This window comes from Pseudomonas sp. B1-22 (genome assembly GCF_050474425.1).
Classification (GTDB): domain Bacteria; phylum Pseudomonadota; class Gammaproteobacteria; order Pseudomonadales; family Pseudomonadaceae; genus Pseudomonas.
Window position 1 is genome coordinate 1 of sequence record NZ_JBCHVH010000006.1, and the last position, 222580, is coordinate 222580.

Consider the following 222580-nt stretch of genomic DNA (forward strand, 5'->3'; position numbering starts at 1 on the left):
TACTTGCGTTGCTGATAATCAGTCGATCATCAGTCTTACATCACAAGCACCCACACGAATTGCTTGATTCGACTTGTTAAAGAGCGTTTGGCTGAGGCTTTCGTCTCAACCGAGGCGCGCATTCTACAGCAGCGTCTCATTTCGTCAAGCTTAAATTTAAAATTTCTTTTCAATTCAAGCCGCTACGCTGTGGAGCCCGGAGACCACCGCAGCGAGGGGGCGCATATTACAGCAATTGAAAATGCCGTCAACACCCTTCAGTGAAAATTCCAGGGGATCATCGTCCCTTCCCTGTAACGCATCCTCGCCGGAGGCTGCTTCCACACCGAAGCAGCCGTCCGACGCGAGGCTAGATGTCCGTGATGCGCGCAATCCCATCAAGTTTCCCACCCTGCTCCTTTCGGACCCTGCGGCGGGTAACGAGCAGCCCGGAGCAGACGACGACGAGCGTCAGCAAACCGGTGGCGATCACTTCGATGCGATGGTCAGGTCGGAAGAACATGACCACCAGCACACTGAGGATGAAGGCGATCACCCCCCAGGTCAGCCAGGGGAACAGCCACATGCGGTACTGGATGGCCTTGCCCTCGGCGGTCAGGCGCTTGCGCATGCGCAACTGCGAAACCGCGATCACCAGGTAGACCAGCAAGGCAATGGCACCTGAGCTTGCCATCAGGAAGCCGAACACCTTGGAAGGAACCAGGTAGTTGGCGATCACGGTAAGGAAGGCCGCGCCAGTGGAGAACAGCACTGCATAGATCGGCGTGCCGCTGCTGGTGGTCGCCTGGGCGCACGCCGGAGCGTCGCCGCGGCGGCTCAGGGAATAGAGCATGCGCGAGGCGGTATAAAGAGAGGAGTTCAGGCAACTGGTGACGGAGGTCAGCACCACCACGTCGATGAGCGCCTTGGCATGGGGCACGCCGAGGATTTCCAGCACGGTGGCGTAGGAGCCTTCGCTGGCCAGGCGCGGATCGGTCCAGGGCACCAGGGCGACGACGATGAAGATCGACAATATATAGAAGAGCGTGATTCGCCAGATCACCGAATTGGTGGCCCTGGAAATCTGCTTCTCGGCGGCGTCGGACTCCGCGGCGGCGATGGTCACCACCTCGGCTCCGAGGAAGGAGAACATGGTGATCAGCATGGCACTGAGTACCGCGCCAAAGCCGTTGGGCATGAAGCCGCCGGTGTCCCACAGGCGCGAGACGCCGCTGACGCCGGTGTTCGGCAGCAGACCGAGGATGGCGCAGGCGCCGAGGATGATGAAGCCGACGATGGCCGCCACTTTCACCAGGGCCAGCCAGAACTCGAATTCCCCGTAGTTCTTCACGCTGAACAGGTTGGTCGCGGTGAGCAGCAGGGTAATGGCCAGCGACAGCACCCAGATATCCAGTTGCGGTATCCAGGAGTTGAGGATGGTCGCAGCGATATTGGCTTCGATGGGGATCACCAGTACCCAGAACCACCAGTACAGCCAGCCGATGGTGTAGCCGGCCCACTTGCCGATGGCGCGGTCGGCGTAGGTGGAGAAGGAGCCGGTATCCGGTGAGGCGACGGCCATTTCGGCCAGCATGCGCATGACCAGCACCACCAGGGCGCCGGCGAAGATGTAGGCCAGGATGGTGGCCGGTCCGGCTTCGGCGATGGCGCGGCCGGAGCCGACGAAGAGGCCGGCGCCGATCACGCCGGCGATGGAAAGCATGGTCACGTGGCGGGACTTCAACCCGTGACTCAGGTTGTTCTTATCTGTCTGCATGGCATTACCTTTGTTCTTGTCGTGCCCGGAGAACGGCGCCGCTCTCCGCGATCACCCGGTGCCAAGCCAAAAAGCCCGCCCTGCCCCGGCCGATAGCCGGGGCAGAAACGGGTTGAGCAGGGGACCGGGGGTGACGCTCTGAAGTCTTACGCCAACTCGTCGAAACACTCGCCGATGATGGCCAGCCCGCGCTGCAGGTCGGCATCGCTGACGGTCAGCGGAACCAGGATGCGCAGGACGTTGTAGTAGGTGCCGCAGGAGAGCAGGATCAGGCCCTTCTCACGCGCCTTGGCCACCACCTTGCCGGTCAGCTCGGCGGCCGGTTTGTTCAGGTCGCCACCCTCGAACAGTTCCACGGCGACCATGGCGCCGAGATTGCGCACTTCTACCAGGCTGTTGTGGCGCTCGCCGATCTGGCGCAGGCCGGTGGTCAGGATTTCGCCCACGGACTTGGCGCGATCCAGCAGTTTTTCGCTCTCGAAGGCCTCGATCACCGCCAGGGCCGCGGCGCAGGAAACCGGGCTGCCGGCATAGGTGCCGCCCAGGCCGCCAGGGGCCACGGCGTCCATGACCTCGGCGCGGCCGGCCACGCCCGCCAGGGGGAAGCCGCCGGCGATGGACTTGGCGAAGGTGGTCAGGTCGGCGGCGACGCCCATCTGCTCCATGGCGAAGAAGGTGCCGGTACGGCCGGCGCCGGTCTGCACTTCGTCGGCGATCAGCAGGATGCCGTGTTCGTCGCACAGGGCGCGCAGGCGGGCCATGAAGTCCTTCGGCGCCACGTTGAAGCCGCCCTCCCCCTGCACGGGTTCGAGGATGATCGCGGCGATGTCGCGGGGCGCGGCGTCATTCTTGAAGATGCGCTCGATGCTGGCCAGGGATTCGTCGACCGACACGCCGTGAAGGGCATTCGGGTACTGGGCACGGAACACGCCGCCGGGCATCAGGCCCAGGCCCGCGGAGTACGGCACTACCTTGCCGGTCAGCGACAGGGTGTACTGGGTGCGGCCGTGGTAGGCGCCGGTGAAGGCGATCACGCCGTTGCGGCCGGTGGCGGCGCGGGCAATCTTGATGGCGTTCTCGACGGCTTCGGCGCCGGTGGTGACCAGCAGGGTCTTCTTCTCGAAGTTGCCCGGCAGCAACTGGTTGATCTTCTCGGCCAGGGCCACGTATGGCTCGTAACCGAAGACGTGGAAGCAGGTGTGGGTCAGCTTGGCCAACTGCTCCTGCACGGCGGCCATCACCTTCGGGTGCAGGTGACCAGTGTTCAGCACGGCGATGCCGCCGGCGAAGTCCAGGTATTCACGGCCTTCGACGTCCCACACGGTGGCGTTCTCGGCGCGCTCGGCGAAGATCTGGTGGATCTGGCCGACGCCACGGGGAATGGCGTCCATGCGGCGTTGTTGCAGGCTCTGGTTGGTATTCATGGTTGACTCCGGTAGTGCGATCGCCCTGCACGGGCCGAAGCCCGTACAGGAAAGGTGGAGGGTTCGCCGTGCTTACACGCCGAGGCAGAGGTACTTGATCTCGAGGTAATCCTCGATGCCGTACTTCGAACCTTCGCGGCCCAGGCCCGAGGCCTTGATGCCGCCGAAGGGCGCGACTTCGTTGGAAATGATCCCGGTGTTGATGCCGACGATGCCGTACTCCAGTGCCTCGCCGACGCGGAACACGCGGGCCAGGTCGCGGGCATAGAAGTAGGCGGCCAGGCCATACTCGGTGTCGTTGGACATGGCAATGACGTCGGCCTCGTCCTTGAAGCGGAACAGTGGCGCCAGCGGACCGAAGGTCTCGTCCTTGGCCACCAGGGCGTTCTTCGGCACATCGACCAGGATGGTCGGCTCGAAGAAGGTGCCGCCCAGGGCGTGCGGCTTGCCGCCGGCGACCACCCTGGCACCCTTGGCAACGGCGTCGTCGATATGCAGCTGGACCTTGGCAACGGCCTTGGCGTCGATCAGCGGGCCAGTGGTAATGCCCTGATCCAGACCGTTGCCGAGGTTCAGCCGGGCCACGGCCGCCTTCAGCTTCTCGACGAAGGCGTCATACACGCCGTCCTGGATGTACAGACGGTTGGCGCAGACACAGGTCTGGCCATTGTTGCGGTACTTGGAAACCAGCGCGCCTTCCACGGCGGCGTCCAGGTCGGCATCGTCGAACACGATGAAGGGCGCATTGCCGCCCAGTTCCAGGGACACCTTCTTGATGTCCTTGGCGCATTCGGCCATCAACTGGCGACCGATTTCGGTCGAGCCGGTGAAGGTCAGCTTGCGCACGATCGGGTTGCCGGTCAGCTCGCCGCCGATTGCACCGGCGTTGCCGGTGACCACGCTGAATACGCCCTTCGGAATGCCGGCACGCTCGGCCAGTTCGGCCAGGGCCAGGGCCGAATACGGGGTCTGCAGGGCGGGCTTGAGCACCATGGTGCAACCGGCAGCCAGGGCCGGGCCGGCCTTGCGAGTGATCATCGCGGACGGGAAGTTCCACGGGGTGATGGCCGCGGTCACGCCGATCGGCTGCTTGATCACCATCAGGCGCTTGTCCGGCTGGTGGCCCGGGATCATATCGCCGTATACGCGCTTGGCTTCCTCGCCGAACCACTCGAGGAACGAGGCGGCGTAGGCGATCTCGCCCCTGGCTTCGGCCAGCGGCTTGCCCTGTTCGATGGTCATCAGGCGGGCCAGGTCATCCTGGTTCTCGATCATCAGGTCGAACCAGCGGCGCAGCTTGTTGGCGCGCTCTTTCGCGGTCAGCGCACGCCAGGCCGGCAAGGCCTTGTCGGCGGCTTCGATGGCGCGACGGGTCTCGGCGGCGCCCATCATCGGCACGCTGCCGATGATCTCGTGGGTGGCCGGATTGCTGACCTGGACGGTCTGGCCGTTGTCGGCATCGACCCAGGCGCCATCGATGTAGGCCTGCTGACGGAACAGAGTGGGGTCTTTCAGTTGCACGCTTGTCATCCTCGGGGGTGGACGGCGGTGACGTCGGCTCAGCCGGCGGCCCGCTGCTTGTTATCGGTGGCCTTGACGGTGAAGCCGGCGCGGGCGCCGTCGATCTGCTCGCGAACCTTGCCGACGATGTAGGCGCCGATGGGAATCGCCGAGGTGGCGGCAGGCGACGGGGCGTTGCACACGTTCATGCTGCGCGGGGTGTTCACGAAGAGGAAATCGTCGATCAGCTTGCCGTCGCGGGACACCGCCTGGGCGCGCACGCCCGCCGGGTAGGCGGTGAGGTCGGCTTTGGTGATGCTCGGGCAGTACTTCTGCACTTCCTTGAGGTAGCCGCCCTTGAACAGGGAGTTCTTCATCTCGATCAGGCCGGGGCGCAGGTTCTTCGCCAGCACCTTGAGGATGCCGGGGGAGGTCAGCGTCTCGAACATGTCGGCGACGGAGATATCGGACTTGCGATAGCCCTCGCGCTTCATCGCCAGCACCGCGTTCGGGCCGACGGTGACGGTGCCGTCGATCATCCGGGTCAGGTGCACGCCGAGGAACGGCATGGACGGGTCCGGGATCGGGTAGATCAGGTGATTGACGATCTGGTTGTGCTGCCTGGGCAGCAGGTAGTACTCGCCACGGAACGGGCAGATGATGAAGTTCGGCTCGATGCCGAGCATGCGCACCACGCGGTCGGCCATCAGGCCCGAGCAGGTGATGAGGAAGCGACCGTGGAATTCGTCGCTGGCGGTGCGCACCACCACTTCGTCGGCGCGCTCGTCGAGGCCGGTGACTTCGGCGTTGTAGCGGATCTCGCCGCCGGCGTCCTGGAACTCGCGGCCCATGGCGGCGGTGACTTCGGCGTAGCTGACGATGCCGCTGGAAGGCACGAAGATGCCGCCCAAGCCGACGATGTTCGGCTCACGCTCGTGCAGTTCGGCGGCGGACAACCAGGAACGCTCCAGGCCATTGGCGGCGGTGCGTTCCCAGAGCGCCTTCATGCGCTCCATTTCCAGCTCGTTGGTGGCCACCAGCAGCTTGCCGCACTCGTCGAAACGGATGCCGTGCTTGTTGCAGAAGGCCTTGGTGGCCTTGTTGCCTTCCAGGCAGAAGCGCGCCTTGAGGCTACCCGGGGTGTAGTAGACGCCGGCGTGGATAACGCCGCTATTGTGACCGGTCTGGTGACGGGCCGGGCCGGATTCCTTCTCCAGCAGGAGAACGCTGGCATCCGGGTAGACCTGGGTCAGTTGCATGGCCGTGGACATGCCCACGATGCCGCCGCCGATGATGATGAAATCGTACACAGCCATTACCTCGCGCCGGGGCGCTGCAAATCGTTACGCGGTTCGCATCGGCCCACCCGCCTCGATGCAGGGACCGGCGCTTTCCGGGCACGGCGAAGGGCCGCCCGTGGCAGCCCTTCAGCCTGCGTGCTCGCTTACTGGCCGCGCAGATAGCGCGGCTTCTGGTAGCTGATGTAGCCACGCTGGCGCATCAGCTCGCGGCGCAGCCCCTCGTGCGGGGTGAAGCGGTCGCGGCCGTGCAGCCAGAACAGGTTGTTGATCAGCACGAAGCTGCCCACCGGCACCGGCACCGATAGCTTCTGCGCGCTGCCTTCGAGGGATTCGGACAGGGCGTTCAGCCAGATGCCTTCCTCGTAGTTGGCCGGCTGCACGAACTGGTCGATGTAGCGCATGGTCGGGCGGCCTTCGGCGTCAGTATCGAATACCGGATGGAATACGTCCTCGGTGACGTTCTTGCTCGGCGGCGCGGTCCAGCGCATGTCGCGGCGGGCCAGCGGGTGGCGGAAGAACTCGTCGCACTGCTCCCAGTCGTCCAGGTGCAGCAGCAGGGAGTTGCCGCCTTCCATGTTCTTCTCGTCGATCTTCAGCATCAGCACGTAGTCGGTGATCTGGTTGACGAAGGTGCCGTCGTTGTGGAGCTCCATGACCCGGTGCGGCTGGCGCAGGTAGCTGTCGGAGTTGTCGGTATTGACCACCACGAAGCGCGCGTAGAACTGGCCGCTCATGGCGTCGTAGTTGGAGCGGCCGATCAGGTGGGCGCAGGCGGTGGTGAACTTCACCATGTCCTCGGCCTGGCTCACGTCATCCAGGCCGACGGGGTTGATCAGCATGCCGCCGGTGGAGCGACCGAGGATGGTGTTCAGCAGCACCGGGCGCAGAGTGCCTTCGCAAAGCTCGTCGAGGATCTCGCCGAAACGGAAGCGCAGGAAGGACTTGTACTCCAGCGCCTGGACCGGCCACTCGGCCACGGCCTTGACGAAGGCGTCGACGGTTTCGCGGGCGAAGGTCAACTCCAGCAGACGGGGCGACTGCTTCGAGGGGGCGACGGTGTAACCCCGGGTCTCGAGAGGCAGCGGCATCACAAGGTCCTCGATCTTCGTAAAGGCGTTCATGGCGGTGTCCTGGCGTAGGGGATGGATTCGGCCGTCCAGCAATGACCTGGATCAGGCGGGCGATCAAAAAATATCGCTATCAAATCAAAATGTCTACATTTTTATAAAACAACGCTATTTCAATACTGTGTCTATTGTTTTTCGTCCATACGACGTTTCGGTATGATCCGCAAAACGCTTTGAGGAACAGGACTTTGGAAGCTCTCGCTCCCCGTCAAAACTCGGCATTCAGCGGGTATGAGTGGCTCAAGCAAGACATCATCCGCGGCGTGTTCAAGCCCGGCGAAAAGCTGCTGATGAGTGCCCTGAAGGAGCGCTACGACCTGGGCGTCGGCCCCCTGCGCGAGGCGCTCTCGCAACTGGTGGCGGAAAAACTGGTGGTCGCCATCAGCCAGAAGGGCTACCGCGTGGCGCCCATGTCCCTGGACGAGATGCAGGACATCTACGATGCCCGCGCGAACCTCGAAGCGATGATTGTCGGCCTGGCCATCGAGCGCGGCGACGACGCCTGGGAAGCCTCGGTGCTGGCCCAGTCCCACACCCTGGCCAAGGTGATGGAAGTGAAGACCCGCGAGCAGCGCCTGGATGTCTGGGACCAGCGCCACAAGGCCTTCCACACCGCCATCGCCTCCGGCTGCGGCTCCAAGCACCTGCTGCAGGCGCGCACCTACCTGTTCGACCAGGCCGAGCGCTACCGCCATCTCTGGCTGACCCAGACGGTGTTCTCCGAACAGGCCCTGGAGCTCAAGCGCCAGGAGCACGCCGCGCTGGTCGACGCCATCCTCGCCCGCGACGCCAAGCGCGCCAGCGAGATGATGCGCACCCACCTGATGACCCCGGTGCCGATCATCGCCCAGATCATGCAGGCGAACGGCACGCGCTGACCGCCCTGTTCGCGGAGGCTGGTCCAGTCGCGGCCGCTCCACGCGCCGCTTCGCATCGCGATTGAAAGCGCTTCCACCGGCCCGACCCGCGCCCCAGAGCGCCTGTGCATCCAGGCGCAAAAACCCGTACACCCAACGGCAATCCCGCCCGACCGACTTTCCTTACCGTCTTGGAGCCTCCCCACTCCAACAACAAGAAAGGTACGGTCATGGCTGGAGCACTCTCGAACCACGATTCTTCCCCTGAACAGTCCCACTCCCAAGGCGCAGTCCCGGACTCGCAACGGCTCGGCCGCGGCTCCCTGACCATGGCCTGGTGGGGCATCTGCAGCGCGATGTTCTACCTGGTGGTCGCCGCGGCCCTGGCCATGGGCTACGGCACGCTGAACGCCATCATCGGCCTGGTGCTGTCGGTGATCAGCTATGGCCTGATCAACGCCATCCTCAGCCGCCACGCCATCGCCACCGGCCTGTCGGTGGCGCAGTTTTCCCAGGTGCTGTTCGGCCGCACCGGCGCGGCGCTGGCCACGCTGATCTTCAGCGCCACGGCCATCTACTACGCGGTCTTCGAAGGCTCGGTGATGGCGGTGGCGCTGCACCACTACCTGCCAGGCCTCGAACTGCACGCCGCATTCCTGCTGGTGGTGGTCTACAGCGTGCTGCTGATCTTCGGCAACGCCCTGCGCTGGCTGGACAAGCTCAACGGCGTGCTGCTGCCCTTCTACCTGCTCGGGCTGGTGGCGGCTGTGGCGATGGCCATCGGTGAATACGGCTACTCCCCCGCCTGGCTGGCACTGGCGCCCAAGGACGGGCCGGTGGCCCACGGCTGGTGGAACTGCTTCACCTACTTCATGGGTGTCTGGGTGCTGATGATGTACACCTGGGACTACGCCCGCTTCGGCCGCCAGGAAGACAGCCGCTACCACGCGCGGATCAACTTCGGCATGCCCTTCTACTGCGTGGCCTTCCTGCTCAATGGCCTGGTGGGCATCTTCCTCGCCGCCACCATCCCCACCGAGGGCGGCTTGAGCGAAGTCTCGGTGGTGCTGGCGATCATCCAGCTGATGGGACTGGGCGGCCTGCTCTTCGTCTGGATCAGCCAGACCCGCATCAACACCGGCAACTTCTTCCTCGCCGCCACCAACCTGCAGGCATTCGCCGGCCACCTCGGCCTGGCCTGGGTGCCCTACGTGGCCTGGGCGCTGCTGACCGGCGCGCTGGTCTACCTGCTGATGCTGTTCGACGTGTTCAGCTACATCCTCCAGGCACTGGCCTACCAGAGCCTGCTGATCGTCGGCTGGGTCGCCATCGCCCTCGCCCACCTGCTGTTCACCCGCAACACCCGCTATCGGCTCGACGGCCTGCCCTCCTTCCGCGCCCGGGGCCTGATCGCCTGGCTGGTTTCCGCGATCGTGGGCATCGGCCTGCACCTGTGCGGCGTTGCCGAGCTGGCCACCGCCTCGGCGCCGGCCGCCTTCCTCGTCGCCTTCCTCGGCTATCTCGCGCCCCTGCTGTCACGCCGTACCCAACCCCAGGGTGATCTGGGCTGATCGTCGGCCGCCCGGCGGGCGGCCTCCTCCCTGCAACCCCATGCCCCTACAACGACAAGAACATCTGGAGCGGTTCATGCACCCGCAACGCACCCGGCTTATCTCGATTCTCGCAGCCCTGTCCACCCTCGCTCTCGGCCTGGCACAGCCGGCCAGCGCCGTGGAAATCACCGACAATCTCGACCTCGGCGGCGCCCTGCGCGGACGCCTGGACTACGACCCCGACCGCGACATTTCCAAGCTCAGCTTCGACACCTTCTTCCTCACCGCCGACTATCACTCGGACAGCTGGATAGCGGCCGCCAAGTACCGTTTCTACGGCGGCGACTACCCCTACGACTACACCGACCGGGTGGGCGACATTTCCTTCGCCGAGTACGCCTGGGTCGGCTACCGCTTCACCCCCGAGCAGCAGGTGCAGGTCGGCCAGACAGCCATCCCCTTCGGCCTGGCGCCCTATTTCGGCAGCACCTTCTTCGAGACCCTGGGCAACGTGATCGGCCTGGAAGACACCCAGGACATCGGCTTCAAGTACCTCGCCCGGCACGGCAACTGGGACCTGAAGGCCGCCTACTACCCCATCCCCGCCGAACAGGGCCGCGGCACCAGCCGGGGCGGACGCACCTACGGCACCAGCGTCGCCAGCGCCGATGACTACGTGGTGGACGGCAGCGACAACCACGAGCAGGACATCCTCGTCGGCCGCCTGGCGCGGACCTACCACGCCGGCGACTGGAGCGGCGAGGCCGGCGTCTCGCTGCTCGCCTCCACCCTGGACAACCAGGACACCGGCCGCGACGGCCACCGCACCGCAGTCGCCCTGCACGCCACCGCGCAGAACGGGCCCTGGGGCTTCCAGGCCCAGGCCGCACGCCAGCAGATGACCCCGGAGAATCCCGGCGACGACCGCCTGGTGAGCTTTGGCAGCTTCGACGGCACCTTCAACGTCGCCGCCAAGGGCAACCTCTACGTGGCGGACCTCAGCTACAGCCTGCCGGGCCAGTACGGCTGGTTCTCGGGCGTCAAGCTCTACGCCAACTACAGCCTGTTCGACAAGGACGAGTCGGACTTCCGCGACTCCCAGCGCTTCATCGCCGGCAGCTCCTTCACCCTCGGCCCGCTGTGGATCGCCCTGGAATGGCTGCACGGCAAGAACGACCCGTACATCGGCGGCGGCAACTACACCCAGAGCCTGGGTGCAGGCGGCACCGACCACTGGGAAAACCAGCTGTACAGCAACATCGGCTACTACTTCTGAGGCGTGGCTGGGTGGATGACCTCCGGCTCCAGCAGCGATGTCGGCACCCTTCCCACGCCTGAATCCACGCGTTCGCCCCCGCCTCGCGGGGGCATCCTCCTGCCGCCTGACCGTCCTCCCCCGAGTGCGCCAAAGCGCAATAACCGGTGCACCCAGCGACAAGCCAGCCGCCCCCGCCGGCCGTAGCGTATGCACCAAGGGCCATGCACAGGCAGCCCTCACCCGAAACATAAAAACAAGCGTTGGTGCCCCATGAAAACAGTTGATCCCATCACCCTCGCGGTCGTTCGCGGCGCGCTGGAAACAGCGCAGCGCGAGATGACCCTGACCCTGGAAAAGACCGGCCGCTCCAGTGTGTTCAACCTGGCCCATGACTATTCCAACTCCCTGTTCGACCATCTTCCCGAGATGATCCTCCAGGGCCAGGACATCCCGATCCACCTGGGCTCGCTGATTCCCGCCATGAAGTGCGTGGCCGGCTTCTTCGGCGACGACATCGCCGAAGGCGACGTGATCTACCACAACGACCCGGCCTACAAGGGCAGCCACATCCTCGACTGCTGCATGTACAAGCCGGTGTTCTACAAGGGCGAGCTGGTGTTCTGGACCGTCTGCAAGGGCCACCTCACCGACATCGGCGGCCCGGTGCCGGCCGGTTACAACCCCGACGCCAAGGAAATCTACGCCGAGGGCCTGCGCATTCCGCCGGTCAAGCTGTGGGAAAAGGGCAAGCGTCGCGAAGACGTGATCAACTTTATGCTCACCAACATGCGCGCCCGTCCCTATCAGGAAGGCGACCTCAACGCCCAGTACGGCGCCTGCAAGGTCGGCGAGCGCCACCTGCTGGAGCTGCTCGACAAGTACGGCGTGGAACAGGTCCGCGCCTGCATCGCCGAGCTGAAGAACATGGCCGACCGGCATATGCGCGCCCTGCTGCGCGACGTGCCGGACGGCCACTACAGCGGCACCGCCGTACTCGAGGACTCCGGCCACGGCCTGGGCGAGCTGTCCATCACCGCCCACGTGGAAATCCGTGGCGACGAGGCCCACATCCGCATCGACAGCCCGCCCCAGGTGCCCTACTTCATCAACTCCTACGAGGGCAACTCGGTCTCCGGCGTCTACCTCGGGCTGATGATGTTCGCCCAGGTCGCCCCGCCCTATAACGAAGGCCTGTACCGCTGCGTCAGCGTCGACGTCGGCCCCCGGGGCACCCTGTGCAACGCCCAGGAGCCCGCGCCCCACGTCAACTGTACCACCACCCCGATGGAAACCCTGGCCGACGCCGTGCGCCTGGCGCTGGAGCAGGCCTCGCCGCAGCGCGTCACCGCCTCCTGGGGCCATGCCAGCGGGATCAACATCGCCGGCCTCGATCCGCGCAACGCCAACAGCGAATACGTGACCATGGTGCTGGCCTCGATCATCGCCGGCGCCGGCGCCAACAAGGTGATGGACGGCTGGCACGCCTGCGGCCCGCTGTGCTGCTTCGGCGCCCTGATGAGTGGCGATATCGAGTTGCTGGAGCATGCCTACCCGGTGCTGATCCACCGCTACAGCCTGATGGCCGACAGCGGTGGCGCCGGTGAATTCCGCGGCGGCTCCGGCACCCGCCTGGAGATCGAACCCCTGGAGCACGCCATGACCGTGGTCGGCTTCGGCGAAGGCCGCCAGCTGCCCACCGCCGGCGCCGCCGGGGCGCGCAACGCCCTGCCCGAACCCAAGCTCGGCCGCCTGATCCACCGCCACGCCGATGGCGAGGAAGACCACTACGTGCAGAACCCGATGCTCACCATCCAGCCCGGCGAGCGGATCATCAACATCAATCCCGGTGGCGGCGGTTACGGCGATCCGATGCGCCGCCCGGTGGCGGCAGTCCTGCAGGACGTCCGCAATGGCCTGGTCTCGCCCCAGGGCGCGGCCCTGGAATACGGCGTGATCCTCGACGCCGAAGGCCACCTCGACGAAACCGCCACCCGCGCCGCCCGCGGCCAGTTCTGACCGGAGATCCGACATGCGCAACCAATATCGCCTGGGCATCGACGCCGGCGGCACCTTCACCGACTTCATCCTGGCCGACCGTGACGGCGGCGTTCAGCTGTTCAAGGCCCCTTCCACCCCGCAGGACGGCACCCTGGCCATCCGCGCCGGCCTGGCGCAGATCGCCGACGCCACCGGCCGCACCCCGGCGGACATCATTGCCAACTGCGACCTGTGCATCAACGGCACCACCGTCGCCCTCAACGCGCTGATCGAACGCACCGGCGTGAAGGTCGGCCTGCTCTGCACCGCCGGCCATGAAGACAGCCTGGAAATCCGCCTCGGCCACAAGGAAGAAGGCCACCGCTACGACGCCCACTACCCGCCGGCAGACATGCTGGTGCCGCGCCACCTGCGTCGCCCCGTCGGCGGCCGCATCCTCGGCGACGGCCGCGAGCACAGCCCGCTGGACGAACGCGCGGTACACGACGCCATCGACTACTTCCGCGCCGAGGGCGTTGAGGCGGTTGCCATCTCCTTCGTCTGGTCGGTGCGCAACCCCAGCCACGAGAAGCGCGCCGCCGAACTGGTGCGCGCCGCTCTGCCAGGAGTGTTCGTCTGCACCGGCTACGAGGTCTTCCCGCAGATCCGCGAATACACCCGCACCTCCACCACCGTGGTCAACGCCTACCTGAGCCCGGTGATGGCGCGCTACGTCGAACGCATCGACGCGCTGTTCGAGGAGCTCGGCACCCAGCAGCCGGTACGCTACTTCCAGTCCAACGGCGGCCTGGCACCGGGCAACGTGATGCGCGAGCGGGCGGTGAACGCCATCAACTCCGGCCCGGCGTCCGCGCCCCAGGCCGGGCTTTCGGTGGCGCGCCCCTTCGGCATCGACAACATCATCACCGTGGACATGGGCGGCACCTCCTTCGACATCACCCTGACCAACGCCGGGCGCACCAACTTCAGCAAGGACGTGGACTTCCTCCGCCAGCGCATCGGCGTGCCGATGATCCAGGTGGAAACCCTCGGCGCCGGCGGCGGTTCCATCGCCCACCTCGACGAATTCGGCATGCTCCAGGTCGGCCCGCGCAGCGCCGGCGCCAAACCCGGCCCGGTGTGCTACGGCAAGGGCGGCAGCGAACCGACCGTGACCGACGCCAACCTGGCCCTGGGCTACCTGCCGGACGGCGCCCTGCTCGGCGGCACCATCCGCCTGAACCGCCAGGCCGCGCTGGACGCCATCCGGGAGAAGATCGCCGATCCGCTGGGCATCAGCATCGAACGCGCAGCCTTCGGCATCACTACCCTGGTCAACCTGAACATGGTCAACGGCATCCGCCGGGTGTCCATCGAACGCGGCCACGACCCCCGCGACTTCGCCCTGATCGGCGCCGGCGGCGCAGCGGGCATGCACGTGGTGCGCCTGGCCGAGGAAATCGGCATCCAGACCGTGCTGATCCCCAAGGTCGCCTCCGGCCTGTGCGCCTTCGGCCAGATCCTCTCCGACGTGCGCTACGACCAACTGACCACCCTGCCGATGCGCCTTGACGCCGGGCACGTCGACCTGGACCAGCTCAACCGGGCGCTGGCCGACCTGCGCCAGCAAGGCCTGGTCAACCTGCGCGACGACGGTTTCGCCGACGAAAGCAGCAGCTGCCACTACACCCTGGAAATGCGCTATCTCGGGCAGATCCACGAATGCAGCGTGGAGCTGGAGGCGCACCGGCTCGACGAAGCAGGCCTGGCCGCACTCTGCGAGTCCTTCCATGACCGCCACCAGAAGCTGTTCTCCTACAGCGAACGCGAAAGCCCGGTGGAACTGGTCAACCTGGAATGCTCGGTGATCGGCCACCTGCCGCGTCCGCCGCAGCTCGAACTGCAGGGCCCGGCCAACCCGCCGGCGGCAGTGCCGGACAGCCTGCGTCCGATGCTGTTCAGCGCCGAAGGCGAGTTCCAGTCCACCGCCGTATTCAACGGCAACCGCCTGTTGCCGGGCCAGACGGTCCAGGGCCCCTGCGTGATCGAGGAGGACACCACCAACATCGTGGTGCCACCGAACTGGCAGGCGACACTCGAACCTTCCGCCACTTACCGGGTGACGCGCTGCGCTTGATGCGGCCCTGAATCACGCGGATCATTGGCCGATACACAGCGCGGCGGGCCCGACCTGCCGCGCTGTCCTCACAAAAGCAATAAGCACGAGGACACGCCATGCCCCATGAGTTGTCGACCGCCCGCTGGTCGCAGCATGAACGCCAGGTGCGCTGGGCCGAGGCAATCAGCAGTACCTACTTCCCGCTGTCGCTGCAGTTCGACAGCGGCCAGCCCTTCGACGGCCACCTGCAGGTCTGGGATACCCCCAGCAGCCCCGTCAGCCTGTCCCGCCTGCGCTCCAGCACGCTGGGCTATTCGCGCAGCAAGGCCCAGGCCGGCGACGACCGCGAAGCCTTCTACCTGGTCACCGTGCCCCGCTGCACCGATGTGCATTTCGAGCAGGACGGCCGCCAGCTGAGCTGCGCGCCGGGCGGTTTCATCGTCGAACGAGGCGACGCGCCCTACCGCTTCCATTACACCGACCAGAACGATCTCTGGGTGCTCAAACTCCCCGAACGCGCGCTCAAGGGCCACCTGCGCGGCCCCGAGCGCTACACCCGCTACTGCTTCGATGCCGAGCGCGGCCTGGGCCGGCTGTTCGTCGAGCAACTGGGGTTGTGCGCCGCCCACTTCGACGCCTGCCCGCCCGCCGCCCACCACCTGCTGCTGGAGCAGACCCTGTCCATCCTGCTGCTGGCGCTGCAACAGGACGAGCGCGTGCTCAACAGCGAAAGCTCCAGCCTCAGCGCCCTGCACCTGCAACGGGTCGAACAGTTCGTTGCCCAGAACCTGGGCGATCCGAACCTCTCCCCGCAGTCCATCGCCACCGCTTGCGGCCTGTCGCTGCGCTACTTGCACAAGCTCTTCGCCGCCACGCCCTACACCTTGGGCGAATGGGTGCGCCAGCAACGCCTGGAAGCCGTGCATCGCCAACTGCGCGACCCGCACTGCCACCTCTCCATCGGCGAACTGGCGTATCACTGGGGCTTCAACGATCAGGCCCAGTTCACGCGGGCCTTCCGCCAGCGGTTCGGCTGCACCGCCCGCGAAGTGCGCGGCGCACACACCCACTGACGCCCGTGGAGGCGCCCCTCGTCGGTAGAGTCCCTCCTTGTCTCAGGTGGCCTCTCAGATCGCCGAGCGCGTCGAGCTTGGCGTGATCCCGGCCACTGGCGATCGGCCGAAGACCGGCGCGGCAGTTGATCATTCCAGCGCGAAAAGTTGTCGCTTTTCATCAAGAGTCGCCTCCTGCCCTCCCCTAGATTAGGCCCCGAGCAAGCCCCTGATCGAACCCAGGGAGCAGAGTCCGGAGGAGACCCGCCATGCAATCCGTCGAGCAGATCAAACGCAGCACCTCCATTGCAGATTGGGCCGAGCAGCGCCCGGAAGAGGCCTTCACCCTGCCCTCGCGCTACTTCTTCGACGAGCAGATCTTCGCCGCCGAACGCGACCGCATCTTCATGAGCGCCTGGCACCTCGCCGGTCACCGCAACGAATTCGCCGAACCGGGGCAGTTCGTCGTTTGCGACATTTTCGACCAGAGCGTGGTGGTCGCCTGCGGCAACGACGGCACCATCAACGCCTTCCACAACGTCTGCCAGCATCGCGGCAATCGCCTGCTCGACGTCCGCCGCGGCAACAACACCCGCGTGCTGCGCTGCGCCTACCACTCCTGGTGCTACGAAATGGACGGCAGCCTGCGCAGCGCGCCGCGCAGCGAGCGGCTGATCGCCTTCGACAAGCAGCAGTTCAACATCCCCAAGGTACGCGTCGAGGAACTCGGCGGCTTCGTCTATTTCAACTTCGACGCCGAGGCCCCCGCGCTGGCGGAGCTGTTCCCCGAGGCCGACGCGGAAATGCGCGCGGTATTCCCCGACCTGGGCAGGATGCGCCTGATCGAGGAGCAGGACGTGATCGTTCCGGCCAACTGGAAAGTGATCATGGACAACTCCATCGAGGGCTATCACTTCAAGCTGTCCGGCCCCTGCCACATCGACCTGGCCAAGCTGATCGACTTCAAGGGCTACCGGCTGACCAAGCGCGACAACTGGTGGACCTACATCGCCCCGGCCAACCTGCAGGCCGAGGATGCCTACGGGTTGAAGCTGAGCGGGCCGCGCAACCCCGACGAGCGCTTCTTCAACATCGGCCTGTGGCCGAACAACACCTTCTACACCTTCCCGTACTCCGAGTTCCTCGGCACCTTCATCATGATCCCGCTGGACGCCGAGCGCTCGCTGCTGCGCTTCGGCTACTACAGCCCGCACGAGGAGGTCCCGGAGGTTTCCCACGCCTGCATGAAGTGGATGAACGAGGAACTCGGCCCCGAAGACATCGAGCTCAACATCAGCGTGCAGAAGGGCCTGCGCTCCCTCGGCTACGACCAGGGCCGCTACATGATCGACGCGGAGCGCAGCAACGAGAGCGAGCACCTGGTGCACCACTTCCACAAGCTGGTGTTCGACGGCATCAGTGGCCGCTGATCGCGCGCCGACCTGCCATGGGAGAGTCCTATGCTCGCGCATGAATACGACTACGTGATCATCGGCGCAGGCTCGGCCGGCTGCGTGCTGGCCAAGCGCCTGGGCGAGAACCCGGCGCTGCGCATCCTGGTGCTGGAGTCCGGTCCGGTGGACCGCAGCTGGACCATCGACATGCCCTCCGCCGTGGGCATCGTGGTGGGCGGCACGCGCTTCAACTGGAGCTACACCAGCGAGCCGGAGCCGGGCCTGGACAACCGCCGCATCGGACCCCCGCGCGGGCGCACCCTCGGCGGCTCGTCCTCGATCAACGGCATGGTCTACATCCGTGGCCATGCCCGCGACTACGACGGCTGGGCCGAACGCGGCTGCGAGGGCTGGAGCTATCGCGAGGTGCTGCCCTACTTCATCCGCGCACAGAACCATCGGGACGGCGCCGACGCCTACCGGGGCGATGCCGGGCTGCTCCACGTCACCCCCGGCGACATCTCGCCGCCGCTGTGCCGGGCCTTCATCGAGGCCGGCCAGCAGGCCGGCTACGACTTCAGCCGCGACCTCAACGGTTATCGCCAGGAAGGCTTCGGCCCGGTGGATCGCACCACCCGCGACGGCAAGCGCTGGAGCACCGCGCGCGGCTACCTGGCCGAGGCCCTGAAGGGCGGCAATGTCACCGTGGCGACCTCGGCGCTGAGCCGGCGGATTCTCTTCGACGGCAACCAGGCCTATGGCGTCGAGTTCGAGATGGACGGCGAACTGCATCAGGTGCGCGCCCGCCAGGAGGTGCTGCTCAGCGCCGGCGCGATCAACTCGCCGCAACTGCTGATGCTCTCCGGCGTCGGGCCAGCGCAGGACCTGGCGCGCCTGGGCATCCCCGTGGTGCACGACCTGCCCGGTGTCGGCCAGCGCCTCAACGACCACCCGGATACCGTGGTGCAGTACCGCTGCAAGCAGCCGGTGTCCATCTATCCCTGGACCCGTGCGCCGGGCAAATGGATGATCGGCGCCCGCTGGTTCGCCAGCCACGACGGCCTCGCAGCGAGCAATCATTTCGAGGCCGGGGCGTTCATCCGCTCACGGGCCGGGGTGGAGTTCCCCGACCTGCAACTGACCTTCATGCCGCTGGCGGTGCAGCCGGGCAGCGTCGACCTGGTGCCGGAGCACGCCTTCCAGGTGCACATCGACCTGATGCGTCCGACCAGCCTGGGCAGCGTCAGCCTGACCAGCGCCGATCCCCACCAGGCGCCGCGCATCCTCTTCAACTACCTGACCACCGAGCGCGACCGCGCCGACATGCGCGCCGGCGCCCGCCTGGTGCGCGAGATCCTCGCCCAGCCGGCCATGCGCGCCTACGCCGGCGACGAACTGGTGCCCGGCGCCGACCAGATCAGCGACGCCCAGCTCGACGCCTGGGCCCGGCGCGTCACCGAGACCGGCTACCATGCCAGCGGCACCTGCAAGATGGGCCCGGCCGGCGACCCCGAGGCGGTGGTCGATGCGCAGCTGCGCGTGCACGGGCTGCGCGGTTTGCGGGTGGTCGATGCGTCGATCATGCCGGAGATCGTCAGCGGCAATACCAACGCGCCCACCGTGATGATCGCCGAGAAAGCCAGCGACCTGATCCGTGGCCACGCTCCACTGCCGGCCAGCGATGCGCCGGTCTGGGTTCATCCGCGCTGGCGCGAATGCCAGCGCTGAAGCGCACTTGCCAAACCCGGCCCGCTCCGCTTGCATAGGCGCAGCGGGCCTACCCATTCGAGCGAGGCGGCGGCCAATGCAGCCGGCGCCCATTTCCGTGCCAGGTGCCACCATGAAACGAACCGAACCCCTCAGCCTGGATTGGCAGGACCCAACCCGCCCGCCCCTGCGCATCGGCATCCTGCTGCTGCCGTCGTTCTCCAACTTCGGCCTGGCCGCGCTGATCGAGCCGCTGTCGATTGCCAACTGGCTGGCCCAGCGCAGCCTGTTCCAGTGGACCCTGCTGTCGGTGGACGGCCAGCCGGTGCCCGCCAGCAACGGCCTGCTGGCCAGCCCCCAGGCGAGTATCGGCGACCCCGGCGAGTTCGACGCCTGCGTGGTGATCGCCAGCTTCGACGTGCACCGGCACGCGCGCAATCCCGCGCTCAAGGCCTGGATCAAGCGCCAGGCGGCCTTCGGCGCTGTGCTGGCGGGCATCGAGACCGGCACCGAACTGCTCGCCGCCGCGGGCGTGCTCGACGGTCACCCCGCCGCGGTGCACTGGGACAACCTGCAAGGCTTCCAGGAGAGCTACCCGAAGGTGCAGGCGTGCGCCCAGCTCTACTGCCTGGGCCGCACCCGCCTGACCTGCGCCGGCGCCACGGCGGTGCTGGACATGCTGCTCGCCTGGCTGGACAGCCTGGTCGGCGGCAACCTGGCGCGCGAGGTGGCGATGCACATGCTCATCGAGCAGGTGCGCGAGCCGCAGGTGCAGCAGGCCGAAGGCTATCGCCGCAGCCTGCACGCCCAGGCCGGCAAGATGAGCCGTGCCATCGAGCTGATGGAGCAGCACCTGGAGGAACCCTTGAGTTGCGAGGCCATCGCCGAACGGGTCTCGCTGTCACGCCGGCAGCTGGAGCGGCAATTCATGCAGCACACCGGCCTGACCCCGCTGAAGTACTACCTCAGCCTGCGCCTGGCGCGCGCCCACAACCTGCTGCAGCAGACTCGCATGAGCGTCGCCCAGGTCGCCGCCAGCTCGGGTTTCGGCTCGCTCGAACACTTTTCCCGCGCCTACCGCGCCAAGTTCGGCTGCCCGCCGAGCAACGATCGCTCGCAGAGCCTGAGCGCGCCGGTCATGCGCCAGCCGCTGGCGCATGACCCTTCGTTGCTGCCGCTGTAACCCTGCGAGTCGGCTGCTGGCGCCCTGTCAGCTGCGGTAGTCGGGTTCTTCCTCATCGAGGATCGCCTGCAGCGCGGTGAAATGGCGGGCGGCGAAATCCGGGTAGTCCAGCCACTGCTGGGCGGTCTTGCGCGCCACCTCGTCGCTGGCGATGCGCAGCGGGCGGCCGGTGGCCAACGCGGTGAGGTAGACCTCGCAGGCGCGCTCGAAGTAGTAAAGGTCGTCGAAGGCCTGGGCCACGCTGGGCGCGGCCACCAGCACGCCGTGGTTGCCCATCAGCAGGATCGGCTTGTCGCCGAGCTGGCGGCTGACCCGCTCGGCCTCGTCGCCCAGGCCCATGCCGTCAAAGCCCTCGTCGATGGCCACGCGCTCGAAGAAGCGCATGGAGTTCTGCTCGATGGGCGGCAGGCGCGAATCGGCCAGGCAGGCCAGCGCGGTGGCGTACTTCGAATGCACGTGGAGGATGCAGCGCGCATGCCGGTGACGGCGGTGCAAGGCACCGTGCAGGGCCCAGGCGGTGATATCGGGCGCATCCGGGCGGTCCAGCGCGGAAGGATCGTCCGCGTCGAGCAGCAGCAGGTCGCTGGCGCGGACCCGCGAGAAGTGCCGGCCATAGGGGTTGATCAGGAAGCGCCGGCCATCCTCGGACACCGCCAGGCTGAAGTGATTGGCGATCGCCTCGTGCATCCCCAGGCGTGCGGTCCAGCGAAAGGCACAGGCCAGCTCGGCGCGGGCCTGGGCATGGGCGTCAAGAACGGCAACGGATTCGGTGGGCATGGCAGCTCCTCGGAGGCGCGGGTGCGTCTGGGTCGTCTCCGAGTCTAAGGGCGGCAACGCCGGGGACTTGATGCGATGCGACCTGGACTGTCGCGAATGCACGGCAATACGGCGGCGCAGTGACCACTTTTCGTCGCCGGCGCAACCCCCTAACAGGTCATGCCCCGCCCTTGGGTGGAGCGCTAGGTTTCGTGAGCAGGCTGGAAGGCCCGAGCAGCCCCCACAGCCTGTGAGCAGCCCATATCACTGAGATCGGAGCCCAGATGATGCCCAACGACTACCTGATCGACCGTCTAGCGATCGAAGGCCTATACATCCGCTATTGCGACCTCGTCGACAGCAAGCGCTTCGATGAACTGGCCGACGTGTTCATGGACGAAGCCACCGGCGACTACACCCAGGCCCTGGGCCCCGGCGTGATCAGCCCGAATCTCGCGAGCCTGGTCGCCTCCATGCACCTGAACCTGGGCAAAGGCTCCAACTGCGGCACCACGCACCACAATGTGGGCAACTTCAGCATCGAGATAGACGGCAAGTCCGCCAGCACCCGTGTCCACTATTACGCCGTCCATCGCGGCATCAACGACTGCGCGGGCGCGCTCTATTCGATGTGGGGGCAGTACGAGGACCGGCTGGAGAAAACCGCATCAGGCTGGCGGGTGAAGGCCAGGGTCTACAAGTGCTTCCTTTCCGAAGGGCCGGCTGCGGTGGTGAGCGCTTCGGTGCGTTGAAATCCCTTGCGCCCGAATTCATCTGCGATAGATGAATTCGGGCGCAACTGGAGAGGGCCAGCAGCAGTTGTCCCTTTGCCGAAGAGCCACCCTCCTCCGATCACACCCCATATTCATCATGCCGCCGCCACCAGAAACCCTGCTCGTTGCGCCCGAGCGGCGCCCGGTCCAGCCAGGTGTACATGCTCCACAGGGCATCCAGCCCACGCGCATAGGTGGAATAGCTGTGGTAGATGACGCCGTCCTCGCGGATGAAGGTGCTCAGGCCCGGTCGGTCGCGGGAGAAAGTGGGCGCGTCGGTGCCACAGCGGGCGGCGAAACGGGTCATGGTTTCGGGAATGCGCGAGGCGTCGAGGGCCGGTTCGCGGCGGCCGTAGTTGTAGTCGATGGTGCCGGCGCGCTGCTGTTCCTGGGTGAAGGCGACGTTGAAGTCGAAGTTGAAGTCGCTGTCCTTCGAGGAGGCCCAGGGGAAGCGCCAGCCCATGCGTCGCTGGTAGGCCTGCAGTTTCTCCAGCGGTGCGCGGGAGACGGCGCAGAGCGTGACGTCATGATGGGCCAGGTGGACGACGATGCCGTCGAAGCCGTCGGCGATGGCCGAGCAGGACGGGCAGCCGGCGCTGTAGTCCGGGCCGAACATGAAGTGGTAGACCAGCAGTTGCGAGCGCCCCTGGAACAGGTCGCCCAGGGTGGCGGGACCGTCCGCCGTGTCGAAGCGATAGCCCTTGTCGACCTTGACCCAGGGCAGCGCCTGGCGCCGGCGGGCGAGTTCGTCGCTCTGGCGGGTCAGGGCCTTTTCCGCGTCGAGCAGTTCCAGGCGGGCCGCCAGCCATTGTTCGCGGGTGGCGAGGGGATGCGTGGCCATGGGAAATCCTCCGGTCGCCGGTGGCGACAAATCGGTCAGTGGGCGAGGGATAGGCTAGGCTCGGCCCCAGGCATGGCGGGAGTGACAAATGTGGCGGGAATAGCACCTGTGGCGGGATTGCGATGGACTCCCTGGTAACGGCTGCCGCGCGGGCGCTGGCGGCGGGTGATCCGCTGGCGGCGCTGAACCGCATCGCCCTGCGCGATGACCCGCCGGCGCTGGCCCTGCGCGGCATCGCCATGGCGCAGCTGGGCGATCTGGACCGCGCCCGCCAGTTGCTGCGCCGCGCGGCCCGCGCCTTCGGGCCACGGGAGGCGATGTCGCGCGCCCGCTGCATCGTCGCCGAAGCGGAGGTGGCGCTCGCCAGTCGCGATCTCGGCTGGCAGCCCCGCGCATTGGCCGCCGCCCGGGCGACGTTGGAATCCCATGGTGACCGGGTGAACGCCGCCCACGCCAGCTACCTGGAAATCCGCCGCCTGCTGCTGATCGGCCGCGTCGACGATGCCGAGCGGCAGCTGGCCGGGCTCGATCCCGCTACCCTGCCCCCAGCCCTGGGCACCACCCACGCGCTGATCGCCGCTGGTATCGCGCTGCGCCGCGTGCAGAGTGCGACGGCGCGGGAAGCCCTTTCCCAAGCCCTGATCCAGGCGCAGCGGGCCGGGATTCCCGCGCTGCTGGCAGAGGTCGAGCGGGCCTCGGAAATGCTCGACACCCCCGCCGCCCGGCTGGTCGATGGCGGCGAGGCGCGACCGCTGCGGCTCGATGAAGTCGAGCGGCTGCGTGAGTCCGATGCGTTGCTGGTGGACGCCTGCCGCTACGCGGTATGCCGGGGCGAGGTGGCGATCTCACTGGCGCGCCGGCCGGTGCTGTTCTGCCTGGCCCAGGCGCTCGCTGAAAGCTGGCCCGCCGATGTGCCACGCAATGCGCTGATTGCCCGCGCCTTCCGCACCCGTTCGCCGGACGAAACCCACCGCGCCCGCCTGCGGGTGGAGATCGGCCGGCTGCGCAAGGCGCTGATCGAGCTGGCCGAGGTCAAGGCAACGCCGCAAGGCTTTACCCTGGTCCCGCTGGCCACGCGGGAGGTGCGCGTGCTCGCGCGGCCGCTGGAAGAACGCCATGCAGGGGTACTGGCCTGCCTGGCCGATGGCGAGGCCTGGTCGAGTTCGGCGCTGGCACTGGCGCTGGGCGCCAGCCAACGAACCGTGCAGCGCGCTCTCGATACGCTGGCGGAGAACGGCCAGGTGCAGTCCTTCGGCCAGGGCCGCGCGCGGCGCTGGACCGCACCCACGGTGCCGGGTTTCGCGACGACCTTGTTACTCCCCACGCCCTGGTCGGGGAACTAGGCTGGAGTCTCGATCACTTCAGACGAGGACTGCCCCATGAAACGCTCCAATGCCGAGATCCTCGGCGAATTCGGCCCCTTCCCCGGGGTCAGCGCGGTGCACGGCGTCACCTTCGATGGCGAGCGCGTGTGGTTCGCCGTCGGTGAGCGGCTGCTTGCCCTCGACCCGGACAGCGGCGAGACCGTGCGTACGCTGAACGTCCCCGGCGATGCCGGCACCGCCTTCGATGGCCGGCACCTGTACCAGATCGCCGACGCGCGCATCCAGAAGATCGACCTGTCGACCGGCGAAGTGCTGGCCAGCATCCCGGCTCCCGGCAACGGCGCGGATTCGGGCCTGGCCTGGGCCGAGGGCACGCTCTGGGTCGGGCAGTACCGCGAACGGAAGATCCACCAGATCGACCCGGACAGCGGCAAGGTGCTGCGCACGCTGGAGTCCAACCGTTTCGTTACCGGGGTGTCCTGGGTCGACGGCGAGCTCTGGCACGGCACCTGGGAGAACGAGCACAGCGACATCCGGCGCATCGACCCCGGCACCGGCGAGGTATTGGAGAGCATGGAGATGCCAGCGGGCATCGGTGTTTCCGGGCTGGAATCGGATGGGGGCGAGCGCTTCTTCTGCGGCGGTGGCAGCAGCGGCAAGCTGCGCGCCGTGCGGAGACCCGCCCGGCGCACGGCCTGATCGATATTCAGCGCAGGCGCAGCAGCCGATCCAGCGACCAGCCGCCCGCACCGCGCGCGATCAACAGCAGCAACAGGCCGGCCCATGACAGGTGCGTGGGCCAGGCGTCCGGGTAGACGAAGACCTCGATCACCGTGGTCATGCCCAGCAGCGCCAGCGCCGAGAGGCGGGTGAACAGGCCGAGCACCAGCAGGATCGGGAACAGGTGTTCGGCGTAGGTTGCCAGGTGCGCCGCGAGGTAGGGCGATATCAGCGGCAGCGCGTATTCGGTCTGGAACAGGTCGTAGGTGCTAGGGGTGATGGTCAGCAGGCCCTCGACCTTGGTCCGCCCGGACATGAAGAACACCGAGGCGATCCCCAGCCGTGCGACCAGACACAGGAAAGATTCGCCAAGGCAGCGCTGCAGGCCGTCGGCCAGGTGGTTCCAGAGCCGGCGCGGAGACAGGGAAGAGGAATGGGCGATGTCCATGGCGGGCTCCTTCAGGCGAGGCACAGAGGACGGAAGACGCAGGCTCGCAGCAGACGGCCGAGCAGGTCGGTGAAGTCGAGGTCGGGCTGGGCCTCCAGCGCCAGCGTCGAAGCCTGATCCAGATTGCAGCCGGCGGCGCAGGCATCGAGGAAGGCGCAGCCGCCTTTCTCCAGTGGGAGCCCGACGACACCCTCGGGGCCGGCGACCAACAGCGCGCCCTCGCCAATCCACGGCAAATCCTCCGGCCAATCGAGGCCTTCGCGGCTGCAGTGCCAGAGGCTGTACACCGGCTGTGTGTCGAACCAGTGCCAACGCACGGCGCTGCGCGGGCGCAGGCAGAAGCTGCCCAGGTCGGCGGCGGTCATGCCCATTAGCGAGGTCAGCTCCAGGCTTGGCCCGTCAGGGGCGCAGAAGACTTCCAGCCAGTCGCGATCCAGTCGCGCCACGTCAGCCAGGTAGGGCAGCTCGCGGGCGCTTTCCAGGTCGGCGAGAAAGGCCGGGAAGGCCGCGCCGTAGCGCACCATCCGCGCATCGGTCGGTGGCGTGCGCCAGGCGAATTCGGCCGCGGCAGCTCGCATCCACGGCGTGCCGACCAGCCGCTCGACGCTGGGGTAGTTGTCGCACAGGGCATCGACGCAGCCCTTGAGCACGGTGTTGCGGTAGACGGCGAAAGCCGACTGTGAAGTGAGCGCGTCCAGCTCGGGGGCGGGGCGCTGGTAGAGGGCGTCGATGAAGGCGTCCTGGAACTGGCCGAGGGAGCGTTTCATGAATGGCCTCCCGCAAGATTCAATGAGGCCTGGGCGATCTCGCGCTCGGCCAGCAGTTCGGCGAACGCCGGGATATGGTCGTCCCGCTCGATCAGCGTCGGCCGTGGCCCGATGCGCTGGACCAGGCGTTGGTAAAGCGCCCAGACCGGTTCGGCGATGGCGGCGTCATGGGAGTCGATCAGCAGCTCGCCGCCTTCGTCATGGCTGTGCCCGGCGAGGTGAATCTCGGCGATGGCGTCAGCGGGCACCCGCTCCAGATAGGCGGCGGCGCTGTAGCCGAGGTTGTGGGCACTGACATGGACGTTGTTGACGTCCAGCAGCAGCGCGCAGCCGGTGCGCCGTACCAGTTCGGCGAGGAAGTCGATCTCGTCCCAGTCATGCCCTTCCAGGCGCAGGTAGTGGCTCGGGTTCTCGATGGCGATGCGCCGGCCGAGCGCATCCTGAGTGTGCTGGATGTTGTCGGCGATGCGCACCAGCGCCTCGTCCGTGCGCGGGAAGGGCAGCAGGTCCGGGTGATACTGGCCGCGCCAGGCGGACCAGGCCAGGTGCTCGGAGACCAGCGCCGGCTCGACGAGGTCCACCAGCGTGCGCAGGCGCTGCAGGTGGTCCGCTTCCGGCGCTGCATCCGCCGCCAGCGACAGCGACACGCCGTGCAGCGAGAGCGGGTGGCGCTCGGCCATCCGCTCCAGCCAGGCCCGGCGCGGGCCGCCGACCATGTAGTTCTCCGGATGGACTTCGAACCACAGGCCGTCGGCGGCGCACGCCCAGGCCTCGCCATAATGCTCAGGCTTCAGCCCCAGCCCGGCGCCCATTCGGTCGTATGCAGACATGGTCGGCGCCTCCCCGTCAGGACTTCATCGGGGTCAGCGAGCCCATGCCGTGAGGCGTCTTGATGCTGGTGCAGGTGCCGGCGGGGACGTTCTTCCAGTGCATGCCGTCGTAGTCCTTCTTGGCGCTGCCCGCGCAGGTGGTACCGGCGCCGGCCTTGCAGTCATTCTTGCCGGCCATGGCCACGCCGTAGCATTTTTCCATGGCCGCGCCGCCGGCCGGGGCTTTGGTGTCATCCGCCAGGGCAACGCCAGCCAGGGAGGCGAGAGCAAGGGCGGCGGTGGCGAGGGTGAGGGTGAGGCTTTTCATGATGTCGTCTCCACAAGGGTTGGAAGGACTCGGCGATGTGCCGGGCTCGTGGAGTAATTCGTGTGCTGCACGGCAGCGGTTACAGCCGCCTGAAAATTTTTTTGAGACTTCGTCCCCGCCCCCGCTAACGTAATGAAGTGCTGTGGTTGTGCATGCCCATGGATTGCCCCGCGACTGACCGCGGGTCGACCTGCAAAGAAAATTCCCTCACGGATGTAACCCAGGCGGCCAATGCAACGAACTACCCATGAGGACGCGTTGAGCGCACGCGAAGCGCAGTTGCAGGCCCTGCTGCTGCGCGGCATGGCGGGTGACGCGGCGGCCTATCGCGAATTCCTCGCGGCATTGGCGAACCATGTGCGCGGCTTCCTGCGGCGCCGCCTGGAACGGCGCCCCAGCGAGATCGAGGACCTGCTGCAGGAAGTCCTGCTGGCGGTGCACAACGCCCGTCACACCTACCACGCCGACCAGCCGCTGACCGCCTGGGTGCAGGCCATTGCCCGCTACAAGCTGGCCGACCACTTCCGTGCCTTCGCCCGCCGCGATGCGCTGCACGATCCTCTGGACGACGACGGCGACCTGTTCGCCGAGGGTAATGAGGAGCCCGCGCAGGCCAGCCGTGACCTGGGCAGGCTGCTGCAGCACCTGCCCGAGCGCCAGCGCCTGCCGATCGTCCATGTGAAGCTGGAGGGACTGTCGGTGGAGGAGACCGCGCGGCTCACCGGGCTTTCCAGTTCGGCGGTCAAGGTCGGCATTCACCGTGGCCTGAAGGCACTGGCCGGGATGATTCGAGGTAAAGGTAACGATGAACACCGATGAACTGATCGACCTGCTCGCCAGCGGCGAAGGCCCCGTGGAGCGCCACGCCCTGGCGCGCCGCCTGGGCGTCGCCCTGCTCGGCGGCGGCCTTGGCGCGCTGCTGCTGACGATGACGCTGTACGGCGTGCGCGCCGACCTCGCCGAGGTGGCCGTCACCCCGCTGTTCTGGGCCAAGGTCGCGCTGCCCGGCAGCCTGACAGTGCTCGCCCTCGTACTCACCCAGCGCCTGGCCCGGCCGGGCGTACGCGGTGGAGCCGCCTGGACGATGCTCGTCCTTCCGCTGCTGCTGGTCTGGCTGGGCGCGGCCATCACCCTCGCCGGCGCCCCGCAGGAGGCCCGTGCCGAGCTGATCCTCGGCCGCACCTGGCGCACCTGCGCGCTGAACATCACCCTGCTCTCGGTGCCTGCTTTCATCGCCATCTTCTGGGCCCTGCGCGGCCTCGCCCCCACCCGCCTGCGCCAGGCCGGCGCCGCCGGCGGCCTGCTCGCCGGCGCCACCGCCACCCTCGCCTACTGCCTGCACTGCCCGGAAATGGGCGTGCCGTTCTGGGGTGTCTGGTATCTGCTGGGGATGCTTGTACCGACGGTGCTGGGGGCTGCGCTGGGGCCGAGGGTGTTGCGGTGGTGAGGCGCGATATCGCCTCAGAACGCACCTACAACCGAATCGGCCGCATATCCATCACTTCGTCATCTTTCAGATGCGCAGTTCGTTGCCCACCTGTATCCTTATGGATACAGTTTCCGCATGACCTATCTGATCAAGCAAACCGACATTTTCGGCCGCTGGCTTGCGGAACTGCGCGACGTGCAGGGCAAGGTGGCGCTCCTGCGGCGCCTGGAGCGGATCAGGAGCGGCAATCTCGGCGACGTCAGATCAGTCGGCGTTGGCGTCTCGGAGCTGCGACTGGATATCGGCCCCGGCTATCGCGTGTATTTCACGCGTCGCGGCAATGTGGTGATCGTGCTCCTGTGCGGTGGAGACAAGTCTTCCCAGCAGCGCGATATCAAGCTGGCGCAGCAGCTGGCGGGAGAAATTGAATGACCCTCGAACTACACGAATTCGACACCAGCACTTACCTCGACAACGAGGAAGTCATCGCCGAATACCTGTCCCAGGTGCTGGCCGACGGCGATCCGGACGAATTGCTGGTGGCCATTGGCAACATCGCCAAGGCACGCGGCATGACCAAGATTGCCAACGATTCGGGCCTGGGGCGGGAGAGTCTCTACAAAGTCTTCGCGCCCGGCGCCAAGCCGCGCTTCGAGACGGTGATGAAGGTCATGCGAGCGCTGGGGGTAGAACTCCAGGCCAAGCCGGCGGGCTCCGGAAAGTCTCACTGAAGGTCGTCCTCCGGCGGTAAGAAAGGGGCAGGTGCAACATCTGCCCCTCCTGGTTTCAGGCACCCGCGGAGGCTCCATCCCGCTCCTTCAACAACGCCTTGATCACCCCTTCCTGCTCTTCATAGCCACCCTCTCCAATCGCCAGGTGGCGAATCCGCCCCTTGGCATCGATGAAGTAATGCGCCGGCCAGTACTGGTTCGCAAAGGCGTTCCAGATGCGGTACCGGTTATCCAGCGCCACGGGGTAATGGATGTCGTGCTTCTTCACGGCATCGCGGACGTTGGCGGGGATGCGCTCGTAAGGGTATTCCGGGGTGTGCACGCCGATCACCACCAACCCCTGGTCGCCGTACTTCTTCGCCCAGGCATTCACGTACGGCAGGCTGTGCTGGCAGTTGATGCAGTCGTAGGTCCAGAAGTCGATCAGCACCACCTTGCCGCGCAGACTCTGCAGGCTCAGCTCGGGGCTGTTGATCCACTCCACCGCGCCCGCAAGTTCAGGTGCGGCGCCCAGGTCCGGCAGGCGCTCGGCGCCCTGGGCGGAGTCGCCGGGCATGAGCTTGGCGAGCAACGCGGGCACGCCGTCGATGACCTTGCGTTCCAGGCTGTTCACCAGGGTGGATGAACTACCGGAAGTGAGCTGCGCACTGGCGCCGCTGGCGATCCCAACCACGGCCAGCAGGGCGAGGACGCCGGTGGTGCGGCGCAGACCTTCGAGCACAGCCAGGCGCGGGCGCAGATGCTGCATCAGGCGACGCCCGGCGAAGAGTACGACGCCGAGCACGGTGGCACTGCCCAGGCCATAGGCGAACAGCAGCAGGCTGGTCTGCGCGCTCGGCCCCTGGAGCATGGCGCCGGAGAGAATCAGGCCGAGCACCGGCCCCGCGCAGGGTGCCCACAGCAGTCCGGCGGCGAAGCCGAGCAGGTACGCCGCAAACGCCGGTGGCAGGCGCCGGGCTTCGCCGTGGAGACGGTCGCCGAGCGAGGCCCAGGGTTTTGCCAGAACATCGCTGAAGCGCGGCCAGAGCAGCGCCAGCGCGGAAACGGCCAGCAGCACCAGGGCGAGATGGCGCCCCCACTCGCTGGCGGCGATCACCCAGTTGCTGGAGACCGTGGCCAGGCTGGCCAGCACGGCGAAGCCGCTGGCAAGGCCCAGCAACGTGACCCAGGGCGACCAGGCCGGGCCGCCGGCGCGTTGCAGCAGCAGCGGAAGGACGGGAAGGATGCAGGGACTGAGCAGCGTCAGCACCCCGCCGAGAAAGGCGATGAGCAGCATAGGTACCTCGAGGGGCTTGGGTCGGATAAACGCCCCGGCCGTCCCTGGCCGGGGCCAAGGGGAATCAGCCGCCTTCGTTGCAGTTCGTGGCGAACTTGCGATAGGCCAGGCTATGCGCCTGCCCCTGGGAATCCAGGTAATCCATGCGGGCGTTGACGATGCCGCAGTCGAACGGCGAGCCACTGTCCTCGTGGATAGCGATAACCCGCTTCACATCCAGTTTCTGGCCATAGTGATAGGACTCGACTGGCGTGGAATCGGCGGCCTGGGCGCCAAGACTGGCGAAGACAGCGATAACTGCCAGCAGGCAGGCGCTGCCGAGGTGGAAGGTTTTCATGGTGATCTCCTGACCTGTAATGGGTTGTCGGCGGAGGCGGTTCGCCTTGCCGTTGGCGCCCATTTCAGTCGCCGGAGGTATCGCGGTTGTGTCGCGCGCAGCACAGGATTGCCACGCCGGGTATCGACGGCGGCGGGAGATACAGTGGAATACAAAGCGCGCGGGGCAAGCGCGAAGCGGCGCTATACACTTCGCTCAACCCACTGCGAACGAGGACTGGCCATGGACCATGTCGATCACGTACTCATCGTCGATGACGATCGCGAAATCCGCGAACTGGTCGGCAACTATCTGAAGAAGAACGGCCTGCGCGTAAGCCTGGCGGCGGACGGCCGGCAGATGCGCGCCTTCCTCGACGGCAACACCGTGGACCTGATCGTGCTGGACGTCATGATGCCCGGCGACGACGGCCTGAAGTTGTGCCGCGAGCTGCGCGTAGGCAAGCACAAGTCCACCCCGGTGCTGATGCTCACCGCGCGCAACGACGAGACCGACCGCATCATCGGCCTGGAAATGGGCGCCGACGACTACCTCACCAAGCCCTTCTCCGCCCGCGAGCTGCTGGCGCGGATCAACGCCGTGCTGCGCCGCACACGCATGCTGCCGCCGAACCTGCAGGTCAGCGAGGCGAGCCGGCTGATCGGCTTCGGTCGCTGGAAGCTGGACACCACCGCGCGCCACCTGCTCGACGAGGACGGCACCCTGGTAGCCCTGAGCGGCGCCGAGTACCGCCTGCTGCGCGTGTTCGTCGACCACCCGCAACGCGTGCTCAGCCGCGAGCAACTGCTGAACCTGACCCAGGGCCGCGAGGCGGATATCTTCGACCGCTCCATCGACCTGCTGGTCAGCCGCCTGCGTCAGCGCCTGCTGGATGACGCCCGCGAGCCGGCCTATATCAAGACGGTGCGCAGCGAGGGCTACGTCTTCGCCCTGGCGGTCGAACTGCTCGAGCCGAACGAATGAAATCCGTCCTGCTCTGGCCACGCACCCTGGCCGCGCGCCTGGCGCTGATCTTCCTCGCCGGGCTGGTGTTCGCCTACAGCCTGTCGTTCTGCTCGCAGTTCTACGAGCGCTACCAGAGCGCCCGCAGCATGATGCTGGGCAACCTGGAGACCGACGTCAGCACCGCCGTCGCCCTGCTCGACCGCCTGCCCAGGGATGAGCGCGAGGCCTGGCTACACATGGTGCAACGGCCCAATTATCGCTACCTGCTGAGCGAGGGTCAGCCAGGAGAGCCGATGAACATGAGTCAGGCGCCGATGGCCGCGACCTCCATCGCCGATGTGGTCGGGCCGCGCTATGCACTGCGCTTCGAGAACATCCCCGGCGCCATCCCGCACTTCCAGGTGCATCTGACGCTCAAGGACGGCAGCCCGCTGACCATCGACGTAACGCCCAAGGGCGTGCCGGTGGCGCAATGGCTGCCGTGGGTATTGATGGTGCAGCTGGCACTGCTGCTGTTCTGCACCTGGATCGCCGTACGCCTGGCGATCCGCCCGCTGACCCGGCTGGCCCAGGCCGTGGATCACCTCGATCCGGACGCCCCGGCGCCGGAGCTGGACGAACACGGCCCCAGCGAAGTCGCCTACGCCGCCCGCGCCTTCAATGCGCTGCAAGGGCGCATCGGCGCCTACCTCAAGGAACGGATGCAACTGCTCGCCGCCATCTCCCATGACCTGCAGACGCCCATCACACGCATGAAACTGCGCGTCGAGCAGATGGACGACTCGCCCGAGCGCGAGCGCCTGTGGAGCGACCTGGAGGAAATGCAGCATCTGGTCCGCGAAGGCGTGGCCTATGCGCGCAGCATGGACGGCGCCAGCGAGGCGCAGGTGAAGGTCAACCTCGATGCCTTCCTCGACAGCCTGGTGCTCGATTACCAGGACAGCGGCCAGGCCGTGGAGCTGCAGGGCAGCAGCGGCGCCGTGCTGGAAACCCGCCCCCATGCGCTGCGGCGGGTGCTGACCAACCTGGTGGACAACGCGCTGAAGTTCGGCGGCGCAGCCTTCGTGCAAATCGAGCGCAACGCCGAGGGCATCGTGTGTGTTCGTGTACTGGACGACGGTCCGGGCATCCCCGAGGAAGAACTCACTGAAGTGATGAAACCCTTCTACCGGGTGGAAAGCTCGCGCAACCGCAGCACCGGCGGCACTGGCCTTGGGCTGGCGATTGCCCAGCAGCTGAGCCAGGCGCTGGGCGGCACGCTGAGCCTGTCCAACCGCCCCAGCGGCGGGCTGTGCGTGCAGCTGGAGCTGCATCCCTCCGCCTGACGCCTTGCTCGTGAAAGGATGTACACAGAGATACATGACGGGCTTTGGCGGACACATCGCAGATAAACCCCGTTGACAGCATGGCTCCACGAATCGCGGCGGCATCCCGCACGCCGCGTTCACATTTCGGAGCCTGCCATGAACCGCCCTACCGACACCGCCCGCCTGCATGGCTGGCGCCTGTTCTCCCTGCTGTCGCTGCTGGTGCTGATCGCCACTGCGCTGGCCCTGTGGTCCCAGCCGCAATGGGTGGAAGCCCTGCGCAGCGCGATCCGTGTCACCGCCCGCACCTCCTTCGCGCTGTTCCTCGCCGCCTTCCTCGCCTCATCCCTGGCGGCGCTGGTGCCGAGCGAGTTCACCCGTGGCCTGCTCCGTGAGCGGCGTTTCCTCGGGTTGGCCTTCGCCTTCTCACACGCCGTGCACGCGGTGCTGATCATCCTCTACGTGAAGTTCTTCCCCGAGACCTTCTGGCACGGCCGCAGCGTCACCACGAGCATCCCCGGCTCCATCGGCTACCTGTTCATCATCCTGCTGGCCGTCACCTCCTTCCCCTACGCGGTGAAGCTGCTCGGCGCCCGCATCTGGAAGGGCCTGCACAGCACCGGCACCTGGGTAATCGCCGGGGTGTTCTTCCTGTCCTTCTACAAGCGCCTGCCACTGGGCTCCTGGTACCCGCTGGGCTTCGGCCTGATCTTCAGCGCCATCGCCTTCAAGCTCGTAGCCAAGCTGGCCGTGCGCCTGCGTCGAAACACGAGTCCGGCCGCCGTTCCGAGCGCGATTCGCTGACGTTCTACCTCTTCCTCAACGTTCGACTTTGCCCCTGAGGTGCACCATGACCCTGCTCACCCTGAACCCGATCAAGACCGCTTTCGACCAACTCGACCGCCTCGCCGCCTGGGGCTGGGACATTCCCCTGCGGCTGTTCCTGGCCTGGGAGTTCTTCGAGTCGGGCCTGGAGAAATGGCACGGCGAAAACTGGTTCGAACAGATCCACGCCAACTTCCCCTTTCCCTTCAACCACTTCTCCGCCGGCTTCGATTGGCAGGTGTCGATGTGGGCCGAGCTGATTGCGCCGGTGCTGTTGTTGTTGGGCCTGGCCACGCGGTTCGCTTCGGCCTCGCTGATCGTCGTGACCATCGTCGCCATCGCCGCCGTGCACTGGCCGGCGCAGTGGTCGAGCCTGGCGGAACTGGCCCAGGGATATACGATCACCGACCACGGTTTCGGCAACTACAAACTGCCGCTGATCTACCTGGTGGCGTTGGTGCCGCTGGTGCTGAAGGGGGCGGGAGCGCTTAGCGTGGATGGGCTGGTGCGGCGGTTTATGGGTAATTCGCGCACGGCCTGATCGCCTACTGACTCTTCTGTTACCCAGGCAACGCCCTCTCCTTTGGAGAGGGCGTTTTTCTTTGTCGGCGGGAAGTTGGTGCAAACCTGCAGGAGCGGACTTTGTCCGCTATTCGCGGGCATGGCCCGCTCCTACACAGTGCGGCGCTGGGGCGGATGGCTTTTTATTGATCACTCTGTGCGCGCAGCATGGGTATCGCTCCGCTCCACCCATCCTACGGATTCGATCCAAACGCCTGGCGGTGGGCAAAACCTGTAGGAGCGGGCCATGCCCGCGATTCGCGCCCATAGGGTGGCCCGGCACCCTCCAACGCTATGAGTGGTTGCGCGCACCTTCGTAAAGCACGGCGGCTTCGGCCAGCAGGATTTCCACGCCGCTCAGGGTGCGGGAGAGCAGATCGCCACAGGGGAGGTTATCGGCACAGGCCAGCAGGAGCAGCGCATAGCGCGCGGCGGTCTGGCGATCTTCGGCAGCGTCGAAGAGTTCTATGGGGGTAGCGTCCTTACGGACTTCGAATACGGTCATTTTTGATGGTCCTTCATGCATTGAGCAATTGAGCCCACCAGACGCCAATCTGGAGAGCAGGCCGTACAGGTTGGCGTGCCGGGAATGACCACCCGGTGCATCCGAAGATGCCCTGCACGGCCCGCCCATGGTGCGGACGTAGCCATGCCGACAGGTACCCGAAGGTACGCGTCTGGTCATTCTTTCCGGGACGCCAATCCCGCACCACTCTGTTGAGTGGCTGGGCAACGGTACGGGCTGGGCTTGGGAAGGTCAATGAAGAGACGGCGCATGAGCATGTAGGGCTTCGGCGAGCCACGTGCTCTATCCAAACGGCGGGAGTGAACGAAAACTGTAGGAGCGAGCTTGCTCGCGAACGGATTTACTGGCGACCCCACAACTGGGCGGGTTCGCGAGCAAGCTCGCTCCTACAACAGCAAAAACCCGCGCACCGATGAAGGTGCGCGGGCCGAGTTGTGGATAAAAGGTCGATCAGGGCATCACGAACCCCACCTCAATGTTCCCGCGAGTCGCCTTGGAGTACGGGCAGATCTGATGCGCCTCGGCCACCAGCTTCTGCTTGTCCTCCGCCGACAGGCCGGGCAGGTGCACGGTGAGCTGGGCGGCCAGGGCGAAACCGCCATCGGTGGTATTGCCCAGGGAAACTTCCGCGTCCACCGCCACATCGCTGGGCAGGCGAATATTCAGTTTCTGTCCCGAGCGACGCAGCGCGCCGATGAAGCAGGCGGACCAGCCGATGGCGAACAGCTGCTCGGGATTGGTGCCGGGACGGCCGGAACCGGGCGGGCTCAGCGCCAGGTCCAGCGCGCCGTCGGTGGTCTGGCCGCGCCCGTCGCGGCCTCCGGTGGTGTGGGTGTGGGCGGTATAGATCACGGTTGCCAGGGTGTCGGTCATGACGCTTCTCCTTCAGGGGCGAGTCAAGGGTAGACGAGGTGAAGTGGTGCAATTGCGGCGGGTGCCGATCACCACGCCCTGCTCTTTGAGGCTGCGCAGCAGGGCGATGCCCTGCTCTTCGATGGCAGCCAGTTCGACACCGGCGATTTCCGCCAGCGCCTTGAGGTGTCCGCGACCGGTGAGCTGCCACTGTTGCAGCGATACCAGCAGGGCATGGGCCAAGGGTGCAAGGCGCGAGAAATGCACCTTCAGGTCGGCGCCACGGCGGGCCAGCAGCAGCGTCGGCTCAGGCGGTGCTTCCCGCGGGATGTCGTCCGGGCCGATCTGGCTGACCGGCCAGGCGTAAGCCAGCGGTTCAGCGAGACGGGAGAGCAGCGGCACGCCGTCGAGCAGGTCGCCGTCCGGATCGTGCGCCGACTCGATCTTGTCGCTGAGCAGCAGCGCGGTTTCGATCCACTCGTAATGGGCCAGTTCGGCCACCCAGCCGGGCTGGTCGACGCGGCCCTCCAGGTACTCGACGAACTCGCCGGCCACTTCGGTAAACAGCGGCGTGTGGCAGTGGTAACGGGCGTAGAAGTCTTCGGTGAGCGACTGCCATTGCCCGTTCGGAAGGCTCGCGTGCAGCACTGGGAAGTTGCCGGCCAGCAGCGATTGCAGGTTGCCGAAGAACAGTTGCCGGTACACCACCAGGCGCCGCGCCTCGATGCCGGGCGGCGGCGCGTTGCCCTGCGGATCGCGGATGAAGCGGGTCATGCGCAGTTGCTGTTCGCGCAGGGTCTCAGCCATGGCTCACCTCCAGCGGCCGGGCGGCGCTCTGCAGCTCACGGATGTAGTCCACTTCGCCAAGCAGTTCGGCCAGCGGCGGCAGGTTGAAGTCGCGCTCCAGCAGGGTTGGAACCGTGCCCAGGTGCCGGTAGGCGCTGGCCAGCAGGCTCCAGACATCGGCCTTCACGGCCGCGCCGTGGGTGTCGATCTTCAGGTCCGGCGCCTCGTCGTAGTGGCCGGCCACATGCAGGCAGGCAACGCGCTCGGCCGGTACACGGGCAAGGAAGTCGGCGGCGTCGTAGCCGTGGTTGTGGGCATTGACGAAGAGATTGTTGACGTCCAGCAGCAGGTCGCAGTCGGCTTCGTCGAGCACGGCGCGGAGGAAGTCGATCTCGCTCAGCGCCTGGTAGGGCGCGGCGTAGTAAGAGATGTTCTCCACGGCGATGCGGCGGCCCAGGGCGTCCTGCACCTCACGGATACGGCCGGCGATATGGCGCACGGCTTCGTCGGTGAAGGGCATGGGAATCAGGTCGTAGAGGTGGCCTTCGTCGGAGCAGTAGCTCAGGTGCTCGCTGAACAGCGGCACCTGGTAGCGGTCGAGGAATTCGCGGATCTGCCGCAGGAAGGCATGGTCCAGCGGCTCGGGGCCGCCGAGGGACAGCGACAGGCCGTGGCAGGACAGCGGGAAGCGTTCGGCCAGGCGGGCCAGTCCTTCGCCGTAGGTGCCGCCGACGCCGATCCAGTTGTCCGGGGCGACTTCGAGGAAGTCCACGGCGCGGTCGTCCAGGGTCAGCAGGTCGGGCAGCATGGCGCGGCGCAGGCCGAGGCCGGCTCCTTGCAGGGATGCGGTGGGGTTCATGGCGGTCTCCTGGGCGAAGTGCCCTCCCCGGCCAGCGGCGCGGGGAGGTGGTGGGCGACGGTCAGTTCTTCGCCTGGCTCAGCTTGCTGTACAGGTCGGACGGGAACGGCTTGCCGTTGGAGTCGAACTGGTTCTTGCGGAACTGGTAGACCTCGCCTTCGGAGAGGAAGCCGTCATGGTTGGCGTCGATGGCCTCGAACTCGGCGTTGGCCTTGGGTGCCACGGCCAGCAGTTCGGCGCGGGAGACACGGCCATCGTGGTCGGCGTCGGTACGGGCGAAAGAGGCGTCGCCGCACTTGCCTTCACCGCACTTGCCTTCGGCCTGGGTGGCCTTGGTCGGAGCAGCCTGGGCGCCGCTGGCACCGCACTTGCCCTCGCCACACTTGCCTTCCCCGGCCTTGGCGGCGGAGGCCAGCTGGTAGCCCTGCGGCAGTGCTTCGACGGCGAAGGCGGAGGACGCCAGGTTCAGGCTGCCGGCCAGAGCGACAGCGAGCAGGCCCAGTTGGTTTTTGGAAAGCAGAGTTTTCGGGGTACGGGTCATGGTGGTTCTCCAGATGCTTGGGCGCATTCACGCGCCGGGTCATGCCTTGATGGCGGAATCCCTGGAACGAAGCGCGCTGGAGGTTTTGCCCTGCCGTCGCGTTCATCGTTCGGGTAGGGCTATTTCGCCTTGGCGATGTATCGCCGGCGTATCGGCGGCTGGAGGCTTTTGTATGCCTGTATCCGCTCGAGAAGCGGCAGATACAAAGCAATACATTCGACGGGACGGCCCAAGTCCGGGCACGAGCCTGTAGGAGCGGGCCATGCCCGCGATGCGGTGGCGTGACGTGCACCAGGGGTGCAAGAGAAAAAGAAAGGGCCGCAAAGCGGCCTCTTCGCGGGCGTGGCCCGCTCCTACAACAGCAGAAGGATCAAACGGCGCGCTTGGCCGCGATGGCGGTGACCTCGACCTTCATGCCGTCCACGGCCAGTTCGGAGATCCCGACGGCGGCACGTACCGGGTAGGGCTTGCCGAAGAAGCTGCAGTACACCTCGTTGAAGGCGGGGCGGTCGGCCATGCTGGTGAGGTAGATGGTCAGGTGCAGGACGTGGTCCAGGCCGCTGCCGGCCTTTTCCAGCGCGACCTTCAGGCTGCGCAGGGTGGCTTCGCTCTGGGCCTTGATATCGCCCAGCTCCAGGCTGCCGTCTTCGAGGGTGGGGATCTGCGTGGAGACCAGCAGGCCGCCGAAACCGGCCACGTCGGAGGAAATGGACTCAGGATCCGCGTCGGGAATGAAGAAGGGGCTGTCATTCTGCGCCATGGGAAACTCTCTGCTATCGGGGGCTATGAGCGGCGCCCGTCGGGCCCGCCCGGGACGCGCAGCTTAGCGTCATCCCGCCCCCCGCCGCCATGCCGGCCGATAATTCCGTGTCCCTCACTTTGTCATTCGTCAATACATCCATCGTATCAACGGGTGATATTCCCTCCGAACTTCAAAGAGGGATTATTACAATTTGGGACATAGACCTTTTCATATTCCGTTATTTAAACCGGGCACTCTTTCGGCATTATGACGCTGGCTTTTTCCTGCCTGGAGCGGGTGGGGAAAAGTTCATTGCGACAATGTCAACGCAACTTCCTGCGAGTTCCGTCGTGGTTGATCCATGAGCGGATTCATTGTGCCTGCCTATAAAAATCCCGGCCCTCACGCACTTCAATGGGCCGGCTCTCCAAGACTCTAGGGGCAATATCCATGAAGCACCTCAAACGCAGCGCTATCGTGCTCGCCGTTTCCGCCGCAGCCAGCCAGTTCGCCAGCGCCGAACCCTTCGTCACCGACCAGGCCGATGCCAAGGGCTTCGTCGACGACGCCAAGTTCGACGTGCTGCTGCGCAACTACTACTACGACCACGACGGCAAGAACGGCTCCGGCGACAACCGCGACTGGACCCAAGGCTTCCTCGCCAACTTCTCCTCCGGCTACACCCAGGGCACCGTCGGCTTCGGCGTGGACGCCTTCGGCTACTTGGGCATCAAGCTCGACGCGGGCGGTGGCCGGGCCGGCACCGGCAACCTGCCGGTGGACAACCATGGCAATCCCGAGGACGACTACGGCAAGGCCGGCGCCGCGCTGAAGGTGCGCCTCTCCAAAACCGAGCTGAAATTCGGCGACATGCAGCCGGTTGCGCCGGTCTTCGCCGCCGGCGGCAGCCGCCTGATTCCGCAGACCGCCTCGGGCTTCAACCTGCTGAGCAGCGAAATCGCCGGTCTGGACCTGGAAGCCGGCCACTTCACCGCCGGCACCAGCCCGATCACCACCAGCCACGACGGCGGCCTGTACGCCACCTACGCCAACGTCGAAGCCGACAGCGTGGACTACGTCGGCGGCAAGTACGCGATCACCGACAACCTGAACGTCTCGCTGTACGGCTCGGAGTTCGAAGACATCTGGCGCCAGTACTACGCCAACGTGAACTACCTGCAACCGCTGGGCGGCGACCAATCGCTGGGCCTGGACTTCAACGTCTACCGCACCACCGACTACGGCCAGGCCAAGGCCGGCGAGATCAGCAACAACACCTGGTCGCTGGCCGCCGCCTACTCCTTCCTGCAGGCGCACACCCTCACCCTGGCCTTCCAGAAGGTCAACGGCGACACCCCGTTCGACTATGTCGGCTTTGGCGACAACGGCGCGGGCGCCGGCGGCGACTCGATCTTCCTCGCCAACTCCGTGCAGTTCTCCGACTTCAACGGTCCGGGCGAGCGCTCCTGGCAGGTGCGCTACGACCTGGCGATGGACACCTACGGCGTGCCGGGCCTGAGCTTCATGACCCGCTACATCAACGGCAGCAACATCGATGGCACCCACGCCGACCCGAACGGCCAGTACGTCGGCCTGTACGGCGAAGACGGCAAGCACCACGAAACCGACTTCGAAGCCAAGTACGTCGTGCAGTCCGGCCCGGTGAAGGACATGTCCTTCCGCCTGCGCCAGGCCTTCCACCGCGCCAATGCCGACCAGGGTGAATCGGACAACAACGAACTTCGCCTGATCGTCGATTATCCGCTGTCGATCCTGTAATTCGACCGCGAATAATCATGGAACAACTTTCGGATTCGTCCGAGAGTTGTTCCGCTGTTCATCCCGGTATTATTGCACTGCGACAGAAAGTCTCTTCCCAGGATCGTGGTTTATCCATATCGCCAAACTTTCTAGAATGCCTGCCATCTCTCCCGTTTTCGATATCGCACCTCGTCGATTATCGAAACACGACTCCTGACGTTGATATTGTGATTGCTCCTTCGACGTCCTTCCAAGCCGCTCCCCGGAGCGGCTTTTTTTATGCGTGCCCTGCCCCGCACAATATGAGTTGAATCACCCGCCAACAGCGGTGGTCAAAAGCAGAGACAGTTGCGGCAACCCCGAATGCCCGCACGGCTGAAGGAGGCTACCCGTCATGAGCACAATGACTCTCGAAGGCTGGTGCAAGACCAGCGCCGACCAGAAACCCACTCCACTGGAAGACATCCACTTCTTCGTCAGCGACGCCGATCACCTGCGCCTGGAACAGGCCGAGGAATACCTGCAGAACAGCGGCAGGCGCGACGTCATGGTGGACGCCGACCTCGACACCCTCGACCTGAAGATGCCCGCGAACTGCGGCCCGCTCTCCGATTGCCAGTACCGCGTCTACCTGAACCAGGACGATCACCGCGGGCACTTCCATCTGGTGGGGCATCGCGCCAGCGATGGCAGCCTGATCTACACCAACGCCGTCCTGATCGATCAACTGCTGAGCTGAGCGCCGATCCGGGCGGCGCGCGAGCCCCGTGGAGAGCAGCGCCGGTTCACTCGTCGCCCCCGACACACAAGGCGATTGTGGCCTATACCCGCCCCGTGATTTCATAGGGCCATCTGTCGGCCCGATATCTCGCCGTGCGCGCCGCCAGAGACGGGAACGCCCCCATTCTCCGGTGAGGAAGCAGTCATCCGATGCGGACTTCCACTGATCCTGAAGTACAGGAATACGGGCGATTCGACAGCCTCCTGCGCCTTGCCCGCCATCCGCTGGGCGCCGCCGCCGCTTTGCTGGCCGACGTCCATGGCCGTCTGCTGGGCTTCGACGGCCTGACGCCCGAGGCGGCGCAATCCATTGCCACCCTGCTCTGCATCAATGCCGCTTCGGCGCCCCTGCGCAGCCGCCAGGGCGATCTGCACCCGCTCGGGACTGCGGTCCTGCGCAGTGCCGACGGCACCGCCCTGGGCTGGCTCTGCGTGCTGGACAACCAGCCACGCACACTGGACGTCGCCGCGCGAATGGCACTGGACGATGCCGCCCGCGTCGCCCAGGAGCTGCTCTGCCGCGCTGACGAAGGATGCCTGGCACTGGCCATCGCCGGCAGCGGCACCGGCGTGTGGGACCGCCACGTCCCCACCGGCGAGATTCATTACTCCACCGGCTGGAAAGCCCTGCTGGGCTATGCCGACCACGAAATCGGCAATCGCATCGACGATGCCTACGTGCGCGTGCATCCCGATGACCTCGCCTACGTGCAGGCCACCATCAGCGCACACTTCGAAGGCCGCACGGCCGCCTATGAAGTGGAGCACCGGCTGCGCCACAAGGCGGGTCACTACATCTGGGTGTGCAGCCGCGGCAAGGTCGTGGAACGTGACGACGCCGGCCGTCCCCTGCGCATGATCGGCACCACCACCGACATCACCAAGCTGCGGGGCGTCTCGGAACAGCTGCGGCAGAACGTCGAGCTGCTCACCGACCTGACCGACGAAATCCCCGGCATGGTCTTCCAGTTCCGCCACCTGCCCGATGGCACCGGGACCTTCCCCTACGTCAGCGCCGGCGTGATGGAAGTCTTCGGCATGACCGCCGAGCAGGTCAGCGGCAACTCGACCATCCTGCGCACCCTGGTGTACCCGGACGACCTGCCCGCCCTCCTCGCCTCGCTGGACACCTCCGCGGCGACGTTGCGACCGTGGCGACACGAATTCCGTGTGCAGCTTCCCGGACGCGGGCTGCTCTGGCGCCAGGGAAGCGCCCAGCCCAAGCGTCTGGCCGATGGCAGCGTGATCTGGCATGGCCTGTTCACCGACATCACCGAGCGCAAGCGCATCGAAGCCGAATTGCAGGTACTGGCGACCACCGACTTCCTCACCCAACTGCCCAACCGGCGCCACTTCATGCAGCTGATAGAAGCCGAACTGGGCCGCGTGCAGCGCTCGGTGGAGCGCAGCGCGGCGATCCTGATGTGCGACCTGGACCACTTCAAGGTCATCAACGACCGCTGGGGCCACGGCGTCGGAGACGAAGCGCTGCGCCATTTCGCCCGCATCCTCGGACGCGAGATCCGCCGCATCGACTTTGCCGGGCGCATGGGCGGCGAGGAATTCGCCGTGGTGCTGGCCGATGCGGATGTCACCAGCGCCGTGGTATTCGCCAGGCGCCTGCAACAGCAGCTGGCCGACCAGCCGCTGCTGCTGGGGTGCGAGCGCATTCCGCTGAGCATCAGCATCGGCATCGCCACCCTGCAGGCCAGCGACGTGTCGGCCGAGGCAGCCCTTTCGCGCAGCGACAGCGCGCTCTATTGCGCCAAGCAGAACGGCCGCAATCGCATCGAGTGCGACTGAGCGGCAATCCGCGAGGCAGAGCGTGCCGCTGACGGCGCCCCGTCACCTCGCATGAAAAAATGTTCAGAATTTTTCACCATTATTTACAGGCGTTTTAAATAATGGACTTTTTGCTTCGAATGGATATTTATAAAAACACTTTAAAATCAATCAGTTAAAAATATTGTTCGCCAGGATTTCGGCCATTATTTTTGACGCCCCTCGCCGAAATCGTTTGACATATTTAACGGCTCTGGCAGGCTGGTAGGCAGGTTTCGACCGGGAAACTTCGCCTTCTGTGCGTTCCCGGCAGTGCTCGGAACCTCAGGTAGCCCAGCCCAGAGCCGTGCGCCTGCACAAAAACGATGGGCTGCAGCCCGTCCAAAGGTGACATATGTCCAACAGCAACATTGGCAACAAGAAACAGACCCTCCGCAAACCCGTCGTCCTGATGTCCATGGGCAGCCAAGAGCGCAAAGGCCACGACTATCAGGTAATGACCCACAAATACATCGTGCCCCTGGTCGAACAGTCCGATTGCGTGCCGGTACTGGTCCCGACCTGCTGCGGCATCGAAGACCTCGAGCAATACCTGGACATGGCCGACGGCGTGTACCTCACCGGTGCCGGCAGCAACATCGATCCGACGCTCTATGGCCAGGAAAACGAAACCCCCGGCAAAGGCCAGGACAAGGACCGCGACAACTTCGACATCCCGCTGATCAAGGCCGCCATTGCCCGTGGCCTGCCGATCTTCGGCATCTGCCGCGGCATGCAGGAAATCAACGTGGCCCTGGGCGGCGATATCTACCAGAAGGTCTACGCCGAGCCCGGCTTCAACGACCATCGCGAGAATCCCGAAGACCCGGTCGACGTGCAGTACAGCCCGGTCCACGGCGTTCGCCCGACTCCGGGCAGCTGGCTGCAGCAGCTGCTGGGCGACGAGATCCGCGTCAACTCGCTGCACGGCCAGGGCCTGAAGAACCTGGGCAAGGGCATCGAAGCCATCGCCCATGCCGACGACGGCCTGGTCGAGGCCATCCACGCCCCGACGCTTTCCTCCTTCCTCTTCGCGGTGCAGTGGCACCCGGAATGGCAGGCGGCGAAGAACCCCGATTCGGTGAAGATCTTCAAGGCGTTCGGCGATGCCTGCCGCGCGCAGGTGAAGAAGAAGCAGGCCCGCGCACTCGCTGCCTGAGCTTCACCCGTGTCCTGAGAGAGCCCGGCCTTGTGCCGGGCTTTTTCATAGGAGTTTCCTGTAGGAGCGGGCCATGCGCGCGATCGCGGGCATGGCCCGCTCCTACAGGTAAGCGCGTGCCCGTGCTTTCGTCATTCGCGCTGCGAATGGCGCACCCTGCACGCCCTTGAGAGCACCTCAGGCTAACCTTGGCGACCAGCGATTCCGCTTTCCGACAAAGGTGCAGCCATGAGCAACGACCTCTTCTCCCTGGCCGGCAAGACCGTGCTGGTCACCGGCGCCTCCAGCGGCATCGGCGCGCACCTGGCGCGCGTGGCCGCCCGTGCTGGCGCCCGTGTGGTACTGGCGGCCCGGCGCACCGAGCGCCTGGCGCAGCTGGCCGAAGCGATCCGGGCCGACGACGGCGAAGCCCATGCCGTGGGGCTGGACGTGACCGACCGCGCCAGCGTCGAGGCCGCCTTCGACAGCGCCGAGGCCCAGTTCGGCGTGGTCGATGTGGTGCTCAACAACGCCGGCATCGGCAACGGCCAGCGCGCCCTGGAAATCAGCGAGGACGACTGGCGCAGCATGCTCTCCACCAACCTCGACGGCGTCTGGCGCGTAGCCCAGTGCGCGGCGCAGCGTCTGGCCAGGGCCCAGCGCGGCGGCAGCATCGTCAACATCGCCTCGATCCTCGGCCTGCGCGTGGGCGGCGGCTACAGCCACTACTGCGCAGCCAAGGCCGGCGTGGTGCAACTGAGCAAGTCCCTGGCGCTGGAACTGGCGCGTTACCAGGTGCGGGTCAACGCCATCGCGCCGGGCTACTTCAAGACGGAAATGAACGACGCCTATTTCGACAGCGACAAGGGCCAGGCCTATATCCGCGATACCGTGCCCATGCGCCGCCTGGGGCAACTGCGGGAGCTGGAAGGCCCCTTCCTGCTGCTTGCCAGCGACGCCGGCGCCTTCATGACCGGCGCGGTGCTGGCGGTGGATGGCGGGCATCTGGTGAGCAGCCTGTAACGCTCCTCACCCGGCCAGCTCACTCAGGCGCTGCTCCAGGAAGCGCCGTTCCGGCTCCTGCCGCACCAGCTCCAGGGCGCGGGTATAGGACGCGCGCGCCTCGTCGCGGCGCTCCAGGCGCCGGCACAGATCGGCGCGGGCGGCATGGGCCAGGTGATAGTCTTGCAGCTCGCCCCGGTCGAGGATGGCGTCCACCTGATCGAGCCCGGCCTGCGGGCCGTCGCGCATAGCCAGCGCCACCGCGCGATTGAGCTCGATCACCGGTGAAGGCTGGATACCCAGCAGGGCGTCGTAGAGACCGACGATCTCCACCCAGTCGGTGCTGGCGAAATCGGGTGCCACCGCATGCACGGCGGAAATTGCCGCCTGCAGCGTATAGGGGCCGACCCGCCGGGTCGCCAGTGCAGCGACGATCAGTTGTCGGCCCTCGTCGATCAGGTCAGGGTTCCAGCGCCGGCGATCCTGCTGTTCGAGCAGCACCATCTGGCCGTCCTCGCCAGTGCGCGCTTCGCGACGGGATTCGTGCAGCAGCATCAGCGCCAGCAACCCCATCACTTCCGCTTCCGGCAGCAGTTCGAGCAACTGGCGGCCCAGGCGTATGGCCTCGGCGGAGAGATCGGTGCGGGTCAACGAATCGCCCGCCGAGGCCGAGTAGCCCTCGTTGAATACCAGGTAGATCACCCGCAGCACGCTGGCCAGGCGCTCGGGCAACTCGGCGGCTTCCGGCACCTGGTAGGGAATCTGCGCATCGCGGATCTTCGCCTTGGCGCGGACGATGCGCTGGGCGATGGTGGACGGCGTGGCCAGGTAGGCGCGGGCAATTTCCTCGGTCTTCAGGTCGCAGACTTCACGCAGGGTCAGCGGCACCTGGGCATCCGGCGCCAGTACCGGGTGGCAGCAGGTGAAGATCAGGCGCAGGCGATCGTCCTCAACGCTTTCGTCGGCCTGCTCCTCCACCGACTGCGCCTCGATCTCCAGCTGCTCGGCGATCTGCAGCAGCGAGGCATCGAAGCGCGAACGGCGGCGCAGACCGTCGATGGCCTTGAAGCGGCCGGCGGACACCAGCCAGGCACGCGGATTGGCCGGCACGCCATCGCGCCGCCACTGCTCCACGGCGGCGACGAAGGCCTCGTGCAGCGCCTCCTCGGCCAGATCGAAATCCCCCAGCAGGCGAATCAGCGTGGCCAGCACGCGGCGCGATTCGCGGCGGTAGACATCGTCCACCACATCGCGCAGGGCCTGGGGAGCGTAATCGTGCATGGCGGGCGACGGTCCTCGGAATGAAAAGGGTCTGCCTATCCTGCACGGGTTTTCGACGGTGTGGGAAGCGGACGGACGGGGGGACCGTTGCGGGGTGTTTCGCCGGGGGCTAACGTCCACGCGAACAGATTGCAGGGTGAATCCCTGTAGGAGCGGACCACGCCCATGATCGCGCGCATGGCGAGCTCCTACAGGTGGTCGTCACGGCCTGGCATCGAACAACGCCTTCCCGGTCGCCAGGTCGAACGGGATCGAGAAGTGCTCGTGGACGATCTTCCACTGCCCCGACTCGTGGCGCAGGCATACCGTGACCCGCGACCAGGCGGCGTTGTGCACGCCGTCCTCGCCGGTCCCGCCGCAGTACGCCAGGTAATGGCCGAAAGCGATGTCCCCGGAGCTTTCGAAGCTCAACTGATGAATGTCGAAGGTGTCCTGCGTGTACATCTGCAGGCACTCCTGCCAGTGCCTGCCATAGGCCTCCAAACCCCGGAACTGCAATTGCTTCGCCGCATCGAAGGCGAGGATGTCGCGGCTGTAGTGAGCGGTGATGCCCGCCAGATCGGAAGCGCGTACGGCGCTCCGCCAGCTTTCCAGCACTGCGTGCAGCTCGGCATGGGTATTCTCGGCGCGGTTCATCGGGTCGCCCTCCTCCAGTGGTCAGCTCAGGACGCACAGCAGCTGTGCGGTTTGGCGGGCTCGTCGTATTCGTCGTGGAAGCGTGTCCAGTTCATGCCCTTGCCCTGGTAGTCGGGCATGCCGCCCCAGCCCTCGCCCCGGCCCAGCGGCGTGAGGTCGAGCAGGTGGTAGGTGAACAGCGGCGCTTCCAGCCCACGCCCGTAGGTCGAGTAGCTGTGGAACACCTGGTCGCCGTCGCGCAGGAACACGCTCATGCCCGGTTGCTCGCCCTGCACATGGTAGCCCTGGCCGAGACGCTCGAGCTCGGCCTTGTCGCGATAGTTGTACTCCACCGGCGCGACCTGCTCGTCGATGGTGACGTGGAAGTCATAGTTGAAGTCGCTGCCGAAGGAGGAATACCAGGGCAGGGTCCAGCCCATGCGCTCGCGGAACGGCGCGATCTCCTGAAGCGGCGCGCGGGAGACCATCGCCAGGGTGGTGCCGCGCGCATGCAGATGCTCCAGCCGTCCCAGGTTGTCGATCAGGAAGGAGCAGCCCTCGCAGCCCAAGGCTTTGTCGCGGTGGAACATGAAGTGGTAGACGATCAGTTGCGGGCGCCCCTCGAACAGGTCCACCAGCCGCAGCGTGCCGCGCGGGCCTTCGAAGCGGTAGTCCTTGTCGATGCGCACCACCGGCAGTGCTCGCCGCACGGCGCTCAGCGCGTCGCGGGCGTGGGTGGCGGCCTTCTCCTGCTCCAGCAGGCGCTTGCGCGCCTGCAGCCATTCGTCACGGGACACCACGCGGGGGAAAGCTTGGTTGGCGAGATTCATGCTGCACGCTCCTGGGACCGGCCCGGTTGCGGAGTGGGACCTGCACGGCGCTTGCCGTGCAGAAGAGAGAGGGCGAACGCACTGGCGCCGCCGACGGAAAGGGCGCCGGACACCGCCAGCGTCAGGGTGGAAAGACACAAGGGACACATGTCGGACCTCCGGGATCGTCGGTCATGGGGATAGCTCAGCCCTGCTCGCTGAGCCGCTTGAGGGTGGCCAGGCCCGCCTCGAAGTCCTTGCCGACCATGCTGTCCATGCTGAAGAACAGGTGCATGATCTTCGCCACGAAGGGCGTGGGGCCGTACATCGCCCAGGTCACGTCGGTGCCGCCGTCGCGCGGCAGCAGGGTGAACTCGGCGGTGTTGCTGGCCTTGAACGGTTTGAAGAAGTCCAGCGCAATGGTCACCCGCGAAGCCGGCGTGCTTTCGATGATTTCCATGCGCCCTTCCCCGGCCTTGCTGTTGCCGGCCCAGGCGTACACCGCACCACGGCCCTTGTCCGCACCCGAGAAGCTGCGCTGCATGTCCGGGTCGAGCTTCTCGAAGGGCGACCATTGCGGCCAGCGGTGGAAGTCCTCGATGAAGGCGAAGACCCTCTCCGGTGGCGCCTGGATACGTGCCGTACGCTCCACCCGGAAGCTGTCCGGGCGGCTCGCCGCCAGAACCAGCACCACGATTACGGCCAGCACCACGACCACTGCGATCCACTTCAACATGACATCCTCCTGATGGTGTCGATGGGCTCATTGCCCGGCGAAATAACGGTCCCAGTCGCGGACCGGACGGACCTCGACGCAGCCTAGCCGGCCCGACGGCAGGCGACCGGCGATCTGCAGCGCCTCGTTGAGATCGCGCGCCTCCAGCAGCACGAAGCCGCCCAGGTGTTCCTTGGTCTCGGCGAACGGACCGTCGGTGATCTGCAGGTCGCCGCCCTTGTGGCGCAGGGTGGTGGCGCTGGTCACCGGCTCCAGCGCCTGCGCGGCCAGCAACTGGCCGTTCTCGCGCAGGCGCTCCTCGTTGCAGCGGCATTCGTCGATTACCTGGCGAAATACCGGCCCCGGCAGGCTGGCGAGACGGGTGTCGTCCACGTAGATCAGGCAGAGGTATTTCATGCTCGACTCCCGGCTTGGCGACTGGGTTTTATCCATAGTCGAAGCACGGAAACGGAAATCGACAGCAGCAGGGAAATTTTTTCGCCAGGGATTCAAACGCTGAGCGCGGAGCTCACGCATGGTTGGGAGGAGCTTCGGAATCACCCGCTTCCGTAGGAGCGGACTCCGTCCGCGATGCTCTTGCTTTTCGTAGGGCGCATAACGCGTAAGGCGTTATCCGCCGTTTTGGGGTTTGGTGTTTCTGCGCCGCTTCGGCGTGCGCTGAGAGATATTGTTTCGCCCCCTCGGGCGAGTCCCTTTTGGGGCCCCAAAAGGAACCAAAAGGGCTTGCCCCTGCATCCGGTTTTTCGCTTAGGCGAAAAATACCCTCGCTCCATCGGAGTTTCAGGGGCACGCGTCGACGGGCCATCCCTGGCCCGTCGACGCTCTCGCGGCATCCATGCCGCTCAACCCCTGTAACTCCGATTACACTCGGCCTCCTGAAGGGGCGCTCCGGTGCGCGCAGAGATTTCTCTGGAAACCGCTTTTCGCTTTTCGTAGGAGCGAGCTTGCTCGCGAATCGCCCAGCGCTGGAGTCGCCGGTGAATGTGTTCGCGAGCAAGCTCGCTCCTACAGGGAAACGCCGCAGCCCCGTAGCGCGGATAACGCCTCAGGCACTATCCGCCGCGATGGGTATCGCTTCGCTCCACGCCATCCTACGAAGAGCTCCCCGTTTCCGGACCGCGAGCCCGCGGAACTCAGCTCTCCAGCAGCCCGCTCGCCCGCTGCACCCGCCGCTCCGTCGCCTGTTCCAGCACCTGCCAGCCGCGCCCCGCGCTGGCCAGGGTGAACCACTGGCGGGCGCGGGTGATGCCGGTGTAGACCAGCTCGCGGGTGAGGATCGGATTGAGGCTGTCCGGCAATAGCAGCGCGGCATGGGTGAACTCCGAGCCCTGGGACTTGTGCACCGTCATGGCGAACACCGTTTCCACCGCCTGCAGGCGACTGGGCAGGATCCAGCGGATGCCGGCAGTGCCGTCGCCCGCCGGGAAGGCCACGCGCGGCACCCAGCGCACGCTGCCGTCGTCCGCCGTTTGCGGCAGCGCCAGGGTGATGCCGATATCCCCGTTCATCAGGCCCAGGCCATAGTCGTTACGGGTGACCAGCACCGGGCGGCCGAGGAACCAGGCGTGCGTCGAGGGGATCAGTCCTTCGCTATGCAGCAGCTCGGTAATCAGCGTGTTGAGCCCTTCGACACCCCAGGGCCCACGGCGCAAGGCGCAGAGCAGCTGGAACTGCCCGTGGGCTTCCAGCACCTGCCGCGCCCAGTCGTCCAGCGCTGCCTGGTCGGCGTTCTCGGCCGGCCTCTTGGCTGCCAGCACGCCGAGGTAATGGCGATAGCCGACCGGCCCGAGCAAATCTCCGCCGCGTCCGCCATCCACCACCAGACCGCGCAGGCTGCGGGTGTCCTGGGCATCCACGGCGATGCGGGTCAAGTCTTCGTGGCGGGCCTTCCATACCTCGCGCAATGCCGGGATATCGCCCGCGTTGACCGCTTCCGCCAGCTGTCCGATACCGCTGTCGGCGCTGAAGCGATGGCTGTGACGGAGCATGGCCACGGCCTGGTCGAGGTCGCTTCCCTGCGCGTCCAGCAGGACCGGATCGATGGGCTCACCGGTCACTGCTTCCAGCCAGTCACGGGTGGCGGGTCGATAGTGGCCTTCGCGGGCGCGGCTGCACAGCTCACCCAATACGGCGCCGGCTTCCACCGAGGCCAGCTGGTCCTTGTCGCCCAGCAGGATCAGCCGCGCGCGCGGCGGCAACGCGGCGAGGAGCGACGCCATCATTTCCAGGTCGACCATCGAGGCTTCGTCCACCACCAGCAGCTCCAGCGCCAGCGGGTTGCCGGCGTGGTGGCGGAACTGGCGGCTGTCCGGGCGGCTGCCGAGCAGGCGGTGCAGCGTGGTGACTTCGGTGGGAATCGCTTCGCGCGCGGCCTCGCCGTTGGGCAGGCCGTCAAGTTGCAGGCGCTGCACGGCGCCGGCGATGGATTCGTTCAGGCGCGCGGCGGCCTTGCCGGTGGGTGCGGCGAGGCGGATACGCAGCGGCCGTCCGCCCTCCCCCAGAGCCAGGCTTTGCAGCAGCGCCAAGAGCTTGACCACCGTGGTGGTCTTGCCGGTGCCGGGACCGCCGGTGACGATGCCGAAGGCATTGCCCGCCACCAACGCGCACGCCAGCTTCTGCCAATCAGCCGAAGCGCCGGCTTTCTTCGGGAACAGCGCATCCAGCGCCTGGCGCAACGGCGCGACGGGCAACTTCGCACGCAATGCCTCGCCCTGGCGCAGGCGCTGGTCGATCCCGGCGCGCACCGCGCACTCGTATTGCCAATAGCGCCGCAGGTACAGGCGTCGGCCGGCGCGCACCAGCGGCGTATCGCCGGCACCCTCGCCGATCAGGCGCGGGTCGTTCAGCGCGGCCTGCCAGGCCTCCAGCTCGATGCCATCGAGCAGCACGTCGGGCAGCTCGGGGGCGTCCTTGGCGGAGTCGCCTTCCGGTGGCAGCGACAGGGCGAAACGGCTGTCGGCCAGGGTCGCCGCGAGGTCGAGGCAGACGTGCCCGCGACCGAGCTGGTGGCTGGCCAGCGCGGCCGCCAGGATCAGCAGCGGATGCGCATCCGCCACGCGCTCGACCAGGAAGGCCGCGAAGGCGCGGTCGAGCTCGCGCAGCCAGCCGCGCTCGGCCCAGCGGCCGATCAGTTCGAGCATTTCACCGGCGGTTCTCTGCGGCGCGGTCATGCCGGCATCTCCTCATCCACGGCGCGGAACAGGCGGTCCAGTTCCTCCATCAGGGCTTTGGGCGGCCGCTCCAGGTACAGGCCCTGGGTCGCCGACTGGCTGCCGCGAAGGAACAGGTACATCGCCCCGCCAACGTGGCGGTCGTAGTCGTAATCGGGCAGGCGCGCCTGAAGCAAGCGGTGCAGGGCGAACAGGTAAAGCGCGTACTGCAGGTCGTAGCGGTGCTCCAGCAGCGCCTCGCGCAAGGCCGGCTCGGTGTAGGCCTCGTCGTCGGCACCGAGCCAGTTGGATTTGTAGTCGGCCACGTAGTAGCGGCCTTCGTGTTCGAACACCAGGTCGATGAAACCCTTGAGCATGCCGTTGAGCTGGTTGGCCTGTAGCGCCGGCCGCGCCGCGCCGCCGAGGGTATGGCGGGTGACGATGCGATCCAGGCGCTGGCTGTCCACCTGGCGGGTGGCGAACCAGAACTCCATTTCCTTCTGGTAGCTGGCCAGCCCGGCCAGGCTGACCGGCGCGGCATCGGGCAGGCGGAAAGCGGTATGCAGCAGTTGCGTCAGCCAGGCGTGCAGCGGCTCGATCCAGGCCTCCCAGCCGCGCACCTGGCAACGGCGCGCCAATTGATCGCGTAGCTGCTGCGCGTCGCAGGCGCCGAAGCCCTCGTCGGCGGCCCACTCCAGCAGACCGTGGAGGAAGCTGCCGGGATTGGCCCCGCGAGGGAAGGCGTGCAGGCTGCCCGGCGCCGGCACGGCGTCGGCCTCGCGGGTTTCCTCCAGGCTGCCTTCGCGCAGCAGGTCTTCGCCGGCGCTGGTGGGTTCGTCCGCCGCGGGGGCCGGTGCCGGCGATTCGATGTCCTCATCGCCGGCCAGGGTCGCCAGCGCGGAATAGCTGGCGATCCACCATTTCTCCGCCACCCGCCGGCGTGGCTCGCGGGCCGCGCCCAGTTCGCCGGCCTGCGGGCCGACGAAGAGCTGCAGGTCGGCATCGGGCGCCGCGTCGAGGACGATTTCGCCCTGCCCGGCCTGCAACTCGCCCAGCCGCGCGGCCACGTCCTCGACGCTCAGCGCATTGCCGCCGCCGAGCAGGTAGCCCATGGCGCCCTTGTGCAGCTCCGGGCTCTTGCTGTTGCTCATCACCAGCGGCGCCACGCCCAGCCACACGGCATGCCGCGCGCGGGTCAGGGCCACGTAGAGCAGGCGCATGTCCTCGCTCAGGCGTTCGTCGTTGGCCTGTTGATAGGCCGCCTTGGCCAGTTCCTTGTCGCGGGACAGCTCCACCACCCGCGCCTCGCCACTCTGGAAGCTCGGCGGCGTGGCGCTCTTGCCATCCAGTTCGCGCCAGCTGCAGATGAAGGGCAGCAGCACCAGCGGGTACTCCAGGCCCTTGGACTTGTGGATGGTCACCACCTTGATCAGGTCGGCGTCGCTTTCCAGGCGGAGGATTTCCTCGCTGGAGGGGCTTTCCAACTGTTCCGCCAACACCCGCAGCAGCGCGTGCTCGCCGTCCAGCTCCACCGCCTCACGCTGCAGCCACTCGGCCAGGTGCAGCAGGTTGGTCAGGCTGCGCTCGCCGTCGATCTGCCGCAGCAGGCGCGCCGGCAAGGCGAAGTCAGCCAGCAGACGGCGCAGCATCGGCAGCACGCCCTGCTGCTGCCAGAGCACGCGGTAGTCGCGGAAGCGCAACACCATGTCTTCCCAGAAACGCTCGTCCTGGTTCAGCCGCTCCAGGGTCGCCAAGTCCAGCGCCAGGCTGCGGGTGGCCAGGGCGATGCGCAAGGCGCCATCGTCGCCGGGGTCGGCACAGGCGCGCAGCCAGTGCAACAGGTCTGTCGCTTCGGGGCTGTCGAACACCGAATCGCGGTCGGACAGGTAGACGCTGGCCAGCCGGCGTGCCGCCAGCTCGCTGCGCACCGCTTCGGCCTCGCTGCGGCCGCGCACCAGGATGGCGATATCCGCCGGGCGCAGTGCGCGCCAGTTGCCATCGGCATCGCGGAAGCCACTCTGTGCGGAGCTCAACCAACGCTGGATGGCACTGGCGCTGCGCGCGGCCATCTCCTGGCGATAGAGCGTCGAACCGCAGACCTGGCCGTCGTTGTCCAGTTGCCAGAAAGTCATGGCCGGCGCTTCGGTGCCTTCGAGCAGCAGCGTTTCCTCACGCCCACGGGCGCCGACTTCGAGGAAGGGCACGGGATTGTCCTGGCCTTCCACGGCGAAGCGGAACGCCCCGCGCGGATGTCCCTCGGCGAACAGGAAGCAGCGGTTCGCCGCCGCCACCATGGCGCGCGTGGAGCGGAAGTTGGTGCCCAGGGTGTAGTGGCGCCCGGCGGTGGCGGCGCGGGCGCGCAGGTAGGTGTGGATGTCGGCGCCGCGGAAGGCGTAGATCGCCTGCTTGGGGTCGCCGATCATGAACAGGCCGAGGTTCCTCGGGTTCTCGCCGATGCGGTAGACGCGCTCGAAGATGCGGTACTGCAGCGGGTCGGTGTCCTGGAACTCGTCGATCAGCGCCACCGGGAACTGCTCGCGGATGCGTTCGGCCAGGCGCTCGCCGCCGCTGCCGGCCAGGGCGCGGTCGAGGCGCACCAGCAGGTCGTCGAAGCCCAGTTCGGCGCGTTTCTGCTTCTCTGCCTCCAGGCTCTGGCGCACTTCGCCCAAGGCGTGCAGCAGGAGCTGCGGGGCGATGTCCGGGCGCTGGTCCGAGCCTTCGGCCCAGGCGTCGATGGCTTGCAGCGCCGGGTGTTCCGGCACCACGGCCTTGGCTTTGACCTTGATCCGCGTCTGGCCGAATTTGGCCAGGTTGTCCGGTGCGTCGGCGCCCTCGCTCCAGGCATCCAGCGCTTCGAGCCAGCCACCGAAGATGGCGTCGTCGTCCTTGCCGCGATAGCTGTTGCCGTTGAGGTCGCCACGCAGGTTGCGCAGCAGTTCGCCAAGATTGCCGCGATCCGCCGCCCAGGCTTCGCGGGCGCGGGTTTCGGCGGCGGCGAGTTCGTCGTACCACTGCCCGGTAGATTCCAGCAGCTCGCCCAGCGAGGCCGGTGCAGAGAGCGGTTGGTCGCCGTAACGGAAGCCCGCTTCCTGCGCGGCCAGCAGCGGTTGCAGGGCGCGCATCAGCGCCTCCGGGCCGGCGTAGCAATGGCGCACGGCATTGGCGGCAGCCGCGCCCAGTGGATAGAAATTGCGTCGCCAGTAGTCGCGCACCGCTTCGGCGAGCAGCTCGCTCTGGTCGGCCGCCAGGTCCTGGGTGAACAGGCTGCCGCTGTCGAAGGCGTGCTCGCGCAACATGCGGTAGCACCAGCTGTGGATGGTGGAGACGGCGGCCTCGTCCATCCATTCGGCGGCCAGACGCAGCAGACGCGCGCAGCCCGGCCAGCGCTCGGCGGGGTAGCTGGCGCGCAGCGTCAGCAGCAGGCCGTCGTGCTCGCCCTCGGGCTCGGCGAAACAGTGCGCCGCCTCGCCCAGGCGCGCGCGGATGCGTTCGCGCAGCTCTTGCGTCGCCGCTTCGGTGAAGGTCACCACGAGGATTTCCGGTGGGCTCAGCGGCCGGCCGAAAGCCTGCTCACCGCCGTGATCAAGCACCAGCCGCACATAGAGCAAGGCGATGGTGAAGGTCTTGCCGGTGCCGGCGCTGGCCTCGATCAGCCGGCTGCCATGCAGCGGAAACTCAAGCGGCTTCAGCTCGACGGCGCTCATTGTTCCGCCTCCTTGCGTTGCAGCAGTTCGAACAAGGGTCCGTAGAGCGCTTCGGCCCACGCGGCAAATTCCTCGCTGGCGTTGAGACTGGCGAAGTCCGGATAGACCCGCGCCAGCGCCGCCGAGGATGCCGCCTCACCGCTGAGGTTGTAGCTGCCGTCATAGCGCTTGGCGGCCTCGCGGGCGGCGCGTTCGGCGTCCTCCCCGGCGGCCAGCCAGGCGAAGGCGGTCTTGCAGGCCACCGGCAGCGGGCGGCTCATGCCCTGGAACCAGGCAGCCATCAGGTTGTTCAGTTCGGCGCGCGCCTGCTCGGCCGGCAGCGCCGGGAACTCCAGGGTGCCGGTCAGGCCGACCAGCACGCTGGTCACCGGCTCACCGCACAGCTGCAACGCCAGGTGGCGCACCCAGGGACGCACCAGCCCGTGCCATTTGTAGCCCTTGCCTTCGTGGAGCTTGCCGCTGACCAGTTGCAGGCTGGCGAGCTGGCCCTCGGCATTGCGGCGCAGGCCGCCGAGCCAGTCGGCCAACTCGATGCCGGCGTGTTCATGATCGAGCTCCCGCTGCTCCTCTTCCACCTGGGACCAGTGCTCCAGCTGTTCGCGGTACCGGGCCAGCAGGTCATGCAGCGGCGCCACCAGCGACTGGGCGGAGAACTCGCCGAAAGCGGCCAGCGGCAGGCGGCCCTCGCGGCGCAGGCGTTCGACCTGCCCGGTCAGCTGCGACTCCAGTTGCTCGTCCTGCCAATGCTGCTCGACCCACGGGCGCATGCGCTCGCACAGTTCGAACTGCAGTTGCCAGACATCCAGGCCATTGAGCTCGAAGGGTTCCTCATCCTGGCCGGTGAGCTGCTCCTCGGCGAAACGTACCTTGAGACGCTGGACGAAGAAGGCGCCGACCGGATTGGCGAGGAAGTCGGACAGCACGCGCAGGCCGATCGGCGCATCGAGGGCCAACGGCGGCAAGGGCGCGTCATCGATCTCGACCGCCTGCTCGCGGTGCACGTCCCGCCATTCGCGGGCGTAGGTGTAGAGGCCGTCGATCCCCTGACCCGACGCTTCGCCGAAATAGGCACGGCTGAAGGGTTGCAGCGGATGCTCCAGGGCCAGGCCGTGCAGCAGGTCACCGCCGTCGGCGCGGCGCCAGCCATCGGCGAGGTGGTCGCGCAGCTGGCCGATCAGCACCGACGGCGGCCGCTCGCTGTTGTCGCGGATGCTCCGGCCGACCCAGCTGACGTAGAGCTGGCGGCGCGCCGAGAGCAGCGCTTCGAGCAGCAGGTAACGGTCGTCCTCGCGGCGCGAACGGTCGCCGGGGCGGTAGTCGTTGCGCATCAGGTCGAAGTCCAGCGGCGATTGCGGGCGGGGGTAGTCGCCGTCGTTCATGCCCAGCAGGCAGACCAGCTGAAAGGGAATCGCACGCATCGGCATCAGGGTGCAGAAGCTCACCGCACCAGCCAGGAAGCGCTGGTTCAGGCCACCAGCATCCAGCCCGCCGAGCCAGGCTTCGCGCACCACCGAGAGCGGCAGCGGATCGGTGAAACCGGCGTGCTGACAGGTTTCCAGCCAGCGTTCGAGCAGGTCCAGCAATTGCTGCCGGAGCAACTCATCGTGGTCGTCGGTGACGCGGAAGAAGGCGTCGAGCAGTGCCCGCAGGCGCTCTGCCCAGACCTTCGGCTCGGCTTCCTCGGCGAGCAGGTCGCAGGCCTTTTCCAGCGCGCCGAGCAGCCCGGCCAGCGGGCCAAGCGCGGCGGCATCGAGCCCGCCGATTTCCGCGTAGGGTTCGATGCCCTGAAAGGCTTCGCCCTCACCCACCGCAAAGCCCAGCAGCATGCGCCGCAGACCGAAACGCCAGCTGTTGGCTTCGTCGGCGGAGGGCAGGCCGAGGCGTTCGCGCTGCTGGCCGTCGAGCCCCCAGCGCACGCCGGCGCCGTCGATCCAGCGGCGCAGCAGCGGCAGGTCCGCTTCGGCCAGGCCGAAGCGCTCGCGCAGGGCGGCGACGTCCAGCAGGTCGAGGATCTCGCTGACGGCGAAGCGGCTGTCGGGCAGGCGCAGCAGGTGCTCCAGCGCCACCAGCAGCGGCTCGCGGCCGCGCTGCCCCTGGTCGGCCAGGGTGTAGGGAATGAAACGCTTGTCGTCGCGCGGCACCTGGCCGAACACGGCCTCGATGTGCGGCGCGTAGGGGTTGATGTCCGGCACCATGACGATCACGTCGCGCGGGCGCAGTGTCGGGTCTGCGTCGAAGCGGGCGAGCAGCTGGTCATGGAGGATTTCCACCTCGCGCTGCGCGCTGTGGGCGACGTGGAAGCGCACCGAGTCGTCCGCCTGCGGATCGACCGCCGGCCAGTGCTCGCGGCTTTCGGCCAGCGGGCGCAGTTCGAGGATGTCGTCCTGCAGCTGGCCGAGCAGGTTGTGCGGCTCGTCCTCGCTGAACAGGTCGATGCGCCCGTTGCTCACCGCGCCCAGGCGCGCGCGGTAGCTTTCCGGGTCGTCGTACTGGTCGAGCAGGTTGATGTAGTCGCGGCCCTGCTTGCCCCAGGCGGCCAGCAGCGGCTGCGCATACTGGTGCTGCTGGTCGTCGCTGAGCAGCTCCGGGGTACCGGCGCGGCGGCGTTGACGGCGGTATTCGTGGCGCAGCAGGTCCTTGTCGGCGACGATGTCGGCCCAATGGTGGCGGCAGGGGTTGTGCACGCAGAGCAGCACCTGGGCGTGGCGCGCCAGCACGGCGAGGGCTTCCACCGTCTGCGCCGGCATCGCGGAGATGCCGAATACCACGACGCGGCGCGGCAGGTTCGCCAGCGGGTTCTCGGCGCCCTTGAGCTTCTCGATGAAGCGCCCATGCACACCGGCGCGGCTGGTGGCCAGGCCTTCGGGGCCCACATCAGCGAGTAGCGCGCGCCACAGCGCGGCCTGCCAGCGGTTGTCCGCCTCCAGTTCGCGCACCGTGCCATTGGCCAGGCGCAGCTGATCGACGCCCCGGCTCCAGTCCTCCAGCCAGTCGGCGCGGTAGACCTGGTACTGGTCGAACAGGTCGGCCAGGCGCTCGGCCAACTGGTGGCGCTTGCGCAGGTCGGCGTCGTCGGCGAGGAAGCGCTGCAGGGTGGCGAATTCGTCCTGTTCCAGCAGGGTCGGCAGCAGGCGCATCAGGCGCCAGGTCAGCGGGCCCTTGTCGAGCACCGAGACCTCGGGGATTTCATCGCGGCCCAGCGCACCACGGTAGGCGCGCCAGAGGAATTGCGCGGGCAGTTGCACGTCGAGCGCGGCGGTCACGCCGCAGCCGCCCTCCGCCACATCGCGCCCCAGCGCCAGCTTCAGCCACTGGGCGATGCCGTTGCTCTGCACCAGGATGACTTCGTTCTCCAGCGGCGCCAGCGGGTGCAGACTCATCCACTGCACCAGCAGGTCGCGCAGCGCTTCCGGATGGTTGCCGTGGATCACCATCAGGCCGGGGGTCAGTCGCTGCTCGCTCATCGTCTCTCCTGGTTCTGGCGACATCATTCGTGCGCCGCTTGGAATGCTCCGCATTTCACCAAAAAGCTCGCATCGAGGCAGCCTTTTTCCCTGCTCGACTCAGCTATTTTCGCCGCCACCTCGAAATGGCTGATTATCGGCGTCCATAAAGCACGATCATCGCCGGACACCTCCTACATTTTCGAATCCAACTCAATTAGCATCCAGCGCTGCGGCCAGGGGCTATGATCCTCTCCACGGCCGCACAGGCCAGCCATGGAGAAGAAAATGGGCAAGAAGAGCAAGGCGAGTCACCCGGCCACCGAACAGACCGGGAAGATGAAGAACAAGGAGTACGAGGAACAGCTGAAGAAGCTGACCGTCGAACTGGTCAAGCTGCAGGAGTGGGTGGTGCACAAGGGCCTGAAGGTCTGCATCGTCTTCGAAGGGCGCGACGGCGCCGGCAAGGGCGGCACCATCAAGGCCATCACCGAGCGCGTCAGCCCGCGCGTGTTCCGCGTGGTGGCACTGCCCGCACCGACCGAGCGCGAGAAGTCGCAACTCTACGTCCAGCGCTATATCAAGCATCTGCCCGCCGCCGGCGAAGTGGTGATCTTCGACCGCAGCTGGTACAACCGCGCCGGCGTCGAGCGGGTGATGGGCTTCTGCACCGAGGAACAGGCCGACAAGTTCCTCGCCGTCACGCCGCTGTTCGAGCGGATGATGACCGAGTCCGGAATCATCCTGCTGAAGTTCTGGCTGGAGGTCAGCCCCGAGGAGCAGGCGCGCCGCCTGGAAGACCGCATCACCGACGGTCGCAAGGTCTGGAAGCTGTCGCCGATGGACCTGAAGTCCTTCAACCTCTGGGACCAGTACACCCGCGCCCGCGACCTGATGTTCGCCGCCACCGACTCGCCCTGGGCACCCTGGTTCGTGGCGCGCTCGGAGGACAAGAAGCGCGTGCGCCTGAACGTCATCAACCACATCCTCAAGCATGTTCCGTACAAGGACGTGCCCCATGAGGCGGTGAAGCTGCCCAAGCGCGGCAAGATCGGCAAGTACAAGAGCCCGGACTACCCATTCCACTACATCGACGAAACCTTCTGAGCCAACGGGCTGGCGCCATGGCGCCAGCCCGTAGCCGTCACCGGCATCCGCGCCCTCCCCCGAATTGCCTTATGCGCCCGCGCAGGTGACTGCGCCCTTGCAAGCCGCGCAACAAACGCTCCTGAACTAACCTGCCAATATCTTCGATTCTTCTGCGCGGACAAAGTCGCTAGATTCATGTCCCTCGCGCGCAAGCCCGCGCCAGCTGCCATGTAATCGCCACTAACAGGATGCGCCCATGCAACTGATCGGAATGCTCGATTCGCCCTATGTCCGCCGTACCGCCATCTCCCTGCGCCTGCTGGAGGTCGAATTCCAGCATCGCCCGCTCTCGGTATTCAGCACCTACGAGGACTTCCGCGGGATCAACCCGGTGGTCAAGGCCCCGACGCTGATCCTCGACGACGGCCAGACGCTGATGGACTCCACCCTGATCATCGACCTGATCGAGCATGAAGCCGGGCGCAGCCTGATGCCCGGCGAGTCCACCGCGCGGGTGCGCGCCACCCGCCTGCTGGGGCTGGCACTGGCGGCAATGGAAAAGGCCGTGCAGCGCTACTACGAGCAGCAGCGTCCGGAAGACAAGCAGCACATGCCGTGGCAAGGACGGGTCGAGGAGCAGTTGCACGCCGCCTGCGCCGCGCTGGAAAACGAACTCACCGAGCACCCGTTGCCGCGCGATGGACGACTCGATCAGGCCGGTCTGAGCATTGCCGTGGCCTGGACCTTCATCCAGCTGCTGCACGTCCAGTACATGCCGGCGGACACCTACCCCGCCCTGCACGACTGGACGCTTTATGCCGAATCGCAGGAAGCCTTCAAGGCCTTCCCGCCGGTGTGATTAACCCTGCGGCAGTTCCTCATGGCGCTGCCGCGTCCAGCGCAGCAGACCCAGGCAGATGAGGAAGCCGCAGGCCGCAAGGATGGCGGCGGCGAGGAAGGTCGACGCATAGCCGTGGTGGACGGCGATCAGCCCCATCAGCGGGCCGGCCACGCCCAGCGCCAGGTCGAAGAACAGCGCGTAGGCGCCCAACCCCGCGCTGCGGCTGCTCGCGGGAATGCGCAGCACCGCCTCCACGCCCAGCGACGGGTAGACCAGCGACAGACCGCAACCGGTGAGCGCCGCGCCCAGCAGCGCGATGCCGGGCCCGGGGGCCTGCCAGAGCAGCAGCAGGCCGCAGGCTTCCACCGCCAGGCAGACCATTGCGACCACGAAGCCGCCCAAGCGGTTGACCGTCCAGGAGAACAGCAGCCGCGCGCCGATGAAGCAGACGCCGAACGCCGTCAGGCACCAGGCCGGGTTGGCCCAGCCCTGGCTGCCGTAATACAGGGTGATGAAGGCGGCCAGGGTGCCGAAGCCGATGGAACCGACCATCACGCACATGCCGTAGGGCAGCACGCGGCCCAGCACGGCATGGAAGGCCATCCGCGTGCCGGCGATGATCGGCACGGCCTGCCGGCCACGGGCGGTGAACAGGCCCAGGGCGGTCAGCAGCAGAATGCTCGCACCCAGGCTCCACAACCCCAGCGAGCCGGACAGGGTGACGCCCAACGGCGCGCCGACGGCAATGCCGCCATAGCTGACGATGCCGTTCCAGGAAATCACCTTGGCGGTGTTCTGCGTGCCGACCTGGGCAATGCCCCAACTGGCGGTGCCGATCCCCATCAGCCCCTGCGCCAGGCCGAACAGCAGGCGGCTGCCCAGCAGCAGGGTCAGGCTCAGCCAGCGCACACTCTCCAGGCTGGTGGAGAGCAGCACCAGCAAACCGCCGAGCCCCAGCACGCCCAGCCCATAGAGCACCGCGCGCTTGGCGCCGTGGGTGTCGGTCAGGTAGCCGGCCAGGGGCCGCGAGATCAGGGTGGCGAGGTACTGCAGGCTGATCACCACGCCAGCGATGACCGTGTCATAGCCCAGGCCTTCGTGGACGAAACCCGGCAGCACCGGCAGCAGCAGGCCGATGCTGAGGTAGAGGATCAACGTGAAGGAAACGGTCGCGAGTATCTGCAGGGTTACGGCGGCACTTCGCTGCTCGGGAGCGCTCATGGGCAGGCCTGGCGGTGGGTGAACTGCGTCAATGATTGCGCGGCGCCGGGGAAATTGAAAGCTGGCTATCTATTCTCCGTGCACGCGGGCCGATCCCGGCGCTGCCCTCCGGCAGATGCACCTATAGTTGTTGCAGCTACTCGCGTCCGCCCGACGCGTCCCCATCACTCGAAGGACTCACCGGAGGCCCCATGGATACCAGTCCACACACGCTCGGCGCACTGTTCAAGCAACTCGGCCTGCCCAATGGCCGCCAGGAGATCGACGCCTTCCTCGGCAGCCACCGCCTGGCCGCCGGTCAGGCACTGCCGGACGCGCCGTTCTGGAGCCCGGCCCAGGCGACGTTCCTGCGCGAAGCCCTGGAAGACGACTCGGACTGGGCCGAGGAAGTCGACGAACTGGCGGTGCGCCTGTCCGGCTGAGCCGCCGCGCTACTTCAGGTAGGAACGCAGCACGCTCACCACCTGCCCCAGGTCCTCCTGGCGCTCGGCGGCGGTGCGCTCCGCGTCGCCCAGATGGTCACGCAGGTGGCCTTCCAGCACTTCGGCCATCAGGCCATTCACCGCGCCACGGATGGCGGCAATCTGCTGCAGGATCGCCGCACATTCGCTGCCAGCCTCCAGCGCCCGCTCCAGTGCCTCGCTCTGCCCCTTGATGCGGCGCACCCGGGTCAGCAGCTTCTTCTGGTCCTTGATGGTATGTCCCACGCCAATGCTCCAAAGTATACTGGGGTATAGTATCCAGACTTCTGTTACGGACCATCATCATGCAGCACGCAGTACAGCCGCAAGACGGCCAGCACGATCACCAGTTCCACGAAGGCAATCCCCTGGCTGAACGCAACACCCTGCGCGGCGCGCTGCTGACCGTGGTGATGATGGTGGTGGAAATCGTCGGCGGCTGGCTCTTCAACTCCATGGCCCTGCTCGCCGACGGCTGGCACATGAGCTCCCACGCCCTGGCGCTGGGCCTGGCGTTCTTCGCCTATGTGGCGGCGCGGCGCTTCAAGGGCGATGCGCGCTTCGCCTTCGGCACCTTCAAGATCGAGGTGCTGGCCAGCTATACCAGCGCCATCCTGCTGCTGGGCGTGGCCGCTCTGATGCTGTTCGAATCCGTGGCGCGCCTGCTCGCCCCGACGCCGATCCACTACGAGCAGGCCATCGCCATCGCCGTGCTCGGCCTGCTGGTGAACCTGGTCTGCGCCTGGCTGCTGCGTGGCGAGCATCACCATCATGACCACGGACACGGCCATCATCACCACCATGGGCATGCCCCTCAGCATGAGCATCACCATGACCTCAACCTGCGCGCCGCCTACCTGCACGTACTCGCCGACGCCGCCACCTCTGTAGCGGCCATCGTCGCGCTGATCGGCGGCATGTTCTGGGGCGCGGCCTGGCTCGATCCGCTGATGGGTATCGTTGGCGCCGTGCTGGTGGCGGCCTGGTCGGTCGGCCTGCTCAAGCAGAGCAGCCGGGTGTTGCTGGATGCGGAGATGAACGACCCGGTGGTGGAGGAAATCCGCGAGGTAGTCGCCGAACTGCCGCAACCGGCGCGCATCACCGACCTGCACCTGTGGCGCGTGGGCAAGGCGCGCTACGCCTGCATCCTGAGCCTGGCCACTGCCGGCGTGCTGACGCCCGAGCTGGTACGCCAGCGCCTGCAGGTGCACGAGGAGCTGGTGCACATCACGGTGGAGATCAACCCGGTAGCGGCCTGATACCGGAAGTCGCGCCCGCTTTGACGACCACCGCGCGGCTGCGGCCTAATGCGCAGCCTGTCGAACCCCGGTCGCCGCTTCCAATGTCCAGCTCCCGCTTCTCCGCCGCCCAGCAACGCGCCAGCACCCTGCACTTGCCTGCCGGGCCCTGGGCAACGGTGCTGGACTGCCTGTGCGCGCACTTCCCGGCCATCAGTCGCGATACCTGGCTCGACCGTATGGCCCGCGGCAAGGTGCTGGACAGCGACGGCCAGCCCATCGGCCCCGAGCATCCCTACCGCGAAGCGTTGCGCATCCACTACTTCCGCGAAGTGCCGCAGGAGACGCCGGTACCCTTCCAGGAGTCCGTCCTTTATATCGACGAACACCTGGTGGTGGCGGACAAGCCGCACTTCCTGCCGGTGACGCCATCCGGCCAATACGTCGAGCAAACCCTGCTCGCCCGCCTGGCCAGGCGCCTGGACAACCCGCTGCTGGTGCCGCTGCACCGCATCGACCGGCTCACCGCCGGGCTGGTACTGTTCTCCGCCAATCCCGACAGCCGCTCCGCCTACCAGGCACTGTTCCGCGAGCGGCGCATCGACAAGATGTACGAGGCCATCGCCCCCGCGCTGCCGCAGCTGGAATTTCCCCATGTGCGCAAGTCGCGGATGGTGGACGGCGATCCCTTCATCCTGATGCAGGAAGTGGACGGCGCCCCCAACAGCGAAACGCGCATCGAGGTGCTGGAGCGGCGCGGCGCACTGTGGCGCTACGGTCTGCATCCAGTGACCGGCAAGCGCCACCAGTTGCGCGTGCACATGTCGGCCCTGGGCGCAGCGCTGTGCTTCGATCCGCTCTACCCCACCCTGCTGCCCCGTGACGAACGTCCGCCGGAAGACTACGAGAAGCCGCTGAAGCTGCTGGCCCGCCAGTTGGACTTCATCGACCCGATTACCGGCGAGGCGCGGCACTTCGAAAGCCAGCTCGAACTGTCCTGGCCTTCCATCAATTTCATCGATGGTCACCCTTAAGGCTATCCATTTCCGTCGATAGCGGCCGCGGTGTTTTCATTGCTCCACCCAACGGAGAGAAAGCATCAGGAGCCGAACATGAGCTACAGCGCCAAGTCCTTTTCCGCCCTCGTCAACGCCCTGCTGGCCGACGGTATCACCCGCCCCGAACAGATGGCCCGCCAGCCGTTCCGCAATGCCCAGGGCTTCTGGTCCGCGGTGAGCAGGAAATGAACCTTTCCCAGCGATTCCCGGCCAGCCTGCGGATCGACACGGCGTTCGTCGTCTACGCAATGATCATCGCCTGGCTGGTGTTCTCCGGCATCTGAGCGGATCGGCCAAGAAAAAGGGCAGCCCCAGGCTGCCCTTGTTGCATACCGCGCGGCACTGCCGCGCTCCATCCTCACTTTTTCAGACAGGTGCTCATGAACGCCTTGCGTTCGTCGCCCTTGAGCGCCTTCTTGGTCGCATCGGCGTTGCAGGTCTTCATCTTTTCCTGCTGAGCCGTCGTCGCCTTGACGTCGCCGCCGGCCGAAAGGCATTTGCTCATGAACGCCTTGCGTTCATCGCCCTTCAGGGCCTTGGCGGTGGCGTCGGCGTTACAAGTCTTCATCTTTTCCTGCTGCGCGGTCTGCGCGGCGGTGGCAGCGAAGCCTTGCACCGAGAACAGAAGGGCCAGTGCGAGCAGCGGAATACGAACGGTGGTCATGGAGAGGTCTCCTGGGATGGATTGCCTCCCTCAGCGTAGCTCGCGCGCCCGCATTGGCGACCCGTGGCGCAGGCGCCGTGTGACTCGCCACCGCAAATTAATGAGCCGCCACCGATAAAATCAATTTCTAGTTATATATAAATTCTAATTAATAATTTTTTGAAATAACAAAAATGTCGCAGTATGGCGTTACCCATTCATCGGTACGCCAGGAAGCCTGCCATGTCGCTCTTGACCCTTCCCAATGCCCGCGAGCAAACCAAGTCGGTCCGCGCCACGGTGCTGGTGTTCAAGGACCCGCGCTCGCAGGAACTGCTCAGCCGTATCGAACGCCTGGCGCCCAGCGAAGCCAACGCCCTGATCATCGGCGAGACCGGCACCGGCAAGGAGCTGGTCGCACGGCATATCCACAAGCTCAGCCGGCGCAGCGCCGCGCCCTTCGTCGCGGTGAACTGCGGCGCCTTCTCCGAGACACTGGTGGAGAGCGAACTGTTCGGCCACGAGAAAGGCGCCTACACCGGCGCCACCAGCAGCAAGGCCGGCTGGTTCGAGGCGGCCAATGGCGGCACCCTGTTCCTCGACGAAATCGGCGACCTGCCGCTGAACATGCAGGTCAAGCTGCTGCGCGTGCTGCAGGAGCGCGAAGTGGTGCGACTGGGCTCGCGCACCCCGGTGCCGATCAACGTGCGGGTGGTCGCCGCGACCAACGTCAACCTGGCCGACGCGGTGGTCGCCGGGCACTTCCGCGAGGACCTGTTCTACCGCCTGCACGTCGCCACCATCCGCCTGCCGCCGCTGCGCGAGCGTCCCGGCGATATCCTGCCGCTGGCCGAATTCTTCCTCGAAGAGCATTGCCAGCGCCTGGGCTACAACCGCGCATCGCTGAGCAGCGAGGCCGAGCGCAAGCTGCTCGGCCACAGCTGGCCGGGCAACATCCGCGAGCTGGAAAACGCCATCCACCATGCGCTGCTGGTGTGCCGCAACCAGCAGGTGCAGCCGGGCGACCTGCAACTGGCCGAACTGCCATCGTCGCCGCGCCACGACCTGTTGCGCCATGAACACACTCCCCACGCCCTCGCCCCTCGCGTGGAAGCGACGCTGGAGCAGGCACTGCTGGAACTGTTCGAAAGCAACAAGCCCGACCTTTACGAGCACATCGAGGAAGTCCTGTTCCGCACGGCGTACCACTTCTGCCACGGCAACCAGCTGCAGACCGGCCGCCTGCTGGGCATCAGCCGCAATATCGTCCGTGCGCGGCTGGAGAAGATCGGCGAGCTGAATCTCGGCCGTATCGCCTGAGCCCCCGCAACCCGCACCCTTGCTGGCCTGCCGCCGTCCGTCGGCGGCACTTCTGCGGCCGGCCCGCGCAAAAGGTTATAATCCGCGCCGTTTCCGGTCGTCCGGGCTATGTAACGTCCAGCGTCTACACTGCCAGGGGCGTCGTCCAGACAGGACGTCCGCCGGCAACGAACACTCTCTGTCATCAGGACACATCGTGACCAAAGACGAACTGCGCGCGGAACTGGAGCGCCAGGAGCAACGCTACAAGGATGTGTACGGCGGTGAAGTCACTCGCTACGCCGCCCAGCCGGACCCCGAACGAAAGCCGTGGCGCAAGCGCCGCAACCTGCTCGACCAGGCCTTCGACCGGGAGCTGGAAAAGATCGAAGAACAACGACTGAAAAAGGAACAGGAAGCGGCTTCCCTTAAACCGTAGGTCCGGGTACGAATGCTCCTCCGTGAGGCCGACCAGGCAGATTTTGTGCTGTAGGAAGGTCGCAAATTGCGGGTGGGATGGGCTCCGTGGGGGAGCCCGGTACTGACCTCAAACATTCATCAGGCGGGCCGGCGGCCCGGCGTGGAAGCATTGCAAGTCTTTTCCACCCTGCCTGGAAGCAGCGTGCGACGTGAGGTCGCGCGAATTCGAGAAACCGTTTCAGGCTGAATACGGCACTCAATGGCTTCTGGCATAATCGCCGCCCCGTCTCCGACCGGTCATAGAAACTTCATGTTCGATCTCTTCAGCGGACTCGATATCTGGGTAGGTGTCAGCCTGGTTCTGGCACTGGCGTTCGTACTCGCCTTCGAGTTCATCAACGGCTTCCACGACACCGCCAACGCGGTGGCCACGGTCATCTACACCAAGGCCATGTCGCCCTACCGCGCGGTGATCCTCTCCGGCATCTTCAACTTCCTCGGCGTATTGCTCGGTGGCGTCGGCGTCGCCTACGCGATCGTCCACCTGCTGCCGGTGGAGCTGCTGATCAACGTGAACACCAGCCATGGCCTGATCATGGTGTTCTCGCTGCTCGCCGCCGCCATCACCTGGAACCTCGGCACCTGGTACTTCGGCATTCCCGCCTCCAGCTCGCACACCCTGATCGGCTCGATCCTCGGCGTGGGCCTGGCCAACGCGCTGCTGACCGACGTACCGGTGGCCGACGGGATCAACTGGGGCAAGGCGATCGACATCGGCCTGTCGCTGATCTTCTCGCCGCTGGCCGGCTTCCTGGTCGCCGCCGCGCTGCTGCTCGGCCTGAAGTGGATGTATCCGCTGTCGAAGATGCACAAGACCCCGGAAACCCGCCGCGACGTCGACGAGAAGAAGCATCCGCCATTCTGGAACCGCCTGGTGCTGGTGGTCTCGGCCATGACCGTGAGCTTCGTGCACGGCTCCAACGACGGCCAGAAAGGTATCGGCCTGATCATGCTGGTGCTGATCGGCATCGTTCCGGCCCAGTTCGTCCTCGACCTGAACAGCACCACCTACCAGATCGAGCGTACCCGTGACGCCGCCACCCACCTGCAGCAGTTCTACCAGCGCCACTCCGATACCCTCGGCGAGATGCTGGCCCTGGGCAAGGCCAACGGCTCCGACATGCCGGACCGCTACCGCTGCGAGGCGAAGCAGACCGAGGCAACCCTCAACGGCCTGCTGGCTGACCTGCGTGGCGTTTCCAGCTACGCCGAACTGAGCAATGACGCCCGCGTTCAGGTACGCCGCTACCTGCTGTGCCTGGACGACACCGCGAAGAAGGTCGGCAAGCTGTCCGAGCTGCCGGCCCGCGAGAAGGCGGACCTGGAGAAGCTGCGCAAGGACCTGACCACCACCACCGAGTACGCGCCGTTCTGGGTGATCATCGCCGTGGCCCTGGCCCTGGGCATCGGCACCATGGTCGGCTGGAAGCGCGTGGTACTGACCGTCGGCGAGAAGATCGGCAAGCAGGGCATGACCTATGCCCAGGGCATCAGTGCCCAGCTCACCGCCACCGCCGCCATCGGCCTGGCCAACATCTACAGCCTGCCGGTCTCCACCACCCACGTGCTGTCCTCGGGCGTGGCCGGCACCATGGTGGCCAACCGCAGCGGCCTGCAAGGCAGCACGGTGCGCAACATTCTCATGGCCTGGGTGCTGACCCTGCCCGCCTCCATGGGCCTGGCCGCCGGTCTGTTCTGGCTCGCCTCGAAGCTTGTCTGAGCCAGCCCCGGCACTCGAAAGAACGCCTGCATCCGCAGGCGTTTTTTTATGCCTCCTTGTCGGCCGCCGGCCGCAGCGGCAAGCGCACCCTGAAGCGCGCTCCGCCCTTGTGGTTGTCGACCGACAGGCTGCCGCCCATGTTGCGGATCAGGTCATGACTGACCGATAGCCCAAGGCCGGTGCCCTTGCCGACCGGCTTGGTGGTGAAGAACGGCTCGAAGATCCGCTCCATCAGGGTCTCGTCGATGCCGCCGGCATTGTCCCGGACGTGCAGCTCGACCCAGCCGGCATCGGCGCAGGGCTCCTGGAACAGGCCGATCCAGCGAGCGCCCTCGCCCTCCCGCCCGAGCAGGGCATCGCGGGCGTTGGCCAGCAGGTTGATCAGCACCTGCTCCAACTGGTCGGCGAAACCGTATACCGTCACCCGTTGCGGCGGCGGCCGGCATTCGAGCAGGACACCTTGCTGCGTCAGGCTTTCGCCCAGGAGCTCCAGTGCACCTTCGCAGGCGGCGAAGGGATCGAACGGCGACATCTCCAGCTCGGACGTACGGCTGAACACGCCCATGTGGCCGACCACCCGGGACAGACGGTCGATCTGGGCGTCGGCCCGTTCGATCTTGTCCTTCAGGTAGTCGGCATCAGTCAGGCGCTGGCGTGCGTTGTACAGCGCCATGCGCATCACGTGCAGCGGCTGCTTCATCTCGTGGGTCATGCCGCTGACCATCTCGCCCAGGCTGGCCATCTTCGCGCCCTGCGCCAGCTGCTGCTGGGCACGGCGCACGGCGGTGTTGTCGCGGCCGACCGCCTGGACCTCCACCAGCCGTCCATCGGCGTCCAGCAAGGGGCGGTCCGTCCACACCAGCCACAGGTTGCGCTGGCCGGGCAGCGAGAAACGCAGCTCCCAGGAGTCGTCGCCGGCCGCCTGCGCGTCCCCCACCAGGCGAGCGCGCAAGGCGCTGCAGTCCTGGGCAGACACCCATTCGTCCAGGCGCCGCCCGAGCAGCGCCTCCACCGGCTCGCCCAGGACCTGGGCGAAGGTGTGGTTGACGAAGGTCAGGGTGAGATCCGGGGCGTAGCGGCAGATCAGTGCCGGCGAATCCTCCACCAGCACCCGGTAGCGTTCTTCGCTTTCGGCGATCTGCAGCGCCGCCAGGTGCTGCTCGGTGACGTCCAGCCAGAGGCCGACCGCCTCCTGCGGGATACCCTGGATATCGCGCAGCAGCTTCGCCTCGTCGTACAGCCAGTGCCATTCGCCGGCCGCGTCGCGAAGACGGTATTCGGTGCGCACGCGCCCCTCGCGCAGCAGATCGCGACCACGGGCGAGGAAGATTTCCAGATCTTCCGGGTGCACCCGTTCGGCCAGCGCCTGCCAGTTCTGTCCCTGCAGGTCGAGACCCAGCAGGTTGCCGGCGCTCTCGCTGTAGAACTCGGGAATCAGGTGGCCCTCTTCCACCCGCTGCACATAGATCACCACCGGCGCGCTATCGATCAGGTTGCGCAGCCGGGCGTGAGCCGCCAGGGCCTGCTCCTCCTGCTGCTTGCCCTCGCTGATGTCCAGCAGCACGCCGTCCATCATCCGGTCGCCCGCCCGGGCCTGCATCCGGCCTTGCAGGCGCAGCCAGCGGCGCGTCTGCGTGGAGCTCTGGCCGCGCAGGCGCAGGTCCTGCACCAGGCGTGCGCCGGGTTGCAGATTGCGCAGGCGCAGACGAAGCTCATCGGCATCGGCCGGATGCAGCATCGGCAGCAGATCGGCCAGGGCCAGCTCGCACTGCCCGGCACCGAGTCCGAGGCAGACCGCCACGGCCGGCGACAGCTCGAACACTTCGTCCTCCAGGCGCATCCGCCACCAGCCACCGCCGACCATGTCCTGCAGCAGACTCAGGCGCCGGCTGCTGTCGCGCAGGCTGTGCAGTTCAGAACGTTCATGCACCAGGTTGGCGAGGATTTCCGCGAGGTACTGCCAGTCGCTGGGCGTCGGCCCCAGGCCACGTCCACCGGGCTCCCCGGGTTCGGCCAGCAGTCCGGCCAGGCGCCCGCCACGGACCGGTGCCGGCACCAGGTAAAGGCAATTGCAGCAGAGCACTCGCAACAGCGCCGAGTGGCTCGCGCCGGATTCCAGCAGGCAGGCGCCGGTGGCCCCGCGCAGCTCGCCGTCGGGCAGGGTCAGGCCATCGCGCAGCAAACTGTCGAAGCCGGGTTGGACATGGCAGGCGAAGACCTTCAGCACGCTGTCGGCGGTCTCCAGCAGCAGCGCCATCGAGCGCATCTGGAAGGTACCGCAGAAGGACTCCAGCACCTCGCCCACCGCATCGCCCAGGCGCCGCTGCGAGCTGTGCCGCAGGCGCGCCAGCAGCAGCTTGCTGAGGTTCAGGCATTGCAGCTTGTGCTGCTGGCTGTCGGACTGCCAGTTCAGGTCGGAGATATCGGTGCCCAGCAACAGGCAGTGCTCGTCGGCCTGCAGCACCGCCTGGAAGCGGCACACCAACGGCATCTCCCCCGTGCTGCGCAGCGCTAGGTCGACCCGCTCCCCGCCACGCAACCCTGTCAGCGGCATGCTGCCGAGCACACGGCGCTCCAGGTAATCGCCCAGCGCCGGCAACTCAGCGCCGCCGGAAGGCATCAGTAGACGGTGCACCTGCCGGCCACCATGGGCCACCACCCGGTCGCGGCCGTCCAGTTCCAGCCAGATGTCCCAGTGCGCCGCGGCAGTCGGCGGCTCCATGGCCTCGGCCGACAACGCCGGACGCTGCCGCGCGGCCAGGGGACGGTTGGGTGCGGACGGTTCGGGTTCGTCGTCCTGTGCTCCGGTCAGCGAGCGGAAGAAATCGAACATCGCAGGCATTCCTCAGAACAGCAGGGTCGCCCTGCCACTGAGCACCGCTGGCAGCCTGGGGATGGTGCCGATAACCGGCAAGGTCAACAGCGGTACGATCGGCGAGGTGGCGTAGGGATAGCTGATGCAGACATTGACCCGCGTATAGGAGCGCTGGTTTATCACCTCATTGGGCATTGGCACCTGCAAGTAGGAGCCGTTGTAGCAGCCCTGGCGCCACGCCGCCGGCATCCAGATCAGGCGCTTGTTGACCTCCGTGGTCACGGTCTGGTTGACCAACGTCGCGTAGCCGGGGGCCTGCGGATTGACCGAAATGGCGATGCGCGCCCCGGACGCGGCGGCGTCATTGAAGGCCTGCAGCATCAAAAGTGGCACGCAGTAACCGAGCAAACCGTAGAGCACCGCAAAGAACAGCACGAAGACCGCCGCGAACTCGATCGCTACCGCGCCCTGCTGCCTTCGGAAACTGCCGATTCCTTTCATGTACGGCACTCCTCGAATAACTTCGATATCCGATAACTTGATTGACTGTTCAAGTTCCGACAATTGACCGACCGTTCAATTTATCGGCCCGCAAAAAGAATCCTGAAGAAAGTTATGGCGAACCACGGTACGTATTGATCAATACTAGATGCTGCTGGCGAAGAGACATTCCCGGCATAAGGTATTAATGCTTTGGTGCGAATAGGGAAGTTCCCGATGCTGGTCAAGTTGCTGTTACTGGGCGGGTTCGCGCTGGGCGCCTACCAGGACCTGACCCGCCTGCGCGTGAGCAATCTGCTGACGCTCGGCGGCGCGCTGCTCGCCGCCCTCTATCTGCTGGTCTGCGGCCATACGCTGACCGGCCACCCCCCGCAGGCCGCGTTGGCTGCAACCATCCTGGCAGTGCTGCTTAGCGTGCCGGGCTACCTGCTGGGCAAACTGGGCGCGGCCGACGTCAAGGCGCTGGTCGCCCTGGCCCTGGCCAGCAATCCGCAACTGCTGCTGTATGTGCTCGCCCTGGGCAGCCTGTTCAGCCTGATCCTGATGCTTGCCAGCAAACTTTTGATTGGCTCGAACCGGCTTCCACTTAATTGCCAAACGAAATTAGCAAGGCTGTTACCGTCAAGATCCAAAGCATTCCCTTTCATATTTTCCCTGTTCGCCGGACTTCTGGCGTATCTCGCACTATTCCATTGAACAAAATCTTCTAGTGGCGCCCCCCAGACTTAACGACTATATGCTATGGGTTAATACCAGCCGTCACCTGATGTAAAAGCCGCCTGCACAAATCCGGCAGGCGGACGATAAGAACAATGCGACATGCCTTTTCAAGGAGCGTGCAGTCATGGACAAACAGGCCAATCGTCGCGTCAGTGTGCTGGTCATCGACGATGAACCCCAGGTCACCGCCGAGCTTTCCGAGCTCCTGGAAAACAGCGGCTACCGCTGCGTGGTCAGCGACAGCAAGGACAGTGCCCTGCAGCAATTCCGTGAGGACAGCTCCATCGGCCTGGTGATCTGCGATCTCGGCCTCGGACGGGACAATGGCATTCGCGTGGTGGAAGCCCTCAAGGAGATCGCCGGCAACGGGCGCTTCTTCGAAACCATCATCCTCACCGGCCAGCAGGGCAGCCAGGAAGTGATCGAGGCGATGCGCGTCGGCGTCGCCGACTACTACCAGAAGCCGGTCGCGCCGCTGGACCTGCTCAAGGGCCTGGAGCGGCTGGAGGCGCGCCTGCACGAGCGCAACCGCAGCCAGCTCAGCCTGAGCCAGGTGAACCAGCGCCTGGAATACCTGGCCGAATCGCTCAACTCGATCTCGCGGGATATCCACAAGATCAAGTACGAGGTACACGGCGGCGGACAGCCCTCCAGCGTACTCAAGCAGGAGCCGGCGGAAGCGACGGAGCGCCTGTCGACCAATGTCGAGCAGATCGCGCCGGTGGTGAACAACCCGCTGTTCAACAAGCTCTCGCCCCGCCAGCAAGCGGTGGCGCGACTGGTCAGCAAGGGCCTGACCAACTACCAGATCGCCTACGACCTGGGCATTACCGAAAACACCGTGAAACTCTACGTGTCCCAGGTGCTGCGGCTGATGCACATGCACAACCGCACCCAGCTGGCCCTGGCGCTCTCCCCCAGCACGTCGCACAGCAACGCGGTGCACTGAGCCTGGCGGCGACCGTCAGATCAGCAACTCCGAGCCTCCGGTCTGGAGGTCGATCAGGCGTACGTCGAGAATCCCGGTCTGGATGCCGAGCAGTTGCAGCAGCGGATCGATGAGCGCGCTGCCCAGCTCGCCGACGATTTCGCTCAGCGCTCCGGTCAGCAGATTGCCAACCCCTTGCTCCGAGTTGATCAGCGTATCGGACACGCCATTGACCAGCTTTCCGATCGGGCACAGCAGCCAGCCCACCAGGGGCAGGTTACAGTTGTTCGGCATCAGCTTGACGGTGAGCTTGAGGTTCTTCGACAGATCGGCGAGACCTGCCGCCAGGGAGGCGCCCAGGGGACTCTCCACCCGCTTCACCGGGCTGGGCAGATCCGCCCGTGAGGCCACATCGAAGATCAGCAACTGCTCGCCACCGGCATCGATGGAGGTACCCTGGCTGCCATTGCTCAAGGCCACATCCAGCAGGTTTCCAGTCGCATTGCTTCCCAGCCCCGTCACCTTGGCGTCCAGCGCGAGAGTGGCGATACCGGGCTTGGCCTGGATGTCCACCTCCACCGGTTTCCCCACACCGCCGCATTGGATGCTCTCCAATGCCGCGGTGCCCTTGGCGATCTCTACCTTGAGATCGACATCCACGGTCACCAGCTTCAGGTCCAACAGATCGACGTGCACCTTCGCCTCCAGCCTCACCTGCGTCGAGGTCGCCTGGGTGCGCCAGCTGCCATCGCCGTTCCTGCCCGGATAGCCGAAGACGATCTGCGGCGGCGAGATCACCGTAAGGCTCAGCGTCTGGCTCGCCAACCCTGGAATAAACAGGGTCTGGGCCGGCACCGTCACGGCGTGGTTCTGGTTGGCCAACAGCGCGGTGGCCATCATCAGGTCGAACAGGTTCACGCCAGCGTCCAGCGCTGAGTCGCGCACGCTGCCGGGCGCCACCACGCTGAGAATCTGGCCGAGGGTGAGCTGCGCCGCCGGCACATTGATGCTGGCCAACGCCGTGTTCAACAGTGCAGTGTTCACCTGGGCCAGCTGCGAGGCGTCCGCTGCGCTGACCATCGCCTGCAGCAACTGCGCAGCGGTCACATTGGCGCCAAGCAGGCTGTCAACCTTGCCCGCTTCCAGGTTGACCCCGACCGCCTGGAGCTGCTGGCTGAGCGCACGCAGCGAGACGTTGGCGCCGGCGATCCCCTGGTAGGTCGTCACATCGAGGTTGAGAGAGGTGCCCAGCAGACTGCCCAGCAAGCCGTTGAGCAGCGCGGAGTTGCTGCTGTCCAGCGACAGCACCCCGCTGCCTGCCGAGAGCCCGGCCATCGCCGTGCGCCGCGCCACGGCCTGGGCACTCAGGGTAGTGGTGGTGGAGGCATCGGTGAACAGGCTGGCAAGGTTGAGAATCACGCTCGACGGGACGGTGTGGGTAGCCAGCACCCGCACAGAGTCAGCCAGGTTACCGCCGGGGACGAAGTTCCGGCGCGCGTCGTCAATACCATACGCCTTTACGAGTTGGATACTGCCCAGGGTAGCGACCAGCGAATCACCGCTGCCGGGCACGAAGCCGTTGCTGGCGGCACTGCTGGCGGCATAGGTCTGGATCTGCGCGGGTACCTGGCTGCCACACATACCGCTGCGGGTCGCGGTTTCCAATGCCGCACTGTCGACGACCCGCTGCAGCTTGCGCTGTTCCAGGTAGAGGCGCCCGGTATCCACCACCAGCGCCAGGCAGATCAGCGCCAGCAGCAGCGTGCCTGCCGCCATGATGCCAATCGCACCCCGTTGCCGTTCGCGCCCCATGTTCCGCTCCCGAAGAATCAATTCTTCCCGGTGCTGAAATCGTTGTTGTCGTCGAGGAGGTATTCGGGAATTTCGCGGGTGTAGCTCTTCAGGTAGCGCTGGTAGGCGCGGTCACGCTCGGCCGCCGTGGCGCTCTGCGGATAGGGCGTTGCTGCGCGTCCGCTGCGCTGCAGGTCCAGCCAGGTCTGCACCTCCTGCTGATCGCGTTCGCCGGTGCCGGGTTGTGCGGCGGGAGCCTCCAGCGCCTGGGCCAGCAAGGGCGCGGCCAGCAGCGCGCCGGCGAAGATCCATGTTTTCATCGTGCTCCTCCTCTCCCGCCTCAGCGGGCCTTGACCAGCAGCCCGGCATCCCGCGCCGCGGCAGAGGTGTGATCCTGTGCCACGGCATCAGCATTGGCGGTCGGGATGTGCAACTGCGCAACGGCCTCGACCGGGACAGGCGCGGGCTCTTGGCGGCTCAGGCTCTCCGCAGGCGCGGGCGAGGCGCTCGGCGTCCGCAACGCATCGGCGCGCTCGTGGGCTTCGTGTACCTCGTCGACGGACAGGCCGGTGCGCTGAATCAGCCCCTCCGCCTGGGTGTTCTCGCCTTCCAGGTACATCAGGCTGAGCAGGTTGGTGGCCGGCAGCTTGCCGCCTTCGCTGAGCTCCAGCGCGGTAATGAACTCGAAGCGTGCGCCGCTGCGGTCACCACGCTCCAGCAACACGACGCCCAGGTCGTTGCGAAAGTCGCTGTCGGTCGGCTGCAGGCGCGCCGCTTCGCGCAGTTCGCGCTCGGCCTCGATGCGGTTGCCGTTGCGCATGGCGATCAGCCCCAGCCCGTGGTGCGCTTCGCCGGCCTTGCAGGTGCCCAGCAACCGCTGGTACTCGGTGCGCGCCAGCGGGCTGCCGATGCGCCGCAGCGCCAGCGCCTTGCTTTCGCGCACCTCCAGCGAATCCTGCGGCAGGGTTTCCAGGTTGGCCAGGGCGGCGTGGGCGCGGCCCTGGTCGAGCATTTCCCGCGTCAGGTTGAGCTGCAGCTCCACCGGTTGCGCCAGACGCTCGCTGCATGCCTGGCCGACCGCGCTGTTGCCTAGTCCTGGCACGCCGAGATTGGCGCAGCCGCCAAGCGTCAGGCTCAGCAGGCCGACGACCATTGCGTTTCTCATCTTATGCCCCCCAATGCCTTGGTAATCGCGATGAACCCCGGCCCGGCGAGGATGATCAGCAGCGCCGGGAACAACAGCAGCATCATCACCAGGCTCATCTTCGCCGACAGCTTGCTGACCTTTTCCTGCATGCGGGTCAGCCGGCGGTCCTCGAACAGTTGCTTGAGCGTCTGCAGCGAGCTGCGCGCGCTGCCGCCCTGGCGCACCATCTGGCGCAATACGGTGCAGCAATCACTGAGCTCGCCCACGGACAGACGCTTGTTGAGCTGATCCAGTTCGTCGGCCAGGTCCAGGCCGCTGTCGATGTGCACAAGTACCGTCTCCAGCTCCTCGGCCAGCACCGGCACGATGTTCTGCCCTTCCTGGCGCACCACCCGCAGGCTTTGCTCCACCGTCAGGCCGGAGTCGAACAGGATGCGGATCAGCTGGATGAACACGATCACCTCCTCCGCCAGGCGCGCGCGGCGCTTGCCGGCGAAATGCGCCAGCACGCGCTTGGGCAGGAGGAATCCGACTCCGGCGGCGAAGGCCACTGGCAGCAGCGACGACTCGAACAACGGCTTGGGCGCCAGACTGTCGCCCAGCGCCAGCCCCGCCAGCAGCAGCGGACAGAGCAGCAGGGCCATGAGGTAGATGCTGCGCGGTGTGCTTCCGCCCCAACCGGCCTGCTCCAGCAGCAGGCGCACCTCGTCATCGCGCAGTTGCAGACGTCGCGCCAGCCCACTGCCGCCCACCCGTTCCAGCAAGCCGGCCAGACGCCGCCCGCCGCTGCGCGGCAGAGAGCCGCCGCCCAGGCGTTGCTCGATCAGGCGCTGCTCGCGTCCGGCGGCGCGGCTCTGCGAGAGCCCCAGCAGCACGGCGGCCAATACCAGGATCACCACCAGCAGCCCGTAGGTCATCGGCATCGTCGGCCTCCTAGACGCTCTTGAGCATACGCCAGAGCGCGTAGCACCCCAGCACCTGCAGCCCGAGGGAGGTCAGCAGCAGCCAGCGCCCGCTGCCGTCGAGCCACATGTTCATCAGGTACCCCGGGTTGGTGAACAGGATGTAGCCCCCCAGGCTGATCGGCAGGACCGCCAGGACCAAGGCGCTGAGCCGGGTCTCGCCGGTCATTGCGCGCAGCTGGCGGCTGAGCTTCTCCCGCTCGTGGATGACCTTGATGATGTTCTCCAGCAGGTCGGTGGTGTTGCCGCCGTAGCGATGGTTCACCGCCACGCCGAGGGAGAACACGTGAAGTTCCTCCACGTCATACAGCTCCGCCACTTCCTGCAGGGCGTCCGGCAGGCTGATGCCGAGCTGCACATGGCTGTTCGCCTGACCGAGAATCTCCCGCAACGGATTGTCCGAGGCGGTCACCGCCTGGGCGATGGAGTCGCCCAGGGTGCGTCCGGAATGCAGGCTGCGAACCACCTGGTCGAGGAAGTTGGGCATCTGCCGGATCATTCGTTGCAGGCGCCGCTGGTAGAGCACATTGAGCAGGACATGTCCCCCGGCCAGCGCCAAGACCAGGGTTGCCACGGCGCCCAGCACGCCGCCCGCGCGGGCGCCGAGCAGCCCCATCGCCAGTGCCGCCGCGCCGAAGCACAGCAGCCAGCGGCGCATGTCGGTGACACCCGCGCGGCGCATGCGGCGGGCCAGCCAGTGGCTGCTGCGGCCACGTGCCGCCTCGGCCGGCAGCGCATCACCGCCACTCAGGCGTTGCAGCACCTGCTCGTTGTGCCGGGTGCGCCAGGCCGAAATGCCGGTCAGTACGCCGAAGAGACCCAGCACCAGGCTGACCGCGGCCAGCAGCAGCGGGCCGCTCATATCACCGCCTGGCGGAATTTCAGCCCGCCCGGCTGGGCAGTGCGGACGAACTGCCCGCTGCCACGGCGGTCGAGCTTGAACAGGGAGTTGGTGACATACACCCCGTCACGCACTTCCAGCACTTCGATGATCTCGCTGATGCAGCGCCGGCCGCTGGCCAGGCGGGTAATCTGCACGACGATATCCAGCGCCGAGCAGAGCATCTGCCGCAAGGTCTGCTCCGGCACCCGCTGGCCGGTAAGGCCGACCAGCATCTCCAGGCGCAGCAGCGAGTCCATGGCGGAGTTGGCGTGCACGGTGCTCATCGAGCCATCGTGGCCGGTGTTCATCGCCTGCAGTACGTCGAGCACCTCTACCCCACGGATCTCGCCGAGGATGATGCGGTCCGGGCGCATCCGCAGGGCGTTGCGGATCAGCTCGCGGGCGGTCACCTCGCCGAAGCCTTCGGCGTTCGGCGGCCGGGTTTCCAGGCGCACCACGTGGTTGTGGCCCAGCTGCAGCTCGGCGGTGTCCTCGATGGTGACGATGCGCTCGCTCTCGTCGATGAAGCTGCTCATCACGTTGAGCAGCGTGGTCTTGCCGGTGCCGGTGCCGCCGCTGATGAGGATGTTGCAGCGGCTTTCCACCGCCTCGCGCAGGAACGCCAGCATCGGTTCGTCGACGCTCTGGTAACCCAGCAGGTCGGCGCTCTTGAGCAGTTCCTTGCTGAATTTGCGGATCGACAGGCAGGGCCCGTCCAGCGCCACCGGCGGAATGATCGCGTTGACCCGGCTGCCGTCCGGCAGGCGCGCATCGACCATCGGGCTGGACTCGTCCAGGCGCCGGCCCAGCGGCGCGAGGATGCGCTGGATCACGCGCTGCACGTGATGGTCATCGATGAAACGCAGGTCGCTCTGGTAGAGCCGCCCCTCATGTTCGACGAACACCCGGTCGGGACCATTGACCAGGATTTCCGAGATGCCCGGGTCACGCAGCAGGATTTCCAGCGGGCCGAAACCGGTCAGCTCGTCCACCACCTCTTCGGCGAGGCGGTCGAGCTCGTAACGGGAAATCGCCAGCTGGCGGCGCGCGGCGTATTCGCAGACCTTCTCCGAGACGTACTGGGCCACTGCCGGACGCGCGCCCTCCAGCAGGTTCATGCCGTCTTCGTCGATCTCGTCGATGATGTAGCGGTGCAGGCGCATCTTCAGCGCCTGCATGTCCTGGTCGTGCTGGCCGAGGAAGCCGTTTCCGCTGCCGTAACTCATGAGCGCACCGCCTTCGGCCACCCCAGCCAGGCGAAGCGCCGTGGCCGTTCGCCGACGTTCGCCCCGAGGTTGTCCGCCAGGTCGCGCAGCTTGACCGTCAGCGGGTCGCGCGGCGACAGGTCGAACAGGCTCTGGCCGATGTTCTTCGCCCGCAGGCGTGCCTCGGGCGATGCCGGCAATACGCCGAACAGTTCCAGGCCGAACATCTTGCCCAATGCGGCCGAATCCGGCGGCACCGATGGCCAGTAGCGTTCGATCAGCAGCTCGATTCGCGGCAGCGTGGGGCTACGCTCGCGCAGCCGGCGCAGGCGCTCCAGGCCCTTCTTGCAGGACGGCACGCTCTGGTCCACCAGCCACAGGACGCGGTTGGCCTGTGCCAGCAACTGGCCGCTGAGCTCGCCCTCGGCGACGCCGGTGAGGTTGATCAGCACATGGCTGAACGCACTGCGCAGGTTGCCCAGCAACAGGTAGATTTCAGCGGTGGTGACCCGCTCCAGGATGCCGGGCTCGTCCGACAGGCTGAGGATGCGCAACCCGGACTCGTGGCGGGTGAAAGCGCTGTCGATCAGGGTCTGGTCGAGGCGGCGCAGGTTGCGCATGGCATCGGCGAAACTGAAGGCCGACTCCATGCCGAGAATCGCCAGCGCCTCACCGGAGGGCTGGCCGATATCCACCAGCAGTACCCGGTTGTCGGCCTGGCGTTGCAGCGCCAGCGCCAGGTGCAGCGCCACGAAGGCGCCATCGGCGTCCGGCCGGGCACTCACCAGGCTCACCAGTTCGCCCTGTCGCGCGGCGCTCACCGGCACGCTGGGCAGGCGCCCGCCAAGGCGCCGGATCAGGCCGTTCAGCTCACTGGCGCGGGCACCGTAGGTGACGAAGTCGCGGGCGCCGGCGCGCATCGCCGCCAGTACCAGCTGGTTGTCCAGGCCATCGCCCACGGCCACCACCGACAGCAGTGGCCGCGCCGACACCAGCCCCTCGATCAGCGAGCTCTGCGCCACCACGTTGGCCTTGTTCAGGCTGGTGAACAGGACATGGGCCCCGGTGACGTCGAGCAGCGACAGCAGCTCTTCCAGGGTTCCACTGTTGGCCACCACCACCTGCCCGCAGTTGGCCAGGCTGTTCTGCAGCCACTCCTGCTCGCCGGGATGCTGAACCAGCGCGACGAATGTCTGACTCATGCTGCCGCCCCCTTCCCGTTCCCTGCGGCCCGCTTTCTGGCGGGATGCCGCGTCATAGGTGTCCATCAGCGCGACATCCCGCTGCTGGCCTTACGCTGATCGAAGCGGCCGTCCTCGAGGAAGTAGAACTCGCCGAAGCCGGGGTCGTACTTGCGCAGTCCCTCGCCCGGCAGCGTCGGCAAGGCGGCATTCGCCGCCAGCGGCTGGACCAGGTGCGGGGTGACGATCATCAACAGCTCGCGGTCGTCCTTGTCCAGGCTGGAGGAGCGGAACAGCGCGCCGATCACCGGGAGGTTGCCGAGGAAGGGAAACTTGTCGACGTTGCTGATGGTGCTGCTGCTGATCAACCCGCTGATCACGAAGCTCTCGCCGTCGGCCAGCATCACGCTGGTGTCGGTGCGCCGCACGGTCAGGGCCGGCACCGCGATGTCGTTGGTGCGGATGCCGCTGCTGAAGTCCAGTTCGCTGACTTCCGGCGCCACCTTCAGGGCGATGCGCTTGTCGCTCATCACCGTGGGCGTCAGGGTCAGGCGCACACCGAACTCCTTGTACTGGATGGTGATGGTGTCGTTATCGCCGTTTGGCACGGGAATCGGAAACTCGCCACCGGCCAGGAAGGAGGCACTCTGCCCGCTGGTCGCCACCAGGCTGGGGCGCGCCAGGGTGTAGGCAAAGCCACTGCCCTCCAGGGCATTGATGAAGCCCAGCCACTTGCTGCTGCCGCCGCCCCAGATGATGTTGAAACCGCCATTGGCATTGCCGAAGGTGCTATCGGGCCCCAGGCTGCCATCGAGACCGATCTTCAGTCCGCCCAGGCTGCCTGGAGAGCCCAGAATAAAGGTATTGGAGCCCTGGCGAACCAGCGACGTACTGGCCTGCTTGAGCTTGCTGCGGCTGACCTCGACGAAGCGGATGTCGGTCTGCACCTGGTTGGACATCCCGGCGGCCAGATTGCCGGTGACTCCGCCCGCGTCGGCGATCGCCCGTGAGCCGACCCGCACCACACTGCTCATCGGCTGGTCGCTGCAGGGAGTCCAGATCAGCAGGCTGGTCAGGCCCTCGGCCTTGCCGGTAACAAGGAAGTCACGCTTGTCGACCACCTGCACGTCGGCAATGGCCGGATCACCGATGGCCAGGCGCTTGATCGGTACCGGCAATTGCTGGTCGACCTGGGCGCCCTGCTGGATATCGAGGTTCAACTGCCGCCCGGCGAATCCGGCGCAGGCGCTCGGCACCGCCTGCGCAGCGGAGTGGACGGCACAGGCCAGAAGTGCAGCCAGCGACAGGATGAAGCGCTTGGACATCGATGCACTCCTTGCTCAATGTGCTTCACGGGTGACGGTGGTACCGCGGTAGACCACGACGCCCGCACTCACCTCCGGCGCCGAAACCTGGCGCGCGGCCGGCGCAGGGCGGGCCTTGCCAAGCAGTTGCTCGAGGGTGATCGGCTGGCTGCCGGGAGCATTCAGCGAGGCCTGGAGGTAGCGCCCCTGCTGGTCCTTCTCGTACAGGTTCTCGTCCTTGCTGCGCACCGCCAGGCGCAACGAGCCGGCCTGGCTGGCCAGCATCAGGCGCGAGGCAGCCTCGGCCGGCACGGCCAGCACCGCGGTACGCGGTGGGCGCGGGGTCTTGTCCTTCGGGTCGCCGCCGTTGCGGACCTGCCCATCGCTGGCGACGGCGATCTGCTCGCCATAGGTGAGAACCCGGACCCCGGGCAGCACCACCTGGGCACTGACGACACGGTCGGTACCCTGCTGATCCTTGACGAAGAGCATCACGTCGACGTAATCCCCCGGCAGCACGAAGCCCCCGCCGCCGATCACCTCGTCCACCGCGATGGCCATGGCCCGCTCATCCGGGCGAATGGTCCGCGCCAGCGGGCCGCCGGGCTCCATCAGCGCTGCGGAAAGAATGCTGCCGGCCGGCACCGCGACCCAGACGCGCTGCCCGATCAGCGCCTCGGGCTTGGGGTAACTGCCCGCCGGGGCGGTGTGCAGCAACTCGATGGCAAGATCGTCCTTGGCAATCACCGCCAGTGCCGCAAGATCGCGGCGCGCCACCACCACAGGCGTACGTTGCAGTTTGTCAGCCTCGGCCAACGCAGCGGGCGCGACCTCCTGCACGGCACCGGCGACCGGCGCCACCGGCTTTCCCACTGACAATCCCAGATAACCCACAACCCCGGCGCACAACAGCAACAGCCCGGCGAACACCATCAGCACCTTGCTATTCATGTCCACATCCTTGGCGTCATCGGGTAAGTGAACCTGGCGGTCCACAGCCTGATCGGAAGTCACAACACCGGTAGCTCCGGTATACGTCCTTCAGACCCTTATTGTTGTTTCGGCCCGACGAGGAAGTTCGATAAGAAGCATTCCTCATAATTAGTTTCTGCTTGTTCCAAAGCAGAATTTAGTTGCTGCGGTAATAGCGTCAAATGGCCACGAGAAAATTCCAATCCTCAGTTAGCTCTACTTCTCCATGACTATAACTTTGGTATTAGCGCTATTTGAGCAATTGCATTCCGCCATACTGAGCCTAGCCTGACGGTGAAGTCGGGGCGCCGCCCCGGAGGTGCCGCCAGGAGCAACCGCGATGAACCTGAACATCAAAGAGCTGACTCTGAAGTTCTATTGCAAGGCCAAGGCATTCGCAGCCGACAAGGAAGGGGCAACTGCGATTGAATATGCGGTTATCGCCGGGCTTATCGGGGTGGTCATCATTGCCGGGGCACGAATCCTCGGAACTGATATCAGCAACATGTTCACCGATATCGGCACCTCGCTACCGGCCGGGACTGCACCGTAACCGGAAATCGCGCCTGCGCAGCGTCACTAGAAAGCCTCGCCCCGGCCGCCATGAATGGCGGCCGGGTCCATTCCATTTTCAAATTAAAGTCTTCCGCCATCCCGCCGACACATCCTGCCTACCCCTTCGTTCCACCTGCAGGATGCTCTACCCATGCTTCGCTCGCTGTCCTTCGCCAAGAAGATTCTTCTGGCGGCCTCCCTCGTGGTCATCTTCGCCTTCGCCTGCTTCATCCTCTTCAACGACTTCCGCCAGCGCGAGGCGATCCACGACGCCACCGAATCCAAGCTCGCCGAAGTCGGCAGCCTGACGGCCAGCAACATCCAGAGCTGGCTGGAGGGCCGCATCCAGCTGGTGGAAAGCGAAGCTGCGCAGCTGGCGGACCAGGAGCCGACGCCTGAGCACATCCAGCACGTGCTGGAGCAGGCGGTGTTCAAGAAGAACTTCGAATCGGTCTACCTGGGCGAGGCGGCCAGCGGCGTGTTCACCATGCGCCCCTACGCACCGATGCCCGACGGCTATGACCCGCGCCAGCGCGGCTGGTACAAGGATGCGGTGGCCGCCGGCCGCCTGATCGTCACCGAGCCCTTCCTGGATGCCGGCACCAACGAGCAGATCCTCGCCATGTCCATGCCGGTGATGCGCAACGGCCAACTGGTCGGCGTCGCCGCCGGCGACATGAAGCTGGAAACCATCACCGCCATCATCAACTCGCTGAAGTTCGACGGTAACGGCTACGCCTTCCTGGTCAGCGACAGCGGCAAGATCCTGCTGCACCCGGACAGCCAGCAGATTTTCAAGAACCTCTCCGACATCTACCCGCAGGGCGCGCTGCAGGTGCGGGCCGGTGTGCAGGAGGTCAGCCTCAACGGTGACGAGCAACTGGTGTCCATGTCCCCGGTGAAGGGCCTGCCGGGCGTGACCTGGTACGTCGCCCTGGTGCTGGACAAGAGCGCGGCCTACGCCATGCTCAGCGACTTCCGTACCTCGGCGGTCATCGCCACGGTCATCGCCATCGTCGCCATCCTGTTCCTGCTGGGCATGCTGATCCGCGTGCTGATGGCGCCGCTGACCGACATGGGCCGCGCCATGCAGGACATCGCCCAGGGCGACGGCGACCTCACCCAGCGCCTGAAGGTCGCCAGCAACGACGAGTTCGGCGTGCTGGCCAACGCCTTCAACCGCTTCGTCGAACGCATCCACGAATCCATCCGCGAAGTCGCCTCCACCGCCCGCAGCCTGCATGACGTCTCGCAACTGGTGGTCAACGCCTCCAACTCGTCGATGAGCAACTCCGACGAGCAGGCCAACCGCACCAACAGCGTGGCTGCCGCGATCAACGAACTGGGCGCCGCCGCCCAGGAAATCGCCCGCAACGCCGCCGACGCTTCGCACCACGCCACCGATGCCTCGCACCAGGCCGGCGATGGCCGCCAGGTCGTCGAGCAGACCATCAGCGCGATGAACCTGCTGTCGGACAAGATCAGCTCCGCCTGCGCCAACATCGAGGCGCTGAACAGCCGCACGGTGAACATCGGCCAGATCCTCGAAGTGATCAAAGGCATCTCCGAGCAGACCAACCTGCTGGCCCTGAACGCCGCCATCGAAGCGGCCCGTGCCGGGGAAGCCGGCCGTGGTTTCGCCGTGGTGGCGGACGAGGTGCGCAACCTCGCCCACCGCGCCCAGGAGTCCGCCCAGGAAATCCAGAAGATGATCGAGGAGCTGCAGGTCGGCGCCCGCGAGGCCGTGGACACCATGACCGAGAGCCAGCGCTACAGCCTGGAAAGCGTGGAGATCGCCAACCGCGCCGGCGAGCGCCTGGCCAGCGTCACCCACCGCATCGGCGAGATCGACTCGATGAACCAGTCGGTGGCCACCGCCACCGAGGAACAGACCGCCGTGGTCGACTCGCTGAACATGGACATCACCGAGATCAACACGCTGAACCAGGAAGGCGTGGAAAACCTCCAGGCCACCCTGCGTGCCTGCGCCGACCTGGAGAACCAGGCCGGACGTCTGCGCCAGCTGGTGGACAGCTTCCGCATCTGATTCCGCTGAAAACGAAAAAGGCGCCCGAGGGCGCCTTTTTTGTTGGTGCTCACCTGTAGGAGCGCGCCACGCGCGCGATCGCGGGCATGGCCCGCTCCTACAAGGGAATATCGGCGTCTGCCCCTACCGTTCGTCCCTCTGCCTCAAGCTTTTCGACAAGCGGCCGAAAGCAAAGATGAAGGTCCGCGAGAACAACGAATGCAGGCGGACCCGAAACCACCACTGGCACATGGGAGTGCCGGCCCCGCCCGCCCGGCTATCCGCCGCGCCGGCTTCGTCCGCTCCGTCACCATACGGACGGGCGCACCCTGGCGACATCGGATCTGTCGCCCGGACCCACGCCGTTCTGGCATCCCACTACTTCCGGACTCGACGCAGCATGATCAAGAGCCTGAAATTCAGCCATAAGATCCTCCTGGCCGCCTCGCTTGTGGTTTTCTCCGCTTTCGCCCTCTTCACCCTCTACAACGACTACCTGCAGCGCAACGCGATCCGCGACGATCTCGAAGACTACCAGCGGGAAATGGGCACGGTGACCGCCAGCAATATCCAGAACTGGCTGAGCGGCCGGATACTGCTGGTCGAGAGCACCGCGCAGACCATCGCCCGCGACAGCGCCCCGGACAAGCTTGCCGCACTGCTGGAACAGAACACCCTGCGCAGCACGTTCAACTACACCTACCTGGGGCAGGAAGACGGCACCTTCACCATGCGTCCGAACGATGCCATGCCCGACGGCTACGATCCGCGTACCCGCCCCTGGTACAAGGATGCCCTGGCCGCCGGCGGCACCACCCTGACCGAGCCGTACATCGACGCGGCAACCCAGCAGCTGGTCATCACCATTGCCACTCCGGCCCGCAACGGCGGCAAGACCGTCGGCGTGGTCGGTGGCGACCTCGGCCTGCAGACCCTGGTGCAGATCATCAATTCGCTGAACTTCAGCGGCATGGGCTATGCCTTCCTGGTCAGTGGCGACGGCAAGATCCTCGTGCACCCGGACAAGAACCTGGTGATGAAGACCCTGGCCGAGGTCTACCCGCAGAACACGCCAAAGATCGGCAGCGGTTTCAGCGAAGCCGAGCTCGATGGCCAGACCCGCATCCTCAGCTTCACCCAGGTGAAAGGTCTGCCGTCGGTGAACTGGTACATCGGCCTGTCCATCGACAAGGACGCGGCCTATGCGATGCTCAGCAAGTTCCGCGCCTCGGCCATCATCGCCGCGGCCATCGCCATCGTCGCCATCCTGTTCCTGCTGGGCATGCTGATCCGCGTACTGATGGCGCCGCTGACCGACATGGGCCGCGCCATGCAGGACATCGCCCAGGGCGACGGCGACCTCACCCAGCGCCTGAAAGTGGCCAGCAACGACGAATTCGGTGTAGTAGCCAACGCCTTCAACCGCTTCGTCGAGCGCATCCACGAATCCATCCGCGAAGTGGCCTCCACCGCCCGCAGCCTGCATGACGTTTCGCAGCTGGTGGTCAACGCCTCCAACTCGTCCATGAGCAACTCCGACGAGCAGGCCAACCGCACCAACAGCGTGGCCGCCGCGATCAACGAACTGGGCGCCGCCGCCCAGGAAATCGCCCGCAACGCCGCCGACGCCTCGCACCATGCCACCGATGCCTCGCACCAGGCCGGCGATGGCCGCCAGGTGGTCGAGCAGACCATCAGCGCGATGAACCAGCTGTCCGACAAGATCAGCTCGGCCTGCGCCAACATCGAGGCGCTGAACAGCCGCACGGTGAACATCGGGCAGATCCTTGAAGTGATCAAAGGCATTTCCGAGCAGACCAACCTGCTGGCCCTCAACGCCGCCATCGAAGCCGCCCGCGCCGGGGAAGCCGGCCGTGGTTTCGCCGTGGTGGCGGATGAGGTACGCAACCTCGCCCACCGCGCCCAGGAATCGGCCCAGCAGATCCAGAAGATGATCGAGGAGCTGCAGGTCGGCGCCCGCGAGGCCGTGGACACCATGACCGAAAGCCAGCGCTACAGCCTGGAAAGCGTGGAGATCGCCAACCGCGCCGGCGAGCGCCTGGCCAGCGTCACCCACCGCATCGGCGAGATCGACTCGATGAACCAGTCGGTGGCCACCGCCACCGAGGAACAGACCGCCGTGGTCGACTCGCTGAACATGGACATCACCGAGATCAACACGCTGAACCAGGAAGGCGTGGAAAACCTCCAGGCCACCCTGCGTGCCTGCGCCGACCTGGAGAACCAGGCCGGACGTCTGCGCCAGCTGGTGGACAGCTTCCGCATCTGATTCCGCTGAAAACGAAAAAGGCGCCCGAGGGCGCCTTTTTCATGGGTACACCTGTAGGAGCGCGCCATGCGCGCGATCGCGGGTATGGCCCGCTCCTACAGGAAAAACTTCAGCGCCGCTTGCTCCCGCCCAGGAGCGCCCCCATCAACCCGCGCACCAGCTGCCGGCCAATCTGGTTGGCCGCCTGACGCACCACGGTCTTGGCGGTCTGGCTGGCCAGTGTGCCGAGCAGCTCGCCGGCAAGGCCGCCCAGGTCGCTACCCAGGCCCTTTTCTTCCTTCTCCTGGGTCGGCGCCATCTTGTCGTCGGCGCGGCCGGTCAGCTTCTCGTAGGCGGATTCACGATCGATCGGCTGATCGTAACGGCCGGCCAGCGGCGAGCGGCGGATGATGTCCGCGCGCTCGGCCTCGCTCAGCGGGCCGATACGCGATTGCGGCGGCGCCACGGCAACACGCTGGACCATGGCCGGCGTACCCTTCTCTTCCAGCGTCCCCACCAGCGCCTCGCCAATGCCCAGTTCGGTCAGCACCTTGAGCGTGTCGAGCGCCGGATTGGGGCGGAAGCCATCGGCCACCGCGCGCAGGGACTTCTGCTCCTTGGCAGTGAAGGCGCGCAGGCCATGCTGGATGCGCAGGCCAAGCTGGGCCAGGACGTCGTCCGGCAGGTCGCCCGGCGACTGGGTGACGAAGTAGACGCCCACGCCCTTGGAGCGGATCAGTCGCACCACCTGCTCCAGGCGATCCTGCAGTGCCTTGGGCGTGCCATTGAACAGCAGGTGCGCCTCGTCGAAGAACAGCGCGAGGATCGGCTTGTCGGCATCGCCACGCTCGGGCAACTGCTCGAACAGCTCGGCCAGTAGCCAGAGCAGGAAGGTGGCATACACCTTGGGCGCTTCATGCACCAGCTTGCTGGCATCCAGCAGGTGGATGCGCCCGCGCCCGTCGGCCTCGGGGCGCAGCAGGTCTTCCAGTTGCAATGCCGGCTCGCCGAAGAACGCCTCGGCGCCCTGTTGCTCCAGCAACGCGAGACGGCGCAGGAGCGCCTGTGAAGACGCCGGGGTGAACAGCGCGCGGTCTTCGCCGAGGATATCCGGGTGCTCCTTGAAGTGATTGAGCAGCGCCTTGAGGTCCTTCAGGTCGAGCAGCAGCAGACCTTCACGATCCGCCACCTTGAACGCGGCGAACAGCGCCGCCTGCTGGCTCTCGGTCAACTCCAGCAGGTTGGCCAGCAGCAGCGGCCCCATCTCCGACAGCGTAGTGCGCAGCGGATGGCCGGTCTTGCCGGCCACGTCCCACAGGCTCACCGGGTAAGCCCTGGGGCTGTAGTTCAGCCAGGGCATGCTGGCGATGCGCTCGGCCACCTTGCCCTGCGGGTTGCCGGCGGCGGCGATGCCGCACAGGTCACCCTTTATGTCGGCGGCGAAGACCGCGATGCCGGCATCGCTGAAGGACTCGGCCAGGCGTTGCAGGGTCACCGTCTTGCCGGTGCCGGTGGCGCCGGCGATCAGGCCGTGGCGGTTGGCGAGCTTCCAGGCCTGGCCGACCGGCTGGCCGTCCGGACCTGCACCAATGATCAGTTCGTTCGTTGCTGACATCCGTCATTCCTCTGAATGGATGGTCGCGAGGGGTCGTCCAGCAAGATTGGCGCGTCGCGGCGTGCCGCGCAAACCGGTGCGCTCAGACCTTGAAGACGTGTTTGAGATAGTGGAGGAAGTTCTCGTCCTTGCATTGGGTCTTGCCCGGCGTGTCGGAAATCTTCGCCACCGGGTGCCCGTTGCAGGCCGTCATCTTCAGCACGATGTTCATCGGCGTGGCGCCGGGCACATCGCAGGTGAATTGGGTGCCGATGCCGAAGCTGACATCGATACGACCGCGCAGCGCCCGGTAGATTTCCAGCGCACGCGGCAGGTTCAGGCCGTCGGAGAACACCAGGGTCTTGCCGCGCGGATCGATGCCCAGGCGCTCGTAATGACGGATGGCCTTTTCCGCCCAGGCCAGCGGATCGCCCGAGTCATGCCGCAAGCCGTCGAAGAGCTTGGCGAAGAACAGGTCGAAATCGGCCAGGAAGGCATCCATGGTGATGCAGTCGGTCAAGGCAATACCCAACTGGCCACGGTACTCGCGAACCCAGCAATCCAGCGCCGCGGCCTGGCTGTCGATCAGCCGCGGGCCAAGCTGCTGGTGCGCCATCAGCCATTCGTGGGCCATGGTGCCCAGCGGCTTCACCCCCAGCATGCGCGCCAGATGCACATTGCTGGTGCCGACGAAGTGACCGGGGAAGCCGTCGCGCAAATCGCGCACCACCGCCTCCTGTACCGGGTAGGAAAAGCGCCGGCGGGTACCGAAATCGGCCATTTTGAAACCGGCCAGTTCCTCGGCGCTGGCCTCGCCGCGCAACCAGTGGAGCTTCTCCTGCAGTCGCTCGCGCACCGCCGTCAGCGAGGCACCTGGATACCGGTGGCGGTTGCGCACCTCGCTGATGGTCGCCAGCAACGGCACCTCGAACAGGATCACGTGCAACCAGGGGCCCTTGAGGCGGAGGAAGAATTCGCCGTTTTCGACGCCCATCTGCACATAGCAGGGATTGAAGCGGAACAGGCCGAGAAAGCGGATGAAATCCGGCTTGAAGAACGGAATGCGTTCGAGGAAGGCCAGCTCCTGGGGCGCGAAGGACAGCTCCGACAGGTACTCGACCTGCTCGCGCACCGGGTCCAGGTAGGCGCGCAGGTCTTCCTCGTTGCGGCAGCGAAACTCCCACTCCACCTCGGCGTTGGGATAGTTGTGCAGCACCGCCTGCATCATGCTCAGCTTGTAGAAGTCGGTATCCAGCAGGTTCTGCACGATCCGCCGGGAAAATACGCTGTCGCTCATGCTCGTCTCGTTGCAGGCATCGAATCGGCAGTCTAAACCCGTCGCCCACAAAAAACCCCGCCGAAGCGGGGTTCCTGTGAGATACGCGAAGCTCAGCGCGATTGCGCGACTGCGCCCTGCGACATGCCAAACACGAAGAGCAACAGGTCCTGGTCCGGACGGGCATCCTGTTTTGCTCGCATGTTGGGCGGAATCGGGCATTCATCCTGATTCGCCCTGCTGGAAATGACCGAAGGGGAGGGTTCATGCCAGGCTGCCGCCGCCAGGGTTGCCACCCCGAGCGCGCCGAGCAGGAGCAAACTTCGCGTAACTTCTAATTTCATGTCTGCAACCCTTTGATGGCGCTGCCAAACGCCGCTTGGTAACCATAGACAAAGGCCTTCCACTGCGCCTCTGTCCACGACGAACGGCGTTTCACCTGGCGAAGGTCATGACGGGCAGCGCGCTGGGCGCTGAAACGTCGGCGGGCCTTCTCCATGTCGATCAGCGCCACTTCAATCTTGTCGCCGTCCACCCGCACGAAGACGTGCTTGAGGTACAGGCAGCCGTGCTGCCAGTGACCGGCGTTAAGTTTGGCGAGGGTACTACCGTATTGTTGCAGAATGCGTTGGTGCAGCGTTTCGCCCCAGCGTTCGCGGTCGCCACGGGCGTAGCAGTCTTCCAGGCTGGAGAAACCGTCGAGGGACTCGGTGACCAGCAGCGCCTGCCATTCGCCATTGACCTTGCGGCAACCGGCATAGACCAGGGTCGGCACCTTCACTCCCAGGGCTTCGGCGGCCTTCAGCGCATCGCGCTCGCGAATGGCGGTGGGGTAACCGAAGGGATGCAGCAGATCGCGGTAGATGTGCCCCATCTGCTGCTTGCGGTACAGCAGGCGCCCATCGGCTGTCAGGACGCGCTGCACACCGCTTTCGCCACCGCGCCGCCGATTCGGTTCCTCTACCCATTTGCCGGGAATCTGCAACCAGCGATCGATAGCGTTTTCACCGGAAATTTGCTGCAGAGATGCCAGATCAGCGGCCATTGTTATTCCTTACGCAGAATGTAGACCCGCCACATGTGGATGAGCGGGACGAAATCAATGTGGTCCTGAACCTTGAACCCCGCTTGGCGGAACTCCGCCTCGATGGTCTTGGCCGGAATCACGAAACGGTTCTGGTAGGCGTGCTTCTTGCGGGAAGCTTCGGCGCGCGCACGTTTCCAGGACTTGAAGTTGCCATCCACCCACATCGAGAGGATCACCGAGTCACGGGTGACACGGTGGAACTCGCGCAGCATGGTCAGTCGATCGTCCACTTCGCCGATGTGATGCATCAGGCGCATCGAGAAGATGCTGTCGACGGCGTTGTCCGGCAGATCGATGGCAAACGCCGAAGTCTGCAAAGGACGGACGCGTTTTACAACCTCTTCCGGCTGGCCGGCGCAGGCAACCGCGATCATGTCCGGCGAGTTGTCGGCGCCGATGATCACGCGATTTTCCTTTTCGGCCAGCATCGGCCAGAAGCGCCCGGCACCGCACGGCAGGTCAAGCACCAGATTGGGCTGACCGGCGAGCTTGAGTGCCTGGCGGGCGACTTGGACATCCCGCCAGTGGGAAAGTTTCCGCGACAGCCCGGCCTGGTGCTTACGCAGATAGCGCTCGGCGTGCTCGCGGTCGTACTTCTGGGAAAACTCCAGATCGACGGGTTTGTCACTCATCGGATGGTTACCTGTCCCTATTTAAGGTCGAACAATACCGACCAGCCTGTCACAGCCCGGTCACCCACTTGTGAAGATTTCGTCAAGCCACGGCTAGGCAAACTTCGAAGCGACAGCCGTGCGGATCGACCGGATGGAGGCTGACATCCCAGCTCTCCGAGGCGCAGATACGCTTGACCAGCGACAACCCCAGCCCAAGCCCCTCGCCACGCGGGTTCACGCCACGGACGAACGGCTGGAACACGCGCTCGCGCTGCTCCTCGGGGATTCCCGCGCCCGTGTCCTCGACCCAGAATCCTGTCGCGGAAAGTTGTAAGCGGATGCTGCCACTTTCGGTGTAATGCATCGCATTGCGCAGTAAATTGCTCATTACCGAGCGCAGGAACGGAGCGTTGAACTGGCCGGGCATGGCCTCCGCGCCCACGAACTCCAGCTGCAATCCCTTCGCCTCGATAGGTCCTCGCCACTGCGCGACCAGCTCCTCGGCGATCTGCCGCAAACCTGCCTGGGGGACGATGCCCATGTCCTTGCGCTGCGCACGTGCCAGCAGCAGGAAGGTCTGCACCAGGTCACGCATCTCCTCGCAGGCGCTGTTCATGCGCGCCAGCTGGTTGCGCGCCCTGTCGCTCAAGCCAGGCTCCTCGGCCAGCAGTTCACAACTGGTGGCGATCACCATCAGTGGTGTACGCAATTCATGGCTGACGTCGCTGGTGAAGAGCTTTTCCCGGGTCAGCACGTCGTGCAGCCGCCCCATGGCGTAATCGAAGGCGGCCGCCAACTCGCCCACCTCGTCGCGGGCATAGTCGGGCGCCATCGGCGGCGCCAGTTCCAGCAATTGGTCGCGGTGGCGTACCTGGCGAGCCAGGCGGGCCACCGGCTCCATGACCTTGCGCGAAAGCAGCCAGCCGAGCAGGCCAGCCAGCGTCAGGCTGAGCACATAGCCGGTGACCACGGAGGCATAGAGAACCTGCTCGCGCGCCTCGAAATCGCTCTGGTCCTGCAGCAGTACGAAGCGCCGGCCACCCTCGTCACGCACCAGCGCATGGAACGACAGCTCGCCGTCGAAGACTTCGTGGAACCCCTCGTCCAGGCGGCGTAACGCCGGCGGCATGGCATACACGCCCTGGCCGTCGCTGATGAAGAAACGCATGCCGGGGTCGAGCTTCGGGGCCTGGCCGAGCGCCAGGTCGGCCTGGAGAATCCGGTCGAGCTCGCCACCCAGGTCATGGGAGATCAGCCGCTCCTCGACGACGTGGACCACGCCGACGATCCCCACCGAGAAGAGCCCGCCGACCGCGGCGGTCATGAGTACGAAGGCAAAGACAATCCGTCGGGAAAGGCTCTGCTTATACTCCATTCGCTTCCTCCGCCAGGCGGTAGCCGACACCATGCACGGTGTGCAGCAGCGACGAATCGAAAGGCTTGTCGATCACCTGGCGAAGTTGATGGACGTGGCTGCGCAGGCTGTCGCTGTCGGGGCAGTCGTCGCCCCAGACCGCTTCTTCCAGTACGTCGCGGCGCACCACGTGGGGGCTTTTCTGCATCAGAACGGCCAACAGCTTCAGGCCGATGGGGTTGAGCTTGAGCGGCTTGCCGCTGCGGTTCACTTCCAGCGTGTCGAGGTTGTAGCTCAGGTCGCCAACCTGCAGCTCGCGACGTCCGCCACCCTGGCTGCGGCGCAGCACCGCCTCGATACGGGCCGCCAGCTCCGACAGGGCGAAGGGTTTCAACAGGTAATCATCGGCGCCGGAGCGGAAGCCCTGCAGGCGGTCATCCAGTTGGTCGCGGGCGGTGAGCATGATCACCGGGGTGTCGCGCCGGGCGTCCTCGCGCAGCCGGCGGCACAGTGTGAAGCCGTCCAGCCCCGGCAGCATGACGTCGAGCACAATCAGGTCATAGTGGGATGTCGCCGCCAGATGCAGCCCGGAAAGCCCATCCTGCGCGCAATCGACCGTATACCCCTTGAGCCCGAGGTAGTCGGCCATATTCGCCAGAATGTCCCGATTGTCTTCAACCAACAGAATGCGCATGAACTCTCCTCCGAAGTGCACCCTAGCCTATCTTCCTTAAATGGAACTTAAACGGGTTTGACACAAATTTCACATTTGGATGACGGCAAGGTAACGCCGGCGAGTCGACCATGTCGGCCGCCGCGCCGTATCGCGACGTCATCCAGCTGCAGGACGCCGTGAGCCGCACAACCTTCCTGGAGCCCCGATGTCCGCCCCGACCACCCTGCCCCGCTCTCGCCCGCTGAATCTCTGGCTGGTGCTGGCCCTGCCGCTGGCGCTGGCCGCCCTGCTGCTGACTTTCGAACCGGTAACTCTCGACCTGACGCTCGCCCAGTGGATGTATCACCCCGGTGAGGGCTTCATCGGACGCCATAGCTGGTTCCTGGAAAACGTCCTGCACGACCGCGCCAAGCAATCGGTCATTCTGCTCTGCGCGGCAGCCCTGATCGCCTGGGGGGCCGGTTTCTTCTACGCACCGCTGCGCCCTTACCGCCGGACGCTGGGTTTCCTGGCCCTGGCGATGGTCCTCGCGGCGAGCATCGTCACGCCGCTGAAGGCGCTCACCGCCGTGCAGTGCCCCTGGGACCTGACGCAGTTCGGCGGCAAGGAAACCTACAGCTCGCTGCTCAGCCCGCGCCCGCCGACCGAGCATCCGGGGCGCTGCTGGCCGGGCGGCCATGCCTCCTCGGGATTCGTGCTGTTCGCCCTGTACTTCGCGCTGCGCGACCGCAAGCCACGCCTGGCCCGCTATGCCTTCTGGTTCGCCCTGGGCCTGGGCAGCCTGTTCTCCATCTCACGCATGCTGCAGGGGGCACACTTCCTCTCGCACAACGTCTGGACGGCGCTGCTCGACTGGCTGATCTGCCTGGGTCTCTATGCCTTGATGTTGTATCGCCCAGCCGCGCAGGCGAGCACGGAGCCCGCCGACGGGCTGACGGTGGCGGACAGCCGCTGAGCGCGGCTCACTCGTCCTCGCCGACCACGCCGAACTCGATCGGCGTCTTCACGTAGAACAGCTTGACCCCGGCCTGGCGGATCACCGCGAAGATCCGCTCGGACTCCTCGGCGGTCACCGCCATGGTGACCTCCTGCGGCTGGTCGGCCAGTTCGAAGAAATGCGTGTAGTGGATCTTCCCGGTCTTGCCGAATCCTTCGCTCGCGGTCATCAGGGTCGCGCCACGCACGCCTTGGCGCCGCGCCTCCTCCAGCAGCCACTGGGCCACCGGCAGACCGGCATGCTTGCGATCCTGCTGGGTGAAGAACTTCAGCTGGAAACCGTTCATTGCGACCTCCCCGACCTCATCGCCCCATCAGCCAATGGACCGACAGCAGTCCCAGCACGGTCATCAGCAGCGAACCCGCCAGGTGCGTGGCGATTGCGCCCAGCGCCCAGACCAGACGGCCCTGCTGCAGCAGTACCACGACCTCGGCCGAAAAGGTCGAAAAGGTGGTCAGGCCGCCACAGAAGCCGGTAATGATCAGTAACCGCCATTCTGGCGCCAGGCCCGGGGTATTGGCGAAGAAAGCGATGGCCGCGCCGATGATGTAGCCGCCGACCAGGTTGGCGACCACCGTGCCCGGCGGCATGGATGGCAACAGCGTATTGAGTTTGAGCCCGAGCACCCAGCGCAGCAAGGCGCCGAGGGCGGCTCCGAGGGATACGGCGAGAATGGATTTCCACATGATCCTGTCCTGGGAAGGGGTGTCTGGGACAGGCTGCAGGCGAGCGCCTACGCGCCTTTCCAGGTCTATGCGTAGGCATCATCAGCCACGAGGGCGGTTGAAGGAGGAATGCCATCTCCTGCGGCGCAGTCTGGCATAACCCTCACGCATGAAAAAGCCCCGCCTAAGCGGGGCTTTTTCTTACAGCAGGTGCCGGGTGGCTTACATCATGCCGCCCATGCCGCCCATGCCGCCCATGTCCGGCATGGCCGGAGCGGCTTTGTCGTCGACCACTTCGGCAACCATGGCCTCGGTGGTGACCATCAGGCCGCCGATGGAAGCAGCAGCCTGCAGGGCCGAACGGGTGACTTTGGCCGGATCGAGGATACCCATCTCGATCATGTCGCCGTACACGCCGGTAGCAGCGTTGTAGCCGAAGTTGCCCGAACCTTGCTTGACCTTGTCGACCACCACGCTCGGCTCGTCGCCGGAGTTGGCAACGATCTGGCGCAGCGGAGCTTCAACGGCGCGACGCAGCAGAGCGATACCGACGTTCTGGTCTTCGTTGTCGCCCTTCAGGCCTTCGATGGCTTGCAGAGCACGAACCAGAGCGACGCCGCCGCCAGGAACCACGCCTTCTTCCACAGCAGCGCGGGTGGCGTGCAGGGCGTCTTCAACGCGGGCTTTCTTCTCTTTCATCTCGACTTCGGTGGCTGCGCCGACCTTGATCACGGCAACACCGCCGGCCAGCTTGGCCAGACGCTCTTGCAGCTTCTCACGGTCGTAGTCCGAGGAGGTCTCTTCGACCTGCTTGCGGATCTGCAGAACGCGGGCTTCGATGTCAGCCTGGGCGCCAGCGCCGTCGATGATGGTGGTGTTTTCCTTGCTCAGGACGACGCGCTTGGCGTTGCCCAGGTGCTCCAGGGTGGCGCCTTCCAGGCTCAGACCGACTTCTTCGGAGATGACGGTACCGCCGGTCAGGATGGCGATGTCCTGCAGCATGGCCTTGCGACGGTCGCCGAAGCCCGGGGCCTTGACGGCCGCGACTTTGACGATGCCACGCATGTTGTTGACGACCAGGGTAGCCAGGGCTTCGCCTTCGACGTCTTCAGCCACGATCAGCAGCGGACGGCCAGCTTTGGCAACGGCTTCCAGCACCGGCAGCATTTCGCGGATGTTGGAGATCTTCTTGTCGACCAGCAGCAGCAGCGGGCCATCAAGCTCGGCCACCATGGTGTCCGGCTTGTTGATGAAGTAAGGGGACAGGTAGCCACGGTCGAACTGCATGCCTTCTACGACGGACAGTTCGTTTTCCAGGCCCGAGCCTTCTTCAACGGTGATTACGCCTTCTTTACCAACTTTTTCCATGGCTTCGGCAATGATGTTGCCGATGGACTCGTCGGAGTTGGCGGAGATGGTGCCGACCTGGGCGATGGCCTTGGTGTCGGCGCACGGCTTGGCCAGGTCTTTGAGCTGGGCAACGATGGCCACGGTGGCCTTGTCGATGCCGCGCTTCAGGTCCATCGGGTTCATGCCGGCAGCGACGGCCTTCAGGCCTTCGTTGACGATGGCCTGAGCCAGAACGGTAGCGGTGGTGGTGCCGTCACCGGCAGCGTCGTTGGCCTTGGAGGCAACGTCTTTCACCAGCTGGGCGCCCATGTTCTCGAACTTGTCTTTGAGTTCGATTTCCTTGGCAACGGAAACGCCGTCCTTGGTGATGGTCGGAGCACCGAAGCTCTTGTCCAGGATGACGTTACGGCCTTTCGGGCCGAGGGTAGCTTTGACAGCGTCGGCCAGGACGTTTACGCCGACCAGCATTTTCTTGCGAGCGGAATCGCCGAACTTAACTTCTTTGGCAGCCATGTTCTCTTTCCTCTAAATCGAATTCAGTGGGTTGGGGGACGGACTGGATCAGTCTTCCAGGACGGCGAGGATCTCGGACTCGCCCATCACCAGCAGTTCTTCACCGTCAACCTTGATGGCATTGCTGCCCGAGTACGGGCCGAAGACCACCTTGTCACCCACTTTCACTGCCAGAGCGCGAACTTCGCCGCTGTCCAGCACGCGGCCGGTACCGACGGCGACCACTTCACCGCGGTTCGGCTTCTCGGCGGCGGAACCCGGCAGCACGATGCCGCCTGCGGTCTTGGTCTCTTCCTCGCTGCGACGGATGACGACGCGGTCATGCAGAGGACGAAGCTTCATAGTCGTAACTCTCCCAAACAGTGATTTCCAACGGCCGGATCGATGCCCGGCGGGTTTTGTTGAATCCGGCGGTGCCGGTTTGCGACCCGGTTGGCGAGTCGCGTAAAGAGCAGCCTGTCCGTGTGACAGGGACCTTGCGGTGTCCGGAACATAAGGTCGCTGCAAGGCATTTCAAGGGTGTGAAGAAAAAATTTTTACTCGGACGGGTGCCGCGGGCAGCCGGGGCCGCCCCGGGCTCAACGCAGACGGTCGCGGTCTTCCTCACGACGCTGGTACTCCCCTTCGATGACGTTCGGGCCGCCACGCTGCTGGGCAGCGGGATCGTCGGCGAAGGCACGCCGGCGCATGGCCTGCTCCTGCATGCGCTGGCGCACGCGACTGAGCATCAGGTGGCGGGTGAAGGGAATCAGGCAGAGGAGGCCGATGATGTCGCTGATGAAGCCCGGCAGCATCAGCAGGCCGCCACCGACGGCGATGACCAGCCCTTCGAGCATTTCCTGCTCGGGCAGCTCGCCGCGGCTCAGGCGCTCACGGGCGCGCATCGCGGTGGCGAAGCCGGCCACGCGCAGCACCGCAGCGCCGATGAAGGCGCCGGCGATGATCAAAAGCAGGGTCCAGCCCACGCCGATCACGCTACCGACCTTGATCATCACGGCCAGCTCGATCAGCGGGAACAACAGAATCAGGAACAGGGGAACTCGCATCGGTGAATCCTTGGCGGGGCAATTGCCCGGGTAAAGGCTAGGTGGCGACGCCCCGCCCCGATTTCAAGGGATGGCTCAAGGGATAAGCTCAAGGGATGGCTCAGGCCTGGATCACTTCATTGCCCGGCCAGGCCTCCGCCCGCGCCAGCTGCACCAGCGCCTGGCGGACCTCGCCAGGCTCGCCGCACGGCGCGGGGAACGGCAGCCAGTGCAGGACCTGGCCGATGCGCAGGTGGAAACCTTCTGTATCAATTCCCGCCAGCTCCGGCGTCGCTTCGCCCGGCAGTCCGGCCAGTTCGACATAGTGCGCGATGGCATTGGCATGGTCGCTGTTCATGTGCCCGACCATGCTGCGCTCCACCTCGCCGACGAAGGGATTGGCCAGCGGCACGCTGTCGGCGCCCAGCCAGTGGATGTCGCCAAAACCGCCGATGTAGCGCCATTGCACCGGCTCCAGGACCCAGAAATCGAAGTCATGGACGATGTGGTAGTCCTGCGAGCCGGGGAAATAGCGATAGTAGCGCTCGGCGGCGTCCGCGATGGCATCGACGTCCTCGATCAGCCGCGCCTCGGCCAGCAGGGTCAGGCGGCCGGCGGCCTGGATGTCGGCGGCGCTGCGCTCGCCGATCAGCAGCGAGCATTTGCCGTCCTGCTGCAGGTTGTGGGTGTGCTGGGCGATGCGGCTGATCAGGATCAGCGGCCGGCCCGCCTGGTCCAGGCAATACGGCACCACCGAGCCGAAGGGGAATCCCGGCCACTTTTTCGAGTGGGTGGAGAGGACTGCCCGGTATTCCTTGAGCAGCAATTCTCGGGCATTCTTAGCGGCTTTCACGCTCACCTTTATGACTCCTCGCAAAGAATCCGTCACCAAACGGACGGGCAGGATGACTCTGTTCTCAGCCGCCGGCGAGGCCTCTCACCAGAAACTGCTCGTGGGGTTCTTCAGATGCAATTGAAAGACAAGGTCATCATCATCACCGGCGGCTGCCAGGGCCTGGGGCGCGCCATGGGCGAGTACCTCGCCGCCAAGGGCGCCCGTCTGGCGCTGGTTGACCTCAACGCCGAAAAACTGGACGAAGCGGTAGCCGCCTGCAAGGCCGCCGGCGGTGACGCCCGTGCCTATCTGTGCAACGTCGCCAATGAGGAACAGGTTACCCACATGGTGGCCCAGGTCGCCAGCGACTTCGGCGCCATCAACGGCCTGGTCAACAACGCCGGCATCCTGCGCGACGGCCTGACCATCAAGGTCAAGGACGGCGAGCTGAGCAAGATGAGCCTGGCCCAGTGGCAGGCGGTGATCGACGTGAACCTGACCGGCGTGTTCCTCTGCACCCGCGAAGTCGCCGCGAAGATGATCGAGCTGAAGAACGAAGGCGCGATCGTCAACATTTCCTCCATCTCCCGTGCCGGCAACATGGGCCAGGCCAACTACTCCGCGGCCAAGGCCGGCGTCGCCGCCGACACCGTGGTGTGGGCGAAGGAACTGGCGCGCTACGGCATCCGCGTGGCGGGCGTTGCGCCCGGCTTCATCGAGACCGACATGGTCGCCAGTATGAAGCCCGAGGCCCTGGAGAAGATGACCTCCGGCATTCCGCTCAAGCGCCTGGGCAAGCCGATGGAAATCGCTCACTCGGTGGCCTACATCCTCGAGAACGACTACTACACCGGTCGTGTGCTGGAGCTGGACGGCGGTCTGCGTCTGTAATCCGCCCGCCCAATAAGAAGCCCCGCCAAGTGCGGGGCTTTTTGTTTTCAGCTCTGCGTAGGAGCGAGCTTGCTCGCGAACAGACCCCGTACCGGCGTTGAAAGGTTCGCGAGCAAGCTCGCTCCTACAGGTACACGGCCTACCAACCCACTCCCAGGCCGAGGGTGTAACGCCGCTCGTTGACGTCACCGTCATGGCCGCTGAGCTTGTCCCATTCCGCCTTCATGCTCAGGGACGCCCAGGAAGTCAGCTTGTAGCGCACCCCCGCCTCGCTATCGAGTTCATATTCCACATTCGACTCCAGCGGCTTGCTGACCTCGCCGTTGGTGAACAGCTCGAACTTCTTGGCCAGCAGGAATCGGTTGTAGTCCCACTTCAGGCTGCTGGAATAGAAGTGATCCTTCTCGTTATCGGTGAATTCGTAGTCGTTGCGGTTGATCAGGGCGGCCAGGGAGAACGCGCCCAGTTCGTTATCCCAGAACTGGTAGCCCGGACCGGTACCGACGGTACGCTTCTTCTGCAGGTCCTCGACCCAGTCGCGCTTGTACTGTGCCTGCCCCTGCCAGAACCAGTGTTCGTCGAGGAAACGGTCCAGCGCGTACTCGGCCGAGTAGTTGTTGGTGCTGACCGAGTCGTCCTTCTTCTCGCGGTTGTATTCGCCTTGCAGGTTGTGCCGCCAGCGACCATGACGGGCGTTGGTCTTGAAGTCGATGTCGTAGTCCTCGACATCGTTCTCGGCCTGCTTGTGGTCGAGGGAGAAGTCGACGTTGCCGGTCCACACCCAGTCTTCGAGGATCGGCTTGGGCGGCATCATCTGTTCGATACTGGCGACGTCCACCGTGCGCGGCGAACCGTTGACCAGGGTGACCTTGCCGGGTTCGGAGGCCTTGAGGCCCTTGGAATGCTCGCCGGTTTCCTCGTCGTATTTGACCAGGAGGTTCTGCTCGGTCTCCAGGGTGGCGATCTGGTCCCCCTTCAGGGTGATCTCGCCGCCATAGTCGGTATTGAGCAGCAATTTGCCGCCGTCATAGAGTTTGATCGTGCCGGTGAGGCGGTCGCCGTTCTTCAGCCAGACGGTGTCGGCAACGGCGGAAATGGAACAAGTGGCAAGTGCAACGAACAGCAGGTTTCTGGACAGCATGAGTCAGGTTCAACGGGCTCAGTGGGCAAAAAAGCCGGGCATTATCCAGTTACCCGACGCTTGAGCAACGACTGACCGGCCCCTGCGCGGGGAAGTTCATCCGCACTGACAGATGGGTCTTCGAGCCCGCGATGATTTGCCCGCCGCCGACATACCGATATGCTCCCGGTAAGCCGCGAAACGTGAGCACACCATGCCCAAGCGCAAGACCGATTCCCCCGCTCCCCCCGCCGATCTCGGCCTGGAAAGCCTGCAGGTGCGCCGCGAGGCGATCTTCCTGGTACTCGCCCAGGTGCCCGAGGGGTGCGTCGTCAGCTACGGCGAACTGGCCCGCCTCGCAGGCCTGGGGCGCGCGGCGCGCCTGGTCGGACGCATCCTCGGGCAGTTGCCGGCCGATACCCGCCTGCCCTGGCACCGGGTGATCGCCGCTGGTGGGCGCATCAGCCTTGCGCAAGGTACCCCGTCGGGAAACGAGCAGCGCGCACGATTGCGTGCGGAGGGTGTCAGAATCCATAACGATAGGGTGGACATACGTCGGCACGGCTGGCCTAGCAGCGAGCAGTCCTAGTAGAGTTCGCGTAATTTTCGATCTGCTGGAATACAACCCCCATGAAAGAGCATTCCTGGCGAGAGGCATGGATTGCCTACAAGTCTCCCGCCAGCCTCGCGCTTTTGCTTCTGGGATTCGCCGCCGGCCTTCCGTACATGCTGGTGCTTTCGACGCTCTCGGTATGGCTGCGTGAGGCAGGTGTCGCTCGGGAAACCATCGGCTTCGCCAGCTGGATCGGCCTGGTCTACGCCTTCAAATGGGTGTGGTCGCCCATGCTCGACCAGTGGCGCCTGCCCATCATCGGCCGCCTCGGACGCCGCCGCTCCTGGCTGGTGTTCTGCCAGGGGCTGATCGCCCTGGGCCTGCTCGGCATGGCCCTGTGCAACCCGCAAGCGCACCTGAACTGGCTGATCTGCCTGGCCATGGTGGTGGCATTCGGTTCCGCCACCCAGGACATCGCCATCGATGCCTATCGCCTGGAGATTGCCGAGAACACCCGCCAGGCCGCCCTCGCCGCCTGCTACATGACCGGCTACCGGGTCGCCGTGCTGACGGCCACCGCCGGCGTGCTGTTCTTCGCCGAATGGGCCGGCTCCAGCGCGACGCACTACAGCCAGGCGGCCTGGGGGCTGACCTACGGGCTGTGCGCCCTGCTGATCCTGCCCGGCCTGATCACCACCCTGCTGATGAGCGAGCCTCCGGTGAACGTACAGCCGCAGGCCGGCAGTTCGGCGTTCGCCTTCAACCACCAGCTGCTCTCGGTGCTGCAGTTGCTGGTGCTGCTGATCTCGGTGCCGGCGATGCTCACCGCGCTGACCAACCAGGCCTGGCCGCGCGCCGCGCTCTACGCCATCTTCATCGGCATCTGCATGACTCCCCACGGCCGCCGGCAGATCCGTCCGGTGCGCGAGCTGCTGTCGAAGGTACGCCGCCCACTGCTGCTCGCCGTGCATGGCAAGGGTCTGCCGCAGTTCGACTTCGTCCACCAGGCGGTGTCGGTGATGGTGCTGATCATCCTGCTGGTGACCAGTACTGCGTTCTACGCCATGGCCAGCGCCGGCAAGTGGTGGCTCGCCTCGCTGTACCTGCTGATTTCCCTGAGCTGCATCTCGGCACCGGGTCGCCTGCTGATGGCGCCGGTGCTCACGCCGATCACCGAGTTCGTCCGCCGCTATCGCTGGCAGGCGCTGCTGCTGCTGGGCCTGATCTCCACCTACCGGATGTCGGACACCGTCATGGGCACCATGGCCAGCGTGTTCTACATCGACATGGGCTTCACCAAGGACACCATCGCCACAGTGAGCAAGCTGTTCGGCGTGGTCATGACACTGGTCGGCGCCGCCGCCGGCGGCGTGCTGATCGCCCGCTTCAGCATCCTGCCCATCCTGTTCGTCGGTGGTGCCGCCTCGGCGGCGACCAACCTGCTGTTCGCCATGCTGGCGCAGATGGGGGCGATCGATGATCCGCACCTGATGGGGCAGAACGTATTCGCTCTGCTCAAGGTACTCGAACCCCACGTCACCATGCTGGTGGTGACCATCATGCTCGACAATTTCAGCGGCGGCCTGGCCACCTCGGCCTTCGTCGCCTACCTGTCGAGCCTGACCAACCTGAAGTTCTCCGCCACCCAGTACGCCATGCTCAGCTCCACCATGCTGCTGCTGCCGCGCTTCATCGGTGGCTACTCGGGGACCATGGTCGAAGGCATGGGCTACGAGCGCTTCTTCTTCTTCACCGCCCTGCTCGGTGTACCGACCCTGCTGCTGATCGGCTGGCTCTGGCTGCGCAACCGCGGAGACATGACCAACGGCGCGCCTGAGCAGCCGCCGGAGCCCCAGGCGCAACCCAGCGCGGAGCGTCACCAGGCACCATGAAAAAGGCCGGCGAATGCCGGCCTTTTTCATGGAACGCAGGAAGACTCAGTCGATACCGACCATCTCGCCCTTCACCACCTTCACCACGCGGTGCGGGAAGGGAATACCGATACCGTGCTTGCCCAGTGCGTCGCGAGCGGTTTCGTTGAACAGGAACATCACATCCCAGTAATCGGCGTTCTTCACCCATACGCGCAGGGACAAGGTGATGGCGCTCTCGCCCAACGTGCTCACCACCGCCACCGGTGCCGGATCACGCAGCACACGCGGGTCGTCGGCCAGTTCCAGGAGGACCGACTGGGCACGCTTGAGATCCGCCTCGTAATCGACGCCAACATCGAACACCACCTTGCGGGTCGGCTCGGCGGAATAGTTGGTAATGGTGCCGTTGGACAGCGCGCCGTTGGGCACGATCACCCGCTTGTTGTCGCCGGTGCGCAGCACAGTGTGGAAGATCAGGATGGTATCGACGGTGCCGGTGACACCCTGGGCCTCGATGGTGTCGCCCACCTTGAACGGGCGGAACAGCAGGATCAGCACCCCGCCGGCAAAGTTCGACAGGCTGCCCTGCAGCGCCAGGCCGATGGCCAGGCCGGCGGCGCCGATGGCGGCGACGAAACTGGTGGTCTGGATGCCGATCATCGAAGCCACGCTGACCAGCAGCAGCACCTTAAGGATGATGTTCACCAGGCTGCCGACGAAGCCGCGCAGCGTACGGTCGACGTGGCGGGTGGCGAGCAGGCCGCCGACGCGGGTGGTCAGGGTATTGATCAGCCACCAGCCGATCAGCAGCGTGAGCAGCGCCAGCACGATCTGTCCGCTGTAGGCGAGCACCACCGGCAGCCAGGCCTCGGCCGACTTCACCAGAGTGTCGTAATTCATATCCATGGATTGATTCCCCTTTTTCAGTTGGCCGGCAAGGTGCCGGCCGATATCCGACTACCGGAAACGAAACCGCCATGGCCTGGGCCATGGCGGCTTGAACCGGTATTGCGCCGTAACCTGAGACGACGCAATACCGTGTCGGGTTCCCTTCGCGTCAGTCGCGGAAGTTGTTGAACTGCAGCGGCATCCCCAGCGACTCGCCGCGCAGCAGAGCGATGGCTTCCTGCAGGTCGTCGCGCTTCTTGCCGGTGACACGCACCTGCTCGCCCTGGATGGCGGCCTGGACCTTGAGCTTCTTGTCCTTGATCAGGGCGACGATCTTCTTCGCCAGGTCCTTGTCGATGCCCTCGCGGAAGTTCACTTCCTGCTTGACCACCTTGCCGGACGGGAAGGCATCCTTGATCTCCATGCACTGGCTGTCGATCTTGCGCTTGATCAGGCTGGCGCGAAGGATGTCGAGCATCTGCTCGAGCATGAACTCCGCCTCGGCGGTCAGGGTGACGGACTTGTCCTTGGACTCGAAACTGCATTTGCCCTTCAGGTCGAAACGGCGGTCCAGTTCCTTGGCGGCGTTGTCCAGGGCGTTGGTCAGTTCGTGTTTGTCCAGTTCGGACACCACGTCGAACGAAGGCATGACATCTCTCCAGATGGACGGCGCGATGCGGTTCACAGTCAGCATCGAGCCTGGCTTGACGATAAAAATGCGCGGTCATTATAACTGACAGACAAGACCGCGCCCGACCTCTGAGAACCTGTTTACGATCTCGCGAGCTAGAGCAGAACAAGGCGGAATCGGTTGAGGGAGCGGAGTTTACTTGCAGTAAATGAGCATCCCGAGATCGATTTCAACGCAGTTATGCCGACGCGCAGCAGATCGTAAACAGGTTCCGACAGAGAGAGTCGGCATTTCCCACCCGCTTGCGAGCCCTTCAATGCCTACTAGCCATCTCAGCATCCTGGTGGTCGACGATGCCAAGTTCTCCAGCGCCATGATCGGCCGCGCGCTGAGCCAGGCCGGCTACCAGAACGTGCGCTTCGCCAGCAGCGCCAGCGAAGCCCTGCAACTGCTGGAGAAGGAACCTGCGAGCATCCTCCTCGCCGACTGGCTGATGCCCGAAATGGACGGCCTGGAACTCACCGCCCGCGTGCGCCAGCTCGACGAGAGCGGCGACCATTACACCTACATCATCCTGCTCACCGGCAAGGAAGGCGACAACGCCCTGGCCGAGGCCTTCGACCGTGGGGTGGACGACTTCGTCAGCAAATCGGCGATGAACGAACAGCTGGTGCCCCGCGTCCTGGCCGCCGACCGCCTGAGCAACACCCTGCTGCGCCTGCTGATGGAAAAGCGCCTGCTCACCGAGAACATCACCATCCTGGAAGAACGCAACCTGGTGGACAGCGCCACCGGCCTTGGCAACCTGCGCTACCTGCGGCAGAAGCTGGCCGACAGCATCCGCCAGGTGGAGTCGCGCGGCGGCGCGGTGTGCTACATGCTGATCGGCATTCCGGAGCTGGCTGCCCTGGGTCACCAGCACGGCCCGGCGTTCCATGGCGAACTGCTGCACGGCGTCGCCCGCCGCCTGCAACAACTGGTACGCCCACTCGACGTGCTGACGCGCGTGGACGACCAGCACTTCGCCCTGATCACCCTGCTCGAAGATTTGCAGGAGTGCTCGCCGAGCAGCTTCCGCCGCCTGCACGACGGCCTCAACCTCAAGGCGTTCAAGACCAGCGAAGGTTTCATCACCCTCAAGGCCGGCATCGGCCTGGTGGGCCTGGACGCCAAGGCGCTGCCGGTGGATGCCGAGCAGTTGATGCAGCAGGCCCGCGCGCTGCTGCCCGATGCCTACGCCAGCGGACGAATCAACGCCAGTCGCCTGACCGGGCTGCGCTAAACTTCGCAGTAAGCCCCCGACGTTCGCGAAGTCCTCCCCATGACCTGGTACATCCTCGGCGCCGGCAGTCTCGGCTGCCTGTGGGCCGCCCGCCTCTCCCGCGCCGGCCTGCCGGTGCGCCTGCTGCTGCGCGACCGCCAGCGACTCAACGCCTACCGCGCCCTGGGTGGCGTCACCCTGGTGGAAGACGGCCAGGAAAGCCTCTATCCGATTCCAGCGGAAACCGTCGCCCAGGGCGGGCCGATCCAGATCCAGCGCCTGCTGCTCGCCTGCAAGGCCTACGACGCAGAGCCTGCCGCCGCCAGCATCGCCGCCCGGCTGGCCCCGGGCGCCGAACTGATCCTGCTGCAGAACGGCCTGGGCAGTCAGCAGGCGGTCGCCGCCCACCTGCCCCGCGTCCGCTGCCTGTACGCCTCCAGCACCGAAGGTGCGTTCCGGGCTTCGGACTTTCGCGTGGTGTTCGCCGGCAAGGGGCAGACCTGGCTGGGCGACGAACTCGGCGGTCCCGAGCCGGAATGGCTGACGGAGCTGCACAGCGCGCAGATTCCCGCGCAGTGGAGCGGGGAAATCCTCGAACGCCTGTGGCGCAAACTGGCACTGAACTGCGCGATCAATCCGCTCACCGTGCTGCACCAGTGCCGCAACGGTGACCTGGCGGCCCATCCGGCGGAAGTGGCCGGGCTCTGCGACGAATTGGGCCAGTTGCTGCACGCCAGCGGCTTCGCAGGCGCTGCCCGGGAACTGCAGGGCGACGTCGAGCGCGTGATCGCCGCCACCGCCGCGAATTTCTCCTCCATGTACCAGGACGTCGCCAACGGCCGGCGTAGCGAAATCGCCTACCTGCTCGGCCATGCCTGCCGCGAGGGCGACCGTCTGCACCTGGCCCTGCCGCAACTGCGCGCGCTGCACGAGCGGCTGCGCGAGTATCTGCGCGCGCGCGGATTGCCCGACACCTGATGGCGGGCTACCCTGCCCGCCTCCCTGTTTCACTGCGGTTCCGCCCATGCCTTCACCCCTGAACCTGCGCAAGCGCCTGGAAGACCTGCCGGTCGGCCAGAAGGTCCTCGCCGCCCTGCTGGTTCTATTGGCCACCGTCATGCTGGTGGCCAACCTGGCCTTCATCAGCGCGGCCTACTGGATTTCCCAGGACAGCGTGGCGCCCCAGGCCCTGCAGACCATCGGCCGGCTGATCGCCAACCCGGCACTCAGCGCGCCGGCACTCACCTCCCCCACCCAGGCCCAGGTCTTGCTGCGCCAGCTCGATGACTACCAGCCGCTGCGCGCGGCCGCGCTCTATGACAAGGATGGCGAGCGCATCGCCCAGACGCCCGCGGACGGCCCCGTCGCCCTGCCCGAGCGGCTGGACCACCTGGAGCGCTGGCGGGAGCACGAGTACCGCCTCAACGCCCTCTTCGAACTGCCCCAGCCCGACGGCAGCCGCGGCTTTCTGCTGCTGGTGGCCAGCAGCGAGCTGCCAGGCGCCTTCTACACCGGCACCCTCACCGCCAGCCTGGTGATCCTCGCCGTTTCCGTGCTGCTCTGGCTGCTCATCGCCCAGCAGATCCGCCGCCTGATCACCCGGCCGATCCGCAGCCTGGAAGAACTGTCCCGGCAGGTCACCCGCGAGGAGAACTACGCCCTGCGCGCCGAGCGCGGCAACGCCGACGAGATCGGCCGCCTGGCCGACGCCTTCAACACCATGCTGACCCGCATCGAGGCCCGCGAACAGCAGCTCAAGCGCGCCCGCGACGACGCCCAGGAAGCGGTGGAACAGGCGCAGTCACTGGCCGAGGAAACCCGCCGCTCGAACCGCAAGCTGGAGCTGGAAGTCCAGGTCCGCAGCAAGATCGAGAAGAAACTCACCGGCTTCCAGCACTACCTCAACAGCATCATCGACTCGATGCCCTCGGCGCTGATCGCGGTGGACGAACAGCTCTACGTCACCCAGTGGAACCAGGAGGCCAGCCGGCTCTCGGGCACCAGCCTGGATGACGCGGTGAACCAGCCGGTATTCCTCGCCTTCCCCTCGCTCAAGCACTTCCTGCCACAACTCACCCGCGCCGCCGAACAACACAAGGTCGAGCGCGTCGAGCGGGTCACCTGGGCGCTCACCGACGCCCCGCGCCACTACGCCCTGACCTTCTACCCGCTGATGGGCGGCACCGGGCGCGGCGCGGTGATCCGTATCGACGACATCACCGATCGCCTGGGGATGGAAGAGATGATGGTGCAGTCGGAAAAGATGCTCTCCGTCGGCGGCCTGGCCGCCGGCATGGCCCACGAGATCAACAACCCGCTGGGCGCCATCCTGCACAACGTACAGAACATCCGCCGGCGCCTGTCGCCGGACCTGCCGAAGAACCTGGAGGTCGCCGGGGAAGTCGGCGTGCACCTGGGGGATCTCAACCACTACCTGGAAGCGCGGGAAATTCCCAAGCTGATGGACGGCATCCAGTACGCAGGCTCCAGGGCGGCGAAGATCGTCAGCCACATGCTCTCCTTCAGCCGCCGCAGCCATCGCCAGATGACCGCCTGCGAACTGCCGGCGCTGCTGGAGCAGGCGGTGGAGATCGCCGGCAACGATTTCGACCTCACCGGCGGCTTCGACTTCAAGTCGCTGCATATCGTCCATGAGTTCGATGCGCGCCTGGGGCCGGTGCCGGTGATCGCCAACGAGGTGGAGCAGGTCCTGCTCAACCTGCTGAAGAATGCCGCCCAGGCCATCCACCAGCGCGACGACGAGGAAGAAGGCGAGCTCGGCCGCATCACCCTGCGCACCCGACTGAACCCGCCGTGGGCGGAAATCCAGGTGGAAGACAACGGCTGCGGCATGCCGGAGAAGGTCCGCAAGCGCATCTTCGAGCCGTTCTTCACCACCAAGGAGGTCGGCCAGGGCACCGGGCTGGGCCTGTCGGTGTCGTACTTCATCATCACCAACAACCACAAGGGGCAGATGGAGGTGCAGTCCGAACTCGGCCAGGGCACCTGCTTCACCCTGCGGCTGCCCCTGGGCGCCGAAGTCACTTCCCCCACGCCCCTGCTGGAGGGCGGCGATAAGGAGCACTGAGCCATGGGCAACCGGTTATCGAAGATCTACACCCGCACCGGCGACAACGGCGAAACCGGCCTGGCCGATGGCCGCCGGGTGCCCAAGCACCATCCGCGGGTGGAAGCCATGGGCGCGGTGGACGAGCTGAACAGCCACCTCGGCCTGCTGCTCGCGGGGCTGAACGAAGCCCGCAGCAGCGCGCTGGAAGAAGTGATCGGCGTGCTGGCGCCGATCCAGCATCGTCTGTTCGACCTTGGCGGCGAGCTGGCCATGCCGGAGTACCGCGCGTTGAACGACGCCGAAGTGGAGCGCCTGGAGCAGGTGATCGACCGCTGGAACGAAGAACTCGGGCCGCTGAAGAACTTCATCCTGCCCGGTGGCTCGCGCCTGGTGGCGCTGGCCCACTTGTGCCGCGCCCAGGCGCGCAACGCCGAGCGGCGCTGCCAGCAGCTCAATGCCGAGGAGCCGCTGGAAGGCGCCGGCCTGCGCTACCTGAACCGGCTGTCCGACCTGCTGTTCGTCACCGCGCGCTTCATAGCCCGGCGCCAGGGTGTGGATGAGATTCTCTGGCAGGCGGCGGAAAAGCCCGTCTGAGCGACCAGAACCGGACCTGTAGATGCACGCCACGCGTGCGATCGCGCGCATCGCCCGCTCCTACAGAAGAATGTTGGCGTTGGTGGCTGGCGTAGGAGCGGACTCCGTCCGCGATAGATTCCGCAGCGAGGCTGATCGCGGACAAAGTCCGCTCCTACGCTGGCCGGGAAACGTCTTTCGTAGAATGGCGTGGAGCGAAGCGATACCCATCGCAGCCCCACGCACAAGCCCCGATCAGCCCTCGGCTTTCGGCCAGAACGCGCGAATCCCTGCCACGCCCTGCGCACCCGCTTGCCAGGCACGTTCCACGTCCTGCGGGCCGACTCCGCCGAGCAGGAATACCGGCTGATTGAAGCCGTCGATCAGTTCCGCCGCAGCCTCCCAGCCCAGCGCCGGTTCGCCCGGATGGCTCTCGGTCGGCTGCACCGGCGACAGGGTGACGAAATCCACACCCATGCGGGTCGCCAGTTCCAGCTCCTCGGCACTGTGGCAGGAAGCCGCCAGCAGGCGTTCACGCGGGAACGGGCGGCCATTGGGCGCGTACTTGCGCAGTTGCTCGGAAGTCAGGTGCCAACCGGCCGCCGGGAAGTCACCCAGCCACTCCAGCGGGCCCTTGAGCATCAACTGCGCCTTGCCGGCGCACAGGCCCTGCACGTCAACGGCGAGGTCGCGGTACTCGGGGCTGTACATGTTCGGCGCGCGCAGCTGGATCAGACGGATACCGTTGGCGACGGCAGCGCGCACGCCCTGCACCAGCTGCGGGATCTCCAGGCCATCCGGCGTGATCAGGTAGCGATCCGGCAGGCGTGCGGCATGCACGATGGGCTCGTTGGCCGCCGGGAACTCATAGTCCGGCAGGTCGCGCGGGGCGACCCAGGCCAGCGGCTGGCCTTCGGCGCCGTGGGGCTCGCCGGAGAAGGCGGAAACCTCCCAGACATCCAGCAACACATGCTTGTCGCTGTAGTCGTGCTGCACACGGATCAGCGGGCGCGCCTGCTCGACCTCGATGCCCAGTTCTTCTTTCAGCTCACGGGCCAGGGCGACCTGTACCGCTTCGCCCTCTTCCACCTTGCCACCGGGAAACTCCCAGAGACCGCCCTGGTGCTTGTCGTCCGGACGGCGGGCGATCAGAACCCGGCCATCGAGTCCGCGAATCACGGCGGCGGCGACATGTACTCGTTTCACAGTGCTACTCCTCAATCCGATTCAGGCAGGGCCCGCGCAGAGGGGCATTCTACCGTCAGGATCAAGCACGTTCGACCATCGCCGCCTCCAGCCAGGGACGGAAGGCCGGCCAGGCGTAGATTGCATCGACATAGTTCTGCGCTTCGACGGGCAGCGTCACGCAGTAGCTGCGCAGGCGCGTGGCCACGGGCGCGTAGAAGGCATCGGCGATGCTGGCGTGCCCGAACAGGAAGGGACCATCCTGGCCGAACTGTTTGCGGCACAGGGCCCAGAGTTCGACGACGCGGGCGATGTCCGCCTCGACCGCTTCCGGCACTTGCGCCAGCGGCTGGTTGCGCTGGATGTCCATCGGCATGTGCGAACGCAGTGCCATGAAGCCGCTGTGCATCTCCGCGCAGACCGAACGCGCCAGGGCGCGAGCAGCCTCGCCACGGGGCCAGAGATGGGCCTCGGGGAAGCGTTCGGCGAGGTATTCGGCGATTGCCAGGGAGTCCCAGATCACCCCGTGCTCGCACTTGAGCGCCGGCACCTTGCCGGTGGGCGAATGCTCACGGATGCGTCGTGCGGTATCCACGCCGCCCAGGGGAATCAGGATTTCCTCGAAGTCGGCACCGGTGAGCTGCATGGCCAGCCAGCCGCGCAGGGACCAGGACGAGATGTTCTTGCTGCCGATTACCAGGGTGAGGGACATGGTGCGAATGCTCTTGAAGGTCAGTCAGGAGACCTTAGAGCGCGGGAGCCATGAAAACAAATTCCCGATTTTCATCCATCGATGAAAATCGGGAATCCGAGTGAAGCGAAGGGCCGGCGCGAGGCCTGCCCAGAGCCCTACAGTACGATCAGGTGCGGTATTCCGCGTTGATCTTCACGTACTCGTGGGACAGGTCGGTGGTCCAGATGGTCTCGCTGCAGGTGCCGCGACCGAGATCGATACGGATGGTGATCTCTTCCTGGGCCATGACCTTGGCGCCCTGGTCCTCGGTATAGCTGGCGGCGCGGCAACCACGGCTGGCGATGCAGACGTCGTCCAGGTACACGTCGATCAGGCTCACGTCCAGGTCCGGCACGCCGGCACGGCCGACGGCGGCGAGGATGCGGCCCCAGTTCGGGTCGGAGGCGAACAGCGCGGTCTTGATCAGCGGCGAGTGGGAGACGGCATAGCCGACATCCAGGCACTCCTGGTGAGTCGCGCCGCCGTTGACCTGCACGGTGACGAACTTGGTAGCGCCTTCGCCATCACGGACGATGGCCTGGGCCAGCTCCATGGAGACATCCAGCACGGCTTGCTTCAGCGCGGCGAACAGCGCGCCGGAGGCGGCGGTGATTTCCGGCAGCGCGGCCTGGCCGGTAGCGACCAGCATGCAGCAGTCGTTGGTGGAGGTATCGCCGTCGATGGTGATGCGGTTGAAGGACTTGTTCGCGGCATCGCGCAGCAGGTCCTGCAGCACGCCCTGGGCGACCTTGGCGTCGGTGGCGATGTAGCCAAGCATGGTGGCCATGTTCGGCTTGATCATGCCGGCGCCCTTGCTGATGCCGGTGACGGTGATGGTCACGCCGTCGTGCTGGAACTGGCGGCTGGCGCCCTTGGGCAGGGTGTCGGTGGTCATGATGCCGGCGGCGGCATCGGCCCAGTTGTCCACGGACAGGTTGGCCAGCGCGGCGGGCAGCGCAGCTTCGATCTTCTCGACCGGCAGCGGCTCGCCGATCACGCCGGTGGAGTACGGCAGCACCGCGTTTTCCGGCACACCGGCCAGCTCGGCCAGCTTGGCGCAGGTGCGGGTGGCGTTGACCAGGCCCGGCTCACCGGTGCCGGCGTTGGCATTGCCGGTGTTGGTCAGCAGGTAGCGCACCGGACCCAGGAAACGTTTGCGCGCCAGGATCACCGGCGCTGCGCAGAAGGCGTTGGTGGTGAACACGCCGGCCACGGTGGAGCCCTCGGCACATCGCATCACCACGATGTCCTTGCGGCCGGGTCGCTTGATGCCGGCAGAGGCGATGCCGAGTTCGAAACCGGGGACCGGGTGCAGGGTGGACATGGGGCCGAGACCAACAGCCATGTGACGCGCTCCTATCAAGTCAGTGGATCAGATGAGAAAAACGCCGCGAGCGGCTGGGCCGGTCGCGGCGTTGGTGTCAGGGTCGGAGGAGGTTATTCCACCTGACCGTGGCAGTGCTTGTATTTCTTGCCCGAACCGCAGGGGCACGGCTCGTTGCGGCCGATCTTCGGCTCGTTGCGAACAGGCTCCATCGGCACCACGTTGGCGGGGATCGGCGGTTGCTCGCCGTCTTCCTCCGGCTCGTCGGTGGCCTGATCCATGGACGGCGCGGCGGCATGCTGGAACTGCATGCGCTTGGCCATTTCCTCGGCCTCGCGGCGCAGACGGGCCTCTTCCTCGGCTGGGTCCTCGCGGCGGACCTGAACGAAGGACAGCACGCGGATGGTGTCGCGCTTGACCGAATCCAGCAGCTCCTGGAACAGGTTGAAGGACTCGCGCTTGTATTCCTGCTTCGGGTTCTTCTGCGCATAGCCGCGCAGGTGGATGCCGTGGCGCAGGTGATCCATGGTGGACAGGTGGTCCTTCCACAGGTCGTCCAGCACGCGCAGCAGCATCTGCTTCTCGAAGGTGCGCAGGGCTTCTTCGCCGGCGAGGTCTTCCTTCTCGTTGTAGGCAGCCACCAGCTCGGCGAGGATCTTCTCGCGCAGGGTTTCTTCGTAGAGCTTCTCGTCCTCGTCCAGCCACTGCTGAATCGGCAGTTTCAGGGCGAAGTCGCTGTACAGGGCAGCTTCCAGGCCGGCGATATCCCACTGCTCGGGCAGCGACTGCGGCGGGATGTGCTGGCTGATGGTGTTGGCCAGGGTTTCCTCGCGGAACTCGACGATGGTGTCGCCGATGTTGTCGGCCGCCAGCAGGCTGTTGCGCATGTGATAGATCACCTTGCGCTGCTCGTTGGCGACGTCGTCGAACTCCAGCAGTTGCTTACGGATGTCGAAGTTGCGGCCTTCGACCTTGCGCTGCGCCTTTTCGATGGCGTTGGTCACCATGCGGTGCTCGATCGCCTCGCCCGGCTGCATGCCCAGGGCCTTCATGAAGTTCTTCACCCGGTCGGAGGCGAAGATGCGCATCAGGTGGTCTTCCAGCGACAGGTAGAAGCGGCTGGAGCCCGGGTCGCCCTGACGGCCGGCACGGCCGCGCAGCTGGTTGTCGATACGGCGGGATTCGTGGCGCTCGGAAGCGATCACGTGCAGGCCGCCGGCCTCGATGACCTGCTGGTGGCGCTTCTGCCAGTCGGCCTTGATCTGCGCGACCTGCTCGTCGGTGGGGTTCTCCAGCGCAGCGACTTCCACTTCCCAGTTGCCGCCCAGCAGGATGTCGGTACCACGACCGGCCATGTTGGTGGCGATGGTCACCGAGCCCGGACGACCGGCCTGGGCGATGATCTCGGCTTCCTTCTCGTGGTACTTGGCGTTCAGTACCTTGTGCTCGATGCCGGCTTTCTGCAGCAGCTGCGAGACGTATTCGGAGGTCTCCACCGAAGCGGTACCGACCAGGATCGGACGGCCCAGTGCCTGGCACTGCTGCACGTCGGTGATGATGGCGGCGTACTTCTCGTCCTGGGTCAGGTAGACCAGGTCGTTGAAGTCCTTACGGGCGACCGGACGGTGGGTCGGGATCACCACCACGTCCAGGCCGTAGGTCTGGCGGAACTCGAAGGCCTCGGTGTCGGCGGTACCGGTCATGCCGGCCAGCTTGGTGTAGAGTCGGAAGTAGTTCTGGAAGGTGGTCGAGGCCAGGGTCTGGCTCTCGGCCTGGATCGGCAGGTTTTCCTTCGCCTCGATGGCCTGGTGCAGGCCCTCGGAGAGGCGGCGGCCCGGCATGGTACGGCCGGTGTGCTCGTCGATCAGCAGGACCTGGTCGCCCTGGACGATGTATTCCACGTTGCGGTGGAACAGGGTGTGGGCGCGCAGCGCTGCGTAGACGTGGGTCAGCAGGCTGAGGTTGTGCGCCGAGTAGAGGCTCTCGCCCTCGGCCAGCAAGCCGTTCTGGGTCAGCAGTTCCTCGACGTAGGCGTGGCCCTGCTCGTTGAGTTCGACCTGGCGGGTCTTCTCGTCGATGCTGTAGTGGCCCTGCTGGGTCACCTGGCCTTCGACTTCCTCGATGTGACGCTTCAGGCGCGGGATCAGCTTGTTGATCTTGATGTACAGCTCGGAGCTGTCTTCGGCCTGGCCGGAGATGATCAGCGGAGTCCGCGCTTCGTCGATGAGGATGGAGTCCACTTCGTCGACCACGGCGAAGTTCAGCTCGCGCTGGAACTTGTCTTCCAGGCTGAACGCCATGTTGTCGCGCAGGTAGTCGAAACCGAATTCGTTGTTGGTACCGTAGGTGATGTCGGACGCGTAGGCGGCGCGCTTCTCTTCCGGCGGCTGGAACGGGCTGACGATGCCGACGGACAGGCCGAGGAACTCATACAGCGGACGCATCCAGTTGGCGTCGCGGCGGGCCAGGTAGTCGTTCACGGTGACCACGTGCACGCCTTTGCCAGCCAGGGCGTTCAGGTAAACGGCCAGGGTACCCACGAGGGTCTTGCCCTCACCGGTACGCATCTCGGCGATCTTGCCTTCGTGCAGGGTCATACCACCGATCAACTGGACGTCGAAGTGGCGCATGCCCATTACGCGCTTGCCGGCCTCACGGGCCACGGCGAAGGCTTCGGGGAGGATCTGGTCGAGGGTTTCGCCCTTGGCGACGCGCGCCTTGAACTCCTCGGTCTTGGCCTTCAGTTGCTCATCGGAAAGCGCCACCATCTGGGGCTCGAGCGCATTGATGGCCTGGACCTGCTTGACCATGCGCTTTACTTCACGCTCGTTCTTGCTTCCAAAGAGTTTTTTCAACAAAGGCGCAAACATATCGACTGGGTCATCCGAACTGGAGAATTGGAGGGCTGCCCGACTGGCTGGCCGCGGCGCGGAACGGCAACGAAGCGGGCATTCTACCCGGAAACGTGTATGAAAAAAGTGCCGAAGTCATCCTTGGAAGCTTCGCACTCCATGACATTTCGGGCAATGCGTGGACGAATAACTTTTAATCCGTGTGGTTGATATGGTGACGCAGACGCGCAACTTCAAGGTTGCGCCGCGACAAGCATCCTGCAACCGGATGAATCCTCCATCTGCTACCATCGCCCTTTATTCACCCTCGGTTTTTCACCATGGCCTTCCGCCCCCTGCCCGCCCAGGCATCGACCAAGCTGCTGCGCGAAGCCAAGCCCCTGCAATCGCTGTTCGCCGAGGCCCAGCGTCTCTCGCACCTGCAAGAGCTGCTCGACTCGCAGCTGCAGCCCGCCGCACGCCCCTATTGCCGCATCGCCTCCTGGCGCGAAGGCAGCCTGCTGCTGATCGTCACCGACGGCCACTGGGCCACCCGCTTGCGCTACCAGCAGAATCGCCTGCTTCGGCAACTCGCTGCCTATGAGGAATTCCGCGGGCTTGCGCGCATCCTGTTCAAGGTGCAACCGCTCAGTCAGGCCAGCGCCCCGGCACGTACCGTCACGCTGACGGAGTCGGCCGCCGCTACACTCCATGAAGCCGCCGAAGGCATCGACAATCCGCAGCTCAAGGCCGCCCTGGAGCGCCTTGCCAGCCGCAGCCGCAAGCCGAAGGAATAATCAGCAGGCATAAAAAAAGGCCACCCTAGGGTGGCCTTTGAAGTTATTACTGAAGGAAGGAGGTTCCTTTATACGGCCGCAGCGGGTCGCATATAGGAGATCGGCGCGGTCTTGGCGTCCTCGAAGGTCACCACTTCCCAAGCGTCCTTGTCTGCGATGAGGGTACGCAGCAGACGGTTGTTCAGGGCGTGACCGGACTTGTAGCCGATGAACTCGCCGATGAGGCTGTTACCCAACAGGTACAGGTCTCCGATGGCGTCCAGGATCTTGTGCTTGACGAACTCGTCCTCGTAACGAAGACCGTCTTCGTTGAGCACACGATACTCGTCGACCACGATGGCGTTCTCCACGCTGCCACCGAGCGCCAGGTTCTGCGAACGCAGCATCTCGATGTCGCGCATGAACCCGAAGGTACGGGCGCGGCTGACTTCCTTGACGAAGGAAGTGCTGGAGAAGTCCACAACGGCCTTCTGGGTGCGACCACGGAAAACCGGGTGATCGAAGTCGATCTCGAAGCTCACCTTGAAGCCATCGAAGGGAACGAAGGTGGCGCGCTTGTCGCCCTCTTCCACGCTCACTTCGCGCTTGATGCGGATGAACTTCTTCGCCGCTTCCTGCTCTTGCAGGCCAGCGGACTGGATCAGGAATACAAAGGGACCTGCGCTGCCGTCCATGATCGGTACTTCCGATGCGGACAGCTCGACATAGGCGTTGTCGATACCCAGGCCAGCCATGGCCGACAGCAGATGCTCCACGGTATCCACCTTGACGTCACCCTTGATCAGGGTGGTCGACATGGTGGTTTCACCCACGTTCGAAGCTCGAGCGGGGATTTCCACTACCGGGTCGAGATCGGTCCGGCAGAACACGATGCCAGTATCGACGGGAGCCGGCTTCAGGGTCAGGTAAACCTTCTCCCCGGAATGCAGGCCGACACCGGTCGCCCGGATGATGTTCTTCAAGGTGCGTTGTCTGATCATGGCTTTGGCCGCTTTCGCGCAAGTTGCGAACTGTTTTCAACAATGGGCGGCGATGATAGCAGAACCGCCCTTTGCTGAACACCAATCACATTGATACTCCTGATAAATCGACTCAATCGGCCTGACGACGCAGGAAGGCCGGGATGTCCAGGTAGTCCAGATCGTCCTGCGGATTCAGCTTGGCCGCGGTGGCAGCGCCGCCGTGGGACTGGTTGCGCATGACGGTCGGACGGTCCAGGTCACGGTAGTTCACCGACTGCTGCTCGCGCTGTACCGGAGCCTGGGTGCTGACGGCCTGGGTCTGCACGGTGTTGTCGACTACCTTGACCGGCTTCTCCAGGCGAGCGCCCAGGCCGGTGGCGACCACGGTGACGTGCAGCTCGTCGCGCATGTCCGGATCGATCACGGTGCCCACCTTCACGGTGGCGTGCTCGGAAGCGAACTGCTCGATGATGTTACCCACGTCGGAGTATTCGCCCAGGGACAGGTCGGGACCTGCGGTGATGTTCACCAGGATGCCGCGGGCACCCTGCAGGTTGACGTCTTCCAGCAGCGGGTTGCGGATCGCGGCTTCGGTTGCCTCGCGAGCGCGGTTCGGGCCGCTGGCGCAGCCGGTACCCATCATGGCCATGCCCATTTCGCTCATGACGGTCTTCACGTCGGCGAAGTCGACGTTGATCATGCCCGGGCGCTTGATGATGTCGGAGATACCGCGAACGGCACCGGCCAGTACATCGTCAGCCTTGGCGAAGGCGGCCAGCAGGCTCGCGTCCTTGCCCAGGATGGTCAGCAGTTTTTCGTTCGGGATGGTGATCAGCGAGTCGACGCTTTCAGCCAGCGAGCGGATGCCTTCGTCGGCGATCTGCATGCGCTTGCGACCTTCGAACGGGAACGGACGGGTGACCACGGCCACGGTGAGGATGCCCATTTCCTTGGCAACCTCGGCAATGATCGGCGCAGCACCGGTACCGGTACCGCCACCCATGCCAGTGGTGATGAAGACCATGTCGGCGCCTTCCAGGACTTCGGCGATACGCTCGCGGTCCTCGATGGCGGCCTGGCGGCCTACTTCAGGGTTGGCGCCAGCGCCCAGGCCCTTGGTCACGCCCGGGCCGAGTTGCAGCACGGTGCGCGCGGCGATGTTCTTCAGCGCCTGCGCATCGGTGTTGGCGCAAATGAATTCGACGCCATCAACGTTGTTCTTGGCCATGTGGTTCACGGCGTTGCCGCCGCCGCCACCTACGCCGATAACCTTGATGACTGCTGTTTGCGGGACGTTATCTACCAATTCAAACATTTCCCCTCTCCTTCCTTTCTAGTTGTGTCGCCTACGTTTACCGCGGTGGTAAATCAGAAATTGCCCTGGACCCAGCGTTTGAGCTTTTCCAGTACCGGTGTCTTGGGTTCGTCGCTGCTGAAGCTGCTGCCGGACATGGAGATGCCGTCGGACTGCTTCTGCAGCCCGTACATGAGCAGGCCCACACCCGTGGAGTAGATTGGATTGCGCACGACGTCGGTCAGTCCTTTGACGCTGTGAGGTACGCCCAGGCGCACCGGCATGTGAAAGATCTCTTCGGCCAGCTCGACCGCGCCTTCCATCTTGGAAGTGCCACCGGTCAGGACGATCCCGGCAGGAATCAGATCCTCGTAGCCACTGCGGCGCAATTCCGCCTGAACCAGAGTGAACAGCTCGTCGTAACGAGGCTCGACCACTTCGGCAAGCGCCTGGCGCGACAGTTCCCGCGGCGGCCGGTCCCCTACGCTGGGCACCTTGATGGTTTCGCCCGCACCGGCCAGTTTGGCTAGGGCACAAGCATATCGAATCTTGATCTCTTCGGCATATTGAGTCGGGGTGCGCAGCGCCATGGCGATGTCGTTGGTGACCTGATCGCCGGCGATCGGGATCACTGCCGTATGGCGGATGGCGCCTTCGGTGAAGATGGCGATGTCGGTGGTGCCGCCGCCGATGTCCACCAGGCACACGCCCAGCTCCTTTTCGTCCTCGGTGAGCACGGAGTAGGCCGAAGCCAGTTGCTCGAGGATGATGTCGTCCACTTCCAGGCCGCAGCGGCGCACGCATTTCTCGATGTTCTGCGCGGCGTTCACCGCACAGGTCACCACGTGCACCTTGGCTTCCAGGCGCACGCCGGACATGCCCAGCGGCTCGCGCACGCCTTCCTGGTTGTCGATCACGTAGTCCTGGGCCAGGGTGTGCAGCACACGCTGGTCAGCCGGGATGGCCACGGCCTGGGCCGCGTCCAGCACGCGCTCGATGTCCGCACCGCTGACTTCGCGGTCGCGAATCGCCACGATGCCGTGGGAATTCAGGCTGCGGATATGGTTGCCGGCGATGCCGACGAAGGCCGAGTGGATACGGCAGCCCGCCATCTGCTGGGCCTCGTCGATAGCACGCTGAATGGACTGGACGGTGGACTCGATGTTCACCACCACGCCCTTCTTCAGGCCGCGCGACGGGTGCGTCCCGATACCGACGATTTCCAGCTTGCCATCGGCCGCCACCTCACCCACCAGCGCCACCACCTTGGAGGTGCCGATGTCCAGGCCGACGACCATTTTGCCGCTCTGCACGCTTGCCATGTTTATCGAAGTCTCCTCAACTCACTGCACGGCGGTGGTCTGTGCCACCGTCGCTTCCGGCACCGGATCGCGCCACGCCACGGCCAGGCCGTTGGGGTAGCGCATGTCGATGCGCGCAATTTTCGAAATCTGATCTTTCAGCGCCTTGTCGTAGATGGTCACGAACCGGCGAATCTGTTCTACCGCGTGATCGCGGCCCAGCATGATCTCCACGCCCTGCGCGGTACCCAGGGTCCAGGCGCCGCGCGAACTCATGTCCAGGCTGGCGATGGTGAAGCCCAGCGGACGGAGCATCTGGCTGAGAATCTGGTACTGCTGCATCACTTGTTGCTGAGCGCGCTGCGGGCCGGACAGGCGCGGCAGGTGCTCGTAGTTGGCCACTTCGCGCGGGGCGAAGGCCTGGCCCTGGTTGTTCAGCAGCGCTTCGTTGCCCCAGCGGGCGATCGGCAGTTGCTCGTCCAGGCGGATCACCACCTGGTCGGGCCATACGCGACGCACTTCGGCATGGGCGATCCAGGGCATCTGCTCCAGCTCCTGGCGCATGCCGGCCAGGTCGATGGTGAAGAAGCTCGCCGAAACGTAGGAGCTGATCCGCTGCTGCACCGCCTGCTGGCTGATGTAGCTCAGGTCACCTTCCACGCTGACCTTGGCGATCGGGCGGTCCGCATAGGGCAGCGCGTATTGCGCGCCGTAATAGGTGCCAACGCCCAGTACGCCCAGTACCAGCGGCCACAGCAGTACCTTGAGGAAGCCGAAGCTCGGCTTGGGCATGCGCGCGCTCAGCGGCTCCTTGGCCACCAGGCGACTTGCGCCACGGGCCGCCGGCTTGCGTGCGGGCACACGGCCGATACCAGGTTGCTGATGACGAAGCTGAGCGCCGTTCATGGCTTACCCCCTTGCCTCGACGCTGTCGGCGAGGATCGCCAGCACCAGTTGCTGGAAATCCAGGCCGGCCGCGCGCGCGGCCATGGGCACCAGGCTGTGGTCGGTCATGCCCGGTGCGGTGTTCACTTCCAACAGCCAGAAACGCCCTTGGGCGTCCTGCATCACGTCGGCCCGGCCCCAGCCCTGGATGCCGAGGGCATCGCAGGCGCGCGCGGTCAGGTCCTTGAGCTCTTCTTCCTTGGCAGCGTCGAGGCCGCAGGGAATCTGGTACTGGGTATCGCTGGCCAGGTACTTGGCGTCGTAGTCGTAGAAGGTGTGTGGGGTGCCCAGGCGAATGGGCGGCAGCACCTGGCCACGCAGGACGGCGATGGTGAATTCGGGGCCGCTGATCCACTGCTCGACGAGCACCTGCGAGTCGTACTTCGCTGCACCCTCCCAGGCGGTGATCAGTTCTTCCACGCCATTCACCTTGGCCATGCCGATGCTGGAACCTTCATGGGCCGGTTTGACGATCAGCGGGAAGCCCAGTTCCGCAGCGGCGGCACGGCAATCGGCCTCGCTGCTGAGCACGGCGTATTGGGGCGTCGGCAGGTCGAGGCTCAGCCACACGCGCTTGGTGCGCAGCTTGTCCATGGCCAGCGCAGAGGCCAGCACGCCACTACCGGTGTAGGGAATGCCAGCGACTTCCAGCAGGCCCTGCATGCTGCCGTCTTCACCGCCACGGCCGTGGAGGATGATGAAGGCGCGGTCGATCTTCTCGCTGATCAGGCGCTGCAGCAGGTCATCGCCCACATCGATGCCGAAGGCATCCACGCCAGCGGCCTGCAGCGCTTGCAGGACCATGGCGCCGGACTTCAGCGACACCTCGCGCTCGGCGCTCTTGCCGCCGTAGAGCACGGCGACGCGACCGAAGGCGCTGGGTTCGAAGGCGGATTTGAGGACGTCACTCATGGCTTCTTCCCCTCGGCGCCGGCATCGGCGGCACCGAACATCGGATTCTTGATCAGTTGCGGCGCCAGGCCGCCGATATCGCCGGCCCCCTGGCAGAGCAGGATGTCACCGGGACGCAGCAGCGGCCCCAGCAGCGAAGCGAGGTCGCCACCGCGCTCCAGGTAGATCGGGTCCAACTGGCCGCGCTGGCGGATGCTGTGGCACAGGTGACGGCTGTCGGCACCGGGGATCGGCTCTTCGCCGGCCGGGTAGACCTCCATCAGCATCAGCACGTTGGCTTCGCCCAGCACCTGCACGAAGTCGTCGTACAGGTCGCGGGTGCGGGTGTAGCGGTGCGGCTGGTAGACCATCACCAGACGGCGCTCCGGCCAGCCGCCGCGCACGGCCTTGATCACCGCGGCGACTTCACGCGGGTGGTGCCCATAGTCGTCGACCAGCATCACGCTGCCGCCTTCCACCTGCAGGTCGCCATAGACCTGGAAGCGCCGGCCGACGCCCTGGAAGCCGGACAGGCCCTGGACGATGGCTTCGTCGGAGATGCCCTCGTCGGTGGCGATGACGATGGTCGCCAGGGAGTTCAGCACGTTGTGCAGGCCGGGCATGTTCACCGAAACGTCCAGCGGCTCGCGCTCGGGGCGCAGCACGGTGAACCAGGTGCGCATGCCTTCCTGGCGGATGTTGATGGCGCGGACGTCGGCGTCCTCGCTCAGGCCGTAGGTCACGGTCGGACGGGCGACCTGCGGCAGGATCTCGCGCACCACCGGGTCGTCCACGCAGAGCACGGCCAGACCGTAGAACGGCAGGTTGTGCAGGAAGTCGACGAAGGTACGCTTGAGTTTGTTGAAGTCGCCGCCGTAGGTGCTCATGTGATCGGCGTCGATGTTGGTGACCACCGAGACCATCGGCTGCAGGTGCAGGAAGCTGGCGTCGCTCTCGTCGGCCTCGGCCACCAGGTAGCGGCTGGTGCCCAGCTGCGCGTTGGTGCCGGCGGCGTTCAGGCGGCCGCCGATGACGAAGGTCGGATCCAGGCCACCGGCGGCGAATACCGAGGCGATCAGGCTGGTGGTGGTGGTCTTGCCGTGGGTACCGGCAACGGCGATGCCGTGGCGGTAGCGCATCAGCTCGGCGAGCATCTCGGCGCGGGGCACGACCGGCACGCGGCGATCCAGCGCTGCGGCGACTTCCGGGTTGGCCTTGTTCACCGCGCTGGAAACCACCAGCACGTCGGCGCCGTCGGAGTTTTCCGCACGGTGGCCGATGAAGATTTCGGCGCCGAACTTCTCCAGGCGCTCGGTCACGGGCGAGGCCTTGAGGTCGGAACCGGAGACTTCGTAACCGAGGTTCAGCAACACTTCCGCGATGCCGCACATGCCCACGCCGCCGATGCCGACGAAGTGGATACGACGGATGCGCCGCATGGTGCGGGTAACGCCGGTGGGTTCTTTAACCACGGGCCACCTCCAGGCAGGCATCGACTACCGTACGGGTAGCCTCGGGCTTGGCCAGACTGCGAGCGCGGTCGGCCATGCGGGTCAGGGAATCGGGATGCATCAATACCTCGGACAACTGCGCGGCCAGGTCGGCGGCGCTGGTAGATTTCTGTGGCAGCAGGTGGGCGGCGCCCTCCCGCACCAGGAATTCGGCGTTCTTGGTCTGGTGGTCGTCGATCGCGTGGGGCAGCGGCACCAGGAAGGACGGCAGGCCGGCGGCGGTCAACTCGCTGACGGTCAGCGCACCGGCGCGGCAGATCACCAGATCAGCCCAGGCGTAGGCGGCGGCCATGTCGGCAATGAATGGAGCGACGTCGGCTTCGACACCCGCAGTGCGATAACGCTCCGCAGTGACCTGGTCATGCTGACGACCGGCCTGATGGCGAATCGCCGGGCGAGCGTCGGCGGGAATCTGCGCCAGCGCTTCGGGGATCAGTTTGTTCAACGGCTCGGCGCCCAGGCTACCGCCCAGCACCAGCAGATTGACGCGGCGCCCCTGCAGCGGCGCGCGGGCGCCCTCTTCCAGGAACAGTTCGGCGCGCACCGGGTTGCCGGTGGTCAGGCGCTTGGCGCTGGCGTCGAAGGTGTCCGGGAAGGCTTCGCAGACCCGCTTGGCCAGCGGCGCGAGGCTGCGGTTGGCGGTGCCGGCAACGGCGTTCTGCTCATGGATCACCAGCGGCACACCGGACAGTTTGGCGGCCAGGCCACCCGGACCGGTGACGTAGCCACCCAGGCCGAGCACGCAGACCGGCTTCAACTGACGAACCACGCCGATGGCCTGGAACAGCGACTTGAGCAGGTCGAACGGCGCACGCAGCAGGGACTTCAGGCCCTTGCCACGCAGGCCGCTGACGTTGATCAGGTGCAGCGGCAGGCCGGCCTTGGGTACCAGGTCATTTTCGATACCACGCGGCGTGCCCAGCCAGTGCACGCTGTAACCGCGCGCCTGGAACTCGCGGGCGCAGGCCAGGGCCGGGAACACATGCCCGCCGGTGCCGCCTGCCATGATCAGGACGTTACCTTTCATCGGCAAAGTCCTCTTCGCTGAATTCATATTCCTCGCTACCCATCACGGTGCGACGTTCCCATTCGATGCGCAGCAGCATTCCCAGCTGGGCGCAGCAGATCACCAGCGAGCTGCCGCCGTAGCTGAGGAACGGCAGGGTCAGGCCCTTGGTCGGCAGCAGGCCGACGTTCACGCCCACGTTGATCAGGAACTGGCCGATCCACAGGAAGGCCAGGCCGTAGGCCACGTAGGCGGAGAAGTACTGTTTCGACTGTTCGGCCCAGATGCCGATGTACAGCGCGCGCAGGCTGACGAAGACGAACAGCGCCACGGTGGCCATGGCACCGACGATGCCGAGCTCCTCCGCGAGCACGGCGAACACGAAGTCGGTATGCGCCTCGGGCAGGTAGAACTGCTTCTGGATGCTGTTGCCCAGGCCCATGCCGGTCCAGCCTCCGCGCCCGAAGGCGATCAGCGCCTGGCTGAGCTGGTAGCCAGCGCCGAACTGGTCGGCCCAGGGGTCGGTGAAGTTGGTCAGGCGCGCCATCCGGTAGGGCTGGGTCTGGATCAGCAGCACCACCGCACCGATGGCCAGTGCCACCATCAGGCCGAAGCGGAACAGCCCGACACCGCCGAGGAACAGCATGGCGGCAGCGGCGCCCATCATCACCACGGTGGCACCGAAGTCGGGCTCGCGCAGCAGCAGGCCGGCCATCGGCAGCAGCACCACGAAGGGCTTGAAGAACCCGAGCCAGCTTTCGCGTACTTCTTCCTGGCGGCGCACCAGATAACCAGCCATGAAGATCACCACGAAGACCTTGGCGATCTCCGAGGGTTGAATGTTGAACAGACCGAAGCCGATCCAGCGCATCGAGCCGTTCACCTCGCGGCCGATGCCGGGGGTGATTACCAGCACCAGCAACCCGAAGGCGATGGCCAGCAACTTCCAGCCCAGGCGCTGCCAGGTTTCCATCGGGACCATCATGGTCAGGCCGCAGGCGACGAAGCCGATGGCCAGGTAGATCAGGTGACGGACCGAGAAGTACAGCGGGTTGCCGGACTGCGCCGCCGCTACCTCGGACGACGCCGAGGTGACCATCACCAGCCCCAGGCCGAGCAGTGCCAGGCAACCCGCCAGCAGCGGGAAGTCGATGTCGATGCCATGGCGGCTGATCAGCGGGGACGGATAGGGGCGCAGGAAGGAGAACATCAGGCGAGCTCCTCCACGGCCTTGGCGAACAGACGGCCGCGCTCTTCGTAGTTCTTGAACATGTCCAGGCTCGCGCAGGCCGGCGACAGCAGCACGGCATCGCCCGACAACGCCAGGTCGGCGGCATGCTCGACGGCTTCGTCCAGGGTATTCACGCGAACCTTGGGCACGGTGTTGCCGATGGCCGCACCGACCCGTTCGGCATCACGCCCCAGCAGTACCACTGCGCGGCAATGCTGTTCCACGGGGCCACGCAGGTCACTGAAGTCGGCGCCCTTGCCATCGCCACCGGCGACCAGTACCAGCTTGCCGTCGATATCGGCACCCAGGCCTTCGATGGCGGCCAGGGCCGCACCGACGTTGGTGGCCTTGGAGTCGTCGTAGTAATTCACGCCGTTGCGCTCGCGCACCCACTGGCAGCGATGGGCGAGACCGGCGAACTCGCGCAGGGTCTGCAGCATCGGCTCGAACGGCAGGCCAATGGCATGGCCGAGCGCCAACGCAGCCAGGGCGTTGGACTGGTTGTGCGCACCGCGAATTTTCAGCTCACGGGCCGGCATCAGTTTGTCGAACTGGAAGGCCAGCCATTTCTCGCCGTCTTCTTCGATCAGGCCGAAGGCCTTGAAGTCAGGCTTGTTGATGCCGAAGGTCCAGCACGGCACGTTGTCGGCGATCAGCGGACGGCTCAGCGGGTCGGCACGGTTCACCACGACCTGCTTGGCGCCGCGGAAGATGCGGTGCTTGGCCAGGTGGTAGTCGGCCATGCCGTCGTAGCGGTCCATGTGGTCTTCGCTGACGTTCAGGCAGGTGGCGACTTCGGCGTCCAGGCGCTCGCAGGTTTCCAGCTGGAAGCTGGACAGCTCCACCACGTACAGCTCGACGTCATCGGCCAGCAGGTCCAGCGCCGGAGTGCCAAGGTTGCCGCCGACAGCGACACGCTTGCCGGCCGCCTTGGCCATGTCGCCCACCAGGGTGGTGACGGTGCTCTTGGCATTGGAACCGGTGATGGCAACGATCGGCGCCTTCGCGTGACGCGCGAACAGGTCGACGTCGCCGGACATGCGCACGCCGCGGGCGGCGGCTTCCACCAGCGCCGGGACGCGCAGCGACAGGCCCGGGCTCACGTAGAGCTCCGAGGCGCGGCAGAGGAAATCGGCGTCGAGGTCGCCGCAGCGCACCTCGACCTGCGGGTACTGCTCGCGCAGGGTCGCCAGCTCCGGCGGATTCGCGCGCGTATCGGCCACGGCAAAGGACACACCCTGGCGCGCCAGGTAGCGCACCAGGGACATGCCGCTCTTGCCGAGGCCGACAACGATGCGGAATTGGTCGGAAGCGATCAGGCTCATGCTCGATCAGTCCTCAACGCAGTTTCAACGTGGCCAGGCCGATCAGCACGAGAATCACCGTGATGATCCAGAAGCGCACGATCACGCGCGGTTCAGGCCAGCCCTTGAGTTCGAAGTGGTGATGGATCGGCGCCATGCGGAACACCCGCTTGCCAGTCAACTTGAAGGAGGCGACCTGGATCACCACCGAAAGGGTTTCCATGACGAACACGCCGCCCATGATGAACAGCACGATTTCCTGGCGGACGATCACGGCGATGGTTCCCAGCGCGGCGCCGAGCGCCAGCGCGCCGACGTCACCCATGAAGACCTGCGCCGGGTAGGTGTTGAACCAGAGGAAGCCCAGGCCCGCGCCGACGATGGCGGCGCAGAAGATGATCAACTCGCCCGCCCCCGGAACGCTGGGGATCAGCAGGTATTCGGCGAATTTGATGTTGCCCGACAGGTAGCAGAAGATGCCCAGCGCGCCGCCGACCATCACGGTGGGCATGATGGCCAGGCCGTCGAGGCCGTCGGTCAGGTTCACTGCGTTGCTGGAGCCGACGATCACGAAGTAGGTCAGCACCACGAAGAAGATGCCCAGCGGGATCTCGATGTTCTTCAGCAGCGGCACGATCAGGGTGGTCTCGACCGGCGTCTCGGCCGTCATATAAAGGAAGATCGCAGCACCCAGGCCGAATACCGACTGCCAGAAATACTTCCAGCGACTCGGCAGGCCGCGGGAGTTCTTCTCGATCACCTTGCGGTAGTCATCCACCCAGCCGATGGCGCCGAACAGCAGGGTCACCGCCAGCACGACCCAGACGTAGCGGTTCGACCAGTCAGCCCACAGCAAGGTGCTGATGGCGATGGCGGTCAGGATCAGCGCACCGCCCATGGTCGGGGTGCCCTTCTTCGACAGGTGCGATTGCGGACCGTCGTTGCGCACGGCCTGGCCGATCTGGCGGATCTGCAGGGTGCGGATCATCCACGGCCCCAGCCAAAGCGACAGGACGAGCGCGGTCAGCACGCTCAGGATGCCGCGCAGGGTCAGGTACTGGAAGACGCCGAAGCCCTTGTGGAACTGTTGCAGGTACTCGGCGAGCAGCAGCAGCATTTAGTGACTCTCCTCGGAGGAACCGCACAGCGCCGCGACGACCTTGTCCATCGCCGCGCTGCGGGAACCCTTGATCAGAATGGTGGTTGTCGGGGCCTCGTCGGCCAGGGCGCTGATCAGGCTGGCCTGATCGGCGAAGTGCCGGCCCGCGGAACCGAACGCCTGCACGGCGTGGCTCATCAGCGGTCCGACGGCATAGAGCGCGGTGACTTTGCCCAGGGCATAAGCTCCCACTTCACGGTGGGAAGATTCCGCCCAAGCCCCCAGCTCGCCCATGTCCCCAAGGACCAGGACGGTCCGGCCGGAAAAGCCGGCGAGTATATCAATCGCCGCGCAGATTGAAGCCGGGTTGGCGTTGTAGCTGTCGTCGATCACACGCATGCCGTTCGTCGCCAGTTGGGCTACGGCGCGGCCTTTGACCGGCTGCAGGTTCTGCAGGCCGGAAACCATCCCGACCAGCGGCACGCCAAGGGCGTGGGCGGCAGCGATGGCGGCCAGGGCATTGGTGACATTGTGCTCACCCAACAGATTCAGCTGGATGTGCGCCTCGCCAGCCGGGCCGTGCAGGGTGAAACCCGGGCAACCACGGGCATCGCGCTTCACATCGCTGGCGCGGAAGTCGGCACGGGCGTCGTGCAGGCCGAAGCTGGTAACGCGGCGACCGGCGGCGCGGGCCTGCCAGGTGTCGAAGGCCTTGTCGTCGCGATTGAGGATGGCCACGCCGTCGGCGGCCAGCCCTTCGAGAATCTCGCCCTTGGCCAGGACGATCTTGTCCTGCCCGCCGAACTCGCCCACGTGGGCGGTGCCGGCATTGGTGATGATGGCGACCTGAGGACGGGTCAGCGCGACGGTGTAGGCGATCTCGCCGACACGATTGGCGCCCAGCTCGATCACTGCACTCCTGTGCTCGGGTGCCAGCTGCAGCAGGGTCAGCGGCGCGCCGAGGTCATTGTTCAGGTTGCCCCGGGTCGCCAGGACATCGCCCTGGGTACGCAGGATGCTGGCGAGCATTTCCTTCACGGTGGTCTTGCCGCTGGAGCCGGTGACGGCGGCGACGCGGCCGGTGAAGGCATTGCGATTCAGCGCGCCCAGTCGGCCCAGCGCGATACGGGTGTCTTTCACGACCAGCTGCGGCAACGGCGCACCGGCCACTTCACGCTCCACCAGCGCGGCGACGGCGCCCTTGGCGGCGACGTCGGCCAGGTAGTCATGGCCGTCGAATCGCGGACCGGTCAGGGCGATGAACAGTTGGCCCGGCACGATGGCCCGGCTGTCGGTGCTCACGGCGTCGAAGGCGACGTCCGCGCCAACCACACGGCCTTCGAGCGCGCCGGCGACTTCGTTGAGCGAAAGGGGCTTAAGCACGCTTCACCTCCCAGGCAGCCAGCGCCTTGGCGGCTTGGTCCAGATCGGAGAACGGATGGCGAACGCCGTCGATCTCCTGGTAATCCTCGTGTCCCTTGCCAGCCAGCAGCACGACGTCATCGACGCCGGCGGAGGCGATCAGGCGGGCGATGGCCTCACCACGACCCGGGACGAACTCGACAGACTCGGGCTTGGCGAAACCGGCGCGAATGTCGGCGATGATCGCGTCGCTCTTCTCGGTGCGCGGGTTGTCGTCGGTGACCAGCACGCGGTCGGCATGCTGCTCGGCGATCTGCGCCATGATCGGCCGCTTGCCGCTGTCACGGTCGCCGCCACAACCGAACAGGCAGAGCAGTTGGCCGTGCACGTGCGGGCGCAGGGCCAGCAGGACTTTCTCCAGGGCATCCGGGGTGTGGGCGTAATCGACCACCACCAGCGGCTTCTCGCCGCCACCCAGGCGCTGCATGCGGCCGATCGGACCTTCCAGTTGCGACAGCACCTTGAGCACTTCGCCCAGCGGGTAATCCAGGCCTAGCAGCGCGCCGACCACAGCCAGCAGGTTGCTCAGGTTGAACTTGCCCAGCAGCGAGCTGCGCAGCAGGCCCTCGCCTTGCGGAGTGACGATCTGCGCCTGTACGCCGGCGTCGCTGAACGTGGCTTCGCGGCAATAGATGTAGGCCGACGGGTCGATCAGGCTGTAACCCATCAGACGGGATTCGTGAGACTCGGCGGCCAGTTGGCGACCGAAGTCGTCGTCCAGGTTGATGACCCGGCAGCGCAGGCCCTGCCAGGCGAACAGCTTGGCCTTGGCGGCACCATAGGCTTCCATCGAGCCGTGGTAATCCAGGTGGTCGCGGGACAGATTGGTGAACACTGCTACGTCGAAGCCCAGCGCGGCGACGCGACCTTGCTCCAGGCCATGGGACGACACTTCCATCGCCACCGCCTTGGCGCCGGCCTGCTTCAGGCGCGCCAGGGTCGCCTGCACCGCAAGCGGGTCCGGAGTGGTATGACGGCCGCTTTCCAGCGCGCCGTAGAAACCGGTGCCGAGGGTGCCGACGATGCCGCAGCGCTCGCCCAGCAGGTCCAGCGCCTGGGCAACCAGCTGGCTGACGCTGGTCTTGCCGTTGGTTCCGGTCACGCCGACTAGGTCGACGCCGCGGCTCGGCTCGCCATAGAAGCGCCCGGCGATGGCGGAGAGCTGCCTGGCCAGGCCCTTGATGGCGATCATCGGCACATCGCTGGGCGGCAGATCTGCAGCGCCTTCGGCCTCGTAAGCGACGGCAGCGGCACCCTGCGTGAGCGCAGCGGCAATGTGCGCGCGGCCATCCTGGCGACCACCCGGCACGGCCAGGAACAGGTCACCCGGCTTCACGGTGCGGCTATCCAGGGTCAGCTCGCGGATCAGCTCGCCGCTTTCAGCTTGCGGCAGCAGTTGGTTCAGGCTCATCGGCATCAGCCACGCCCTCCTTTGGTAGCGGGCGCAGCATCGGCTTGCTGCTGTGGAGCCGCCGGAGGCAGATTGTCTGGCGGCACATTCATCAGGCGCAGCGTGCCGGACATCACCTTGCTGAACACCGGCGCGGACACCAGGCCACCGAAGTAGCCGGCCTTGCTGGGTTCATCGATGACCACTACGGCGACATAGCGCGGATTGCTCATCGGCGCGAAGCCGGCGAACAGGGAGCGGTAGGAGTTCTCGGCATAACCCTTGGTGCCGACCTGTGCCTTACGTGCAGTACCGGACTTGCCAGCCACGTGATAGCCCGGGACCTGGGCGCGGTACACGCCGTTGGGCGCTTCGATGACCTGCTGCAGCATGCCCTGCATGGTCTTGGCAACCGGCTCGGGAATGACCTGGGTAGCATCGGCCGGACGATCGGCACGGACCATGGTCAGCGGCACGCTGCGGCCATTGTTTGCCAGTGCCGCGTAGGCATGGGCCAGCTGGATGGCAGTGACCGACAGGCCATAGCCATAGGACAGGGTTGCCGTCTCGGCCTTGCGCCATTCACGGTAGTTCGGCAGGTTGCCGACGCGCTCGCCGGGGAAGCCCAGGCCGGTATCCTGGCCGAGGCCGACCTTCTGCATCAGGGTGTAAATGGCTTCGCCGCCGATATCGAAGGCGACCTTGCTCATGCCCACGTTACTGGAGCGGATCAGGATGCCGGTCAGGTCCAGCACCGGGCCTTCGGTACGGGATACGTCGCGAATGGTGTAGCGGCCGATCTGCAGGGTACCGGGGTAGACCTCGACCTTGTCGGTGGGCTTCCAGCGGCCGGTTTCCAGCGCCGCGCTCATGGAAAACGGCTTCATGGTCGAACCCGGCTCGAATACGTCGATCATGGCGCGGTTGCGCATCATCGCCGGCTGCAGGTTGCGACGGTTGTTCGGGTTGTAGGTCGGCTGGTTGGCCATGGCCAGCACTTCGCCGGTCTTCACGTCGAGAATCACCAGGCTGCCGGCCTTGGCGCCGTTCTCCACCAGCGCGTTGCGCAGCTCGCGGTTGGCGAGGTACTGCAGGCGCAGGTCGATGGACAGCGCGAGGGTCTTGCCGGCCTTGGCGTTACGGGTCACCTGCACGTCGCGAATCAGGTGACCGCGGCGATCCTTGAGCACCTGGCGCTTGCCCGGCACACCGGCCAGCCAGCTGTCGAAGGCCAGTTCAACGCCTTCACGGCCACGGTCATCCACGTCGGTGAAGCCCACGACCTGGGCCGCGACTTCGCCGGACGGATAGAAGCGACGGAATTCCTCGACCGAGTAGACGCCCGGGATGCGATGGGCTTTCACCTGGGCCATCACGGCTTCGCCCTGCTCGGGCGTCAGGCCACGGACCAGATAGATGAACTCCTTGTCGGCATTCTGATCCAGGCGTTCGGCCAGGGCGGCTTGCGGCTGACCCAGCGCTTCGGCCAGGAAGCCCCACTTGTCGCGTTCGAGCACCAGCTCCTTCGGGTTGGCCCAGAGCGTGGCGACCGGGGTACTGACGGCCAGCGGCTCGCCGTTGCGGTCGGTGATCAGGCCACGGTGCGCGGGAATGGAAATGTGACGCACGCTACGCGCATCGCCCTGGCCTTTCAGGAAGTCATGGTCGATGACGTGCAGGTCGACGATACGCCAGGCGATGGCCGCCACCATCGCCAGCAGCAGGCCGATGACGACGCGGAAGCGCCAGGGATAGCGGGCTCCGGGCAGATGCTTCATGGCGCCACCATGATGACTTCGGTCGGATCGGGCACGCGCATCTTCAGCTGGTCAGTCGCCAGAGCCTCGATGCGGCTGTGCGCGGTCCAGGTGCTTTGTTCGAGGATCAGCCGGCCGTACTCGGCCTGCGCCTTGTCGCGCACGTTGAGTTCGGTGTACAGCGAGTTGAGCAACTGGCGGTTCCAGTACGCGCTGTAGGACACGGAGATCGCCGACAGCAGCACGCCGATGAACAACAGCAGCATGAAGAAGCTGCCGGTCGGCAGGCGCTTGGCGAAGAGGCGGCTCATCTCAGCTTCTCCGCAATGCGCATGACCGCGCTGCGGGAGCGCGGGTTGGCCTTCAGCTCGGCCTCGGAGGCGTAGACCGGCTTGCCGATCAGTTTCAGGCGCGGCTCGAAGGGCTTGACCTGGATCGGCAGGTTGCGCGGCAGGTTGTCCGCCTCACCTTTCACCTGCTTGCGCATGAACTGCTTGACGATGCGGTCTTCCAGCGAGTGGAAGCTGATCACGACCAGGCGACCGCCCACGGCCAGGCCTTCCAGCGCGGCGTCGAGACCACGCTCCAGATCGCCCAGTTCGTTGTTGATGAAGATACGCAGCCCCTGGAAGGCGCGGGTCGCAGGGTTCTTGCCCTTCTCCCAGGCCGGATTGGCCTCGGTGATCACGGCAGCCAGATCGGCAGTGCGCTCGAACGGCTTTTCCGCACGGCGCTGCACGATGGCGCGCGCCATGCGCTTGGCGAAGCGCTCTTCGCCGTAATCCTTGAACACACGGGCGATCTCGTCCTCCGCGGCAGTGGCGATCCACTGCGCGGCGCTGACGCCCTGGTCCGGATTCATGCGCATGTCCAGCGGGCCGTCATTGAGGAAGCTGAAGCCGCGCTCCGGATCATCCAGCTGCGGCGAGGACACGCCCAGGTCCAGCAGCACGCCGTTCACGCTGCCCTGCAGGCCGCGCGCGGTGAACTCTTCGGCCATCTCGGCGAAGGACCTTTGCACAATGACGAAGCGGCCGTCTTCGGCCGCCAGTGTTTTTCCCGTCGCGATCGCTTGGGGGTCCTTGTCGAACCCGAGCAGTTGACCGCCCGGCCCGAGCTTGCCAAGCAAGGCGCGGCTGTGCCCTCCCCTTCCGAAGGTTCCATCCACATAGCGGCCGTCCGCCACGGGGGCCAGCGCTTCGACGGCCTCCTCGAGTAGAACGGTGATGTGTTGGAAGGTACTGGTCACAGGCAGGCTCACAGAATAAGGTCGCGCAATTCATCCGGCAGGCCGCCGGGCTCTTTGATGGCTGCGAGATCGGCCTCGGCAACCACATTCCACTTGTCTTCGTCCCACAGCTGGAACTTGTTCAGCTGGCCGACCAGCATCGCCCGCTTGTCCAGGCCGGCGTATTCGCGAAGCCGCGGCGGAACGAGAAAGCGCCCGGCGCTATCCAGCTCGATGTCCACGGCATTGCCAATCAGCAAACGCTGCAGGCGCCGCGTTTCTTCACGCAGCGACGGCAGTTCACGCAGCTTGGCTTCGATGAGTTCCCATTCAGGGAGGGGGTATACGGTGAGGCAGGTGTCGACGGCATCGATGGTGACGATGAGCTGGCCATTGCAACGCGAAACGAGCTCGTCACGATACCGACTCGGCATCGCGAGGCGCCCTTTGGCGTCGAGACTGATGGCGTTAGCTCCGCGAAACACGTCAGCGCTTCCCCTGTGGTTGGCTATCCATGCCTGTTGATCCCACTTTTACCCACTTCGTACCACTTCCGCACACTATAGAAATCCGCGCTCCCCACCGTCAAGGCGAGCCAGAGGGGAAAAATCCTTACAGGACCGAGATTTAGCGTGCTTTTGGAAGGTTTCGGGAGGAAATTTGACGCGCCTGGAACGAGAAAAGCCCAGTGTTTTCAAAACACTGGGCTTTCACACTTAAAGTGATTTCTTAAGTTTGTAACTTCTTCCAATCAGCGACAAATGGTCATGGTGGGAAGAAGTGGGGGAAAAGTGGTGAGAGTCGGTCTGTAAGCCGGGTTCTGTCGAGGACAGCCATTCCTCTGGGACATACATCACTGCATGCCTCAAGCGACCTACCCGAATCCAACGCGGGCCGCGCCAATGGATTCCTATTTGGTCTTGCTCCGAGTGGGGTTTACCTAGCCACGAACTGTTGCCAGCCGTGCGGTGCGCTCTTACCGCACCTTTTCACCCTTACCGGCGCTGATGCGCTTAGGCGGTTATTTTCTGTGGCACTTTCCGTAGGCTCGCGCCTCCCAGGCGTTACCTGGCACTCTGCCCTATGGAGCCCGGACTTTCCTCCACCCCGTGATGGAACACCACGAAACAGCGACTGTCCAACCAACTCTCAGTTCGTAAGGTTAGCGGTTGGCGAGGCGCAGAACAAGCTCAAGCCTTGCCCTGGCGCTCCAGCGCGATCTGGTACAGCTGGTTCTTGCGCGCTCCGGTGATCTCCGCCGCCAGCGCTGCCGCACGCTTCACCGGCAATTCGACCAGCAGCAGGTCGAGCACGCGCAATGTGTGCGCATCCACCACCTCTTCCCCCTCCGGCGCCGGTTTGCCCGCCACCAACAGCACACACTCGCCGCGCTGCTGGTTGCTGTCGGCGGCGACGAACTCGCGCAACTCGCCCAGCGGCAGCCCCTTCAGGGTCTCGAAGGTCTTGGTCAACTCACGCGCCATCACCGCCGGGCGCTCGCTGCCGAAGATCGACGCCATGTCCTCGATGCATTCCAGCAGTCGATGCGGCGCCTCATAGAAGATCAAGGTGCGCGGCTCCTCCAGCAGCCCCTCCAGGCGACCACGACGCCCAGCCGCCTTGGCTGGCAGGAAGCCCTCGAAAACGAAACGGTCCGACGGCAACCCGGCTGCGGACAACGCGGCGATCAGCGCACAGGCGCCCGGCACCGGAACCACCTGGACGCCCGCGGCGCGCGCCTGGCGCACCAGGTGATAGCCCGGATCGGAAATCAGCGGAGTGCCCGCATCGGAGATCAGCGCCACGTCATCACCCGCCTGCAGCCTGGTCAGGAAGCGGCCACCCTGCTCGCGCTCATTGTGCTCATGACAGGCAGCCAGCGGCGTTTCGATGCCGAAATGCTGCAGCAGGCGCACCGAGTGACGGGTGTCTTCGGCGGCGATCAGCGACACGTCGCGCAGCACCTTGAGCGCGCGGGCGCTGATGTCGTCCAGATTGCCGATGGGGGTAGCCACTACATAGAGAGTGCCGAAGGTCACGCGGGAGAACCTCGCCGGGAGTGTCGGAAAAGACGCATTGTATCCCGTTTCCGCCTGCCGCCATCGCGTCACCCTCGCCGCTTGGGTACAATCGCCAGTTCTTTGAATGCGTCACGAGAAGCCCGATATGATCGCTCGCCTGCGTCCGCTTTCCGCTCTGTTCCTTGCCGGTCTGCTCACCGCCTGCGCCACTTCCCCGTCGTCCAATCTCGGCGAACTGCCGCGCACCCCGGATGCCAGCATCGAACAGCTGCTACAGCAGGCCTCCACCGCCAAGCCTGACGAAGCCGCCGTGCTGCGTCTTTCCGCAGCAGACCTTGCCTATAAGCAAAAGGACTTCGGCCGCTCCACCCAGATCCTCGACCAGACGCCGATGGACAGCCTGAAGCCGGCCCAGCAGGTCTTCGCCAGCACCCTGCGCGCCCAGCTCGAACTGGCCCGCAACAAACCCAAGGCAGCGCTGAAGGCTTTCGAGAATCCCAACTTCCAGCGCCTGGGTGAAATGCCGACCGACCTGCAGGCCCGCGCCGGGATGGTCAAGGCCCTCGCACTGGCCGCCGACGGCCAGGCCCTGAGCGCTGCCCGCGAGCGCGTGTTCATCGACCCGCTGCTCAACGCCGAAGCCAGCAAGAGCAACCACGAAGCCATCTGGACCCTGGTCTCCGGCCTGCCGGTCGAGCAATTGCAGCCCACCGCCAACGAAGGCGACCTGAACGGCTGGCTGGAGCTGGCACGCATTACCAAGACCTCGTCGACGCTGCAGGAGCAGCAATCCAACATCGACAAGTGGGTCGCCCAGAACCCCGACCACCCGGCCGCCAAGCAACTGCCGGACGCCCTGACCAAGCTGAAGTCCCTGGCCGCCCAGCCGCTGAACACCATCGGCCTGCTGCTGCCGCAACAAGGCCAGCTGGCCTCCGTGGCCCGCGCCCTGCAGGACGGCTTCCTGGCCGCCCACTATCAGGCCCAGCAAGGCGGCCAAGCACAGCCGGCGATCAAGATCTACGACAGCAGCCAGGTTCGCTCGCTGGATGAGTTCTACCGCCAGGCCCAGGCCGACGGCGTACAGCTGGTCGTAGGCCCGCTGGAGAAGAACCTGGTCAAGCAATTGAACAGCCAGCAGCAACTGCCGATCACCACCCTCGCCCTGAACTACAGCGACGGCAACCAGGAAGGCCCGGCCCAACTGTTCCAGTTCGGTCTGTCCGCCGAGGACGAAGCCCGCGAAGTCGCCAATCGCGCCTGGAGCGACGGCATGCGCCGCGCCGTAGCCCTGGTGCCGCGTGGCGAATGGGGCGACCGTGTCCTGGCCTCCTTCAGCCGCAACTGGCAAGCCGCCGGCGGCACCCTGATCGCCGCCGAACACGTCGACCAGCCGGTTGAGCTGGCCCGCCAGATCGCCGACCTGCTGCAACTGCGCCAGAGCGAAGGGCGCGCCAAGCGCCTGCAGGGCGTGCTCGACAGCAGCGTCGACACCCAGCCGTCGCGCCGCCAGGACATCGACTTCATCTTCCTCGCCGCCACTCCGCAACAGGCTCGCCAGATCAAACCGACCCTGGCCTTCCAGTACGCAGGCGACCTGCCGGTCTACGCCACCTCCAACCTGTACAGCGGCGTGAACAACCCGGCGCAGGACCAGGACCTGAACGGCATCCGCTTCTGCGAAACCCCGTGGCTGCTGGAGCCGAACAACGCGCTGCGCCAACAGGTCGCGGCACAATGGCCGGCCGCCAACGGCAGCCTCGGCCGCCTCTACGCCATGGGTGCCGACGCCTACCAACTGGCCCCGCGCCTGCCGGAGCTCAAAGCCGTGCCGAGCATGCAGCTCGACGGCCTGACCGGCACCCTGAGCGTAAACGCAGGCCAGCGCGTCGAGCGTCACCTGCCCTGGGCCGAGTTCAAGAACGGCCAGGTGCAACCGCTGGAGAACAGCGGTATTTGATCGGCAACAGCCCCTCCCAGAAGGCCGGGCGCGAGGCGGAAGCCAGCGCCCGCGCCCATCTCGAACAGCATGGGCTGCGCCTGCTGGCGCAGAACTGGACGTGTCGCCGCGGCGAGCTCGATCTGGTCATGCTGGACGGCGATACAGTAGTATTCGTCGAAGTTCGCTCCCGCCGGCACGATGCCTGGGGAGGAGCGCTGGAAAGTGTGGACTCGCGCAAGCGTCAGCGCCTGACCGCCGCCGCCGAACACTTCCTGCAACAGAACGCCCGCTGGAGCAGACACCCCTGCCGGTTCGACATCGTCGCCATCGACCGTCGAACCCCAGGCTCCGCAGGGCATTTGAACTGGATCCCCAACGCCTTTGACACCTGATCAGACGCCCGACGAAAGGTCATCCCTGATGGACATGCAATCCCGTATCCGCCAGCTCTTCCATGCCAGCATCGAGACCAAGCAACAGGCCACCGAGGTGCTCATCCCGCATATCGAGCAGGCCAGCATGGTGATGGTCAACGCCCTGCTGAACGAGGGCAAGATTCTCTCCTGCGGCAACGGCGGCTCCGCCGGCGACGCCCAGCACTTCTCCTCCGAACTGCTGAACCGCTTCGAACGCGAGCGTCCGAGCCTGCCGGCGGTCGCCCTGACCACCGACAGCTCCACCATCACCTCGATTGCCAACGACTACAGCTACAACGAAGTCTTCTCCAAGCAGATCCGCGCCCTGGGCCAACCGGGTGACGTACTGCTGGCGATCTCCACCAGCGGCAACTCGGCAAACGTCATTCAGGCGATCCAGGCCGCACATGATCGCGAAATGGTTGTCGTAGCTCTGACCGGCCGCGACGGCGGCAACATGGCATCGCTGCTGCTGCCAGAAGACGTGGAAATCCGCGTCCCGGCCAAGGTCACCGCACGCATCCAGGAAGTCCACCTGCTGGTCATCCATTGCCTGTGCGACCTAATTGACCGTCAACTGTTCGGGAGTGAAGAATGACCCGCACCCCTCTGATCGCGGCCATGCTGGCCGTGACCATGGCCCTGGGTGGCTGCACCAGTTTCGTCAGCGCCACCCGCGACAAACCGATCGACGATGACAAGGGCACCCGCACCCTTGGCAGCAAGATCGACGACTCGCTGATCGAAACCAAGGTGGCGGTGAACATCGCCAAGGCGGACCCAGCCCTCGACCGCGACTCCCACATCGTCGTGATCAGCTACAACGGCGTGGTACTGCTGGCCGGCCAGACTCCGCGCGCAGACCTGAAGAACAAGGCCGAACAGGCCGCCCGGGAAACGCAGAAGGTCAAGACCGTGCACAACGAGCTGCAGATCCTGCAGCCCTCCTCCCTGGCCGCACGCAGTAACGACACCTGGCTGACCACCAAGATCAAGAGCCAGATGCTGGCGGATGCCAATGTTCCCTCCACTCGCATCAAGGTCCTGACCGAGAACGGCATCGTCTACATGCTGGGCCTGGTGACCAAGCGCGAAGGCGACCTGGCCACCCAGGTGGTACAGGGCGTGGACGGCGTGCAGAAGATCGTCCGCCTGTTCGAGTACATCGACTGAGCGAACCAATTACTGCAGGATTGCAGGCATGAAAAAGGCGACCCTCGGGTCGCCTTTTTTATTACTTCACCACCTTGAGGCTTGGCCGGCCACTGGGGCGCGGCGGCTCGTCGGACGGGCCATCGTCCGGCAGATCCTCGTCATCGGTCGGCACCGGCGGCTCCAGGTCGAAGACCATGCCCTGACCGTTCTCCCGCGCATAGATGGCCATCACGGCCTGGGACGGGATGTACAGGCTCTGGGCGACGCCGCCGAAGCGGCCTTCGAAGCTGACTGCCTCGTTGTCCATTTGCAGGTGGCGCACCGCCGTGGGCGAGACGTTGAGCACGATCTGGCCGTCGCTGGCATAGCCCGGCGGCACTCGTACGCCCGGATACTCGGAATTGACCAGGATATGCGGGGTGCAGCCGTTATCGACGATCCACTCATAGAGGGCTCGCACGAGGTAGGGACGACTGGAGTTCATCATCAGGCTCCTTAGCGCATATCACGTTCGATAGAGGACAGGCTTGCACGGAAAGTTTCCCGCGCAAACTGCCGCTCCATGTAATCCAGCAGCGGCTTGGCCGGGCGCGGCAGCTCGATGCCCAGGACCGGTAGCCGCCAGAGAATCGGCAACAGGCAGCAGTCCACCAGACTCAACTCTTCGCTGAGGAAGAACGGCTTGTCGGCGAACAGCGGCGACACACCTGTCAGGCTCTCACGCAATTCCTTTCTCGCCAAGGCACGCTCGGCGTCCTTCTGCCGCGAGTCGAGAATACGATCCACCAGGGCGCACCAATCGCGCTGGATGCGGTGAATGAGCAGCCGGCTATTGGCACGAGCCACCGGATAGACCGGTAGCAGCGGCGGGTGCGGATAACGCTCATCGAGATATTCCATGACCACCGTCGACTCGTAGAGCGCAAGATCGCGATCCACCAGGGTCGGCAGGCTGCCATACGGATTCACTTCGGCGAGCTTGGCCGGGATATTGCCGGCCGGTACGTCAATGATATCGGCGACGACGCTCTTCTCGGCCAGCACCAGGCGCACGCGATGGCTGTAATGGCAGGAAGGGTCGGAAAAACAGGTGAGCTTATTGATTGCGGCCATGCCGCGCGCCTCCTCGCGGGGGGAGGTAGAAAGACGCGCGCGCCCCGTAGGGCGCGCGCTTGTTACAGCTGGCAGTGCTTAGTGCACGTCCTTCCAGTACTCACGCTTGAGCAGGTAGGCGAACACGAAGAAGAAGGCCAGGAACAGCAGGACGTAGGTGCCGATGCGGTGGGATTCCAGCTTGTTCGGGTCAGCCGAATAAGACAGGAAGGTCACCAGGTTCTTCACCTTTTCGTCGAACTGGGCTTCGGTCAGTTGGCCGGACTTCGGCACGATGGTCAGCTGGTCGCAGGCCTCGTGGGTGATCGGAGTACCGGTCAGCGGATCGTACTGCTTCTTGCCATCCTCGACGACCTGAACCTGCTTGCAACCGATGACCTGGCGGCCCTGCAGGCTCACCAGCACGTTCGGCATGCCGACGTTCGGGAAGACCTTGTTGTTCACGCCCCACGGACGCTTGGGATCTTCGTAGAACGAACGCAGGTAGGTGTACAGCCAGTCGGCACCACGCACACGAGCTACCAGGGTCAGGTCCGGAGGCGCAGCGCCGAACCATACCTTGGCGTCGGCCGGCTTCATGCCGATGTCCATGTGGTCGCCGATCTTCGCACCGGTGAACACCAGGTGGCTCATCATCAGCTCTTCGGGGATACCCAGGTCACGGCCGACACGCTCATAACGCTGGAACTTGGCGCTGTGGCAGCCCATGCAGTAGTTGGCGAAGGTACGCGCGCCATCCTGCATGGCAGCCTTGTCGGTCAGGTCGATATCGACGCGATCCAGAGCCGGTCCATGGCCTTCGGAGGCAAAGCCGAAGACAGGCAGCAGAGCTAGAACAAATGCAGCGAATTGCTTTTTCATCAGCCAGTCACCCTTTCCGGAACCGGTTTGGTTTTCTCCATCCGGGTGTAGAACGGCATCAGGATGAAGAAGGCGAAATACAGAATGGTGCACAGGCGGGACAGCGTGGTACCCAGCGGCGACGGCGCTTGCGAGCCGTAGTAGCCGAGGATCACGAAGGACACCGCGAAGATCACCAGCCAGATCTTGCTCAGCCAGCCCTTGTAGCGGATCGAACGAACCGGGCTACGGTCCAGCCACGGCAGCACGAACAGGATGGCGATGGCTGCGCCCATGGCGATGACACCCATCAGCTTGTCCGGAACGGCACGCAGAATGGCGTAGAACGGAGTGAAGTACCACACCGGAGCGATGTGCTCGGGGGTCTTGAACTGGTTCGCCATCTCGAAGTTGGGCTTCTCGAGGAAGTAGCCGCCCATTTCCGGGAAGAAGAAGATCACGGTGCAGAAGATGAACAGGAAGACCACGACACCGACGATATCCTTGACGGTGTAGTACGGGTGGAAGGCAATGCCGTCCAGCGGTACGCCGTTCTCGTCCTTCTTCTTCTTGATGTCCACGCCGTCCGGGTTGTTCGAGCCGACTTCGTGCAGCGCCAGGATATGCAGCACGACGAGGCCGAGCAGGACGATCGGCAGGGCGATCACGTGCAGGGCGAAGAAGCGGTTCAGGGTGATGCCGGAGATCAGGAAGTCACCACGGATCCACTGGGCCAGGTCTTCACCGACGACCGGAATGGCGCCGAACAGCGAGATGATCACCTGGGCACCCCAGTAGGACATCTGGCCCCAGGGCAGCAGGTAGCCCATGAAGGCCTCGGCCATCAGGGCGAGGTAGATCAGCATGCCGAAGATCCACACCAGCTCGCGCGGCTTCTGGTAGGAGCCGTAGAGCAGGCCGCGGAACATGTGCAGGTAGACCACGATGAAGAATGCGGACGCACCGGTGGAGTGCATCAGGCGGATAATCCACCCGTAATCCACATCTCGCATGATGTACTCGACGGAGGCGAAGGCCTCTTCCGCCGACGGGGTGAAGCTCATGGTCAGCCAGATACCGGTGAGGATCTGGTTGACCAGGACCAGCAGCGCCAGCGAACCGAAGAAGTACCAGAAGTTGAAGTTCTTCGGGGCGTAGTACTTGCTCAGATGGTCTTCCCACATTTTGGTCGCGGGGAAGCGGGCATCGACCCAAGCCATGAACTTGTTCATCAGGCTTTCTCCTGGTCCACACCGATGGTCAGCTCGTCACCATCCAGCGTATAGGGCGGAATCGGCAGGTTCATCGGAGCGGGCTGCCCCTTGTAAACGCGGCCGGCGAGGTCGTAGTGAGAGCCGTGGCAAGGGCAGAAGTAGCCACCCTTCCAGTCCGGACCAAGGTCCGCGGGAGCGACTTCCGGGCGGAAGGTCGGCGAGCAGCCCAGGTGGGTGCAGATGCCGACGATCACGGCCAGTTCCGGCTTGATCGAACGCAGCTGGGGATCGACGTACGCCGGCTGATCCGAAGCCTTCGACTCGGGGTCAGCCAGTTGGCCGTTGAGGGTCGGCAGGGCGGCCAGCATTTCCTTGGTGCGATGCACCAGGAACACCGGTTTGCCGCGCCACTCAGCGATAACCTGCTGGCCCGGCTCGATCTTCCCTACGTTGACCTTCACCGGCGCGCCAGCAGCCTTCGCCTTGGCACTGGGGAACCATGACCCCACGAACGGGACCGCAGCTCCGACCGCTCCTGCCGCACCAACCACCGAGGTGGCCGCGACAAGGAAGCGACGCCGGCCTGCATTCACGCCGTCATTACTCATTCAGTCGTCTCCCATCAGCTTCAAGCCTGTTCAGTTCAGGCTTTTAAGTAAAAATTCGAGCCGCGCAAAAAATTCGCCAAATGGTAAAGAAAAGCCCTTGTGCTGACAAGGTAATAGCCAGATACGAAGTTAGCGAAAGCCTTGCACGACGGGGCTCACACGGATGCGACACCTTGCCGCACGAACAAATTACAGACATAAAAAAACGCCCAGTCCAAAGGATCTGGGCGTTTTTTCGAAGCGTCGTATTAACGCTTGGAGTACTGCGGACGCTTACGCGCTTTACGCAGACCGACTTTCTTACGTTCAACTTCGCGAGCATCGCGAGTTACGTAGCCGGCCTTACGCAGCGGGCTGCGCAGGGTCTCGTCGTATTCGATCAGAGCGCGGGTGATACCGTGACGGATCGCACCAGCTTGACCGCTTACACCACCGCCAACGACGGTAACGTAGATATCGAACTTCTCGGTGTTCTCGGTCAGCTCGAGCGGCTGACGGACAACCATGCGAGCGGTCTCACGACCGAAGAACTGCTCGATGCTGCGGTTGTTGATGGAGATCTTGCCAGTGCCCGGACGCAGGAAGACGCGAGCGGTAGCGGTCTTACGACGGCCAGTGCCGTAATTTTGAGTCGCCGACATAATGAGCTATCCCGTTAAATCTTCAGTTCTTGAGGCTGCTGAGCGGTGTGCGGGTGGTTGGCACCCTTGTACACTTTCAGCTTGCGGTACATGTCGCGGCCCAGCGGGTTCTTCGGCAGCATGCCTTTTACGGCAGTCTCGATAACACGCTCAGGAGCCTTGGCGATCAGCTTCTCGAAGTTGATCGACTTGATACCGCCCGGGAAGCCCGAGTGATGGTAGTACATCTTGTCGGTAGCTTTGGCGCCAGTGACACGAACCTGCTCGGCGTTGATCACGACGATGTAGTCGCCGGTGTCAACGTGCGGGGTGTATTCCGGCTTGTGCTTGCCGCGCAGGCGGGTAGCAATCTCGGTAGCCAGACGACCCAGGGTCAGGCCAGCAGCGTCGACGACGAACCAGTCGCGCTTAACAGTTTCTGGTTTCGCGGTATAAGTTTTCATTCGTTATAGCCTCAGGGGCCGCCTGAAAATAAGACGGCGAATCTTACTGGACAGTGGTTGCCTTGACAAGTCAAGGACAGCCGAAGACAGACACGAATTGGGGCTCGGGTCGGTGTGCGTCCGTAACGACTAGATGTATCGATCGGCAGGCTTGGCATCCCCCACCGATGAAAGGCTGCGGAATTATGCAGATTCCGGCAGAATTTTCAACTGTGTCACGCACTTGTTTTCATGAGGAGACCTGCATGGAGTACCGTCCGCTCGGCCGCACCGACCTGAACGTCAGCGCACTCTGCCTGGGGACCATGACCTGGGGCGAACAGAATACGCAGGACGAAGCCTTCGCCCAGATCGAGCGGGCCAAGGCCGCTGGTCTGAATTTCATCGATACCGCCGAGATGTACCCGGTTCCGCCGCGCGCGGAAACCTACACCCGCACCGAGCAGATCATCGGCAACTGGTTCCGCCAGCGCGGAGATCGCGCCGACTGGATTCTCGCCAGCAAGATCGCCGGCCCCGGCAACGCCATCAGCCATATCCGCGACGGCCAGCTCAAGCACGACCGCAGGAACATCGTCGAAGCACTCGACGGGAGCCTCAGGCGCCTGCAGACCGACTGGATCGACCTGTACCAGTTGCACTGGCCCGAGCGCAGCACCAACTTCTTCGGCCAACTGGGCTATCAGCACAAGGACGAAAGCTTCACAGCGCTGGAAGACACCCTGGAAGCGCTCGACGAGCAGGTGCGCGCCGGCAAGATCCGCCACATCGGCCTGTCCAATGAGACGCCCTGGGGCACCATGCGCTTCCTGCAGATCGCCGAGGAGCGCGGCTGGCCGCGGGCCGTGTCGATCCAGAACCCCTACAACCTGCTCAACCGCAGCTTCGAAGTGGGCCTGGCGGAAATCGCGATTCGCGAGCAATGCGGACTGCTGGCCTACTCGCCGATGGCCTTTGGCATGCTCTCGGGCAAGTACTTTGGCGGCGCGCGCCCAGCCAATGCGCGGATCACCCTGTTCAGCCGCTTCACCCGCTATACCAACCCGCAGAGCGAGAGCGCCAGCGACCGCTATGTAACGCTGGCCCGCGAGCACGGCCTGGACCCGGCGCAGATGGCCCTGGCCTTCGTCACCCGCCAGCCGTTCGTGACCAGCAACATCATTGGCGCCACCAACCTCGAACAACTGGAAGCCAACCTCGGCAGCTTCGAACTGAAGCTCTCCGACGAGGTGCTGGCCGGCATCGAGGCGATCCACAAGGACCAGCCGAACCCGGCCCCCTGATCGCTCCTGCGAAACGAAAAAGCCCGGCAATGCCGGGCTTTTTTCATCCACGCCGGTCACAGAGCCCGGGCGATGATCTCCTTCATGATCTCGTTGGTGCCGGCATAAATGCGCTGCACCCGCGCATCCGCCCAGGCGCGGGCGATCGGGTATTCCCACATGAAGCCGTAGCCACCGTGCAGTTGCACGCACTCGTCGAGCACCTTGCACTGCAGGTCGGTGGTCCAGTACTTGGCCATCGCCGCGGTAGGCACGTCCAGCTTGCCCTCCAGGTGCTGCTCCAGGCAGCGGTCGACGAAGACCCGGCCGACCTGGATCTCGGTGGCCATTTCCGCCAGCTTGAAGCGAGTGTTCTGGAAGTCTGCGACGGACTTGCCGAACGCCTTGCGCTCGCGGGTGTAGTCCAGCGTCCACTTCAGCGCCGCCTCAGCCGACGCCAGTGCGCCGAGGGCCACGGTCAGGCGCTCCTGAGGCAGTTCCTGCATCAGGTAGATGAAACCCTGCCCTTCCTTGCCCAGCAGGTTTTCCTTGGGAATGCGCACGTCCTGGAAGAACAGCTCGGAGGTGTCCTGGGCCTTCATGCCGACCTTTTCCAGACGCTTGCCCTTGGAGAAGCCTGGCGTCCCCGCCTCCACCAGGAACAGGCTGGTGCCCTTGGCGCCAGCCTTGGGATCGGTCTTGGCGACCACGATCACCAGATCGGCCAGCCAGCCGTTGGTGATGAAGGTCTTGGAACCATTGATCACGTAGTCGTCGCCATCCAGCACGGCGGTGGTTTTCACGCCCTGCAGGTCGGAGCCGGCGCCCGGCTCGGTCATGGCAATGGCGGAGACCATCTCGCCGGAAACAAGCTTGGGCAGATAGCGCTGCTTCAGCTCTTCGCTGCCGTAGTGAAGGATGTAGGGCGCGACGATGTCCGAATGCAGGGAGAAGCCGATACCGGTCAGCCCAAGCCGACCGATCTCCTCGATCACCACGGCGCTGTAGAGGAAGTCCGCCGCCATGCCGCCGTAGGCCTCGGGCAGGTGCGAGCAGAGCATCCCCGCCTCGCCGGCCTTGTTCCACAGCTGGCGATCGACGTGACCGTCCTTTTCCCACTGGGCATGGAAGGGCACCGCCTCCTGTTCGAGGAACTTGCGGACGCTGTCGCGGAACAGCTCATGGTCGGAACTGAACAGGGTTCTTGGAATCATGCGGTGCACCTGCGGATCGGCTGTAGGAATTATTGGAAGGCCGACTGTAGGCCAAGCACGAACCGCTCTGCACTGGACACTTTCGCCAAAAAATAAGACGATCCCGCCGCATCATGACCACTTTAGCGTCATGCCAAGACATCCATAAGAAGTACAAGAATCGATGCCCACCCCAGCTTCCAGCGTGCTGCGCCGCGTCAGCATCCTCGCCACCCATGGCGTCTTCGGCTCCACCCTGATGCAGGCCAAGGACTTCTTCCACATGGCCAGCCTGCGTCACGGACGTCAGCAAGGCCTGGGCCTGCAACCCGGCTTCGAGATCCGCATCATCAGCCCGGACGGCAAGCCCGTGATCAGCTTCAGCGGCGATACGCTGCCGGTGCAGGGCGCGCTGGACGAGCCGGAACTGGTGATCCTTCCCGCCTTCTGGGGCGACTTCGACGAGCTCTTCAGCCGTTACCCGGAGGTGCTGCCCTGGCTGCGCGAGCGCCACGCCGCCGGCAGCGTACTCTGTGGCGAGGTGTCCGGGGTGTTCTGGCTGGCCGAGGCCGGCCTGCTGGACGGCAAGGAAGCGACCACCTACTGGCGCTTCTTCCGCGAATTCGCCGAGCGCTACCCCAAGGTGCTGCTGAACCAGGACAAGCACATCGTCGACGCCGACAACATCTACAGCGCCGGCGGCCTGACCTCGGTGCGCGACCTGTACATCTATCTGATCGAGCACTTCTGCGGCGCCACCGTCGCCCAGGGCGTTGCCCGCGACATCCTCTACGAGGTGCAGCGCACCTACACGCCAGGGCGCCTGGGCTTCGGCGGGCAGAAACTGCACCACGACCCGACGATCCTGCAGATCCAGCACTGGCTGGAAGAACACTTCTGCGACAAGTTCCGCTTCGAGGACGTGGCCCGCGATCACGGCATGAGCATCCGCAACTTCATGCGCCGCTTCCAGGCCGCCACCGGCGACAAGCCGCTGCACTACCTGCAGCGCCTGCGCATCGAGACCGCGCGCAACCTGCTGTCCACCACCCGCAAGAGCATCAAGACCATCAGCTACGAAGTCGGCTACGACGACGCCAGCTTTTTCGCTCGCCTGTTCCGTCAGCACACCGGGCTGTCGCCGAATCATTACCGACGCCAGTACGAACAGAAGGAAGGCTGAAACACGCCATTCCTAGGATGGGTTCGCGGACGTGGGGTGCGTCCTATGATCGGCTGACTCGCTCAAGAGCAGTTTCGACAACAAGAACCCGACGGGATATCGCCATGCGCCGCTTTCTGCTTGCCCTGCTGGCCGCCTTCAGCCTCACCGCTGTGGCGGACGACACCTGGAAACCCTTCCCCTATGACCAGAGCGCCTTCGATTACAGCGGCGACAAGCTGCGCGCCGCCTGGCCGAAGCTGACCCGCGGCTTCGGCAACTACCCCTTCCCCGATGCCGACTGGGTGGTGACCATGGCCACCCGGCATCCCGACGCCCTGGAGAAAACCGTGGCCGCCGGCACCGGTTTCACCGGCAAGCCGGAGGAAGCCCAGGTCTACGCAGAAAAGCTGCAGGAGGTGTGGCGCAAGGTGTTCCGCGGCGACTTCGCCCAGGCCAAAAAGGACGGCTTGGCGCTGGGCGTCGGCGGCCAGGTGCCGGCGATGTTCGCCCAGACCCTCTACGCCCTGTTCCTGGCGCCGAGCCAGGAAGAGAAACAGCGCCTGCTGGAAGAAGTGATCAGCTACACCGACCAGGCCGGCCCGCTGCTCAATGCCGACCCCATCGCCCAGTTTGGCCGCGCCTATGCCAAGGCGCGCCTGGCCGAAGACCTGCCCGTGCCAGTGGTGCTCAAGCGCGGTTACACCGGCCAGATTCCCAAGGAGCTGGATGCACTGCTGGCCAAGCAGCCCAACCAACCGTTCGCCCTGGCGCTCTATGGTGGCTACGAAGCCGGTGTGATCCGCAAGGTCGGCAAGCTGGTGGGCAAGATGACCTACGGGGTCAGCGCGGACCAGATGGAGCAGTACTTCGCCCGCTCTTTCCGCGCCGCCAGCGACTTGCCGATCGGGCACTACGAATATGCCAACGCGCTGACCTATGTGTACGGAGAAGATGAGGAGCAGAAGGCGCTGGAGCAGCTGAAGAAAGCCGTGGCGATCCAGCCGATCAACGCCATGGAGGCGCTTGAAGTCGCCCATGCCCAGCAATTGCTGAAGAAGGCGCAGCAGGAGATGGCGCAGCGCTGATCGCTACCATCCACGCCGGAGGGCTTTTCGTAGGAGCGCCCAGCATTTCCCAAAACGAAAAAGGCTGCCCGAGGGCAGCCTTTTTCGTTCGCCGATCCGTCAGGGACGGTGCGGGCGGCTCAGGTATTCGTGGGACTGCATTTCCAGCAGACGGCTGAGCGTGCGCTGGAATTCGAACTCCAGGCGGCCGCCGGTGTACAGGTCCTTGAGCTCCACTTCGGCGGAGAGGATCAGCTTGACGTTGCGGTCGTAGAATTCGTCCACCAGGTTGATGAAGCGGCGGGCCATGTCGTCCTTGGCCACGTTCATCTGCTCGACGTTGGAAATCAGGATGGCGTGGAAGATCTTCGCCAGCTCGATGTAGTCGTTCTGGCTGCGCGGACCGTCGCACAGCTCGCGGAATTCGAACCAGGCCACGTCGTCGCAGGTGATGCGCGCGCGGATCTCGCGGTTCTCGATCATCAGCGCGTCATCGCGGGTCGCCGCGGCACATTCCGGGGTCAGCGCCTTGAAGTCGCGGGTCATGGCCTGTTCGGCCTGCTCGGACAGCGGCCAGTGGTACAGCTCGGCCTGCTCCAGGGCGCGCAGGCGGTAGTCCACGCCGCTGTCGACGTTGACCACTTCGGTGTACTGCTTGACCAGGGCGATGGCCGGCAGGAAGCGGGCGCGCTGCAGGCCGTCCTTGTACAGGCCGTCCGGCACGATGTTGGAGGTCGCTACCAGGCTGACGCCGTTCTTGAACAGCTCTTCCAGCAAGGTCGCGAGGATCATCGCGTCGGTGATGTCGGAGACGAAGAATTCGTCGAAGCAGATCACCCGGGCCTCGTCGGCGAAACGCTTGCCGATGATGGTCAGCGGGTTCTTTTCGCCCTTGAGGGTCTTCATTTCCTCGTGGACGCGCTTCATGAAGCGGTGGAAGTGCGTGCGCATCTTCTGCTTGAACGGCAGCGCTTCGAAGAAGGTATCCACCAGGTAGGTCTTGCCACGGCCGACGCCGCCCCAGAAATACAGGCCCTTCACCGGCTCCTGGGATTTCTTGCCCAGCAACCTGCCGAACAGCCCGGACTTGCCCTTTTCGGCGGCGACCAGATCGTCATAGAGGCGTTGCAGATGCTTCACGGCGTTCGCTTGCGCGGCGTCGTGGAAGAAATCGGGGCGTTTCAGGTCTTCCTGGTAGCGCTGAAGAGGCGTCATGATCGGTAGCAAGGTAACGAAAACGGGGGCGCACACTTTAGCGGCGCCCCCGTTGCTTGGCAATTGGCCGGTAGTCGGACCGGCCTGCCAGAGCCGTCACTCCTGGGGAGCGAGGGCCTCGCGCAGACGCTGCATGGCGGCGTCGCGCTCCGCGTCGGTGGAGAATTCCGGGCTGTAGGCCACGGCTTTGCCATCCAGGCGCACGCTGAAGGCATTCAGCTCGGCGTGCAGGTCCAGCGCCTCGGATTGCAGGCGCTTGGTCACCTGGCCCGCGGCCTTGCCATCGGCGAAGGCGATGGACAGCAGCAGCTGCTCGCCCGCGGCATCCAGCAGGCGGAAGCGGAATCCGTCGTCCTCGCGGAAACTGACGAAACGCGCGGCCTTGGCGGCTTTCTTCTTGCCCTCGGTCGCCACCTGCACCTGCTCGCGGAACGAACGCAGGCCGACGGCCTCGCGCAGTTCGCCGAGGAACGGGGTGGCGATGCGGCGGGCCTTGGCAGCGCCGGCCAGGAGGATATCTTCCAGATCAGCCGGACGGGTGATCAGCGCGTGGTAACGCTCGCGGGCCTCGCCCAGCTCGTTGTCGAGCAACTCGAACAGGCGCTGCTTGGCTTCGCCCCAGGCCAGGCCGCCGAGCAGCTCGGCGCGGAACGCGGCCTGTTGTTCGTGGGTGGCGAACGCCTGGTAGAGCGTGAACAGGTGCGAGTTGTCCGGGTCCTTCGGCTCGCCCGGCGCGCGGGAGTCGGTGACGATGCGGGCCACGGCGTCCTTGAGTTGCTTGGCGCTGCCGAACAGCGGGATGGTGTTGTCGTAGCTCTTGGACATCTTGCGACCGTCCAGGCCCGGCAGGGTCGCCACGTCTTCCTCGATCACCACCTCGGGCAGGGTGAACAGTTCCTTGCCGTTGCCGAACAGGTGGTTGAAGCGCTGGCCGATGTCGCGGGCCATTTCCACGTGCTGGATCTGGTCGCGGCCGACCGGCACCTTGTGCGCGTTGAACATCAGGATGTCCGCGGCCATCAGCACCGGGTAGCTGTACAGACCCATGGTGACGCCGGCGTCCGGGTCTTCGCCGGCCTCGACGTTCTTGTCCACCGAGGCCTTGTAGGCGTGGGCGCGGTTGAGCAGGCCCTTGGCGCTGACGCAGGTGAGCAGCCAGGTCAGTTCGGGGATTTCGGGAATGTCGGACTGGCGATAGAAGGTCGCCTTGTCAGCATCCAGGCCGCAGGCCAGCCAGGTGGCGGCGATCTCCAGGCGCGAACGCTGGATGCGCGCCGGGTCATCGCACTTGATCAGCGCGTGGTAGTCGGCCAGGAAATAGAAGGAATCTGCCTGCGGATCGCGGCTGGCGACGATGGCCGGGCGGATGGCGCCGGCGTAGTTGCCCAGGTGCGGAGTACCGGTGGTGGTGATGCCGGTCAGGATACGGGTCGTCATGGGAATCCAGGAATCAACACAAATGAAATGGCGGGCCGGATGGTAACGCGGCTCGGCGGCCTAGGCGAGCCGGGCCTGTATCAGGTCCTTGAGCTCGATCAGCTTGCCGTGGAAGAAATGGCTGCACTCGGGGATGCGGATCAGTTCGTGCGGCTTGCTCAGCTCGGCACTCCAGGCGTAGACACGCTCGGGCGTGACCACTTCGTCGGCCTCCGGCTGGATCACCGTGAGCGGGCAGCGTTCGGGCAGGTCGACATCGAAACGCTCCACCGGCGGCGCCAGCATGAACAGTTGCGCCAGCGCGGCGCCCTCCTCTTCCAGGCGCTCGGCGGCGTTGCCAGCCACGCAGGAGCCGAAGGAAAAGCCCATCAGCGTCAGCGGCAGGCCCGGATGCTGTCCGGCCAGCCAGCGCGCGGCAGCCAGTGCGTCATCGATCTCGCCGCGGCCTTCGGCATAACTGCCGCCGCTCTGACCCACGCCCCGAAAATTGAAACGAAGCGTGGCGTATCCTGCATCCCGTGCGGCGCGCTGCAAGGTAGCGACCACCTTGTTCTGCATGGTGCCGGCGAACAGCGGATGCGGATGACAGATCAGCGCGACGCCGTTGGCGTCGGGTGTGGCGAGGTGCAGGGCTTCCAGCTGGCCGTCGGGGCCGTCGAGGAACAGAGGGATTTCGCGGGTGGTCAAACAACAACTCCGTGACCCCGTGGCGGGTCGTCTCGTCTAGCACAATACCTGCGCAGGCGGCGAAGCGTTCGCCACGGTATACAAGCACAGGTGCAAGCCGCTAACGTAAAGCAAAGCCGTCTATAGAGGAAGGATTCGCGTGGAACAGTCCCTCACCACCTGGTTGCTGCCGCTACTCGCCCTGATCGTCGGGGGCGCCATCGGCTTCCTGATCGCCCGCCTGCTCCCCAACGCCGCGCCGAACAAGCTGCAGCGCCAGGTGGACGACATGCAGGATCGTTTCGATAGTTACCAGCGCGAAGTGGTGACCCACTTCAACACCTCCGCCAGCCTGATGAAGAAGCTCACCCAGAGCTATCAGGACGTTCAGGACCACCTGTCCGAGGGCGCCGAACGCTTGGCCCTGGACGAGCAGACCAAGCAGCGCCTGCTGGCCGCCCTGCACGCCGACGAATACCCCGAGCGCCGCGAGCGCCTGACCCCGCCGGCGAACAACGAAGCACCGCGCGACTACGCGCCCAAGCCGAGTGAAGGCCCGGGCACGCTGGACGAGACGTATGGGCTGAAAGGCAAGTACTGAGTCTTCGTTCCGTAGAAAAAGCCCCGCATTTGCGGGGCTTTTTTGTGCGCGGCAATTTACGAACCTGCCCACAAATACACCGGACACCGGGCTCTTCGTAGGAGCGGACTCCGTCCGCGATAGTCAGCACTCCACTGGAGTGCTGACACGTGAAATCAGATGGAGCAGCCCGGCAGGCAGGACATAAGGCCTTACGCAAAGGCCGGGCATCGATTGCCGGTGAAATCTACCTGCTGACTGCCACGACACAGAACAGAGCCCCCTTGTTCTCGGACTTCAGCTTGGCCTGCACTGTCGCCCGTTGCTTCGAAAAGAAGCTGGCTCTTGGCGAGAACCATCTACTGGCCTGGGTGCTGATGCCGGACCACGCACACTGGTTATTGCAACTGGGTAGCGGCGAACGACTGGAGATCAGTGTCGGACGTCTGAAGGCCATCAGCTCGCGCTGCTTCAACAAGATCCATGGCAGACGCGGGGCTATCTGGGCATCAGCCTTCCATGATCACGCCTTGCGCAGCGAGGATGAGGTGCTACCAACGGCAAGGTACATAGTCGCCAATCCAATACGAGCCGGAATAGTGAAGCGCGTAGGTGATTATCCCTTCTGGAACGCCGTATGGCTGTGATTGATCGCGGACAAAGTCCGCTCCTACGAAAGCCGGCGCCCCCACCCGCACCCAACCGGAAAAGAAAAAGCCCCGCATGAGCGGGGCTTTTTCATTGCAGCCTTGGAGCGATCAGATCGCGCCGCGCTGGCGCAGCAGGTCGAGGACTGCCTTGACGCCGTCTTCCACCGACTGGGTCTGGGTGTCGATCACCAGGTCGGCATCCAGCGGCACGTCGTAGGGGAAGGACTCGCCCGGGATGTTGTCCTGGCCGGCGGCATACAGGCCCTGCGGATCACGCTCGCGGCAGATCTGCGGAGACGCCTGGACGTAGACGGTGATCAGGCGCTCGGCTCCGATCAGGGACTTGGCGCGCTCGCGGCCTTCGGCGCTCGGGGCGACGAAGGCGCACAGGCTGAGCAGCCCGGCTTCGTTGAACTGCTTGGCCACGTGAGCGGTGCGCAGCCAGTTTTCGGTGCGGCCGGCGCGATCCTGCGGCAGTCCCTTGTTCAGGTCATGGCGCAGGTTCTGGCCATCCAGCACATAGACCGCGCGGCCCATGTCGAACAGCTTGCGCTCCACGGCGTAGGCCAGGGTGCTCTTGCCGGCGCCGGAGAGGCCGCTGAACAGCACGGTGGCCGGTTGCTGGCCGAAGCGTGCAGCGCGTTCTTCACGAGCGACGTGGGCGTTGGCACCGTGGTGGGTGGAAGTACCATGGCCCGCCTGCGGGGCGGCGATGATCATGCCCGCACCGACGGTGCCGTTGGTCAGGCGGTCGATGACGATGAAGGCGCCGGTGGTGCGATTCTGGCCGTAGCCGTCCAGCGCGATGGGCGCATCCAGGCTGACCTTCACGCGGGCGATCTCGTTGAGCTTGAGTTCGCTGGCAGCGGTCTCTTCCAGGGTGTTCACATCGACCTTGTGGGTGATGCTCGGAATGGAGCCCGGCACGTAGCTGGTGGCGCGCTTGATGTCGTACTTCTTGCCCGGCAGCATCGGCTCTTCGGCCATCCACACCAGCATGGCGTCGAAGCCGTCGGTCACCAGCGGACGGTTGTCGGCGTGCACCAGCATGTCGCCGCGGGAAACGTCGATCTCGTCTTCCAGGGTCAGGGTGATGGCCTGGCCGGGACCGGCCTGCTCCAGCTCACCCTCGAAGGTGACGATGGACTTGACCTTGCTGCCCTTGCCCGACGGCAGGGCCACGACTTCGTCGCCCTTGCGCACGATGCCGCTGGCCAGGGTACCGGCGAAGCCACGGAAGTTCAGGTTCGGGCGGTTGACGTACTGCACCGGGAAGCGCATGTCGTCGAGGTTGCGGTCACCGGCGATCTCGACCGACTCGAGGATCTCCATCAGCGACTGGCCGGTGTACCACGGCGAGCGCTCGGACTTGTTGACCACGTTGTCGCCCTTCAGCGCCGACATCGGCACGAAGTGCAGGGAATTGGTCTTGAGGTTGATCTTGTCGGCGAACTGCAGGTAGTCGGCCTTGATCTGCTCGAACACGCCCTGATCGAAGTCCTTCAGGTCCATCTTGTTGATGGCGACGACGATGTGCTTGATGCCCAGCAGCGAGGCGATGAAGCTGTGCCGGCGGGTCTGGGTCTGCACGCCGTAGCGGGCGTCGATCAGGATGATGGCCAGGTCGCAGGTGGACGCGCCGGTGGCCATGTTGCGGGTGTACTGCTCATGGCCGGGAGTGTCGGCGATGATGAACTTGCGCTTGGCGGTGCTGAAGTAGCGGTACGCCACGTCGATGGTGATGCCCTGCTCGCGCTCGGCCTGCAGGCCGTCCACCAGCAGCGCCAGGTCGACGTCATCGCCGGTGGTGCCGACTTTCTTCGAGTCGCGGGTGATGGCCTCGAGGTGGTCCTCGTAGATCATCTTGGAGTCATGCAGCAGGCGCCCGATCAGGGTGCTCTTGCCGTCGTCGACATTACCGCAGGTGAGGAAGCGCAGCAGTTCCTTGCGCTCGTGCTGGGCCAGGTAGGCGAGGATGTCCTCGCTGATCAGATCGGATTGATGCGACATGGTGCGAGAACCTTAGAAGTAGCCCTGACGTTTCTTTTCTTCCATCGAGCCTGCGGCATCGTGGTCGATGACCCGGCCCTGGCGTTCGGAAGTCCGCGTCAGCAGCATTTCCTGGATGATTTCCGGCAGCGAGGTAGCGGTGGACTCCACCGCTCCGGTCAGCGGGTAGCAGCCCAGGGTGCGGAAGCGCACCATCTTCTTCTGGATGCTGGCCTTCTGCTCGGGCGTGAGATGCTCGAGGATGCGCTCGTCGTCGATCATGATCAGCGCGCCGTTCATCTCGATGACTTCGCGCTCGGCGGCGAAGTACAGCGGCACGATCGGGATCTGTTCCAGGTAGATGTATTGCCAGATGTCCAGCTCGGTCCAGTTCGACAGCGGGAAGACGCGGATCGACTCGCCCTTCTTCACCTTGCCGTTGTAGACGTTCCACAGCTCGGGACGCTGGTTCTTCGGGTCCCAGCGGTGCTTGCTGTCGCGGAAGGAGTAGACGCGCTCCTTGGCGCGGGACTTCTCCTCGTCGCGGCGGGCACCACCGAAGGCGGCATCGAAGCCGTACTTGTCGAGGGCCTGCTTGAGGCCTTCGGTCTTCATGATGTCGGTGTGCTTGGCGCTGCCGTGGGTGAAGGGGTTGATGTCCTGCGCCACGCCATCGGGGTTGATGTGGGTGATCAGGTCCAGGCCCAGGTCACTGACCATCTTGTCGCGGAAGCTGTACATCTCCTGGAATTTCCAGCGAGTGTCGACGTGCATCACCGGGAACGGCAGCTTGCCGGGGAAGAAGGCCTTGCGCGCGAGATGCAGCATCACCGCGCTGTCCTTGCCGATCGAGTACAGCATCACCGGGTTATCGAACTCGGCGGCCACCTCGCGGATGATGTGGATGCTCTCCGCTTCCAGCTGTTTCAGATGCGTCAGTTTGTCGACCATGGCTACTCACGGAATTGCTTATGGACGGCCTTCGGGCCGTAGACGAGGGCGCACTCTAACACAGCGCGAGACTCTAACCGGCGCGCCTTTTATACCGAAAAAATATACACATATAGCCGTCCGCGCTCACGGGTGAAGCCCGCGGGATTGCCGGCCTGCATGGCATTCCAGCACCTGGGATACGAAGACCCGAACGCGCCGCGAATGACTCCTCGAATGCGCCCTGCCGATCATCCGGAAACGCTTCCTGCAACAGATTGAGAGCCAGTACTTCGCGACTTGCGCTTGCCTGGAAAGCGCGCTGCGCTAGCATAGCGAGCACTTTTACCCGCCCCAGAAGATTTCCCATGCGCCGCATCGCTTTCGCTCTGCCTTTGCTTGTCCTGATTTCAGCGTGCAGCAGCAAACCCACACCCGCTCCACAGGCCGCCGCCAAGCCGCAGGCCCCCACGCTCATCAGCCCGAGCGCCCATCCGGCGTTCGGCTCGGTGCAGCCGATCACCCCGCTGCGCGGCGATTACGCCAACAATGCCAATGCCAATCGCTTCATCGACATGATGGTGAGCAAGCACGGCTTCAACCGGCAGGACCTGCATGACCTGTTCGCCCAGACCCAGGAACTGGACTGGGTAATCCGCCTGATGGACCGCCAGGCACCGACCTACACGCCGCCCAGCGGGCCGAACGGCGCCTGGCTGCGCTACCGGAAGAAGTTCATCACCCCGGGCAACGTGCAAAATGGCGTGCAGTTCTGGAACCAGTACGAGGGCGACCTGATGCGCGCCTACCGTACCTATGGCGTACCGCCGGAAATCATCGTCGGCATCATCGGCGTGGAAACCCGCTGGGGTCGCGTGATGGGCAAGACGCGGATCATCGACGCACTGGCGACCCTGTCCTTCTCCTACCCGCGCCGTGCCGAGTTCTTCAGCGGCGAACTGGAGCAGTTCCTCCTGCAGGCACGCAAGGAGGGCGACGACCCGCTGGCACTGCGCGGCTCCTATGCCGGCGCCATGGGCTACGGGCAGTTCATGCCCTCATCCTTCACCCAGTACGCGGTGGACTTCGACGGCGACGGTCACATCGACCTGTGGAACCCGCGCGACGCCATCGGCAGCGTGGCCAACTACTTCAAGCAGCATGGCTGGATCAGTGGCGACATGGTGGCGGTGCCCGCCAGCGGCCAGGCGCCATCGCTGGAGAATGGCTTCCAGACCCTGTACCCGGTCGCCACCCTGTCCGCCGTCGGCCTGCGCCCGCAGGGCTCGCTCAACGGCCACCAGCAGGCCAGCTTGCTGCGCCTGGACATGGGCAGCAACTACCAGTACTGGTACGGCCTGCCGAACTTCTTCGTGATCACCCGCTACAACCACAGCACCCACTACGCCATGGCCGTGTGGGAACTGGGCAAGGCCGTAGGCCAGGCGCGCCAGCGCTACGCGACGACGCCGTAAGCGTTCCGCCCGAGGTCGGCCGTGCCGGCCCTAGAGCTTGATTACGATCTCGCGAGCTAGAGCAGAACAAGGCAAAAACAGGCGAGGACGCGGAGTTTACGAGCTGTAAATGAGCATTCCGAGCCTGTTTTTAACGCAGTTGTGCCGACGCGCAGCAGATCGTAATCAGGCTCTCAGGCGGGATTCGGGCAATCAATGAACAGATGCTCAACGGCGAAGCGCTTGGCCAGGTAATCCCCCAGCGCCTGCACGCCGTAGCGCTCGGTGGCGTGGTGGCCGGCGGCAATGAAGCTGATGCCGTTTTCCCGCGCGCTGTGCACGGTCTGCTCGGAAACCTCACCGGTCAGGTAGGCGTCCACGCCGGCAGCGATCGCCTGGTCGATATAGCCCTGGGCACCGCCGGTGCACCAGGCAATGCGGCGGATCGGCCGCTCGCCTTCCACCAGCAGCGGTTCGCGCCCCAGCACGTCGCGCACGTGGATCGCCAGATCGCTCGGCAGCACGGGCTCGGGCAGCGAGCCGACCAGCACGATGGAGCGCGGATTGCCCGGCTCCAGCGGCCCCTCGATCTCAAAACCGAGCTGGCGGCCGAGCTGCACGTTGTTGCCCACCTCGGGGTGCAGGTCTAGCGGCAGGTGATAGGCCAGCAGGCTGATGTCGCGGTTCAGCAGGGTCTTCAGGCGCCGCTGCTTCATGCCGACCACGCAAGGGTTCTCGCCCTTCCAGAAATAGCCGTGATGCACCAGCACCACATCGGCGTCGGCTTCCACGGCGGCATCCAGCAGCGCCTGGCTGGCGGTGACGCCGGAAACGATGCGGCGCACCTGCGGGCGCCCCTCGACCTGCAGGCCGTTGGGGCAGTAATCCTGGATCTTCGCCGCATCGAGAAAACGGTCCGCTTCCTCGACCAGCGTGCTCAGTGCGATAGCCATCGAAATTCCTCCAACAACGGCGGCGAACGTCTATTTTCTTGGCCCGCCGCCCGTATAATGGCCGCCACCCTATCGGCCATCCCCCGGCCAAGCAACCCCAAGGATTTTCTTCGATGCTGAAGGCCCTGCGTTTCCTCGGCTGGCCCGTGCTGGTTGGCGTCCTCTTGGCGCTACTGATCATCCAGCATAACCCCCAGTGGGTCGGCCTACCGCAACAGGAAGTGCATCTGCAGCAAGCGCCCCTGCTCAGCCGTCTCCAGCAGGGCCCGGTCAGCTACGCCGACGCGGTGACCCGTTCCTCGCCCGCGGTGGCCAACCTGTACACCACCAAGATGGTCAGCAAGCCGAACAACTCGATGCTCGACGATCCGCTGTTCCGTCGCTTCTTCGGCGATAACCTGCCGCAGCAGAAGCGCATGGAATCGAGCCTGGGTTCGGCGGTGATCATGAGCCCGGAAGGCTACCTGCTGACCAACAACCACGTGACCGCCGGCGCCGACCAGATCGTCGTGGCCCTGCGCGACGGCCGCGAGACCATCGCCCGGCTGGTTGGCAGCGACCCCGAGACCGACCTCGCGGTGCTGAAGATCGATCTCAAGGACCTGCCGTCGATCATGCTCGGCCGTTCCGACGGTATCCACACCGGCGACGTCTGCCTGGCCATCGGCAACCCCTTCGGCGTCGGCCAGACCGTGACCATGGGCATCATCAGCGCCACCGGCCGCAACCAGCTGGGCCTGAACACCTACGAAGACTTCATCCAGACCGACGCGGCGATCAACCCGGGCAACTCCGGTGGCGCACTGGTGGATGCCAACGGCAACTTGATCGGCATCAACACCGCGATCTTCTCCAAGTCCGGCGGCTCCCAGGGCATCGGCTTCGCCATCCCGACCAAGCTGGCCCTGGAAGTCATGCAGTCGATCATCGAGCACGGCCAGGTGATCCGCGGCTGGCTCGGCGTGGAAGTCCAGCCGCTGACCCCGGAACTTGCGGAATCCTTCGACCTCAAGGACAAGGCCGGCATCGTCGTCGCCGGCGTCTATCGCGATGGCCCTGCCGCTAAGGCCGGCCTGCTGCCGGGCGACATCATCCTCAGCATCGATGGGGAGGTCGCCGGCGATGGCCGCCGCTCGATGAACCAGGTGGCGCGCACCAAGCCGGGCGAGAAGATCGAGATCCAGGTGCTGCGCAATGGCAAACCGGTGACGCTCAACGCCGAAGTCGGCCTGCGCCCGCCGCCGACTCCTAACGGCGGCTGAGGCCAGAACCCGAAAACGAAAACGGCGCCCGAGGGCGCCGTTTTCGTTTACTGCGAAAGCCTTACAGCTTCAGACGCAGCGCATCCACCAGCGCCTGGTTCTGCTCCTCGGTGCCGATGCTGATGCGCAGGAACTGGTTGATCCGCGGCTGCTTGAAGTGACGCACGATCACGCCTTCCTCACGCAGGGCTGCGGCCAGCTCGGCGCCATCACGCTGCGGATGACGGGCGAAGATGAAGTTCGCCGCCGACGGCAGCACGTCGAAGCCCAGGGTCTTGAGCTCGGCGACCAGCTTCTCGCGGCTGTGGATAACAGCGTTGCAGGTCTGCTCGAAATAGGCCTGGTCCTCGAAGGACGCCACCGCGCCGGCCAGGGCCAGGCGGTCCAGCGGATAGGAGTTGAAGCTGTTCTTCACCCGCTCCAGCGCTTCGATCAGGTCTTCGTGACCGACTGCGAAGCCGACCCGCAGGCCCGCCAGCGAGCGCGACTTGGACAGGGTCTGCGCCACCAGCAGGTTCGGGTAGCGATTGACCAGGGAAATCGCAGTCTCCCCGCCGAAATCGACGTAGGCTTCGTCCACCAGCACCACGCTGTCCGGGCTGGCTTGCAGCAGGCGCTCGATGGCCTCCAGCGGCAGCAGGCAACCGGTGGGCGCGTTGGGGTTGGGGAAGATGATGCCGCCGTTGGGGCGCGCGTAATCCTCGACGCGAATCTGGAACTGCTCATCCAGCGGCAGCGCTTCGAAGTCGATGCCGTAGAGGCCGCAGTAGACCGGGTAGAAGCTGTAGGTCACGTCGGGGAACAGCAGCGGCTTGCCGTGCTGGAACAACGCGTGGAAGGCATGAGCCAGGACCTCATCCGACCCGTTGCCGACGAACACCTGGGAGGTCTTCACGCCGTGGTACTCGGCGATCGTCTGCTTCAGGCGGTCAGCGTTCGGGTCCGGGTACAGGCGCAGCGTGTCGTTCAGCTCGGCCTGGATCGCGGCGACCACCTTCGGCGACGGGCCGTAGGGGTTCTCGTTGGTGTTCAGCTTGACCAGCTTGGCCAGCTTCGGCTGTTCGCCCGGAACGTAGGGCACCAGTTCCTTGACGAAGGGACTCCAGAATTTGCTCATGCGTTACTCACTCTTGTCGTCAAGGATGCGGAATTCGGCGCTGCGCGCGTGGGCAGTCAGCGACTCGCCACGGGCCAGGATCGAAGCGGTCTTGCCCAGCTCGGAAGCACCCGACGCGGAGCAGAAGATGATCGAGGAGCGCTTCTGGAAGTCGTACACGCCCAGCGGCGAGGAGAAGCGCGCGGTGCCGGAGGTCGGCAGCACGTGGTTCGGGCCGGCGCAGTAGTCACCCAGCGCCTCGGCGGTGTAGCGGCCCATGAAGATGGCGCCGGCGTGGCGGATCTTCGGCAGCCAGCTTTCCGGGTCGGCCACGGACAGTTCCAGGTGTTCCGGGGCGATGCGGTTGGCGACCTCGCAGGCACGCGCCTGGTCGGCGACCAGGATCAGTGCGCCGCGATTGGTCAGCGAGGTGCGGATGATCTCGGCGCGCTCCATGGTCGGCAGCAGCTTCTCGATACTGGCGGCGACCTTGTCCAGAAATTCGGCGTCCGGGCTGACCAGGATGGCCTGGGCATCTTCGTCGTGCTCGGCCTGGGAGAACAGGTCCATGGCGATCCAGTCGGGATCGGTGCCGCCGTCGCAGACCACGAGGATTTCGGAGGGGCCGGCGATCATGTCGATGCCGACCTGGCCGAACACGTGGCGCTTGGCAGTGGCGACATAGATGTTGCCCGGGCCGACAATCTTGTCCACCTGCGGCACGCTCTCGGTGCCGTAAGCCAGCGCAGCCACGGCCTGGGCGCCACCGATGGTGAAGACGCGGTCGACGCCGGCGATGCAGGCGGCGGCCAGGACGATTTCATTGATCTCGCCGCGCGGAGTCGGCACCACCATCACCACTTCGGCGACACCGGCAACCTTGGCCGGAATGGCGTTCATCAGCACGGAGGATGGGTAGGACGCCTTGCCGCCGGGCACGTACAGGCCGGCGCGATCCAGCGGGGTGACCTGCTGGCCGAGCACGGTGCCGTCGGCTTCGGTGTAGCGCCAGGAGTCCTGTTTCTGCTTCTCGTGGTAGCTGCGCACGCGATTGGCGGCGGTTTCCAGCGCCTCGCGCTGGGCCGGAGTGATGCGGGTCAGGGCCAGCTCCAGGCGCTCGCGCGGCAGGATCAGGTCGGCCATGGACTTGGCGTCGACGCCGTCGAAGCGCTGGGTGAACTCCACAACGGCGGCGTCACCACGGCTGCGCACGTCGGCGATGATGTCCAGCACGCGCTGGTTCACCGCATCGTCGGACACGCTTTCCCAGGAGAGCAGATGGTCCAGATGACGCGCGAAGTCCGGATCGGCGGCGTTGAGTCGACGGATAGCGAAGGGTGCGGTCATAGCTGGCCTCTTTTAATTGGCATGATCTCGGGCGCCGCAAGACTATCAAGCCTACCGTGCGGGCACCCGAGAAAATTTGGCTATGACACGGATAGGCGGGCGCGGCAGAGTGCCGCGCTGAGAATTACGCCCGGTGTCGAGACTCCACCGCTTCGCGCAGTGTGTCGATCAGGGCCTGGATGCGAGCGTGCTGCATCTTCATCGAAGCCTTGTTCACGACCAGGCGCGAGCTGATGTGCGCGATCAGTTCCTGGGGCTCCAGGCCGTTCGCACGCAGGGTGTTACCGGTGTCGACCACGTCGATGATCTTGTCGGCGAGGCCGACCAGCGGTGCCAGCTCCATCGAGCCGTACAGCTTGATCACGTCGACCTGACGGCCCTGTTCGGCATAGTAGCGCTTGGCGACGTTGACGAACTTGGTGGCCACGCGCAGGCGACCCTTGGGTTCCGGCGCGCCGACCGCGCCGGCGGTCATCAGCTTGCAGTTGGCGATCTTCAGGTCCAGCGGCTCGTACAGGCCCTGGCCACCGTACTCCATGAGTACGTCCTTGCCCGCCACGCCGAGGTCGGCGGCACCGTGCTCGACGTAGGTCGGCACGTCGGTGGCGCGCACGATCAGCAGGCGCACGTCATCGAGGGTGGTGGGGATGATCAGCTTGCGGCTCTTGTCCGGATTCTCGGTCGGCACGATGCCTGCCGCTGCGAGCAGCGGCAGGGTGTCGTCGAGGATGCGGCCCTTGGACAGGGCAATCGTCAGCATGGTCTGGCTCAGCCCTAGCCCGGCACGCGGCGAATCTTCGCCCCGAGCAGTTGCAGTTTCTCTTCGATGCACTCGTAACCACGGTCGATGTGGTAGATGCGGTCGATCATGGTGTCGCCTTCGGCCACCAGGGCAGCGATCACCAGGCTGGCAGAAGCACGCAGGTCGGTCGCCATGACCGGTGCGCCCTTGAGCTGCGGAACGCCGGTGACGATGGCGGTGTTGCCTTCGACCAGGATCTGCGCACCCATGCGGTTCATTTCGTAGACATGCATGAAGCGGTTCTCGAACACGGTCTCGATGACCGCTCCGGTACCTTCTGCAATGGCGTTCATGGAGATGAACTGCGCCTGCATGTCGGTGGGGAATGCCGGGTACGGCGCAGTGCGGATATTCACCGCTTTCGGCCGGTTGCCCTTCATGTCCAGCTCGATCCAGTTGCTGCCGGTGGTGATGTGTGCGCCGGCTTCGACCAGCTTGGCCAGCACGGCCTCGAGGATGGTCGGATCGGTATCCTTGAGCTTGACGCGGCCACCGGTGGCGGCAGCGGCGGCCAGGTAGGTGCCGGTCTCGATGCGGTCGGGCATGACGCTGTACTTGGCGCCGCCACCCAGACTTTTTACACCGTTGATCACGATGGTGTCGGTGCCGGCACCCTGGACATCACCGCCCATGGCGTTGATGAAGTTGGCCAGGTCGACGACTTCGGGCTCGCGTGCGGCGTTTTCCAGCACGGAGCGGCCATTGGCCAGCGCGGCGGCCATCATGATGTTCTCGGTACCGGTCACCGACACGGTATCGAAGAAGAAGTGCGCGCCAACCAGGCCGCCGGCCGGAGCCTTGGCCTTGATGTAGCCGCCTTCGACGCTGATCTGCGCGCCCATGGCTTCGAGGCCGCGGATGTGCAGGTCCACCGGACGCGAACCGATGGCGCAACCGCCGGGCAGCGCGACTTCGGCTTCGCCGAAGCGGGCAACCATCGGGCCGAGCACCAGGATCGACGCGCGCATGGTCTTCACCAGCTCGTAGGGCGCCACCAGGGTCTTGATGGTGCTGGCGTCGACTTCGACGTTGAGCTTCTCATCGATGATCGGCTGTACGCCCATGCGGCCGAACAGCTCGATCATGGTGGTGATGTCGTGCAGGTGCGGCAGGTTGCAGACGGTCACCGGGGTGTCCGCCAGCAGGGTTGCGGCGAGGATCGGCAGCGCGGAGTTCTTGGCGCCGGAGATGCGGATCTCGCCATCGAGACGAGTGCCGCCGGTAATGATCAGTTTATCCATTGCAATATTCCCCGTGGGCTCAGGAACGCTCGGCCCAGGCGGCGCGGCTGAAGAATTTCATGGTGACGGCATGGATGGCGCCCGAGGCGATCCACTCGTTCAGGTGGGCATAGATCTGCTGCTGGCGCTTGACCGGGCTCAGGCCGGCCAGCTCGTCGCTGATCAGGTTCAACTGGAAGTTGCAGCCTTCACCTTCCACTTCAACCTGGGTACCTGGCAGTTTCTCTTCCAGGAAGTTTTTGACTTCTACGGCCTGCATGCTCAACCTCGTTCGGCGCCCTACGCGCGCGGGTCGGCCATGATACAAAAAAGCCCCCCGCCTGCGAACCCCGGCAGGGGAAGTCGCGGACGGAGGGCTTTCTCAATGTTTCAATGCTGTAACGGCAGAATCTCCAGGAGACCGCCAACCTTGGCGATTTCCTGCATGTCCTTGGGCATCCCAACGATCTGCAGCGTTTTACCGGCCTTGCGCGCATCACGGGTGAAGGACAGCAGCAGCGACAATCCGACGCTGCTGGAGCGCTCCACCGCCGAGCAATCCAGACGCACTGCGCTGGCCTTGCTCGCGGCGATCAGGCAACCGCCCTGCGTGCGCAACGCAGGGCCGGTGCTGTAGTCCAGCACACCGGCCAGCGCAAGCTCACCGTCGGCGCGCTGCGTGACGCTGCCTTGGCTCATTGGGCGCCGCCTTCCGGCTTCTGACCCTTGGCCGATTCCTGCGCATGGGCAACTACCTGGCCCCAACCCGCGATGGTCTTCTCCAGGTCATTGCCGTTCTTCTGCATGGAGTCGGCGAACTGGTCGCGGAACAGCTTGCCGATGTTGATACCGTTGATGATCACGTTACGCAGACGCCAGTTGCCGCCCTGATTGACCATGGTGTACTGCACCGGATAGACGGCACCGTTGGTACCGACCACTTCCATGTTCACCGCAGCACGTTCCGGATCCTGCTTGCCAGTGGACGGCAGCACGCGGATGGTCTGGTTGTCGTACTCGAGCAGAGCGTTGCCGTAGAACTGGAACAGGCTGCCCTTGAAGGTTTCCTCGAAGCGCTTGATCTGCTCCGGAGTGGCGCCGCGCGAATACTTGACGGTCATCACACCCTTGGCGATGCCCTCGGAGTCCACCACCGGACCGAGAATGCGGTTCAGGGTGTCGTAGAACGCCTGGGGATTGGCCTTGTAGTTGGCCTTGTTGGTTTTCAGGTCACTCAACAGGCTGTCGACGGTCTGCTGTACCACTTGCTGTGCGGTCTGCTCGGCCTGAGCGAACAGCGGCAGCATGGCGAGCACGACCAGAAGGCCACGACGCAGGGTTTTCAACATGGAATGAGTCCTCATTTCTTCGAGTCGTCTTTGTTGACTGAATTCAGCAGGAATTTGCCGATCAGGTCTTCGAGCACCAGGGCGGACTGGGTGTCCTTGATGGTATCGCCATCCTTGAGCAACTCTTCGTCGCCGCCGACGCTGATACCGATGTACTTCTCACCCAGCAGGCCGGCGGTGAGGATGGAAGCGGTGGAGTCGTCCGGCAGGTTGTTCACCTGACGATTGATCTCCATGGTCACGCGCCCGCGGTAGGTATCGTGATCCAGATCGATAGCGGTGACCTTGCCGATGGTCACACCCGCCATGGTCACCTTGCCGCGCACGGTGACACCGGAAATATTGTCGAAATAGGCATACAGCCTGTAGGTGTCGCCCGAATTGCCGATAGTCAGGCCGCTGACCCGCAGGGCCAACAGCAGCAGGGCCAGCAGACCGGCCAGAATGAACAGGCCTACACCAATCTCCAGGGTGCGGGTTTGCATCAGAAGTCTCCAAACATCAAAGCGGTCAGGATGAAGTCCAACCCCAGCACGGCCAGGGAGGCATAGACTACGGTGCGCGTCGTTGCGCGGCTGATACCTTCCGAGGTGGGCTCGCAGTCATAGCCCTGGAAGACGGCGATCCATGTCACCACGAAGGCGAACACCACGCTCTTGATCACACCATTGAGGATGTCCTTGGTGAACACCACGCTGTTCTGCATGTTCGACCAGTAGGAGCCGTCGTACACGCCCAGCCAGTCCACCGCGACCATCGCCCCGCCCCAGATGCCGACGACACTGAAGATAGTCGCCAGCAGAGGCATGGAAATGAAACCGGCCCACAGGCGCGGCGCAATGATGTACTTGAGCGGATCGACGCCAATCATCTCCAGGCTCGACAGCTGTTCAGTGGACTTCATGTTGCCGATTTCAGCGGTCAGCGCCGAACCGGCACGCCCCGCGAACAACAGACCCGTCACCACCGGCCCCAGTTCACGCAACAGGGTCAGGGCCACCATCTGGCCGACCGCCTGCTCGGAACCATAGCTCACCAGGATGTTGTAGCCCTGCAGGGCCAGCACCATGCCAATGAACAGCCCGGACACCACGATGATCGCCAGCGACAGCACGCCCACCGAATAAAGCTGCTTGACCAGCAGCTGGAAGGCCCCGCTGTGAACGCCGCGACCGAAGATGGCGTGCACCAGGAACAAGCTGGAACGGCCGAGCGACTCGAGGACATCGAGGCCTGCACGCCCGAGCAGACGAATTCGCTCGAGCGGTGAAGTCTTGCGCATCAGCGTTCTCCCAGCAGATCGACGCGATAATCGCGGGCAGGATAATGGAACGGCACGGGGCCGTCGGGGATGCCCTTCATGAACTGGCGCACACGCGCATCGTCGAGCTGCTGCAGCTGATCCGGCGTACCGTGCCCGAGCACGCGGCCGTCACCGACGATATAGATGTAGTCGGCGATGCTGGCGGTCTCCGCCAGGTCGTGGGAGACCACGATGCTGGTGATGCCCAGCGCATCGTTGAGCAGGCGGATCAGGCGCACCAGAACACCCATGGCGATCGGGTCCTGCCCCACGAAAGGCTCGTCGTACATGAGGATCTGCGGGTCCAGTGCAATGGCGCGGGCCAGCGCCACACGGCGCTTCATGCCGCCGGACAGCTCGTCCGGCATCAGTTCGACCGCCCCGCGCAGGCCCACGGCCTGCAGCTTCATCAGGACGATGTCGCGGATCATCTCGTCAGGGAGCTGGGTATGCACCCGCAGCGGGAAGGCGACGTTCTCGAAGACATCCAGGTCGGTGAACAACGCACCACTCTGGAACAGCACGCCGAACTGCTTGCGCATGTCGAACAGGTCGCCGCGCCCCAGGGTGGGGAGATTCTGCCCGTTGACCCACACCTCGCCGCTGGACGGGCGCAGCTGGGCGGCAATCAGCCGCAGCAGGGTAGTCTTGCCGCAACCCGAGGGGCCCATGATCCCGGTGACCTTGCCGCGCGGGATGCGGATATCCACGTTATCGAAAATCGCACGCTGGCCGCGCTTGAAGGTCAGCCCCTTCAACTCGACAGCGTATTGGTCGTTCGTGCTCATAGAACTCCTTGCATCACGGCACTGTCCCTTTGGCCCGCCCCAACAAAGAGTACGGCGCGGCGCGACAGGCCGAACGGCCGCGAACTATAGCACTCCGGCAAGCGCCGCCCCAAGGCCCGCCCCGGGGTCGTTAAGGGAATGTTCAGCAAAATACGTTCACATTAAGAATGTGTGTGATGAGCCTTTGGCGCTTTTCCCGTTATAATCTCGCCCTTCACTTCGCTCCACGCCTTTTCGAACATGAGCCAGAAACACGATTTCATCCACTCGGCACAACGTACCATCCGCCTCGAGCGCGATGCCGTGGACTCACTGCTGGAGCGCATCGGCGCGAACTTCACCCACGCCTGCGAGCTGCTGCTGGCCTGCAAGGGACGCGTGGTGGTGGTCGGCATGGGCAAGTCCGGGCACGTCGGCAACAAGATAGCCGCCACCCTGGCCAGTACCGGCACGCCCGCGTTCTTCGTACACCCGGCCGAAGCCAGCCACGGCGACATGGGCATGATCACCCGGGACGACGTGGTCATCGCGCTGTCCAACTCCGGGTCGACCGCTGAAATCGTCACCCTGCTGCCCCTGATCAAGCGCCTGGGCATCACCCTGATCAGCATGACCGGCAATCCGGAGTCGCCGCTGGCCAAGGCCGCGGTCGTCAACCTGGATGCCAGCGTCGAGCAGGAAGCCTGCCCGCTGAACCTCGCCCCCACCTCGTCGACCACGGTGTCGCTGGTGCTCGGCGACGCGCTGGCCATCGCCCTGCTGGAGGCCCGCGGCTTCACTGCCGAGGACTTCGCCTTCTCGCACCCCGGTGGTGCGCTGGGCCGTCGCCTGCTGCTCAAGGTCGAAAACGTGATGCACGTTGGCGAAGAACTGCCGCAGGTACTGCTCGGCACCTCGCTCAGCGGCGCGCTGCTGGAAATGACCCGCAAGGGCCTGGGCATGACCATCGTCCTGAACGATGCGGGCACGCTGGCCGGTCTCTTCACCGACGGCGACCTGCGCCGCACCCTGGACAAGGGCCTGGACGTGCGCCAGGTGACCATCGACCAGGTGATGACCGTGCACGGCAAGACCGCCCGTCCGGACATGCTTGCCGCCGAAGCCCTGAAGATCATGGATGACCACAAGATCAGCGTCCTCGTCGTGGTCGACGAACAGGACCGTCCGGTGGGCGTCCTGCACATCCACGACCTGACCCGCGCGGGAGTGATCTGAATGAGCGCCGACCTGCTGCTGCGCGCCAAGGCCGTTCGCCTGGCGGTCTTCGACGTCGATGGCGTACTGACCGACGGCAAGCTCTATTTCCTGCCCGACGGCAGCGAATTCAAGACCTTCAACACCCTGGACGGCCACGGCATCAAGATGCTCATGGCCTCCGGCGTGCGCACCGCGATCATCACCGGGCGCTCCAGTCCCGTGGTCGAGCGCCGGGCGAAGAACCTGGGCATCACCCACCTGTTCCAGGGCCGCGAAGACAAGCTGGTCGCCCTCGACGAACTGCTCGCCGAACTCGGTCTAGGCTATGAGGAAGTCGCCTACCTGGGCGATGACCTGCCCGACCTGCCAGCCATCCGCAAGGCGGGCCTGGGCATGGCGGTGGCCAGCGCCGACGCGTTCGTCCGCCAGCATGCCGACGGCGTCACCCAGGCACGCGGCGGCGAAGGTGCGGCCCGCGAGTTCTGCGAGCTGATCCTGCGCGCCCAGGGCAATCTCGAAGCCGCCCAGAACGCGTACCTCTAGAGCCGAACATGCCCAAGACACTCCGCCAGAAGCTGTTGTTCGCCCTGCTCGCCGTCCTGCTGATCGCGCTCGGCTATTACTGGAACGTCCGCCTGGACTTCAACGAGCGCCAGCTCAAGTCGCAGACCAACGACGCCATCGATTTCTACGCGGTCAACGCCCACAGCGTGCAGTACCGCGTCGACGGTACGCTCGCCTACGAGATGACCGCAGACAAATTGGAACATCTGAAAGCGACCGACGTGACACTGGTGACCACGCCCGACCTGTACTTCTACCGCGTACAGGAGCCGCTGCCGTGGCACGTCCAGAGCATTCGCGCCGAAGTGGGCCCCGAGGGCAAGCAGGTCGAGCTGATCGACGACGTGCGCGTGGCGCGCACCGATGCGCAACAGCGCACGCTGCTGCTCAACACCACCCGAATGACGGTTTTCCCGGACAAGGACTATGCGCAGACTGACCAGCCCGTGAAAATCACCGAACCCAACGGTGTGACCACGGCCGTTGGCATGAAAGCGTATCTGAAAGACAGCCGGATGCTCCTGCTGTCCAACGTAAGAGGTCAGCATGAGGCTCGTTAACACCCTCCCCCTTCTCTTCAGCCTCGCCGCCGCCATCGGCAGCTCTGCTGCATGGGCGCTTCCCACCGACCGGGAGCAGCCCATCCGCGTCCAGGCCGACAGCGCTGAACTGGACGACAAGCAAGGCGTTGCCGTCTACCGTGGCGACGTGGTGGTAACCCAGGGCAGCATGAAGCTGACCGGCAACACCGTCACGCTCAAGCAGAACAAGAACGGCGACATCGAGGTCGTGACCTCGGTGGGCAAGCCCGCCTACTTCGAGCAGAAGCCCTCGCCGGAGAAAGAGATCACCAAGGCCTACGGCCTGACGATCCAGTACTTCGTCACCCAGAACCGCGTCATACTGATCGACCAGGCCAAGGTGATCCAGGAAGGCAACACCTTCGAAGGCGAGAAGATCGTCTATGACACCCAGCGCCAGATCGTCAACGCAGGCCGCGCCACCGGCGCCCAGGTAACCACCCCGCGCCCGCGTATCGACATGGTCATCCAGCCCAAGAAAAAGCAGGATCAAGCGCAGTAATGGCTACGCTCACCGCCCAGCACCTCGCCAAGAGCTACAAGAGCCGGCAAGTGGTCCGCGATGTCAGCATGAGCATCGACAGCGGCCAGATCGTCGGCCTGCTCGGCCCCAACGGAGCGGGCAAGACCACCTGCTTCTACATGATCGTCGGCCTGGTCCGCGCCGACCAGGGCGTGGTCCGCATCGACAATCAGGATGTGACCCACCTGCCGATGCACGGCCGCGCGCGCGCCGGCATCGGCTACCTGCCGCAGGAAGCCTCGATCTTCCGCAAGCTCTCGGTGGCGGACAACATCCGCGCGATCCTCGAAACCCGCAGCGACCTGGATCGCAGCGGCCGCCAGGAAGCCCTGGAGGGCCTGCTCGAGGAATTCCACATCCACCACATCCGCGACAACCTCGGCATGAGCCTGTCCGGTGGTGAGCGGCGCCGCGTGGAAATCGCCCGCGCCCTGGCCAGTGCGCCGAAGTTCATCCTGCTGGACGAACCCTTCGCCGGCGTCGACCCGATCTCCGTGGGCGACATCAAGCAGATCATCCATCACCTCAAGGCCAAGGGCATCGGTGTGCTGATCACCGACCACAACGTGCGCGAGACACTGGATATCTGCGAAACCGCCTACATCGTCAACGACGGTCAACTGATCGCCGAAGGCAGCGCCGAGACCATCCTCGCCAACGATCTGGTGAAGGAAGTCTACCTGGGCCACGAGTTCCGTCTCTGACCCGGTGACCGCCCTCCCGGCGGCGCTCCTCCTCCCTCCGCCGACGGCCCGGACCTGCATCCGGCGCCGCGCGTCGGGCTGTCTCGTAGTTGCCTGATAATCAGGTTGTAACGAAAGGTCGACAGCCCCTAGGCAAAGCGTCCAGACTCAGGCATATAATTTGCTTCCTCGCGGCGCCCCGGCGTCCGTAGTCGTGGATATGGCGCTTGCTGCGCCAGCGAACAAGGTGCCTAGTTCCAGCCATGAAACCATCGCTCGTCCTCAAGATGGGCCAGCAGCTGACGATGACTCCGCAGCTGCAACAGGCCATCCGACTGCTCCAGCTCTCCACGCTGGACCTCCAACAGGAAATCCAGGAAGCCCTGGAGTCCAACCCGATGCTGGAGCGCCAGGAAGAGGGCGAGGATTACGACAACAGCGACCCCATGGCGGACGGCGCCGAGTCGGGCGCCAACGGCGCCACCAGCAGCTCCCAGGACAGCTTCCAGGAAAGCACCACGCCCAGTGCTGACAGCCTCGATGAGGACCAATGGGCCGAGCGCATCCCCAACGAGCTGCCGGTCGACACCGCCTGGGAAGACATCTACCAGACCAGCGCCAGCAGCCTGCCCAGCAACGATGACGACGAGTGGGACTTCACCTCCCGCACCTCCGCAGGTGAAAGCCTGCAGAGCCACCTGCTCTGGCAGCTCAACCTGGCACCGATGTCCGATACCGACCGCCTGATCGCACTGAGCATCATCGACGGCATCAACGACGACGGTTACCTCGAAGAATCCCTCGACGACATCCTCGCCTCCATCGACCCCGAACTGGGCGTGGAGATGGACGAAGTGGAAGTCGTCCTGCGCCGCGTGCAGCAGATGGAGCCGGCCGGCGTCGGCGCGCGCAACCTGCGCGAATGCCTGCTCCTGCAATTGCGCCAGATGCCGGCCAACACCTACCTGCTGGCCGAGGCGCAGAAGCTGGTCGCCGACCACCTCGACCTGCTCGGCAGCCGCGACTACAGCCAGCTGATGCGGCGCATGAAGCTCAAGGAAGACGAGCTGCGCGAAACCATCGAACTGATCCAGTCGCTGCATCCGCGCCCCGGCTCGCAAATCGAGTCCGGTGAAGCCGAATACGTGGTGCCGGATGTCATCGTCCGGAAACATAACGAACGCTGGCTGGTGGAGCTGAACCAGGAAGCCGTGCCGCGCCTGCGCGTCAACTCGCAATACGCGGGCCTGGTGCGCCGCGCCGACTCCAGTGCCGACAACACCTTCATGCGCAACCAGCTGCAGGAAGCGCGCTGGTTCATCAAGAGCCTGCAGAGCCGCAACGAGACGCTGATGAAGGTGGCGACCCAGATCGTCGAACACCAGCGCGGCTTCCTCGAATACGGCGAAGAGGCGATGAAGCCCCTGGTCCTGCACGACATCGCCGAAGCCGTGGGCATGCACGAGTCGACCATCTCGCGTGTCACCACGCAGAAATTCATGCACACCCCACGTGGCATCTTCGAGCTGAAGTACTTCTTCTCCAGCCACGTCAGCACCTCCGAGGGTGGCGAATGCTCGTCCACGGCGATCCGCGCGATCATCAAGAAACTGGTCGCGGCGGAAAGTCCGAAAAAGCCATTGAGTGACAGCAAGATCGCTGGTTTACTGGAGGCACAGGGCATTCAAGTGGCACGTCGCACCGTCGCCAAGTACCGGGAGTCCTTGGGGATTGCTCCCTCCAGCGAACGCAAGCGACTGGTATGACGTTGATCCACGCCAAAGTGTTCCGGCGGCAGGCCATCTAACCTGCCACTTATACACGGGCAATAAGGAGAAAGCGGTATGCAAGTCAACATCAGTGGACATCAACTGGATGTGACCGACGCCCTGCGCGACTATGTCGGCGAAAAACTCGGCCGACTGGAGCGCCATTTCGACAAGATCACCAATGTTCAGGTCATCATGGAGGTCGAAAAGCTAAAGCAGAAAATCGAAGCCACCCTGCACATCGCAGGTGGCGAAGTAGTGGCCTGTGCCGAACATGAAGACATGTATGCGGCCATTGACCTGCTCACCGACAAGCTCGACCGCCAACTGATCAAGCACAAGGAAAAATACCTCGAACGCCAGCAGGGTGTTGGTGTTCGTTAACCCCTCCCTATGATTCGACTCGAGCAAATCCTGACCCCCGGCCGTTCCCTGGTGAACGTGCCGGGCGGCAGCAAGAAACGCGTCCTTGAACAAATCGCAAACCTGGTAGCTCGCGAGCTGCCAGGTTTCGACGCGCAAGACATTTTCGAAAATCTGGTGGCCCGCGAACGCCTGGGCTCCACCGGATTCGGCAATGGCATCGCCATTCCGCACTGCCGCCTTCCCGGCTGCAAATCCCCTATCAGTGCCATCCTGCACCTGGACGCCCCGGTCGACTTCGACGCCCTCGACGGCGCGCCGGTCGATCTCGTATTCGTCCTGCTGGTGCCCGAGGCCGCCACCGAAGAGCACCTGGAGCTGCTCCGGCAGATCGCTTCCATGCTCGACCGTTCCGACGTCCGTGACCGACTGCGCCACGCCGCCAACGGCGAGGCGCTGTACCGGATCGTCGTGGACTTCCAGAACGGCCACTGATCATGCGCCTGATCATCATCAGCGGACGATCCGGCTCGGGTAAGAGCACCGCGCTCAATGTGCTCGAGGACAACGGCTTCTACTGCATCGACAACCTGCCCGCCAGCCTGCTTCCAGACCTGGCGCAGCGCGCGTTGCTGCACACCGAGCTGCTGCACCCGCAGGTTGCCGTCTCCATCGACGCCCGCAACCTGCCCAGCCAGCTGCAACGCTTCCCCGAACTGTTGCAGGAAGCCCGCGACAAGCATATCCAGTGCGACGTGCTGTACCTCGACGCCGATGATGAAACCCTGCTCAAGCGTTTCTCCGAGACGCGCAGGCGGCACCCGCTGACCAGCGACAGTCGCTCGCTGGCCGAAGCCATCGCCGACGAAGCCCATCTGCTGGCGCCGATCGCAGACCTCGCCGATCTCAAGCTCAACACCACGCACCTGAACCTCTATCAGCTGCGCGACGTGCTCAAACTGCGCCTGCTGAACAAGCCCGAACTGGGCACCGCCTTCCTGGTCGAATCCTTCGGCTTCAAGCGCGGCATGCCGGTGGACGCCGACCTGGTGTTCGACGTGCGCTGCCTGCCCAATCCGTACTGGAAACCGGAACTGCGCGAACTCACCGGACTCGATGCGGATGTCCAGGACTACCTGGCCGCACAACCCGACGTCGAGGAGATGTACCAGGACATCATCGGCTACCTGAACAAATGGCTGCCGCGCTTCGCCGCGAGCAACCGGGCCTATGTCACCGTCGCCATCGGCTGTACCGGAGGCCAGCACCGCTCGACCTACCTGGCCGAGCGGGTTGGCAAAGCCCTCAAGGAATCCCTCACCAACGTGCAGATTCGCCACCGCGACCTGAGCTAGTAGCAACACACAACAAAGGACAGCCCCTCGCGATGCCCGCCCTCGAAATCACCATCATCAACAAGCTGGGTCTGCACGCCCGTGCGGCAGCCAAATTCGTCGGCGTGGCGGGACGTTTCCCCTGCCAGATTCGCGTGGGACGCAACCCGGAGAGCACCGTCGACGGCAAGAGCATCATGGCGGTGATGATGCTGGCCGCCGGCAAGGGCACCAACCTGCATATCGCTGCCGAAGGCGAGCAGGAAGACGAGGCGCTGAGCGCACTGTCCGAGCTGATCAACAACTACTTCGACGAGGGCGAGTGAGCGCCCGGCGTTGACTCACCCTGAATGAAAAAGCCCGCCAGATGGCGGGCTTTTTCATGGGCGGGCGGATCAGTTGCCCGCGACTGTCATGCGCTCCACCAGCACCGAGCCGGTGTGCAGGTTGCCGCGATACTCCACGTCATTGCCAATGGCCACGATGTTGCGGAACAGGTCGCGCAGGTTCGCCGCGATGGTGACTTCCTGCACCGGGAACTGGATCTCGCCGTTCTCGACCCAATAGCCGCCCGCACCACGGGAATAGTCGCCGGTGACCAGGTTAACGCCCTGCCCCATCAGCTCGGTCACCAGCAGCCCACGCCCCATGCGACGGATCAGCGCCGCCTGGTCCTCGTCGCCATGGCTGACGAACAGGTTGTGCACGCCACCGGAATTCGCGGTGCTCGGCATGCCCAGCTTGCGGCCGGAATAGGTGCCGAGGATGTAGGAGACCAGATCGCCCCCTTCGACGAAGGGCTTGGCATAGGTGGCCAAGCCATCGTTGTCGAAGGAAGCGCTGCCCAGTGCGCCCATCAGCAGAGGGCGCTCATCGAGGGTCAGCCACTCGGGGAACAGGCGCTGTCCCAGGGTGCCTTCGAGGAACGACGACTTGCGGTACAGGCTGCCGCCGGAAATCGCCGAGAGGAAGTGGCCGAACAGGCCCACCGCCACTTCCGGGGCGAACAGCACCGGAACCTCGGCGGTATCCACCGGACGCGCGCCCAGACGGCTGGCGGCACGCTCGGCGGCGCGACGACCGATCGACTCGGCGCTCGCCAGCAGGTCACCACGGCGATTGACGTCGTACCAGTAGTCGCGCTGCATCTGGCCCTGCCCTTCGGCGATCATCACGCAGCTCAGACTGTGTCGGGTGCTGGCGTAGCCGCCAATGAAGCCGTGGCTGTTGCCGTATACACGGCAGCCCTGGTGGGTGTTCAACGTAGTGCCGTCGGCCTTGGTGACGCGCTTGTCGGTAGCGAAGGCCGCAGCCTCGCAGGCCAGTGCGCGCTCGATGGCCTGATCCGGGGTGATCGACCAGCCGTGGTACAGGTCCAGGTCAGGCAGGTCGCGGGCCATCAGCGCCGGATCGGCCAGCCCCGCGCAATCGTCCTCGGACGCGTGCCTGGCGATGGCCAGCGCCGCCGCCACGGTTTCGCGAATGGCATCGGCGCCGGTCGCCGAGGTGCTGGCCGATCCCTTGCGCTGGCCGACGTACAGGGTGATACCGAAACCCTGGTCGCGGTTGAACTCGACGGTCTCCACCTCGCCCTGGCGTACCGAGGTGGACAATCCCTGCTCCACCGAAACCGCCACCTCGCAGGCACTGGCGCCCTGCCGGGAAGCCTCGGCAATGATCCGCTCGACCTGCTCACGCAGTTCGGGAAGGACGTCCGGGCTGACCGCCGGGTTGTGTTCGCTCATTAGCTGCCTCTCCTGTTCATGTGCCGGCGGCATCGCTCTCCGGCGACGACGACCGACCGGGCCGGACAAGCGGCCCTCGACTCGTTATCATGGCGGCGTTTTCAACGAGACCCCCGCCATGGCTGAAATTCACGATGACGACTCGCTCTTCGAAGAGAAGAGCAAGACGCAAGTCAAACGCGAGCTGCACGCCCTGCAGGACCTCGGCGAGCGCCTGACGACGCTCAAGCCCGACCTGCTGGAACGCATGCCGCTCACCGATCCGCTGCGCCGCGCACTGGAAGAAGCACCCAAGCACAAGGCCAACGCCGCCAAGAAACGCCACCGGCAGTTCATCGGCAAGCTGATGCGCGACCAGGACATCGACGCCATCGTCGCGCTGCTGGATCAGGTAGACACCTCGACCCGCCAGTACAACGAACGCTTCCACGCCCTGGAGCGCTGGCGTGACCACCTGATCACCGGCGGCGACGCGGCGCTGTCCGCTTTCTTCGACGAATACCCGGAAAGCGATCGCCAGCATCTGCTCCAACTGATCCGCCACGCCCAGCACGAGGCCGCTCACAACAAGCCTCCGGCCGCGGCGCGGAAGATCTTCAAGTACATCCGCGAGCTGGACGAGGTCAAACGCGGCCTGCGTTGAGTGGCCGCGTCGCCCCATCCCCGCCTGACCATCAACGGCCTCAGGCGCCCGTGCCGCCGACGGTGATCGCGTCGATCTTCAGGGTCGGCTGGCCGACACCGACCGGCACGGACTGGCCGTCCTTGCCGCAGGTCCCCACACCACTGTCCAGCGCCAGGTCGTTGCCGACCATGGACACCCGGCTCATCACTTCCGGACCGTTGCCGATCAGGGTCGCGCCCTTGACCGGTCGGGTGATCTTGCCGTTCTCGATCAGGTAGGCCTCGCTGGTGGCGAAGACGAACTTGCCGCTGGTGATGTCCACCTGGCCGCCGCCGAGGTTCGCGCAGTAGATACCGCGCTCGACGCTGGCGATGATCTCTTCCGGCTCGCTCTGCCCGGCCAGCATGTAGGTGTTGGTCATGCGCGGCATCGGCAGGTGCGCGTAGGACTCGCGACGACCGTTGCCGGTGCGCGCCACGCCCATCAGGCGAGCGTTGAGCTTGTCCTGCATGTAACCCTTGAGGATCCCGTTCTCGATCAGCACGTTGCAGTTCGTGGGGGTCCCTTCGTCATCCACCGACAACGAACCGCGACGGCCCGCCAGGGTGCCATCATCGACGATGGTACACAGGCTCGAGGCGACCTTCTCACCCATGCGGCCGCTGTAGGCCGAGCTGCCCTTGCGGTTGAAGTCGCCTTCCAGGCCATGCCCCACCGCCTCGTGCAACAGCACGCCGGACCAACCGGCGCCCATCACCACCGGCAGGCTGCCAGCCGGCGCGGGAACTGCTTCCAGGTTGACCAGCGCCTGGCGCAGCGCCTCACGGGCGTAGCTCATGGCGCGGTCTTCCTGCAGGAAGTATCGGTAGTCGGTACGACCGCCACCGCCGTGACCGCCGCGCTCGCGGCGGCCGTTCTGCTCGACGATGACACTGACGTTGAAGCGTACCAACGGACGGATGTCCGCCGCCAGCGAGCCATCCGTCGCAGCGACCAGCACCTGGTCCCAGACGCCGGCCAGGCTCACGGTGACCTGCTGGATACGCGGATCGAGGGCACGGGTTGCGGCATCGATCTTCTGCAGCAGCTCCACCTTTTCCGCACGGCTGAGCACATCCAGCGGGTTCTCTCCGGCGTACAGGCGTTGCGGCACCACGGCATTGAACGCCTGCACCTTGCCGTTCTGCCCGGCGCGAGAGATCGAGCGCGCCGCGCGGGCGGCCTGGATCAGTGCCTCGTGGGTGATCGCGTTGCTGTAGGCGAAGCCGGTCTTCTCTCCGGACTGCGCGCGTACACCGACGCCCTGGTCCATGTGGAAGCTGCCTTCCTTGACGATGCCGTCTTCGAGCATCCAGGACTCGGAGATCTGGCTCTGGAAGTACAGGTCGGCCGCATCGATGCCCGGGCCGCTGAGTTCATGCAGCACCGGAGACAACCGTTCGATGTCCAGACCACCGGGGGCCAGCAGGTGCTGGCTGACGGATGACAACAGTTCGCTCATATCTACTCCGTACGCGCCGGTCGTGGATCGACCGGCGGGAAAAATCGTCTGTGCCGGGCAATCGGCATACGCTGCCGGACCGCCGCCTGTTCCTCGCTGTCCCGCTCGGCCAACAGTACGGCCTCGCCCTTGGCCTGTTCAGCCAGGATACGCCCCCAGGGATCGACTATCGCCGATTGCCCCCAGGTTTCCCGACCTTTGGGGTGGGTGCCGCCCTGCCCGGCTGCCAGCAGGTAGCACTGGGTCTCGATGGCGCGGGCGCGGATCAGCACTTCCCAGTGCGCCGCGCCGGTCACTGCGGTGAAGGCCGCCGGTGCGCTGATCAGTTCCGCGCCGGCCTCGCGCAGCGCGGTGTAGAGCTCGGGGAAGCGCAGGTCGTAGCAGACCGTCAGCCCCAGGCGTCCAACGGGCGTGTCGGCCACCACCACGCGCTGGCCGAAGGCGTAGTCGTCCGACTCGCGATAGCGGCCGCGGGCGTCGGCGACGTCCACGTCGAACAGGTGCAGCTTGTCGTAGCGCGCCACCACCTCACCCTGATCGTCGATCAGCAGCGAGCAGGCATTGGCCTTGGCTTCGGGCTGCCCGGCCGGGGGCAGCGGCAGGGTCCCGCCGACTATCCACAACTTGAGGTCGCGGGCGGTGCTTTTCAACCAGGGCAGGATCGGACCTTCGCCCAGTGCTTCGGCACGGCCGAGCTCGGCAAGGTCCCGACGGCCCATGGCGGCGAAATTTTCCGGCAGGACGGCGAGGCGCGCGCCATCACGGGCGGCCTGTTCGAGCAGGCGACGGGCGGCGGCGAGATTGGCCAGGACATCGTCCTGGCTGACCATCTGGATGACTGCGATGGACATGGTTAGCTCCGGCTGTGTCCTCAGGTCATGCTAACCGATGCCTGCCGACTCTGCTCAACGGGGTTTTTCGAAGGGCTTCTCGAAGGTGATGGCCGGACTCTGCCACGGGCCTTTCACGCTGTACTGCACGCTGGCGAAGCGCGAGACCCTGTCGCCCAGCAGCTTGTCCACGACGAACAGTGCGCCACCGATTGCGGGCGCGCCGACGATGAGGGCCGCCAACGGCAGATTGTTGGTCACCGGCAGGGTCACCAACAGCTTGGCGTCGATCTGATCGTGGGCCAGGTCCAGCGTACCGTTCAGCTCCAGATTGCTCGACGGACCGTCCAGGCGCAGCGGCTCTCGGGTGAAGTAGACACCGTCGGTGGCCGTGAGCACGCCCTTCACCCGGTCATAGCTCAGGCCCTTGCCCAGCAGGTCGGAGAAGTCCAGGCGCAGCCGGCGGTTGATGGCGTTGAAATTGAGCAGGCCGAACACGCGCAGGGCGTTGGCGCCGCCTTCGACCTCGACGAACTGCCCCTTGCGCAGGCTGGCGTCGATCTTGCCGCCGAAGCGCCGCAGATTCAGTGCGGCCGGCGATCCCGGCCAGTTACCATTGATATCGACGCGGAAGCGCTCACTGGTGACGCTGGGCGCGAAGTCCCAGGCCTTGAGCACGTCGGCGAGGTTCTCCCCATCCAGGCGCCCGTCGAAGCTGCTGCGCGAAGAACCTGCCACGCCGTCCCAGCGCAGCGTGCCCTTGAGCGCCAGGCCACGCAGGTCGAGCGCCACATTGTTGAAACTGGTGCCGGTCGGCGTCGGTCGCAGGTTGAAGCTCCAGGCACCCACCGGCCTGCCGGCCTTGCTGACCTGACGAATCGTCACATCCATCGCCGGCAGCGAGCGCGGGTCGATGTTGGCCATGGGGTCAGGCGCTTCCACCGCACCCGGCGAGTCGATGGCCTCGCCCTTGGGCAGGTCGATCCGATCGAGCATGACCTGGATTGGCCGGGCACCGCCGTCGGGCAAGGTGATCTTGCCGGACACCAGGGCACTGACCAGCCCTACCTGCCAACTGCTGTCGACGCGCGCAAGGCTGACGCCCAGATTATCCAGGCTCTGGCCAAAGCCCTTGAAGTGCCCGATCTGCAGATCGGCGCCACGCAGCAGACCGGATGCACCTTCAACGCCGGTGTTGGTGTACTTCTTCAGGACCGCCTGCCAGGCATCGGCATCCACTTCATCGATGCGGCCACGCACCTGCACGCCATTCCAGTTCGGCAGCACCGCCGGATCACTCCCCAGGCGCAATACGCCCCGCCCGGCGAGCGGATTCTCCGCCGGTGCGGCATAGGCGAGGCTGGCGCGGTCGCCATAGGTCGCCGAGTAACGCCGCTCGGCGCCATCCAGGGTCATGCGCCATTCGCTGTCACGGGTCTCGCTGGCGGACTTGCCGAACGGCGCTGGCAGATCGATGGTGACGCCCTGCAAGTTGGAGACGACCCGCAACTGGCTGTCCTTGCCCGCCAACAGGACGTCGAGCTGGAAGGGTACGCGACCGTCGACAGGCAACTGCTTCTGCACCTTGCCCCATTCCAGCAGCGACTTCATCGGCACCTGCCCGCCAACCAGAACCCGGGTGCGTGCGTCGCCGTTGCGACCTTCAGCGCGGATGCTGCCGGTAATTCGCGCTCCCAACGTCTGGGCCGAGACATTCTGCGCGCTCAGGCCAGTGTCGGTGTCGTAGCGGAATCTGCCCTTGAGTTGCTCGAGATTGAGTTCGGGCCTGGCGATCTTCAACCGTGCGGAGTCAGTGGCGAAGTCGACGATTACCCGCGCCTGCCGGGCCTGCTCCTTGGCAAGCGGGATATCCAACTTGAGGTGACCGGCGAGCTTGCCCTCTCCGCTCCAGCCCTCGAAGGTGTGCTGGGCGCCGATGGGCGAGTCCTGGAGGATCTTCAGACCATCAGCGAGGCTGCTGTCGATATCGCCGTCCACATGCAGGTGGGAAACCTCGCCATCCGGCACATGGGGAATCTCCACCGACACATCGCGCACCTGGCTTTGCAGGATCTGGCCAGATTGCGCGGTGATGCTCACACCAGTGTCCTCGACCCGCACCTCACCCTCGGCCTTGCTCAGCCCCGGCCAGCCCGGCTGGTAGTCGAGTACGCCGTCGTGGACCTTGAAATACAGGCTCATCGCGTGCGCCTCGGGCGCCGCCCCCTTCTGCAGCGAACCCTGCCATTGGAAGTAGCCCTGCTCGATGCGCCCGCTCTTGATCGAGCCCTTGAGCCAGGCGGCCAGGTCCTTGCTCATCTGCGGGATGACGGTGGGCAGGTACTTGCTGGTGAAACGCGCATCGCCATTGCTCATGCCGACGCGCAGGTCCATGTAGTCCTCCTGCTCGGGGTCACGCATCAGGCGGATCAGCATGTCACCGGCCAGCGTGCCCTCCTCGCCCTCCACCTTCATCAGGTGGCTGCCGAGGGTGAACGCCTCGTCGTTCAACTGGAAGAACAGACGGGCATGGGCAGTACGGTAGCGCCAGGGCTCGGGGAACAGGGTTGCCAGGTGCAGCATGAAGTCCTGGGCCGAAGCGTCCAGTTGACCGCCTTCGAGGTTGCCGCTGAAGGTACCGTCGACGTTGGCGACGGCCGGCACATCGTGGAAGGCGCTGACCCCGACCTTTTCCAGGTTGGTGGCATAGGCGATGCGTTCGGCGCCGGTGCGCTGCGGCCAGTAGTCGAAATTGACGTTATGCAGCACGCCATGCGGCTTCAGGCCCTGCAGCCAGGTGATGGCGGCGTCCGGCAGCGGCGCCAGGGAGGTGATCATCGGGCCCAGCGGGGTCAGGTCGAGGCGGTCGGCCTGCAGTTGCCAGTGCTCCTCGCCCTTCATCCGCCGCGTCAGCGACAGCTCCACCTCGCCCCAGCGGGTATCGCCCAGGTTGGCCGCGAGATCGGCAACGCGCAGGTCGAAGTCCTCGCCATTGCGTTGGAAATACAGGCCCACGCCCAGATCGCTCAGGCTCACCGGCTTCTGCTCGCCCAACCCGGCCTTGATCGACGGCGCATTGAGGCGCGCGACACCCGACACCGGCACGCCCTTCTCGAAATTCGCCCAGAACTCGCCGCCGGCCTTGAGTTCGGAGAGCCTCCAGGCTCCGGTCAGGCGCGCGGGCAGCCACTTCGACCACTCCGCCTGTGGCAGGCTCAAATAGGCCTGCACCGAGCTCTGCTTCCAGTCGTCGCGATTCAGGCGAGCATCCAGCCGGGCCGCCACCGGCTGGCCGCCCGGCAGCGTCAGGCGCGCGTCGAGGTGCTGGCGGAAACCACTGTGCAACGTCACGCCGACATAACTCAGCGACAAGGGCTCCGCGCCCTGCGGCAGCACGGTCAGCTGACTATCCAGCAGCGATAGGCGGCGTGGCGCCAGCAGCAGATCGATCAGCTTGCGCGGATCGGTCTCGCCGTGGCTGGGCAGGCCGTCGACGCGCCACTGGCCCTGCTCGTCTTCCCGCAGGGTGAGTTGCAGGCCTTGCAGTTCCAGGCTTTCGATCCTTGGCTGGCGGGTCATGAGACTGCCGAGGAGATCCGGGGTCAGGTGCACGCGCTCCAGGCGCAGCGCATCGTCGCCCGCGCCCAGTTGCAGATCGCGGACCACGATGACCGGGCCGAAGTCCTGCCAATGGCCTTCGAGCCCGCCGATGCTGACAGGCAGGCCAAGCTGGGCACTGGCCTTCTGCGCCAGCTCGTCGCGGTACTCGGCCACCAGCGGCACCAGTTGGCGCCCCAGGCTGACGTACAGCGCAAGCAGCACCAACCCCAGGGCCAGCAGCCCCAGGATCACGCGCAATGACGCAGTGAACAGGCGCCCCATGTCAGTCAGGTGCTCGTGGCAGAAGGTAAACGGTCATCGTGCTGGCTCCCAGCCATGCAGTAGCGAACCCCGTCTGACAGTGTGCGTCAGCGAAAGCTCCGCAACCGCCCGTTCCAGAGCGGCATTTCGTGTGAAGCCAAGACATTGGGACCTGCCTCTCAAAGCAGGACAACGTCGTACTGTTCCTGAGAGTACATGGCCTCGACCTGGAACTTGATGGTGCGGCCGATGAAGACTTCCAGATCGGCGACGTTGCCCGACTCCTCGTCGAGCAGGCGATCGACCACCTTCTGGTTGGCCAGCACCAGGTAGGAATTGGCCTGGTAGGCACGGGCCTCGCGGAGGATTTCGCGGAAGATCTCGTAGCAGATGGTCTCGGCGGTCTTCAGCATGCCGCGCCCCTGGCAGCTCGGGCAGGGCTCGCAGAGCACCTGCACCAGGCTCTCGCGGGTGCGCTTGCGGGTCATCTGCACCAGGCCCAGCTCGGTGATGCCGATGATGTTGGTCTTGGCATGGTCGCGTTCGAGCTGCTTCTCCAGGGTCCGCAGGACCTGGCGGCGGTGCTCTTCGTCTTCCATGTCGATGAAGTCGATGATGATGATCCCGCCCAGGTTGCGCAGGCGCAGCTGGCGGGCGATGGCGGTGGCGGCTTCGAGGTTGGTCTTGAAGATGGTCTCTTCGAGGTTGCGGTGGCCAACGAAGGCGCCGGTGTTCACATCGATGGTGGTCATCGCCTCGGTCGGGTCGATGATCAGGTAGCCGCCGGACTTCAGCAGCACCTTGCGCTCCAGCGCCTTCTGCACCTCGTCCTCGACCCCGTAGAGGTCGAAGATCGGCCGTTCGCCCGGGTAGTGCTCCAGGCGATCGGCAATTTCCGGCATCAGTTCTTCGACGAACTGCGTAATTTTCTGGAAGTTCTCCCGGGAATCGACGCGGATCTTCTCGATTCGCGGATTGACCAGGTCGCGCAGGGTGCGCAGGGCCAGGGACAGATCTTCGTAGATCATCGTCGGCGCGCCGACGGTCTTGATCTGTGCGTCGATCTGGTCCCACAGGCGGCGCAGGTAGCGGATATCGGCGAGGATCTCGTCCTCCCCGGCGCCTTCGGCCGCGGTGCGCAGGATGAAGCCACCCTGCTCGACGATACCTTCGACCGCCACGCAGTTGGCCACCACCTGCTTGAGGCGCTCGCGTTCGACTTCGTCTTCGATCTTCAGGGAAATGCCGACATGGCTGGTGCGCGGCATGTAGACCAGGTAGCGCGACGGGATCGACAGATGGGTGGTCAGGCGCGCGCCCTTGGTGCCGATGGGGTCCTTGGTGACCTGCACCACCAGGCTCTGGCCCTCGTGCACCAGCGCGCTGATGCTCTCCACCGCGCTGCCTTCGCGGGTGGATATCTCCGCCGCGTGAATGAACGCCGCGCGCTCCAGGCCGATATCGACGAAGGCCGCCTGCATGCCGGGCAGCACGCGCACGACCTTGCCCTTGTAGATGTTGCCGACGATCCCGCGGCGCAGCGTGCGCTCGACATGGACCTCCTGCAGGACGCCGTTCTCCACCACCGCCACGCGCGATTCCATCGGCGTGATATTGATCAGGATCTCTTCGCTCATGCGCCCTTCCTTATCGCGCCCGGAGTCGTGCAGCGCTACTTCGTGATCAAGACTGCCAGCATGGGATGGAGAAGTCAGCCAGCAATGCCGCAGTTTCGCACAGGGGCAGGCCGACCACGGCGCTGTAGCTACCCTCGACGCGGCTGACGAAGACCGCCGCGAGCCCCTGGATAGCATAGCCACCCGCCTTGTCATGGGGCTCGCCAGTGTCCCAGTAGCGCTCGGCTTCTTCCATCGAAACACTGCGGAAAGTCACACGGCTGCCCACCACCTTCGCCTCGCAGCGGTCGCGGTTGGCCACGGCCACTGCGGTCAGCACCTCATGCTCACGGCCGGACAGCGCCTGCAGCATGGCCAGCGCTTCGGCACGATCGGCGGGCTTGCCGAGAATCCGCCCATCGAGGACCACGGCGGTGTCGGCGCCCAGCACGCAGACGTCCGCCCGCTGCGCCAGGAAATGCAGCCCCGCCAGGGCCTTTTCGCGCGCCAGGCGCTCGACATAGGCCACGGCCGACTCGCCGGCTTGCGGCGTCTCGTCGATGGAAGCGGGCACGATATGGAACGGCAGGCCGATCTGGGTCAGCAGCTCACGGCGACGCGGCGAGCTGGAAGCGAGGTACAGCTGGGACATCAGAGACTCCCGAAGCCGGTCCGGCGCGACTGGCGCCAGACCCGACGAAACGCCCCGCAGCGGGGCCTCAGTTGATGTTCAGGCGCAGACGCAGGGCCCGGAGCAGCGTATAGACCCACGGCCAGAGCAAGCCACTGACCAGCGCCGGCAACAGGAACACCAGGGTCGGCGGACGGTTGCCGGTCAGGGCGCTGATCCACAGCTGGACCAGTTGCGCCAGGCCGAACACCACCAGCAACACCAGGCATTGCTGCCAGATGGGGAACATCCGCAAACGCTGGTGCAGCGAGAGCACCAGGAAAATGATCAGGCTGAGGATCAGCGCGTTCTGCCCCAGCAGGGTGCCGTACAGCACATCTTCGGCGAGGCCCAGCACCCAGGCGCTGAGCATGCCGACCTTGTGCGGCAGGTAGAGCACCCAGTAGGTCAGGAACATCGCCAGCCAGAGCGGGCGACCGATCTCCATGAAGCTGGGCATCGGCGCCACCGACAGCAGCAGCGCCAGGAGCAGGCTGAGCCAGATCGCCCAGCCGTTTCGCGAGCCTTGGGTGGCCATCAGCGGCGATTCCTTGCGTCGGGGTGCGGTGCCGCCGGGGCTGCCGGAGCGACAGGTGCGGCAGGCGCTGCGCCATTAGCTGCCGCCGGATGTGCCGGTTGCGCGGCGGGAGCCGCCGGCGTGGCTGGGTGCGCAGCATTCTGCGTCGGCGTGGCGGGCGCCGCAGCTCCGGGCTGGGCCGGCGCCGCGGATTCGGCGGCCTTGCGGTCCGCCTCGGCCTGGGCCTCAGCGGCGTCGGTGGCGCGCTGCTCGGGCGTACGGCTGTCGGTGAACACCAGCAGCACGTAGCGGCTGCGGTTCATCTTGGCGGTCGGCACGGCACGGATGGTAGCGAATGGCCCGCCAGTATCGTGCAGCACTTCCTTGACGGTGGCGACCGGGTAGCCGGCCGGGAAGCGCTGGCCCAGGCCGGAGCTGACCAGCAGGTCGCCTTCCTTGATGTCGGCGGTGTCCGCGACGTAACGCAGTTCCAGGCGTTCCGGGTTGCCGGTGCCCACGGCGATGGCGCGCAGGCCATTGCGGTTCACCTGCACCGGAATGCTGTGGGTGGTATCGGTCAGCAGCAGCACGCGCGCGGTGTAGGGCATGACCTCGACCACCTGGCCCATCAGGCCGCTGGCGTCGAGCACCGGCTGGCCCTGGAACACGCCGTCCTTCTCGCCCTTGTCGATCAGGATGCGCTGGGTGAAGGGGTTCGGATCGACGCCGATCAGCTCGCCCACCAGCACCTTGTCATCGACCAGGGCGGAGGAATTGAGCAGCTCGCGCAGGCGCACGTTCTGTTCGGTCAGGGTGGCGAGTTTCTGCAGGCGGCGCTGCATCAGCAGCTGCTCGGCCTTCAGGCGTTCGTTCTCGGCCAGCAGTTCGCTGCGGCTGGTGAACTGGTCGCGCACGCCTTCCCAGGCACGAACAGGGAAATCGGCAACGCCATAGAAGGGACTCAGCACGAGGCCCATCTGGCTGCGTACCGGTTTCAGATAATCGAAGCGGGCATCGACCACCATCAAGGCGACCGACAGGACGGCGAGCACCAGCAGGCGCGCGCCCAGCGAGGGCCCTTTGGAGAATATCGGTTTGATGACCGGCTCCTAGCTGTGCAAAGTCGGTTGAAGTTCCACCCCCCTGGGCGAAACGTCAACCGACCTCCACTCCCATCTTATTCGGTGGACAGCAGGTCCATCGAATGACGGTCCATCATTTCCAGCGCCTTGCCGCCGCCACGAGCCACGCAGGTCAGCGGGTCTTCGGCGACGATCACCGGCAGTCCGGTTTCCTGGGCCAGCAGCTTGTCCAGGTCGCGCAGCAGCGCGCCACCACCGGTCAGCACCAGGCCGCGCTCGGCGATGTCGGAAGCCAGTTCCGGCGGGGACTGCTCCAGGGCGCTCTTGACCGCCTGGACGATGGTCGCCAGGGATTCCTGCAGCGCTTCGAGCACTTCGTTGGAATTCAGGGTGAAGCTGCGCGGTACGCCTTCGGCCAGGTTGCGGCCACGGACGTCAACTTCGCGGACTTCGCCGCCCGGGAAGGCGGTGCCGATTTCCTGCTTGATGCGCTCAGCGGTGGATTCGCCGATCAGGCTGCCGTAGTTGCGGCGCACGTAGGTGACGATGGCTTCGTCGAAGCGGTCGCCGCCGACGCGGACGGATTCGGCATAGACCACGCCGTTGAGGGAGATCAGGGCGATCTCGGTGGTGCCGCCGCCGATGTCGACGACCATGGAACCACGGGCCTCTTCCACCGGCAGGCCGGCGCCGATGGCTGCGGCCATCGGTTCTTCGATCAGGTACACCTCGCGTGCGCCGGCGCCCAGGGCCGATTCACGGATGGCACGGCGTTCCACCTGGGTGGACTTGCACGGTACGCAGATCAGCACGCGCGGGCTGGGCTGCAGGAAGCTGTTCTCGTGCACCTTGTTGATGAAGTACTGCAGCATCTTCTCGCAGACGCTGAAGTCGGCGATCACGCCGTCCTTCATCGGACGAATGGCGGCAATGTTGCCCGGGGTACGGCCCAGCATGCGCTTGGCTTCGGTACCGACCGCTACCACGCTCTTCTGGCTGCCGTGGCTACGAATGGCGACCACGGACGGTTCGTTCAGGACGATGCCGCGCTCGCGCACATAAATAAGGGTATTGGCAGTGCCCAGGTCGATCGACAGATCACTGGAAAACATGCCACGCAGTTTTTTGAACATTGGAAAGAAACCCGTAGGTGGAGCGTGGGTGAAAAATGCGCGGGTAAAAAAGTGCGGCAAACTCTAACAATGACGGGGGTTTTGGGCAAGGCGGCAATTTATGCTAGATTCCTCGTTTTTCGGGCCCGCAGGCCCGTCCCAGCGGCCTTCGACCGTCCGCCGCGGGTTCTGTTCCCTGCCCCACAAATTCCTTCCGGCCAGGTCCAGTTCGAACCGGGCCGCTCTAGCTGGAGACCCCGATGGCGCTTGAACGCTCCGACGTGGAAAAGATCGCCCACCTCGCCCGCCTGGGCCTGGCGGAAGCCGACATTTCGCGCACCACCGACACCCTCAACAACATCCTTGGCCTGATCGACGCCATGCAGGCGGTCGACACCGACGGCGTGGAGCCCCTGGCCCACCCGCTGGAAGCCACGCAGCGCCTGCGCGCCGACGCAGTCACCGAGGAGAACCGCCGCGAAGCCTACCAGGCCATCGCGCCAGCCGTGGAAGACGGCCTTTACCTCGTCCCGAAAGTCATCGAGTAAGCGCTAAGGACACGGACATATGCTGCATCAATTGACCCTCGCCGAAGTCGCCCGCGGACTCGCCGACAAGCAATTCTCCGCCCAGGAACTGGCCACTGCCCTGCTCGCGCGCATCCAGCAGCTCGACCCGCAGTTGAACAGCTTCATCACCGTCACCGAGGAAAGCGCCCTGGCCCAGGCCAAGGCGGCCGACGAACGGCGCGCCAAAGGCGAGACCGGCGCCCTGCTGGGCGCGCCGATCGCCCACAAGGACCTGTTCTGCACCCAGGGCGTGCGCACCAGCTGCGGCTCGAAGATCCTCGACGCCTTCGTCTCGCCCTACGACGCCACCGTCGTCGAGCGCCTGGCCGACGCCGGCGCCGTGAGCCTGGGCAAGCTGAACATGGACGAGTTCGCCATGGGCTCGGCCAACGAATCCAGCCACTACGGCCCGGTGAAGAACCCCTGGGACACCTCCCGCGTACCGGGCGGCTCCTCCGGTGGCTCCGCCGCCGCCGTGGCCGCGCGCCTGATCCCGGCCGCCACCGGCACCGACACCGGCGGCTCGATCCGCCAGCCGGCCGCGCTGACCAACCTCACCGGCATCAAGCCGACCTATGGCCGCGTGTCCCGCTGGGGCATGATCGCCTATGCCTCCAGCCTCGATCAGGGCGGCCCGCTGGCCCGCACCGCCGAGGACTGCGCGCTGATGCTCGGCGCCATGGCCGGCTTCGATCCGAAGGATTCCACCTGCGTCGACCAGCCGGTGGACGACTACCTGGCCGCCCTGGCCAAGCCGCTGACCGGCCTGCGCATCGGCCTGCCGAAGGAATACTTCGGCGCCGGCCTGGACAGCCGCATCGCCGACGCGGTGATGAAGGTAGTCGAGCAGCTCAAGCAGCTCGGCGCGGTGATCAAGGAGATCTCCCTGCCGAACATGCAGCACGCGATCCCTGCCTATTATGTGATCGCGCCCGCGGAAGCCAGCTCCAACCTGTCGCGCTTCGACGGCGTCCGCTACGGCTACCGCTGCGAGGATCCGAAGGACCTGCAGGACCTGTACAAGCGCTCCCGCGCCGAAGGCTTCGGCGCCGAGGTGAAGAACCGCATCATGGTCGGCACCTACGCGCTTTCCGCCGGCTACTACGACGCTTACTACCTGAAAGCTCAGAAGATTCGTCGCCTGATCAAGAACGATTTCGTCAGCGCCTTCGCCGAAGTCGACGTGATCCTCGGCCCGACCACGCCGAATCCGGCCTGGAAACTCGGCGAGAAGAACAACGACCCGGTCGCCCAGTACCTGGAAGACATCTACACCATCACCGCCAACCTCGCCGGCATCCCGGGCCTGTCCATGCCCGCCGGCTTCGTCGACGGCCTGCCGGTGGGTGTCCAGCTGCTCGCGCCGTACTTCCAGGAAGGCCGCCTGCTCAACGTCGCGCACCAGTACCAACTGGTCACTGACTGGCACAAACAAGCACCGGCTGGATTCTGAGGACGACACACATGCAATGGGAAACCGTGATCGGGCTGGAAATCCACGCACAGCTCTCCACCCAATCGAAGATCTTCTCCGGTAGCGCCACCACCTTCGGCGCCGCCCCGAACACCCAGGCCAGCCTGGTCGACCTGGCCATGCCCGGCACCCTGCCGGTGCTGAACCAGGAGGCCGTGCGCATGGCCTGCCAGTTCGGCCTGGCGATCAACGCCGAGATCGCCGAGCGCAACGTCTTCGCCCGGAAGAACTACTTCTACCCTGACCTGCCCAAGGGCTACCAAACCAGCCAGATGGACCACCCCATCGTCGGCAAGGGGCACCTGGACATCACCCTGGAAGACGGCACCGTCAAGCGCGTCGGCATCACCCGCGCGCACCTGGAAGAGGACGCCGGCAAGAGCCTGCACGAAGACTTCCACGGCATGAGCGGGATCGACCTGAACCGCGCCGGCACCCCGCTGCTGGAGATCGTCTCCGAGCCGGACATCCGCAGCGCCAAGGAAGCCGTGGCCTACGTCAAGGCGATCCACGCGCTGGTGCGCTACCTGGGCATCTGCGACGGCAACATGGCCGAAGGCTCGCTACGCTGCGACTGCAACGTGTCGGTACGGCCGAAGGGCCAGGCCGAGTTTGGCACCCGCGCCGAGATCAAGAACGTGAACTCCTTCCGCTTCATCGAGAAGGCGATCAATCACGAAGTGCAGCGCCAGATCGACCTGATCGAGGACGGCGGCAAGGTCGTGCAGGAAACCCGCCTGTACGACCCGAACAAGGACGAAACGCGCTCTATGCGCAGCAAGGAAGAAGCCAACGACTACCGTTACTTCCCCTGCCCGGACCTGTTGCCGGTGGTGATCGAGCGCGCCTTCCTCGACGAGCTGCGCGCCAACCTGCCGGAACTGCCGGACCAGAAGCGCGAGCGTTTCGAGAGCCAGTACGGCCTGTCCGCCTATGACGCCAGTGTGCTGTCCGCCAGCCGCGAAATGGCCGACTACTTCGAGCAGGTGCAGGCCATCTGCGGCGACGCCAAGCTGGCCGCCAACTGGGTGATGGGCGAGCTCTCCAGCCTGCTCAACAAGGACGGCCTGGAGATCGAGCAATCGCCGGTTTCCGCGCAGCACCTGGGCGAAATGATCCTGCGCCTGAAGGACGGCACCATCAACGGCAAGGCGGCCAAGACCGTGTTCGCCGCCATGGCCGAGGGTGAAGGGTCGCCCGACGAGATCATCAAGGCCAAGGACCTGGTGCAGAACACCGATTCGGGCGCCGTCGAGAAGCTGCTGGACGACGTGCTGGCAGCCAACGCGGAGCAGGTCGAGCAGTACCGTGCCAGCGACGAAGCCAAGCGCGGCAAGATGTTCGGCTTCTTCGTCGGCCAGGCCATGAAGGCCGCCAAGGGCAAGGCCAACCCGGCACAAGTGAACGAATTGCTGAAGAAAAAGCTCGAAGGGTAATCCGCCCCTTCTTTTATCCAGAAGAGTGCCAACGCCTGCGTTGGCCCGGCGAACGACCGGCCAGGGATGGCCGGATTGGAAAACTCGGTGCTGCGACAGGAATGTCAGTGCAGAACCCATCAGCACCGGGTAAATCGTCCCCTGGAAGCTCCATTATGTGGCGTTCGTTCCCTTCCCTCTTCTTCGCCGCCGGACTCGCCCTGCTGGCCGGTTGTAGCAGCGCCCCGTCATACGACAACGACTCGGGCGTCTCCGGCCGTGGCTATCGCGCCGAGGGCACCGCCTCCTATTACGGCAAGGCACACCACGGCAAGCGCACCGCCAGCGGCGAGCGCTTCAACCAGCACGCCCTGACCGCCGCGCATCGCACCTTGCCCTTTGGCACCCGGGTGAAAGTCACCAATCTCAATAACGGCCGTAGCGTCGTGGTGCGGATCAACGACCGGGGCCCCTTCGGCCGTGGGCGGATCATCGACCTGTCGAAAGCCGCCGCCGAACAACTCAACATGCTGCGCTCCGGCACCGCGCCGGTGCGCCTGGAAGGTCTCTGAAGGAGTCAGAATGAGCAACGACAACCGCAAGGCCGGCGAACAGGTCCGCCGCGAAGTGATGGGCGACGCCTTCGTCGACCGCGCCCTGGGCAATGCCACCGAGTTCACCCAGCCGCTGCAGGACTTCGTCAACGAGCACGCCTGGGGCGGCGTGTGGAACCGCGACGGCCTGCCGCGCAAGACCCGCAGCCTGATCACCCTGGCCGCGCTGACCGCGCTCAAATGCCCGCAGGAGCTGAAAGGCCATGTGCGTGGCGCACTGAACAATGGTTGTACGGTGGAAGAAATCCGCGAGGCGCTGCTGCATTGCGCAGTCTATGCCGGCGTCCCGGCGGCCATCGACGCCTTCCGCGCCGCGCAGGAAGTGATCGAGGCCTGGCAGGCGGATCAGCAGGCCTGATCAAGAGCAGCGCCAATAGGCGCTTTTCGCGGGCGTGGCCCGCTCCTACAGGGTGAGTCCAACGTCGCTTTCGTAGGAGCGGACCTTGTCCGCGAAATCCGGCGCGGCGGAATTCGCAATTGCCGGGAAACTCCGAAGCGCAGCGCCCATTTGTAGGAGCGGGCCATGCCCGCGATCCGTCGGCCGGGCCGACGGCTCTCGCCCTTACGGATAACTGAACCGCTTCACCAGCGTCAGCTCGCCCGGCTGGCGCATCGGGATCAGGAAGGACTCCTGCTTCTCGTTCACCGTGCCCTCCTCCGTAACGATGGTCACCTGCGCCGTGGTCAGCGGCTTGGCCGCGTTCACGTCGCCGGAGCTGTCATCCTCGCTCCAACCGCCGCCGTAGTAATTCACGTAAACCAGGTACTGGCCCTTGAGCGGTGTCGGGCTGGCTATGATTTCCGGGCCGTAGCCGGTGGTCACGTCGACGTCCTGAGCCGCGCCGTTGGGCAGCGAGCGGTTGCCGTACCAGACGTGCCCGCCATCGGGCGTCACCAGATGCAGGTCGAGGTCGGTGTTGTCCGAGTCCCAGGACAACATGACCCGCAGCTTGGCTGCGACTTCGCCGCCCCCGCCGCCGTGGTAGAACTGCACGCGCTTGCGCTGCTGGCCGTCCGGGCTGATGACTTCGACGCTGTTGGAGCCCGCCGGGAAGGCGAACGGACGGTCGAACTTGCCGTCGCCCTCGATCCGCATCGGCATGGCCACGCCGTTGACCACCAGGCGTGCCGGCTCCTTGCTGTTCTTGGGCAAGCCACGGATTTCCCCGCGGATACGCGCGGTCTCGGCCTGGTCCGCGCGAGTGTTCACCGAGGACGCCGGGTAATTCACAGTCTGCCGGAAGTCGGCCTTGTCGCCGTCGCCCGCGCGCCAACCGCCCAGCGGCGTGTCCAGGCTGATCGGCGATTCGGCGGCCTGCGCGGCCAGCGGGATCAGGCTGGCAAGCAGGGAAAGGCGGAGCACGTGGGCGAATTTCATGGTGATCATTCCAGTATCAGGCGACGGGCCAGGCTTTCCACGTAGCCCTCGTCTTGTCCATTGGGGTGCGCCTGGAAGGCCAGGTGCAGGTATTCATGAGCCAGGTCGAGGCGGTCCTGCTGGGAGTACAGGCCACGTACGTAGATGCGCTGACGTTCGCGGTCGACGTAGGGCCGGCCACTGCTCAGGCGGCACACGGCGAAAGACTGCAATTCCTCATAGCCCGCCTCGGCTTCCAGGCGCTGCCGCCAGTGGCGGCGCTGCGCCTGCAGCCAGCGTTCGGCCTCGGGCAGCGGCTGGCAGGCGGCAGTCGGGTTGCTCCAGCGGCTGAGGCTGGTGCGCGGGAAGGCGCGGGCGAGGATGGCGTCGTAGCGCAGGCCCTTGGCGGCCTGTTCCTGGGCGTCGCGCCAGGACAGTTTCGACTGCCCGGCTTGGTCCGAGTGATAGGTGACGGTGCCGCCGGCCAGTACCAGATCAGCGGTCCAGGCGGCGATTCCCCGCGCGGCCTCACTAGCCGGGCGCGGCGCCACGCGCTGGCGCTGGCTGCTGTCGTCGATGCTCAGGCAGTCGCCGCGCGGGGCGCCGTTCTGCAGCAGATAGGTGCGGATGGTCACCGCCAGCGCCTTGGCCGCTTCCGGCGGCGTAGCGGAAGCCTCGCGGTCGAGCACGCGGGCGACATACTCCTCGCGGGACAGGCGCGCGGTCAAGCGCGGGCCCTGGGCGCCGCGTTCAAGAAACAGATCGCCGCCGCTGTTCACGTCGAGCCTTACGCCATTGGCGAACAGCACATTCTGCCGACCTTCCAGCAGGCCTTCGGTGGCAGGCTGGTTTCGCACGTCGTAGACCTCTTTCAGCGGATAGCGGCTGAACAGACTGACCTCCACACAACGCCCCGGATCGCTTGGCCACGGCGCCGGCAGCGCGACACCGATAGCGTTGCCGTACTTGGCCAGCACCGTCTTGCTGGTGCCCGGCCCGCGCGCCCAGAGCGGTGTGCCGTCCACCAGCCAGCCGGCAAAGCCGCCTTCGCGCTGGCCGCCTTCTTCCCAGCTCCAGGTCTTCACCCGCAGGCGTCCACCCAGGGCAGCGGGAGCGCGCCCGTCATCGGCGGCGAGGCTGACATCCAGCAGCACCTTTCGCGCCTGCTCCTGGGCCGGCAGGTGCTGCAGTTGATCGAGCAGTTCGGCAACCGGCACCTCGGTCTGCGGCGCCAGATGATCGAGTTGCGAGACCCAGGCCGGCGCGTGGCGCGCCTGCCAGTACTGCTGCCAGACCGTACCGTCGATGCCCAGGCGCTGCGGCTGAAAATACAGACCACAGGACTTCACCAGCGCCGCGTCACGCTCGATGCTCTGCCCCGCCGTGCAGCAATAGACCTCTTCCTTGCTCTCGCCACGGCACGGGTAGGCCGGCTCCTGCTGGCCGGTGTCGCTCAGCCAGGCATAGACGAACAGCTTCCACAGGCTACCCAGCGGAGCCGTGAGATCGGCGGGCAAAGCCTGACGATCGAGCACCTGCTGCGACCCTAGCCGCAGCAGTTCATCACCCTGCGCAGTGCGCCAGGCCAGCTGCGCCGACTCCTGCGCCCCAAGGGCGCAGAGCGGCAACAGCAGAATCAGCCCGGCGATGCGCGCGCGCATTACTGGACCTTGATTTTCGCCAGGGCCGGATTCTGCTCCAGCGCCTGCTCCTGCGGCGCATAGAGGCGCTGGAAGCGCGCCGGCGGCAGGACGAACTCGCCCTTCTGCGAGAAGCGCACCAGATGGCGGAAGCGCAGCTCGCCGCCCAGGGTGTCCACCGGCACGCCGTAGAACAGGTCGCCCGGTTCGTTGCGCGCGCGCTCCAGGCTGGTCGCCTCGGCGCCACCCAGGCCGCTGATCTGCAGGCCCCAGGTGGTGCGCTCGACGTCCGCGCCCGGCGGCAGCGGCACTTCCAACATGCCGTAGCGCAGGGCTTGCGCCTGCTCGGTGGTCAGGGTCACTTCGTCCAGGTACAGCTCGTCGCTGGACAGCGGCTTGTCGCCCAGTGCCTCGGCATTGAAGGCGAAAGCTTCCTCACCCGGCACCAGGCGCAGCAGGCGACGCTTGATGGTCACCGGCAGTTGGCTGGCCGGCGCTTCGGCACTGCGGAAGGTCACGGAAGCATTGAGCGGACGCGACGGCGCGGCGGAGAGGTCCAGCTGCGCAGGCACTGCCTTGCCCTGCCATTGCCAGACGGCGTCGCCTGTCGTGCTGTGTTTTTCCTTCCAGTCCGTCACCGGCTTGGGCAGCTCGGCGGCCGGAGCTTCGGCCACGGCACGCTGCATCCAGGTCAACACCAGGGCGCGTTCGACGGTGGACTGCTGCGGCGCCAGGCTCAGCAGCAGTGCCCGGGCGCGGTTGGCGTCCACGGTGCCGCTGTAGAGCTGCACCGCGCGGGCGAAGGGCTCGTCGCTAGTATTCAGCTTCAGGCGCGCGGCATCCAGTTGCTTGGCGAAGCCTTGCGGCAGCGCGACCTTGTTCTGCTCGGCCAGGCTGGCCGTCAGCACGCGGGCCACTGCCAGCCCCAGCTCGGAGTCCGGCTGGCCCATGACCAGGCTGTCGTCGCTGTCGAATTCGTTCACCGACTTCGCCGCCTCGCCGTTGCCAGCATTCTGCAGGTCGGTGAGCAGGCCGCTGACCAGGGTCTGTACCGGCAACTTCATGTCGCGGGCGAAGGCCAGGATCAGTGCGCGCTGCAGCAGCGGCGTGGCGCTGGCGCGTGCGGAATACAGTTCCAGCACACGCTGCCAGTGGTCCGGCGGCAGCTGGATTTCCAGCGCACGGCTGGCGTACCAGTCAGCGTAGTAGGCGTAGGCGGTGAGGAAGGCGTCGTTGTCTTCGCCGCCCCACCAGGTGAAGTAGGCATCCGGGCCGGCCATCTGCACCAGGCGCAGGCGGCTGGTCTGCATGATCAGGCGCAGGCGGTCACGCACGCGCGGCTCGCCGCTGGCCAGCATCGGATAGGCGACGCTGAGCGGCAGCAACTGGCTGGCGGTCTGCTCGACGCCACCCCAGGGATACTGGAGCAGCGAGTCGAGATTACCGCGCAGCAGGGCCTGGGCGCTGTCGTCCAGGCGCAGGGTCACGTCGCGGGCATCCGCCGGCAGTTGCAGCGGGGTGTTCTGCGCGTTGACCTGCAGCGGTCTGGACTGCAGGACCTGCCAGCTGTCGGCCACCAGGCTGAAGTGCACACCGAGACTGTCGCGGACCTGGCCGTCCTGGCGCAGCTCCACGCTCCAGTCGCCATCGCTGAGCGGCTGTTGCGGCAGGGCGATGTAGTTGACGCCACGCTTGAGCTCCAGCGCCTGGGTCTTCTCGGCGCCGTTGGCGCGGATCAGCAGCTCGGCCTTGGTGTCCTGCTCACCCTGGTTGAAGACGAACAGGCCGAGGTCCGGCGCATCGCCCGTGCGGAAGCGTTTCGGGCCGCTCCACTTCAGGTACAGCGGTTTCTCGGAGCGGATGAACTGCTTCTTCTGGCCGACCTGCCCTTCGTCATCCATGGCGCGGGCGGTGATGCGCCAGCGGGTCAGGGAATCGGGCATACGGAACTTGAACTGCGCCTTGCCATTGGCATCGCTGACCAGCTCGGGCTCCCAGGCGGCGGTGTCCACTTCCTCGCGGCGCGGACGCTCCAGCACCTTCACCCCGCGTTCGCTGCGGTTGGCGCGGCCAGGTGCGCTGGGCGTGCCGGGCAGTGCCACGTCGTAGCTGATGAACGACAGGCTGGCGCTGGTGCGCACGTTGTTGCGGCGCGGGTGGTAGAAGAACTGGTCGATGCCCGGGGCGATCTCCGGTTGCAGCGCGTAGATCATCTCGTCCACCACGCTCACGGTGAGGTGGCTGGAGACAGGCTTGCCGGCGTAGGCGGTGTCGAGGTTGACGGTGACCGTCTCGCCCGGCTCGTAGCGTTCCTTGTCGGTGCTGACGGCGATCTCCACCTGCGGTACCGCGACCTTGATGCCGGCGTTCTGGAAGCTGTAGTCGCCGCTGCGGGTGTAGAGCACGGAGAAGGTCAGGTTCGGCGAGAACTCGGCCTTCACCGGAATGCGCGCGCGGTACTGGGTCGGGTTGAGTTTTTCCAGCTTCAGCCAGTCGCCGCCCTTGGACAGCAGCGCGGTGGCCTCGACCTTGTCGCGTTCCAGCGACAGCAGCGCGTCATCCACCGGTTCGGGGAAGGTGATCAGCGCCAGGGCTTCTTCGCCGGCCTGGTACTCGGGCTTGTCGAGGACGATTTCCACGGTGCCCGGCACGGCCTTCACGCCGTCGCCGCTGACCGAGTGGCCGGTGCCGCCGAGCAGTTGGCCGGCCTTGTCGCGCAGCTCGACGCTGTAGGTGCCGGGCTTGTCGAAGGTGATGGCGAACTTGCCGTCGGCCACCGCGCCGTCGCCACTGCTGCGGTCTTCCAGGCGCAGCCAGCGATAGGCGGTGGGCTGGACCTGCGTCTGCTGTTCGGCAGCGTAGCTGAACTCGACCTTGTCCCCGGCTGCGCTGAAGCGCTGCGGCGCGCTCACGTGGAAGCGCGCGGCGCCCCGCTCGATGAGGATTTCCTTGCTGGTCTTCACGCGGTACGCGGCGCCATCGCTGGCGAACACGGTGAGCATGTAGCGGCTGGGCTTCTCCGCCGCCGGCAGCTCCAGCGCCGCGCGGCCCTGGTCATCGGTGGTGATCTGCGCGCTGGACAGCTCCACGGGGAACTGGCCGAGATACTGCAGCTCGTTGTCCACCATGGACAGCTGCTGCGCGCGCAGGCTCAGCTCCAGGCGCGCGTTGGCCACCGGCTTGCCGTCCGGGTAGAGCAGGATCAGGTTGCCCTTCACCGGCTCACCGGTCTTGAAGTCGGGCTTGGCGAGGTCCAGGGAAATCTCGAAGTGCGGCTTGATGTACTCGGCGACGCGGAAGGCACTGCTGTAGGTCTGGTCGCGGTAGTCGAAGCGCAGCTCATAGCCGCCGGCGACGGCGTTGGCCGGCAGCTGGAAACGGCCGTTGGTGCCGCTCTTGGCGTCGTACTTGAGGTCCAGGGTCTGCAGCGTGGTGCCGGCGGCGTCGATCACCGACAGGCGCAGCGGCGCGCTCTGCGGCGACTGCGATTCGCGGGAGTTCTTGAACTCGCGGCCGACGATCTTCAGCGACACCCAGTCGCCCGGACGGTACAGCGGGCGGTCGGTGAAGGCGTAGAGCTTGGTGTCGTAGATTTCGCTGTCGTAATAGAAGTTCTCGGAAACGAAGACGCCGCCCTCCTCGTCTTCGCCGATCACGAAGGAGCGCTCGGGGCTGACATGCTGCAGGCGCAGCAGGCCGTCGGCGTCGCTGCTGCCGCTGCTCATCACGCCCAGGCCGTCGGTCCACAGCACCTTGGCGCCGCCCACCGGCGTGCCTTCATGCTTGCGCGCGGTCCACACCAGCAGCTCGTTGCCGGCGATCTTGCTCACCGCAACGCTGTTGGAGACGAACACCACGGTAGTCGCACGGTATTTGCCGACCAGCGCTTCGACCAGGTAGAGGCCGGGTTTCAACTTGCCCAGCGGCACGTAGACGTTGCCCGGCGCGACGTTGATGAACTCGCTGGACGAACCCATCAGCGTCACGTCCTTCGGCGGCTGGATGGGTTTTGCGTCCCACAGCGGATAGCGGAACTGGCTGACCATCGGCAGGCCGGGGATCGGCGCATATTGCGGCTGCGCGTCATAAGGCGTCGGCGCGGCGATGGCGTTACCCATCTTCAGCTCGGGCACCACTTCGGTGACCTGCTGGCGCGATTCATAAGAGAAGGTCCGCTGCATCACCCGACGCGACTTGCGGTACCAGTTGTCCCACAGGTAGGCCAGGGTGTTGGACAGGCCCTCGCCCTTGAACTGACCTTCGGACAGCACGCGGTGCAGGTTCTTCTGGCGCTTGAGGAAATCCAGCGGCTGGTCGATGCGGTAGACGCGGATATCCGCGCCGCCGTAGGGCTCCATGCGGTAACGGCGGTAGTCGCGGCCCGGCGCCTCCAGGCGCACCTTGGCCACTTCGTCGGAAGCGAAGCTGGAGTCGGCCAGCAGGAAGAACGACTCGCCGGCCATGGGCGTGTAGTTGCTCGCCGGAACCTCGTCGTCCGCCTGCACGATCGCGGGCGAGGCGGCGAACAGGCCGGCGCAGGCCAGGGCAGCGGCAATGCCGCGCAGCGCGTTCATCGGGCCAGGAAGGACAAGCGATAGACGCCGATAAAGTTGGGATTGGATTCGTCGGGTATCCATCGGGTGTCCTTCCATGTCATGAGTTGTTGCAGGCTGACCGAGCGCATGCCGTTGTCGGTCGCCGTACGAGTGCCGGTGTGATAAGCGATGTCGCGGCCCATCCAGATCATCAGATGCTGGTCATCGCCCTGGTCGAAGAACATCAGGTCGCCGGGGCGCGCCTGGTTGAGGTCGCGGCCAACGAGCTGGCTGTTGTATTGAATGAGTTTGATCGCGTTGACGTAGGGGCCGGTCTTGCCGCCGCCCTGCTGCCAGGTCTGCGCGAGGTTGCGCTGTGCGTCGGTGAGCTCCAGCTCCGGCGGCAGGTAGCGGTTGGACATGCCATTGGCGCGCAGCCACTTGGCGTCGTGCACCTTCAGCGCCTCGTTGGCGGCAAAGCGCACGAGGCCTGCGCAGTCCTGCTGGTACCAGCGCGGGTTCGGCCCACGACGCAGCTGCTCCTCGGCGATACGCACGAACCAGGCGCGGAACACCTGGGTCTGCTGCGCATCCAGCGCAGGCTCGGCCGCGTGCGCCAGCGTGGCGACGAGCAGACCTGCGAGCAGCGTGAAAGGCTTTCCGATCACAGCGCCTTCCAGTCCAGCGGCAACCACTCCCACTCGCCGCTGGGCTCGCTGCCGGCCGGCAGGATCAGGGCGTAGGAGCCGTTACCGGCGAGGGTCTTCAGGCGCGGCAGGAGCAGCGTGTCGGCGGCGTTGCGGAACACCGGCTCGATGTCCTGCGGCAGGCTGTCGAGGGTTTCGCGCTGAAGCAGTTCGGAGAGCGTCTTGGGCGCCAGGTAGGCAGGCACCAGGGCATCTTTCGGCAGCACGTCGGCCAGCGGCGGGAAGCGCTTAGCCAGGGTGTTGCGGGCCTTGTCGAGCAGCTTGTCGTCGATGGAGAACAGCAGGGTGTTGCCATCGCGCAGCAGGCTGACGCGGAAGAAGCCGTTGCCGCTGACCTGATCGGGGTTCTCCGCCTCGCTGGCCGGGTACTGGCCGAAGCGCGAACTGACCTGGCGCTGCCACAGGCGACCGTCACCTTCGACGCGGCTCTCCACCTCGAAGGCGCCCGCCTCCACATTGGCCTCATAGGCGCCGATCATGCTGCCGAACAGCTTGCCCAGCTGCTCATCGAGTTCGGGGCTGGCGGGCGCATCGAGCTTCACTGCGAGCAGCGGCGAATGCAGTCGCGAGTCCGGGTACCAGCACAGGCCCGCAGCGCCAGAGAGGTGCTCGGAGAAGGCCGCGGCCATCTTCTGCTCGGCGCCCAGCTTCACCAGCATGTTGTCATACAGACCCGGCGTGACCGGCAGGGCGACACAGGCGCTGGCGCCCATGGGCATGGCCTGCCAGACGGGAGTGAAATCCAGTTCGGGCTGGCGGGCGACTTCATTGAGCGCCAGGTAGCTGTGCCAGCCGTCCTTGCCCTGCTCGAAGCGCACGCCGGCGAAGGTCGGGATGAAGCGCTGGTAGCCCATGGCGAGCACGCCGGCGCCCAGGGTGATGCGCTGCTTCAGTTCGCCGCGCGGTTCCAGGCCGAAGTCCTTGGCGAACAGCGGCTCGCCTTCGAGCAACGTGCCCAGGTCCTTGGCGATCATGGCGTCCGACTCACCCAGCCCACCGTCATTGGCCTCGGGGAAGAGCATCTTCGGATTCGACAGCACCAGCATCTGGTCGCCACGGGAAACGAACAGCACGCTCTTTTCGGCGCCGTAACGCAGGCTGTAGACCGGCGTGGCAGCGCCCTTCACCTGGATTTCCGAGACCTTCTTCAGTTGGCTATCGTCAGCGGCGACCTTCGCCAGCGGCTCCAGGAGCTTGGCCAAGCCGCCACGGCGCAGGACCACCATGAAGTCGCGCAGGCGGCCATCGGCGCCGCGCCATAGCGCAACCTGGGCCGGCTGGTCGAGCAGTTCCTCGATCACGCTGTCCTTCAGGGTCAGGTCGTGTTCGTAGGCGATGCGCCGCAGGGTGCCAGTCAGGCCCAGGCGGTCGGCGTTGTTCTCGTAGTAGAAGACGAAGTCCTCGGTGAGCACGTCGCGCAGCAGCGGCACCTCCAGCACCGCCTTGGGCAGTTGGCTGAGCGAGGCGCTCTCGAGCAGCGCGTCGGGGCGCTGCAGGTCGCGCACCACTTCCGCGTTCTCCGGCGCTTCCAGCGTGCCCACCGGCGCGGAGTGGAAGGCGGGAATCAGACCGAAGGCCAGGGCCAGGCCGCCGGCGACCAGCACGGCGGCAACCGCGCCGATGGCGATCAGCGGGCCGCGGCGCGGAGGCTGCGCGGCCGGCGGCGTGGGAGTGCTGTCTGGGCTGCTGGTAGGAGTGTTGTCGCTCATGGATCGCTTGTCCCGTGTCATCCCTGCGAGGGGCGAATTCAGTAGTTGAAGGTCTTCACCAGCACCAGATCACCGATGGTGCGCATGGGCACCACGAACGTCTCGCGCTTCTCGTTGACGGTATTTTCGTTGAACACCAGGTTGATCTCCGCGGTGATCACATCCTGCTCGTGATTGCCTTCCTGGAAGTTGTAACCCTGGCTGGCGTTGTAGTTGCCCCAGTAGTTCACGTAGACCAGATAAGTGCCATGCAGCGGCGCGGCCATGGTGAACATTTCCGGACCGGGCCCATCGACGCCGTCCGGGTCGAGGCCGCCTCCGTTGCTCAAGCGCGGGTGGGCCCAGAAGGCATGCTGGCCATCGGGCGTGACGATATGCAGGTCGAGTTCTGCCTTGGGGTCGTTCCAGCCCAGCGCCAGGCGGATGCGCGGCGGTATCCGGCTGTTGTTGGCCTCGTAGAACTGGAGGCGCTTGAGAGATTTGCCCTGGTCGCTGCTCAGCGCGACGCTGTTACTGCCCGCGCCGAAATTGTATGGGCGGACGAACTTGCCTTCGGCGTCGGTATACAGAGGGAGGGGGTTGCCGTTGACCACCAGGCGCTGGGCGCGGTCGACACCGGACACTTCACGCAGGTGGCCCTCGATCAGACTGCGACCGCGCGCACCGCCACGGTCGATGGGCGGGGTCGGATAGGCCACGCGGGGCACGCTGGGATCATCGGTCAGGCCGGAATAGCGCCAGCCGGCGGTTGGGCTGCTCAGCTCGGCACCCGGTTCGGCAGCGGCCACGGCTGCCAGCAGACAGGCCGGCAGACACGAGGCGGCATACAGAATCCGGCGTGTGAGTTGCATGAACAATCCTTGATCGTGCAGAAGATCGGCAAATGTAACTGTTCTTGTACAACGAAGAAATGAACTTCACTGCGCCTTGGAGCCGCAGCGCAGTGTTTCAGCAATGTCTTACAAAGCTCATCATTTTTGTCGCACTTCGGCGATCTGCAAATGTGCCCGTCGTGCTTACATCCAGCCGCCCCACTGCAGCAGGAAAATACCGATATTGGTGGTCACCGCCGCCGCCAGCGTGGTGATCACGATGATCGAGGCCGCCAGTTCGTGGTTGCCGTTCGCCGCGCGGGCCATCACGAAGCTGGCGGCCGCCGTCGGACTGGCGAAATAGAGGAACAGGACGCCCAGTTCCGCGCCGCGAAACCCGTAGAACCAGGCGCCGAAGGTGCAGATCAGCGGCAACCAGACCATCTTCATCAGGCTCGCGCTGAGCGCCAGTCCGCCGCTCTCCCGCAGCGAGGCCAACGACAGCGTGCCGCCGATGCAGATCAGCGCGAGCGGCATGGTCATCTGGGCAAAGTAGCCGGCGGACGTGAGCAGCCACGCCGGCAGCGCGATCTGCAGCCAGGAGAACGGCAGCGCCGCTAATACACCGAGGATCAGCGGGTTGCGCAGCACGCTCTTGAAGATGCTCCAGGGGTCGGACTTCATGCTCGGGCTGTAGATCGCCAGCACCACCGACGAGAGCGTGTTGTAGCAGAGGATCACCAGCGCGGCGAGGACCGAGCCCAGTGCCAGGCCGTGGTCACCGTAGAGGCTGGTGGCCAGTGCCAGGCCGATGATGCCATTGTTGCCGCGAAACGAACCCTGGGTATAGACCCCGCGGTCCGCCCGCGGCACCCGCCAGATCGACCAGCCCCAGGCGAGCAGGAAGCCCGCCAGGGTCGCCACGCAGAAGTACAGCAGCAGCGCCGGACGCGCCGCGCTATGCAGGTCGGAGTGATAGATGCCGAGAAACAGCATTGCCGGCATGGTGGCGTTGAACACCAGTGCCGAGGCGGTCTGGATGAACGCCGGATTGATCGCGCCCACGCGGCGCAGCAGCACTCCGAGGAACAGCATGGCAAAGACCGGGGCGGTGATGCCGAAGGTCTGGAGCAGGAGTGCGAGCATGGGGCGGAACGTTCAGGGCAGCGGGAACGGCAATCATAGCAAGCCAGGCACCGATCCCGCCGGGGCAAATCAGGCTTCGGCCGCCTCTTCGCGCACCGGCGCCGGAAGCTCCAGCGGTTTGGGCGCTTCGCCGTCGGCCAGTCGGGTCAGCTTGCCATCCACCGTGGCGCCGTTCTCCATGCTCAGCTGGCGGTACTGGATGTTGCCGACCACACGCGCGTTGGAATGCAGCTCCAGCAGATGCTCGACATAGAGGTCGCCGATGATGGTGCCATCGATCAGCGCGTCGTAACTGCTGACGTTGCCCTCGATCCGCCCTTCCGCACTGAGCGCCAGCAGGCTGGCCGCGCCGGGCTTGTGACAGACGTTGCCTTTCACCGTGCCGAGGATCTTCAGGCCGTCCTGGAACTGCATGTCGCCGACCAGATCGACATTGCCCGAGAGCAGGCTGGAGAACTTGTCCACCGATACCTGCGGCGCCTTCTTCTTGTTGCTGCTGAACATCTGTCCTCCTGTGACGGACTACTTGCCAGGTTTCTGCTGGCGGAAGAAGGCCAGCTCGGTCTTGAGTTTCTTGATTTCGGCGGACATCGCGTCGATCCGGCGCATCAGCTGCTCGCGATTGGCGCCATCCTCTTCGCCTTGCAGGCGTCGCTCGTCCAGCGCCGCGTTCAGGCGAGCGTTCTCGGCTTCCAGCAGTTCGATACGCTGACGCATCTGCCCATCATCCTGTGTACGCAGCAGGTAGGCCCCCGCCAGCGCCGCCGACAGGACAACGCACAGCAGCAAGGCCACCCAGCCCAGCCGGGCCGGGCTGCGCGGAACATGCGGCAGGTGTTCGGCGCGCAGCAGGTCGCGGGTGGAAGGCTTCCTAGTCCGAAGCCAGGCCATCGCTGTCGATCTCCATGCCGCCCAGAGAGAGGAAGTTCTGCGGGTCGACGAATTCGCCGTGGTAGAGCACTTCGAAATGCAGGTGCGGCCCGGTGGAACGACCGGTAGACCCGACCTTGGCGATCTCCTGCCCCGGCAGGACCACGTCGCCCGCCTTCACCAGCAGCTTCGAGGCGTGGGCATAGCGCGTCACCAGCCCATTGCCGTGGTCGATCTCGACGCGATTGCCATAGGAAGAATTACGGTCGGCGACGATTACGCGTCCACCGGCGGCGGCGTGAATCGGGCTCCCCGTGGGGGCCGAGAAGTCCTGGCCGGAGTGGAAGGCCAGGTGACGATTGAAAGGGTCTACGCGATTGCCGAAGGGCGAGCCAAGGCGCGCCTCCTCCATCGGTCGGCGGGCAGGGATGGCCATGAAGTCGGCACTGCGTCGGGCAACCTGGTCCATCAGCTGATCGAAGACCCGTCGCAGGCAGCGGGCCGAGCGCTCGTTCTGCTCGATGTCGGCCGACGGCAGCGGCTCGGCGCACGGACGCGGCGGCAGCAGGATGCCGCCTTCACCATCAGTCGCACGCCTGACCACAGGCGCCTTGGCCGGCGGGACCAGCGCGGGGTCGAGCTTGGACAGCTTGCGGGTGATTTCCTCGTGGCTTTCGACGGCCTGCAACAGGTAGGCGGCGTCCTTTTCCAGCACCTGCAGGCGGCCGGACAGCTGGCCGATGCGCTCGGCGACGAAGCGCTCTTCCGGCGCCTCGGTACTGTTCCCGGCCTGCGCGACGGGCGGCGCGACGGGCTCCACATGGGCGCGCCCCACCCAGATGCCGCCGGCGAAAGCCACAGCTGCCACCACCAGCGACACGCAGGCAGCGCCCAGCAGGAGCCGGCGCGGGTCGATCAGGCGCAGGTCCGAGCGGGTCAGCGCCTGCCGTGACGGGGAAAGGGACTTCATAAGGGTACCGTTGAACAGCCTTGAGGCCGGGCAGTGCCCGGCCGGGGCGCACAGGGTACCTGTTCTTGAAAATTTCGCAGCGACTAAACACTGGGAAATGTAAGAAATTAAGAAGAATTCATCCCTTTTGAGATGACTTTCAGACGTTTCCTACTAACCAGCTCACAGTCTTCCAGGGAATCAAACTGCCATCAGGCCGGCAACACCGCCTCCATTTCCCGCAGCCGGCGATCTTCCAGACGCAACTGCCGGGGGTGGAAACGCTTGAGGCTGAGACGGTGGCCGATGCTGACCAGGGTGACGCCCGGCAACTGCTCCAGCAGCACCTGGTAGAGCGCCGCTTCGTCTGCTTCGTCCAGGGCCGAGGTGGCCTCGTCGAGGAACAGCCAGCGCGGGGCGTAGAGCAAGGCGCGGGCAATGGCCAGGCGCTGTTGCTCGCCCGGAGACAGCACACGTTGCCAGTGATCGGCTTCGTCCAGGCGAGACGCCAGCGAGTCCAGGCGACACAGGTGCAACACCTCTGTCATCCGCTCGGCGTCGTGGCTGTTGCCCGGCTCCGGATAGCACAGTGCTTCGGCCAGGGTGCCAATCGGCAGGTAGGGCTTCTGCGGTACGAACAGGCAGCGCCCCTCGGGCATCTGCACCACGCCGCTGCCGTATCGCCACAGGCCGCTCATCGCGCGCAGCAGGGTGCTCTTGCCGCCACCGGAAGGGCCGCCGATCAGCACATGCTCGCCAGGGTTCACGGTCAGGCTGGCGGGCTCGAGCAATTCGCGACCGCTGCCCAGGCTCAGGCTGAGGCTCTGCAGTTGCAGGCTGTCGCCGGTCTTGCGGACGTCGATATTGGCGGACTCGTGGACAGTCTCGGCCATGGCGCCACGGAAGCTCAGCAGACGGTCGCAGGTGGCACGCCAGGTGGCGAGGCTGGCATAGGCATCGATGAACCAGCTCAGGCCGTCCTGCACGTTGCCGAAGGCCGAGTTGATCTGCATGAGTTCGCCGAGCTGGATCTGCCCGGAGAAATAGCGCGGGGCAGCGACGATGAAGGGGAAAACGGTGGCGATCTGCGCGTAGCCGGAACTGAAGAAGGTCAGGCGCTTCTGGACTTTCATCAGCTCCCAGAAGTTACCCCAGACGTTGCGGAAGCGCGTCATCAGCCGCTCGTTCTCGTTAGCCTCGCCGTTGTACAGGGCGATGCTCTCGGCGTTCTCACGCACCCGCACCAGGCCGAAGCGCAGGTCAGCCTCGAAGCGCTGCTGGCGGTTGTTCAGGCCGATCAGGCGTCGGGCGATCAGGTGGGTCAGCCAGCTGCCGACCGCTGCGTAGAGCAATGCAGCCCAGAACATGTAGCCCGGAATGGTGATGCCGAACAGCTCGACGCTGCCGGACACGCCCCAGAGGATCACCGCAAAGGACACCAGGCTGACCAGGTTGCGGATCAGGCCCAGGCCGAGGGTCAGGGTGGTGTCGGTGAAGCTGTTGAGGTCTTCGGACAGACGCTGGTCTGGGTTGTCGGTGTGTCCGCGCTGCTCCAGGCGGTAGTAGTTCTTGTCGCCCAGCCAGGCGGCGAAATGCTTTTCCGTCAGCCAGCGGCGCCAGCGGATGGTGAGCATCTGGGTCAGGTACAGGCGATAGACCGCCGTGAGGATGAACACCGCCGCGATGCCGCAGAACATCAGCATCAGATGGATGAAGCTGTTCAGGTCCTTGTTCTGCAGGGCGTTGTAGAAGTCGCGGTACCAGCTGTTGAGCCAGACGCTGAGGCCGACGCCGACCAGCGACAGCGCAATCACCACGATCAGCAGCAGCCAGGCCGTGCCCTTTTCTTCGCTGCGCCAGTAGGGCGCGGTGAGTTGCCAGACCCGGTGGAAGAAGTGGCTGCGAACGGCGTCGTTCGCCGCGCGGTATTCGGCGCTATCGGTCATGGAATCTCGCTCGCACGGCTGAAAATAAAAGGAGCGCTCAGTTGGCGCTCCTCGTGTTATCGCTTACTTAACGCCTCACCGGGCGCTTCTGCAGCTTACGCTGCAAGGTTCGCCGGTGCATACCCAGGGCACGGGCGGTCGCGGAGATGTTGCCATCGTGTTCGGCAAGCACGCGCTGGATATGTTCCCACTGCAGGCGGTCCACCGACATGGGGTTTTCCGGCACCAGGGTATCCAGGTTGGCATGTTCGGACAGCAGCCCGGTCAGCACGTCGTCGGCATCGGCCGGCTTGCACAGGTAGTTGGTGGCGCCGCGCTTGATGGCCTCCACCGCGGTGGCGATGCTGGAGTAGCCGGTGAGGATCACCACCCGCATCTCGGGGTCCAGCTCCAGCAGCTTGGGCAGCAGCACCAGGCCGGAATCGCCATCCATCTTCAGATCGAGCACGGCGTAGTCGGGCAGGTCTTCCTTGGCCAGGGCCAGACCTTCCTCGGCGGAGCTGGCGACCGATACCCGCAGCCCGCGGCGGGTCATGGCGCGGGCCATGACGCGGGTAAAGGTGGTGTCGTCGTCCACCAGCAACAGGTGGGGCTGCTCTTCGCCTTCGAACTGGATCTCTTCGCTCATGGGACTTCCTCGCAGACGTGGCCCTCAAGCCACGCCATAGCTTCTTGGCAGACGCAACTCCGTCAGAGTGCCGCCATCTTCATGGTTGTACAACTTCACCGTACCGCCCGCCCGCGTCACGCTGGCCTGGCTGAGGAACAGGCCCAGGCCGAAACCCTTGCCCTTGGTGGTGAAGAAAGGCTTGCCGAGCTGTTCGGCAATGGCCAACGGAACGCCCGGCCCCTGGTCGCGGATGCTCAGGCAGATTTCCCCGGCATCCCAGTCCAGACGGACATCCAGGTCGTCCGGACAGGCGTCGGTGGCGTTGTTCAGCAGGTTCAGCAGCGCTTGGCTCAGGTCGGTGGGCGGCACCATCCGCGGCGCCTTGCCCTTGCCGAGAGTCTGGTAACGGTAGCTGGCCTCCGGACGCATCAGGTGCCAGCGGTGCAGGACGGAATCCACCCACTCGTCAGCCCCCTGCTCCACCACCGCCTGCCGACGATCAGCCTCGGCGGCGCGAACCAGATGCTGCAGGGTGTCCTTGCAGAGCTTCACCTGCTCCTGCAGCAGGGCGAGATCTTCCTGCAACATCGGCTGGTCCGCATTGGTCTGGCGCAATTCCTTGAGCAATACGCTCATGGTCGCCAGCGGCGTGCCCAGTTCGTGAGCGGCGCCGGCGGCCTGGGTGGCCACGGCGAGCAGTTGCTGATCGCGCATGCCTTCCTCGCGGCGCTGGGCCTGCAGCTGCTCCTGGCGGCGCAGCGATTCGGACATGCGCGCCACGAAGAAGGTGATCAGCGCGGCGGCCAGGGCGAAGCTCAGCCACATGCCGTAGACCAGCAGGTTGTCGCGCTGCCCGGCGGCCATCTCCAGCGGGTGGAACCAGACCAGCAGCACGGTGTAGCTGGCCAGCGCCAGGCCGGCGAGGACGATGGTATAGAGCCACGGCAGGGTCGCCGCGGCGATGGTCAGCGGCACCAGGTAATAAGAGACGAAGGGGTTGCTGGAACCGCCCGAGAAATACAGCAGCACGCTGTGAATGATCAGGTCGCAGGCCAGCTGGACGGCATATTCCAGCTCGGTCACCGGCCAGGGGCCACGCAGGCGCAGGGCGGTGCCCAGGCAGAGCACCAGGGAGACGCCGAGGGTCACGCCCAGGGCGAGCCAGGGCAGCTGGATCAGTTGGGCCTTGTAGGCGAGCCCGACGGAACCCGCCTGGGCGGCAAGCACGAGAATACGGATAAGCGTCAGATGCAGGAGGTTCTGACGACTGGCGGAAAGCTGGAAAACCGGTGTGCGCATGGTGAATTCCGGAATTTGCGCGAGTATAGCCAAGAGCCCCCTCCAACTTATGCGGCATAGCGCCACAGCATACTCCAGCGCGGCCCGCGGCGGTCGGAAACAATTGGTGACATCCACCGTTAACCCGTTCCGGAACCAATCCCCGTCAAAGGGTCTGACAGTCCTCGCCACTGCCTCAACTACGCTGTGGCCGGGACATTTTCTGGAGCAAGGAGTCATCCATGTCTGTACTGAAGAAACCCTTCACCGCCATCGCCGCCGCCATCGCCCTGTGCGCCACCAGCCTGGGAGCCCTGGCAGACGAACCTCGCTACAACCAGGTTTCGCTGCGCGCCGAGGTCAGCCAGGAAGTCGCCCACGACCTGATGCACGTGACCCTGTTCAGCGAAGGCCAGGGCAGCGACCCGGCCAAGCTGGCGGCCGAGACCACCACCGCGCTGAATGCTGCCGTCGAGCAGGCACGTAAGGTGAAGGGCGTGACCGTCAGCCTGGGCAGCCGCAACAGCTACCCGGTGTATGACGACAAGGGCCAGAAGATCACCGCCTGGCGCGAACGCGCGGAAGTCCGCCTGGAGAGCGCCGACTTCGCCGCTCTCTCACAGCTCACCGCCGACCTGCTGGGCAAGCTGAAGATGGGCAGCATGAACTTCAGCATCGCCGACGCCACCCGGGTGAAGAATGAAGATGCCCTGATGAAGGACGCCGTGAGCGCCTTCAAGGCCCGCGCCCAGGTGCTCACCGACGCCCTCGGCGGCAAGGGCTACAAGCTGGTCAGCCTGAACCTGAACACCTCCGGCGCGCCGCGTCCGATGCCGGTGATGCGCATGGCGGCAATGAAGGCCGACAGCTACGGCGGCGCACCGGCGCAGGAAATCGAAGCCGGCACCAGCCAGGTCGTGGTCAGCGCCGACGGCACGATCGAAGTGCAGATGCCCTGACCGCTGTCGTTACCGCCGTGCCTCATTTGCGGGCCGGCGGTAACGCCATCCCGCCTCCCCTCGCGCGGCGCCACCGGGAACCGGGACGCCGTGACCTGACCGCACGGTTCCCATTGTCGAAATTGCGACATTCCCTTGCACTCGCGTCACAACTTCTACACTCATCCCCGTCAGTAGCTTGCGCACGGCATGTGCCATGCATAGTTTCACGCAACGCAGCCCACAAGGCTGTGCCTCGATGACAACCAGAATAACCAGAGGTCCGTATGCGTAAGAACGCCGTCATCCGCTCCATGATTGCCGCTGGGTTGATCGCCAGCGCTCCGCTGTTCGCTCACGCCGCCAACAACCTGGTCTACTGCTCCGAAGGCAGCCCGGCGGGCTTTGACCCCGGCCAGTACACCACCGGCACCGACTTCGACGCGTCGGCGGAAACCGTGTTCAACCGCCTCACCCAGTTCGAGCGCGGCGGCACCCAGGTCATTCCTGGCCTGGCGGAAAAGTGGGACGTATCTGCTGACGGCAAGACCTACACCTTCCACCTGCGTTCCGGCGTGAAGTTCCATACCACCGACTACTTCAAGCCGACCCGCGAGTTCAACGCCGACGACGTGCTGTTCACCTTCAACCGCATGCTCGACAAGAACCATCCGTACCGCAAAGCCTACCCGACCGAATTCCCCTACTTCACCGACATGGGCATGGACGCGAACATCGCCAAGGTGGAGAAGGTCGACGACCACACCGTCAAGTTCACCCTCAACGAAGTCGACGCCGCGTTCATCCAGAACCTGGCCATGAGCTTCGCCTCGATCCAGTCCGCCGAGTACGCCGACCAGTTGCTCAAGCAGGGCAAGGCCAGCGACATCAACCAGAAGCCCATCGGCACCGGCCCGTTCGTATTCAATCGCTACCAGAAGGACGCGATGATCCGCTTCAAGGCCAACCCGGACTACTGGAACAAGGGTGAGGTGAAGATCGACAACCTGATCTTCGCCATCAACACCGACGCCTCGGTGCGCATGCAGAAGCTCAAGGCCAATGAATGCCAGATCACCCTCTTCCCGCGCCCGGCCGACCTCGAAGCGCTGAAGAAGGACCCGAACCTGAACATGCCGTCGCAGCCGGGCTTCAACCTCGGCTACATCGCCTACAACGTGCTGCACAAGCCGCTGGACAAGCTGGAAGTGCGTGAAGCACTGGACATGGCGGTGAACAAGAAGGCCATCATCGACGCCGTGTACCAGGGCGCCGGCCAGCTCGCCGTGAACGGCATGCCGCCGACCCAGTGGTCCTACGACGACAGCATCAAGGACGCCGGCTACAACCCGGAAAAAGCCAAGGAACTGCTGAAGAAGGCCGGCGTGCCCGAAGGCACCGAGATCACCCTGTGGGCCATGCCGGTACAGCGCCCGTACAACCCCAACGCCAAGCTGATGGCCGAGATGCTCCAGTCCGACTGGGCCAAGGTCGGCATCAAGGCGAAGATCGTCACCTACGAGTGGGGCGAGTACATCAAGCGCGCCAAGGGCGGCGAGCATGACGCCATGCTGATCGGCTGGAGCGGCGACAACGGTGACCCGGACAACTGGCTGGGCACCCTCTACGGCTGCGACGCCGTGGATGGCAACAACTTCTCCAAATGGTGCGACAAGCCCTACGACGCGCTGATCAAGGAAGCCAAGCGCACGCCGGACCAGGCCAAGCGCACCGAGCTGTACAAGCAGGCCCAGCACATCCTCAAGGAACAGGTGCCGATCACCCCGATCGCCCACTCCACCGTGTACCAGCCGATGCGCAAGACGGTGCAGGACTTCAAGATCAGTCCGTTCGCGCTGAACTCCTTCTACGGCGTCAGCGTCGGCAAGTAAGGCCAGTGGCCGCCGGGCTCCCCGGCGGCCTTCTTTCCCGGCAACCGCCGTGCGCACCGCACTCGCCCGCCTGACCCTCGCCAGCCTGCTCGGCTGCGCGCCGGCCTTTGGCCAATCCCTGGTGGTCTGCACCGAGGCCAGCCCGGAAGGCTTCGACATCACCCAGTACACCGCCGCCACCACCGCCGATGCATCGGCCGAGACGGTGTTCGAACGACTGGTGCAGTTCGCTCCCGGCAGCACCCGCCTGGTGCCCGCCCTGGCGGAAAGCTGGGAGATCAGCCCGGACGGCCTGCAATACACCTTCACCCTGCGCCAGGGTGTGAAGTTCCACCGCACCGACTATTTCAGCCCCACCCGCGAATTCAACGCCGACGACGTGCTCTGGAGCTTCGAGCGCCAGCTCGACCCGCAGCATCCGTGGCATAAGCTCGCGCCACGAGGTTTCCCCTACGCCGAGTCAATGGGCCTGCCCGGATTGATCAGCGCCGTGGAAAAGCTCGACGACCACCACGTGCGCTTCACCTTGCGGCACCCCGAGGCGCCCTTCCTCGCCGACCTGGCAATGGGCTTCGCCTCCATCTATTCCGCCGAGTACGGCGACCTGCTGCTCGCGGCGCAGAAAGCCGACCAGCTGAACAACCTGCCCATCGGCACCGGCCCGTTCGTCTTCCAGCGCTACCAGAAGGACGCCCAGGTGCGCTTCAACGCCAATCCCGACTACTGGAGCGGCAAGCCGAAGATCGACCACCTGTTGCTGGCGATCACCCCGGACCCGAACGTACGCATCCAGAAGGTCAAGGCCGGCGACTGCCAGATCGCCGTCTACCCCAAACCCACCGACATTCCCGCGCTGCGCCAGGAGCCGAACCTGAAGGTGGAGGAGCTGGATTCCCTGCTGGTGGCCTACGTGGCCCTCAATACCCGGCACAAGCCGCTGGACGACGTGCGCGTGCGCCAGGCGATCAACCTCGCCTTCGACCGCAAGGCCTACCTCAAGGCGCAATTCGGCGAAGGCGCCGCCACGCCGGCCATAGCGCCCTACCCGCCGACGCTCTGGGGCTCAGACCCGCAGCTCAAGGGCTGGCCGCACAACCCGGCGCGGGCAAAACAGCTGCTGGAGGAAGCCGGTATCCAACCCGGCCTGAAGCTGTCGATCTGGACCCGCCCCGGCGGCGGTCCGACCAATCCCAACCCCGGGATCGGCGCGCAGATGCTGCAGGACGACCTGAACAAGATCGGCATCCAGGCGGATATCCGCGTCTTCGAATGGGGCGAGCTGATCAAGCGTGCCAAGCAGGGCGAGCATGACCTGATTTTCATGGGCTGGGTCGGCGACAACGGCGATCCGGACAACTTCCTTACGCCGAACCTCTCCTGCGCCGCCGCCAAAAGCGGCGAGAACCAGGCCGGCTGGTGCAACGCCGAGTTCGACGAACTGCTGCGCCAGGCCCGCGCCAGTACCGACCAGGAGGTCCGCGCCGATCTGTACCGGCAGGCGCTGGCGATCTTCCAGCAGGAAGCGCCGTGGATCGCCCTCGCTTACCCGAAGCAGTTCGCGGTGCTGCGCCCGAACGTGAGGGGATTCACCCTCAGCCCGCTGGGGGCGAACAACTTCTCCCGCGTCGAGCTAGCCCCGTAGGAGCGGACTCCGTCCGCGATGGCGTCCGGCGCGATGCAGACCTATCGCGGACGGAGTCCGCTCCTACGCACAGAATCGCCGCACAACGAAATTGCGCGCGAACGATCAGGCTTCCAGGCCGAACGGATCGTCCACCGAATGACTCGGCCGGGTGAACCAGCGCGGCCCCTCCGCCGTCATGTAGAAGTGATCTTCCAGACGGATACCGAATTCCCCAGGCACGCAGATCATCGGCTCATTGCTGAAGCACATGCCGACATCCAGCGGCGTGCTGTCGCCACGCACCAGGTACGGGCCTTCGTGAATATCCAGGCCGATGCCGTGACCCGTGCGATGCGGCAGGCCGGGCAATGCGTAGTCCGGCCCGAGACCGCCGGCCTCCAGGCAACGCCGGGCAGCAGCGTCCACCAACTCGCAAGGCGAGCCAAGCACCGCGGCATCGAAAGCCGCCTGCTGCGCGGCCTTCTCCAGGTTCCACAGCTCGCGCTGGCGCGCACTGGGCGTGCCGAACACATAGCTGCGGGTGATATCCGAGTTGTAGCCGTACAGCTGGCAGCCGGTGTCGATCAGCACCATGTCGCCATCGCGCAGCGGGCGCGGCTGGCGCACGCCATGGGGGAAGGCGCTGTCCTCGCCAAACAGTACGATGCAGAAGGTCGAACCCGGCGCGCCGACCTTGCGGTGCGCCGCCTCGATGAAGCGCGTCACCTCAAGGGTGGTGATACCCTCGCGCAGGATGCTGGCGGCGGCCTTGTGCACCTCCAGGGTCATGTCCTTGGCCCGCTGCATCAGCGCCAGCTCGGCCGGCGACTTGCAGCGCCGGCACTGCTCGACCAGCGCCCCCGCATCGACCAGTTGCACGGCTCCGGCGACCTGCCGCAGCCGCTCATACATGCCGAACGGCAGGCTATGGGAAAGGCCGACCCGCGCACCCGCGCCGACTTCGATCTCCGCCAGCATCCCGATCAGCAACGTGAAGGGGCTTTCGTGCTCCGCCCAAACGCTGATGCTGCCCGGCAGCACCTGCAGGTCGAGCACCGTGCCCTCTTCGAAGGCCGGCGCGATGTAATGCACCTCGCCACGCGCCGGCACCAGTGCACCAACCATCCGCTCGCTGGGGTTCCACTTCAGCCCGGTGAAATAGAACAGCGAACTGCCGGCGTCGACGAACACCGCCGCCATCCCCTGGGCCCGCATGAGCTGCTGCAGGCGCTCGATGCGCTGGCGGTATTCCTCCAGCGTGATCGGCGCGGCGCCAGCGGTCATTACCGGCAACCTGGCCAGCGCCTGTTCGGAGCTGACGCCCCCTACACCCAGTGTCATGCGACTCTCCCGCGAGAATGAAAAACCGCAGAAATTTAAGCAGCACTGAAATTTTCGGTCAAAGACTTTATGGCGAAATGCTCTCAGCGGGCGATGACGCTGGTATGCTGCCGGCGTCCTACAAGAGCCTTGCCAATGTCCTCAGATCGTATCGGAGAGCGCCTGCGCCGTTACCGGCGCGCAGCGAAGAAGCCCCTGAACCAGGTCGCCACCGAGTCGGGCCTTACCGCCAGCTTCCTGTCCCAGGCCGAGCGCAATCTCACCGGCGTCTCGCTGTCTTCCCTGGCGAGCATCGCCAAGGCCCTGGATGTGCCGCTCAACGCGCTGTTCGACTCGCCGCAGCAGATACCGCCGGACTCGCATCAGGGCGAGCGCGTGCGCTACACCATCGAAGGCCAGCCGCTGAGCTACGAGCGCCTGTCCAGCAGCTTTCCCGGCAACCAGCTGAATGCGGTGAAGGTGACGGTTCCGGTGGGCTACGAATCGGAACTGATCACCCACGACGGCTCGGAATTCGCGTATGTCCTCAGCGGGCGCATCACTTACGTGATCGACGGTCATACCTACCCGCTGGGTCCGGGCGACTCCGTGCATTTTGACTCTGGCAAACGCCACTGCCTGCGCAACGCCGGTGACAGCGTCGCGGAAATGCTGTCGGTCACCACCCTGCCGCTGTTCGGCGAACACTCCTCGACCTGACTCACAGGACTGGAAAAACTTTCAGTCCCACTGAATTTTAAGTTGAACTTAATTTCAGCCTGACTTAACTTCTGCGACGGTCTGGACACCCACGATCCAGCCATTTACGGACGGCCCTACCCGGCCCCGTCCGCCCGAGCCGGTCCCGGACCCTATCGGTTCTCCGGCCCCTCAGAAGAACAAGAATGAGGTCAGGCAATGCGCAACATGCGACGTAATCCCCTGCATGCAATCGCCCTGGGCGGGCTGTTGCTCGCCGGTTCCGCGGTCCACGCCGCATCCAGCCTGGTGTACTGCTCCGAAGGCAGCCCGGCGGGCTTCGACCCCGGCCAATACACCACCGGCACCGATTACGACGCCACCTCCGAAACTCTGTTCAACCGCCTCGTGCAGTTCCAGCGCGGCAGCACCGAAGTCCAGCCGGCACTGGCGCAAAGCTGGGAAACCGCCGCCGACGGCAAGACCTGGACCTTCCACCTGCGTCCGGGGGTGAAGTTCCACAGCACCGAGTACTTCAAGCCGAGCCGCGAATTCAACGCCGACGACGTGCTGTTCACCTTCAACCGCATGCTCGACAAGGAGCAGCCGTTCCGCAAGGCGTACCCCACCGAGTTCCCCTACTTCACCGACATGGGCCTGGACCGCAACATCGCCAAGGTGGAGAAGGTCGACGACCACACCGTCAAGTTCACCCTCAACGAGGTCGACGCCGCGTTCATCCAGAACCTGGCGATGAACTTCGCCGTCATCCAGTCCGCCGAATACGCCGACCAGTTGCTCAAGCAGGGCAAGCCCGCCGAGATCAACCAGAAGCCCATCGGCACCGGCCCCTTCGTGTTCAGCCGCTACCAGAAGGACGCGCTGATCCGCTTCAAGGGCAACAAGGATTACTGGAAGCCCGAGGACGTGAAGGTCGACAACCTGATCTTCGCCATCAACACCGACGCCTCGGTGCGCGTGCAGAAGCTCAAGGCCGGCGAGTGCCAGATCACCCTGAACCCGCGCCCGGCGGATCTTGAAGCGCTGAAGCAGGACCCGAACCTGAACATGCCCTCGCAGCCGGGCTTCAACCTCGGCTACCTGGCCTACAACGTCACCCACGCCCCGCTTGACAAGACCGACGTGCGCCGCGCGCTGGACATGGCGCTGAACAAGCAGGCAATCATCGATGCGATCTACCAGGGCGCCGGCCAGTTGGCGGTGAACGCCATGCCGCCGACCCAGTGGTCCTATGACGCCTCGATCAAGGGCCAGGCCTACGATCCGGAACAGGCCAGGGCGCTGCTGAAGAAGGCCGGCGTCGCCGAGGGCACCGAAATCACCCTGTGGGCCATGCCGGTGCAGCGCCCTTACAACCCCAACGCCAAGCTGATGGCCGAGATGATCCAGGCCGACTGGGCCAAGGTCGGCATCAAGGCGAAGATCGTCACCTACGAATGGGGCGAATACATCAAGCGCGCCCACGCGGGTGAACACGACGCCATGCTGTTCGGCTGGACCGGCGACAACGGCGACCCGGACAACTGGCTGGGCACCCTCTACGGCTGCGACTCGGTGAGCGGCAACAACGTCTCCAAGTGGTGCAACGCGGACTACGACAAACTGGTGCGCCAGGCCAAGGCCACCACCGACCACGACCAGCGCGTCACTCTCTACCAGAAGGCCCAGCAGCTCCTCGCGCAGCAGCTGCCCATCAGCCCCATCGCCCACTCCACCGTCTACCAGCCCATGCGCAAGTCGGTGCAGGGCTTCCTGATCAGCCCCTTCGGGCGCAACTCCTTCTACGGCGTGGCCAACCAACCCTGACCACGGCCTGAACGCCAGCCCGGCGCAGACCGGGCGGCGCGTCCGCCCTCTCCTCCGCCTGCCGGCTCCCCATCGCGGTGATGGGTGGAGGATGCATTCGTTGCCAACAGAACTCGACTACAACAAGGAGCAACTCATGCAGCACTACGTACAGCCCCTGCTGTGCTGAACCAGGTCGACGGCAGCGTCAACGAGATCCGTCTGGTCAGCAACTTCCCGTTCAACCTGCTGTAAGGAGAGCCGGCATGTTCATCGCACGCACACTTCCCTTGCTACTTGCCCTGGGCAGCGGCACCGTCCTGGCACAGAACCTGGCGGTCTGCACCGAAGCCAGCCCCGAAGGCTTCGACATCGTCCAGTACACCGGCGCGGTGAGCTTCGACGCCGCCGCCGAGACCGTCTTCAACCGACTGGTGGACTTCCGCCCCGGCACCACCGAACTGGAGCCGGCCCTGGCTGAACGCTGGGAAGTCAGTCCCGACGGGCTGACCTACACCTTCCACCTGCGCCCCGGCGTGAAGTTCCACAGCACCGAGTATTTCAAGCCGACCCGCACGCTGAATGCCGACGACGTGCTCTGGACCTTCCAGCGCGCGCTCGACCCCAAGCATCCGTGGCACGAGTCCGCCGGTCGCGGCTATGCCTACTTCGACGCCATGGGCATGCGCGACCTGATCAAGTCGGTGGACAAGGTCGACGACCTCACCGTGCGCTTCACCCTGAACCACCCCGAAGCGCCCTTCCTGGCCGACATGGCCATGGGCTTCGCCTCGATCTACTCCGCCGAATATGGCGATCAGTTGCTCACCGCCGGCAAGCAGGGCCAGTTGAACAACCTGCCCATCGGCACCGGCCCCTTCGTCTTCAGCCGCTACGCCAAGGACGCCCAGGTGCGCTACCGCGCCAACCCGGACTACTTCCGTGGCAAACCGGCGATCGACAACCTGGTCTTCGCCATCACCCTCGACCCGAACGTGCGGATGCAGAAGGTCCGCCGCAACGAATGCCAGATCGCCCTCTACCCCAAGCCCTCCGACGTGCCGGCCCTGCAGCAGGACAAGAACCTGGCGGTGGACAGCATCGACGCGCTGATGACCACCTATGTCGCCATCAACACGAAGCACAAGCCACTGGACGACGTCCGCGTGCGCCAGGCAATCAATCTCGCCATCGACAAGCAGGCCCTGATCGACGCGGTGTTCGGCGCCAATGCCGCGAGCCCGGCGATCAATCCCTATCCGTCGACGCTGCTGGGCTACAACAACGAGCTCAAGGACTGGCCGCACGACCCAGAGCGGGCCAGGGCCCTGCTCAAGGAAGCCGGGGCGGAAAACCTCAAGCTGACCCTCTTCATCCGCAACGGCAGCTCGCCGACCATCCCCAACCCGGCACTGGCGGCACAGATGATGCAGGCGGACCTGGCCAAGGCCGGCGTCGACCTGCAGATCCGCTCCCTGGAGTGGGGCGAGCTGCTCAAGCGCTCCAAGGCTGGCGAGCACGATCTATCGCTGCTGGGCTGGGCCGGGGATAACGGCGACCCGGACAACTTCGTCAGCCCGAACCTTTCCTGCGCCGCCGCGAAATCCGGCGAAAACCAGGCGTTCTGGTGCGATCAGGCTTTCGAAGCGCTGATTCAGGAAGCTCGTCAGACGAATGACACGGCCAAACGGGCAGATCTTTATAGAAAGGCGACATCCGTGTTCCACGAACAATCTCCATGGATTCCACTGGCGCATCCTAAGCTGTTCAATGTGCGACGCAGCACTATCGAGGGCTACACCATCAGCCCGCTGACCACCAACAACTTCGCCAATACCCAGGCGAAGCAATAAGAAACCGGCGCCATCAGCACCCCCGATGAGTAGCCGCTCGATGAGGAGTCCTCAACCACCATGCTGAGTTTCATCGCACGCCGATTCGGTCTGCTGATCCCGACCTTCTTCGGCGTCACCCTCCTGACCTTCGCGCTGATTCGCCTGATTCCGGGCGACCCCGTGGAAGTCATGATGGGTGAACGCCGCGTCGACCCGCAGATGCACGCCGAGGCCATGCACCGCCTGGGCCTCGACAAGCCCCTCTACCAGCAGTACCTCGACTACATCGGCAACCTCGCCCAGGGCAACCTCGGCGAGTCGCTGACCACCCGCGACAGCGTGTGGAACGAATTCCTCACCCTCTTCCCCGCGACCCTCGAACTGTCCCTGGCGGCCCTGCTGTTCGCCGGCGTCTTCGGCCTGCTCGCCGGGGTGATCGCCGCACTCAAACGGGGCTCACTGTTCGATCACGGGGTGATGACCATATCCCTCGCCGGCTACTCCATGCCGATCTTCTGGTGGGGCCTGATCCTCATCATGCTGTTCTCCGTGAGCCTGGGCTGGACCCCGGTTTCCGGGCGCCTCGACCTGCTCTACGACATCGAGCCGAAGACCGGCTTCATGCTCATCGACACCCTGCTCTCGGGTGAAGAAGGCGCGTTCATGGACGCGGTGCGCCACCTGATCCTGCCGGCCATCGTGCTGGGCACCATCCCGCTGGCGGTGATCGCCCGGATGACCCGTTCCTCGATGCTCGAAGTGCTGCGCGAGGACTACGTGCGCACCGCCCGCGCCAAGGGCCTGTCGCCGGCCCGAGTGGTGTTCGTGCACGCCCTGCGCAACGCC

General features: G+C 65.3%; 206 protein-coding genes, 1 other RNA gene, 1 pseudogene and 1 riboswitch (1 of these 209 cut by a window edge). Of the genes and pseudogenes, 82 read left to right on the plus strand and 126 right to left on the minus strand.

What is annotated here, in order from left to right; translation table 11 throughout:
• Positions 1-349: 349 nt before the first annotated feature.
• From gabP to glaH, 5 genes are all read right to left on the minus strand, one after another.
• On the minus strand, positions 350-1756 hold the full coding sequence (gene gabP, locus ACQ5BL_RS21995; RefSeq protein ID WP_243805566.1) for a GABA permease: 1407 nt from the start codon (positions 1754-1756) through the stop codon (positions 350-352).
• 146 nt (positions 1757-1902) lie between these two features.
• A complete protein-coding gene (gene gabT, locus ACQ5BL_RS22000; protein WP_243805564.1) occupies positions 1903-3180 on the minus strand; it encodes a 4-aminobutyrate--2-oxoglutarate transaminase in 1278 nt (425 codons plus the stop codon).
• A gap of 72 nt (positions 3181-3252) precedes the next feature.
• Positions 3253-4701: an NADP-dependent succinate-semialdehyde dehydrogenase gene (gene gabD, locus ACQ5BL_RS22005; protein ID WP_243805561.1), complete on the minus strand. Its 1449-nt coding sequence runs from the start codon at positions 4699-4701 to the stop codon at positions 3253-3255.
• A 38-nt stretch (positions 4702-4739) separates the two neighbouring features.
• Positions 4740-5990 carry an L-2-hydroxyglutarate oxidase gene (gene lhgO / locus ACQ5BL_RS22010; RefSeq protein ID WP_243805611.1) on the minus strand — a complete coding sequence of 417 codons (1251 nt, stop codon included), beginning with the start codon at positions 5988-5990 and terminating at the stop codon, positions 4740-4742.
• A gap of 134 nt (positions 5991-6124) precedes the next feature.
• A complete protein-coding gene (glaH, locus tag ACQ5BL_RS22015; protein ID WP_207884113.1) occupies positions 6125-7102 on the minus strand; it encodes a glutarate dioxygenase GlaH in 978 nt (325 codons plus the stop codon).
• Positions 7103-7296: 194 nt separating this feature from the next.
• On the opposite strand from glaH, the gene csiR reads away from it, so the two are divergent.
• The 9 genes from csiR (at position 7297) to ACQ5BL_RS22060 (ending at position 20208) form a co-directional block, all read left to right on the plus strand.
• Complete coding sequence (gene csiR / locus ACQ5BL_RS22020; RefSeq protein ID WP_207884106.1) at positions 7297-7986, plus strand: DNA-binding transcriptional regulator CsiR; 690 nt, start codon at positions 7297-7299, stop codon at positions 7984-7986.
• A gap of 209 nt (positions 7987-8195) precedes the next feature.
• Positions 8196-9536 (plus strand): purine-cytosine permease family protein, encoded by a 1341-nt coding sequence (locus ACQ5BL_RS22025; protein ID WP_243805559.1) that lies wholly within the window; start codon positions 8196-8198, stop codon positions 9534-9536.
• A 76-nt stretch (positions 9537-9612) separates the two neighbouring features.
• On the plus strand, positions 9613-10794 hold the full coding sequence (locus ACQ5BL_RS22030; RefSeq protein ID WP_243805557.1) for a hypothetical protein: 1182 nt from the start codon (positions 9613-9615) through the stop codon (positions 10792-10794).
• A gap of 252 nt (positions 10795-11046) precedes the next feature.
• Positions 11047-12792 (plus strand): caprolactamase subunit beta, encoded by a 1746-nt coding sequence (capB, locus tag ACQ5BL_RS22035; RefSeq protein ID WP_279577227.1) that lies wholly within the window; start codon positions 11047-11049, stop codon positions 12790-12792.
• Between the two features lie 13 nt (positions 12793-12805).
• Positions 12806-14890 (plus strand): caprolactamase subunit alpha, encoded by a 2085-nt coding sequence (capA, locus tag ACQ5BL_RS22040; RefSeq protein WP_207884099.1) that lies wholly within the window; start codon positions 12806-12808, stop codon positions 14888-14890.
• Positions 14891-14988: 98 nt separating this feature from the next.
• Positions 14989-15945: a helix-turn-helix domain-containing protein gene (locus ACQ5BL_RS22045; protein ID WP_243805556.1), complete on the plus strand. Its 957-nt coding sequence runs from the start codon at positions 14989-14991 to the stop codon at positions 15943-15945.
• A gap of 248 nt (positions 15946-16193) precedes the next feature.
• Positions 16194-17354, plus strand: a complete 1161-nt coding sequence (locus ACQ5BL_RS22050; RefSeq protein WP_243805554.1) for an aromatic ring-hydroxylating oxygenase subunit alpha — start codon at positions 16194-16196, stop codon at positions 17352-17354.
• A 30-nt stretch (positions 17355-17384) separates the two neighbouring features.
• The gene (locus ACQ5BL_RS22055; RefSeq protein WP_243805552.1) at positions 17385-19046 is read left to right on the plus strand and encodes a choline dehydrogenase; all 1662 of its coding nucleotides are present in this window, start codon (positions 17385-17387) and stop codon (positions 19044-19046) included.
• A 112-nt stretch (positions 19047-19158) separates the two neighbouring features.
• The gene (locus ACQ5BL_RS22060; protein ID WP_243805550.1) at positions 19159-20208 is read left to right on the plus strand and encodes a GlxA family transcriptional regulator; all 1050 of its coding nucleotides are present in this window, start codon (positions 19159-19161) and stop codon (positions 20206-20208) included.
• A 27-nt stretch (positions 20209-20235) separates the two neighbouring features.
• Here the strand turns inward: ACQ5BL_RS22060 and ACQ5BL_RS22065 are convergent, their stop codons facing one another.
• Complete coding sequence (locus ACQ5BL_RS22065; protein ID WP_243805548.1) at positions 20236-20985, minus strand: class II aldolase and adducin N-terminal domain-containing protein; 750 nt, start codon at positions 20983-20985, stop codon at positions 20236-20238.
• A gap of 263 nt (positions 20986-21248) precedes the next feature.
• Between ACQ5BL_RS22065 and ACQ5BL_RS22070 the strand changes: the two genes are divergently transcribed.
• Positions 21249-21716, plus strand: a complete 468-nt coding sequence (locus tag ACQ5BL_RS22070; protein ID WP_430293270.1) for a nuclear transport factor 2 family protein — start codon at positions 21249-21251, stop codon at positions 21714-21716.
• Positions 21717-21816: 100 nt separating this feature from the next.
• On the opposite strand, the gene ACQ5BL_RS22075 is transcribed toward ACQ5BL_RS22070, so the two are convergent.
• Entirely contained in the window at positions 21817-22578 is a 762-nt protein-coding gene (locus ACQ5BL_RS22075) for a DUF899 domain-containing protein (protein ID WP_243805544.1), read from the minus strand.
• Positions 22579-22700: 122 nt separating this feature from the next.
• Here ACQ5BL_RS22075 and ACQ5BL_RS22080 point away from each other — a divergent pair, with 122 nt between their 5' ends.
• Positions 22701-23921: a helix-turn-helix domain-containing protein gene (locus ACQ5BL_RS22080; protein WP_243805542.1), complete on the plus strand. Its 1221-nt coding sequence runs from the start codon at positions 22701-22703 to the stop codon at positions 23919-23921.
• Between the two features lie 36 nt (positions 23922-23957).
• Positions 23958-24602, plus strand: a complete 645-nt coding sequence (locus tag ACQ5BL_RS22085) for a DUF5074 domain-containing protein (protein WP_243805540.1) — start codon at positions 23958-23960, stop codon at positions 24600-24602.
• A gap of 7 nt (positions 24603-24609) precedes the next feature.
• Here the strand turns inward: ACQ5BL_RS22085 and ACQ5BL_RS22090 are convergent, their stop codons facing one another.
• From ACQ5BL_RS22090 to ACQ5BL_RS22105, 4 genes are read right to left on the minus strand one after another with little or no spacing between them, the layout of a single operon-like run.
• The gene (locus ACQ5BL_RS22090; RefSeq protein WP_243805538.1) at positions 24610-25071 is read right to left on the minus strand and encodes a DoxX family protein; all 462 of its coding nucleotides are present in this window, start codon (positions 25069-25071) and stop codon (positions 24610-24612) included.
• An 11-nt stretch (positions 25072-25082) separates the two neighbouring features.
• On the minus strand, positions 25083-25838 hold the full coding sequence (locus tag ACQ5BL_RS22095) for a DNA-binding domain-containing protein (protein ID WP_243805536.1): 756 nt from the start codon (positions 25836-25838) through the stop codon (positions 25083-25085).
• Positions 25835-26668 (minus strand): MNIO family bufferin maturase, encoded by an 834-nt coding sequence (gene bufB / locus ACQ5BL_RS22100; RefSeq protein ID WP_243805534.1) that lies wholly within the window; start codon positions 26666-26668, stop codon positions 25835-25837. The genes ACQ5BL_RS22095 and bufB overlap by 4 nt, the downstream gene beginning before the upstream one ends.
• Before the next feature lie 16 nt (positions 26669-26684).
• Positions 26685-26975, minus strand: a complete 291-nt coding sequence (locus ACQ5BL_RS22105) for a BufA1 family periplasmic bufferin-type metallophore (RefSeq protein WP_430293271.1) — start codon at positions 26973-26975, stop codon at positions 26685-26687.
• Between the two features lie 231 nt (positions 26976-27206).
• Here ACQ5BL_RS22105 and ACQ5BL_RS22110 point away from each other — a divergent pair, with 231 nt between their 5' ends.
• From ACQ5BL_RS22110 to ACQ5BL_RS22125, 4 genes are all read left to right on the plus strand, one after another.
• The gene (locus ACQ5BL_RS22110) at positions 27207-27794 is read left to right on the plus strand and encodes a sigma-70 family RNA polymerase sigma factor (RefSeq protein ID WP_243805532.1); all 588 of its coding nucleotides are present in this window, start codon (positions 27207-27209) and stop codon (positions 27792-27794) included.
• Entirely contained in the window at positions 27781-28422 is a 642-nt protein-coding gene (locus ACQ5BL_RS22115; protein WP_243805530.1) for a DUF1109 domain-containing protein, read from the plus strand. The genes ACQ5BL_RS22110 and ACQ5BL_RS22115 overlap by 14 nt, the downstream gene beginning before the upstream one ends.
• A 117-nt stretch (positions 28423-28539) precedes the next feature.
• On the plus strand, positions 28540-28836 hold the full coding sequence (locus ACQ5BL_RS22120; protein ID WP_243805528.1) for a type II toxin-antitoxin system RelE/ParE family toxin: 297 nt from the start codon (positions 28540-28542) through the stop codon (positions 28834-28836).
• Positions 28833-29135 (plus strand): addiction module antidote protein, encoded by a 303-nt coding sequence (locus tag ACQ5BL_RS22125; RefSeq protein WP_243805526.1) that lies wholly within the window; start codon positions 28833-28835, stop codon positions 29133-29135. The genes ACQ5BL_RS22120 and ACQ5BL_RS22125 overlap by 4 nt, the downstream gene beginning before the upstream one ends.
• A 55-nt stretch (positions 29136-29190) precedes the next feature.
• Here the strand turns inward: ACQ5BL_RS22125 and ACQ5BL_RS22130 are convergent, their stop codons facing one another.
• Positions 29191-30411, minus strand: coding sequence for a cytochrome c biogenesis protein DipZ (locus ACQ5BL_RS22130; protein ID WP_243805524.1), 1221 nt, complete (start codon positions 30409-30411; stop codon positions 29191-29193).
• 64 nt (positions 30412-30475) lie between these two features.
• A complete protein-coding gene (locus ACQ5BL_RS22135; RefSeq protein WP_243805522.1) occupies positions 30476-30748 on the minus strand; it encodes a DUF2790 domain-containing protein in 273 nt (90 codons plus the stop codon).
• 222 nt (positions 30749-30970) lie between these two features.
• Here ACQ5BL_RS22135 and ACQ5BL_RS22140 point away from each other — a divergent pair, with 222 nt between their 5' ends.
• The 4 genes from ACQ5BL_RS22140 (at position 30971) to ACQ5BL_RS22155 (ending at position 34366) form a co-directional block, all read left to right on the plus strand.
• Positions 30971-31711 carry a response regulator gene (locus ACQ5BL_RS22140; RefSeq protein ID WP_207884052.1) on the plus strand — a complete coding sequence of 247 codons (741 nt, stop codon included), beginning with the start codon at positions 30971-30973 and terminating at the stop codon, positions 31709-31711.
• A complete protein-coding gene (locus ACQ5BL_RS22145) occupies positions 31708-33018 on the plus strand; it encodes an ATP-binding protein (protein ID WP_243805520.1) in 1311 nt (436 codons plus the stop codon). Before ACQ5BL_RS22140 ends, ACQ5BL_RS22145 begins: the two co-directional genes overlap by 4 nt.
• Before the next feature lie 138 nt (positions 33019-33156).
• The gene (locus ACQ5BL_RS22150; protein WP_243805518.1) at positions 33157-33804 is read left to right on the plus strand and encodes a hypothetical protein; all 648 of its coding nucleotides are present in this window, start codon (positions 33157-33159) and stop codon (positions 33802-33804) included.
• A gap of 46 nt (positions 33805-33850) precedes the next feature.
• The gene (locus tag ACQ5BL_RS22155; protein ID WP_243805516.1) at positions 33851-34366 is read left to right on the plus strand and encodes an HvfX family Cu-binding RiPP maturation protein; all 516 of its coding nucleotides are present in this window, start codon (positions 33851-33853) and stop codon (positions 34364-34366) included.
• Positions 34367-34678: 312 nt separating this feature from the next.
• Here the strand turns inward: ACQ5BL_RS22155 and ACQ5BL_RS22160 are convergent, their stop codons facing one another.
• The 6 genes from ACQ5BL_RS22160 to ACQ5BL_RS22185 all read right to left on the minus strand — a co-directional run bounded on the left by ACQ5BL_RS22160 (position 34679) and on the right by ACQ5BL_RS22185 (position 38710).
• Entirely contained in the window at positions 34679-34891 is a 213-nt protein-coding gene (locus ACQ5BL_RS22160) for a hypothetical protein (RefSeq protein WP_243805514.1), read from the minus strand.
• A 471-nt stretch (positions 34892-35362) separates the two neighbouring features.
• Positions 35363-35785 carry an organic hydroperoxide resistance protein gene (locus ACQ5BL_RS22165; protein ID WP_279577226.1) on the minus strand — a complete coding sequence of 141 codons (423 nt, stop codon included), beginning with the start codon at positions 35783-35785 and terminating at the stop codon, positions 35363-35365.
• Between the two features lie 12 nt (positions 35786-35797).
• Complete coding sequence (locus tag ACQ5BL_RS22170) at positions 35798-36571, minus strand: HvfC family RiPP maturation protein (RefSeq protein WP_243805511.1); 774 nt, start codon at positions 36569-36571, stop codon at positions 35798-35800.
• A complete protein-coding gene (locus ACQ5BL_RS22175; RefSeq protein WP_243805509.1) occupies positions 36564-37409 on the minus strand; it encodes an HvfB family MNIO-type RiPP peptide maturase in 846 nt (281 codons plus the stop codon). Before ACQ5BL_RS22175 ends, ACQ5BL_RS22170 begins: the two co-directional genes overlap by 8 nt.
• Before the next feature lie 61 nt (positions 37410-37470).
• Positions 37471-37950 (minus strand): HvfA family oxazolone/thioamide-modified RiPP metallophore, encoded by a 480-nt coding sequence (locus ACQ5BL_RS22180; RefSeq protein WP_207884035.1) that lies wholly within the window; start codon positions 37948-37950, stop codon positions 37471-37473.
• Positions 37951-38320: 370 nt separating this feature from the next.
• Positions 38321-38710, minus strand: coding sequence for a RidA family protein (locus tag ACQ5BL_RS22185; RefSeq protein ID WP_207884033.1), 390 nt, complete (start codon positions 38708-38710; stop codon positions 38321-38323).
• Between the two features lie 432 nt (positions 38711-39142).
• Between ACQ5BL_RS22185 and ACQ5BL_RS22190 the strand changes: the two genes are divergently transcribed.
• The 5 genes from ACQ5BL_RS22190 (at position 39143) to ACQ5BL_RS22210 (ending at position 45215) form a co-directional block, all read left to right on the plus strand.
• Positions 39143-40471, plus strand: a complete 1329-nt coding sequence (locus ACQ5BL_RS22190) for an OprD family porin (protein ID WP_207884030.1) — start codon at positions 39143-39145, stop codon at positions 40469-40471.
• A gap of 376 nt (positions 40472-40847) precedes the next feature.
• The gene (locus ACQ5BL_RS22195) at positions 40848-41192 is read left to right on the plus strand and encodes a hypothetical protein (RefSeq protein ID WP_207884028.1); all 345 of its coding nucleotides are present in this window, start codon (positions 40848-40850) and stop codon (positions 41190-41192) included.
• Between the two features lie 191 nt (positions 41193-41383).
• A complete protein-coding gene (locus ACQ5BL_RS22200; protein WP_243805507.1) occupies positions 41384-43036 on the plus strand; it encodes a sensor domain-containing diguanylate cyclase in 1653 nt (550 codons plus the stop codon).
• A 373-nt stretch (positions 43037-43409) separates the two neighbouring features.
• Positions 43410-44213 (plus strand): gamma-glutamyl-gamma-aminobutyrate hydrolase family protein, encoded by an 804-nt coding sequence (locus tag ACQ5BL_RS22205; RefSeq protein WP_243805505.1) that lies wholly within the window; start codon positions 43410-43412, stop codon positions 44211-44213.
• A gap of 228 nt (positions 44214-44441) precedes the next feature.
• Positions 44442-45215 (plus strand): SDR family NAD(P)-dependent oxidoreductase, encoded by a 774-nt coding sequence (locus ACQ5BL_RS22210; protein WP_243805503.1) that lies wholly within the window; start codon positions 44442-44444, stop codon positions 45213-45215.
• 6 nt (positions 45216-45221) lie between these two features.
• Here ACQ5BL_RS22210 and ACQ5BL_RS22215 read toward each other — a convergent pair whose 3' ends face one another.
• The 8 genes from ACQ5BL_RS22215 to recC all read right to left on the minus strand — a co-directional run bounded on the left by ACQ5BL_RS22215 (position 45222) and on the right by recC (position 58952).
• Positions 45222-46475 carry an RNA polymerase sigma factor gene (locus ACQ5BL_RS22215; protein WP_243805501.1) on the minus strand — a complete coding sequence of 418 codons (1254 nt, stop codon included), beginning with the start codon at positions 46473-46475 and terminating at the stop codon, positions 45222-45224.
• Positions 46476-46676: 201 nt separating this feature from the next.
• Positions 46677-47111, minus strand: coding sequence for a YybH family protein (locus tag ACQ5BL_RS22220; RefSeq protein WP_243805499.1), 435 nt, complete (start codon positions 47109-47111; stop codon positions 46677-46679).
• A gap of 26 nt (positions 47112-47137) precedes the next feature.
• Positions 47138-47920, minus strand: a complete 783-nt coding sequence (locus ACQ5BL_RS22225) for a DUF899 domain-containing protein (protein WP_243805497.1) — start codon at positions 47918-47920, stop codon at positions 47138-47140.
• Positions 47921-48104: 184 nt separating this feature from the next.
• On the minus strand, positions 48105-48635 hold the full coding sequence (locus ACQ5BL_RS22230; RefSeq protein ID WP_243805494.1) for an SRPBCC family protein: 531 nt from the start codon (positions 48633-48635) through the stop codon (positions 48105-48107).
• Between the two features lie 27 nt (positions 48636-48662).
• On the minus strand, positions 48663-49031 hold the full coding sequence (locus ACQ5BL_RS22235) for a YciI family protein (RefSeq protein WP_243805492.1): 369 nt from the start codon (positions 49029-49031) through the stop codon (positions 48663-48665).
• 737 nt (positions 49032-49768) lie between these two features.
• Positions 49769-51805, minus strand: coding sequence for an exodeoxyribonuclease V subunit alpha (gene recD, locus ACQ5BL_RS22240; RefSeq protein ID WP_243805490.1), 2037 nt, complete (start codon positions 51803-51805; stop codon positions 49769-49771).
• A complete protein-coding gene (gene recB / locus ACQ5BL_RS22245; RefSeq protein WP_430293272.1) occupies positions 51802-55488 on the minus strand; it encodes an exodeoxyribonuclease V subunit beta in 3687 nt (1228 codons plus the stop codon). Before recB ends, recD begins: the two co-directional genes overlap by 4 nt.
• Complete coding sequence (gene recC, locus ACQ5BL_RS22250; protein WP_243805486.1) at positions 55485-58952, minus strand: exodeoxyribonuclease V subunit gamma; 3468 nt, start codon at positions 58950-58952, stop codon at positions 55485-55487. The genes recB and recC overlap by 4 nt, the downstream gene beginning before the upstream one ends.
• A gap of 267 nt (positions 58953-59219) precedes the next feature.
• Here recC and ppk2 point away from each other — a divergent pair, with 267 nt between their 5' ends.
• Both ppk2 and ACQ5BL_RS22260 read left to right on the plus strand, forming a co-directional pair.
• Positions 59220-60038, plus strand: coding sequence for a polyphosphate kinase 2 (ppk2, locus tag ACQ5BL_RS22255; protein ID WP_243805483.1), 819 nt, complete (start codon positions 59220-59222; stop codon positions 60036-60038).
• 238 nt (positions 60039-60276) lie between these two features.
• The gene (locus tag ACQ5BL_RS22260) at positions 60277-60879 is read left to right on the plus strand and encodes a glutathione S-transferase N-terminal domain-containing protein (RefSeq protein WP_207883967.1); all 603 of its coding nucleotides are present in this window, start codon (positions 60277-60279) and stop codon (positions 60877-60879) included.
• On the opposite strand, the gene ACQ5BL_RS22265 is transcribed toward ACQ5BL_RS22260, so the two are convergent.
• Positions 60880-62082, minus strand: a complete 1203-nt coding sequence (locus ACQ5BL_RS22265) for an MFS transporter (protein WP_243805481.1) — start codon at positions 62080-62082, stop codon at positions 60880-60882. It abuts the gene before it with no gap.
• Between the two features lie 191 nt (positions 62083-62273).
• On the opposite strand from ACQ5BL_RS22265, the gene ACQ5BL_RS22270 reads away from it, so the two are divergent.
• A complete protein-coding gene (locus ACQ5BL_RS22270; RefSeq protein WP_207883963.1) occupies positions 62274-62504 on the plus strand; it encodes a DUF2789 domain-containing protein in 231 nt (76 codons plus the stop codon).
• Between the two features lie 9 nt (positions 62505-62513).
• On the opposite strand, the gene ACQ5BL_RS22275 is transcribed toward ACQ5BL_RS22270, so the two are convergent.
• On the minus strand, positions 62514-62789 hold the full coding sequence (locus ACQ5BL_RS22275) for a metal/formaldehyde-sensitive transcriptional repressor (RefSeq protein ID WP_243805479.1): 276 nt from the start codon (positions 62787-62789) through the stop codon (positions 62514-62516).
• A gap of 59 nt (positions 62790-62848) precedes the next feature.
• On the opposite strand from ACQ5BL_RS22275, the gene dmeF reads away from it, so the two are divergent.
• The 3 genes from dmeF (at position 62849) to ACQ5BL_RS22290 (ending at position 65028) form a co-directional block, all read left to right on the plus strand.
• Complete coding sequence (gene dmeF, locus ACQ5BL_RS22280; protein ID WP_243805477.1) at positions 62849-63802, plus strand: CDF family Co(II)/Ni(II) efflux transporter DmeF; 954 nt, start codon at positions 62849-62851, stop codon at positions 63800-63802.
• Between the two features lie 83 nt (positions 63803-63885).
• Positions 63886-64815, plus strand: a complete 930-nt coding sequence (locus ACQ5BL_RS22285; protein ID WP_243805475.1) for a pseudouridine synthase — start codon at positions 63886-63888, stop codon at positions 64813-64815.
• 78 nt (positions 64816-64893) lie between these two features.
• A complete protein-coding gene (locus tag ACQ5BL_RS22290) occupies positions 64894-65028 on the plus strand; it encodes a hypothetical protein (protein ID WP_279381553.1) in 135 nt (44 codons plus the stop codon).
• A 169-nt stretch (positions 65029-65197) separates the two neighbouring features.
• Here ACQ5BL_RS22290 and ACQ5BL_RS22295 read toward each other — a convergent pair whose 3' ends face one another.
• The gene (locus ACQ5BL_RS22295) at positions 65198-65503 is read right to left on the minus strand and encodes a PsiF family protein (RefSeq protein WP_243805473.1); all 306 of its coding nucleotides are present in this window, start codon (positions 65501-65503) and stop codon (positions 65198-65200) included.
• Positions 65504-65725: 222 nt separating this feature from the next.
• Between ACQ5BL_RS22295 and ACQ5BL_RS22300 the strand changes: the two genes are divergently transcribed.
• The 3 genes from ACQ5BL_RS22300 to ACQ5BL_RS22310 all read left to right on the plus strand — a co-directional run bounded on the left by ACQ5BL_RS22300 (position 65726) and on the right by ACQ5BL_RS22310 (position 68981).
• On the plus strand, positions 65726-66802 hold the full coding sequence (locus ACQ5BL_RS22300; protein ID WP_243805471.1) for a sigma-54 interaction domain-containing protein: 1077 nt from the start codon (positions 65726-65728) through the stop codon (positions 66800-66802).
• A gap of 196 nt (positions 66803-66998) precedes the next feature.
• Entirely contained in the window at positions 66999-67220 is a 222-nt protein-coding gene (locus ACQ5BL_RS22305; protein ID WP_152220859.1) for a hypothetical protein, read from the plus strand.
• A gap of 291 nt (positions 67221-67511) precedes the next feature.
• Positions 67512-68981 (plus strand): inorganic phosphate transporter, encoded by a 1470-nt coding sequence (locus ACQ5BL_RS22310; protein ID WP_243805469.1) that lies wholly within the window; start codon positions 67512-67514, stop codon positions 68979-68981.
• A gap of 46 nt (positions 68982-69027) precedes the next feature.
• On the opposite strand, the gene ACQ5BL_RS22315 is transcribed toward ACQ5BL_RS22310, so the two are convergent.
• Together ACQ5BL_RS22315 and ACQ5BL_RS22320 are read right to left on the minus strand one after the other, a co-directional pair.
• The gene (locus ACQ5BL_RS22315; protein WP_243805467.1) at positions 69028-71814 is read right to left on the minus strand and encodes a PAS domain-containing sensor histidine kinase; all 2787 of its coding nucleotides are present in this window, start codon (positions 71812-71814) and stop codon (positions 69028-69030) included.
• 12 nt (positions 71815-71826) lie between these two features.
• A complete protein-coding gene (locus ACQ5BL_RS22320) occupies positions 71827-72297 on the minus strand; it encodes a TadE/TadG family type IV pilus assembly protein (protein WP_243805465.1) in 471 nt (156 codons plus the stop codon).
• A 216-nt stretch (positions 72298-72513) separates the two neighbouring features.
• Here ACQ5BL_RS22320 and ACQ5BL_RS22325 point away from each other — a divergent pair, with 216 nt between their 5' ends.
• Both ACQ5BL_RS22325 and ACQ5BL_RS22330 read left to right on the plus strand, forming a co-directional pair.
• Positions 72514-72993, plus strand: a complete 480-nt coding sequence (locus ACQ5BL_RS22325) for a prepilin peptidase (RefSeq protein ID WP_243805463.1) — start codon at positions 72514-72516, stop codon at positions 72991-72993.
• Positions 72994-73141: 148 nt separating this feature from the next.
• Positions 73142-73966 carry a response regulator transcription factor gene (locus ACQ5BL_RS22330; protein WP_243805461.1) on the plus strand — a complete coding sequence of 275 codons (825 nt, stop codon included), beginning with the start codon at positions 73142-73144 and terminating at the stop codon, positions 73964-73966.
• A 15-nt stretch (positions 73967-73981) separates the two neighbouring features.
• Here ACQ5BL_RS22330 and ACQ5BL_RS22335 read toward each other — a convergent pair whose 3' ends face one another.
• The 9 genes from ACQ5BL_RS22335 to cpaB all read right to left on the minus strand — a co-directional run bounded on the left by ACQ5BL_RS22335 (position 73982) and on the right by cpaB (position 83369).
• Entirely contained in the window at positions 73982-75757 is a 1776-nt protein-coding gene (locus ACQ5BL_RS22335; RefSeq protein WP_430293273.1) for a pilus assembly protein TadG-related protein, read from the minus strand.
• A 17-nt stretch (positions 75758-75774) separates the two neighbouring features.
• Complete coding sequence (locus ACQ5BL_RS22340) at positions 75775-76056, minus strand: DUF3613 domain-containing protein (protein ID WP_243805456.1); 282 nt, start codon at positions 76054-76056, stop codon at positions 75775-75777.
• A gap of 20 nt (positions 76057-76076) precedes the next feature.
• Positions 76077-76901 carry a hypothetical protein gene (locus ACQ5BL_RS22345; protein ID WP_243805454.1) on the minus strand — a complete coding sequence of 275 codons (825 nt, stop codon included), beginning with the start codon at positions 76899-76901 and terminating at the stop codon, positions 76077-76079.
• Entirely contained in the window at positions 76898-77806 is a 909-nt protein-coding gene (locus tag ACQ5BL_RS22350) for a type II secretion system F family protein (RefSeq protein ID WP_243805452.1), read from the minus strand. Before ACQ5BL_RS22350 ends, ACQ5BL_RS22345 begins: the two co-directional genes overlap by 4 nt.
• Before the next feature lie 10 nt (positions 77807-77816).
• Positions 77817-78707, minus strand: coding sequence for a type II secretion system F family protein (locus tag ACQ5BL_RS22355; RefSeq protein ID WP_243805450.1), 891 nt, complete (start codon positions 78705-78707; stop codon positions 77817-77819).
• Positions 78704-79954 carry a type 4b pilus Flp biogenesis ATPase TadA gene (gene tadA / locus ACQ5BL_RS22360; protein ID WP_243805447.1) on the minus strand — a complete coding sequence of 417 codons (1251 nt, stop codon included), beginning with the start codon at positions 79952-79954 and terminating at the stop codon, positions 78704-78706. The genes ACQ5BL_RS22355 and tadA overlap by 4 nt, the downstream gene beginning before the upstream one ends.
• Positions 79951-81135: a type 4b pilus Flp biogenesis protein TadZ gene (gene tadZ, locus ACQ5BL_RS22365; RefSeq protein ID WP_207883896.1), complete on the minus strand. Its 1185-nt coding sequence runs from the start codon at positions 81133-81135 to the stop codon at positions 79951-79953. Before tadZ ends, tadA begins: the two co-directional genes overlap by 4 nt.
• A 65-nt stretch (positions 81136-81200) precedes the next feature.
• Positions 81201-82439, minus strand: coding sequence for a type II and III secretion system protein family protein (locus ACQ5BL_RS22370; RefSeq protein WP_243805445.1), 1239 nt, complete (start codon positions 82437-82439; stop codon positions 81201-81203).
• A gap of 15 nt (positions 82440-82454) precedes the next feature.
• Complete coding sequence (cpaB, locus tag ACQ5BL_RS22375) at positions 82455-83369, minus strand: Flp pilus assembly protein CpaB (protein ID WP_243805443.1); 915 nt, start codon at positions 83367-83369, stop codon at positions 82455-82457.
• A 373-nt stretch (positions 83370-83742) separates the two neighbouring features.
• Between cpaB and ACQ5BL_RS22380 the strand changes: the two genes are divergently transcribed.
• The 3 genes from ACQ5BL_RS22380 to ACQ5BL_RS22390 all read left to right on the plus strand — a co-directional run bounded on the left by ACQ5BL_RS22380 (position 83743) and on the right by ACQ5BL_RS22390 (position 88261).
• Positions 83743-83943, plus strand: a complete 201-nt coding sequence (locus tag ACQ5BL_RS22380; RefSeq protein WP_243805605.1) for a Flp family type IVb pilin — start codon at positions 83743-83745, stop codon at positions 83941-83943.
• A gap of 153 nt (positions 83944-84096) precedes the next feature.
• Positions 84097-85992: a methyl-accepting chemotaxis protein gene (locus tag ACQ5BL_RS22385; protein WP_243805442.1), complete on the plus strand. Its 1896-nt coding sequence runs from the start codon at positions 84097-84099 to the stop codon at positions 85990-85992.
• 379 nt (positions 85993-86371) lie between these two features.
• Entirely contained in the window at positions 86372-88261 is a 1890-nt protein-coding gene (locus ACQ5BL_RS22390) for a methyl-accepting chemotaxis protein (protein WP_243805440.1), read from the plus strand.
• 109 nt (positions 88262-88370) lie between these two features.
• On the opposite strand, the gene ACQ5BL_RS22395 is transcribed toward ACQ5BL_RS22390, so the two are convergent.
• The 7 genes from ACQ5BL_RS22395 to ACQ5BL_RS22425 form a co-directional block, all read right to left on the minus strand.
• Complete coding sequence (locus ACQ5BL_RS22395; protein ID WP_243805438.1) at positions 88371-89855, minus strand: helicase HerA-like domain-containing protein; 1485 nt, start codon at positions 89853-89855, stop codon at positions 88371-88373.
• Positions 89856-89937: 82 nt separating this feature from the next.
• Positions 89938-91131: a nicotinate phosphoribosyltransferase gene (gene pncB / locus ACQ5BL_RS22400; protein ID WP_207883866.1), complete on the minus strand. Its 1194-nt coding sequence runs from the start codon at positions 91129-91131 to the stop codon at positions 89938-89940.
• Positions 91132-91223: 92 nt separating this feature from the next.
• The gene (locus ACQ5BL_RS22405; protein WP_207883858.1) at positions 91224-91454 is read right to left on the minus strand and encodes a hypothetical protein; all 231 of its coding nucleotides are present in this window, start codon (positions 91452-91454) and stop codon (positions 91224-91226) included.
• Positions 91451-92155 (minus strand): lipopolysaccharide kinase InaA family protein, encoded by a 705-nt coding sequence (locus ACQ5BL_RS22410; RefSeq protein ID WP_207883856.1) that lies wholly within the window; start codon positions 92153-92155, stop codon positions 91451-91453. Before ACQ5BL_RS22410 ends, ACQ5BL_RS22405 begins: the two co-directional genes overlap by 4 nt.
• A 2-nt stretch (positions 92156-92157) precedes the next feature.
• Positions 92158-92829: a class I SAM-dependent methyltransferase gene (locus ACQ5BL_RS22415; protein WP_207883854.1), complete on the minus strand. Its 672-nt coding sequence runs from the start codon at positions 92827-92829 to the stop codon at positions 92158-92160.
• Between the two features lie 82 nt (positions 92830-92911).
• Complete coding sequence (locus ACQ5BL_RS22420) at positions 92912-94186, minus strand: sensor histidine kinase (protein ID WP_243805436.1); 1275 nt, start codon at positions 94184-94186, stop codon at positions 92912-92914.
• Positions 94176-94859, minus strand: coding sequence for a response regulator transcription factor (locus ACQ5BL_RS22425; RefSeq protein ID WP_207883849.1), 684 nt, complete (start codon positions 94857-94859; stop codon positions 94176-94178). The genes ACQ5BL_RS22420 and ACQ5BL_RS22425 overlap by 11 nt, the downstream gene beginning before the upstream one ends.
• Positions 94860-95046: 187 nt before the next feature.
• Between ACQ5BL_RS22425 and ACQ5BL_RS22430 the strand changes: the two genes are divergently transcribed.
• A complete protein-coding gene (locus tag ACQ5BL_RS22430; RefSeq protein ID WP_243805434.1) occupies positions 95047-95796 on the plus strand; it encodes a phosphatase PAP2 family protein in 750 nt (249 codons plus the stop codon).
• A 7-nt stretch (positions 95797-95803) separates the two neighbouring features.
• Here ACQ5BL_RS22430 and ACQ5BL_RS22435 read toward each other — a convergent pair whose 3' ends face one another.
• The 6 genes from ACQ5BL_RS22435 to ACQ5BL_RS22460 form a co-directional block, all read right to left on the minus strand.
• The gene (locus ACQ5BL_RS22435) at positions 95804-96124 is read right to left on the minus strand and encodes a DUF190 domain-containing protein (RefSeq protein ID WP_243805432.1); all 321 of its coding nucleotides are present in this window, start codon (positions 96122-96124) and stop codon (positions 95804-95806) included.
• Positions 96125-96140: 16 nt separating this feature from the next.
• Positions 96141-96524 carry a fluoride efflux transporter CrcB gene (gene crcB / locus ACQ5BL_RS22440; RefSeq protein ID WP_207883837.1) on the minus strand — a complete coding sequence of 128 codons (384 nt, stop codon included), beginning with the start codon at positions 96522-96524 and terminating at the stop codon, positions 96141-96143.
• A 65-nt stretch (positions 96525-96589) separates the two neighbouring features.
• Positions 96590-96652, minus strand: a riboswitch (Fluoride riboswitch).
• A 73-nt stretch (positions 96653-96725) separates the two neighbouring features.
• Positions 96726-98366 carry a chaperonin GroEL gene (gene groL, locus ACQ5BL_RS22445; protein WP_207883835.1) on the minus strand — a complete coding sequence of 547 codons (1641 nt, stop codon included), beginning with the start codon at positions 98364-98366 and terminating at the stop codon, positions 96726-96728.
• Between the two features lie 48 nt (positions 98367-98414).
• The gene (locus tag ACQ5BL_RS22450; protein ID WP_207883833.1) at positions 98415-98708 is read right to left on the minus strand and encodes a co-chaperone GroES; all 294 of its coding nucleotides are present in this window, start codon (positions 98706-98708) and stop codon (positions 98415-98417) included.
• Between the two features lie 236 nt (positions 98709-98944).
• Positions 98945-99412, minus strand: a complete 468-nt coding sequence (locus ACQ5BL_RS22455) for an FxsA family protein (RefSeq protein ID WP_207883831.1) — start codon at positions 99410-99412, stop codon at positions 98945-98947.
• Between the two features lie 100 nt (positions 99413-99512).
• On the minus strand, positions 99513-100250 hold the full coding sequence (locus ACQ5BL_RS22460) for a HugZ family protein (RefSeq protein WP_243805430.1): 738 nt from the start codon (positions 100248-100250) through the stop codon (positions 99513-99515).
• Positions 100251-100358: 108 nt separating this feature from the next.
• Here ACQ5BL_RS22460 and ACQ5BL_RS22465 point away from each other — a divergent pair, with 108 nt between their 5' ends.
• Positions 100359-101117, plus strand: a complete 759-nt coding sequence (locus ACQ5BL_RS22465) for an SDR family oxidoreductase (RefSeq protein ID WP_207883827.1) — start codon at positions 100359-100361, stop codon at positions 101115-101117.
• A 139-nt stretch (positions 101118-101256) separates the two neighbouring features.
• Here ACQ5BL_RS22465 and ACQ5BL_RS22470 read toward each other — a convergent pair whose 3' ends face one another.
• Positions 101257-102258, minus strand: a complete 1002-nt coding sequence (locus ACQ5BL_RS22470) for a DUF481 domain-containing protein (RefSeq protein ID WP_243805428.1) — start codon at positions 102256-102258, stop codon at positions 101257-101259.
• A gap of 193 nt (positions 102259-102451) precedes the next feature.
• On the opposite strand from ACQ5BL_RS22470, the gene ACQ5BL_RS22475 reads away from it, so the two are divergent.
• Both ACQ5BL_RS22475 and ACQ5BL_RS22480 read left to right on the plus strand, forming a co-directional pair.
• The gene (locus ACQ5BL_RS22475) at positions 102452-102826 is read left to right on the plus strand and encodes an MGMT family protein (RefSeq protein ID WP_207883823.1); all 375 of its coding nucleotides are present in this window, start codon (positions 102452-102454) and stop codon (positions 102824-102826) included.
• 41 nt (positions 102827-102867) lie between these two features.
• Entirely contained in the window at positions 102868-104682 is a 1815-nt protein-coding gene (locus ACQ5BL_RS22480) for an AmpG family muropeptide MFS transporter (RefSeq protein ID WP_243805426.1), read from the plus strand.
• 45 nt (positions 104683-104727) lie between these two features.
• On the opposite strand, the gene ACQ5BL_RS22485 is transcribed toward ACQ5BL_RS22480, so the two are convergent.
• Together ACQ5BL_RS22485 and ACQ5BL_RS22490 are read right to left on the minus strand one after the other, a co-directional pair.
• Positions 104728-105570: a mechanosensitive ion channel family protein gene (locus ACQ5BL_RS22485; RefSeq protein WP_207883820.1), complete on the minus strand. Its 843-nt coding sequence runs from the start codon at positions 105568-105570 to the stop codon at positions 104728-104730.
• Positions 105571-105721: 151 nt separating this feature from the next.
• The gene (locus ACQ5BL_RS22490) at positions 105722-106201 is read right to left on the minus strand and encodes a YajQ family cyclic di-GMP-binding protein (protein ID WP_207883810.1); all 480 of its coding nucleotides are present in this window, start codon (positions 106199-106201) and stop codon (positions 105722-105724) included.
• 286 nt (positions 106202-106487) lie between these two features.
• Between ACQ5BL_RS22490 and ACQ5BL_RS22495 the strand changes: the two are divergent.
• The 4 genes and pseudogenes from ACQ5BL_RS22495 to ACQ5BL_RS22510 all read left to right on the plus strand — a co-directional run.
• Positions 106488-107465, plus strand: a pseudogene (locus ACQ5BL_RS22495) (response regulator); the annotation flags it as partial.
• Positions 107466-107504: 39 nt separating this feature from the next.
• Positions 107505-108422 carry a putative 2-dehydropantoate 2-reductase gene (locus ACQ5BL_RS22500; RefSeq protein WP_243805424.1) on the plus strand — a complete coding sequence of 306 codons (918 nt, stop codon included), beginning with the start codon at positions 107505-107507 and terminating at the stop codon, positions 108420-108422.
• 58 nt (positions 108423-108480) lie between these two features.
• Positions 108481-110532, plus strand: coding sequence for a sensor histidine kinase (locus ACQ5BL_RS22505; protein ID WP_207884164.1), 2052 nt, complete (start codon positions 108481-108483; stop codon positions 110530-110532).
• Between the two features lie 3 nt (positions 110533-110535).
• Positions 110536-111108 (plus strand): cob(I)yrinic acid a,c-diamide adenosyltransferase, encoded by a 573-nt coding sequence (locus ACQ5BL_RS22510; RefSeq protein WP_243805423.1) that lies wholly within the window; start codon positions 110536-110538, stop codon positions 111106-111108.
• Between the two features lie 234 nt (positions 111109-111342).
• On the opposite strand, the gene ACQ5BL_RS22515 is transcribed toward ACQ5BL_RS22510, so the two are convergent.
• The 4 genes from ACQ5BL_RS22515 to secA form a co-directional block, all read right to left on the minus strand.
• Positions 111343-112293, minus strand: a complete 951-nt coding sequence (locus tag ACQ5BL_RS22515; RefSeq protein WP_243805421.1) for a Nudix family hydrolase — start codon at positions 112291-112293, stop codon at positions 111343-111345.
• Positions 112294-112354: 61 nt separating this feature from the next.
• A complete protein-coding gene (locus ACQ5BL_RS22520; RefSeq protein WP_207883793.1) occupies positions 112355-112984 on the minus strand; it encodes a glutathione S-transferase family protein in 630 nt (209 codons plus the stop codon).
• Positions 112985-113132: 148 nt separating this feature from the next.
• A complete protein-coding gene (argJ, locus tag ACQ5BL_RS22525; protein WP_207883791.1) occupies positions 113133-114350 on the minus strand; it encodes a bifunctional glutamate N-acetyltransferase/amino-acid acetyltransferase ArgJ in 1218 nt (405 codons plus the stop codon).
• A 92-nt stretch (positions 114351-114442) separates the two neighbouring features.
• Positions 114443-117199 carry a preprotein translocase subunit SecA gene (secA, locus tag ACQ5BL_RS22530; RefSeq protein WP_207883789.1) on the minus strand — a complete coding sequence of 919 codons (2757 nt, stop codon included), beginning with the start codon at positions 117197-117199 and terminating at the stop codon, positions 114443-114445.
• Positions 117200-117501: 302 nt separating this feature from the next.
• Between secA and ACQ5BL_RS22535 the strand changes: the two genes are divergently transcribed.
• Complete coding sequence (locus tag ACQ5BL_RS22535) at positions 117502-117957, plus strand: DUF721 domain-containing protein (RefSeq protein WP_207883787.1); 456 nt, start codon at positions 117502-117504, stop codon at positions 117955-117957.
• Between the two features lie 68 nt (positions 117958-118025).
• Here ACQ5BL_RS22535 and lpxC read toward each other — a convergent pair whose 3' ends face one another.
• The 18 genes from lpxC to rsmI form a co-directional block, all read right to left on the minus strand.
• Positions 118026-118937: a UDP-3-O-acyl-N-acetylglucosamine deacetylase gene (gene lpxC / locus ACQ5BL_RS22540; RefSeq protein ID WP_207883785.1), complete on the minus strand. Its 912-nt coding sequence runs from the start codon at positions 118935-118937 to the stop codon at positions 118026-118028.
• Positions 118938-119049: 112 nt separating this feature from the next.
• Positions 119050-120234, minus strand: a complete 1185-nt coding sequence (gene ftsZ / locus ACQ5BL_RS22545) for a cell division protein FtsZ (protein ID WP_045209631.1) — start codon at positions 120232-120234, stop codon at positions 119050-119052.
• A gap of 53 nt (positions 120235-120287) precedes the next feature.
• Positions 120288-121535: a cell division protein FtsA gene (gene ftsA, locus ACQ5BL_RS22550; protein ID WP_207883783.1), complete on the minus strand. Its 1248-nt coding sequence runs from the start codon at positions 121533-121535 to the stop codon at positions 120288-120290.
• A 21-nt stretch (positions 121536-121556) separates the two neighbouring features.
• Positions 121557-122420, minus strand: coding sequence for a cell division protein FtsQ/DivIB (locus ACQ5BL_RS22555; RefSeq protein WP_207883781.1), 864 nt, complete (start codon positions 122418-122420; stop codon positions 121557-121559).
• A gap of 3 nt (positions 122421-122423) precedes the next feature.
• Positions 122424-123371 (minus strand): D-alanine--D-alanine ligase, encoded by a 948-nt coding sequence (locus ACQ5BL_RS22560; RefSeq protein ID WP_243805419.1) that lies wholly within the window; start codon positions 123369-123371, stop codon positions 122424-122426.
• Positions 123368-124822, minus strand: a complete 1455-nt coding sequence (gene murC / locus ACQ5BL_RS22565; RefSeq protein ID WP_207883777.1) for a UDP-N-acetylmuramate--L-alanine ligase — start codon at positions 124820-124822, stop codon at positions 123368-123370. The genes ACQ5BL_RS22560 and murC overlap by 4 nt, the downstream gene beginning before the upstream one ends.
• Positions 124815-125888 carry an undecaprenyldiphospho-muramoylpentapeptide beta-N-acetylglucosaminyltransferase gene (gene murG, locus ACQ5BL_RS22570; protein WP_243805417.1) on the minus strand — a complete coding sequence of 358 codons (1074 nt, stop codon included), beginning with the start codon at positions 125886-125888 and terminating at the stop codon, positions 124815-124817. The genes murC and murG overlap by 8 nt, the downstream gene beginning before the upstream one ends.
• Positions 125878-127077, minus strand: coding sequence for a putative lipid II flippase FtsW (gene ftsW, locus ACQ5BL_RS22575; RefSeq protein WP_207883773.1), 1200 nt, complete (start codon positions 127075-127077; stop codon positions 125878-125880). The genes murG and ftsW overlap by 11 nt, the downstream gene beginning before the upstream one ends.
• Positions 127077-128423 (minus strand): UDP-N-acetylmuramoyl-L-alanine--D-glutamate ligase, encoded by a 1347-nt coding sequence (murD, locus tag ACQ5BL_RS22580; RefSeq protein ID WP_243805415.1) that lies wholly within the window; start codon positions 128421-128423, stop codon positions 127077-127079. The genes ftsW and murD overlap by 1 nt, the downstream gene beginning before the upstream one ends.
• A gap of 13 nt (positions 128424-128436) precedes the next feature.
• Entirely contained in the window at positions 128437-129519 is a 1083-nt protein-coding gene (mraY, locus tag ACQ5BL_RS22585; protein ID WP_207883769.1) for a phospho-N-acetylmuramoyl-pentapeptide-transferase, read from the minus strand.
• The gene (locus ACQ5BL_RS22590; protein ID WP_243805413.1) at positions 129520-130884 is read right to left on the minus strand and encodes a UDP-N-acetylmuramoyl-tripeptide--D-alanyl-D-alanine ligase; all 1365 of its coding nucleotides are present in this window, start codon (positions 130882-130884) and stop codon (positions 129520-129522) included.
• Positions 130877-132340 (minus strand): UDP-N-acetylmuramoyl-L-alanyl-D-glutamate--2,6-diaminopimelate ligase, encoded by a 1464-nt coding sequence (locus tag ACQ5BL_RS22595; RefSeq protein ID WP_430293274.1) that lies wholly within the window; start codon positions 132338-132340, stop codon positions 130877-130879. The genes ACQ5BL_RS22590 and ACQ5BL_RS22595 overlap by 8 nt, the downstream gene beginning before the upstream one ends.
• The gene (locus ACQ5BL_RS22600; protein WP_207883763.1) at positions 132340-134091 is read right to left on the minus strand and encodes a peptidoglycan D,D-transpeptidase FtsI family protein; all 1752 of its coding nucleotides are present in this window, start codon (positions 134089-134091) and stop codon (positions 132340-132342) included. The genes ACQ5BL_RS22595 and ACQ5BL_RS22600 overlap by 1 nt, the downstream gene beginning before the upstream one ends.
• The gene (gene ftsL / locus ACQ5BL_RS22605; RefSeq protein WP_207883761.1) at positions 134088-134381 is read right to left on the minus strand and encodes a cell division protein FtsL; all 294 of its coding nucleotides are present in this window, start codon (positions 134379-134381) and stop codon (positions 134088-134090) included. The genes ACQ5BL_RS22600 and ftsL overlap by 4 nt, the downstream gene beginning before the upstream one ends.
• On the minus strand, positions 134378-135319 hold the full coding sequence (gene rsmH, locus ACQ5BL_RS22610; protein ID WP_243805409.1) for a 16S rRNA (cytosine(1402)-N(4))-methyltransferase RsmH: 942 nt from the start codon (positions 135317-135319) through the stop codon (positions 134378-134380). The genes ftsL and rsmH overlap by 4 nt, the downstream gene beginning before the upstream one ends.
• An 8-nt stretch (positions 135320-135327) precedes the next feature.
• The gene (gene mraZ / locus ACQ5BL_RS22615; RefSeq protein WP_207883749.1) at positions 135328-135783 is read right to left on the minus strand and encodes a division/cell wall cluster transcriptional repressor MraZ; all 456 of its coding nucleotides are present in this window, start codon (positions 135781-135783) and stop codon (positions 135328-135330) included.
• Between the two features lie 308 nt (positions 135784-136091).
• An RNA gene (rnpB, locus tag ACQ5BL_RS22620) (RNase P RNA component class A) lies at positions 136092-136448 on the minus strand.
• A gap of 40 nt (positions 136449-136488) precedes the next feature.
• Positions 136489-137337, minus strand: coding sequence for a 16S rRNA (cytidine(1402)-2'-O)-methyltransferase (gene rsmI, locus ACQ5BL_RS22625; protein WP_243805407.1), 849 nt, complete (start codon positions 137335-137337; stop codon positions 136489-136491).
• A 127-nt stretch (positions 137338-137464) separates the two neighbouring features.
• Here rsmI and ACQ5BL_RS22630 point away from each other — a divergent pair, with 127 nt between their 5' ends.
• The 4 genes from ACQ5BL_RS22630 to ACQ5BL_RS22645 are packed head-to-tail and all read left to right on the plus strand — an operon-like array spanning position 137465 to position 140850.
• The gene (locus ACQ5BL_RS22630; RefSeq protein ID WP_243805406.1) at positions 137465-139279 is read left to right on the plus strand and encodes a penicillin-binding protein activator; all 1815 of its coding nucleotides are present in this window, start codon (positions 137465-137467) and stop codon (positions 139277-139279) included.
• Complete coding sequence (locus ACQ5BL_RS22635) at positions 139276-139653, plus strand: YraN family protein (RefSeq protein WP_207883743.1); 378 nt, start codon at positions 139276-139278, stop codon at positions 139651-139653. The genes ACQ5BL_RS22630 and ACQ5BL_RS22635 overlap by 4 nt, the downstream gene beginning before the upstream one ends.
• A gap of 28 nt (positions 139654-139681) precedes the next feature.
• On the plus strand, positions 139682-140275 hold the full coding sequence (locus ACQ5BL_RS22640) for a phosphoheptose isomerase (protein WP_017518113.1): 594 nt from the start codon (positions 139682-139684) through the stop codon (positions 140273-140275).
• On the plus strand, positions 140272-140850 hold the full coding sequence (locus tag ACQ5BL_RS22645) for a BON domain-containing protein (protein ID WP_207883740.1): 579 nt from the start codon (positions 140272-140274) through the stop codon (positions 140848-140850). The genes ACQ5BL_RS22640 and ACQ5BL_RS22645 overlap by 4 nt, the downstream gene beginning before the upstream one ends.
• Before the next feature lie 61 nt (positions 140851-140911).
• Here the strand turns inward: ACQ5BL_RS22645 and ACQ5BL_RS22650 are convergent, their stop codons facing one another.
• From ACQ5BL_RS22650 to rplM, 7 genes are all read right to left on the minus strand, one after another.
• Entirely contained in the window at positions 140912-141316 is a 405-nt protein-coding gene (locus ACQ5BL_RS22650) for a ClpXP protease specificity-enhancing factor (RefSeq protein ID WP_207883732.1), read from the minus strand.
• A gap of 11 nt (positions 141317-141327) precedes the next feature.
• The gene (locus tag ACQ5BL_RS22655; protein ID WP_207883730.1) at positions 141328-141945 is read right to left on the minus strand and encodes a glutathione S-transferase N-terminal domain-containing protein; all 618 of its coding nucleotides are present in this window, start codon (positions 141943-141945) and stop codon (positions 141328-141330) included.
• A 78-nt stretch (positions 141946-142023) separates the two neighbouring features.
• On the minus strand, positions 142024-142806 hold the full coding sequence (locus tag ACQ5BL_RS22660) for a cytochrome c1 (protein ID WP_207883728.1): 783 nt from the start codon (positions 142804-142806) through the stop codon (positions 142024-142026).
• Positions 142806-144017: a cytochrome b gene (locus ACQ5BL_RS22665; RefSeq protein WP_207883726.1), complete on the minus strand. Its 1212-nt coding sequence runs from the start codon at positions 144015-144017 to the stop codon at positions 142806-142808. The genes ACQ5BL_RS22660 and ACQ5BL_RS22665 overlap by 1 nt, the downstream gene beginning before the upstream one ends.
• A complete protein-coding gene (gene petA / locus ACQ5BL_RS22670) occupies positions 144017-144607 on the minus strand; it encodes a ubiquinol-cytochrome c reductase iron-sulfur subunit (RefSeq protein WP_207883724.1) in 591 nt (196 codons plus the stop codon). The genes ACQ5BL_RS22665 and petA overlap by 1 nt, the downstream gene beginning before the upstream one ends.
• Before the next feature lie 248 nt (positions 144608-144855).
• The gene (gene rpsI / locus ACQ5BL_RS22675) at positions 144856-145248 is read right to left on the minus strand and encodes a 30S ribosomal protein S9 (RefSeq protein ID WP_017518120.1); all 393 of its coding nucleotides are present in this window, start codon (positions 145246-145248) and stop codon (positions 144856-144858) included.
• A 14-nt stretch (positions 145249-145262) separates the two neighbouring features.
• The gene (gene rplM / locus ACQ5BL_RS22680; protein ID WP_015475857.1) at positions 145263-145691 is read right to left on the minus strand and encodes a 50S ribosomal protein L13; all 429 of its coding nucleotides are present in this window, start codon (positions 145689-145691) and stop codon (positions 145263-145265) included.
• 245 nt (positions 145692-145936) lie between these two features.
• On the opposite strand from rplM, the gene ACQ5BL_RS22685 reads away from it, so the two are divergent.
• A complete protein-coding gene (locus ACQ5BL_RS22685; protein WP_243805405.1) occupies positions 145937-146974 on the plus strand; it encodes an NADP(H)-dependent aldo-keto reductase in 1038 nt (345 codons plus the stop codon).
• 56 nt (positions 146975-147030) lie between these two features.
• Here ACQ5BL_RS22685 and ACQ5BL_RS22690 read toward each other — a convergent pair whose 3' ends face one another.
• Complete coding sequence (locus tag ACQ5BL_RS22690) at positions 147031-148176, minus strand: acyl-CoA dehydrogenase family protein (RefSeq protein WP_243805404.1); 1146 nt, start codon at positions 148174-148176, stop codon at positions 147031-147033.
• Positions 148177-148429: 253 nt separating this feature from the next.
• On the opposite strand from ACQ5BL_RS22690, the gene ACQ5BL_RS22695 reads away from it, so the two are divergent.
• On the plus strand, positions 148430-149329 hold the full coding sequence (locus ACQ5BL_RS22695) for a GlxA family transcriptional regulator (RefSeq protein WP_207884156.1): 900 nt from the start codon (positions 148430-148432) through the stop codon (positions 149327-149329).
• A gap of 104 nt (positions 149330-149433) precedes the next feature.
• Positions 149434-150396, plus strand: coding sequence for a hypothetical protein (locus ACQ5BL_RS22700; RefSeq protein WP_243805403.1), 963 nt, complete (start codon positions 149434-149436; stop codon positions 150394-150396).
• Between the two features lie 99 nt (positions 150397-150495).
• Here ACQ5BL_RS22700 and zapE read toward each other — a convergent pair whose 3' ends face one another.
• The 3 genes from zapE to ACQ5BL_RS22715 all read right to left on the minus strand — a co-directional run bounded on the left by zapE (position 150496) and on the right by ACQ5BL_RS22715 (position 153714).
• Positions 150496-151590: a cell division protein ZapE gene (zapE, locus tag ACQ5BL_RS22705; protein ID WP_243805402.1), complete on the minus strand. Its 1095-nt coding sequence runs from the start codon at positions 151588-151590 to the stop codon at positions 150496-150498.
• Between the two features lie 96 nt (positions 151591-151686).
• Positions 151687-153027 carry a tryptophan--tRNA ligase gene (locus ACQ5BL_RS22710; RefSeq protein ID WP_243805401.1) on the minus strand — a complete coding sequence of 447 codons (1341 nt, stop codon included), beginning with the start codon at positions 153025-153027 and terminating at the stop codon, positions 151687-151689.
• Positions 153028-153087: 60 nt separating this feature from the next.
• Complete coding sequence (locus tag ACQ5BL_RS22715; RefSeq protein WP_243805400.1) at positions 153088-153714, minus strand: alpha/beta hydrolase; 627 nt, start codon at positions 153712-153714, stop codon at positions 153088-153090.
• 139 nt (positions 153715-153853) lie between these two features.
• Between ACQ5BL_RS22715 and ACQ5BL_RS22720 the strand changes: the two genes are divergently transcribed.
• Together ACQ5BL_RS22720 and ACQ5BL_RS22725 are read left to right on the plus strand one after the other, a co-directional pair.
• Positions 153854-154294: a YhcB family protein gene (locus ACQ5BL_RS22720; protein WP_207883698.1), complete on the plus strand. Its 441-nt coding sequence runs from the start codon at positions 153854-153856 to the stop codon at positions 154292-154294.
• Between the two features lie 149 nt (positions 154295-154443).
• Positions 154444-154920, plus strand: coding sequence for an REP-associated tyrosine transposase (locus ACQ5BL_RS22725; protein ID WP_243805399.1), 477 nt, complete (start codon positions 154444-154446; stop codon positions 154918-154920).
• A 111-nt stretch (positions 154921-155031) separates the two neighbouring features.
• Here the strand turns inward: ACQ5BL_RS22725 and cysN are convergent, their stop codons facing one another.
• Both cysN and cysD read right to left on the minus strand, forming a co-directional pair.
• The gene (gene cysN / locus ACQ5BL_RS22730) at positions 155032-156933 is read right to left on the minus strand and encodes a sulfate adenylyltransferase subunit CysN (RefSeq protein ID WP_243805398.1); all 1902 of its coding nucleotides are present in this window, start codon (positions 156931-156933) and stop codon (positions 155032-155034) included.
• A 12-nt stretch (positions 156934-156945) separates the two neighbouring features.
• Positions 156946-157863 (minus strand): sulfate adenylyltransferase subunit CysD, encoded by a 918-nt coding sequence (gene cysD / locus ACQ5BL_RS22735; protein ID WP_243805397.1) that lies wholly within the window; start codon positions 157861-157863, stop codon positions 156946-156948.
• 347 nt (positions 157864-158210) lie between these two features.
• Between cysD and mltB the strand changes: the two genes are divergently transcribed.
• Positions 158211-159317: a lytic murein transglycosylase B gene (mltB, locus tag ACQ5BL_RS22740; RefSeq protein ID WP_243805396.1), complete on the plus strand. Its 1107-nt coding sequence runs from the start codon at positions 158211-158213 to the stop codon at positions 159315-159317.
• A gap of 173 nt (positions 159318-159490) precedes the next feature.
• Here the strand turns inward: mltB and ACQ5BL_RS22745 are convergent, their stop codons facing one another.
• Positions 159491-160249: a Nif3-like dinuclear metal center hexameric protein gene (locus ACQ5BL_RS22745; RefSeq protein ID WP_243805395.1), complete on the minus strand. Its 759-nt coding sequence runs from the start codon at positions 160247-160249 to the stop codon at positions 159491-159493.
• Between the two features lie 113 nt (positions 160250-160362).
• On the opposite strand from ACQ5BL_RS22745, the gene algW reads away from it, so the two are divergent.
• On the plus strand, positions 160363-161511 hold the full coding sequence (gene algW, locus ACQ5BL_RS22750) for a Do family serine endopeptidase AlgW (RefSeq protein ID WP_207883681.1): 1149 nt from the start codon (positions 160363-160365) through the stop codon (positions 161509-161511).
• Positions 161512-161572: 61 nt separating this feature from the next.
• Here algW and hisC read toward each other — a convergent pair whose 3' ends face one another.
• The 10 genes from hisC to ACQ5BL_RS22800 all read right to left on the minus strand — a co-directional run bounded on the left by hisC (position 161573) and on the right by ACQ5BL_RS22800 (position 169416).
• A complete protein-coding gene (hisC, locus tag ACQ5BL_RS22755) occupies positions 161573-162628 on the minus strand; it encodes a histidinol-phosphate transaminase (protein ID WP_243805394.1) in 1056 nt (351 codons plus the stop codon).
• A 3-nt stretch (positions 162629-162631) separates the two neighbouring features.
• Positions 162632-163954, minus strand: coding sequence for a histidinol dehydrogenase (hisD, locus tag ACQ5BL_RS22760; protein ID WP_243805393.1), 1323 nt, complete (start codon positions 163952-163954; stop codon positions 162632-162634).
• 124 nt (positions 163955-164078) lie between these two features.
• Complete coding sequence (hisG, locus tag ACQ5BL_RS22765) at positions 164079-164714, minus strand: ATP phosphoribosyltransferase (protein ID WP_017518137.1); 636 nt, start codon at positions 164712-164714, stop codon at positions 164079-164081.
• 14 nt (positions 164715-164728) lie between these two features.
• Positions 164729-165997, minus strand: coding sequence for a UDP-N-acetylglucosamine 1-carboxyvinyltransferase (gene murA / locus ACQ5BL_RS22770; RefSeq protein ID WP_243805392.1), 1269 nt, complete (start codon positions 165995-165997; stop codon positions 164729-164731).
• Between the two features lie 19 nt (positions 165998-166016).
• Positions 166017-166256 (minus strand): BolA family protein, encoded by a 240-nt coding sequence (locus tag ACQ5BL_RS22775; protein ID WP_207883669.1) that lies wholly within the window; start codon positions 166254-166256, stop codon positions 166017-166019.
• A 110-nt stretch (positions 166257-166366) separates the two neighbouring features.
• Positions 166367-166675, minus strand: coding sequence for an STAS domain-containing protein (locus tag ACQ5BL_RS22780; RefSeq protein WP_207883667.1), 309 nt, complete (start codon positions 166673-166675; stop codon positions 166367-166369).
• Positions 166672-167325, minus strand: a complete 654-nt coding sequence (locus tag ACQ5BL_RS22785) for an ABC transporter substrate-binding protein (RefSeq protein WP_207883665.1) — start codon at positions 167323-167325, stop codon at positions 166672-166674. The genes ACQ5BL_RS22780 and ACQ5BL_RS22785 overlap by 4 nt, the downstream gene beginning before the upstream one ends.
• Positions 167326-167336: 11 nt before the next feature.
• Positions 167337-167810: an outer membrane lipid asymmetry maintenance protein MlaD gene (gene mlaD, locus ACQ5BL_RS22790; RefSeq protein ID WP_207883657.1), complete on the minus strand. Its 474-nt coding sequence runs from the start codon at positions 167808-167810 to the stop codon at positions 167337-167339.
• Positions 167810-168607 carry a lipid asymmetry maintenance ABC transporter permease subunit MlaE gene (gene mlaE / locus ACQ5BL_RS22795; RefSeq protein WP_207883654.1) on the minus strand — a complete coding sequence of 266 codons (798 nt, stop codon included), beginning with the start codon at positions 168605-168607 and terminating at the stop codon, positions 167810-167812. The genes mlaD and mlaE overlap by 1 nt, the downstream gene beginning before the upstream one ends.
• Positions 168607-169416: an ATP-binding cassette domain-containing protein gene (locus tag ACQ5BL_RS22800; protein WP_207883652.1), complete on the minus strand. Its 810-nt coding sequence runs from the start codon at positions 169414-169416 to the stop codon at positions 168607-168609. The genes mlaE and ACQ5BL_RS22800 overlap by 1 nt, the downstream gene beginning before the upstream one ends.
• 240 nt (positions 169417-169656) lie before the next feature.
• Between ACQ5BL_RS22800 and ACQ5BL_RS22805 the strand changes: the two genes are divergently transcribed.
• The 10 genes from ACQ5BL_RS22805 (at position 169657) to ACQ5BL_RS22850 (ending at position 176756) form a co-directional block, all read left to right on the plus strand.
• Positions 169657-170631, plus strand: coding sequence for a KpsF/GutQ family sugar-phosphate isomerase (locus ACQ5BL_RS22805; protein WP_207883649.1), 975 nt, complete (start codon positions 169657-169659; stop codon positions 170629-170631).
• Positions 170632-171156, plus strand: coding sequence for a KdsC family phosphatase (locus ACQ5BL_RS22810; protein ID WP_207883647.1), 525 nt, complete (start codon positions 170632-170634; stop codon positions 171154-171156).
• Between the two features lie 8 nt (positions 171157-171164).
• A complete protein-coding gene (lptC, locus tag ACQ5BL_RS22815) occupies positions 171165-171737 on the plus strand; it encodes an LPS export ABC transporter periplasmic protein LptC (RefSeq protein ID WP_207883645.1) in 573 nt (190 codons plus the stop codon).
• Positions 171724-172260, plus strand: a complete 537-nt coding sequence (lptA, locus tag ACQ5BL_RS22820) for a lipopolysaccharide transport periplasmic protein LptA (protein WP_243805391.1) — start codon at positions 171724-171726, stop codon at positions 172258-172260. Before lptC ends, lptA begins: the two co-directional genes overlap by 14 nt.
• Positions 172260-172985 (plus strand): LPS export ABC transporter ATP-binding protein, encoded by a 726-nt coding sequence (gene lptB, locus ACQ5BL_RS22825; protein WP_207883641.1) that lies wholly within the window; start codon positions 172260-172262, stop codon positions 172983-172985. Before lptA ends, lptB begins: the two co-directional genes overlap by 1 nt.
• Positions 172986-173227: 242 nt before the next feature.
• A complete protein-coding gene (locus ACQ5BL_RS22830; RefSeq protein WP_207883639.1) occupies positions 173228-174730 on the plus strand; it encodes an RNA polymerase factor sigma-54 in 1503 nt (500 codons plus the stop codon).
• A 78-nt stretch (positions 174731-174808) separates the two neighbouring features.
• Complete coding sequence (hpf, locus tag ACQ5BL_RS22835) at positions 174809-175117, plus strand: ribosome hibernation-promoting factor, HPF/YfiA family (protein ID WP_017518151.1); 309 nt, start codon at positions 174809-174811, stop codon at positions 175115-175117.
• Between the two features lie 9 nt (positions 175118-175126).
• Positions 175127-175591 carry a PTS IIA-like nitrogen regulatory protein PtsN gene (ptsN, locus tag ACQ5BL_RS22840; protein ID WP_207883637.1) on the plus strand — a complete coding sequence of 155 codons (465 nt, stop codon included), beginning with the start codon at positions 175127-175129 and terminating at the stop codon, positions 175589-175591.
• Between the two features lie 2 nt (positions 175592-175593).
• Positions 175594-176451, plus strand: a complete 858-nt coding sequence (gene rapZ, locus ACQ5BL_RS22845; RefSeq protein WP_207883635.1) for an RNase adapter RapZ — start codon at positions 175594-175596, stop codon at positions 176449-176451.
• 32 nt (positions 176452-176483) lie between these two features.
• Positions 176484-176756 (plus strand): HPr family phosphocarrier protein, encoded by a 273-nt coding sequence (locus ACQ5BL_RS22850; RefSeq protein ID WP_207883633.1) that lies wholly within the window; start codon positions 176484-176486, stop codon positions 176754-176756.
• Between the two features lie 69 nt (positions 176757-176825).
• Here the strand turns inward: ACQ5BL_RS22850 and pmbA are convergent, their stop codons facing one another.
• Positions 176826-178175: a metalloprotease PmbA gene (pmbA, locus tag ACQ5BL_RS22855; protein ID WP_243805390.1), complete on the minus strand. Its 1350-nt coding sequence runs from the start codon at positions 178173-178175 to the stop codon at positions 176826-176828.
• 118 nt (positions 178176-178293) lie between these two features.
• Between pmbA and yjgA the strand changes: the two genes are divergently transcribed.
• On the plus strand, positions 178294-178818 hold the full coding sequence (gene yjgA, locus ACQ5BL_RS22860; protein WP_243805389.1) for a ribosome biogenesis factor YjgA: 525 nt from the start codon (positions 178294-178296) through the stop codon (positions 178816-178818).
• Positions 178819-178858: 40 nt separating this feature from the next.
• On the opposite strand, the gene tldD is transcribed toward yjgA, so the two are convergent.
• The 8 genes from tldD to mreB all read right to left on the minus strand — a co-directional run bounded on the left by tldD (position 178859) and on the right by mreB (position 190010).
• Entirely contained in the window at positions 178859-180301 is a 1443-nt protein-coding gene (gene tldD / locus ACQ5BL_RS22865; protein WP_207883628.1) for a metalloprotease TldD, read from the minus strand.
• Positions 180302-180303: 2 nt separating this feature from the next.
• The gene (locus ACQ5BL_RS22870) at positions 180304-181152 is read right to left on the minus strand and encodes a carbon-nitrogen hydrolase family protein (RefSeq protein ID WP_243805388.1); all 849 of its coding nucleotides are present in this window, start codon (positions 181150-181152) and stop codon (positions 180304-180306) included.
• A 54-nt stretch (positions 181153-181206) separates the two neighbouring features.
• Positions 181207-185022, minus strand: a complete 3816-nt coding sequence (locus ACQ5BL_RS22875; RefSeq protein ID WP_430293304.1) for a YhdP family protein — start codon at positions 185020-185022, stop codon at positions 181207-181209.
• A gap of 149 nt (positions 185023-185171) precedes the next feature.
• A complete protein-coding gene (rng, locus tag ACQ5BL_RS22880; protein WP_207883621.1) occupies positions 185172-186629 on the minus strand; it encodes a ribonuclease G in 1458 nt (485 codons plus the stop codon).
• Positions 186630-186675: 46 nt separating this feature from the next.
• Positions 186676-187260, minus strand: a complete 585-nt coding sequence (locus ACQ5BL_RS22885; RefSeq protein WP_243805386.1) for a Maf family protein — start codon at positions 187258-187260, stop codon at positions 186676-186678.
• A 67-nt stretch (positions 187261-187327) separates the two neighbouring features.
• Positions 187328-187816 carry a rod shape-determining protein MreD gene (gene mreD / locus ACQ5BL_RS22890; RefSeq protein ID WP_207883617.1) on the minus strand — a complete coding sequence of 163 codons (489 nt, stop codon included), beginning with the start codon at positions 187814-187816 and terminating at the stop codon, positions 187328-187330.
• Positions 187816-188847: a rod shape-determining protein MreC gene (gene mreC / locus ACQ5BL_RS22895; RefSeq protein ID WP_243805385.1), complete on the minus strand. Its 1032-nt coding sequence runs from the start codon at positions 188845-188847 to the stop codon at positions 187816-187818. The genes mreD and mreC overlap by 1 nt, the downstream gene beginning before the upstream one ends.
• 125 nt (positions 188848-188972) lie before the next feature.
• On the minus strand, positions 188973-190010 hold the full coding sequence (gene mreB, locus ACQ5BL_RS22900; protein ID WP_017518164.1) for a rod shape-determining protein MreB: 1038 nt from the start codon (positions 190008-190010) through the stop codon (positions 188973-188975).
• 239 nt (positions 190011-190249) lie between these two features.
• On the opposite strand from mreB, the gene gatC reads away from it, so the two are divergent.
• The 5 genes from gatC to ACQ5BL_RS22925 all read left to right on the plus strand — a co-directional run bounded on the left by gatC (position 190250) and on the right by ACQ5BL_RS22925 (position 194419).
• The gene (gatC, locus tag ACQ5BL_RS22905; RefSeq protein WP_184588959.1) at positions 190250-190537 is read left to right on the plus strand and encodes an Asp-tRNA(Asn)/Glu-tRNA(Gln) amidotransferase subunit GatC; all 288 of its coding nucleotides are present in this window, start codon (positions 190250-190252) and stop codon (positions 190535-190537) included.
• A 19-nt stretch (positions 190538-190556) separates the two neighbouring features.
• Entirely contained in the window at positions 190557-192011 is a 1455-nt protein-coding gene (gatA, locus tag ACQ5BL_RS22910; RefSeq protein WP_243805384.1) for an Asp-tRNA(Asn)/Glu-tRNA(Gln) amidotransferase subunit GatA, read from the plus strand.
• An 11-nt stretch (positions 192012-192022) separates the two neighbouring features.
• Complete coding sequence (gene gatB, locus ACQ5BL_RS22915) at positions 192023-193468, plus strand: Asp-tRNA(Asn)/Glu-tRNA(Gln) amidotransferase subunit GatB (RefSeq protein ID WP_243805383.1); 1446 nt, start codon at positions 192023-192025, stop codon at positions 193466-193468.
• 155 nt (positions 193469-193623) lie between these two features.
• The gene (locus ACQ5BL_RS22920; RefSeq protein ID WP_243805382.1) at positions 193624-194019 is read left to right on the plus strand and encodes a septal ring lytic transglycosylase RlpA family protein; all 396 of its coding nucleotides are present in this window, start codon (positions 193624-193626) and stop codon (positions 194017-194019) included.
• Positions 194020-194029: 10 nt separating this feature from the next.
• Entirely contained in the window at positions 194030-194419 is a 390-nt protein-coding gene (locus ACQ5BL_RS22925) for a carboxymuconolactone decarboxylase family protein (RefSeq protein WP_243805381.1), read from the plus strand.
• A 204-nt stretch (positions 194420-194623) separates the two neighbouring features.
• Here the strand turns inward: ACQ5BL_RS22925 and ACQ5BL_RS22930 are convergent, their stop codons facing one another.
• From ACQ5BL_RS22930 to ACQ5BL_RS22990, 13 genes are all read right to left on the minus strand, one after another.
• Positions 194624-195439 carry a YfaP family protein gene (locus ACQ5BL_RS22930; protein WP_243805380.1) on the minus strand — a complete coding sequence of 272 codons (816 nt, stop codon included), beginning with the start codon at positions 195437-195439 and terminating at the stop codon, positions 194624-194626.
• 5 nt (positions 195440-195444) lie between these two features.
• Positions 195445-197079: a DUF2300 domain-containing protein gene (locus ACQ5BL_RS22935; RefSeq protein WP_243805379.1), complete on the minus strand. Its 1635-nt coding sequence runs from the start codon at positions 197077-197079 to the stop codon at positions 195445-195447.
• The gene (locus tag ACQ5BL_RS22940; protein ID WP_243805378.1) at positions 197079-201632 is read right to left on the minus strand and encodes an alpha-2-macroglobulin family protein; all 4554 of its coding nucleotides are present in this window, start codon (positions 201630-201632) and stop codon (positions 197079-197081) included. The genes ACQ5BL_RS22935 and ACQ5BL_RS22940 overlap by 1 nt, the downstream gene beginning before the upstream one ends.
• Complete coding sequence (locus ACQ5BL_RS22945; protein ID WP_430293275.1) at positions 201629-202261, minus strand: DUF1175 domain-containing protein; 633 nt, start codon at positions 202259-202261, stop codon at positions 201629-201631. Before ACQ5BL_RS22945 ends, ACQ5BL_RS22940 begins: the two co-directional genes overlap by 4 nt.
• A complete protein-coding gene (locus ACQ5BL_RS22950) occupies positions 202258-204009 on the minus strand; it encodes a DUF2138 domain-containing protein (RefSeq protein ID WP_243805377.1) in 1752 nt (583 codons plus the stop codon). The genes ACQ5BL_RS22945 and ACQ5BL_RS22950 overlap by 4 nt, the downstream gene beginning before the upstream one ends.
• Positions 204010-204047: 38 nt before the next feature.
• Positions 204048-204860 carry a YfaP family protein gene (locus ACQ5BL_RS22955; protein WP_207883596.1) on the minus strand — a complete coding sequence of 271 codons (813 nt, stop codon included), beginning with the start codon at positions 204858-204860 and terminating at the stop codon, positions 204048-204050.
• 165 nt (positions 204861-205025) lie between these two features.
• Complete coding sequence (locus ACQ5BL_RS22960) at positions 205026-205967, minus strand: AEC family transporter (protein WP_243805376.1); 942 nt, start codon at positions 205965-205967, stop codon at positions 205026-205028.
• A 69-nt stretch (positions 205968-206036) separates the two neighbouring features.
• Positions 206037-206471, minus strand: coding sequence for a bactofilin family protein (locus tag ACQ5BL_RS22965; RefSeq protein ID WP_243805375.1), 435 nt, complete (start codon positions 206469-206471; stop codon positions 206037-206039).
• Between the two features lie 18 nt (positions 206472-206489).
• Positions 206490-206858, minus strand: coding sequence for a hypothetical protein (locus ACQ5BL_RS22970; RefSeq protein WP_243805374.1), 369 nt, complete (start codon positions 206856-206858; stop codon positions 206490-206492).
• Complete coding sequence (locus ACQ5BL_RS22975; RefSeq protein WP_243805373.1) at positions 206839-207807, minus strand: M23 family metallopeptidase; 969 nt, start codon at positions 207805-207807, stop codon at positions 206839-206841. Before ACQ5BL_RS22975 ends, ACQ5BL_RS22970 begins: the two co-directional genes overlap by 20 nt.
• 191 nt (positions 207808-207998) lie before the next feature.
• A complete protein-coding gene (locus ACQ5BL_RS22980) occupies positions 207999-209732 on the minus strand; it encodes an ABC transporter ATP-binding protein/permease (RefSeq protein ID WP_243805372.1) in 1734 nt (577 codons plus the stop codon).
• 67 nt (positions 209733-209799) lie between these two features.
• Positions 209800-210360, minus strand: coding sequence for a response regulator transcription factor (locus ACQ5BL_RS22985; RefSeq protein WP_207883586.1), 561 nt, complete (start codon positions 210358-210360; stop codon positions 209800-209802).
• Between the two features lie 24 nt (positions 210361-210384).
• On the minus strand, positions 210385-211641 hold the full coding sequence (locus tag ACQ5BL_RS22990; RefSeq protein WP_207883584.1) for an ATP-binding protein: 1257 nt from the start codon (positions 211639-211641) through the stop codon (positions 210385-210387).
• Positions 211642-211862: 221 nt separating this feature from the next.
• Here ACQ5BL_RS22990 and ACQ5BL_RS22995 point away from each other — a divergent pair, with 221 nt between their 5' ends.
• The 3 genes from ACQ5BL_RS22995 (at position 211863) to ACQ5BL_RS23005 (ending at position 216092) form a co-directional block, all read left to right on the plus strand.
• Positions 211863-212579 (plus strand): SIMPL domain-containing protein, encoded by a 717-nt coding sequence (locus ACQ5BL_RS22995; RefSeq protein WP_243805371.1) that lies wholly within the window; start codon positions 211863-211865, stop codon positions 212577-212579.
• 266 nt (positions 212580-212845) lie between these two features.
• Positions 212846-214450, plus strand: coding sequence for an ABC transporter substrate-binding protein (locus ACQ5BL_RS23000; protein ID WP_207883579.1), 1605 nt, complete (start codon positions 212846-212848; stop codon positions 214448-214450).
• 49 nt (positions 214451-214499) lie between these two features.
• Positions 214500-216092: an ABC transporter substrate-binding protein gene (locus ACQ5BL_RS23005; protein WP_430293276.1), complete on the plus strand. Its 1593-nt coding sequence runs from the start codon at positions 214500-214502 to the stop codon at positions 216090-216092.
• Between the two features lie 105 nt (positions 216093-216197).
• Here ACQ5BL_RS23005 and ACQ5BL_RS23010 read toward each other — a convergent pair whose 3' ends face one another.
• Complete coding sequence (locus tag ACQ5BL_RS23010) at positions 216198-217415, minus strand: M24 family metallopeptidase (protein ID WP_243805370.1); 1218 nt, start codon at positions 217413-217415, stop codon at positions 216198-216200.
• Between the two features lie 135 nt (positions 217416-217550).
• Between ACQ5BL_RS23010 and ACQ5BL_RS23015 the strand changes: the two genes are divergently transcribed.
• The 4 genes from ACQ5BL_RS23015 to ACQ5BL_RS23030 form a co-directional block, all read left to right on the plus strand.
• Positions 217551-218114 (plus strand): helix-turn-helix domain-containing protein, encoded by a 564-nt coding sequence (locus ACQ5BL_RS23015; protein ID WP_430293277.1) that lies wholly within the window; start codon positions 217551-217553, stop codon positions 218112-218114.
• A 207-nt stretch (positions 218115-218321) separates the two neighbouring features.
• A complete protein-coding gene (locus ACQ5BL_RS23020; RefSeq protein ID WP_430293278.1) occupies positions 218322-219920 on the plus strand; it encodes an ABC transporter substrate-binding protein in 1599 nt (532 codons plus the stop codon).
• Between the two features lie 245 nt (positions 219921-220165).
• The gene (locus ACQ5BL_RS23025; protein WP_243805367.1) at positions 220166-221752 is read left to right on the plus strand and encodes an ABC transporter substrate-binding protein; all 1587 of its coding nucleotides are present in this window, start codon (positions 220166-220168) and stop codon (positions 221750-221752) included.
• A 60-nt stretch (positions 221753-221812) separates the two neighbouring features.
• Positions 221813-222580: the 5' portion of an ABC transporter permease subunit gene (locus ACQ5BL_RS23030; protein WP_207883564.1), read on the plus strand. 243 nt of this gene lie beyond the right edge of the window; the window shows 768 of its 1011 coding nt (coding positions 1-768); the start codon lies at positions 221813-221815; its stop codon lies beyond the right edge, outside the window.

Excerpts from the sequence above, each read along its gene's own strand:
- ACQ5BL_RS22950 (WP_243805377.1), bottom strand. The coding sequence starts at position 204,009 with ATGAGCGACAACACTCCTACCAGCAGCCCAGACAGCACTCCCACGCCG.
- ACQ5BL_RS22165 (WP_279577226.1), bottom strand. The coding sequence starts at position 35,785 with ATGACCGACACCCTGGCAACCGTGATCTATACCGCCCACACCCACACC.
- ACQ5BL_RS22065 (WP_243805548.1), bottom strand. The coding sequence starts at position 20,985 with ATGCCCACCGAATCCGTTGCCGTTCTTGACGCCCATGCCCAGGCCCGC.
- ACQ5BL_RS22320 (WP_243805465.1), bottom strand. The coding sequence starts at position 72,297 with ATGAAAGGAATCGGCAGTTTCCGAAGGCAGCAGGGCGCGGTAGCGATC.
- ACQ5BL_RS22140 (WP_207884052.1), top strand. The coding sequence starts at position 30,971 with ATGGACCATGTCGATCACGTACTCATCGTCGATGACGATCGCGAAATC.
- gatA (WP_243805384.1), top strand. The coding sequence starts at position 190,557 with ATGCTGCATCAATTGACCCTCGCCGAAGTCGCCCGCGGACTCGCCGAC.
- ACQ5BL_RS22110 (WP_243805532.1), top strand. The coding sequence starts at position 27,207 with ATGCAACGAACTACCCATGAGGACGCGTTGAGCGCACGCGAAGCGCAG.
- ACQ5BL_RS22775 (WP_207883669.1), bottom strand. The coding sequence starts at position 166,256 with ATGCAGGCCGTAGAAGTCAAAAACTTCCTGGAAGAGAAACTGCCAGGT.
- gabT (WP_243805564.1), bottom strand. The coding sequence starts at position 3,180 with ATGAATACCAACCAGAGCCTGCAACAACGCCGCATGGACGCCATTCCC.
- capB (WP_279577227.1), top strand. The coding sequence starts at position 11,047 with ATGAAAACAGTTGATCCCATCACCCTCGCGGTCGTTCGCGGCGCGCTG.
- ACQ5BL_RS22085 (WP_243805540.1), top strand. The coding sequence starts at position 23,958 with ATGAAACGCTCCAATGCCGAGATCCTCGGCGAATTCGGCCCCTTCCCC.
- ACQ5BL_RS22475 (WP_207883823.1), top strand. The coding sequence starts at position 102,452 with ATGCCCAAGCGCAAGACCGATTCCCCCGCTCCCCCCGCCGATCTCGGC.
- hpf (WP_017518151.1), top strand. The coding sequence starts at position 174,809 with ATGCAAGTCAACATCAGTGGACATCAACTGGATGTGACCGACGCCCTG.
- pmbA (WP_243805390.1), bottom strand. The coding sequence starts at position 178,175 with ATGAGCGAACACAACCCGGCGGTCAGCCCGGACGTCCTTCCCGAACTG.
- hisC (WP_243805394.1), bottom strand. The coding sequence starts at position 162,628 with ATGAGCAAATTCTGGAGTCCCTTCGTCAAGGAACTGGTGCCCTACGTT.
- ACQ5BL_RS22985 (WP_207883586.1), bottom strand. The coding sequence starts at position 210,360 with ATGAGCGAAGAGATCCAGTTCGAAGGCGAAGAGCAGCCCCACCTGTTG.
- ACQ5BL_RS22120 (WP_243805528.1), top strand. The coding sequence starts at position 28,540 with ATGACCTATCTGATCAAGCAAACCGACATTTTCGGCCGCTGGCTTGCG.
- ACQ5BL_RS22645 (WP_207883740.1), top strand. The coding sequence starts at position 140,272 with ATGACCCGCACCCCTCTGATCGCGGCCATGCTGGCCGTGACCATGGCC.
- ACQ5BL_RS23015 (WP_430293277.1), top strand. The coding sequence starts at position 217,551 with ATGTCCTCAGATCGTATCGGAGAGCGCCTGCGCCGTTACCGGCGCGCA.
- capA (WP_207884099.1), top strand. The coding sequence starts at position 12,806 with ATGCGCAACCAATATCGCCTGGGCATCGACGCCGGCGGCACCTTCACC.
- mreD (WP_207883617.1), bottom strand. The coding sequence starts at position 187,816 with ATGGCCACCCAAGGCTCGCGAAACGGCTGGGCGATCTGGCTCAGCCTG.
- ACQ5BL_RS22340 (WP_243805456.1), bottom strand. The coding sequence starts at position 76,056 with ATGAAAACATGGATCTTCGCCGGCGCGCTGCTGGCCGCGCCCTTGCTG.
- ACQ5BL_RS22285 (WP_243805475.1), top strand. The coding sequence starts at position 63,886 with ATGTCCAGCTCCCGCTTCTCCGCCGCCCAGCAACGCGCCAGCACCCTG.
- ACQ5BL_RS22205 (WP_243805505.1), top strand. The coding sequence starts at position 43,410 with ATGTCCAACAGCAACATTGGCAACAAGAAACAGACCCTCCGCAAACCC.
- ptsN (WP_207883637.1), top strand. The coding sequence starts at position 175,127 with ATGATTCGACTCGAGCAAATCCTGACCCCCGGCCGTTCCCTGGTGAAC.
- ACQ5BL_RS22175 (WP_243805509.1), bottom strand. The coding sequence starts at position 37,409 with ATGAACCCCACCGCATCCCTGCAAGGAGCCGGCCTCGGCCTGCGCCGC.
- ACQ5BL_RS22260 (WP_207883967.1), top strand. The coding sequence starts at position 60,277 with ATGCAACTGATCGGAATGCTCGATTCGCCCTATGTCCGCCGTACCGCC.
- ACQ5BL_RS22655 (WP_207883730.1), bottom strand. The coding sequence starts at position 141,945 with ATGGCCGCAATCAATAAGCTCACCTGTTTTTCCGACCCTTCCTGCCAT.
- mreB (WP_017518164.1), bottom strand. The coding sequence starts at position 190,010 with ATGTTCAAAAAACTGCGTGGCATGTTTTCCAGTGATCTGTCGATCGAC.
- ACQ5BL_RS22295 (WP_243805473.1), bottom strand. The coding sequence starts at position 65,503 with ATGACCACCGTTCGTATTCCGCTGCTCGCACTGGCCCTTCTGTTCTCG.
- ACQ5BL_RS22155 (WP_243805516.1), top strand. The coding sequence starts at position 33,851 with ATGACCCTGCTCACCCTGAACCCGATCAAGACCGCTTTCGACCAACTC.
- ACQ5BL_RS22920 (WP_243805382.1), top strand. The coding sequence starts at position 193,624 with ATGTGGCGTTCGTTCCCTTCCCTCTTCTTCGCCGCCGGACTCGCCCTG.
- glaH (WP_207884113.1), bottom strand. The coding sequence starts at position 7,102 with ATGAACGCCTTTACGAAGATCGAGGACCTTGTGATGCCGCTGCCTCTC.
- ACQ5BL_RS22560 (WP_243805419.1), bottom strand. The coding sequence starts at position 123,371 with ATGAGTGACGTCCTCAAATCCGCCTTCGAACCCAGCGCCTTCGGTCGC.
- ACQ5BL_RS22685 (WP_243805405.1), top strand. The coding sequence starts at position 145,937 with ATGGAGTACCGTCCGCTCGGCCGCACCGACCTGAACGTCAGCGCACTC.
- lptA (WP_243805391.1), top strand. The coding sequence starts at position 171,724 with ATGAGGCTCGTTAACACCCTCCCCCTTCTCTTCAGCCTCGCCGCCGCC.
- ppk2 (WP_243805483.1), top strand. The coding sequence starts at position 59,220 with ATGGGCAAGAAGAGCAAGGCGAGTCACCCGGCCACCGAACAGACCGGG.
- rng (WP_207883621.1), bottom strand. The coding sequence starts at position 186,629 with ATGAGCGAAGAGATCCTGATCAATATCACGCCGATGGAATCGCGCGTG.
- ACQ5BL_RS22170 (WP_243805511.1), bottom strand. The coding sequence starts at position 36,571 with ATGGCTGAGACCCTGCGCGAACAGCAACTGCGCATGACCCGCTTCATC.
- ACQ5BL_RS22885 (WP_243805386.1), bottom strand. The coding sequence starts at position 187,260 with ATGTCCCAGCTGTACCTCGCTTCCAGCTCGCCGCGTCGCCGTGAGCTG.
- ACQ5BL_RS22095 (WP_243805536.1), bottom strand. The coding sequence starts at position 25,838 with ATGAAACGCTCCCTCGGCCAGTTCCAGGACGCCTTCATCGACGCCCTC.
- ACQ5BL_RS22025 (WP_243805559.1), top strand. The coding sequence starts at position 8,196 with ATGGCTGGAGCACTCTCGAACCACGATTCTTCCCCTGAACAGTCCCAC.
- ACQ5BL_RS22640 (WP_017518113.1), top strand. The coding sequence starts at position 139,682 with ATGGACATGCAATCCCGTATCCGCCAGCTCTTCCATGCCAGCATCGAG.
- petA (WP_207883724.1), bottom strand. The coding sequence starts at position 144,607 with ATGAGTAATGACGGCGTGAATGCAGGCCGGCGTCGCTTCCTTGTCGCG.
- ACQ5BL_RS22055 (WP_243805552.1), top strand. The coding sequence starts at position 17,385 with ATGCTCGCGCATGAATACGACTACGTGATCATCGGCGCAGGCTCGGCC.
- ACQ5BL_RS22060 (WP_243805550.1), top strand. The coding sequence starts at position 19,159 with ATGAAACGAACCGAACCCCTCAGCCTGGATTGGCAGGACCCAACCCGC.
- ACQ5BL_RS22960 (WP_243805376.1), bottom strand. The coding sequence starts at position 205,967 with ATGCTCGCACTCCTGCTCCAGACCTTCGGCATCACCGCCCCGGTCTTT.
- ACQ5BL_RS22090 (WP_243805538.1), bottom strand. The coding sequence starts at position 25,071 with ATGGACATCGCCCATTCCTCTTCCCTGTCTCCGCGCCGGCTCTGGAAC.
- algW (WP_207883681.1), top strand. The coding sequence starts at position 160,363 with ATGCTGAAGGCCCTGCGTTTCCTCGGCTGGCCCGTGCTGGTTGGCGTC.
- crcB (WP_207883837.1), bottom strand. The coding sequence starts at position 96,524 with ATGTGGAAATCCATTCTCGCCGTATCCCTCGGAGCCGCCCTCGGCGCC.
- ACQ5BL_RS22180 (WP_207884035.1), bottom strand. The coding sequence starts at position 37,950 with ATGACCCGTACCCCGAAAACTCTGCTTTCCAAAAACCAACTGGGCCTG.
- murD (WP_243805415.1), bottom strand. The coding sequence starts at position 128,423 with ATGAGCCTGATCGCTTCCGACCAATTCCGCATCGTTGTCGGCCTCGGC.
- ACQ5BL_RS22105 (WP_430293271.1), bottom strand. The coding sequence starts at position 26,975 with ATGAAAAGCCTCACCCTCACCCTCGCCACCGCCGCCCTTGCTCTCGCC.
- ACQ5BL_RS22995 (WP_243805371.1), top strand. The coding sequence starts at position 211,863 with ATGTCTGTACTGAAGAAACCCTTCACCGCCATCGCCGCCGCCATCGCC.
- cysD (WP_243805397.1), bottom strand. The coding sequence starts at position 157,863 with ATGGTCGACAAACTGACGCATCTGAAACAGCTGGAAGCGGAGAGCATC.
- ACQ5BL_RS22310 (WP_243805469.1), top strand. The coding sequence starts at position 67,512 with ATGTTCGATCTCTTCAGCGGACTCGATATCTGGGTAGGTGTCAGCCTG.
- ACQ5BL_RS22430 (WP_243805434.1), top strand. The coding sequence starts at position 95,047 with ATGTCCGCCCCGACCACCCTGCCCCGCTCTCGCCCGCTGAATCTCTGG.
- ACQ5BL_RS22125 (WP_243805526.1), top strand. The coding sequence starts at position 28,833 with ATGACCCTCGAACTACACGAATTCGACACCAGCACTTACCTCGACAAC.
- ACQ5BL_RS22925 (WP_243805381.1), top strand. The coding sequence starts at position 194,030 with ATGAGCAACGACAACCGCAAGGCCGGCGAACAGGTCCGCCGCGAAGTG.
- ACQ5BL_RS22980 (WP_243805372.1), bottom strand. The coding sequence starts at position 209,732 with ATGACCGATAGCGCCGAATACCGCGCGGCGAACGACGCCGTTCGCAGC.
- gatC (WP_184588959.1), top strand. The coding sequence starts at position 190,250 with ATGGCGCTTGAACGCTCCGACGTGGAAAAGATCGCCCACCTCGCCCGC.
- ACQ5BL_RS22600 (WP_207883763.1), bottom strand. The coding sequence starts at position 134,091 with ATGAAGCATCTGCCCGGAGCCCGCTATCCCTGGCGCTTCCGCGTCGTC.
- ACQ5BL_RS22405 (WP_207883858.1), bottom strand. The coding sequence starts at position 91,454 with ATGAAATTAGAAGTTACGCGAAGTTTGCTCCTGCTCGGCGCGCTCGGG.
- ACQ5BL_RS22115 (WP_243805530.1), top strand. The coding sequence starts at position 27,781 with ATGAACACCGATGAACTGATCGACCTGCTCGCCAGCGGCGAAGGCCCC.
- tadA (WP_243805447.1), bottom strand. The coding sequence starts at position 79,954 with ATGAGTTACGGCAGCGGAAACGGCTTCCTCGGCCAGCACGACCAGGAC.
- ACQ5BL_RS22830 (WP_207883639.1), top strand. The coding sequence starts at position 173,228 with ATGAAACCATCGCTCGTCCTCAAGATGGGCCAGCAGCTGACGATGACT.
- ACQ5BL_RS22190 (WP_207884030.1), top strand. The coding sequence starts at position 39,143 with ATGAAGCACCTCAAACGCAGCGCTATCGTGCTCGCCGTTTCCGCCGCA.
- mltB (WP_243805396.1), top strand. The coding sequence starts at position 158,211 with ATGCGCCGCATCGCTTTCGCTCTGCCTTTGCTTGTCCTGATTTCAGCG.
- ACQ5BL_RS22030 (WP_243805557.1), top strand. The coding sequence starts at position 9,613 with ATGCACCCGCAACGCACCCGGCTTATCTCGATTCTCGCAGCCCTGTCC.
- ACQ5BL_RS22710 (WP_243805401.1), bottom strand. The coding sequence starts at position 153,027 with ATGACGACCCGTATCCTGACCGGCATCACCACCACCGGTACTCCGCAC.
- ACQ5BL_RS22975 (WP_243805373.1), bottom strand. The coding sequence starts at position 207,807 with ATGAAGTCCCTTTCCCCGTCACGGCAGGCGCTGACCCGCTCGGACCTG.
- dmeF (WP_243805477.1), top strand. The coding sequence starts at position 62,849 with ATGCAGCACGCAGTACAGCCGCAAGACGGCCAGCACGATCACCAGTTC.
- ACQ5BL_RS22940 (WP_243805378.1), bottom strand. The coding sequence starts at position 201,632 with ATGAACGCGCTGCGCGGCATTGCCGCTGCCCTGGCCTGCGCCGGCCTG.
- ACQ5BL_RS22315 (WP_243805467.1), bottom strand. The coding sequence starts at position 71,814 with ATGTTCGATTTCTTCCGCTCGCTGACCGGAGCACAGGACGACGAACCC.
- ACQ5BL_RS22290 (WP_279381553.1), top strand. The coding sequence starts at position 64,894 with ATGAGCTACAGCGCCAAGTCCTTTTCCGCCCTCGTCAACGCCCTGCTG.
- ACQ5BL_RS22490 (WP_207883810.1), bottom strand. The coding sequence starts at position 106,201 with ATGCCTTCGTTCGACGTGGTGTCCGAACTGGACAAACACGAACTGACC.
- rpsI (WP_017518120.1), bottom strand. The coding sequence starts at position 145,248 with ATGTCGGCGACTCAAAATTACGGCACTGGCCGTCGTAAGACCGCTACC.
- mlaD (WP_207883657.1), bottom strand. The coding sequence starts at position 167,810 with ATGCAAACCCGCACCCTGGAGATTGGTGTAGGCCTGTTCATTCTGGCC.
- ACQ5BL_RS22410 (WP_207883856.1), bottom strand. The coding sequence starts at position 92,155 with ATGGCCGCTGATCTGGCATCTCTGCAGCAAATTTCCGGTGAAAACGCT.
- ACQ5BL_RS22415 (WP_207883854.1), bottom strand. The coding sequence starts at position 92,829 with ATGAGTGACAAACCCGTCGATCTGGAGTTTTCCCAGAAGTACGACCGC.
- ACQ5BL_RS22075 (WP_243805544.1), bottom strand. The coding sequence starts at position 22,578 with ATGGCCACGCATCCCCTCGCCACCCGCGAACAATGGCTGGCGGCCCGC.
- yjgA (WP_243805389.1), top strand. The coding sequence starts at position 178,294 with ATGGCTGAAATTCACGATGACGACTCGCTCTTCGAAGAGAAGAGCAAG.
- ACQ5BL_RS22195 (WP_207884028.1), top strand. The coding sequence starts at position 40,848 with ATGAGCACAATGACTCTCGAAGGCTGGTGCAAGACCAGCGCCGACCAG.
- ACQ5BL_RS22700 (WP_243805403.1), top strand. The coding sequence starts at position 149,434 with ATGCGCCGCTTTCTGCTTGCCCTGCTGGCCGCCTTCAGCCTCACCGCT.
- ACQ5BL_RS22970 (WP_243805374.1), bottom strand. The coding sequence starts at position 206,858 with ATGGCCTGGCTTCGGACTAGGAAGCCTTCCACCCGCGACCTGCTGCGC.
- hisD (WP_243805393.1), bottom strand. The coding sequence starts at position 163,954 with ATGACCGCACCCTTCGCTATCCGTCGACTCAACGCCGCCGATCCGGAC.
- ftsA (WP_207883783.1), bottom strand. The coding sequence starts at position 121,535 with ATGGCAAGCGTGCAGAGCGGCAAAATGGTCGTCGGCCTGGACATCGGC.
- ACQ5BL_RS22630 (WP_243805406.1), top strand. The coding sequence starts at position 137,465 with ATGATCGCTCGCCTGCGTCCGCTTTCCGCTCTGTTCCTTGCCGGTCTG.
- tldD (WP_207883628.1), bottom strand. The coding sequence starts at position 180,301 with ATGAGCGAACTGTTGTCATCCGTCAGCCAGCACCTGCTGGCCCCCGGT.
- ACQ5BL_RS22230 (WP_243805494.1), bottom strand. The coding sequence starts at position 48,635 with ATGTTGAAGTGGATCGCAGTGGTCGTGGTGCTGGCCGTAATCGTGGTG.
- ACQ5BL_RS23020 (WP_430293278.1), top strand. The coding sequence starts at position 218,322 with ATGCGACGTAATCCCCTGCATGCAATCGCCCTGGGCGGGCTGTTGCTC.
- ACQ5BL_RS22745 (WP_243805395.1), bottom strand. The coding sequence starts at position 160,249 with ATGGCTATCGCACTGAGCACGCTGGTCGAGGAAGCGGACCGTTTTCTC.
- ACQ5BL_RS22955 (WP_207883596.1), bottom strand. The coding sequence starts at position 204,860 with ATGCAACTCACACGCCGGATTCTGTATGCCGCCTCGTGTCTGCCGGCC.
- ACQ5BL_RS22665 (WP_207883726.1), bottom strand. The coding sequence starts at position 144,017 with ATGAACAAGTTCATGGCTTGGGTCGATGCCCGCTTCCCCGCGACCAAA.
- ACQ5BL_RS22990 (WP_207883584.1), bottom strand. The coding sequence starts at position 211,641 with ATGCGCACACCGGTTTTCCAGCTTTCCGCCAGTCGTCAGAACCTCCTG.
- ACQ5BL_RS23025 (WP_243805367.1), top strand. The coding sequence starts at position 220,166 with ATGTTCATCGCACGCACACTTCCCTTGCTACTTGCCCTGGGCAGCGGC.
- ACQ5BL_RS22345 (WP_243805454.1), bottom strand. The coding sequence starts at position 76,901 with ATGAGAAACGCAATGGTCGTCGGCCTGCTGAGCCTGACGCTTGGCGGC.
- hisG (WP_017518137.1), bottom strand. The coding sequence starts at position 164,714 with ATGCTGACGATTGCCCTGTCCAAGGGCCGCATCCTCGACGACACCCTG.
- ACQ5BL_RS22455 (WP_207883831.1), bottom strand. The coding sequence starts at position 99,412 with ATGCGAGTTCCCCTGTTCCTGATTCTGTTGTTCCCGCTGATCGAGCTG.
- argJ (WP_207883791.1), bottom strand. The coding sequence starts at position 114,350 with ATGGCTGTTGGTCTCGGCCCCATGTCCACCCTGCACCCGGTCCCCGGT.
- ACQ5BL_RS22485 (WP_207883820.1), bottom strand. The coding sequence starts at position 105,570 with ATGGATATGAATTACGACACTCTGGTGAAGTCGGCCGAGGCCTGGCTG.
- ACQ5BL_RS23010 (WP_243805370.1), bottom strand. The coding sequence starts at position 217,415 with ATGACACTGGGTGTAGGGGGCGTCAGCTCCGAACAGGCGCTGGCCAGG.
- ACQ5BL_RS22145 (WP_243805520.1), top strand. The coding sequence starts at position 31,708 with ATGAAATCCGTCCTGCTCTGGCCACGCACCCTGGCCGCGCGCCTGGCG.
- ACQ5BL_RS22470 (WP_243805428.1), bottom strand. The coding sequence starts at position 102,258 with ATGCTGTCCAGAAACCTGCTGTTCGTTGCACTTGCCACTTGTTCCATT.
- ACQ5BL_RS22850 (WP_207883633.1), top strand. The coding sequence starts at position 176,484 with ATGCCCGCCCTCGAAATCACCATCATCAACAAGCTGGGTCTGCACGCC.
- groL (WP_207883835.1), bottom strand. The coding sequence starts at position 98,366 with ATGGCTGCCAAAGAAGTTAAGTTCGGCGATTCCGCTCGCAAGAAAATG.
- ACQ5BL_RS22220 (WP_243805499.1), bottom strand. The coding sequence starts at position 47,111 with ATGAACCGCGCCGAGAATACCCATGCCGAGCTGCACGCAGTGCTGGAA.
- ACQ5BL_RS22265 (WP_243805481.1), bottom strand. The coding sequence starts at position 62,082 with ATGAGCGCTCCCGAGCAGCGAAGTGCCGCCGTAACCCTGCAGATACTC.
- ACQ5BL_RS22800 (WP_207883652.1), bottom strand. The coding sequence starts at position 169,416 with ATGAGCACGAACGACCAATACGCTGTCGAGTTGAAGGGGCTGACCTTC.
- ACQ5BL_RS22500 (WP_243805424.1), top strand. The coding sequence starts at position 107,505 with ATGACCTGGTACATCCTCGGCGCCGGCAGTCTCGGCTGCCTGTGGGCC.
- murA (WP_243805392.1), bottom strand. The coding sequence starts at position 165,997 with ATGGATAAACTGATCATTACCGGCGGCACTCGTCTCGATGGCGAGATC.
- rplM (WP_015475857.1), bottom strand. The coding sequence starts at position 145,691 with ATGAAAACTTATACCGCGAAACCAGAAACTGTTAAGCGCGACTGGTTC.
- ACQ5BL_RS22420 (WP_243805436.1), bottom strand. The coding sequence starts at position 94,186 with ATGGAGTATAAGCAGAGCCTTTCCCGACGGATTGTCTTTGCCTTCGTA.
- ACQ5BL_RS22350 (WP_243805452.1), bottom strand. The coding sequence starts at position 77,806 with ATGCCGATGACCTACGGGCTGCTGGTGGTGATCCTGGTATTGGCCGCC.
- ACQ5BL_RS22300 (WP_243805471.1), top strand. The coding sequence starts at position 65,726 with ATGTCGCTCTTGACCCTTCCCAATGCCCGCGAGCAAACCAAGTCGGTC.
- ACQ5BL_RS22810 (WP_207883647.1), top strand. The coding sequence starts at position 170,632 with ATGAGCGCCGACCTGCTGCTGCGCGCCAAGGCCGTTCGCCTGGCGGTC.
- murG (WP_243805417.1), bottom strand. The coding sequence starts at position 125,888 with ATGAAAGGTAACGTCCTGATCATGGCAGGCGGCACCGGCGGGCATGTG.
- ACQ5BL_RS22335 (WP_430293273.1), bottom strand. The coding sequence starts at position 75,757 with ATGGGGCGCGAACGGCAACGGGGTGCGATTGGCATCATGGCGGCAGGC.
- ACQ5BL_RS22270 (WP_207883963.1), top strand. The coding sequence starts at position 62,274 with ATGGATACCAGTCCACACACGCTCGGCGCACTGTTCAAGCAACTCGGC.
- cysN (WP_243805398.1), bottom strand. The coding sequence starts at position 156,933 with ATGTCGCATCAATCCGATCTGATCAGCGAGGACATCCTCGCCTACCTG.
- ACQ5BL_RS22480 (WP_243805426.1), top strand. The coding sequence starts at position 102,868 with ATGAAAGAGCATTCCTGGCGAGAGGCATGGATTGCCTACAAGTCTCCC.
- ACQ5BL_RS22150 (WP_243805518.1), top strand. The coding sequence starts at position 33,157 with ATGAACCGCCCTACCGACACCGCCCGCCTGCATGGCTGGCGCCTGTTC.
- ACQ5BL_RS22465 (WP_207883827.1), top strand. The coding sequence starts at position 100,359 with ATGCAATTGAAAGACAAGGTCATCATCATCACCGGCGGCTGCCAGGGC.
- ACQ5BL_RS22130 (WP_243805524.1), bottom strand. The coding sequence starts at position 30,411 with ATGCTGCTCATCGCCTTTCTCGGCGGGGTGCTGACGCTGCTCAGTCCC.
- ACQ5BL_RS22370 (WP_243805445.1), bottom strand. The coding sequence starts at position 82,439 with ATGTCCAAGCGCTTCATCCTGTCGCTGGCTGCACTTCTGGCCTGTGCC.
- tadZ (WP_207883896.1), bottom strand. The coding sequence starts at position 81,135 with ATGAGTCAGACATTCGTCGCGCTGGTTCAGCATCCCGGCGAGCAGGAG.
- lptB (WP_207883641.1), top strand. The coding sequence starts at position 172,260 with ATGGCTACGCTCACCGCCCAGCACCTCGCCAAGAGCTACAAGAGCCGG.
- ACQ5BL_RS22930 (WP_243805380.1), bottom strand. The coding sequence starts at position 195,439 with ATGAAATTCGCCCACGTGCTCCGCCTTTCCCTGCTTGCCAGCCTGATC.
- ACQ5BL_RS22325 (WP_243805463.1), top strand. The coding sequence starts at position 72,514 with ATGCTGGTCAAGTTGCTGTTACTGGGCGGGTTCGCGCTGGGCGCCTAC.
- gatB (WP_243805383.1), top strand. The coding sequence starts at position 192,023 with ATGCAATGGGAAACCGTGATCGGGCTGGAAATCCACGCACAGCTCTCC.
- ACQ5BL_RS22555 (WP_207883781.1), bottom strand. The coding sequence starts at position 122,420 with ATGAACGGCGCTCAGCTTCGTCATCAGCAACCTGGTATCGGCCGTGTG.
- ftsL (WP_207883761.1), bottom strand. The coding sequence starts at position 134,381 with ATGAGCCGCCTCTTCGCCAAGCGCCTGCCGACCGGCAGCTTCTTCATG.
- ACQ5BL_RS22185 (WP_207884033.1), bottom strand. The coding sequence starts at position 38,710 with ATGGCGCAGAATGACAGCCCCTTCTTCATTCCCGACGCGGATCCTGAG.
- lptC (WP_207883645.1), top strand. The coding sequence starts at position 171,165 with ATGCCCAAGACACTCCGCCAGAAGCTGTTGTTCGCCCTGCTCGCCGTC.
- lpxC (WP_207883785.1), bottom strand. The coding sequence starts at position 118,937 with ATGATCAGACAACGCACCTTGAAGAACATCATCCGGGCGACCGGTGTC.
- ACQ5BL_RS22450 (WP_207883833.1), bottom strand. The coding sequence starts at position 98,708 with ATGAAGCTTCGTCCTCTGCATGACCGCGTCGTCATCCGTCGCAGCGAG.
- ACQ5BL_RS22215 (WP_243805501.1), bottom strand. The coding sequence starts at position 46,475 with ATGCACGATTACGCTCCCCAGGCCCTGCGCGATGTGGTGGACGATGTC.
- mlaE (WP_207883654.1), bottom strand. The coding sequence starts at position 168,607 with ATGCGCAAGACTTCACCGCTCGAGCGAATTCGTCTGCTCGGGCGTGCA.
- recB (WP_430293272.1), bottom strand. The coding sequence starts at position 55,488 with ATGAGCGCCGTCGAGCTGAAGCCGCTTGAGTTTCCGCTGCATGGCAGC.
- bufB (WP_243805534.1), bottom strand. The coding sequence starts at position 26,668 with ATGTCTGCATACGACCGAATGGGCGCCGGGCTGGGGCTGAAGCCTGAG.
- ACQ5BL_RS22050 (WP_243805554.1), top strand. The coding sequence starts at position 16,194 with ATGCAATCCGTCGAGCAGATCAAACGCAGCACCTCCATTGCAGATTGG.
- ACQ5BL_RS22695 (WP_207884156.1), top strand. The coding sequence starts at position 148,430 with ATGGCCAGCCTGCGTCACGGACGTCAGCAAGGCCTGGGCCTGCAACCC.
- ACQ5BL_RS22135 (WP_243805522.1), bottom strand. The coding sequence starts at position 30,748 with ATGAAAACCTTCCACCTCGGCAGCGCCTGCCTGCTGGCAGTTATCGCT.
- ACQ5BL_RS22650 (WP_207883732.1), bottom strand. The coding sequence starts at position 141,316 with ATGAACTCCAGTCGTCCCTACCTCGTGCGAGCCCTCTATGAGTGGATC.
- ACQ5BL_RS22395 (WP_243805438.1), bottom strand. The coding sequence starts at position 89,855 with ATGTCAGCAACGAACGAACTGATCATTGGTGCAGGTCCGGACGGCCAG.
- ACQ5BL_RS22785 (WP_207883665.1), bottom strand. The coding sequence starts at position 167,325 with ATGTTGAAAACCCTGCGTCGTGGCCTTCTGGTCGTGCTCGCCATGCTG.
- ACQ5BL_RS22080 (WP_243805542.1), top strand. The coding sequence starts at position 22,701 with ATGGACTCCCTGGTAACGGCTGCCGCGCGGGCGCTGGCGGCGGGTGAT.
- ACQ5BL_RS22520 (WP_207883793.1), bottom strand. The coding sequence starts at position 112,984 with ATGTCCCTCACCCTGGTAATCGGCAGCAAGAACATCTCGTCCTGGTCC.
- ACQ5BL_RS22510 (WP_243805423.1), top strand. The coding sequence starts at position 110,536 with ATGGGCAACCGGTTATCGAAGATCTACACCCGCACCGGCGACAACGGC.
- ACQ5BL_RS22780 (WP_207883667.1), bottom strand. The coding sequence starts at position 166,675 with ATGAGCCAAGGCAGCGTCACGCAGCGCGCCGACGGTGAGCTTGCGCTG.
- ACQ5BL_RS22355 (WP_243805450.1), bottom strand. The coding sequence starts at position 78,707 with ATGAGCGGCCCGCTGCTGCTGGCCGCGGTCAGCCTGGTGCTGGGTCTC.
- ACQ5BL_RS22425 (WP_207883849.1), bottom strand. The coding sequence starts at position 94,859 with ATGCGCATTCTGTTGGTTGAAGACAATCGGGACATTCTGGCGAATATG.
- secA (WP_207883789.1), bottom strand. The coding sequence starts at position 117,199 with ATGTTTGCGCCTTTGTTGAAAAAACTCTTTGGAAGCAAGAACGAGCGT.
- ACQ5BL_RS22225 (WP_243805497.1), bottom strand. The coding sequence starts at position 47,920 with ATGAATCTCGCCAACCAAGCTTTCCCCCGCGTGGTGTCCCGTGACGAA.
- ACQ5BL_RS22070 (WP_430293270.1), top strand. The coding sequence starts at position 21,249 with ATGATGCCCAACGACTACCTGATCGACCGTCTAGCGATCGAAGGCCTA.
- ACQ5BL_RS22385 (WP_243805442.1), top strand. The coding sequence starts at position 84,097 with ATGCTTCGCTCGCTGTCCTTCGCCAAGAAGATTCTTCTGGCGGCCTCC.
- ACQ5BL_RS22965 (WP_243805375.1), bottom strand. The coding sequence starts at position 206,471 with ATGTTCAGCAGCAACAAGAAGAAGGCGCCGCAGGTATCGGTGGACAAG.
- pncB (WP_207883866.1), bottom strand. The coding sequence starts at position 91,131 with ATGAGCGACAGCGTATTTTCCCGGCGGATCGTGCAGAACCTGCTGGAT.
- ACQ5BL_RS22595 (WP_430293274.1), bottom strand. The coding sequence starts at position 132,340 with ATGCCGATGAGCCTGAACCAACTGCTGCCGCAAGCTGAAAGCGGCGAG.
- ACQ5BL_RS22805 (WP_207883649.1), top strand. The coding sequence starts at position 169,657 with ATGAGCCAGAAACACGATTTCATCCACTCGGCACAACGTACCATCCGC.
- ACQ5BL_RS22200 (WP_243805507.1), top strand. The coding sequence starts at position 41,384 with ATGCGGACTTCCACTGATCCTGAAGTACAGGAATACGGGCGATTCGAC.
- gabP (WP_243805566.1), bottom strand. The coding sequence starts at position 1,756 with ATGCAGACAGATAAGAACAACCTGAGTCACGGGTTGAAGTCCCGCCAC.
- ACQ5BL_RS22935 (WP_243805379.1), bottom strand. The coding sequence starts at position 197,079 with ATGCGCGCGCGCATCGCCGGGCTGATTCTGCTGTTGCCGCTCTGCGCC.
- cpaB (WP_243805443.1), bottom strand. The coding sequence starts at position 83,369 with ATGAATAGCAAGGTGCTGATGGTGTTCGCCGGGCTGTTGCTGTTGTGC.
- recC (WP_243805486.1), bottom strand. The coding sequence starts at position 58,952 with ATGAGCGAGCAGCGACTGACCCCCGGCCTGATGGTGATCCACGGCAAC.
- ACQ5BL_RS22390 (WP_243805440.1), top strand. The coding sequence starts at position 86,372 with ATGATCAAGAGCCTGAAATTCAGCCATAAGATCCTCCTGGCCGCCTCG.
- rapZ (WP_207883635.1), top strand. The coding sequence starts at position 175,594 with ATGCGCCTGATCATCATCAGCGGACGATCCGGCTCGGGTAAGAGCACC.
- ACQ5BL_RS22045 (WP_243805556.1), top strand. The coding sequence starts at position 14,989 with ATGCCCCATGAGTTGTCGACCGCCCGCTGGTCGCAGCATGAACGCCAG.
- ACQ5BL_RS22660 (WP_207883728.1), bottom strand. The coding sequence starts at position 142,806 with ATGAAAAAGCAATTCGCTGCATTTGTTCTAGCTCTGCTGCCTGTCTTC.
- ACQ5BL_RS22330 (WP_243805461.1), top strand. The coding sequence starts at position 73,142 with ATGGACAAACAGGCCAATCGTCGCGTCAGTGTGCTGGTCATCGACGAT.
- ACQ5BL_RS22870 (WP_243805388.1), bottom strand. The coding sequence starts at position 181,152 with ATGTCCATCGCAGTCATCCAGATGGTCAGCCAGGACGATGTCCTGGCC.
- ACQ5BL_RS22435 (WP_243805432.1), bottom strand. The coding sequence starts at position 96,124 with ATGAACGGTTTCCAGCTGAAGTTCTTCACCCAGCAGGATCGCAAGCAT.
- ACQ5BL_RS23000 (WP_207883579.1), top strand. The coding sequence starts at position 212,846 with ATGCGTAAGAACGCCGTCATCCGCTCCATGATTGCCGCTGGGTTGATC.
- ftsW (WP_207883773.1), bottom strand. The coding sequence starts at position 127,077 with ATGTTCTCCTTCCTGCGCCCCTATCCGTCCCCGCTGATCAGCCGCCAT.
- ACQ5BL_RS22235 (WP_243805492.1), bottom strand. The coding sequence starts at position 49,031 with ATGAAATACCTCTGCCTGATCTACGTGGACGACACCCGTCTCGCCAGC.
- recD (WP_243805490.1), bottom strand. The coding sequence starts at position 51,805 with ATGACCGCGCCGCAGAGAACCGCCGGTGAAATGCTCGAACTGATCGGC.
- ftsZ (WP_045209631.1), bottom strand. The coding sequence starts at position 120,234 with ATGTTTGAATTGGTAGATAACGTCCCGCAAACAGCAGTCATCAAGGTT.
- ACQ5BL_RS22535 (WP_207883787.1), top strand. The coding sequence starts at position 117,502 with ATGGCCTTCCGCCCCCTGCCCGCCCAGGCATCGACCAAGCTGCTGCGC.
- mraY (WP_207883769.1), bottom strand. The coding sequence starts at position 129,519 with ATGCTGCTGCTGCTCGCCGAGTACCTGCAACAGTTCCACAAGGGCTTC.
- ACQ5BL_RS22160 (WP_243805514.1), bottom strand. The coding sequence starts at position 34,891 with ATGACCGTATTCGAAGTCCGTAAGGACGCTACCCCCATAGAACTCTTC.
- zapE (WP_243805402.1), bottom strand. The coding sequence starts at position 151,590 with ATGACGCCTCTTCAGCGCTACCAGGAAGACCTGAAACGCCCCGATTTC.
- ACQ5BL_RS22210 (WP_243805503.1), top strand. The coding sequence starts at position 44,442 with ATGAGCAACGACCTCTTCTCCCTGGCCGGCAAGACCGTGCTGGTCACC.